The sequence below is a fragment of the Rothia endophytica genome (assembly GCF_039543885.1).
Lineage (GTDB): Bacteria > Actinomycetota > Actinomycetes > Actinomycetales > Micrococcaceae > Rothia > Rothia endophytica.
Genome location: NZ_BAABKP010000001.1, coordinates 775,512 through 1,006,197 on the forward strand (window position 1 = coordinate 775,512; position 230,686 = coordinate 1,006,197).

At 55.3% G+C, this 230,686-nt stretch carries 205 protein-coding genes, 12 tRNA genes and 2 other RNA genes (2 of these 219 only partly in view); 160 read left to right on the top strand and 59 right to left on the bottom strand.

Features of this window, described 5'->3' with window-relative positions:
• Nucleotides 1–816: the 5' portion of an FtsK/SpoIIIE domain-containing protein gene (locus ABD982_RS03475; protein ID WP_345444781.1), read on the bottom strand. It extends 2,931 nt beyond the left edge of the window; only the first 816 of its 3,747 coding nucleotides appear in the window; its start codon is at nt 814–816; its stop codon lies off the left edge, out of view.
• A gap of 232 nt (nt 817–1,048) precedes the next feature.
• Between ABD982_RS03475 and glf the strand changes: the two genes are divergently transcribed.
• From glf to ssrA, 15 genes are all read left to right on the top strand, one after another.
• Entirely contained in the window at nt 1,049–2,236 is a 1,188-nt protein-coding gene (gene glf, locus ABD982_RS03480) for a UDP-galactopyranose mutase (protein ID WP_251379057.1), read from the top strand.
• Between the two features lie 11 nt (nt 2,237–2,247).
• Nucleotides 2,248–4,275 (top strand): glycosyltransferase, encoded by a 2,028-nt coding sequence (locus ABD982_RS03485; protein ID WP_345444784.1) that lies wholly within the window; start codon nt 2,248–2,250, stop codon nt 4,273–4,275.
• The gene (locus ABD982_RS03490; protein ID WP_251379055.1) at nt 4,272–5,153 is read left to right on the top strand and encodes an ABC transporter permease; all 882 of its coding nucleotides are present in this window, start codon (nt 4,272–4,274) and stop codon (nt 5,151–5,153) included. The genes ABD982_RS03485 and ABD982_RS03490 overlap by 4 nt, the downstream gene beginning before the upstream one ends.
• Before the next feature lie 6 nt (nt 5,154–5,159).
• Nucleotides 5,160–5,933, top strand: a complete 774-nt coding sequence (locus ABD982_RS03495) for an ABC transporter ATP-binding protein (protein ID WP_251379054.1) — start codon at nt 5,160–5,162, stop codon at nt 5,931–5,933.
• Between the two features lie 322 nt (nt 5,934–6,255).
• Nucleotides 6,256–7,506, top strand: a complete 1,251-nt coding sequence (locus ABD982_RS03500) for a TadA family conjugal transfer-associated ATPase (RefSeq protein ID WP_251379053.1) — start codon at nt 6,256–6,258, stop codon at nt 7,504–7,506.
• Nucleotides 7,503–8,363 carry a type II secretion system F family protein gene (locus tag ABD982_RS03505; RefSeq protein ID WP_251379052.1) on the top strand — a complete coding sequence of 287 codons (861 nt, stop codon included), beginning with the start codon at nt 7,503–7,505 and terminating at the stop codon, nt 8,361–8,363. Before ABD982_RS03500 ends, ABD982_RS03505 begins: the two co-directional genes overlap by 4 nt.
• Complete coding sequence (locus ABD982_RS03510) at nt 8,360–9,292, top strand: type II secretion system F family protein (RefSeq protein WP_345444788.1); 933 nt, start codon at nt 8,360–8,362, stop codon at nt 9,290–9,292. Before ABD982_RS03505 ends, ABD982_RS03510 begins: the two co-directional genes overlap by 4 nt.
• Nucleotides 9,293–9,332: 40 nt before the next feature.
• On the top strand, nt 9,333–9,542 hold the full coding sequence (locus tag ABD982_RS03515) for a hypothetical protein (protein WP_345445794.1): 210 nt from the start codon (nt 9,333–9,335) through the stop codon (nt 9,540–9,542).
• Between the two features lie 4 nt (nt 9,543–9,546).
• Complete coding sequence (locus ABD982_RS03520; protein ID WP_251379050.1) at nt 9,547–9,927, top strand: TadE/TadG family type IV pilus assembly protein; 381 nt, start codon at nt 9,547–9,549, stop codon at nt 9,925–9,927.
• Nucleotides 9,928–9,937: 10 nt separating this feature from the next.
• Nucleotides 9,938–10,408: a hypothetical protein gene (locus ABD982_RS03525; RefSeq protein WP_251379049.1), complete on the top strand. Its 471-nt coding sequence runs from the start codon at nt 9,938–9,940 to the stop codon at nt 10,406–10,408.
• Entirely contained in the window at nt 10,408–10,905 is a 498-nt protein-coding gene (locus tag ABD982_RS03530) for a pilus assembly protein TadG-related protein (protein WP_345444791.1), read from the top strand. The genes ABD982_RS03525 and ABD982_RS03530 overlap by 1 nt, the downstream gene beginning before the upstream one ends.
• A gap of 93 nt (nt 10,906–10,998) precedes the next feature.
• Nucleotides 10,999–12,123 (top strand): peptide chain release factor 2, encoded by a 1,125-nt coding sequence (prfB, locus tag ABD982_RS03535; RefSeq protein ID WP_345444793.1) that lies wholly within the window; start codon nt 10,999–11,001, stop codon nt 12,121–12,123.
• Between the two features lie 2 nt (nt 12,124–12,125).
• A complete protein-coding gene (smpB, locus tag ABD982_RS03540) occupies nt 12,126–12,614 on the top strand; it encodes an SsrA-binding protein SmpB (RefSeq protein WP_345444795.1) in 489 nt (162 codons plus the stop codon).
• A 26-nt stretch (nt 12,615–12,640) separates the two neighbouring features.
• Nucleotides 12,641–13,246, top strand: coding sequence for a DUF4190 domain-containing protein (locus tag ABD982_RS03545; protein WP_345444797.1), 606 nt, complete (start codon nt 12,641–12,643; stop codon nt 13,244–13,246).
• A gap of 164 nt (nt 13,247–13,410) precedes the next feature.
• Nucleotides 13,411–13,786, top strand: a transfer-messenger RNA (tmRNA) gene (gene ssrA, locus ABD982_RS03550).
• 827 nt (nt 13,787–14,613) lie between these two features.
• On the opposite strand, the gene ABD982_RS03555 is transcribed toward ssrA, so the two are convergent.
• The 7 genes from ABD982_RS03555 to ABD982_RS03580 all read right to left on the bottom strand — a co-directional run bounded on the left by ABD982_RS03555 (nt 14,614) and on the right by ABD982_RS03580 (nt 21,267).
• Nucleotides 14,614–15,603, bottom strand: a complete 990-nt coding sequence (locus ABD982_RS03555; protein ID WP_012359994.1) for an IS481-like element IS5564 family transposase — start codon at nt 15,601–15,603, stop codon at nt 14,614–14,616.
• A complete protein-coding gene (gene cmx / locus ABD982_RS03560) occupies nt 15,603–16,778 on the bottom strand; it encodes a chloramphenicol efflux MFS transporter Cmx (protein WP_345444802.1) in 1,176 nt (391 codons plus the stop codon). The genes ABD982_RS03555 and cmx overlap by 1 nt, the downstream gene beginning before the upstream one ends.
• Nucleotides 16,779–16,799: 21 nt before the next feature.
• Nucleotides 16,800–16,853: a chloramphenicol resistance leader peptide gene (locus tag ABD982_RS11295; protein ID WP_011113070.1), complete on the bottom strand. Its 54-nt coding sequence runs from the start codon at nt 16,851–16,853 to the stop codon at nt 16,800–16,802.
• A gap of 490 nt (nt 16,854–17,343) precedes the next feature.
• Nucleotides 17,344–18,144, bottom strand: a complete 801-nt coding sequence (gene hisN, locus ABD982_RS03565; protein ID WP_251379043.1) for a histidinol-phosphatase — start codon at nt 18,142–18,144, stop codon at nt 17,344–17,346.
• A 9-nt stretch (nt 18,145–18,153) separates the two neighbouring features.
• A complete protein-coding gene (gene rsgA / locus ABD982_RS03570; RefSeq protein WP_345444804.1) occupies nt 18,154–19,242 on the bottom strand; it encodes a ribosome small subunit-dependent GTPase A in 1,089 nt (362 codons plus the stop codon).
• Entirely contained in the window at nt 19,242–20,597 is a 1,356-nt protein-coding gene (gene aroA / locus ABD982_RS03575) for a 3-phosphoshikimate 1-carboxyvinyltransferase (protein ID WP_345444806.1), read from the bottom strand. Before aroA ends, rsgA begins: the two co-directional genes overlap by 1 nt.
• A gap of 136 nt (nt 20,598–20,733) precedes the next feature.
• Nucleotides 20,734–21,267 carry a DoxX family protein gene (locus ABD982_RS03580; protein ID WP_345444808.1) on the bottom strand — a complete coding sequence of 178 codons (534 nt, stop codon included), beginning with the start codon at nt 21,265–21,267 and terminating at the stop codon, nt 20,734–20,736.
• 232 nt (nt 21,268–21,499) lie between these two features.
• Here ABD982_RS03580 and ABD982_RS03585 point away from each other — a divergent pair, with 232 nt between their 5' ends.
• Nucleotides 21,500–22,135 carry a sigma-70 family RNA polymerase sigma factor gene (locus ABD982_RS03585; RefSeq protein ID WP_251379039.1) on the top strand — a complete coding sequence of 212 codons (636 nt, stop codon included), beginning with the start codon at nt 21,500–21,502 and terminating at the stop codon, nt 22,133–22,135.
• A gap of 26 nt (nt 22,136–22,161) precedes the next feature.
• Nucleotides 22,162–22,446 carry a mycothiol system anti-sigma-R factor gene (rsrA, locus tag ABD982_RS03590; RefSeq protein WP_345444811.1) on the top strand — a complete coding sequence of 95 codons (285 nt, stop codon included), beginning with the start codon at nt 22,162–22,164 and terminating at the stop codon, nt 22,444–22,446.
• A 63-nt stretch (nt 22,447–22,509) separates the two neighbouring features.
• Here rsrA and ABD982_RS11300 read toward each other — a convergent pair whose 3' ends face one another.
• From ABD982_RS11300 to ABD982_RS03600, 3 genes are all read right to left on the bottom strand, one after another.
• Entirely contained in the window at nt 22,510–22,584 is a 75-nt protein-coding gene (locus ABD982_RS11300; RefSeq protein WP_377129465.1) for a 50S ribosomal protein bL37, read from the bottom strand.
• Nucleotides 22,585–22,755: 171 nt separating this feature from the next.
• Entirely contained in the window at nt 22,756–23,355 is a 600-nt protein-coding gene (locus tag ABD982_RS03595; RefSeq protein WP_345444813.1) for a GDSL-type esterase/lipase family protein, read from the bottom strand.
• Between the two features lie 182 nt (nt 23,356–23,537).
• On the bottom strand, nt 23,538–27,290 hold the full coding sequence (locus ABD982_RS03600; protein ID WP_345444815.1) for a multifunctional oxoglutarate decarboxylase/oxoglutarate dehydrogenase thiamine pyrophosphate-binding subunit/dihydrolipoyllysine-residue succinyltransferase subunit: 3,753 nt from the start codon (nt 27,288–27,290) through the stop codon (nt 23,538–23,540).
• Between the two features lie 488 nt (nt 27,291–27,778).
• Between ABD982_RS03600 and ABD982_RS03605 the strand changes: the two genes are divergently transcribed.
• From ABD982_RS03605 to ABD982_RS03625, 5 genes are all read left to right on the top strand, one after another.
• A complete protein-coding gene (locus tag ABD982_RS03605; protein WP_345444817.1) occupies nt 27,779–29,122 on the top strand; it encodes a hemolysin family protein in 1,344 nt (447 codons plus the stop codon).
• Complete coding sequence (locus ABD982_RS03610) at nt 29,119–30,204, top strand: hemolysin family protein (protein WP_251379034.1); 1,086 nt, start codon at nt 29,119–29,121, stop codon at nt 30,202–30,204. The genes ABD982_RS03605 and ABD982_RS03610 overlap by 4 nt, the downstream gene beginning before the upstream one ends.
• 151 nt (nt 30,205–30,355) lie before the next feature.
• On the top strand, nt 30,356–31,312 hold the full coding sequence (locus tag ABD982_RS03615; RefSeq protein ID WP_251379033.1) for a metal ABC transporter substrate-binding protein: 957 nt from the start codon (nt 30,356–30,358) through the stop codon (nt 31,310–31,312).
• 5 nt (nt 31,313–31,317) lie between these two features.
• Nucleotides 31,318–32,202 (top strand): metal ABC transporter ATP-binding protein, encoded by an 885-nt coding sequence (locus ABD982_RS03620; protein WP_251379032.1) that lies wholly within the window; start codon nt 31,318–31,320, stop codon nt 32,200–32,202.
• A gap of 2 nt (nt 32,203–32,204) precedes the next feature.
• Nucleotides 32,205–33,116, top strand: a complete 912-nt coding sequence (locus tag ABD982_RS03625) for a metal ABC transporter permease (RefSeq protein WP_251379031.1) — start codon at nt 32,205–32,207, stop codon at nt 33,114–33,116.
• Nucleotides 33,117–33,159: 43 nt separating this feature from the next.
• Here ABD982_RS03625 and ABD982_RS03630 read toward each other — a convergent pair whose 3' ends face one another.
• The gene (locus ABD982_RS03630) at nt 33,160–33,573 is read right to left on the bottom strand and encodes a Fur family transcriptional regulator (protein WP_251379030.1); all 414 of its coding nucleotides are present in this window, start codon (nt 33,571–33,573) and stop codon (nt 33,160–33,162) included.
• Between the two features lie 175 nt (nt 33,574–33,748).
• Here ABD982_RS03630 and ABD982_RS03635 point away from each other — a divergent pair, with 175 nt between their 5' ends.
• Nucleotides 33,749–34,399 carry an MBL fold metallo-hydrolase gene (locus ABD982_RS03635; RefSeq protein WP_251379029.1) on the top strand — a complete coding sequence of 217 codons (651 nt, stop codon included), beginning with the start codon at nt 33,749–33,751 and terminating at the stop codon, nt 34,397–34,399.
• An 11-nt stretch (nt 34,400–34,410) separates the two neighbouring features.
• Complete coding sequence (locus ABD982_RS03640; protein WP_251379028.1) at nt 34,411–34,836, top strand: HIT family protein; 426 nt, start codon at nt 34,411–34,413, stop codon at nt 34,834–34,836.
• An 18-nt stretch (nt 34,837–34,854) separates the two neighbouring features.
• Here the strand turns inward: ABD982_RS03640 and hrpA are convergent, their stop codons facing one another.
• Nucleotides 34,855–39,237 (bottom strand): ATP-dependent RNA helicase HrpA, encoded by a 4,383-nt coding sequence (gene hrpA, locus ABD982_RS03645; RefSeq protein ID WP_345444825.1) that lies wholly within the window; start codon nt 39,235–39,237, stop codon nt 34,855–34,857.
• 344 nt (nt 39,238–39,581) lie between these two features.
• On the opposite strand from hrpA, the gene ABD982_RS03650 reads away from it, so the two are divergent.
• Complete coding sequence (locus ABD982_RS03650) at nt 39,582–40,250, top strand: rhomboid family intramembrane serine protease (protein ID WP_345444827.1); 669 nt, start codon at nt 39,582–39,584, stop codon at nt 40,248–40,250.
• Nucleotides 40,251–40,290: 40 nt separating this feature from the next.
• Here the strand turns inward: ABD982_RS03650 and deoD are convergent, their stop codons facing one another.
• Nucleotides 40,291–41,007, bottom strand: a complete 717-nt coding sequence (gene deoD / locus ABD982_RS03655) for a purine-nucleoside phosphorylase (RefSeq protein ID WP_345444829.1) — start codon at nt 41,005–41,007, stop codon at nt 40,291–40,293.
• A gap of 76 nt (nt 41,008–41,083) precedes the next feature.
• On the opposite strand from deoD, the gene ABD982_RS03660 reads away from it, so the two are divergent.
• Nucleotides 41,084–42,067 (top strand): GNAT family N-acetyltransferase, encoded by a 984-nt coding sequence (locus tag ABD982_RS03660; protein WP_345444831.1) that lies wholly within the window; start codon nt 41,084–41,086, stop codon nt 42,065–42,067.
• 42 nt (nt 42,068–42,109) lie between these two features.
• Here the strand turns inward: ABD982_RS03660 and ABD982_RS03665 are convergent.
• Nucleotides 42,110–42,182, bottom strand: a tRNA-Arg gene (locus tag ABD982_RS03665).
• Nucleotides 42,183–42,337: 155 nt separating this feature from the next.
• Between ABD982_RS03665 and ABD982_RS03670 the strand changes: the two genes are divergently transcribed.
• From ABD982_RS03670 to ABD982_RS03710, 9 genes are all read left to right on the top strand, one after another.
• Nucleotides 42,338–43,234: an alpha/beta hydrolase fold domain-containing protein gene (locus ABD982_RS03670; protein ID WP_345444833.1), complete on the top strand. Its 897-nt coding sequence runs from the start codon at nt 42,338–42,340 to the stop codon at nt 43,232–43,234.
• A 163-nt stretch (nt 43,235–43,397) separates the two neighbouring features.
• Nucleotides 43,398–45,059, top strand: a complete 1,662-nt coding sequence (argS, locus tag ABD982_RS03675) for an arginine--tRNA ligase (protein WP_345444835.1) — start codon at nt 43,398–43,400, stop codon at nt 45,057–45,059.
• A 1-nt stretch (nt 45,060) separates the two neighbouring features.
• Nucleotides 45,061–46,545, top strand: coding sequence for a diaminopimelate decarboxylase family protein (locus ABD982_RS03680; protein ID WP_345444837.1), 1,485 nt, complete (start codon nt 45,061–45,063; stop codon nt 46,543–46,545).
• Nucleotides 46,546–46,574: 29 nt separating this feature from the next.
• The gene (locus ABD982_RS03685; protein WP_251379019.1) at nt 46,575–47,867 is read left to right on the top strand and encodes a homoserine dehydrogenase; all 1,293 of its coding nucleotides are present in this window, start codon (nt 46,575–46,577) and stop codon (nt 47,865–47,867) included.
• Nucleotides 47,868–47,897: 30 nt separating this feature from the next.
• Entirely contained in the window at nt 47,898–48,902 is a 1,005-nt protein-coding gene (thrB, locus tag ABD982_RS03690) for a homoserine kinase (RefSeq protein ID WP_251379018.1), read from the top strand.
• A 303-nt stretch (nt 48,903–49,205) separates the two neighbouring features.
• Nucleotides 49,206–51,266, top strand: coding sequence for a transcription termination factor Rho (rho, locus tag ABD982_RS03695; protein WP_345444840.1), 2,061 nt, complete (start codon nt 49,206–49,208; stop codon nt 51,264–51,266).
• 104 nt (nt 51,267–51,370) lie between these two features.
• Nucleotides 51,371–52,450, top strand: coding sequence for a peptide chain release factor 1 (prfA, locus tag ABD982_RS03700; protein ID WP_345444842.1), 1,080 nt, complete (start codon nt 51,371–51,373; stop codon nt 52,448–52,450).
• A gap of 3 nt (nt 52,451–52,453) precedes the next feature.
• Nucleotides 52,454–53,371: a peptide chain release factor N(5)-glutamine methyltransferase gene (gene prmC / locus ABD982_RS03705; RefSeq protein ID WP_345444843.1), complete on the top strand. Its 918-nt coding sequence runs from the start codon at nt 52,454–52,456 to the stop codon at nt 53,369–53,371.
• Nucleotides 53,371–54,447 (top strand): L-threonylcarbamoyladenylate synthase, encoded by a 1,077-nt coding sequence (locus ABD982_RS03710; RefSeq protein WP_425570007.1) that lies wholly within the window; start codon nt 53,371–53,373, stop codon nt 54,445–54,447. Before prmC ends, ABD982_RS03710 begins: the two co-directional genes overlap by 1 nt.
• Nucleotides 54,448–54,671: 224 nt before the next feature.
• Here ABD982_RS03710 and ABD982_RS03715 read toward each other — a convergent pair whose 3' ends face one another.
• Nucleotides 54,672–55,745 carry an NAD-dependent epimerase/dehydratase family protein gene (locus ABD982_RS03715; RefSeq protein ID WP_345444847.1) on the bottom strand — a complete coding sequence of 358 codons (1,074 nt, stop codon included), beginning with the start codon at nt 55,743–55,745 and terminating at the stop codon, nt 54,672–54,674.
• A 237-nt stretch (nt 55,746–55,982) separates the two neighbouring features.
• Here ABD982_RS03715 and ABD982_RS03720 point away from each other — a divergent pair, with 237 nt between their 5' ends.
• The 13 genes from ABD982_RS03720 to ABD982_RS03780 all read left to right on the top strand — a co-directional run bounded on the left by ABD982_RS03720 (nt 55,983) and on the right by ABD982_RS03780 (nt 68,609).
• On the top strand, nt 55,983–57,842 hold the full coding sequence (locus ABD982_RS03720) for a glycosyltransferase (RefSeq protein WP_345444849.1): 1,860 nt from the start codon (nt 55,983–55,985) through the stop codon (nt 57,840–57,842).
• On the top strand, nt 57,835–59,697 hold the full coding sequence (locus ABD982_RS03725; RefSeq protein WP_345444851.1) for a nucleoside-diphosphate sugar epimerase/dehydratase: 1,863 nt from the start codon (nt 57,835–57,837) through the stop codon (nt 59,695–59,697). Before ABD982_RS03720 ends, ABD982_RS03725 begins: the two co-directional genes overlap by 8 nt.
• A gap of 3 nt (nt 59,698–59,700) precedes the next feature.
• Nucleotides 59,701–60,729: an MraY family glycosyltransferase gene (locus tag ABD982_RS03730; protein WP_251379010.1), complete on the top strand. Its 1,029-nt coding sequence runs from the start codon at nt 59,701–59,703 to the stop codon at nt 60,727–60,729.
• 16 nt (nt 60,730–60,745) lie between these two features.
• Entirely contained in the window at nt 60,746–61,138 is a 393-nt protein-coding gene (locus tag ABD982_RS11385; RefSeq protein ID WP_486374957.1) for a Cg1360 family ATP-synthase-associated protein, read from the top strand.
• 17 nt (nt 61,139–61,155) lie between these two features.
• On the top strand, nt 61,156–61,416 hold the full coding sequence (locus tag ABD982_RS03740; RefSeq protein ID WP_251379008.1) for a hypothetical protein: 261 nt from the start codon (nt 61,156–61,158) through the stop codon (nt 61,414–61,416).
• 96 nt (nt 61,417–61,512) lie between these two features.
• The gene (gene atpB / locus ABD982_RS03745) at nt 61,513–62,316 is read left to right on the top strand and encodes a F0F1 ATP synthase subunit A (RefSeq protein WP_251379007.1); all 804 of its coding nucleotides are present in this window, start codon (nt 61,513–61,515) and stop codon (nt 62,314–62,316) included.
• A 118-nt stretch (nt 62,317–62,434) separates the two neighbouring features.
• The gene (gene atpE / locus ABD982_RS03750; protein ID WP_237204036.1) at nt 62,435–62,638 is read left to right on the top strand and encodes an ATP synthase F0 subunit C; all 204 of its coding nucleotides are present in this window, start codon (nt 62,435–62,437) and stop codon (nt 62,636–62,638) included.
• A 54-nt stretch (nt 62,639–62,692) separates the two neighbouring features.
• Nucleotides 62,693–63,238 (top strand): F0F1 ATP synthase subunit B, encoded by a 546-nt coding sequence (locus tag ABD982_RS03755; RefSeq protein WP_251379006.1) that lies wholly within the window; start codon nt 62,693–62,695, stop codon nt 63,236–63,238.
• Nucleotides 63,238–64,050 carry a F0F1 ATP synthase subunit delta gene (locus ABD982_RS03760; protein ID WP_251379005.1) on the top strand — a complete coding sequence of 271 codons (813 nt, stop codon included), beginning with the start codon at nt 63,238–63,240 and terminating at the stop codon, nt 64,048–64,050. Before ABD982_RS03755 ends, ABD982_RS03760 begins: the two co-directional genes overlap by 1 nt.
• 164 nt (nt 64,051–64,214) lie before the next feature.
• Nucleotides 64,215–65,840 carry a F0F1 ATP synthase subunit alpha gene (atpA, locus tag ABD982_RS03765; protein ID WP_345444859.1) on the top strand — a complete coding sequence of 542 codons (1,626 nt, stop codon included), beginning with the start codon at nt 64,215–64,217 and terminating at the stop codon, nt 65,838–65,840.
• Between the two features lie 78 nt (nt 65,841–65,918).
• A complete protein-coding gene (locus ABD982_RS03770) occupies nt 65,919–66,839 on the top strand; it encodes a F0F1 ATP synthase subunit gamma (RefSeq protein WP_251379003.1) in 921 nt (306 codons plus the stop codon).
• Nucleotides 66,840–66,885: 46 nt separating this feature from the next.
• A complete protein-coding gene (gene atpD / locus ABD982_RS03775) occupies nt 66,886–68,349 on the top strand; it encodes a F0F1 ATP synthase subunit beta (protein WP_251379002.1) in 1,464 nt (487 codons plus the stop codon).
• A gap of 2 nt (nt 68,350–68,351) precedes the next feature.
• Complete coding sequence (locus ABD982_RS03780; protein WP_345444862.1) at nt 68,352–68,609, top strand: F0F1 ATP synthase subunit epsilon; 258 nt, start codon at nt 68,352–68,354, stop codon at nt 68,607–68,609.
• Between the two features lie 109 nt (nt 68,610–68,718).
• Here ABD982_RS03780 and nucS read toward each other — a convergent pair whose 3' ends face one another.
• A complete protein-coding gene (nucS, locus tag ABD982_RS03785; protein WP_251379000.1) occupies nt 68,719–69,435 on the bottom strand; it encodes an endonuclease NucS in 717 nt (238 codons plus the stop codon).
• 69 nt (nt 69,436–69,504) lie between these two features.
• On the opposite strand from nucS, the gene ABD982_RS03790 reads away from it, so the two are divergent.
• On the top strand, nt 69,505–69,840 hold the full coding sequence (locus ABD982_RS03790; protein ID WP_345444864.1) for an ATP/GTP-binding protein: 336 nt from the start codon (nt 69,505–69,507) through the stop codon (nt 69,838–69,840).
• A gap of 20 nt (nt 69,841–69,860) precedes the next feature.
• Here the strand turns inward: ABD982_RS03790 and ABD982_RS03795 are convergent, their stop codons facing one another.
• The gene (locus tag ABD982_RS03795; protein ID WP_345444866.1) at nt 69,861–71,009 is read right to left on the bottom strand and encodes an AI-2E family transporter; all 1,149 of its coding nucleotides are present in this window, start codon (nt 71,007–71,009) and stop codon (nt 69,861–69,863) included.
• Nucleotides 71,010–71,320: 311 nt separating this feature from the next.
• On the opposite strand from ABD982_RS03795, the gene ABD982_RS03800 reads away from it, so the two are divergent.
• The 5 genes from ABD982_RS03800 (at nt 71,321) to ABD982_RS03820 (ending at nt 77,234) form a co-directional block, all read left to right on the top strand.
• Nucleotides 71,321–72,259 carry a tetratricopeptide repeat protein gene (locus ABD982_RS03800; RefSeq protein ID WP_345444868.1) on the top strand — a complete coding sequence of 313 codons (939 nt, stop codon included), beginning with the start codon at nt 71,321–71,323 and terminating at the stop codon, nt 72,257–72,259.
• Nucleotides 72,260–72,353: 94 nt separating this feature from the next.
• Nucleotides 72,354–73,244 (top strand): ABC transporter ATP-binding protein, encoded by an 891-nt coding sequence (locus tag ABD982_RS03805; RefSeq protein WP_345444870.1) that lies wholly within the window; start codon nt 72,354–72,356, stop codon nt 73,242–73,244.
• Nucleotides 73,226–74,824 carry a hypothetical protein gene (locus tag ABD982_RS03810; protein ID WP_345444872.1) on the top strand — a complete coding sequence of 533 codons (1,599 nt, stop codon included), beginning with the start codon at nt 73,226–73,228 and terminating at the stop codon, nt 74,822–74,824. The genes ABD982_RS03805 and ABD982_RS03810 overlap by 19 nt, the downstream gene beginning before the upstream one ends.
• Before the next feature lie 50 nt (nt 74,825–74,874).
• Nucleotides 74,875–75,162, top strand: coding sequence for a DUF3039 domain-containing protein (locus ABD982_RS03815; protein ID WP_251378994.1), 288 nt, complete (start codon nt 74,875–74,877; stop codon nt 75,160–75,162).
• A 287-nt stretch (nt 75,163–75,449) separates the two neighbouring features.
• The gene (locus ABD982_RS03820) at nt 75,450–77,234 is read left to right on the top strand and encodes a DEAD/DEAH box helicase (protein WP_345444874.1); all 1,785 of its coding nucleotides are present in this window, start codon (nt 75,450–75,452) and stop codon (nt 77,232–77,234) included.
• Between the two features lie 96 nt (nt 77,235–77,330).
• Here the strand turns inward: ABD982_RS03820 and ABD982_RS03825 are convergent, their stop codons facing one another.
• Both ABD982_RS03825 and ABD982_RS03830 read right to left on the bottom strand, forming a co-directional pair.
• Nucleotides 77,331–77,957, bottom strand: a complete 627-nt coding sequence (locus ABD982_RS03825) for an isochorismatase family protein (protein ID WP_251378992.1) — start codon at nt 77,955–77,957, stop codon at nt 77,331–77,333.
• A 35-nt stretch (nt 77,958–77,992) separates the two neighbouring features.
• The gene (locus tag ABD982_RS03830) at nt 77,993–79,300 is read right to left on the bottom strand and encodes a nicotinate phosphoribosyltransferase (RefSeq protein WP_425570008.1); all 1,308 of its coding nucleotides are present in this window, start codon (nt 79,298–79,300) and stop codon (nt 77,993–77,995) included.
• Between the two features lie 122 nt (nt 79,301–79,422).
• Here ABD982_RS03830 and clpS point away from each other — a divergent pair, with 122 nt between their 5' ends.
• From clpS to ABD982_RS03865, 7 genes are all read left to right on the top strand, one after another.
• On the top strand, nt 79,423–79,755 hold the full coding sequence (clpS, locus tag ABD982_RS03835) for an ATP-dependent Clp protease adapter ClpS (RefSeq protein ID WP_345444879.1): 333 nt from the start codon (nt 79,423–79,425) through the stop codon (nt 79,753–79,755).
• A complete protein-coding gene (locus ABD982_RS03840; protein WP_251378990.1) occupies nt 79,755–80,312 on the top strand; it encodes a DUF2017 domain-containing protein in 558 nt (185 codons plus the stop codon). The genes clpS and ABD982_RS03840 overlap by 1 nt, the downstream gene beginning before the upstream one ends.
• Nucleotides 80,313–80,478: 166 nt before the next feature.
• The gene (murI, locus tag ABD982_RS03845; protein ID WP_251378989.1) at nt 80,479–81,444 is read left to right on the top strand and encodes a glutamate racemase; all 966 of its coding nucleotides are present in this window, start codon (nt 80,479–80,481) and stop codon (nt 81,442–81,444) included.
• 12 nt (nt 81,445–81,456) lie between these two features.
• Nucleotides 81,457–82,323, top strand: a complete 867-nt coding sequence (locus tag ABD982_RS03850) for an MBL fold metallo-hydrolase (protein WP_345444882.1) — start codon at nt 81,457–81,459, stop codon at nt 82,321–82,323.
• Nucleotides 82,324–82,387: 64 nt separating this feature from the next.
• Nucleotides 82,388–83,137: a ribonuclease PH gene (rph, locus tag ABD982_RS03855; RefSeq protein WP_345444884.1), complete on the top strand. Its 750-nt coding sequence runs from the start codon at nt 82,388–82,390 to the stop codon at nt 83,135–83,137.
• Nucleotides 83,137–83,772 (top strand): RdgB/HAM1 family non-canonical purine NTP pyrophosphatase, encoded by a 636-nt coding sequence (rdgB, locus tag ABD982_RS03860; protein ID WP_251378986.1) that lies wholly within the window; start codon nt 83,137–83,139, stop codon nt 83,770–83,772. The genes rph and rdgB overlap by 1 nt, the downstream gene beginning before the upstream one ends.
• 24 nt (nt 83,773–83,796) lie before the next feature.
• Nucleotides 83,797–84,675, top strand: coding sequence for a phosphotransferase (locus tag ABD982_RS03865; protein ID WP_251378985.1), 879 nt, complete (start codon nt 83,797–83,799; stop codon nt 84,673–84,675).
• Here ABD982_RS03865 and ABD982_RS03870 read toward each other — a convergent pair.
• The gene (locus ABD982_RS03870) at nt 84,672–85,808 is read right to left on the bottom strand and encodes an ADP-ribosylglycohydrolase family protein (protein WP_345444888.1); all 1,137 of its coding nucleotides are present in this window, start codon (nt 85,806–85,808) and stop codon (nt 84,672–84,674) included. The two genes, ABD982_RS03865 and ABD982_RS03870, sit on opposite strands and share 4 nt — an antisense overlap.
• 49 nt (nt 85,809–85,857) lie before the next feature.
• Between ABD982_RS03870 and ABD982_RS03875 the strand changes: the two genes are divergently transcribed.
• Genes ABD982_RS03875 through ABD982_RS03885 form a run of 3 tightly spaced genes read left to right on the top strand, consistent with a single transcriptional unit; the run spans nt 85,858 to nt 91,540 of the window.
• The gene (locus tag ABD982_RS03875; RefSeq protein WP_345444890.1) at nt 85,858–87,000 is read left to right on the top strand and encodes an exonuclease SbcCD subunit D; all 1,143 of its coding nucleotides are present in this window, start codon (nt 85,858–85,860) and stop codon (nt 86,998–87,000) included.
• Entirely contained in the window at nt 86,997–90,146 is a 3,150-nt protein-coding gene (locus tag ABD982_RS03880) for an AAA family ATPase (RefSeq protein ID WP_345444892.1), read from the top strand. The genes ABD982_RS03875 and ABD982_RS03880 overlap by 4 nt, the downstream gene beginning before the upstream one ends.
• On the top strand, nt 90,143–91,540 hold the full coding sequence (locus ABD982_RS03885) for a hypothetical protein (protein WP_345444894.1): 1,398 nt from the start codon (nt 90,143–90,145) through the stop codon (nt 91,538–91,540). Before ABD982_RS03880 ends, ABD982_RS03885 begins: the two co-directional genes overlap by 4 nt.
• 96 nt (nt 91,541–91,636) lie before the next feature.
• Here the strand turns inward: ABD982_RS03885 and ABD982_RS03890 are convergent, their stop codons facing one another.
• The 8 genes from ABD982_RS03890 to bcp all read right to left on the bottom strand — a co-directional run bounded on the left by ABD982_RS03890 (nt 91,637) and on the right by bcp (nt 99,636).
• The gene (locus ABD982_RS03890) at nt 91,637–92,284 is read right to left on the bottom strand and encodes an MBL fold metallo-hydrolase (RefSeq protein ID WP_345444896.1); all 648 of its coding nucleotides are present in this window, start codon (nt 92,282–92,284) and stop codon (nt 91,637–91,639) included.
• A 10-nt stretch (nt 92,285–92,294) separates the two neighbouring features.
• Nucleotides 92,295–93,389 (bottom strand): S-(hydroxymethyl)mycothiol dehydrogenase, encoded by a 1,095-nt coding sequence (locus ABD982_RS03895; RefSeq protein ID WP_251378979.1) that lies wholly within the window; start codon nt 93,387–93,389, stop codon nt 92,295–92,297.
• Between the two features lie 205 nt (nt 93,390–93,594).
• Nucleotides 93,595–94,335, bottom strand: a complete 741-nt coding sequence (locus ABD982_RS03900; RefSeq protein ID WP_345444899.1) for an alpha/beta fold hydrolase — start codon at nt 94,333–94,335, stop codon at nt 93,595–93,597.
• Between the two features lie 6 nt (nt 94,336–94,341).
• Complete coding sequence (locus ABD982_RS03905) at nt 94,342–95,448, bottom strand: YihY/virulence factor BrkB family protein (protein WP_345444901.1); 1,107 nt, start codon at nt 95,446–95,448, stop codon at nt 94,342–94,344.
• 159 nt (nt 95,449–95,607) lie between these two features.
• Nucleotides 95,608–97,086, bottom strand: a complete 1,479-nt coding sequence (locus tag ABD982_RS03910; protein WP_345444903.1) for a malate:quinone oxidoreductase — start codon at nt 97,084–97,086, stop codon at nt 95,608–95,610.
• Between the two features lie 140 nt (nt 97,087–97,226).
• The gene (locus tag ABD982_RS03915; protein WP_345444905.1) at nt 97,227–98,942 is read right to left on the bottom strand and encodes an ABC transporter substrate-binding protein; all 1,716 of its coding nucleotides are present in this window, start codon (nt 98,940–98,942) and stop codon (nt 97,227–97,229) included.
• Between the two features lie 73 nt (nt 98,943–99,015).
• Nucleotides 99,016–99,097: transfer RNA gene (locus ABD982_RS03920), tRNA-Leu, on the bottom strand.
• Nucleotides 99,098–99,165: 68 nt separating this feature from the next.
• Nucleotides 99,166–99,636: a thioredoxin-dependent thiol peroxidase gene (bcp, locus tag ABD982_RS03925; protein ID WP_251378975.1), complete on the bottom strand. Its 471-nt coding sequence runs from the start codon at nt 99,634–99,636 to the stop codon at nt 99,166–99,168.
• 204 nt (nt 99,637–99,840) lie between these two features.
• On the opposite strand from bcp, the gene ABD982_RS03930 reads away from it, so the two are divergent.
• Together ABD982_RS03930 and ABD982_RS03935 are read left to right on the top strand one after the other, a co-directional pair.
• On the top strand, nt 99,841–100,443 hold the full coding sequence (locus tag ABD982_RS03930) for a MarR family winged helix-turn-helix transcriptional regulator (protein ID WP_345444907.1): 603 nt from the start codon (nt 99,841–99,843) through the stop codon (nt 100,441–100,443).
• A gap of 106 nt (nt 100,444–100,549) precedes the next feature.
• A tRNA-Lys gene (locus tag ABD982_RS03935) sits at nt 100,550–100,625 on the top strand.
• A gap of 88 nt (nt 100,626–100,713) precedes the next feature.
• Here ABD982_RS03935 and ABD982_RS03940 read toward each other — a convergent pair.
• Nucleotides 100,714–101,166 carry a hypothetical protein gene (locus ABD982_RS03940; protein WP_251378973.1) on the bottom strand — a complete coding sequence of 151 codons (453 nt, stop codon included), beginning with the start codon at nt 101,164–101,166 and terminating at the stop codon, nt 100,714–100,716.
• A gap of 443 nt (nt 101,167–101,609) precedes the next feature.
• Between ABD982_RS03940 and ABD982_RS03945 the strand changes: the two genes are divergently transcribed.
• The 6 genes from ABD982_RS03945 (at nt 101,610) to metG (ending at nt 110,086) form a co-directional block, all read left to right on the top strand.
• Nucleotides 101,610–103,451: an acetolactate synthase large subunit gene (locus ABD982_RS03945; protein WP_345444909.1), complete on the top strand. Its 1,842-nt coding sequence runs from the start codon at nt 101,610–101,612 to the stop codon at nt 103,449–103,451.
• Nucleotides 103,448–103,957, top strand: a complete 510-nt coding sequence (ilvN, locus tag ABD982_RS03950; RefSeq protein WP_251378971.1) for an acetolactate synthase small subunit — start codon at nt 103,448–103,450, stop codon at nt 103,955–103,957. The genes ABD982_RS03945 and ilvN overlap by 4 nt, the downstream gene beginning before the upstream one ends.
• Nucleotides 103,958–104,113: 156 nt before the next feature.
• Entirely contained in the window at nt 104,114–105,139 is a 1,026-nt protein-coding gene (gene ilvC / locus ABD982_RS03955) for a ketol-acid reductoisomerase (protein WP_251378970.1), read from the top strand.
• A gap of 289 nt (nt 105,140–105,428) precedes the next feature.
• Complete coding sequence (serA, locus tag ABD982_RS03960; protein ID WP_345444912.1) at nt 105,429–107,024, top strand: phosphoglycerate dehydrogenase; 1,596 nt, start codon at nt 105,429–105,431, stop codon at nt 107,022–107,024.
• A 300-nt stretch (nt 107,025–107,324) separates the two neighbouring features.
• Entirely contained in the window at nt 107,325–108,425 is a 1,101-nt protein-coding gene (locus tag ABD982_RS03965) for a hypothetical protein (protein WP_345444914.1), read from the top strand.
• 119 nt (nt 108,426–108,544) lie between these two features.
• Nucleotides 108,545–110,086 carry a methionine--tRNA ligase gene (gene metG / locus ABD982_RS03970; protein ID WP_345444916.1) on the top strand — a complete coding sequence of 514 codons (1,542 nt, stop codon included), beginning with the start codon at nt 108,545–108,547 and terminating at the stop codon, nt 110,084–110,086.
• Nucleotides 110,087–110,232: 146 nt separating this feature from the next.
• Here metG and ABD982_RS03975 read toward each other — a convergent pair whose 3' ends face one another.
• On the bottom strand, nt 110,233–111,297 hold the full coding sequence (locus tag ABD982_RS03975) for a hypothetical protein (protein ID WP_345444918.1): 1,065 nt from the start codon (nt 111,295–111,297) through the stop codon (nt 110,233–110,235).
• 118 nt (nt 111,298–111,415) lie between these two features.
• On the opposite strand from ABD982_RS03975, the gene ABD982_RS03980 reads away from it, so the two are divergent.
• Nucleotides 111,416–112,339: a hypothetical protein gene (locus tag ABD982_RS03980; RefSeq protein WP_345444920.1), complete on the top strand. Its 924-nt coding sequence runs from the start codon at nt 111,416–111,418 to the stop codon at nt 112,337–112,339.
• Between the two features lie 75 nt (nt 112,340–112,414).
• Here the strand turns inward: ABD982_RS03980 and ABD982_RS03985 are convergent, their stop codons facing one another.
• Nucleotides 112,415–112,681, bottom strand: coding sequence for a hypothetical protein (locus ABD982_RS03985; protein ID WP_345444922.1), 267 nt, complete (start codon nt 112,679–112,681; stop codon nt 112,415–112,417).
• A gap of 289 nt (nt 112,682–112,970) precedes the next feature.
• Here ABD982_RS03985 and thrC point away from each other — a divergent pair, with 289 nt between their 5' ends.
• The 12 genes from thrC (at nt 112,971) to ABD982_RS04045 (ending at nt 125,992) form a co-directional block, all read left to right on the top strand.
• A complete protein-coding gene (gene thrC, locus ABD982_RS03990) occupies nt 112,971–114,398 on the top strand; it encodes a threonine synthase (RefSeq protein WP_345444924.1) in 1,428 nt (475 codons plus the stop codon).
• Between the two features lie 173 nt (nt 114,399–114,571).
• Entirely contained in the window at nt 114,572–115,627 is a 1,056-nt protein-coding gene (locus tag ABD982_RS03995; protein WP_345444926.1) for a 3-isopropylmalate dehydrogenase, read from the top strand.
• A 114-nt stretch (nt 115,628–115,741) separates the two neighbouring features.
• Nucleotides 115,742–116,839, top strand: a complete 1,098-nt coding sequence (locus ABD982_RS04000; protein WP_345444928.1) for a branched-chain amino acid aminotransferase — start codon at nt 115,742–115,744, stop codon at nt 116,837–116,839.
• Between the two features lie 567 nt (nt 116,840–117,406).
• Nucleotides 117,407–118,183: a fumarylacetoacetate hydrolase family protein gene (locus ABD982_RS04005; RefSeq protein ID WP_345444930.1), complete on the top strand. Its 777-nt coding sequence runs from the start codon at nt 117,407–117,409 to the stop codon at nt 118,181–118,183.
• A gap of 69 nt (nt 118,184–118,252) precedes the next feature.
• Entirely contained in the window at nt 118,253–119,770 is a 1,518-nt protein-coding gene (gene gltX / locus ABD982_RS04010) for a glutamate--tRNA ligase (protein WP_345444932.1), read from the top strand.
• Nucleotides 119,771–120,072: 302 nt separating this feature from the next.
• Complete coding sequence (locus ABD982_RS04015) at nt 120,073–120,771, top strand: DUF6318 family protein (protein WP_345444934.1); 699 nt, start codon at nt 120,073–120,075, stop codon at nt 120,769–120,771.
• A gap of 144 nt (nt 120,772–120,915) precedes the next feature.
• Nucleotides 120,916–121,761, top strand: a complete 846-nt coding sequence (locus tag ABD982_RS04020; protein ID WP_345444936.1) for a hypothetical protein — start codon at nt 120,916–120,918, stop codon at nt 121,759–121,761.
• 207 nt (nt 121,762–121,968) lie between these two features.
• Nucleotides 121,969–122,040: transfer RNA gene (locus ABD982_RS04025), tRNA-Gln, on the top strand.
• 24 nt (nt 122,041–122,064) lie between these two features.
• Nucleotides 122,065–122,137, top strand: a tRNA-Glu gene (locus ABD982_RS04030).
• Nucleotides 122,138–122,327: 190 nt separating this feature from the next.
• Nucleotides 122,328–122,400 (top strand) — tRNA-Glu (locus tag ABD982_RS04035).
• Nucleotides 122,401–122,526: 126 nt separating this feature from the next.
• Nucleotides 122,527–124,284, top strand: coding sequence for a GTPase (locus ABD982_RS04040; protein ID WP_345444938.1), 1,758 nt, complete (start codon nt 122,527–122,529; stop codon nt 124,282–124,284).
• On the top strand, nt 124,277–125,992 hold the full coding sequence (locus ABD982_RS04045; protein WP_345444940.1) for a dynamin family protein: 1,716 nt from the start codon (nt 124,277–124,279) through the stop codon (nt 125,990–125,992). The genes ABD982_RS04040 and ABD982_RS04045 overlap by 8 nt, the downstream gene beginning before the upstream one ends.
• Before the next feature lie 136 nt (nt 125,993–126,128).
• Here the strand turns inward: ABD982_RS04045 and ABD982_RS04050 are convergent, their stop codons facing one another.
• Nucleotides 126,129–126,845, bottom strand: a complete 717-nt coding sequence (locus ABD982_RS04050; protein ID WP_345444942.1) for an IclR family transcriptional regulator — start codon at nt 126,843–126,845, stop codon at nt 126,129–126,131.
• A gap of 215 nt (nt 126,846–127,060) precedes the next feature.
• Here ABD982_RS04050 and leuC point away from each other — a divergent pair, with 215 nt between their 5' ends.
• From leuC to ABD982_RS04080, 6 genes are all read left to right on the top strand, one after another.
• Nucleotides 127,061–128,482 (top strand): 3-isopropylmalate dehydratase large subunit, encoded by a 1,422-nt coding sequence (leuC, locus tag ABD982_RS04055; protein WP_345444944.1) that lies wholly within the window; start codon nt 127,061–127,063, stop codon nt 128,480–128,482.
• Nucleotides 128,483–128,543: 61 nt separating this feature from the next.
• Nucleotides 128,544–129,131, top strand: a complete 588-nt coding sequence (gene leuD, locus ABD982_RS04060) for a 3-isopropylmalate dehydratase small subunit (protein WP_251378952.1) — start codon at nt 128,544–128,546, stop codon at nt 129,129–129,131.
• A 233-nt stretch (nt 129,132–129,364) separates the two neighbouring features.
• On the top strand, nt 129,365–130,687 hold the full coding sequence (murA, locus tag ABD982_RS04065; protein ID WP_345444946.1) for a UDP-N-acetylglucosamine 1-carboxyvinyltransferase: 1,323 nt from the start codon (nt 129,365–129,367) through the stop codon (nt 130,685–130,687).
• 1 nt (nt 130,688) lies between these two features.
• Nucleotides 130,689–131,465, top strand: coding sequence for a lysophospholipid acyltransferase family protein (locus ABD982_RS04070; protein ID WP_345444948.1), 777 nt, complete (start codon nt 130,689–130,691; stop codon nt 131,463–131,465).
• A gap of 23 nt (nt 131,466–131,488) precedes the next feature.
• The gene (locus ABD982_RS04075; protein WP_345444950.1) at nt 131,489–132,574 is read left to right on the top strand and encodes an NAD(P)H-dependent glycerol-3-phosphate dehydrogenase; all 1,086 of its coding nucleotides are present in this window, start codon (nt 131,489–131,491) and stop codon (nt 132,572–132,574) included.
• A 63-nt stretch (nt 132,575–132,637) separates the two neighbouring features.
• Nucleotides 132,638–133,765 (top strand): D-alanine--D-alanine ligase family protein, encoded by a 1,128-nt coding sequence (locus tag ABD982_RS04080; RefSeq protein ID WP_251378948.1) that lies wholly within the window; start codon nt 132,638–132,640, stop codon nt 133,763–133,765.
• Between the two features lie 66 nt (nt 133,766–133,831).
• Here the strand turns inward: ABD982_RS04080 and ABD982_RS04085 are convergent, their stop codons facing one another.
• The gene (locus tag ABD982_RS04085; RefSeq protein ID WP_345444953.1) at nt 133,832–134,371 is read right to left on the bottom strand and encodes a DUF3515 domain-containing protein; all 540 of its coding nucleotides are present in this window, start codon (nt 134,369–134,371) and stop codon (nt 133,832–133,834) included.
• A gap of 144 nt (nt 134,372–134,515) precedes the next feature.
• Between ABD982_RS04085 and ABD982_RS04090 the strand changes: the two genes are divergently transcribed.
• From ABD982_RS04090 to ABD982_RS04115, 6 genes are all read left to right on the top strand, one after another.
• Nucleotides 134,516–135,448 carry a hypothetical protein gene (locus ABD982_RS04090; protein WP_345444955.1) on the top strand — a complete coding sequence of 311 codons (933 nt, stop codon included), beginning with the start codon at nt 134,516–134,518 and terminating at the stop codon, nt 135,446–135,448.
• A 20-nt stretch (nt 135,449–135,468) separates the two neighbouring features.
• On the top strand, nt 135,469–136,485 hold the full coding sequence (thiL, locus tag ABD982_RS04095; RefSeq protein ID WP_345444957.1) for a thiamine-phosphate kinase: 1,017 nt from the start codon (nt 135,469–135,471) through the stop codon (nt 136,483–136,485).
• Nucleotides 136,466–137,404 (top strand): DAK2 domain-containing protein, encoded by a 939-nt coding sequence (locus ABD982_RS04100; protein WP_345444959.1) that lies wholly within the window; start codon nt 136,466–136,468, stop codon nt 137,402–137,404. The genes thiL and ABD982_RS04100 overlap by 20 nt, the downstream gene beginning before the upstream one ends.
• On the top strand, nt 137,401–140,238 hold the full coding sequence (locus tag ABD982_RS04105) for an ATP-dependent DNA helicase RecG (protein ID WP_345444961.1): 2,838 nt from the start codon (nt 137,401–137,403) through the stop codon (nt 140,236–140,238). The genes ABD982_RS04100 and ABD982_RS04105 overlap by 4 nt, the downstream gene beginning before the upstream one ends.
• Before the next feature lie 108 nt (nt 140,239–140,346).
• A complete protein-coding gene (rsmD, locus tag ABD982_RS04110; protein ID WP_345444963.1) occupies nt 140,347–140,910 on the top strand; it encodes a 16S rRNA (guanine(966)-N(2))-methyltransferase RsmD in 564 nt (187 codons plus the stop codon).
• A 20-nt stretch (nt 140,911–140,930) separates the two neighbouring features.
• Entirely contained in the window at nt 140,931–141,500 is a 570-nt protein-coding gene (locus ABD982_RS04115; protein ID WP_251378941.1) for an LURP-one-related/scramblase family protein, read from the top strand.
• On the opposite strand, the gene ABD982_RS04120 is transcribed toward ABD982_RS04115, so the two are convergent.
• Nucleotides 141,497–142,708, bottom strand: coding sequence for an aminotransferase class I/II-fold pyridoxal phosphate-dependent enzyme (locus tag ABD982_RS04120; RefSeq protein ID WP_345444966.1), 1,212 nt, complete (start codon nt 142,706–142,708; stop codon nt 141,497–141,499). The two genes, ABD982_RS04115 and ABD982_RS04120, sit on opposite strands and share 4 nt — an antisense overlap.
• A gap of 117 nt (nt 142,709–142,825) precedes the next feature.
• Between ABD982_RS04120 and coaD the strand changes: the two genes are divergently transcribed.
• From coaD to mutM, 5 genes are all read left to right on the top strand, one after another.
• Nucleotides 142,826–143,302, top strand: a complete 477-nt coding sequence (gene coaD / locus ABD982_RS04125) for a pantetheine-phosphate adenylyltransferase (RefSeq protein WP_345444968.1) — start codon at nt 142,826–142,828, stop codon at nt 143,300–143,302.
• Nucleotides 143,303–143,566: 264 nt separating this feature from the next.
• Nucleotides 143,567–144,049: a YceD family protein gene (locus tag ABD982_RS04130; protein WP_346873239.1), complete on the top strand. Its 483-nt coding sequence runs from the start codon at nt 143,567–143,569 to the stop codon at nt 144,047–144,049.
• A gap of 33 nt (nt 144,050–144,082) precedes the next feature.
• Entirely contained in the window at nt 144,083–144,286 is a 204-nt protein-coding gene (gene rpmF / locus ABD982_RS04135) for a 50S ribosomal protein L32 (RefSeq protein ID WP_237203960.1), read from the top strand.
• Nucleotides 144,287–144,324: 38 nt separating this feature from the next.
• The gene (rnc, locus tag ABD982_RS04140; RefSeq protein WP_345444971.1) at nt 144,325–144,984 is read left to right on the top strand and encodes a ribonuclease III; all 660 of its coding nucleotides are present in this window, start codon (nt 144,325–144,327) and stop codon (nt 144,982–144,984) included.
• Nucleotides 144,985–145,138: 154 nt separating this feature from the next.
• Nucleotides 145,139–146,125, top strand: coding sequence for a bifunctional DNA-formamidopyrimidine glycosylase/DNA-(apurinic or apyrimidinic site) lyase (gene mutM, locus ABD982_RS04145; RefSeq protein ID WP_345444973.1), 987 nt, complete (start codon nt 145,139–145,141; stop codon nt 146,123–146,125).
• Nucleotides 146,126–146,263: 138 nt separating this feature from the next.
• Here mutM and ABD982_RS04150 read toward each other — a convergent pair whose 3' ends face one another.
• The 3 genes from ABD982_RS04150 to ABD982_RS04160 all read right to left on the bottom strand — a co-directional run bounded on the left by ABD982_RS04150 (nt 146,264) and on the right by ABD982_RS04160 (nt 151,166).
• Nucleotides 146,264–147,325, bottom strand: a complete 1,062-nt coding sequence (locus ABD982_RS04150) for an NAD-dependent epimerase/dehydratase family protein (RefSeq protein ID WP_345444974.1) — start codon at nt 147,323–147,325, stop codon at nt 146,264–146,266.
• Nucleotides 147,319–150,039, bottom strand: a complete 2,721-nt coding sequence (locus ABD982_RS04155) for an alpha/beta fold hydrolase (RefSeq protein WP_345444976.1) — start codon at nt 150,037–150,039, stop codon at nt 147,319–147,321. Before ABD982_RS04155 ends, ABD982_RS04150 begins: the two co-directional genes overlap by 7 nt.
• 95 nt (nt 150,040–150,134) lie before the next feature.
• Entirely contained in the window at nt 150,135–151,166 is a 1,032-nt protein-coding gene (locus ABD982_RS04160) for a 3-oxoacyl-ACP synthase III (protein WP_251378933.1), read from the bottom strand.
• 205 nt (nt 151,167–151,371) lie between these two features.
• Between ABD982_RS04160 and smc the strand changes: the two genes are divergently transcribed.
• Both smc and ABD982_RS04170 read left to right on the top strand, forming a co-directional pair.
• The gene (smc, locus tag ABD982_RS04165; RefSeq protein ID WP_345444979.1) at nt 151,372–154,908 is read left to right on the top strand and encodes a chromosome segregation protein SMC; all 3,537 of its coding nucleotides are present in this window, start codon (nt 151,372–151,374) and stop codon (nt 154,906–154,908) included.
• The gene (locus tag ABD982_RS04170; protein WP_345444981.1) at nt 154,898–155,959 is read left to right on the top strand and encodes an alpha/beta hydrolase; all 1,062 of its coding nucleotides are present in this window, start codon (nt 154,898–154,900) and stop codon (nt 155,957–155,959) included. The genes smc and ABD982_RS04170 overlap by 11 nt, the downstream gene beginning before the upstream one ends.
• 75 nt (nt 155,960–156,034) lie before the next feature.
• Here ABD982_RS04170 and ABD982_RS04175 read toward each other — a convergent pair whose 3' ends face one another.
• Nucleotides 156,035–157,396, bottom strand: a complete 1,362-nt coding sequence (locus ABD982_RS04175) for an MFS transporter (RefSeq protein WP_345444983.1) — start codon at nt 157,394–157,396, stop codon at nt 156,035–156,037.
• A 168-nt stretch (nt 157,397–157,564) separates the two neighbouring features.
• Here ABD982_RS04175 and ftsY point away from each other — a divergent pair, with 168 nt between their 5' ends.
• The 26 genes from ftsY to ABD982_RS04305 all read left to right on the top strand — a co-directional run bounded on the left by ftsY (nt 157,565) and on the right by ABD982_RS04305 (nt 182,741).
• On the top strand, nt 157,565–158,662 hold the full coding sequence (ftsY, locus tag ABD982_RS04180) for a signal recognition particle-docking protein FtsY (RefSeq protein ID WP_251378929.1): 1,098 nt from the start codon (nt 157,565–157,567) through the stop codon (nt 158,660–158,662).
• Nucleotides 158,663–158,893: 231 nt separating this feature from the next.
• Nucleotides 158,894–160,279, top strand: a complete 1,386-nt coding sequence (locus tag ABD982_RS04185) for an aldehyde dehydrogenase family protein (RefSeq protein ID WP_345444987.1) — start codon at nt 158,894–158,896, stop codon at nt 160,277–160,279.
• Between the two features lie 264 nt (nt 160,280–160,543).
• A complete protein-coding gene (locus ABD982_RS04190; RefSeq protein WP_251378927.1) occupies nt 160,544–161,797 on the top strand; it encodes an ammonium transporter in 1,254 nt (417 codons plus the stop codon).
• Nucleotides 161,798–161,812: 15 nt separating this feature from the next.
• A complete protein-coding gene (locus ABD982_RS04195) occupies nt 161,813–162,151 on the top strand; it encodes a P-II family nitrogen regulator (protein ID WP_345444990.1) in 339 nt (112 codons plus the stop codon).
• 106 nt (nt 162,152–162,257) lie between these two features.
• Nucleotides 162,258–163,085, top strand: coding sequence for an exodeoxyribonuclease III (locus ABD982_RS04200; protein WP_345444992.1), 828 nt, complete (start codon nt 162,258–162,260; stop codon nt 163,083–163,085).
• Between the two features lie 187 nt (nt 163,086–163,272).
• The gene (gene ffh, locus ABD982_RS04205) at nt 163,273–164,844 is read left to right on the top strand and encodes a signal recognition particle protein (protein ID WP_345444994.1); all 1,572 of its coding nucleotides are present in this window, start codon (nt 163,273–163,275) and stop codon (nt 164,842–164,844) included.
• A gap of 179 nt (nt 164,845–165,023) precedes the next feature.
• Nucleotides 165,024–165,518, top strand: coding sequence for an NUDIX domain-containing protein (locus tag ABD982_RS04210; protein ID WP_251379675.1), 495 nt, complete (start codon nt 165,024–165,026; stop codon nt 165,516–165,518).
• A gap of 127 nt (nt 165,519–165,645) precedes the next feature.
• A complete protein-coding gene (locus ABD982_RS04215; RefSeq protein ID WP_345444997.1) occupies nt 165,646–167,547 on the top strand; it encodes a hypothetical protein in 1,902 nt (633 codons plus the stop codon).
• 62 nt (nt 167,548–167,609) lie between these two features.
• Nucleotides 167,610–168,935 (top strand): sensor histidine kinase, encoded by a 1,326-nt coding sequence (locus tag ABD982_RS04220; RefSeq protein WP_345444999.1) that lies wholly within the window; start codon nt 167,610–167,612, stop codon nt 168,933–168,935.
• A 4-nt stretch (nt 168,936–168,939) separates the two neighbouring features.
• Entirely contained in the window at nt 168,940–169,626 is a 687-nt protein-coding gene (locus ABD982_RS04225) for a response regulator transcription factor (protein ID WP_345445002.1), read from the top strand.
• A 105-nt stretch (nt 169,627–169,731) separates the two neighbouring features.
• A complete protein-coding gene (locus tag ABD982_RS04230; protein ID WP_345445004.1) occupies nt 169,732–170,643 on the top strand; it encodes an ABC transporter ATP-binding protein in 912 nt (303 codons plus the stop codon).
• Entirely contained in the window at nt 170,640–171,818 is a 1,179-nt protein-coding gene (locus tag ABD982_RS04235) for an ABC transporter permease (RefSeq protein ID WP_345445006.1), read from the top strand. Before ABD982_RS04230 ends, ABD982_RS04235 begins: the two co-directional genes overlap by 4 nt.
• Nucleotides 171,819–172,039: 221 nt before the next feature.
• Nucleotides 172,040–172,456 carry a 30S ribosomal protein S16 gene (gene rpsP, locus ABD982_RS04240; RefSeq protein ID WP_345445008.1) on the top strand — a complete coding sequence of 139 codons (417 nt, stop codon included), beginning with the start codon at nt 172,040–172,042 and terminating at the stop codon, nt 172,454–172,456.
• A 2-nt stretch (nt 172,457–172,458) separates the two neighbouring features.
• A complete protein-coding gene (locus ABD982_RS04245; protein WP_237204131.1) occupies nt 172,459–172,701 on the top strand; it encodes an RNA-binding protein in 243 nt (80 codons plus the stop codon).
• Nucleotides 172,702–172,825: 124 nt separating this feature from the next.
• A complete protein-coding gene (gene rimM / locus ABD982_RS04250) occupies nt 172,826–173,440 on the top strand; it encodes a ribosome maturation factor RimM (RefSeq protein WP_251378917.1) in 615 nt (204 codons plus the stop codon).
• Between the two features lie 6 nt (nt 173,441–173,446).
• On the top strand, nt 173,447–174,229 hold the full coding sequence (trmD, locus tag ABD982_RS04255) for a tRNA (guanosine(37)-N1)-methyltransferase TrmD (protein WP_251378916.1): 783 nt from the start codon (nt 173,447–173,449) through the stop codon (nt 174,227–174,229).
• 397 nt (nt 174,230–174,626) lie between these two features.
• Nucleotides 174,627–174,974, top strand: coding sequence for a 50S ribosomal protein L19 (gene rplS, locus ABD982_RS04260; RefSeq protein WP_251378915.1), 348 nt, complete (start codon nt 174,627–174,629; stop codon nt 174,972–174,974).
• 24 nt (nt 174,975–174,998) lie between these two features.
• Nucleotides 174,999–175,655 carry a signal peptidase I gene (gene lepB / locus ABD982_RS04265; RefSeq protein WP_345445013.1) on the top strand — a complete coding sequence of 219 codons (657 nt, stop codon included), beginning with the start codon at nt 174,999–175,001 and terminating at the stop codon, nt 175,653–175,655.
• Nucleotides 175,656–175,718: 63 nt separating this feature from the next.
• Nucleotides 175,719–176,459: a signal peptidase I gene (gene lepB / locus ABD982_RS04270; RefSeq protein WP_345445015.1), complete on the top strand. Its 741-nt coding sequence runs from the start codon at nt 175,719–175,721 to the stop codon at nt 176,457–176,459.
• 5 nt (nt 176,460–176,464) lie between these two features.
• Nucleotides 176,465–177,232 carry a ribonuclease HII gene (locus tag ABD982_RS04275; protein WP_345445017.1) on the top strand — a complete coding sequence of 256 codons (768 nt, stop codon included), beginning with the start codon at nt 176,465–176,467 and terminating at the stop codon, nt 177,230–177,232.
• A 2-nt stretch (nt 177,233–177,234) separates the two neighbouring features.
• Nucleotides 177,235–177,570 carry a DUF2469 domain-containing protein gene (locus ABD982_RS04280; protein ID WP_251378911.1) on the top strand — a complete coding sequence of 112 codons (336 nt, stop codon included), beginning with the start codon at nt 177,235–177,237 and terminating at the stop codon, nt 177,568–177,570.
• 287 nt (nt 177,571–177,857) lie between these two features.
• Nucleotides 177,858–178,259 carry a YraN family protein gene (locus tag ABD982_RS04285; protein ID WP_251378910.1) on the top strand — a complete coding sequence of 134 codons (402 nt, stop codon included), beginning with the start codon at nt 177,858–177,860 and terminating at the stop codon, nt 178,257–178,259.
• Nucleotides 178,259–179,812 carry a YifB family Mg chelatase-like AAA ATPase gene (locus ABD982_RS04290; protein ID WP_345445021.1) on the top strand — a complete coding sequence of 518 codons (1,554 nt, stop codon included), beginning with the start codon at nt 178,259–178,261 and terminating at the stop codon, nt 179,810–179,812. The genes ABD982_RS04285 and ABD982_RS04290 overlap by 1 nt, the downstream gene beginning before the upstream one ends.
• On the top strand, nt 179,809–181,077 hold the full coding sequence (gene dprA, locus ABD982_RS04295) for a DNA-processing protein DprA (protein ID WP_345445022.1): 1,269 nt from the start codon (nt 179,809–179,811) through the stop codon (nt 181,075–181,077). The genes ABD982_RS04290 and dprA overlap by 4 nt, the downstream gene beginning before the upstream one ends.
• 112 nt (nt 181,078–181,189) lie before the next feature.
• A complete protein-coding gene (locus ABD982_RS04300) occupies nt 181,190–182,185 on the top strand; it encodes a tyrosine recombinase XerC (RefSeq protein ID WP_345445024.1) in 996 nt (331 codons plus the stop codon).
• Nucleotides 182,186–182,201: 16 nt separating this feature from the next.
• Nucleotides 182,202–182,741 (top strand): DUF3145 family protein, encoded by a 540-nt coding sequence (locus tag ABD982_RS04305; RefSeq protein WP_345445026.1) that lies wholly within the window; start codon nt 182,202–182,204, stop codon nt 182,739–182,741.
• Between the two features lie 79 nt (nt 182,742–182,820).
• Here the strand turns inward: ABD982_RS04305 and fabF are convergent, their stop codons facing one another.
• The 5 genes from fabF to aceE form a co-directional block, all read right to left on the bottom strand.
• Nucleotides 182,821–184,086: a beta-ketoacyl-ACP synthase II gene (gene fabF / locus ABD982_RS04310; protein WP_345445028.1), complete on the bottom strand. Its 1,266-nt coding sequence runs from the start codon at nt 184,084–184,086 to the stop codon at nt 182,821–182,823.
• 105 nt (nt 184,087–184,191) lie between these two features.
• Complete coding sequence (locus tag ABD982_RS04315) at nt 184,192–184,431, bottom strand: acyl carrier protein (RefSeq protein ID WP_185174557.1); 240 nt, start codon at nt 184,429–184,431, stop codon at nt 184,192–184,194.
• 252 nt (nt 184,432–184,683) lie between these two features.
• Nucleotides 184,684–185,709, bottom strand: coding sequence for a beta-ketoacyl-ACP synthase III (locus ABD982_RS04320; RefSeq protein WP_345445033.1), 1,026 nt, complete (start codon nt 185,707–185,709; stop codon nt 184,684–184,686).
• An 18-nt stretch (nt 185,710–185,727) separates the two neighbouring features.
• Nucleotides 185,728–186,639 (bottom strand): ACP S-malonyltransferase, encoded by a 912-nt coding sequence (locus ABD982_RS04325; RefSeq protein WP_345445035.1) that lies wholly within the window; start codon nt 186,637–186,639, stop codon nt 185,728–185,730.
• Nucleotides 186,640–186,892: 253 nt separating this feature from the next.
• Entirely contained in the window at nt 186,893–189,634 is a 2,742-nt protein-coding gene (gene aceE, locus ABD982_RS04330; RefSeq protein WP_345445037.1) for a pyruvate dehydrogenase (acetyl-transferring), homodimeric type, read from the bottom strand.
• A gap of 346 nt (nt 189,635–189,980) precedes the next feature.
• Here aceE and ABD982_RS04335 point away from each other — a divergent pair, with 346 nt between their 5' ends.
• The 5 genes from ABD982_RS04335 (at nt 189,981) to gndA (ending at nt 192,783) form a co-directional block, all read left to right on the top strand.
• A complete protein-coding gene (locus tag ABD982_RS04335) occupies nt 189,981–190,397 on the top strand; it encodes a DUF3052 domain-containing protein (protein WP_251378901.1) in 417 nt (138 codons plus the stop codon).
• Between the two features lie 270 nt (nt 190,398–190,667).
• Nucleotides 190,668–190,740, top strand: a tRNA-Val gene (locus tag ABD982_RS04340).
• Nucleotides 190,741–190,796: 56 nt separating this feature from the next.
• Nucleotides 190,797–190,872: transfer RNA gene (locus ABD982_RS04345), tRNA-Val, on the top strand.
• A 147-nt stretch (nt 190,873–191,019) separates the two neighbouring features.
• Complete coding sequence (locus ABD982_RS04350) at nt 191,020–191,211, top strand: hypothetical protein (RefSeq protein ID WP_251378900.1); 192 nt, start codon at nt 191,020–191,022, stop codon at nt 191,209–191,211.
• Nucleotides 191,212–191,304: 93 nt separating this feature from the next.
• Nucleotides 191,305–192,783, top strand: a complete 1,479-nt coding sequence (gene gndA, locus ABD982_RS04355; protein WP_251378899.1) for an NADP-dependent phosphogluconate dehydrogenase — start codon at nt 191,305–191,307, stop codon at nt 192,781–192,783.
• Nucleotides 192,784–192,849: 66 nt separating this feature from the next.
• Here gndA and epsC read toward each other — a convergent pair whose 3' ends face one another.
• From epsC to msrA, 3 genes are all read right to left on the bottom strand, one after another.
• Complete coding sequence (epsC, locus tag ABD982_RS04360; RefSeq protein WP_345445041.1) at nt 192,850–193,434, bottom strand: serine O-acetyltransferase EpsC; 585 nt, start codon at nt 193,432–193,434, stop codon at nt 192,850–192,852.
• Nucleotides 193,435–193,566: 132 nt separating this feature from the next.
• Nucleotides 193,567–194,493: a cysteine synthase A gene (cysK, locus tag ABD982_RS04365; protein WP_251379674.1), complete on the bottom strand. Its 927-nt coding sequence runs from the start codon at nt 194,491–194,493 to the stop codon at nt 193,567–193,569.
• Between the two features lie 75 nt (nt 194,494–194,568).
• Nucleotides 194,569–195,093 carry a peptide-methionine (S)-S-oxide reductase MsrA gene (msrA, locus tag ABD982_RS04370; protein WP_345445044.1) on the bottom strand — a complete coding sequence of 175 codons (525 nt, stop codon included), beginning with the start codon at nt 195,091–195,093 and terminating at the stop codon, nt 194,569–194,571.
• Nucleotides 195,094–195,198: 105 nt separating this feature from the next.
• Here msrA and ABD982_RS04375 point away from each other — a divergent pair, with 105 nt between their 5' ends.
• Nucleotides 195,199–196,092 (top strand): Nif3-like dinuclear metal center hexameric protein, encoded by an 894-nt coding sequence (locus ABD982_RS04375; protein ID WP_345445046.1) that lies wholly within the window; start codon nt 195,199–195,201, stop codon nt 196,090–196,092.
• A 34-nt stretch (nt 196,093–196,126) separates the two neighbouring features.
• Here ABD982_RS04375 and ABD982_RS04380 read toward each other — a convergent pair whose 3' ends face one another.
• A complete protein-coding gene (locus ABD982_RS04380) occupies nt 196,127–196,894 on the bottom strand; it encodes a YaaA family protein (protein ID WP_345445048.1) in 768 nt (255 codons plus the stop codon).
• A gap of 31 nt (nt 196,895–196,925) precedes the next feature.
• On the opposite strand from ABD982_RS04380, the gene rnpB reads away from it, so the two are divergent.
• Nucleotides 196,926–197,280, top strand: an RNA gene (gene rnpB / locus ABD982_RS04385) — RNase P RNA component class A.
• A gap of 48 nt (nt 197,281–197,328) precedes the next feature.
• Here the strand turns inward: rnpB and def are convergent.
• The 3 genes from def to orn all read right to left on the bottom strand — a co-directional run bounded on the left by def (nt 197,329) and on the right by orn (nt 198,847).
• Nucleotides 197,329–197,901 (bottom strand): peptide deformylase, encoded by a 573-nt coding sequence (def, locus tag ABD982_RS04390; protein ID WP_345445050.1) that lies wholly within the window; start codon nt 197,899–197,901, stop codon nt 197,329–197,331.
• 81 nt (nt 197,902–197,982) lie between these two features.
• Nucleotides 197,983–198,055, bottom strand: a tRNA-His gene (locus tag ABD982_RS04395).
• Nucleotides 198,056–198,220: 165 nt separating this feature from the next.
• Nucleotides 198,221–198,847, bottom strand: a complete 627-nt coding sequence (gene orn / locus ABD982_RS04400; RefSeq protein WP_345445052.1) for an oligoribonuclease — start codon at nt 198,845–198,847, stop codon at nt 198,221–198,223.
• 150 nt (nt 198,848–198,997) lie between these two features.
• On the opposite strand from orn, the gene mptB reads away from it, so the two are divergent.
• From mptB to ABD982_RS04415, 3 genes are all read left to right on the top strand, one after another.
• Complete coding sequence (mptB, locus tag ABD982_RS04405) at nt 198,998–200,572, top strand: polyprenol phosphomannose-dependent alpha 1,6 mannosyltransferase MptB (protein ID WP_345445054.1); 1,575 nt, start codon at nt 198,998–199,000, stop codon at nt 200,570–200,572.
• Nucleotides 200,573–200,649: 77 nt separating this feature from the next.
• Nucleotides 200,650–200,722 (top strand) — tRNA-Arg (locus ABD982_RS04410).
• 119 nt (nt 200,723–200,841) lie between these two features.
• Nucleotides 200,842–201,777 carry a serine hydrolase gene (locus ABD982_RS04415; RefSeq protein ID WP_345445056.1) on the top strand — a complete coding sequence of 312 codons (936 nt, stop codon included), beginning with the start codon at nt 200,842–200,844 and terminating at the stop codon, nt 201,775–201,777.
• 38 nt (nt 201,778–201,815) lie between these two features.
• Here the strand turns inward: ABD982_RS04415 and ABD982_RS04420 are convergent, their stop codons facing one another.
• On the bottom strand, nt 201,816–202,370 hold the full coding sequence (locus tag ABD982_RS04420) for a DNA-3-methyladenine glycosylase I (RefSeq protein ID WP_345445058.1): 555 nt from the start codon (nt 202,368–202,370) through the stop codon (nt 201,816–201,818).
• 252 nt (nt 202,371–202,622) lie between these two features.
• Here ABD982_RS04420 and ABD982_RS04425 point away from each other — a divergent pair, with 252 nt between their 5' ends.
• Nucleotides 202,623–203,225, top strand: coding sequence for a single-stranded DNA-binding protein (locus ABD982_RS04425; RefSeq protein ID WP_345445060.1), 603 nt, complete (start codon nt 202,623–202,625; stop codon nt 203,223–203,225).
• Between the two features lie 524 nt (nt 203,226–203,749).
• Nucleotides 203,750–205,429: an energy-dependent translational throttle protein EttA gene (gene ettA / locus ABD982_RS04430; protein WP_251378887.1), complete on the top strand. Its 1,680-nt coding sequence runs from the start codon at nt 203,750–203,752 to the stop codon at nt 205,427–205,429.
• A gap of 73 nt (nt 205,430–205,502) precedes the next feature.
• On the opposite strand, the gene ABD982_RS04435 is transcribed toward ettA, so the two are convergent.
• The gene (locus ABD982_RS04435; RefSeq protein WP_251378886.1) at nt 205,503–206,432 is read right to left on the bottom strand and encodes an acyl-CoA thioesterase; all 930 of its coding nucleotides are present in this window, start codon (nt 206,430–206,432) and stop codon (nt 205,503–205,505) included.
• 77 nt (nt 206,433–206,509) lie between these two features.
• Between ABD982_RS04435 and ABD982_RS04440 the strand changes: the two genes are divergently transcribed.
• Complete coding sequence (locus ABD982_RS04440) at nt 206,510–207,214, top strand: DUF8185 domain-containing protein (RefSeq protein WP_345445063.1); 705 nt, start codon at nt 206,510–206,512, stop codon at nt 207,212–207,214.
• A gap of 17 nt (nt 207,215–207,231) precedes the next feature.
• Here ABD982_RS04440 and ABD982_RS04445 read toward each other — a convergent pair whose 3' ends face one another.
• Both ABD982_RS04445 and pepN read right to left on the bottom strand, forming a co-directional pair.
• Nucleotides 207,232–207,687: a globin gene (locus ABD982_RS04445; protein ID WP_345445065.1), complete on the bottom strand. Its 456-nt coding sequence runs from the start codon at nt 207,685–207,687 to the stop codon at nt 207,232–207,234.
• An 80-nt stretch (nt 207,688–207,767) separates the two neighbouring features.
• A complete protein-coding gene (gene pepN, locus ABD982_RS04450) occupies nt 207,768–210,305 on the bottom strand; it encodes an aminopeptidase N (protein WP_345445067.1) in 2,538 nt (845 codons plus the stop codon).
• A gap of 210 nt (nt 210,306–210,515) precedes the next feature.
• On the opposite strand from pepN, the gene ABD982_RS04455 reads away from it, so the two are divergent.
• Entirely contained in the window at nt 210,516–211,004 is a 489-nt protein-coding gene (locus tag ABD982_RS04455; RefSeq protein ID WP_345445069.1) for a ribose-5-phosphate isomerase, read from the top strand.
• Nucleotides 211,005–211,024: 20 nt separating this feature from the next.
• Nucleotides 211,025–211,906 (top strand): Fpg/Nei family DNA glycosylase, encoded by an 882-nt coding sequence (locus tag ABD982_RS04460; RefSeq protein ID WP_345445071.1) that lies wholly within the window; start codon nt 211,025–211,027, stop codon nt 211,904–211,906.
• A gap of 29 nt (nt 211,907–211,935) precedes the next feature.
• On the opposite strand, the gene ABD982_RS04465 is transcribed toward ABD982_RS04460, so the two are convergent.
• Nucleotides 211,936–212,586: a hypothetical protein gene (locus tag ABD982_RS04465; protein ID WP_345445073.1), complete on the bottom strand. Its 651-nt coding sequence runs from the start codon at nt 212,584–212,586 to the stop codon at nt 211,936–211,938.
• Nucleotides 212,587–212,666: 80 nt separating this feature from the next.
• Nucleotides 212,667–214,433, bottom strand: coding sequence for an FAD/NAD(P)-binding protein (locus ABD982_RS04470; protein ID WP_345445075.1), 1,767 nt, complete (start codon nt 214,431–214,433; stop codon nt 212,667–212,669).
• 143 nt (nt 214,434–214,576) lie between these two features.
• On the opposite strand from ABD982_RS04470, the gene ABD982_RS04475 reads away from it, so the two are divergent.
• Genes ABD982_RS04475 through ABD982_RS04495 form a run of 5 tightly spaced genes read left to right on the top strand, consistent with a single transcriptional unit; the run spans nt 214,577 to nt 220,770 of the window.
• Nucleotides 214,577–216,205 carry a TIGR04028 family ABC transporter substrate-binding protein gene (locus ABD982_RS04475; RefSeq protein WP_345445077.1) on the top strand — a complete coding sequence of 543 codons (1,629 nt, stop codon included), beginning with the start codon at nt 214,577–214,579 and terminating at the stop codon, nt 216,203–216,205.
• A gap of 6 nt (nt 216,206–216,211) precedes the next feature.
• Nucleotides 216,212–217,153, top strand: coding sequence for an ABC transporter permease (locus ABD982_RS04480; protein ID WP_345445079.1), 942 nt, complete (start codon nt 216,212–216,214; stop codon nt 217,151–217,153).
• Complete coding sequence (locus ABD982_RS04485; RefSeq protein WP_237204088.1) at nt 217,150–217,953, top strand: ABC transporter permease; 804 nt, start codon at nt 217,150–217,152, stop codon at nt 217,951–217,953. Before ABD982_RS04480 ends, ABD982_RS04485 begins: the two co-directional genes overlap by 4 nt.
• Nucleotides 217,950–219,512 (top strand): dipeptide ABC transporter ATP-binding protein, encoded by a 1,563-nt coding sequence (locus ABD982_RS04490; RefSeq protein ID WP_345445082.1) that lies wholly within the window; start codon nt 217,950–217,952, stop codon nt 219,510–219,512. Before ABD982_RS04485 ends, ABD982_RS04490 begins: the two co-directional genes overlap by 4 nt.
• A 25-nt stretch (nt 219,513–219,537) precedes the next feature.
• Nucleotides 219,538–220,770 (top strand): alkylhydroperoxidase domain protein, encoded by a 1,233-nt coding sequence (locus ABD982_RS04495; RefSeq protein WP_345445084.1) that lies wholly within the window; start codon nt 219,538–219,540, stop codon nt 220,768–220,770.
• Nucleotides 220,771–220,872: 102 nt separating this feature from the next.
• Here the strand turns inward: ABD982_RS04495 and ABD982_RS04500 are convergent.
• Nucleotides 220,873–220,946 (bottom strand) — tRNA-Gly (locus tag ABD982_RS04500).
• 188 nt (nt 220,947–221,134) lie between these two features.
• On the opposite strand from ABD982_RS04500, the gene ABD982_RS04505 reads away from it, so the two are divergent.
• The 10 genes from ABD982_RS04505 (at nt 221,135) to ABD982_RS04550 (ending at nt 230,414) form a co-directional block, all read left to right on the top strand.
• Nucleotides 221,135–221,209, top strand: a tRNA-Pro gene (locus ABD982_RS04505).
• A gap of 119 nt (nt 221,210–221,328) precedes the next feature.
• The gene (tig, locus tag ABD982_RS04510; RefSeq protein ID WP_345445086.1) at nt 221,329–222,636 is read left to right on the top strand and encodes a trigger factor; all 1,308 of its coding nucleotides are present in this window, start codon (nt 221,329–221,331) and stop codon (nt 222,634–222,636) included.
• Nucleotides 222,637–222,858: 222 nt separating this feature from the next.
• Nucleotides 222,859–223,863 carry a siderophore ABC transporter substrate-binding protein gene (locus ABD982_RS04515; protein WP_345445088.1) on the top strand — a complete coding sequence of 335 codons (1,005 nt, stop codon included), beginning with the start codon at nt 222,859–222,861 and terminating at the stop codon, nt 223,861–223,863.
• Between the two features lie 76 nt (nt 223,864–223,939).
• Nucleotides 223,940–224,926, top strand: a complete 987-nt coding sequence (locus tag ABD982_RS04520) for an ABC transporter permease (RefSeq protein ID WP_251378871.1) — start codon at nt 223,940–223,942, stop codon at nt 224,924–224,926.
• On the top strand, nt 224,919–225,983 hold the full coding sequence (locus ABD982_RS04525; RefSeq protein ID WP_345445090.1) for an iron chelate uptake ABC transporter family permease subunit: 1,065 nt from the start codon (nt 224,919–224,921) through the stop codon (nt 225,981–225,983). Before ABD982_RS04520 ends, ABD982_RS04525 begins: the two co-directional genes overlap by 8 nt.
• A complete protein-coding gene (locus ABD982_RS04530; RefSeq protein WP_251378869.1) occupies nt 225,980–226,735 on the top strand; it encodes an iron ABC transporter ATP-binding protein in 756 nt (251 codons plus the stop codon). The genes ABD982_RS04525 and ABD982_RS04530 overlap by 4 nt, the downstream gene beginning before the upstream one ends.
• Before the next feature lie 183 nt (nt 226,736–226,918).
• Complete coding sequence (locus ABD982_RS04535; protein WP_285835620.1) at nt 226,919–227,542, top strand: ATP-dependent Clp protease proteolytic subunit; 624 nt, start codon at nt 226,919–226,921, stop codon at nt 227,540–227,542.
• 32 nt (nt 227,543–227,574) lie between these two features.
• The gene (locus tag ABD982_RS04540; RefSeq protein ID WP_251378868.1) at nt 227,575–228,252 is read left to right on the top strand and encodes an ATP-dependent Clp protease proteolytic subunit; all 678 of its coding nucleotides are present in this window, start codon (nt 227,575–227,577) and stop codon (nt 228,250–228,252) included.
• Nucleotides 228,253–228,486: 234 nt separating this feature from the next.
• Entirely contained in the window at nt 228,487–229,773 is a 1,287-nt protein-coding gene (clpX, locus tag ABD982_RS04545) for an ATP-dependent Clp protease ATP-binding subunit ClpX (protein ID WP_345445095.1), read from the top strand.
• A gap of 17 nt (nt 229,774–229,790) precedes the next feature.
• The gene (locus ABD982_RS04550) at nt 229,791–230,414 is read left to right on the top strand and encodes a mycothiol-dependent nitroreductase Rv2466c family protein (protein WP_345445097.1); all 624 of its coding nucleotides are present in this window, start codon (nt 229,791–229,793) and stop codon (nt 230,412–230,414) included.
• A 244-nt stretch (nt 230,415–230,658) separates the two neighbouring features.
• On the opposite strand, the gene ABD982_RS04555 is transcribed toward ABD982_RS04550, so the two are convergent.
• On the bottom strand, nt 230,659–230,686 hold the 3' end of the coding sequence (locus ABD982_RS04555) for an LssY C-terminal domain-containing protein (RefSeq protein WP_345445099.1). Its footprint extends 1,418 nt past the window's final position; only the last 28 of its 1,446 coding nucleotides appear in the window; the start codon falls outside the window, past its right edge; its stop codon occupies nt 230,659–230,661.

Below are 230,686 nucleotides of genomic sequence, written 5' to 3' on the forward strand. Positions count from 1 at the left end.
GGTCTTTCGACTTTCACCACGGTGGGAAATCATGTGCAACGCCATCAACATTGATGAAGCTACCGACATAGCTAGAATCAGCCATAGACCGGTGATGAGAGCTATCGTTAACCCTACGATGAGTGGCATGAGAATCATGGCAACCCGCAGCGCTTTAGGGCGAGGCGCAGGAATTTCTATTTCAACATCGTCAGTATCCCTGAACGAATCGGAGAATGTTGGGGGCTCACCTATTCTAAGGACGCTGTTGCCAATTTTGATGAGAGATTGGGTCTGTATAGTGTGACTCTTTAGCTTTGAGCTGTAGGTAACTCCTGCATGGTCCACCCTCATATAACCTTCAAGTGGGTGCATACTGGGGTCATTGAGAGTGATATCGCAGTTATCTCGGCCGATACTCCACCGCCCTCTTGAAAGGGAGAATATCTTTCTGGAGTCTGGGCCGTGCATAATCTCGGCACTATAGATTGTTGATGCTTTTTCCACAGCACCTTTACCACGATAAGATTCCACGATAGACCCGTTGAATAGGGGAGGCTGCCCAACTAATAACTCCCTGATGGGGGTGCTGGCTACGGCCCACTCATGGGTCTCTGACCCGAAAAATTTTTGTAGCTTTTCTTGCAGGAGGACGCCAGAAACAGTGCCGATGTACCGTAGACGCACAGCGGTGAACTGCTTTTTCGATGGGTTTTCAACCAGCAATCTAATATCCATGCTGTCCATTACATTTCTGGAGAAGTGCCCTATCAAGGGCGTATATCCGTGATGCAACTTTTCACAGTTGATTTTGAGCATGTGGTGATCGATTGCCAAATAATTTCCCCGCTGGCTTTGCTCACCACATTGGCCTGAGTCCCAGACCGGGCAATAATCACATCGACTTCTCAGGCAAATCGATGAGTAATAGACCACCTTTTCAGGTAGCTTTGGATATAACTTTGTTTACCTCAAAGAAGGTAGACACACCGTAGAGCTTCCTCCGTTGTGGGAGACAAATTATAGAGATGACGCTTTCCCAAGCATCATTCGTAAACAAGGAGTATTAGTGAACGCTGATCTTGTAATTGTGGGTTCAGGTCTCTTTGGCCTGACGATTGCTGAACAGGCTGCAACCGAGCTGGGGCTAAAGGTAGCTCTGCTCGACCGACGTCATCACATCGGCGGCAATGCATACAGTGAGAACGAAGAGCGTACTGGCATTGAAGTACATCGCTACGGTGCGCACCTCTTCCATACCTCCAATGAGCGAGTCTGGGAATACGTCAACCGCTTCACTGGTTTCACGAACTACACCCACCGGGTTTACACCAACCACAACGGCATTGTTTACCCCATGCCCATCAATCTGGGCACCATCAATCAGTTTTTCAATGCAGCCTACTCCCCGGCTGAAGCTAAGGCCCTCATTCAAGAGCAGGCGGGAGAGCTGGCAGGAACTGACCCGAAGAACCTCAACGATAAGGGTATTTCCCTCATCGGACGCCCGCTGTACGAAGCGTTCATCAAGCACTACACTGCCAAGCAGTGGCAGACTGACCCCGCTGATTTGCCGGCGTCCATCATCTCTCGTCTACCGGTGCGCTACAACTACGATAACCGCTACTTCAATGACAAGTACGAAGGTCTGCCAGTTGACGGCTACACTGCCTGGCTTGAGCGTATGGCAGCCCATCCTAATATCGAGGTGCACCTCAACACTGACTTCTTTGAAGAAGGTCACGAGTACTCTCGCTCCAAGGTTATCGGCCAGGTACCGGTTATTTATACTGGGCCTGTTGACCGTTACTTTGACTATGCCGAAGGTGACCTGTCCTGGCGCACCATTGATCTTGAAGAAGAAGTTCTCGAGATGGAAGACTTCCAGGGTTGCTCCGTTATGAACTACCCTGATGCTACCTATCCCTATACCCGTATTCATGAGTTCCGTCACTTCCACCCGGAGCGGGACTACACTAAGGATGCCACTGTCATCCACCGTGAGTACTCACGTTTTGCCGAGAAAGGCGATGAACCCTATTACCCCATCAATACCGGTGCTGACCGAGATATGTTGCTGAAGTACCGTGACTTGGCTGCCGGTGAGCAGAACGTACTGTTCGGTGGGCGTTTGGGCACCTATAAATATCTTGATATGCACATGGCTATTGGTGCGGCTCTGTCAATGTTTGACAATAAGCTCCGCCCCCATTTTGAAAAGGGCCAACAAATCGCTTCCGGCGGAATTGACGCTTAAGGTAAGGAAATATGAGCACAACGACTACTACTGAGGTGAGCCCTCAGCGCGTACTTCAACGCGTTATTTTGCCTGAAGCTGTCCAAACTGACGTTATCCCGCTCTATATTGATGGTGGTAACGCTACGGGCGTGCACCTTCCCACACGTCTGGACGGCAATGCCGCTGATACCATCGCTCAAGCAACGGCTGCCCAAGAAAATGTAGCTACAAATTCTGCACTTTCCAAAACTAACCAGCCAGATGTTCTAGGGCGACGCTCAGCTCAGATTTCATCGGGTAAAACGGTGTCTTTTGGAACATATTTCAATGCTTTCCCTGCATCATACTGGCGTCGTTGGACCTCTCTGCAGTCTGTAACTCTTAGGGTTCACACTGAGGGCGAGGGCATGGTAGTTGTCTATAAATCTAACGCTCGAGGAGTAATCCAGCGCGTTGATGCTGCGGTGGTGGCAGGGGCCATGACCTCAGAGTTCGATCTAACTTTGGCGCCCTTTGGCGACGGTGGCTGGTACTGGTTTGACCTTTCCGCAACCAAGAGTGACGTCACCCTGGTCGAGGCGGAGTGGACAGGCGCTATTACCCCTCGCTTAGGAGGTGAAGGCGGCAAAGCTACCGTCCAAATCACCACCATGAACAAAGTCCAGTACTGCATCGATAACATTCGGTCACTGGGCGAGAACCTTGATGCTCTAGGGAGCGTCAAAGAAATTCTTATCGTGGATCAAGGAACTGAAAAGGTTTCTGATCACCCTGATTTTGAAGATGTGGTTGCACCTCTAGCTGGGAAGTTCCGGATTATTAACCAGGGTAACCTTGGTGGGTCCGGCGGCTTCGCTCGGGGCATGTACGAATCAGTTAATAACGGAAGTGACTATGTGTTGCTCCTTGATGATGACGTTGTGGTTGAACCTGAGTCCATCCTGAGAATGATCACTTTTGCCGATTACTGCAAGAACCCCACCATTGTGGGCGGCCATATGTTTGATATGTACGACCGCTCAGTTTTGCATGCTTTTGGCGAGGTAGTTAACCCCTGGCGTACTTTCTACGATCGTCCCCACGAAGACATGTCTTTGGGGCACGACTTGGGAAAGATGAACTTGCGGAGCACCCACTGGATGCACCGCCGTGTCGATGTTGATTACAACGGCTGGTGGATGTGCCTTATCCCCACCGAGATCATCGAGCAGATTGGTCTGTCACTACCCCTATTCCTCAAGTGGGACGACGCTGAATACGGGCTGCGAGCGAAAGAGGCCGGGTTCGCCACCGTCTCCTTCCCCGGTGCTGCTCTGTGGCATGTATCGTGGCAGGATAAAGATGATTCTGTAGGTTGGCAAGCCTACTTTCACGAACGTAACCGTCTCATTACAGCACTGATTCATTCACCCTTCGATAAGGGCGGATCAGTTCTTAGGGAGTCCCTCTTTCTGGATGTCAAGCACGCGCTTTCCATGCAGTATTACACTGAAGAGGGCCGTTTGATGGCAATCGAGGACCTTTTATCGGGTCCTGACCACCTCCATCCTTCACTCAGTGCGCGCCTGCCCGTTATTAGGGGCAAGGTTAAAGATTTCCAGGACGCTCAGCTTAAGACCAATCTGGATGATTATCCCCAGCCTAAGACAAATAAGCCGCCCTTCAAGGGAAGGCGGAATTTCAAGTCACCCGGTTATCAGAAGCTGATTCCCTGGGCTGTTTCTACCGTAGGCCGCCAACTGTTCAAACCGGTGGATGACCTCGCTAAGAAACACCCTCAGATTCAGTTGAATTACTCTGAAAACCGTTGGTGGACTGTTTCTAAGTTTGATTCAGTGCTGGTTACCAATGCTGAAGGCACAGGTATTTTCTGGTATCAGCGCGATCCCCAGCAGCTGCGTGCCAACCTTGCGAGGGCAACGAAGCTTCACGCTCGTATTTACCGCGAGTGGGCGTCCTTGCGCCAGCAGTATCGAGATGCTGCAGCACGCGTTGCTTCCTATGAAGCGTGGCAGGAAACGTTCAATCAGCACACTGAATCTGAGCTTCGTCGATGAGTATTTCAACCCATTCCCCCCTGCTACCCCCCGGTCGTGGCAGGGGGCTAAGGGATGTTCTCAAAAACCGGTACCTTCTCAAACTTCTCGTCGATAAAGAGATTCAGGTTCGCTATCGAGGATCCGTGCTGGGTATCTTATGGTCCTACATTAAACCTGGTGTCCAGTTCGGTGTCTTCTATATCGCCATGGGTCTTTTTCTGGGGCTAGAGCGAGGTATGCAGAATTACGCGATCTACCTGTTCTCAGGAATGATTGTTATCAATTTCTTCTCTGAGGGTTTCAGTAATGGCGCTAAAGCCATGGTTGTAAATGGCGCTCTGATCAAGAAAATCTATCTGCCGCGCGAGCTGTTTTCTGTCTCAACGATTTGGGTAGCACTCATCCATTTTGTTCCGCAGATTCTGGTCTTGCTGATTGCCTGTTTCTTCGCTGGGTGGAGCCCCGATATCAAACAGTTGGGTGCTGCTTTTGTGGGAATGGCTATCATCATGCTATTTTCTGCAGGGCTAGGCCTCATATTCGGAGTTGCTAATGTATTCTTCCGGGATTCTGAAAACATCGTAGATATGCTTCTAATGGTGGCGACCTGGTTCTCGCCGGTTCTCTACTCCTGGACCATGGTGAGGGATACCCTTTACCCGTGGGTGATGACCGTTTATATGCTCAACCCGCTTACGGTTGCTGTAGAGCTGTTTCACTACGCTTTCTGGATTTCAACGCTGAGTGCGGATGCTTTGACTCTACCCACTTCCCATATCCCTCCGAACCTTCTGACCTTCTGGGTGCCGATAGCTCTGCTGATCTCATTGGTGACCCTGTGGATTGGCGATGCACTCTTCCGTAGGCTTGAGGGCAACTTTGCTCAGGAGCTCTGATACAGCGTGAAGATTGAAGAAATGAACCTGCCACCGGTTTCGCCGGACGCCGCAGTGGTGATTCGCGTTGACTCTCTGGTTAAACGTTTTGTGCTCCGCCATACTCGCTCTATGAAGGAAGCCTTTATCTGGCTCATTAAGGGGCGTAAGGGCGACCTGAACGAAAAGTTCAATGCACTGAACGGTGTAACGGTAGACGTGCGCGAGGGGGAGCGGGTAGCTCTACTCGGCTTTAACGGCTCTGGTAAATCAACTCTGCTCAAACTTATCTCTGGAGTAATGCACCCTGATGGGGGAGAAGTGCTGACGCGCGGCCGTATCGCTGGCCTGATCGAGGTTGGTGCGGGCTTCCACCCCGACCTCACTGGACGAGATAACGTCTATCTCAACGCTGCAATTCTCGGCATGGAGAAGGAACAGATTGAGGCTAAGTTTGACCAAATCGTTGAATTCTCAGAAATTGGTGAATTCATTGATACCGAGGTCAAATTTTATTCTTCAGGTATGTACCTGCGATTGGCGTTCGCGGTGGCTGTTCATACCGATCCAGAGATTTTCTTGGTGGATGAAATCCTCGCGGTAGGCGATGAACCCTTCCAGAAAAAATGTATTGGCAAGATTAGAGAGCTGTGTGCAGAAGGCAAGACCCTGGTGGTCGTGAGTCACGACCTTGACTTGGTCTCAAAGATTTGTGACCGCGGCGTGGTTTTGGAGAAGGGGAACCTTAGCTTTGATGGGCATATCGATGACGCTATCAAGATACTACGCGGAGAAATGTAAAGCAGCCGCTACATTCTAGTGAGAGGGCACCCACTGAACATATCGTTCAGTGGGTGCCTTTCTAGAAGCTATGGTCGAAAATTGTGTCAATATGTTACGCATTTATAGTCCTTTGTGTACACCTCTCACCCTGAGTCACCCCAAAATGAGGATAAATCTATTCCTGCTAGTCAAAGGATGGCTACTGGTTAGTAGCTAAATACGTTCTGCTATTTCGTGGAGTAGGTTATCCACAACCCGGTGATTAGGCTTGGATATTCCACCATATCAAAGCTATGTTTGTGCTTATATCTGAGGGTTCGGGAGCTGGGATAAGGGGGGAATGACAGTGTCCGTAATCGAAGCTGAACGTCTGCTTGAGATGGACGTGCGTGACCTAGTGCGTCAGAGCAATATTGATCCCCTGACTCAACCTGATGAGGCCAGAAAACTCATCACCAGAGCTATCGATTCCTACGAACAGAGAATGCTCAGGGGGATTGTTCCTAGAGTCGATAACCTTGTGCCTCTTCACCACGTGCTTTTCGACAGAGTGTGTGGGTTTGGTGAAATCCAAAAGTTTCTTGATGATCCTGATGTTGAAGAAATCTGGATTAATTCACCCACCGAGATATTTGTCGCTCGGGGAGGAGAATCTGAGCTAACCGGTGTCTCTCTGGACGACCAGCAAATTAGAGCGCTAGTTGAGCGAATGCTGAAAACCTCTGGACGCCGTCTGGACCTTAGTACCCCTTTTGTCGATAGCTCCCTGCCTGACGGGTCCAGGTTGCACGTTGTAATCCCCGATATCACCAGGAAGCACTGGTCTGTGAATATCCGGAAGTTCATTGCCAGAGCAACGCGTCTCAACGATCTCGTGAAACTAGGTTCACTCTCGCCAGAGGCTGCTCGCTTTCTTGATGCTGCCATTGCTAGCGGTATTAACGTTCTTGTTTCGGGAGCTACCCAGGCTGGTAAAACCACCATGTTGAACTGTTTAACAGCCTCAATCGGTATGCGTGAACGTGTTGTGACATGTGAGGAGATCTTTGAACTCAAAATACCCTTAAGGGATGTCGTCAATATGCAGTGCAGGCAACCCAACCTTGAGGGACAGGGCGAAATTCCGCTGCGACGTCTTGTGAAAGAAGCATTGCGCATGCGCCCTGACCGCCTTATCATCGGCGAAGTCCGCGAAGCAGAATCCCTTGATATGCTCATTGCTCTCAACTCTGGCTTACCCGGTCTGTGTACTATTCATGCCAACTCTGCCAGGGATGCAATAACAAAAATTTGTACCCTGCCATTGCTCGCCGGTGACAATATCTCATCAGGCTTTGTGGTTCCAACCGTAGCATCATGCTTTGATCTAGTGGTCCACTGTGCCCGTGACCTACAAGGAAAACGGCGAGTAGAGGAAATTGTGGCTGTAGGCAACAGGGTCGAGAACGGAATAATTGAGACTTCGACACTTTTTACCCAGCGTGAGGGCCGCCTCGTGTGTGTTGGCTCAGAAACACCTTCTCAGGATAAATTTAGGAGGGCGGGTTTTTCCCCAGAGACCCTTCTCAGTCACACCGGGGATTCAGCATGATAAGCGTCATTATCGGTTTGATGATGGGAGTTGGATTCCTCTTTATTTGGGTGTCTTTCTGGCAGGAAACACAGAATAAGCCTTTGAAGGTCCGTAAGGCATCCAGCTTGCAGACTATGTTGAGGCAAGCTGACCTTGAGAAGGTATCGGTCAAATTATTCTTCGCAATGTCGCTGGTGGCTGCTCTCTTCCTTACGATCATCGCATTGGCGCTCACAGGCATAGTTCCACTGGCGATCATTTGCGGGGTGATAGGAATCTTTTTACCCCGAACGGTGATACGTTACCGCGCAAAGCGTAGACAAACCGTGTTACGGGATTTGTGGCCAGATGCGGTGGATCATCTCAGGTCTGCTATCAGAGCCGGAATGTCTCTTCCGGAAGCTCTGATGCAACTTCAACACCGCGGCCCGGAACCTCTCAGGCCAGCTTTTGCAGCTTTCGCTTCAGACTATAGAGCTAGTGGTGAGTTTGTTCCTGCACTGGAACGTCTGAAGACGCGGCTCAGTGATCCTACAGCAGATAACATCATCGAAGCTCTTAAAGTAACGCGTGAGGTTGGCGGTACTGATTTAGGCCGACTATTAGGAACGCTGAGTATGTTCCTTCGAGAAAATACCAGAACCCGTTCTGAGCTCGAGGCTCGTCAATCGTGGACGGTCAATGCCGCACGCCTGGCCAGTGTTGCCCCGTGGATAGTCCTAGGTCTTATGGCTACTCAACCCAGTACACTAAAAATCTATAATAGTGTGGCTGGATTTGTAGTTCTATCTGGTGGCCTGCTTATTACGATCTTTGCTTACAGATTGATGATGAGAATAGGTTCACTGCCTGAAGAAAAGCGGGTGCTGGCATGAACCTCGAAGTTATCTTAGGGTTGAGTTTAGCCTGTGGCCTTTGGCTCATTATTCTCAGCACGCTGGTGCACCGAACCGAGGACTTTTCTGAGCGTATTGCCTCTCAACTTCGTGCAGCTGAACTGAGAAAAAATTCGGTGAGTGAGTTCCGCAATTTACCTGAAGGTTTATATGGTGGGTTTACAGCTATGCTGGCACCGGCCATCGAGACAATGTACAAGACCTTGGGTAGGAGTAGCCTAGATACCGCTTCTCTGGAGAAACGTATTGAGCAGTGGGGAGGTGGACTCACCGTCTCTGAGTACCGCGTGCAGCAAGTTCTGTGGAGCATTGGAGCTCTGACCCTGGCACTGTTTTTGGTGGTGATGGGTGCAGTAAGGGGACAGGTAGGAATAATTACCGGTCTGATTCTCGTGCTGCTGGCTGGCGCCTGCGGTTTCCTGGGGAGGGACTACTGGTTGACTCAACAGATTAATAAGCGTGAAAAGGCAATGCTTGCCGAGTTCCCGGCGCTGGCTGAACTGATGGCACTATCGGTAACAGCTGGTGAGTCAGCAATTGGTTCTCTTGAACGGGTGGTGCGTAGCTCAAACGGTGAGCTTTCAAAGGAATTCCGTAAGATTTTAGCCCTGACCCGTTCTGGTGAAAGTCTTCTGAGTGCCTTACAGAGCTTTTCTCGTAGAACTTCCGTCGCAGCTTTATCTCGATTTGTAGATGGTCTCATTGTCGCTATCGAGCGAGGAACACCGTTAGCTGATGTGCTTAGAGCTCAAGCCCAGGACGTCAGGGATCACGCTAAACGAGAGCTGATGGAAACCGCTGGCAAGAAAGAAATCGGCATGATGACACCGGTTGTTTTCCTTATCTTGCCACTCACCGTATTGTTTGCGATGTTTCCAGGTATCTCACTTCTCAATCTAAATTTTTGACCACCTACTCACAGCTATATCGAAAAGAAGGAACCCCGCTATGAAGAATCTTATGAACGAAACCTATCTGAAAGTGATGTTGTCTCTTTTTACCCCGTCTACTTCGAAAGATCACAGCGAACGAGGGGATGTACCTGGCTGGGTCATGATTACCATGATGACCGCGATTCTGGTCGCTGCGATTCTTGTGGTTGCTCAAGATGCGCTCATCGGGATGTTTAATAACGCTATGTCGATGCTGAGCCGCTAAAGATATGGTGCGCGAGGATCTTCAAAAGGGTAACGCTACCGCGGAGTTCGTCATGGTTTCGGCTATGGTGGTCTTACTCTTTCTGGGTGTCCTGCAAATAGCGTTTGCTATGTTCACAAAAAATGTGGTGCAGGATGCTGCCTCGCAAGGCGCTCGATACGGGGCGCTGCTGGATCGACAGCCAGAAGATGGTGGCGCTAGAGCTGTAGAGCTTCTATATAGTGTTCTGCCGGACTCCTACCAAGCAGATGTCACCACAGGAATTACTGACTGGCAGGGCGTACCTGCTGTTGAGGTACGTATTCAAGCACCTGTTCCCTTGCTGGGACCTTTTGGTTTCGTCTCATCCTGGGAGGTGACCGGACATGCCGTGGTTCAGCAGTGACATGCTTAGGGTGAGCAAACGCGCAGAATCTACAGAAGCTAAGAGGCAACCCGATGAATCCTCACCTGCAGGCACGGACCATCACGAGAACGGAAATGCTCTGATTGAGTTTATTGTGCTGGGTACCATGCTAATGTTGCCCACCATGTATTTTCTCATCTCCGTTTTCGCTCTCCAGTCTGGAGCTTTTGCAGCTTCTAATGCTAGTCAGCAATCTCTTCAGTATGTGCAACAAGTTGAACCTAGCCTAAGAGGTCAAGGTGCTGCCCAATCAGTGGCAGAGCGGGCAGCCAGTGACTACGGCGTGGATGCGAGCAAGGTCAGCACTCAGTTCGGATGCGAAGATAGCTGCGCTAACGGCGAGCGTCTAACAGTCAGTGTTTCAATCGAAGTGCAGTTGCCGCTTATACCCTGGCCAGGTGCTCCAACTATTGCAACGATGACTTCTCAAGCTATTAGCTGGGGAGGGCTCTACTCATAATGACTACAGTCCGCTTAAGAGACCGAGCTTTGCTATTAAGCCATCACAATAAACACTCTGTAGACAGCGAGAAGGGCAGTATTCTGTTGCTCATAGTGGGTCTCTGCCTCGTGCTTTTATTAGTAGCCTCCACGGTGGTGGCCGTGAGCTCGGTGTACCTGGAAAGACACCGACTTCAGGCACTGGCCGATCAGAGTGCCAGCGCTGCTGCTCAGCGGGTAGAAGGCATCAGCTCTGCAGGAGCAGGTGAGGCTGTGCCCCGGCTAAACCCGACAACGGTTAACTCAACGGTCCAAACTTTTATCGGGGAGAGTGGTGCAGCATCTGATTTTAATAACCTAATCATTAATCCAGCTACAGGTGTCTCCACCTCCAATACGGCTGTAGTGGTACTCAACTCAACGGCCTATCCGCCCTTGTTGTCGGTAGTGGTTCCTGATGGTGTCCCCATCACCGTTACCGGCAGAGCACGCGTTCAGACCACCCAGCAACAGTAGAGAAAAGCTCCCCGCTGCTCTACTTTCTGCCCTTGAGTAAAACGGCGGTAAGAAACTCACAGAGCTTATAAATTTCAGATAGGCTTAATACCCATGGCATCCATAGACTTTTCAGCTGAAATCAGAGACCTTCGATCAACCTACGCTTCCATCGCAGAGGTAAGCGACATCGAAGGTATGCGCCGTGCCATCGAAGATCTTTCAGAGCAAGCTGGTGCACCTGAGCTTTGGGATGACCCCGAGAACGCCCAAAAAATAACATCATCACTCTCCCATAAACAAGCAGATTTAGCCCGCCTCCTCAAAATTGAAGAAGCCCTGGACGAGCTTGAGATCATGGTTGAGCTCAGTGAAGAAGACAGCGATGCTGAGGCACTTGCAGATGCCGAAAAAGAGCTAAGCACTATTCGTGCCAAGCTGGCTGAGCTTGAAGTACTAACCCTGCTCTCTGGGGAGTACGACCAGCGTGACGCTGTAGTCACAATCCGCGCTGGGGCCGGTGGTGTTGATGCAGCTGACTTCGCTGAAATGCTATTACGGATGTATACCCGCTGGGCTGAACGCAACGGGCTCGAGGTTAATATCTTGGATACCTCCTATGCTGAGGAAGCCGGCCTCAAATCAGCGACTTTCGAGGTCAAAGCACCCTTCGCTTTCGGACGTCTCTCTGTTGAAGCTGGCACACACCGCCTTGTTCGCATCTCGCCTTTCAATAGCCAGGGAAAACGAATGACCAGTTTTGCGGCAGTCGAGGTAATACCCCTCATTGAGCAGACTGACCACGTAGATATCCCTGAGAACGAGTTAAAAATTGATGTGTTTAGGTCATCTGGACCAGGTGGCCAGTCAGTCAACACTACTGACTCAGCGGTTCGCATGACGCATATTCCCACCGGAATAGTTGTCTCGATGCAAAATGAGAAGTCTCAGATACAAAACCGGGCAGCTGCCCTCAGAGTGCTTCAATCACGGCTTTTACTCCTCCAAAAAGAGCAAGAAGACGCCCGGAAGAAAGAACTCGCCGGCGATGTTAAGGCAAGTTGGGGCGATCAAATGCGGTCATACGTACTAAACCCCTACCAGATGGTTAAAGATCTACGCACCAACCATGAAGAAGGCAACCCCAGTGCAGTCTTTGACGGAGGGCTAGATAGTTTTATTGATGCTGGGGTGCGATGGCGAGCTGCTGCACGAGCTGAAAGAAAAGACAAAGAGTAAGAATGGCTAAGAAAAAACCTGTTAAGGCTGACCCAAATAATAGTATGGTCGCCTCCAACCGCAGGGCTCGGCACAATTACAACATCATCGAAACCTGGGAGGCCGGCTTGGTGCTCCTAGGTACAGAGGTCAAATCCTTACGAGATGGTGGAGCATCCCTCACCGATGGTTTCTGCCAGATGTACGGCGATGAACTATGGCTAGAGAATATCCATATCGCAGAATACGGCCGCGGTTCGTGGACCAACCACACAGCCCGCCGCCGGCGTAAACTGCTGTTGCACCGCAGCGAACTTAATAGAATTGCCCAGAAATTACGCGAAAGCGGCTACACAGTTGTGCCGCTCAAGCTTTATTTCACCAACGGTAAGGCCAAGGTAGAAATCGCGCTAGCCACCGGTAAACGCGATTATGATAAGCGCCAAGCGCTTCGTGAGCGGCAGGATAACCTTGAAGCTCACAAGGCTATGCGCTATAAGAATCTCGGTTAAGACCCAACCAAACACTCAAGGAGTAAATGATGACCACCGGAAATAACAACGAAAACCCTTACGGCGACTACGTACCCGGGCAGTACTCTGCTTCAGGAAACAACGATGGTCAGCCTAACTCAACTAGCCAGGCTGGATCCCAGGCAGCTGCTGGCAGCAACCCAACTGACTATTCAACGAATGCCCCTTCCTACAACGGAGCTCAGCAGCAAGCCTACAACCAGCCTGCTACTGACTACTCACAGGGCTACCAGCAGCCAACCTACGGAGCTAACGGTTACACCACTTACCAGCAGCCCAAGCCGAAGGGGCTGGCTATCGCAGCGCTAGTGCTCGGTATCCTTGCCTTCCTCAGCGGCTGGATGCTGATTGGCGGTATTTTTGGTCTAGTTGGTCTAATCCTGGGCATCGTTGCTCTGGTGAAAGCTAACAAGGGTCAGGCTGATGGTAAGGGAATGGCTATTACCGGCATCGTCCTCAGCACACTGGGTCTTCTCGCTGCCATCGTTATGGGAATACTCTTTGGATGGGCAGGCGGAGCTGCTTTGGAATGCGCTGATTATTCTAATGATCAGGTTGCGTTAGAGCAGTGCATCAATCAGCAGATGGGAATCAGCACCTCCGATAACTAAGCCTGGGTGTTTCTCAAACGACTCACTTGTCCTCTACCTTTACACGGGTAGAGGACAAGTGTAAACTGGGGTATCCGAGTAATGACGAGCTGGCATTTTTATACGAGAACATCGTTAGAGGCTGCTAGGTAACGTTTTATTCGGGTTCTTTGATAAAAGAATATGGGGATGATCGGTTTCGACGATGTGAGTTGAAATGGATGAAGCGTGCCGAGGATGCAGAGTTATCTCGTTAACGCCCTCTGCAAAAAAATAAGTGCAGAATCTAAGCGCACTGACTTCGCACTCGCTGCCTAATTAACCCAGCGATGCAGTCTGGTAGCCTGAGCATGCCTTTGGCTCAGTCACTACCATCAGTTTAAAAGGCCACTGCTGTTTGCCCAGTTCACAGGGGTAAACGGGACTTTTATGTGAATAGGTTAGGCCCTGTAAGTGTTTGCGCAAGCAGGGTAGCTGAAAATACCGCTTTCACAAACTGCGCACGGAGAAGACCCGTTGACGCCACATCGGACCGGGGTTCGATTCCCCGCATCTCCACAGACCGCCCTCTGGCCCTTGAAGTATAGGGTCAGGGGGCTTTTTGTGTCTAAAAGACACAGATAGGCTGAGAGAGCCTCGAACAGTGAAAACCCGGGGTTGGTCTAGCTATCACTCTCGTTTGCTTCCTGAACCCCAGGGCGCCTATTAAGGCCCAAGATCTCGTCCATGGTTTTGACGAGTGCTCTCATCAATCGTCTCAGGGGAGGGGGGAGAGAGAGACATCTCGATAGGCAAGCACTTGATAAGTAGATTTGATGAGTTTGGTCAGCAACGTATTAAAAAAATCTGCTCTTGGTCACTGCCGGTTCTTCGTTGAGAGCGCTGAGAACTCTTAAGGCGAGCCGTGAAGCACGCTTTCTTACCGCTGACCCGCTAATAGCACTAACCCTACCCCCGGTTATGGCATGCCCAAACGGGCCCTATTTGCCGCTGGTGCAATCGAACCGGACTCCTCATAAGGCCTCTGATCCTTGGGTGAACTGATAATCTAACCTATAGAGACTTAGAGAACACATTAGAGTGGAAAGCAGGAAGCCGTGCCCCAGATTCAGCAGCCACCAAGAGCCCCCATGGCTGGGGCGTCCGGCGTCCAGCCGTACCCTGAGCCACCACAGGCTGCCCCCTATGACCTTTCTACCCCAGGTGAGCCTGAAGCCTACCGGGTTCCAGTAGCCTACCGCCGACCTTACGGCCAAATAACCCGCGATAAGCGCGGGCGCGCTTACTTCACCGCATTCATGTCAGTCATGTGCGCCGCTGCCGCCTATATGACAGTTTTGCTTGCTGGCGGCTTGGCACTGCTGGCTACGATTCCCGCAGTCACAGCCCTAGTTGTGATGTCCAGGGACGTTGTTGAGTCGGTCGAAGGGTACGCCGCCAATCGCAGAGTGGTGTCGGTGGTGGTTGTAGAAGTGGAGCCAGCCGGGCAGCGCCAGGCGTCGTTCGGCCTCTGAACCGTAAAACCTGGCATAGGCCCAGCCGTCCCCGAGCGTGCGGTGGAATCGCTCGATCTTCCCGTTCGTCTGCGGCCGGTAGGGGCGTGTCCGCTTGTGTCGGATGCCGAGCCGAGCGCAGAAGTCCCTCCATGCGTGGGATCTGTATGCCGACCCGTTGTCGGATAGGACTCGCTCGACGGTCACGCCTCGTTCGGCGAACCAGGCCACGGCGCGTTCGAGAACTCCCACCGCTGTGCTCGCCTGCTCATCCGACCAGATTTCTGCGTATGCGACGCGGGAGTGGTCATCGATGACTGTGTGAACGAACGCCGTCCCGGTGCGCGGCTTGTGATCTTTTCCTCGTGGTAATCCCGGAGTCGCGAGCTTGTTCCGTGCGCCTTGCTGCCGACCTACGTAACGATGTCCACCGCCGTCGGGGATGTTGCCGAACTTCGTGACATCGACATGAATCAACGATCCCGGATGAGGATGCTCATATCGCCGCAATGGCTCGCCAGTGACACGATCGATATGCGAGAGGCGGTTCACGCGGCAACGGACGAGGACCGCGTGAACAGTCGACGTCGAGAGACCAAGTCGCGCAGCGATCTGGGCTGGCCCCAGTCGAAGCCGCCAGCGCAGGTTGATGATCTTCTTCTTGACATGCTCGGGCGTCCTGCCTGGGATCCGGTGCGGCTTGCTGGAGCGATCCTGCATCCCAAACTCACCCTCTTCCCGGTAGCGGCCTGCCCATTTCCGGGCAGTGATCGGGGAGACCATGAACATCTTTGCGGCGATCGTGGCCGGATAGCCGTCTTCGACAATCAGCCGAGCTAACCGGAGACGGGCACGAGGAGTGAGAAGAGCGTTCGGATGGGTCATCAATTGGCCTCCGCCGCGGTCTTCGTAAGCGCGCGTCTGGTGAGAAGCATGATGACGAGAGCGATCGCTGTCAGCACCGAAGCGACCCAAACCGGCGCGAGCAGCCCCAGCCCGGTCGCGAGCCCGAGCGCACCAAGCACGGGCCCCGCTGCAGCTCCGATATTCAATGCTGCGGTTGCGTACGAACCGCCCATCGTTGGCGCACCCGATGCTGCATACAGCACACGCGTGATCAGAGTACTGCCGACGCCGAACGACAGGAATCCCTGAACGAGGACGAGGACGATAAGCGCAACGGGATGAGATGCGACCACTGCCAACACGATCCAGCCTGTCAGCAATAGCGGTCCGCCGACTGCGAGCACGAGGCCAGGTCGTTGATCTGATAGTCGTCCTGCGATCGTGACGCCAAGGAACGATCCGATGCCGAACATCACCAGCGCGACGGACACCCACTCTTCGGCCAAGCCCGCGGTCTCGGTCACGATGGGTGCCAGGAAGGTGAATGCCGCAAAGGTCCCTCCGTTGATCAGCGCTCCGAGTGCCATGGCCAGGATGAGCCGCGGCGTCGCCAACTGGCTGAGCTCGACACGGAGCCTTGGTGAGGTCGCGCTAGTCTCGCTCCGACCAACATTGTTCGTGACGCCACGAATGACTCCAACGGCCGCGGGAATACAGAGGATGGCGATCGCCCAGAACGTCGTTCGCCAGCCCAGCGCTGTGCCGAGCAGTGCCCCGGCGGGGACGCCCACGACGGTTGCGATCGTCGTGCCGGAGAGCAGGATCGACAGTGCACGCCCCTTCTGGTTCGCTGGCACGAGGGTAGTGGCCGTGCTCAGTGCTACGGCGAGGAATCCTGCGTTTGCGAGAGCGCTGAGCACCCGGGTGATGAGCAGGAGAGAGAACACTGGTGTCATCGCTCCGATGACGTGGCTTCCCGCGAACACGAGAAGGCAAACGATCAATGTGAGCCGCGGTGGCCAACGGCGAGCGAATGCCGCCATCACTGGCGCGCCGACGACCATACCGACTGCGAATGCGGAGGTCAGCAGGCCCGCAGTGCCGACCGAGACGTCAAGTTCGGTCGCGATCGCGGGGAGCAATCCCGCGAGCATGAATTCTGAAGTGCCCATGACGAAGACCGCCAGGGCAAGCATGTAAAGGGCAAAAGGCATCGAGTACTCCGAGGTGTGAGATCAAGAAATGGTTCTTCTTGTCACCACGGCCAGCGCCCCGGGTACGCCAGACATACGCCCACACAGATCGTGGGCGTCGTAACTAGTGGTTCAAGGGGCTGGCGGTGTGACCGACAACCCCTGACCTGTCTGATTCGGGACTCGACATGCCCCAAACTCTAACATGCCTTCAATTTCAATGGCAAGCGGTCTGGACAGATACTTCTTGAATCGGCACGGTGTCATTACGGGCGGGGGCCAGAACAACGTCCCTGGACATCACACCTAGTGCTTGGAATTTTAGCCCTGCGGCAAAAGTCAGCTAGTCAAAGAACACAGTTCACCGGCAGAACAAACGGAATGGCCTGGGGCGGTATCATCGCCGGAGCTCTTTGTATACCTTTAGCCATTGGCATGCTGCTGGTGACCTCTTGGTTCATGAGAGTCGCCGAGCAAGCTAACTGCGAAGTCTTATATTTAGGTAATGAAGAGGCAATCGCAGAATGCGTCGCTGAGAATGCTTAATAAAGAAACTGCCGGAGTTGATGACCCCGGGAGTTTTCTTTTAACCCATGGTTTTTTCAGTCCCTAGATAGTTCAGAACCTCCTGGTGAAGTTTGCCGTTAGAAGCCAGTGCGTTGCCACCGTGAGGCCCTTCTACACCTGCTAGAGAGGTAAAACTGCCGCCTGCCTCTTTAATAATGGGCACAAGAGCAGCCATATCGTGAAGGTTGAGCTCTGGCTCAGCAGCGAAGTCAACAGAACCTTCAGCGACCATGCAGTAGGACCAGAAATCTCCGTAGGCGCGGGTCCTCCACACCTGATCGGTAAGGTCGATAAAGCTGTCCCGCAGACCCAGTTCTTTCCACCCGCTGAGCGATGAATAAGAAAAAGAGGAATCCTCCAGTCGGTTAACCGCTGACACGCTAATACGTTTTGCCTTGGCAAGTGAGCGGCCGGTGTAGGCCCCCGTGCCCTCTGCAGCCCACCAACGTCGTTGCAATGCCGGCGCTGAAACCACACCTACTACCGGTTTACCGTGCTCCAGCAGAGCAATAAGGGTAGCCCAGACCGGGACGCCGCGTACAAAGTTTTTGGTTCCGTCAATGGGGTCGATAACCCACTGACGGGGGGAGGTGCCGGTGGAACCAAATTCTTCGCCTAACACTGAATCACGGGTGCGTACCCGTGAGAGCTGGGAGCGGATGAGCTGCTCGGCTTCACGGTCAGCGTCTGTAACGGGGGTGAGGTCTGGCTTAGTCTCCACAGTGAAATCGTGGGCGTTGAATTTAGTCAGGGTCAGCCGATCAACGGTATCCGCCATAATGTGCGCCAGGCGCAAGTCATCGGTGTAATTAGTATTCATAGTTGCTCGTTAATGTTCTAAATTGCCAAGTTCTTTTTCTGTATCGCCTTCTTGCTCATCTACCCGTAGTAGTTTGCGAAGCGACTCGAGGCGTTCGGCACCGGCTTCCCCCGCCTGCCCAGCCTCTACGTATGCTTGAAGGCCACAGTTGGGGGCGGTAAGGGAGTGGGTGCAGCCCTTTGGGCAGTCTAACGCGCCGGGGGCTAGGTCGCTAAAAGCTGCGACTAGGTTTTCTACGGGAACGTGAGCCAGCCCGAAGGATCGGATCCCGGGAGTATCGATAATCCAGGTGCCAGCTTTGCTGTCACGGGGCTGCAAAGCCAGGGCTGAAGAGGAAGTATGCCGCCCCCTACCCGTCACAGCGTTGACGTGCCCCGTAGCTCGCTCAGCGCCAGTCAGGGCATTGACAAGGGTTGATTTACCCACACCTGAGTGGCCCAGAAGCACCGAGACTGAACCGTCCAAAATGGTGTGGAGCTGCTCAACCAGAGACACATCGAGCCCCTCTGAACCCTGTTCACTGGGTGCCCTGCCGTCCGCAGCCTTTGATAGCAGGATGGTCAGATCGACATTCCGGTAGTAATCTAGCAGCCATTGGGGGTGCTTGAGATCAGTTTTGGTGATACAGAGAATGGGCTTAAGACCGGAATCAAAGGCTGCGACCAGGGATCGGTCGATGAACCCTGTGCGCGGCTCAGGATTTTCGGCGGCTACTACGATAACCAAGTAGTCAGCGTTGGCGACGACAACACGCTCGACCGGATCAGTATCGTCGGCACTTCGGCGAAGGAGGTTAGTGCGCTCTTCGATGCGGATGAGGCGGGCGAGTGTATCGGGCTTGCCGCTGATATCTCCTACGAGACCAACCTTGTCTCCCGCCACGATAGGGGAGCGGCGTAGCTCTTTGGCTCTGACCGCTGTTACTGAGCGTTCCTGGGCGGTACCTTCATCTACCACTGCGGTGTAACGGCCCCGATCTACGGTGATAATTCTGCCGATGGTGGCTTCTTTATAGGCTGGTCGGTCTTTAGTGCGGGGGCGTGAGCCCTTTTTGTTGGGGCGAATTTTGACATCGCTTTCATCCCAGTGCTGGCGCATTACTGAGCCCCCTTCCACTGGTCCAGCATGTTCTGCCATAAGTGAGTAAACCCCGGTAGCGTCTTGGCTGTGGTCTCTACATTTTCCACCACGACGTCGGGAACCTGCAGCCCGATAATGGCTGCTGCGGTCGCCATACGGTGGTCATCGTAGGTTCTGAAGAAATCACCGTGTTCTACCGGTGCCTCAATTCGAATGCCGTCAGCAGTTTCTTGAGCCTGACCGCCAAGCCTATTAATCTCTTGGGTAAGAGCGGCTAGGCGATCTGTCTCGTGGCCTCGAAGGTGGGCAATACCCGAAAGGACGCTGGGGGTGCTGGCCAGGGCGCAGATAGCGGCAACGGTCGGCGCTAATTCACCGGCTTCTGATAAATCCCAGTTCAGGCCGGGGTACTGGGAGGAGGCTCCCGCAGCAGGGCCGGTCACCCTTAGCTCTCCAGCCTCGAGGGATACTGCGGCACCAAAGGCCGGGAGAATCTCAAGCCAGTCATTACCGCCCTGAGTTGTTTCAAGCGGCCAGCGGGGGATGATAACTGTATTACCGCTAACTACGGCAGCTGCCAGAAAGGGCCCAGCATTCGAAAGGTCAGGTTCTATCGTCACCTCAAAGCCAGGGAACCGTGAGGCTGCAACCTGCCAGGTGTTCTGCCCATCGTAAGAAACGTCAATACCTACCTGGCGCATGGTCTCGAGAGTCATCTCGACATGCGGCATAGAAGGAATGGGTGAGCCTATATGGCGAAGGGTCAGCCCGTTTTCAAAACGGCAGGCCGCGAGCAAGACCGCAGAAGCGAACTGAGATGAAGCGGAAGCATCGATTTCTAGCTCGCTAGCAACAATCAAACCATCACTGATAACCGTAAAAGGGAGGGCACCTACACCGGCATCTTCCACCTGGGCGCCCAGGGCACGAAGTGAGTCGATAACGGGACCCATAGGACGCTGACGGGCATGGGGGTCACCGTCGAAAGCAAAAGAGCCTGAAAGCAACGCCGCAACCGGTGGAACGAACCGCATCACGGTTCCTGCCAGACCCACATCAATTGAAACCGAACGTTCTGGAGCTGAAAAATCAATGGGATGAACCCTAAGATCAGGTCCAAAAGAGGAGTTCGTTGGAATCTCTTCGAATCTGGCACCAAGCTGGGTAAGAGCCTGAACCATGAGCTGTGAATCCCGAGAATGCAGGGGGGCGTGAATCAGGGAAGGGGTTTCCGCTAGAGCGGCTAGAAGCAGATAGCGGTTGGTGAGGGACTTAGATCCGGGAATTTCCACCAGAGCTGAGGCATCCGCGGCTCCACTCAGAGTTGGTGCTCCCCAGTCGCCAGATGCCATCGCTGAATTATTCACGCTCACTACGCCAATACCTGCTTCCGTTCTACATTGTTTCACAGTGTACTCACCATTTTAGGGCCCCTCGATAGACAGTCGAAAACCCCGCACCGATAGGGTGCGGGGTTTCTCGAACTATGAATGCCTAGAAAAACTTGCTCTAGGAGGCAAAGAGATTCTCAACCTTCTTGTGGGCATCGTTGCTGGCGTCCTTAACGTCACCAGCCAGCTGCGATGATTTCTTAGCGACCTGCTGACCTAGCTTGTTGGCACGCCAGGCAAGTGAGGGGTTGCCATCGGTGTCTACTGAAGCAATAGCTACAGCACCTAGCAACGATGCGTTACGGACGGTTGACTGGCGGCGGGCTGACTTCTGCTCTGTTGTCTGAGCCTCAGAAGCCTGATGCTCAACGTAGGCATTGATTGCGCCAGTAACGAGCAGGACAGTCGATGAGAAACGCGGTAGCTTACCGAGGGCAAATAGAGCGCCAGCTACAACCTGTGAACCTGCTAAAGCCTGACCGACTAGCTTCTCCTGGCCTTCTAGCGCACGAAGCTGAGGTGCAGCCTTGCTCGCTAGGCCGATTGCCTTGGACAGATGCTTAGTTGAATCTGGGTCACGCAAACGTTCCACCCCTGAAACAATAAAGCTTGAAGCCAACATAGGGCGGGCCAAACGGCGTACTAGTGACATGAGTTCCTCCTCATTAGAATGCTTTTCCCTCGCGCGGGAATCGGCAGTTTCTACCTATCACTAAGCTTACATAATAAATACTTCTCAACGGTGCGCTCTGCGCAACATCTACTGAAAAACTGTGCCTGGGAATAAAAGCTAACCGCTGTATCTTGAACCCTATAGGACGTTCGTGCCACAGTGTCATCACCGGTAGAGTTAGAAATCAGCGAAAGAAGACAATTGGAGGGCAATGACCACCACAACCTCACCCGTGGCAGGTAAACCTGAAGCTGCGGAAGGTGCCTCCGGCGCCGCACCGGAGACCGACGCTGAACGAAAGCTACGTTTTGAGCGCGAAGCATTGCAATACGTAGACCAACTCTACGCTGCAGCCCTGCGCATGGCCCGTAACCCCGCGGACGCTGAAGACCTGGTGCAAGAGGCCTATATGAAAGCCTTTTCAGCCTTCCACCAGTACAAGCCCGGAACCAACTTAAAAGCCTGGCTTTACCGTATTCTGACGAATACTTACATCAATGTCTACCGCAAGCGGCAACGTGAACCGCAGCAAGCGAATACTGACACTGTAGAAGATTGGCAGTTGGCTCAAGCGGGCGCACACGATTCCAAGGGGCTAGAATCAGCCGAGACAGAGGCCCTGTCACACCTACCTGACTCCAATATTAAAGAGGCTCTGCAAGCCATTCCAGAGGATTTCCGCATGGCGGTCTACTACTCAGATGTTGAAGGGTTCTCCTACAAGGAAATCTCAGAAATCATGGACACCCCTATCGGAACGGTGATGTCCAGGCTTCACCGGGGGCGTAAGCTCCTGCGAGATTTGTTGTCCGACTATGCTACTGACCGCGGTATCACGGGTATATAAAAAAGACAAAAGGAAAGGAGATTCGCATGAATGAAACCCTCCCCAGCACCGCAGACAATCCCTGCGCTGAACGACTCGCCAGTATCTACGAATACCTTGATGACCCCATCAGCTGTCAGGATCTGGAAGAGTTACAAGCGCACCTGGCCGAATGTAGCCACTGCGCTAAAGAATATGATCTTGAGTGCATTATCCGGCAAGCGATACGCCGAACCTGCACAGAGACAGCTCCCACCAGCCTTACCTCGAAAATTCGAGCTCGCATAGATGAGCTTCACTCTGAAGGTCACCACGAGCACCCTAGCGCTTAGGCGCACGAGGTAAATCTACCCATGAAAAGGGCCCTCACCGAAGTGAGGGCCCTTTTTATTGCCTTATGAATTGGGGCGCTTACCGTGGTTCGCGCCGCCCTTACGGCGATCCTTACGCTTACGACCGCGCTTGCTCATATGAGCCTCCTTGATAAAGGTGGAACTGCAGTACCGGGGTAGCGCAGCTATTGGTCGGTAGCACCATTAAATGGCACTTCTTCCTATTCTCGCATATCTCGGCACGCTTTGCATTTTCACGAGCCAGGTTGTGAACGTAAGCTCGGTGAAAGGGGCGCCTGATTCTCGTGTTTAAACAGGTTCTGAAATCTGCAACCAGTTGTACCAGCCGCGGTGCAACACCAGCCATGCGATGAGGCCGTAGCCTGACTGACCAGGGCGCCCGTCATTAGCGGCTAGATCGTTACGCCACTGTTCGTGATGCAGAAGCGGGTTGAACGTATCAACATAGACGTGGTTACGGCGGGTCACCACATCCGCGTAAGCGGCTGAGAGGTCAGCAATTTTGCGGTTACGCTCAGTATCGAGAGTGGGGGGCGGGCCCACAACAAGGACCTTGACGTTATTCTGCGACGCCATATCCACCATGTTGGCAAGATTGAGGCGTGAGCGGGCACTGGTCATGCCTAAATCAATGTCATAGCTAGAAGGCGCAATGACCAGACGGTTTTCATGACCCTGCGCGAAACGACGAGATGCCTCTTCAAACCAGCGGTTGTTGAGCATCTCACTACCTTCACCAGGAGCAGCCAGGTTGTAAGCAGCAATCGAAGCTGAGGTCTGAGGGGTGCGCGCCATGACTCGACCGAACCACCCGAGGGTGCGGGGATCCCCGACGCCTGCGAGCAGATCATCGCCAACGGCTACAAGACGAATTTTTCGCTGATCCACGTATATCTTTCTGGTCAGTTGGCGCCTAGTGGCACCGCTGTGAATATGTACAGTTCTAACCCAGTCTAAACCCTCCTGCAGCCTCTGTGCACACCGTGACATCACTCAACACTGCACAAGAGACAGAAAATGGGCAGCCACCTCATAAAGGCTGACCGCCCGTTTTCCTCAGTGCCTAGCTTTTAGCGGTCAAAGACCTCTGAAATGAGGTTATCGAGCTCGCGCTGGTGGCGCTTACCGGTACCAGCAGCGGGGGACGCCGCGGCAGGACGCGAGATAAGACGAATCTTATAATCCACCAGAGGCATAAGGTTCAGCGCCATGAAAGGCCACTGACCCTGGTTGGCCGGCTCATCCTGAGCCCACACAAGCTCTGCGTTGGGGTAGTTTGCAATCTGCTCTTTAATCTCTGCTACCGGCAGCGGGTAGAGCTGCTCTACTCGTATCAGGGCGGTGCTCTGGTCCTTGCGCTTGGCCCGCTCTGCTTCAAGATCGTAGTAGAGGCGGCCCGAAACGAAGACCAGGTTGGTTACCTCGTTGGGGGACAGGTTAGCTTGATCCTCGATGACCGGTTTGAAGCTGCCCTGAGTGAAGTCTTCCACGGAGGAAGCCGCCGCTTTGAGACGCAGAAGCTGTTTAGGAGTAATCACAATGAGGGGCTTATGGGGGCGTGAGTGTGCCTGGCGCCGCAACAGGTGGAAGTAGGACGCCGGGGTGGATGGCACAGCTACCGTCATGTTGTTCTCGGCGCACAGCTGCAGATAACGCTCCATACGGGCAGATGAATGGTCAGGGCCCTGGCCCTCAAAGCCGTGGGGAAGGAGCAGCACGAGGGATGAGCGCTGAGCCCATTTCTGCTCTGCCGATGAAATGAACTCATCAACGATGGTCTGCGCACCATTTGCAAAGTCACCGAACTGAGCTTCCCAGAGCACTAATGAGTCGGGGCGTTCAACGGAGTAGCCGTACTCGAAGCCCATCACACCGTATTCCGAGAGGAAGGAGTTGTAGATGGTGTACTTACCCTGGGTGGGTGAGAGGTTCTGCAACGGGTTCCACTCTTCATCGGTCACGCTATCGTGCAGCACAGAGTGACGTTGCACGAAGGTGCCGCGCTGAACGTCCTGACCGGTCAAACGAACATTCTTACCCTCAAGAAGTAGGGAAGCGAAGGCAGCAAGCTCGCCGAAGCCCCAGTTGATGCCACCTTCAGTCGACATCGCTATACGCTGTTCAAGGAGCTTCTTAAGCTTCTTGTGCACGGTAAAGCCTTCAGGGACATTGCCGAAAGCCTGACCGATCTGTGCGAGAACTTCAGGTGAAATTGCCGTGGAACCTGCAACCTGGACGGAGTCTTCGTTCTGCTGGGCAGCAGGACGCTCAATGTTTGAAACAGCAGCTGCGTCAGCGGTCACCAGCGGAGCGGATGAGGACTGAGCCTCGTGGGTCTCGGTAAAGATCTGCTCCAAGCGTCCCTGGTAGTCACGCAGTACGCGCTCAGCTTCTTCCTTGGTAATGTCACCACGGCCAACCAGGGCCTCGGTGTAAATCTTGCGGGTAGAAGGGATTTGCTCAATCTGCTGGTACATCTTGGGCTGGGTCATCGAGGGATCATCAGCCTCGTTGTGACCGCGGCGGCGGTAGCACACCAGATCAATGACGACATCTTTATTGAAGGCTTGGCGGTACTCAAAAGCGATGGCGCCTGCGCGGACGACGGCCTCGGGGTCATCTGCATTGACATGCAGAACAGGAGCCTGAACCATACGAGCGATATCGGTGGAGTAGGTGGCGGTGCGTCCTTCACGGGGAGTGGTGGTGAAGCCAACCTGGTTGTTAACCACGATGTGAACGGTGCCGCCGGTGGTGAATCCGTCCAGCCTTGACATCTGCAGGGTTTCCATGACAATACCCTGGCCAGCAAAGGCCGCATCGCCGTGAACCAGGATGGGAAGAACGGGGTAGCCGCCCACACCCTGCTCGGCCAGAGCATCCTGCTTTGCGCGGACGATGCCCTCAAGCACAGTATTGACCGCTTCGAGGTGGGAGGGGTTAGCTGCCAGGTAGACCTGTGTCTGGTTACCGTTGTGGGAGGTGAAGAGACCTTCAGTGCCCAGGTGGTACTTCACATCGCCAGAGCCGCCGGTGAGGCGGGGGTCCATCTGACCCTCGAACTCACGGAAAATCTGGGCATAGGACTTACCGGCAATGTTGGTTAACACGTTGAGACGACCGCGGTGAGCCATGCCAATACCAACACCGTTGAGGCCGGAATCCGCTGCCTCAGAAATCACTGAATCCAGAAGAGGAATCAGGGATTCGCCACCTTCTAGTGAGAAGCGCTTCTGACCAAGGTATTTGGTCTGCAAGAAGGTTTCGAAGGCCTCAGCAGCATTGAGGGTGCCAAGAACGCGGAACTGCTCATCACGGCTGGGTTTGGTGTAGCCGTGCTCTAGGCGCTCCTGGAACCAGGCGCGCTCCGCTGGGGTTTCGATGTACATGTACTCCACACCCAGGGTTCCGGTGTAGGCCTCACGCAGTAGCTCCAAGATGGTGCGTAGAGCCAAGGTTTCGTTCTCACCGAAGCCACCGGTAGGCCAGTGGCGATCCAGATCCCACAGAGTAAGGCCGTAGTTCTCTAGGCGCAGGTCTGGGTGGGAGAGCATCTCGTAGCCGATGGGATTGGTCTGGGCGACCAGGTGACCGCGCACGCGGTAAGCGTGAATCAGCTGCTGGATGCGGGCAACCTTGGAGACCTCTGATTCAGGGTTTACCTGGTTATCACGGGCCCAGCGGACCGGTTCAAAGGGGATACGAAGATCCTGGAAAATCTGGTCGTAAAAGCCATCTCCACCTAAGAGGTAGTGCTCAATGATCTTAAGGAATTCACCCGAGCCAGCACCCTGGATGACGCGGTGGTCATAGGTGGAGGTGAGGGTCAGTATCTTGGAGACGCCATTGCGGGCGATGACCTTCTCTGAGGTGCCGCGGTATTCAGCGGGGTAGTCCAATGCACCTGCGCCGATAATCGCGGCTTGACCCTTTGAAAGGCGGGGGACCGAGTGGACGGTGCCGATACCGCCGGGATTAGTCAGTGAAACAGTGGTGCCCTTGAAGTCTTCGACGCTCAGCTCACCATTGCGCCCACGCTTAACGATGTCGTTGTATTCATTCCAGAACTCTGAGAAGGAAAGTTTCTCAGCTCCCTTGATGTTGGGAACGACCAGATTGCGGGAACCGTCAGGGCGAGGAAGGTCAATGGCTAGGCCAAAGTTGACGTGAGCGTGTTGGATAGCAGCAGGCTTGCCCTTGGCGTCCTCGCCGTAACTGACATTCATGGAGGGGAAGTTCGCCAGGGCGCGAATGATGGCGTATCCGATGATGTGGGTAAAGGAAACCTTTCCACCACGAGTTCGGGTGAGGTAGCTGTTAATCTCAGTGCGGTTATCGATGAGAAGCTTGGCGGGAATCGCGCGCACCGTGGTGGCGGTAGGGACGCTCAGGGACTCGTCCATATTGGTGGCTACAGCCTTAGCTGGCCCGCGGAGGGTTATGACCTTATCCTCTTCCGGTGCTTCGGGCGCCTTCGCAGGTCTCTGAGAAGTTTCCTTGGAGGGGGCAGTAGTGGACTTTGCCACCGGCTGCTTAGTGGCAGGCTTAGATTCCTGAGCCGCAGGAAGAACCGCTGAACCAGACTTTTCGACCTTGGCTACGGTCTCAGGGCCGGGGGAAACAGTGTCGGGTGTCTGCTCTATAGGGGCTGACTTCTGATCGGTTTCAGAGCTAGCGACGGTGCCAGCCCACTGATCGAAGAGGGGCCACCACTTTTCATCGACCGAGTTTCGGTCTGTCTCGAACTTCTCAAAAAGCTCTTCGACAAGCCATTCGTTACCCGCGAACTCTTCGGGTACTGTGCGCTCTGACTGGTTTGGCACTGGACTTACGCCTCTTCCATCTCTTGTGATTACAGTTAACGCACCGACTGGCGCGCCTGCGAGTTCATCGCACACTCCATTGGGTGCGTGATGTAACGCATATCTTTGTACAGTTTAGAAGTGATAAGGCCATACGTCCAACACAGCGAACGATATATGACACGCAGCGTGCAATATTTTCAGGTGAAAGCTTTGCCAACTGGCGGTCAAAATGACCAATACATTACCTTTGGGGTGCGTTTTGGTGGAAACTTAACTGGTATAGAGTCGCTCACCTAACGCTTTTCGCAGGCAGAGAACTTGGCTCTTGACCGTGAAAGCCTCCACAAGTTTTAGCTAGAATAAGACACCATGGACGATCCTTACAGTTGCCGCCCTAAGATGCGGCCTCACGAGGTTAGAGCCTTCACGCTCACCTCCCAGCCCCTGGCCACTTCGAAGTCTACATTCGCTCTCAGAGTGACGAAAACTCAAGGAGTGACAATCTAGTGGAATGGCTACTTCTCATCTTCGGTCTTCTGCTCATCCTGGGCACCGGTTTTTTCGTAGCGGTCGAATTCGCACTGGTAGCACTGGATCAGACCAAGGTGCAACAGGAAATTGAACGCGGCGATAAAGCGGGAGTTAAGGTTCTAGCCTGCCTCAAGTCCCTGTCGACTCAGCTCTCCAGCTGTCAGCTTGGTATCACTCTCACAACTCTGCTGACCGGTTATACCCTGGACAGTGCACTGCAGGCTCTGACGACCGACACCATCGCCTCCTGGGGTTTCTCCGAGGGTGCTGCTCGTCTAATCTCGCTGGTGGGCGCGATGGTCTTTGCAACCCTCCTTTCCATGATTGTTGGTGAGCTGATTCCCAAAAACCTCGCTATCGCTGAAGCCTATCGCGTAGCGAGGGTTCTAGCACCCGCTCAGTTGCTCTTTACCAAGATAATGGGCCCTATCGTCCGTTCAGCTAATGGCTCGGCTAACTGGGTTCTTCACCGCTTCGGCATGGAGGCCAAAGAGGAACTGTCTGCCGCACGCTCACCTGAGGAACTATCATCCATGGTGCGTCGCTCAGCAGACCTCGGCACTCTGGACTCAGATACCGCCCGATTCGTGGATAAAACCCTTTCCTTCTCTGAACTAACCGCAGCAGACGTGATGACCCCTCGCCGCAAGGTCATCATGCTTGAAGATATTGCTCCGGTGAGCGATGTTATTGATCTGGCGCGCACCACTGGGCATTCCCGCTTTCCTCTCTACCGCGAAGACCAGGACAACATCGTAGGTGTTATTCACGTTAAAAAAGCGGTCAGCGTGCCCGTAGAGCGCCGTGACTCTCTAGAAGCTGGCGCTCTCATGGAAGATGTTCTACAGGTGCCTGAAACAGTCCACCTCGACTCCCTGATTGTTCAATTGCGCGAAGGTGCCCTGCAGCTAGCTGTAGTGCTCGATGAGTATGGCGGAACCGCCGGTATCACTACCCTCGAAGATCTCGTGGAAGAAATCGTCGGCGAGGTGTCCGATGAACACGACACCAACTCGCTAGACAGCCGACCTCTTAGAGTAGGAAACGGCGACTACCTCTTCTCTGGATTATTGAGGCCGGATGAAATCAACGAGTACATCAACGTTCTAGATATTGAAGATGACCCCGCGTACGAAACCATGGGTGGCTTCATGATGGACAAACTGGGCCGGATTCCCGAGACCGGGGATACGCTGCCCCTCCCCGGTGGAACACTCAAAATTGAAAAGATGGAACAGCGCCGCATCGATCGCATCCGCTACACCCCTCACCCGGCTGAAAACCTCGCCGATATTGACCGAAAGAAGGCGCAGGCATGAACGACTGGGTAGCAATAGCCTTACTCTTTGTACTGCTAGCAGGTAATGCCTATTTCGTGGGTGCGGAGTTTGCCATCATGGCGACCAGACGTTCGCAAGTAGAACCCATAGCGGCTACGGGAAACAAGCGTGCAATCAAAGTGCTCTACGCACTTGAAAATGTATCCCTCATGCTGGCAACCTGCCAGCTGGGTATTACCGTATGCTCTTTGCTCATTCTGAACGTTTCAGAACCTGCCATCCATCACCTGGTAGCTGGTCCTCTTGAAAATATGGGCATTCCCTACGAACTAGCCAGCGGTTTAGCTTTTGCCTTCGCACTCATTTTGGTGACCTATCTCCACGTTATTTTCGGCGAGATGGTGCCCAAAAACATGGCAGTCTCAACGGCCGCTCAAGGCAGCGCTCTATTGATTGCACCTTCTTTGGTAACTCTTTCCCAGCTACTCAAACCTCTCGTTGGTATTCTGAACTGGATTGCTGACCACGCCCTGAGGCTAATGAAAGTGGAGCCTAAGGCTGAAGTGTCATCAACTTTCACCCTGGATGAGCTGCAAAGCATCGTGGCGCAGTCCACCGCTGAAGGCACCGTTGATGATGGTTCGGGCGTACTTTCTGGGGCGCTAGAGTTCAGTACAAAATCCGTAAAAGAAATTATGGTGGGACGCGATCGCCTGATCACCTTAAACTTCCCCTGCACTCCGCTGGATCTTGAAAAGGCTGTGGCACAGACCGGCTACTCCCGATTCGTCATGCAAGATCCCGCAGACGGCACATACATGGGCTACCTACATATTAAGGATGCACTTGCCTACGAAGGTGAAAGGGTAAATCAGCCTATTGCCTGGAGCAAGCTACGCCCAATGTCCATTGTGAGTCCTGAAACTGAGATTGACGATGCACTGGCTATCATGCAACGCAACCGCGCCCACGTATCGCACGTGGTCGATGCCCAAGGCAAGAGCGTAGGTGTAATCTTCCTTGAAGATGTAATCGAGGAGCTGGTGGGTGAAATCAAGGACACCACACAGGACCACGTGCGCCGCAGGGAGGAGGCGGCATCACGCCGCGCTGGCGACTAAATAATGGCTCTGCCATAGAAAAGGTGGTGGCACCGCGATGGGCGGTGGTGCCACCTTTTCTGTGGTCGAAAGCATCCGACATTCATTTGCGAATGATTCGCATTTACTCTAGGGTGAATTACAACAACCTAATGCAGAAGATGAGGAAACGATGAAAAAGGCTCTACGTGCAATCTCCCTCCTATCGGCAGCAACTTTGATGCTTTCAGCATGCGGAGCCGGCGACAGCATCACTGCCGATGACGGCACCCTTAAAGTTGTCACCACCACCGATGTTTATGCTGATCTCATCACCCAGATTGCCGGTGATCATGTAGAAGTAACGCCCATCATTGCCTCAACCGCAGTAGACCCCCATTCCTACGAGGCAACCAGCTCTGACCGTCTTAACGTAAAAGACGCTGACCTGGTGGTGCTCAACGGTGGTGGGTATGACACTTTCCTTGAAGAGATGGCGGGCTCCGATAACAAAGAACAGATCATTATAAATGCAGTGGAAGTGTCCGAGCTTTTTGATGAAGAAGAGCTGGCACATATCAACGAGGAACATGCCCATCATGAGGGTGAAGAAGCTGAACATGACCACGCGCACACCTACAATGAACATGTTTGGTATGACCTGGATACCATGATTAAGGTGACCAACCAGGTAGCAGAAGACCTCGCAACCCTTGATGCAAAAAATGCCCAGAGTTACCGCGACGGGGCGTCCGCGATAGTTACTGAACTCGAAAGTTTGCTGGAACGAACCCAGGCGCTAGCCACTCAAGAACGTAACTACCTGGCCACGGAGCCCGTGCCAGGTTACCTCCTTGAGGATGCCGGCTACACCGATGTCACCCCCGATGATTTGGTAGAGGCCGTTGAAACCAACAGCGACATCGCCCCGCTCACTATACAGGAAGCAAAAGACGTGCTGACCGGTCAGCAGGCTGATCTACTAGCCTTTAACGAACAGACCCAGACAGCTCAGACCAGAGAAATCTGGGACTTTGCAACCAGCGTGCACGTACCCACTGCCTCCTTCTCGGAAACTTTGCCCGACGGCCAAAACTATGTGCAGTGGATGACAGGCAACATCGAAAACATTGAAAAGGCAGTAGCATAAAACCTATGTCTTCTACTCCGTCTAAGCTCGTCCCTGCCGTAAAAGTACGCGGGGGCGGGCTTTCGTTTGGTCACCGAGTCCTCTGGCAAAATCTTGATCTTGAGATCCAACAGGGCGAGTACTTTGCAGTGCTCGGGCCCAATGGGTCGGGCAAATCCACGTTCATCAAGACGGTCTTGGGACTGACTACCCTCAGCTCGGGGAGCATAACGGTGCTCGGTAAACCTGCCCACCTTGGAAACTCTGGGATTGGCTACGTGCCTCAGCAACGAGCAATCGGCTCTGAGACACCGCTCCGGTCTAGAGATTTTGTGGGGCTCGGGGTGGACGGTCACCGTTGGGGCTTCCGCCTGACGCGAAAGAATTACCGGGCGAAAGTGGATGAACTGCTGGAAGCTGTGGGAGCCACTGAGTACGCTAATGTGCCCATCGGTCTTCTCTCTGGGGGTGAGCAACAGCGTCTGCGGATAGCCCAGTCTCTTGCTAATGATCCTCAGATTCTGCTGGCTGATGAAGCTCTGCTATCGCTGGATCTTAACCATCAGTACGCTGTTTCTGAGCTGATCCACCGCTACAACCGTGAACACAACGCCACGGTTATCTTTGTGACCCACGAAATCAACCCGATTATTGAACACGTTGACCGGGTGCTTTACCTGGCCGGCGGACGTTTCACCGTAGGAACCGTAGAAGAAGTCATGCGCTCTGAGGTGCTCACCGATCTATACCAAACACCTGTTTCTGTCCTACACACCAACGGACGCTATGTTGTAGTAGGCGGGGAACACTCTGAAAAAGACCATCACTGCAGTATCCAGGGACAAGACCTGATTCACGGGCCCCACATCAATGAAATACACCGCCCCGTCACCTCCGATCGGAGTGCATAGCCGTGCAACTCAATATTACTTTTACAGATTTCGTCTCTGAAGTCTTTGTCTTCGATCGCTACGGTGAGCTGGTGGTACTGCTGCACCAGTCAATTTTCGCCGGTGCAGTGCTGGGCATTATCGGTGGTTTTGTGGGTATCTTTGTCATGATGCGCCGTCACGCCTTTGCCGTTCACGCCATCGCAGAGATGTCCTTTGCTGGCGCTGCGCTATTTCTCCTGTTGGGCTATAACGTGGTCACCGGTTCGCTGGTGGGATCCATTGCCTCAGCTCTACTGATAGCACTCATGGGCTCAAAAGCCCACGAAAATGATTCTGTGATTGGAGCTCTCATGCCTTTTGGGTTGGGGCTGGGTATCCTTTTCCTCTCTCTTTACTCAGGCCGAGCTGCCAACAAATTCTCGCTGCTGACCGGTCAAATTGTTTCGGTAGACTCCGCACAGCTCACCACCATGATCATTGGTGCAATCGTTATTGTTGGTGTCCTGGCCCTCATGTGGCGTCCCCTCATGTTCGCTTCGCTTGATCCGGTAGTAGCTCGGGCAAAAGGCGTGCCGCTTCGCACGCTTTCTCTTGCCTTCATGATTGTTCTGGGTATCGCCACCGCTCTTTCAGTTCAGGTAGTGGGCTCCTTGCTGGTTCTTGCCCTACTGATTACTCCCGCTGCAGCTGCCCTGCAGGTAACGGCGTCCCCCCTCAAAGCTCTGATTCTTTCCGTGATTTTCGCTGAGATTGCAATGGTGGGTGGCATCATGCTGGCACTGGCTGGGTCCCTTCCCATTAGCCCCTACGTCACCAGCATTTCCTTCTTTATCTTCGTAGTCTGCAGAGTAATCCGCGCCGTACGTCAGCGCCACAGCGCCTCAGGACGTACACAGCCCAAGGAAATTCAGCACACCCCCGCCGCCGCATAAGGGGACGAAAAAGCCCGCTCATTTTAGAGCGGGCTTTTTATATCTAACCAGCTGAACAGTTGCCACATACGCCGGTAATCTCGATGGTGTGGTTGACCTCGGTGTAGCCGTGTTCGCCAGCGATTTTTAGGGTCCAGTCCTCAAGCTGGGGAACCTCAAACTCAACCGCCGCACCGCATACCCGGCAGAGTAAATGGTGATGATGGTGCTCAGACTCGCAACGGCGGTAGATAGCCTCACCCTCCTCTGTCTTGAGGGACTCCACCTCGCCAGCAGAAAGCATAGACTGAAGAATTCTGTAGGTCGTCGCAAGAGAAACTGACTCGCCCTTAGAGACCATAAGCTGGTGCAGATCCTGAGCTGAAATAAAATCTTCGAGAGTATCGAGAGTAGCGGCCACCGCACGTCGTTGCTTTGTGTTGCGCACCTCGGTAGTTTTCTGCGCGGTGGTCGCCATTAGGCCCTCTTTCGTTAAAAGTCATCTTGCTTTACAGTCCATAATAACCTTGCAGAGCCATCCACGTTGCTCAGTTCACCGGCAGGGGAGGGAAGCCCCGTTCACCCCAGGACAAAATAACACCGGCAGGCACCCACAGCTGTTGTGTGACCGTCGAAACTACTAGGGTAGAGATATGAAACTTACCAAATACACCCACTCCTGCGTCCGTCTCGAAGATCACGATACCGTGCTGGTGCTTGACCCCGGTGGCTTCTCAGAGGTGGAAGAAGCTTTGGAAGGTGCACAGCACATTCTCATCACTCACGTTCACCCCGACCACTTTGATGAAGAGAAGGTACTCGCCTTTCTCAAAAAGAATCCCGAGGTAACCCTGCACGCGCCAGATGCTGTTGTTGATAGCATCAAAAAAGCTTTGCCCAATGCCGCGGCAACTGCCGTTACCGCTGACGGTCAGCTAGAGCTGTCAGGCTTCACCATCAAGACCTTTGGCGGCCAGCACGCGATAATCCACCCTCTGCTGCCTGTGATCGACAACGTTGGTTACCTCATCGATGACAACCTCTTTCACCCGGGTGACTCATTCGTGGTTCCTCACGGCATCGAGGTCAAAACCCTGCTGGTCCCTCTCCACGCGCCCTGGAATAAGATTTCTGAGGTAATCGACTTCATCATTGCTGTGCGGGCTCAGAAAGCATTCCAGATTCATGATTCCCTGCTGGCAGAGAATGGCAGGAACATGATTGTTGGTCACGTCACCAACTTCGGCAAAAAATACGGCACCGAATTTGAGTACCTGCCTGCGGGTACCTCAGTCCACATTTAGAAAGAGTAGCTATGAGCACCGTTTTCACCATGATTATGAAGGGCGAGATCCCCGGCCGCATAATTTGGCAGGATGAAAAGGCAGTCGCCTTCTTCACCATTGAACCCTTTCAGTACGGTCACACCTTGGTGGTTCCCCGCGAGGAAATTGATCATTGGGTTGATATGCCCCAAGATCTTGCCAGCCACGTCTTTGGCGTAGCCCACAAGGTTTCTGAGGGCCTGCAGAAGGCCTTTGACCCCCAGCGGGTTGGCATGATCATCGCGGGCTTCGATGTGCCCCACGCCCACATCCACGTCTGGCCCTCCCAGCATCAAAGCGAATTCACTTTTGAGCAGGCCAACCGCAACCCGGACGCCGCCGCTATGGACGCCGCCGCAGCCAAGCTCCGCGAAGCTCTACGCGAGCTAGGCTACGGGGATTTCGTAGCTGACTAAGTAGCAACGCCCCTCTTTTTAGCTGTTCTTCATGGCGTCTAGGGCTTCGCGCAGCGCTTTGGAGATTCGCTTCTCCGAAACGGTGTAAGCGGTGCCTAGTTCCTGGGCGAAGAAGCTGACGCGTAGCTCCTCAATCATCCAGCCGACCTGCTCCAGCTCAGGGCTGGGGGATAGCCCAGCGGGCAGGGACTTGACTGCCTTGTCGTAGGCGTCCTCAAGGGTCTGTACCGTGAGCATCAGCTGGTTGTCCCGGTGCACATTGGGCCCTAGCTTTTCCAGGCGTTTGCGCATAGCGGTCAGGTATCGGGGCAGATGGTGCAGCTGGGCTGCACCAGTAGCTGCTACGAAACCGGGGTAAATCAGATGCTCAAGCTGACCCTTCAGATCGCCCATAGCGTGGATGACTGCCAAGGAGGTGCTTTTCTTGATGAGCTTGCGCACGGCGGCTGCCTCACTGAGGATATCTGCCACGAGTTTGGTAATGATGAAGACCGTATCGATCAGTTCAGCCCTTACCGTGTTGAAAAGCTCCGTGTACTCATCCTTGGTAAAGGGCGGGTTTGCCGGAATCAGCTGGTCAATGGCCGCAACCGTGCAGTCGCTAATCAGCTCATCGATGGAACCGTGGGGGTTCTGGGTAAAGATGAGCTTCTCACGATTATTGAGGTGATCACTCACATACCGTTCGGGCGACGGGGTACCCAGCTTGAGCAGACGAATCACACCACCGCGCTGGGCGCGCAAAGCCTCAGCCTCGGTGGGAAAAATGCGAACCGCAACGCTAGTACCTTCATCAACTAAGGCGGGGTAGCCCGCCACCGTCTGAGTAGCGATGACCCGCTCAATCTTGCGGGGGAGGTCTGCATCGGGCCAGCTAGTGAGCCCGGAGACCTCGCGGACTGCTTGAGTCTTTGCCCCGGACGCACTGCCCTCGGTGCCCTTCATGGTGAGTGCAGGTCTGACATCCGGTGTGCCCTGAGCAGAGATCTGACCCGGCGCACCTTTCTTCTTTCCACCGGCCATCACTTGCATGGCTCCAAGAGTCTCAGGGGATGCTCCCAGAGAAGCCGCCAGGGCCGAACGAATCTCAGTGTGCAGGTTTGCCTGCAGGTCTTTAAGGTTCTTGCCCTCACCCAAAATTTTATTTTTGTGGTTGCGTACCTGGAAGGTGAAACGAAGATGCTCGGGCACAGCGTCCCAGTTGAACTCTGCCGGGTCCACCACTTGTCCGCGCAAACGGCGCAAAGCTAAAGCAAGCGCCTCAGTGAGGCTGTCGGTGAGCGGTGAAAATTCTTCGGTCAGCTTTTTAACCGCCTGACGGGCGACGTCCGGGGCCGGCACAAAGTTCTTACGGACCTGCTTGGGCAGGGACTTAATGAGGGCGGTGACCAGCTCCTCGCGCAGGCCCGGAATGAGCCACTCAAAGGGGGCAGGCTCCAGCTGGCCTAAGAAGAGCACCGGCACCTGAACTGCGATGCCATCGGTCTGCGCCTGTGAAGAGCGAACCCCACCTATAGAAACTGAGGGCGCAAACTCATACCGCAGGTCAAGAGAAAGCTCTCCGCCGCTGGTGGCTACCTGCCAGGTGCGCGGGAAGAGGGACTCATCGTAGTCGGCCGCCTCTTCATCAATGAGGTGTTCGGGGTTGAAGTCGAGCAGGTGCTCATTTTTGGTGCGCTCTTCCTTCCACCAGCGGTCAAAGTGGCGCTCTGACACGACATCAGCGGGGATGCGGGCATCATAGAAGTCAAAAAGGGTCTCGTCATCTACTCGAAGGTCGCGGCGGCGCAGGCGGGCTTCCAGCTCCTCAACCTCGGCCAGTGCCTTCTGATTGCGGGCGAAGAACCGGTGACGGGTAGACCAGTCACCCTCGATCAGAGCCGAACGAATGAACATCTCGCGGGCAGCTACCGGATCAATACGCCAGTACTGAACCCGGCGGTCAGCGATAATAGGCACACCAAAAAGAGTGACCTTCTCATGAGCCAGAACCGCGCCCTGCTTAGCAGACCAATGGGGGTCAGAATACTGACGTTTGACCAGATGGGCAGCTAACTCTTCGACCCATTCTGGCTGAATTTCAGCGTTGACTCGCGCCCAGAGCCGGCTGGTTTCAACCAGTTCAGCTGAGACTAGCCACTCCGGGTTTTTCTTGAAGAGACCAGATCCGGGGAAAATTGCGAAACGGGTGCCGCGGGCACCGCGGTATTCGTGCCGGTTAGTTTCATCCTTAATCCCGATGTGGGAGAGCAGACCGGTCAGCAGCGACTTATGTACTGCCTCCTCATGAGCCGCTGGGTCGATGTCACGCCCGCCACTAACGCTGATACCTGCTCCGCGTCCAATTTCGCGTAGCTGAGCAAAAAGATCCTGCCACTCCCTGATACGCAGGTAGTTGAGGAACTCTCGGTGACACATCTTGCGGAACTGGCTAGAAGAGAGCTCATCCTGCTTCTCATTGATATGTTGCCAGAGCAACAAGAAGCTAGAAAAGTCAGATTTCTCATCCAGGTAACGCTTGTGCAGAGCATCAGCTTCGCCGCGTTTATCAGCCGGGCGCTCGCGGGGGTCCTGGATGGTCAGGGCAGCGGCCAGCACCATCATTTCTTTAGCTACCCCGCGCTTGGACGCCTCAACGATCATACGGGCAAGCCTCGGATCAACGGGCAGAGCAGCCATGGCCCGCCCGGCTGCGGTCAGCGGTGAACCGGGGCCGCGGCGCCCCCGCCCCCTCCCTGCCTGTGCTCCGGCCTCACGAAGAGCACCTAGCTCACGCAGAAGGTTAACACCATCGTTGATGGCGCGGCTTTCGGGAGGCTGTACGAAGGGGAATACCGAGATGTCTGCGGGGGTCTTGACCACGCCGATGGCGGTCATCTGCAGGATGACAGCCGCCAGGTTGGTGCGCAGAATTTCCGGATCAGTGAACTCAGGGCGAGCTGCGAAATCCTCTTCAGAATAAAGACGAATAGCGATACCGTCAGAGACTCGACCACAGCGGCCAGAACGCTGGTTGGCACTGGCCTGAGAGATACGTTCAATGGGCAAGCGCTGCACCTTGGTGCGGGCTGAATAGCGCGATACGCGGGCTGTTCCGGTATCAATCACGTACTTGATGCCGGGGACTGTCAGTGAGGTCTCGGCAACGTTGGTGGCAAGGACGATGCGGGGCCTGCCAGCGGGACGGAAAACCCTGTGCTGTTCAGCCATAGAAAGTCGGGCGTAGAGGGGAAGAACCTCGTAATCTCGCAGGCGGCGGGTGGTGCGCACCATGTCATTGATAGCATCCTCAGCGTCGCGGATTTCGCGTTCACCCGAGAAGAAAATCAGGATATCACCGGGTGCCTCTTCAGAGAGCTCACGAATAGCATCCAGGACGCCGTCCAAAGGGTCGCGGTCTTCATCCTCTAGGCCGTCACCGGCATCCATATCGTCTTCACCGCCGTCTCCGGTGCGGGTACCCTCTAGAGGGCGGTAACGGATCTCAACGGGGTAGGTGCGCCCCGAAACCTCGATGATGGGCGGGGCGTCATCGGGTAGGGTTGCTTCAGCTATTTCTTTCTCTTCGGCGCTCAGTGATTCATCAACAATGCCTACGCCGGGCACGAAGCTGGGGGAGAAGTGGCGGGCAAAGCGCTCGGGGTCGATGGTTGCCGAGGTGATGATGATTTTGAGGTCCGGGCGCTGGGGCATGATGCGCTTGAGGTAGCCCAGAATAAAGTCAATATTGAGGCTGCGCTCGTGAGCCTCATCGATGATGATGGCCGAGTATTTGCTGAGTAGCCGGTCGTGCTGAATCTCAGCCAGCAAAATACCGTCAGTCATGAGTTTAATCGCTGAATTCTCGCCCACCTCAGAGGTGAAACGCACCTGGTATCCCACGGTTTCACCAATTTTCTGGCCCAGCTCTTCAGCAATTCGCTCAGCCACTGAACGGGCTGCCAGACGGCGGGGCTGGGTATGACCGATGAGGCCGTGGTCAGCCAGCCCCAGCTCCAAGAGCATCTTGGGCAGCTGGGTGGTTTTACCCGAACCAGTCTCACCTGCAACGATGGTGACCTGATGATCGCGAATAGCCGCCATAATGTCATCTCGGCGAGCTGAAACTGGCAGAGCTTCGGGGTAAGTAATGGTCTGGGGTACTAGACGTTGAACCGGAGCGTCCTTACCTACCGATTCTGCACTTCCTGGCGAACGGCGATTCTGCCGGACCCGGCCCCTATCGTTGTTTCCTCTGGATTGTTTGCCCTCGTCCTTGCGGCGCGAGCGCTTGCGTGCATCCGGTTTGTCAGCTGTTTCAGAGCGAGCTGGTTCGGACGCTCGGGTGGGGGCTTTGTGCATAGCAGCAGCCAGGGCACCCAGGTTAGAAGTTTTTGAGGAAGAATCAGATGAAGTAGACATACTGACCTTAAGTTTAGTGCAGGGGTAAGGTTGCGGCTATTGACGGCTTTGCTGTTGAGAGCGAACGTAATCGCTAGACACCAGTAGTGAGCAAAGAGACCTAGAATAAAACAAACATATTCTCCAGGGAATGAGGGCTCGTTGGGCACCCGTCACTTCTTTCGTAAAGCGAGCGCTGTCTCTGCTCAAGAAGCACTCGAGCTATGGTTAGAGGCTAGAGCCGTCATTTTTGATGTGCGTGCTACCAACCTGCTCACCCAACGAGGCTTTGAGTCGGCTAGCAGAAGCCGAGGGCTTATTGGCTGGCGAGCTGCCGGAGGACCGCTCGAAGGAGTTACCCGCTAATGTCAGATTTCTGGGAGCGTTTCAAAGAAGCACGAACGCACCACTATCAGCAGATGGGCAATGCGCCAGATGCCAACTCGCCGGCTAAGGGGCGAGGGCCTGTAATAAACGCCGGTGTGTTTACCCCGCTGGTGATACTGCTGGGCATCATGTGGGCGGCATACGCTATTTCTTTTGTTGTGCCGGGCAGCTTGGGCTGGCTGGGAATTCGCTCCTGGAATTTGGCCGGCTTAGGCGGTATTTTTACCGCACCCTTCATTCACTCCGGATTGCGTCACCTGGTGGGTAATACTCTCTCATTGGCTGTTCTTGGTGCCCTGATTTCTTTGGAGGGCGCTCGCCGTTTCCTCAGTGTTAGCCTGCTGGTGGCGACTGTTGCTGGGCTGGGAGCATGGGCGGTAAATGCACCGGGCGTGGTGACCGTGGGCGCTTCCGGGCTGGTCTTTGGCTACTTTGGCTACCTAGTTGCCGGTGCCTTTTTTACCGACTGGGGTAGCGGCAAGTTGCTGCGCGTCGTGCTGGCTGTGCTGGTAATCGCGGTCTACGGGGCAAGTATATTCTTTGGGCTGGTGGGCGTGCGCGCCGGCATTTCTTGGCAGGCTCACCTCTTTGGGTTACTGGGTGGGGTTCTTGCCGCCTGGATGATTCGGGGCAAAGACAGGGTATAAAAAAGGCGGGGTTGGCGTAACCAACCCCGCTTTAGATTGGTTAGAGACCGGCTGCTACGGGCAGGACCAGCTCCATCATGTCGGTGAAGGAAGTCTCTCGCTGTTCAGCGGTAGTATCTGAGCCCTTGAAGAGATGGTCTGAGACGGTGAAAACTGACAGAGCTTCCACGCCGGCGGCTGCGGCCACCGCATAGATACCCGCGGTTTCCATTTCAACGGCGAGAACGCCCATGTCTGCCCACTTCTTGTTATCGGAGAAGTCGGACTTGTAGAAGACGTCGCTGGAGAGCACGTTGCCTACGTTCAGTTTCACGCCCTGCTTCTCTGCTTCCTGTGCTACTGCTGAGAGCAACGACCAGGAGGCGGTAGGAGCGAAAGTGCCGGGTAGTTTGTAGTGCGCCATGAAGTTGGAGTCTGTGGAGGCAGAGGCAGCTACAACGATATCGAAGGTGTCGACAACGTCAGAAAGACCGCCGCAGGTGCCAATACGAATCAGACGCTTGACTCCAAAGAAGTGGATGAGTTCGTGGGTGTAGAGGGAGGCTGAGGGGATACCCATGCCGGTACCCATGACCGAGACTTTCTGCCCCTTGAATTCACCGGTGTAGCCGAACATGTTGCGCACGGTGTTGAACTGGGTGACGTTCTCAAGATAGGTCTCTGCGATGAACTTGGCACGCAGCGGGTCGCCGGGGAGCAAGATGGTCTCAGCGATTTCAGCGCCGTTGGGGGCAATGTGAGGGGTGTTGAGGGTCACGGGTTTCTTCTCCAAAAGTTTCTGGCAAGGTTGCCTTCTATTCTATAGTGAGCACAGGAAGACCGTGAGAGGGGCAATGATGCACCTAAGATACTGGCAGGTTTCGGACGCCGCTGATCTGCTCAAGCTTTACCAGCAGGTTGAGGACCTGCGACGGCAGCTACCGATTTTGTTGTCCCTTGAAGATGCTCGCCGGCATATCGAAAGTTCGTTGCTCCCTGCTGAGGGGCGAAGTGTTTTTGCGCTCGATTGTGAAGCGAAGCTTGCGGGGCTGGTAGCAGTAACGGTTACTGCTGAAGATGACGAGGGTAAGCCTGACCGTGGCTGGGTTTACTACTGGTCAGCCCCGGTTATTCGGGGGACAGGTGCCATGAAAGAAAGTGTGCGCGCTGTTTGTGATTGGACCTTAGGAGAGCAGTCTCGGCAATCCGAGGTGCAGTTCAGAGAGGGCTTATTTGATTGCAGTGTTCTGACCGAGGAAACATCACCGGGGTTGCGACGTCTTGAGCTGGGCTACCGGACCAATAACCCGGCCTCCGGCGCAGTTGCCGCAGCCGCAGGATTCACGGTTGAGGGGGTCGAACGAGAAAAATTTTTCTACGATGGGCAGGCTTACGACGCTGTGATAGCGGCGCGTTTGCGAGACAAAACGGTGCCGCCGCGGGCAAATGTTCACCATATCGAGCTGTGGACTACAGATTTTAAGGCAGCCAAAACCTGCTGGGACTGGCTAATGGAACAGCTCGGATTTACCCGCTATCAAGCCTGGGAAGGTGGAACTTCATGGCGTGCGCCCGACGGTTCCTATCTTGTGCTTGAACAATCCCCGGACGTTAGCGGTAATCATCAGCGCACTCGTGCTGGTCTTAACCACTTGGCTCTCAATTGTGCGAACTCGCAACGGCTTGAAGAGATCAAAGAGCAAGCCCCCAAACATGGTTGGACAGAGCTTTTTGCTGACCTTTACCCTCACGCTGGAGGGGAGAATCATACAGCTCTCTACCTAGAGAATGATGAGGGCTTTGGGGTTGAGTTAGTTCTTGTTGTCGGTCTCAAATAACAGAAAACCCGCTCCTACTGCTGTAAGTGCGGGTTTAAGCTGTGCCCCCGAAAGGATTCGAACCTTCGACACCCAGCTCCGGAAACTGGTGCTCTATCCACTGAGCTACGGGGGCATATTCATTTATTCAACTATATCCGCTGTTATCACAGCGAACGGAACATAACTTTACCAGAAACATCTGAAGCATTTTCACTGGCGCTCCGCTAGCGGTTACATTAGAGAGGACGCCGGGCAGAGCCACCCGGGTGCGGTCAGAAAGGGTAGCACATGGCAGCGCACTTTATCTCTGGTAACTACGGTGAGGAGGGAAACCCCTCGCAAACCTACGACTACTACCCCGGTACCACTCCCACTTCGCCTCTGTTGATTTACGTACACGGGGGAGCCTGGCGCTTCGGTGACAAGTCCTCTTTTCACCGCTCCGATAATGATGTACACAAGATCCGCGAATACTTCCAGGCAGCCGGTTTCGCTACGGCCACCATCAACTACCGCCTTTCACATGAGGCTCTCTTTCCTGCCCAAATTCACGATGTCAAAGCAGCCATCCGCTATCTAAAGCAGCACGCTAAAATCTTGGGCTTCGATCCCGCTAAGATAGCGCTGGCAGGAGGCTCTGCCGGCGGTCACCTGGTGCAGTTGGCCGCGGCAAGCACGGCTCTCAAGGACCCCTACTTTGAAGGGTTTCCCGCAGCAGACATACCAGCTCATGCTTCGTCCTCAGTGAGCTGTGCCGTTAGCATTTACGGCGTTTCTGATCTGCGTACCATTTTCGATGACCGTGTAGCCTGTGGCTTTGATCGGAATCATCCTGAGGACGACGGGGCGGAATGGCGGTTGCTGGGTAGTCCCTATCCAGCTCCCGTCGGGAGCGCGGCGGAGACTAACTGGTCAAAGGCTCACCCTATCGACCTGGCTCAGCAGGCAGAAAGAACTGGGAACAGAAGGCACGCACCGGTTTTCTACGTGCACGGTACGGGCGATACCTGTGTGCCACCCAACCAGTCTGAAAAAGCCCACCGAGCCTTGGGGGGTCGGGGAGTGGCTACCGAGCTGCTTCTGGTCCCCGGTGCTGAGCACGCTGACCCTGCTATCTATGCAGACCGAAAGGCCTGGGAAAGAATCATTGGCTGGGTTCAGGCTCAGCTGACACTGAGAAACTAGCTGGATGACTGAGCCGAGAGAGGGCATCTGTGTAGGCGAAATGGTTCCCAAATAGAGCTGGAGTTTTCCATGGCTTGTTTTCATTGTTAAAGGCAGGTACTCCAACCAGCCGCATTGTGAACCGTACTTAGGGGGTTGCCTATAACCCTGTAAACTGGTGGCTATGACTCCCGAAGAACTCTCACTTGCTATTGACGGCGCGCTGAATGCAGCGATTGACGCCGGTGAACTGACCCTTGCTGATGGCGAAACCGCACCTGCTGTGCGTGTTGAGCGCCCTAAGAATCGTGACCACGGTGACTGGGCAACCAATGTTGCTTTGCAGATTTCTAAGAAGGTGGGTAAGAACCCCCGCGAGGTTGCGCAGGTTTTAGCTACCCGTATCTCCGAGCTAGATGGGATTGCTTCTGTTGATATTGCTGGCCCCGGCTTCTTGAACATTGTGCTGGACGCCGCGGCTGCCGGTGAGCTGGCTGTGACGATTCTCGATCAGGGGTCGACTTTTGGCCGCAGTGATGTGCTGGCTGGGAAGACCATTAACCTTGAATTTGTCTCGGCTAACCCCACCGGCCCTATCCATCTGGGCGGTACCCGCTGGGCAGCTGTGGGCGACTCACTAGCTCGCATCCTGGAAGCTCAGGGTGCCAACGTTGTGCGTGAGTACTACTTCAATGATCATGGCAACCAGATTGACCGCTTCGCCAAGTCTCTGCTGGCCCGCGCCAAAGGCGAGGCAGCTCCTGAAGACGGCTACGGAGGCGAATACATCACCGATATCGCCAACCGCGTTCTGGCATCCCACCCTGATGCGCTGAGCGCTGAGGACCCCCAGGAAGTCTTCCGTTCGGTGGGCGTTGAATTGATGTTCGAGGAGATCAAGCAGTCCCTGCACGAGTTCCGCGTAGACTTCGATGTTTACTTCCATGAGAACTCTCTCTTCGAGGACGGCAAAGTTGACGAGCTGCTAGAGAAGCTCAAGGAATCTGAGAATCTTTACTTCAAGGACGGCGCCTGGTGGCTGAAGTCTACCGATTTCGGAGATGACAAGGACCGTGTGGTTATCAAGTCAGATGGCAACGCTGCTTACATTGCTGGCGACATCGCCTACTTCCAGGACAAGACCAAGCGCGCCGAAAACCCTGCTGATCTAGCAATTTACATGCTGGGCGCTGACCACCATGGCTATGTGGCCCGTCTGAAGGCAGCAGCTGCAGCTCTGGGCGATGATCCCGATATGGTTGAGGTCATGATTGGCCAGATGGTTAACCTGGTCAAAGACGGCAAGCCCGTGCGTATGTCGAAGCGCGCCGGCACCGTGGTAACCATGGAAGACCTGGTCGAGATTGTAGGTGTAGATGCTGCCCGCTACTCACTGACCCGCTACTCGGTAGATTCCAACATCGACATTGACCTGGACCTGCTGACCAAGCAGTCCAACGAGAACCCGGTCTTCTACGTTCAGTACGCCCACGCCCGCACCTGTGGCCTAGCACGTAATGCAGAACTCGCCGGCGTCACCACTGATTCATACGATGTCGCTCAGCTCAGCACCGAGGCTGACTCAGCGCTACTGGCAGCATTGGGTCAGTTCGCTGGTGCTGTCAAAGAATCAGCTGACTTCCGCGAACCCCACCGCGTCGCTCGCTACCTGGAAACCCTCGCAGGTGCCTACCACCGCTGGTACGGCGTCTCACCTGTGGCTCCCAAGGGTGAAGAAGAAATCACTGACCTGCACCGTGCCCGTCTGCTCCTGAACAACGCAACCCGCCAGGTCCTGGCCAACGGCCTGGGCCTGCTGGGTGTCTCAGCTCCGGAGAAAATGTAATATGGGCGCCGAACCCGCTCTCTTCGCCCCGAGCTGGCTAACCTACCCGCAACAGCCTGCTCACCTGCTCCGTAGCATCTGGATGCCCTCATTCAAGCGTGCTGAAAGCGGTGAGCTGACCGTTGATGGAACTCCGGTTTCTGCCCTGGTTGAAGAGTTTCAAACCCCCGCCTATGTCTTTTCTGAGGACACTTTCCGTGCTCGCGCTACCGAGTTTCGCTCGGCGTTTGAAACCGCTTTTGCGGCCCACGGGGCAGAAGTTTCGGTCTACTATGCCGGTAAGTCCTTCCTCACCACAGCTGTAGCAAAATGGGCAGAAGATGAGGGGCTCTATCTGGATACCGCTTCTGGTGGCGAGCTTGCTCTCGCTCAGCGCGCGGGTGTTCCGGGGGAGCGTATCGCCCTGCACGGTAACAACAAGTCGGTAGCTGAAATTCGTCGAGCCTTGGATTACGGGGTGGGGCGTATCGTGGCTGACTCAGTCCCCGAGGTTCAAATCATTGCCAGTATCGCCGCCGAGATGGGCCTTGTCGCCCCGGTGATGCTGCGTGTCACCCCCGGCGTCCATGCTTCAACGCATGACTTCATCGCCACCGCGCACGAGGATCAGAAGTTTGGTCAATCTATGGCAGCGGGCACGGCTCCTTTAGCTGGCCTTACCGTAGTGGAGCTCAACGAACTGGGTATCACCGCTGAGGATGCTTACGCGACCGTGGCAGTCGCTCTGGCCCACCGGTCAGAGAGCATTGACTTGCGCGGTTTGCACTGCCACATTGGTTCACAGATTTTTGAGGCAGATGGCTTTGGTGCCGCTGCCCAGAAGGTGCTGACCTATATGCAGCAGCTCAACGAACGCTTTGGGTTTGTGCTTCCCGAAATTGATTTGGGCGGCGGCTACGGCATCGGTTACACCGAGCAGGACGCCCCGCGCGGCTCCGCTGAAATCGCTACCGAACTTGCGGACATGGTCTCTAAGACCTGCGCCAACGTTGGTATGGCTATACCGCACCTGTCCTTTGAGCCAGGTCGGTCAATTTCTGGCCCTTCGGGTATCACCCTCTACACCGTGGGCACCATCAAAAATGTGGCGATTGAAGACGAGAACGGGGATACCCGCGTGCGCCGCTACGTCTCGGTAGATGGCGGTATGAGCGATAATCCCCGCCCCGTCCTCTACGAGTCTGACTACGCGGTGACCCTGGCTAACAGGGAACCTGCCGGGGAGCAGATTCTTAGCCGCGTGGTGGGTAAACACTGCGAATCAGGCGATATCGTGATTCGGTACTGCTATCTGCCTGCTGACCTGGCTGCGGGGGATATCCTGGCGGTGCCCGGGACCGGAGCCTACAACCACGTCATGAGCTCTAACTACAACTACCTCACCCGCCCGCCGGTGATTGCTACCTCTGGAGCTAAGGCTCCTCGTGCTATCGTGCGACGTGAAACCGAAGAAGATATGTTGGCCCGTGACCTCGGGCTAGTCTAAGTGTGAAACCAATTTCAGGAGAGAAGCCTATGAGCTCCGTCCCGTCCATTAAAGTTGCTCTGCTGGGTGCCGGTAACGTCGGCTCTCAGGTAGCTCGTATGCTCACCGAAGATGCTCAGGTGCTGAGCGAACGTATTGGCGCGCAGATTGAGCTGATTGGTATTGCGGTGCGTGATACCTCAGCCAAACGTCACTACTCTGCTAATCCCTCGCTTTACACCACCGATGCAGAGGCGCTGATTGACGCTGCTGATGTGGTCATTGAGTTGACCGGTGGTATCGAACCAGCCCGCGAGCGCATCTTGCGCGCTCTGAAAGCAGGCAAGTCGGTGGTCTCGGGTAACAAGGCTCTGCTGGCTAAGCACGGCGTGGAACTCGCTGGGGCTGCCGCTAAGAGCGGTGCGCAGCTGTCCTATGAAGCGGCTGTTGCTGGTGCTATCCCAATTCTGCGCCCCCTGCGTGATTCCTTGGCAGGTGACCGCGTGACCCGCGTGCTGGGCATCATGAACGGCACCACCAACTACATCCTTGACCAAATGCACACCACCGGTGCCCAGTTTGAGGACGCCCTGGCTGAGGCTCAGCGTCTGGGCTACGCCGAGGCTGACCCCACCGCTGATGTTGAGGGGCACGACGCGGCGTCCAAGGCGGCGATTGTTGCCTCCCTGGCCTTCCACTCAGATTTCACCATTGATGATGTTCATTGCGAAGGCATCACCTCCATTACCGCTGATGATGTGCAGGCTGCAGAAGCCGATGGTTACGTGATCAAGTTGCTGGCAGTCTGTGAACGGGACGGCGATGGAGTTAACATCCGGGTCAACCCCACCCTGGTGCCCGTAGATCACCCTCTCGCTAATGTTCACGGCGCGTTCAACGCTGTCTTTGTGCAGGCAGATAATGCCGGAGAGCTGATGTTCTACGGCCCCGGTGCCGGCGGCGCTCCTACCGCATCAGCCGTTTTGGGTGACTTTGTTTCCCTCTCCCGTCGCCTAGTGTTGGGCGGCCCTGGCGTTCCTGAATCCTCCTACGCTGACCTGTCGGCTACCGGCATGAGCGACGTTGTTTGCCGCTATTCTGTGGGCATCGTGGTGGAGGACAAGCTGGGCGTGCTCGCTAATATCGCCCGTATCTTTGCCGAGCACGGCGTCTCGATCGAAACCATGCGTCAGACCAAGAAGCGTGACGGTGAAACCGCGCACGCGATCATTCGTATCGTGACGCACCGGGCTACCGACTCCAACCTGCGCAAAACCATGGCAGTAGTTGACGCTCTTGATACCGTCAACGAGATTACCTCCGTTATCCGCGTTGAAGACTAAGCGCCAGTTACTACTAGGAGCACCCTGACTATGAACCTCCCCATCATCGATGACTCTAATGAACCGGCGCTGTCACCCGATATCATTCCTGTGGGCTGCGCAGTTTCGGTGAGGGTACCGGCTTCCTCGGCTAACCTTGGACCGGGTTATGATTCCTTGGGCCTGGCATTGGCTCACTACGATGACCTGACTATCACGCGCACAGAGTCTGGGCTCACTTTTGAAGTGACCGGTGAGGGGGCTGACAAGGTACCTCAGGACGCTAGCCACCAGGTAGTTAAGGCTATGCAGACAGCCTGGAAGGCAGTGGGGTTGCTGGAATTACCCGGCTTGCATATTAAGGCTCACAACCGTATCCCGCACTCACGGGGTATGGGCTCATCTGCGTCCGCAATCGTTGCCGGGGTAACCGCGGCCAACGGCCTGCTGCCTGAAGAGCTGCGCCTGGATGATGATGCTGTACTCCAGCTTTGCTCGGGAATGGAAGGGCACCCGGATAACGTGGCACCCTCACTGTACGGCCAGCTGGTGGTGTCCTACGCAGAAGACGGCGGCTGGCACTGTCTGCCCATCGCGGCTCATGATCGGGTGCTACCGGTTGTAGCTATCCCCGATTACGAGGTGCCCACTAAGATTGCCCGCGGCCTCATCCCCGAGACCGTGCCGCACCGCGAAGCGGCAATCAACTCGGGCAGGGCGGCGTTGCTCACCCAGGCGGTCTCTACCTACCCGGACTTCCTGCTACCTGCCACCTCCGACCTGCTACACCAGCCCTACCGGGCGGTCGCCATGAAACCCAGTGCAGCACTCGTATCGGCTCTGCGCGGCCAAGGCTACGCAGCTGTCATCTCGGGCGCCGGCCCCACCGTTATGGTGCTGGCTAATGGCAAGGAAGAACGTGCTAGCGTCCTTGACGCCATTGAAAGACTCACCAGCACATCGGATATTAATGAGTATGAAAGCTCACCTATCAGCTGGCGCGTGCTACCCGTTGATATCGACACAGAAGGTGTTATGCTTACACATGAAGAATGAAGCCTCAGAGCTTTCATGCCCCAGGGCATGAAGCCCAGCTTTCTTCTTACCCACGGTTTAGAGCCGCGTGAAGCCCGTACCTCTACCGTTCCCTAACACTCTCGGATCACCGAAAACCAGTGTTTCTCTGCTCTAAGCGCGTAGCCGCGCGTTTATCAGAGCAGTCAACGCCCCAGCGGTAGCCTCACCAGTGCTGACGAGAGCACTGTGTCTACCGCACTCCCAGGGCAAGGGCCAGCCAGTCTGAGGCAGCCCGACCTACCGCCCCGCGAAACCAAACGCATTTCGAAAGAAGGAATCTTCGTGGCAGAAACTACCGACCTCACCGCAGGTACGGAGACCGCAAACGCGGCTGACAATAAAGCTCCCAGTCTGAGCACCCTCAAACTAGCTCAGCTCCAGTCCCTCGCCTCACAGCTGGGCATTACCGGTGCGCGCCGTATGCGCAAGTCCGATTTAGTTGAGGCTATTACCACCCATCAGCGTGGCGGAGCAGTCGCTGATCGCGACGAGGCTCCCGTTGCTGAGGAAAAGCCCAAGCGCACCCGCAAAACTGCAGCTAAGACTGAAGACGCAACTGCAGAAACTGTAGTAGCAGAAGAGAAGCCCAAGCGCACCCGCACCCGTAAGACCTCGGCTAAGGTTGAAGTTACGGCTGAAACCTCAGAGGCTCCTGCCGAGCAAAAGACTGAAGAGAGCACCGGTACTCAGCGCCGCGGTAACCGCCGCGCGAGCAGCGCAGGTGCACCCCAGGCCGAGACCTCCGGTCTGGAAGCTGTAGAAGCAGCGCTGGACGCCGTTGAATCTGAAAAGAACGCCTCAGCCGGCCAAAAGAACCAGAAGTCTGATGAGACTGACGGCGAAAACGGCACCAAGCGCACTCGCACTCGTAACCGCAACGATCGCCGCCGTGGCCGCCCTGAGAATGAGATCTCGGGCAACCAGGACGCCGGCGAAAAGAACGAGACCGCTGCAACCGACTCCGCTGAGGAGAACGGTGAGAAGTCCGAGCGGGAGAACCGCTCAGAGCGTGGGGACCGCAAGAACAACCGCCGTGACCGTAACGACCGTTCAGAGCGCGATAACCGTTCAGAACGCTCCTCTACCAATGGTCCCGACGAGGATCGCCGCAACGCCCGCAAAAACCGCCGCGACCGTCAAAACGAACGCCGCGACCGTCGAGGCAACCGCCGTGACTTCGATGAGCCTGAAATCACCGAAGATGACGTGCTGGTCCCTGTAGCTGGTGTCCTTGATGTGCTCGATAACTACGCTTTCGTGCGCACCTCCGGCTACCTGCCCGGTACCAACGATGTCTATGTATCTTTGGCCCAGGTCAAGCGCTACGGTATGCGCAAGGGTGACGCCGTGGTCGGTACCATTCGCGCTCCCCGCGAGAACGATAACAGCAGCCGCCAGAAGTTCAACGCCTTGGTGCAGCTGACCAGCATCAACGGTATGACTCCAGAAGAGGCTAAGGGTCGCCGTGAGTTCAATAAGCTCACCCCGCTTTACCCCAACGAGCGTCTGCGCCTGGAAACCGATGCTAAGAAGATTTCAACCCGCGTCATCGACCTTGTCGCTCCCATCGGTAAGGGCCAGCGTGGTCTGATCGTTGCACCGCCTAAGGCCGGTAAGACCTTAATGCTGCAGTCCATCGCCAACGCAATCACCACCAATAACCCCGAGGTTCACCTCATGATGGTTCTAGTGGACGAACGCCCCGAAGAAGTCACCGATATGCAGCGCACTGTGAACGGTGAAGTTATTGCCTCAACCTTTGACCGCCCCGCAGACGACCACACCACCGTGGCCGAACTGGCGATTGAGCGTGCCAAGCGTTTGGTCGAGCAGGGTCGCGACGTCGTGGTTCTGCTGGATTCCATGACCCGCCTGGGGCGTGCCTACAACCTGGCAGCTCCTGCATCAGGTCGTATCCTCTCGGGTGGTGTTGATGCCGCTGCGCTCTACCCGCCCAAGCGTTTCTTCGGCGCTGCCCGCAACATCGAAGAGGGCGGCTCGCTAACCATTCTCGCTACCGCTCTGGTTGAGACCGGTTCAAAGATGGACGAGGTCATCTTCGAGGAATTCAAGGGTACCGGCAATATGGAACTGCGCCTTTCACGTCAGCTCGCTGACAAGCGTATCTTCCCCGCCATCGACCTGAACGCCTCAAGTACCCGTCGCGAGGAGAACCTGCTTTCAGCTGACGAAATCAAGATCATGTGGCGCCTACGCCGTGTACTGGCTGGCATGGACCCTGAGCAGTCACTCTCTGTCCTGCTCTCCAAGTTACGCGAGACCGGCTCTAACGTTGAGTTCCTGCTGACCGTTGCCAAGAGCGGACTGGGCCACTCAGAGTAACCGAGCGATAGCACCACCCCGAGTGTGGGGTGGTGCTCAGCCGCTTAACCATCAAGTTTTTGCGCCCGGGTATCGGGCGCCATCAAGATAAAGGCACAAGAGACGTGATTGACTCAATCCAGGGTCTGCTCGATGAGCACACCGACCTACAGAAGCAACTGGCTGACCCCGCGGTGCATGCTGACCAGGGTAAGGCCCGCAAACTAGGGCGCCGCTACGCTGAACTCAACGGTATTGTTGAAGCCTACAAACGCGTCAATACCCTGCGCGATGATATCGAAGCGGCCCGTGAAATGGCAGCTGAAGATGAAGACTTCGCAGCAGAGGTTAAAGAACTAGAAGCCCAGCTACCGGTAGCTGAAGAGAAGCTACGCCGTCTGCTGATTCCCCGTGACCCGGACGATGGCCGCAACGTCATCCTTGAGGTCAAGGGCGGAGAAGGCGGCGACGAGGCATCCCTCTTTGCTGCAGACCTCTTGCGCATGTACATGCGCTATGCCGAGTCCAAGGGCTGGAAGACCGAGATGATTTCGGCACAGAGCACCGATGTGGGCGGCTACAAGGACGCCCAGGTCGCGATCAAGACTAACTCCACCGATCCCGCTGAGGGCGTATGGGCTCACCTGAAGTACGAGGGCGGTGTTCACCGTGTCCAGCGCGTTCCCGCGACGGAATCTCAGGGACGTATTCACACCTCAGCTGCTGGTGTGCTGGTCTTCCCCGAGGTCGATGAGCCCGAGGAAATCGAGATCAGCCAGAATGATTTGAAGATCGATGTCTACCGTTCATCAGGCCCCGGTGGCCAGTCGGTGAACACCACCGACTCAGCTGTCCGTATTACCCACCTGCCCACCGGCATCGTGGTCGCCATGCAGAACGAGAAGTCACAGATTCAGAACCGTGAAGCCGCTATGCGTGTGCTGCGTGCACGTCTGCTCGCTTGGCAGCAGGAGCAGATTGACGCTGAAAACGCTGAAAAGCGTCACTCCCAGGTGCGTACTATGGACCGCTCAGAGCGTATCCGCACCTACAACTTTCCCGAAAACCGCATCGCGGATCACCGTACCGGTTACAAGTCCTACAATTTGGACGCTGTTATTAACGGTGACCTTGAAGCTGTTATCCAGTCCGCCATCGAGATGGACGAGGCAGCCCGTCTAGAGAAGCTGGGCCAGGGTAAGTAAACCGTGGGTGAGTTTTCACTGCACCCCGGTGAAGAGCTGGCAACAGCCCTTCGCCGGGGTGGCGTATACCTGCAGAGCTGTGGTATTGAATCTGGTCAGGTGGACGCTGAGTTATTAGCTGCTTTCCTCCTGGAAAAGTCTGGGAAAGAGCCGGTATCTCGTGGCCGGGTTCAGGCTTTAGCGCTGATGGGGTCTGCGGTTCCTGAAGGCTTTGAAAGTCTCATTAACTTGCGCGGAGACAGATTACCCCTGCAACACTTGACGGGTCAGGCGCACTTCCGCGGACTGACGCTGAGCGTTGGCCCCGGAGTTTTCGTGCCTCGACCTGAAACCGAACTGCTGGTTGAACATGCCAAGACCGCCTACCTCTCACTGGTAAACCAGGGAAGTACCGGGGTGGTAGTGGATCTTTGCGCAGGCTCCGGCGCCATTGCTGCTAGCTTGGCGGCAGAACTGGCAGGTGCCAGCGTCCACGCCGTTGAGCTGTCCTCTGATGCTGCTGCCTGGGCGCAGCGTAATCTAGCTGAGCACGCTGTTCACCTGGTGCAGGGGGACGCCCTGACTGCCCTGCCAGAACTGCTGGGGCAGGTAACAGTGGTTGCCTCGAACCCACCCTATATCCCCGATGGCGCTGTTCCTCGAGACCCAGAGGTACGCGATCATGATCCCAACTTAGCTCTGTACGGCGGTGGGGAGGACGGTATGAAAATGCCCCGAGCCATCACCGCCCGAGCTTTTGACCTGCTAACTCCGGGGGGCTATTTCATCATTGAACATGCTGAAACTCAGCGGGAACTCATGGTAACTGCCTTCAAGCGGACCGGTTTTGAGCGTATAGAATCAATAGATGACTTTGCCGGTAAACCGCGTCATACCAGCGGCTATAAACCCTTGCCTGCCCCTCCGAGTGTGAAAGAATGATGAGCGTGAACGCAACCATTATTACCACCACCAATGAGACCTCCCGCCGCGAAGCGGTTGAGACTGCCAAGGCAGCGATTAGCTCTCATAAGACCGTGGTGATTCCCACCGATACGGTCTATGGAATCGCTGCTGACGCTTTCTCCGTTGAGGGGGTTTCTGCGCTCCTGGCAGCCAAGGGTCGTAGCCGTCAGATGCCACCGCCCGTTTTGATTTTTAACGAGTCAGTGCTTGCTGGTCTGGCAGACGGTGTATCTGAGGACGCCGCGGCGCTGGCCGCCGAGTTCTGGCCCGGTGCGTTGACCCTGATTTTCTATGCTCAGCCTTCGCTGAACTGGGATTTGGGGGAGACCCAGGGAACGGTTGCCCTGCGCGTACCCGATGATCCCACGGCTATTGAACTTCTGCGTCACCTTGGCCCGCTTGCTGTCTCTTCAGCTAATAAGACCGGACGCCCGGCAGCTACGACCGCTGAGGAAGCGATGGAACAGCTGGGCAATGATGTCGAGGTTATCTTTGATGGTGGGCCCAGGCCGCTCGAACGAGGGGAAGGGTTTGACCCTGCTTCTGTTCTGCCCTCCACCATTGTTGACTGCACCTCTGACCGTCTGGTCATCGTGCGTGAAGGCGCAATTTCGGTAGAGCGCCTGCGCGAGGTGGTACCTAACCTCATGACTCGTGCTGAGGTAGAGGCCCAGGAGCAGGCAGCGCGTGAAGCGCAGGCCGCGACTACTGAAACTCAGCTCGCCATGGATCAGGCCGATGACCATGCGCTAGAGTCAGCCGATGCAGAGCCGCTGGCTCGGCGTGCATCGGCGCCCGAGAGCGGCACTGTTGCTGCGGGCTTGGTGGGTGCCTCAGGGGTTGCCGGGATAGACCAGCGACGTGTGTTGCATGCTCAGGCTCCTGAGACGAAAGTGGTGCGGGATAGCACCAAACCCTACTCGGTTGATGCTGCCAGGAACCTAGTTTTCGGCGCCGCACCGGGGGCAGCTGAGGTGCTTTCCGATAGCGAAACAGAACTGCCCGAAAGCACTTCACCCGAAGGCACTGAGGCTGAGGAACAGGCCGGCTAAGCCCCACTCCATCAGCTAGATTTTCTAAACAAAAGGGGGGATCCCATGGGCCCCCCTTTTTTGCTTATTCTGGTAGAGCTTGTCCAAACTGTTGACGCTAACCCCACGGTATGGGCAAGCTAATCCTCTCGACCGCTTCGCTGGCGCTCACTCGGCGATTCACGCCAGCCCCGACCATCCTGCCCATACCGTGCCGATCAGCTTCCCCGTTCTCCCACCAAGACTTAGTCCGCGAAGCGGCGGTCTGATTTTTTGCCCAGCGAACTGTGGGCGGTGCGTAGCACCTCTGAAACGCGGGCGGTAGGAATGAGACCGTTAGTGCGCGCCCAGCTGTCATCGACGTCCTGACCGAACCACATGACTTCGAGGCGGCGCACGGGGCCAGTTAGCCTGTCACCTACGTAGTGTGAGGCTTTGTAGCCGGCACTTAGCAGGGCGCGGCAGAATTTTTCGGGAAAGCGCATCGGGCGGCGTCGTCCAGCATCGATGAGCACTGATTCAGTGGTGGCGCACTCCCAGGGTTGAAGGACGATGGGGGGCAGCTCGCCGTCAAAAGCTCCTACCATGGCGGTGAACTCTGCTAGGGCGTAGTTTGACGAGACGGGAGTGCGGTGCTGACCGTCCCCGGCAACTGAGGCTAGGGGAGAAGAGGCAATCTTAGCGAAAGCTTGGGTGGTGCGGCGGCCTTGCCCCTGCACGCTAGTTGCTCGCAGTATACAAATTTCAAGGGCGTGATGGCGAGCTACCTGGGCAGGGGCGTGGGAGGGAGCTGCTGGAAACTGCGATGCGGCAGAGCCCGGTGCTGTTCCCTGGGCGGCTTTTTCTTCAATGAAGGAGCGCAAGCCGAGCAGTACTTCTTCGCCCAGTGCTTTGGAGAAGGAATACGCAGAGAAGGGGTTAGTTTCTGGTGTATCTGTGAGCACGGGAACCGGTCCCAGCACAGCGGCTGAACTCATGTGAATCAGTCTGCGAACCCCGGTACGCTGAGCTGCGATAGCGATAACGGCTGGCAGTAGGGCGTTGGCACCGAGTAAGGGCGCTAAATCTTCCTGATCCGGGGCTGCTAGACCGGAGGCATTGATGACGACATCGCAACCGGCGAAGGAATCTGCAAGGGAGTTGATGATGCCTTCTAGCTTGCGGGCGTCGCTAATGAGCTGTTGAGGGTCTGTTTCACGGGTAACTAGCCGGGGGGCCTCGATTGCATCTACCGTGAGACCTTCAGTCGTCAGCCTAGCCAAAATAGATGAGCCAACAAACCCACTCGCGCCAATGATTTTCCAGGAAGTATCTGCCATAGTGTGTCCCATCGGTTCAAATAAGCTCCCGCACCTGTGCGGGTTTACCTCTAGGGTGTCATACAGTGCCGGTAAAACCCCGTAAGCAACCCTGAGAAAAGCCCGTATCTTGTGCGCTCACCGGCTGGCTGTAGATAGTTTAAGCTAGAAGTTAGGTAAACTTTAGAAGATTATGCGGTGATTGTGCCGCACAGCTTGAACAGGCTACCACCCGCTGAAAGGATCTAGCAGGTTTCAATGGTTTCTCCCGGTGAACCCGCAGCAGCACACGCTGCTCGCTCAGAACGCATTGTGGCGGTGGTTGTTACTTACAACCGTCTAGACTTGCTTCCCCAAACTTTAGCTGGAATAGCGTGCGGTCAACTAGTGCCGCACACCGTTGTGATTATCAACAACGCATCAACAGACGGCACTAGCGACTATCTTGACTCACTGCGCAACGAGCTGAATACCGATATCGTGCATTTACCTCAGAACGTGGGTGGTGCCGGAGGGTTCGCGGTAGGGATTGACCGAGCTTTGGCACGCCATCAGGCGGATCTCGTATGGGTGATGGACGATGACACTGAACCGACCGCCAATACCCTGAGCGAGGCCTATCGGGCCTGGGCGGATTACTCACCGGTTCGAAGTGAACGTCCCGTTTTTGTGGCCTCCAAGGTGGTGTGGGACGACGGCCGCGACCACCCCATGAACACCATGCGTACTATGTTCGCAGCCGGTAAGGAGCGCACCCAGAAAGCGGCCGCGGTGGGAGCTCGCCCCATCCGCTCGGCGTCATTCGTCTCGGTTCTGCTGGACGCCGCAGCTATGCGGGCCACTGAGCTGCCTCTGGCTGATTTCTTCATTTGGAATGATGACTTCGAGTACACCACTCGCCTCGCCCATCACGGCAATGCTATTGCCACTGAAAAATCCGTGGCTCTGCACCACACCAAAACTTTTGGTACCACCGATGCCAACCCCGGGCCCCGCTTTTATAATGACGTACGGAACAAGCTTTGGGTTTTCTGCGCACGACGCACGCTGAGCCCACTAGAAAAGCTGCTCTACGGTGGTTCAACCGCCAGGTTATGGGCGAGTACTCTACTCCGCACCAGCGATAAGAAGACCTACACCGGTTACTTTCTCAAGGGAGTGAGGGATGCCGCTCGCGGCTACCGCAGTAACGATCAGGTGCTGGCTGATGTCTATGACCTGGAAACCGTTAATTCCTCTCAAAGGCAAAGAAGTCACCGCTCTGATAGTGCTGCTTTCAGTCTGCTCATGAGCGTGTACGCGAAAGATAAGGCACACCAGCTTAAGGACGCCCTGCGGTCTAATACAGAAGCGCAGAGTCTGCGCCCTGATGAAGTAGTTCTGGTTGAAGACGGGCCTCTCTCTGCTGAACTCTCGGCGGTACTCGATGAATTCGAAGCTTCTGCATCCATGCCAGTTAAGCGCCTGGCGCTGCCGCAGAATTTTGGTTTAGCCGCCGCTTTGCGTGAAGGCCTGGACGCCTGTGCTCACGATATTGTTGCGCGGGCTGATGCTGATGACATTTCACTGCCCCATCGCTTTGACGTTCAAATCCCTCTGATAGCCAACTGCACTTACGATGTTGTCGGATCAGCGATGAATGAGTTCCTTACCGATCCAGAAGTGGTGGAGTCTGTCCGGTCGGCACCTTCCCACCCTCGGACTATCAGCAGTACCTTTGCAACCCGCAACCCTATGTTGCACCCTACCGTTGTGTTCAGGAAATCAGCGGTTCTTGCCGTGGGGAGCTACACCGAAGTTCCTGGGGCAGAGGATTACTGGCTGTGGGTGCGCATGAATAAAGCCGGTTTTATCTTTGGCAACGTCCAGGAGCCTCTGGTCGCCTACCGGGTCACTGAAGCCTACGCTCGGCGTGGAGGGCTTGTTGCTTTTTCCAAGGATTACGAGGTGCAGCGCAGACTCTATAACGGTGGAGCTTTATCAAAACTTCAGTGGGCACGAAACATCACCGTTCGTTCTGTCTACCGTTTCGTTCCAGAGTATGTTCGAAAAAAGATCTTTAGAGCCGTGACGCGCGGCAAAACAGCAGTAGTCCAGCGAGAGGGAGACCGTGGCTAAAGAAGCATCCTTGCAAACAGCCAGCATGCCCGTGCTCCCCAACACCTATGAACGCAAAACCTGGTGGAAGTACATTCAGATGGGGCTTGACTCAGTAGCTTGGCTGGTCGCCCTTCCCGTAGCTTTTATTCTGCGATACGGACTTGATATCGGGCAGATCGATGGTAGTGGTTTAGCTCTTATTGCCTCACTAGCCGTCGTATTGCAGCTGGGTTTTGGTCTCTGCGCTGGGCTCTACCGCGATCGCTACTCTTATGGCAGCTTCCATGAAGGTCGCATCCTCTATCCTCTAGTGGTTGCCAACGTCATTACCATCCAGTTCGTTCTATTACTATCCGCCCGTCATATTGGTGTTCCGCGTTCTGTAGTGATTATTGCCTTCCCCATCGCTATTTTGCTCATGATGGGGCTGCGTTACGTCAAACGCATGTATGAGGACCACACTAACCGGCCTGATTTGGATAGCTCTGAGCCGGTCATCGTTTTTGGAGCGGGCTTCTTGGGGCGAAATGTGGTTTCTAATCTCATGTCGGACCCCAAATCCAAGTACCGTCCGGTAGCAATTGTCGATGATGATCCGTCGATGAGAAATGCGCGGATCCATTCGGTGCATGTCGCCGGCGAAAGCGCAGAGCTCCCGCAGTTGGTCAAACGTCTGCACGTCAGTAAAGTCCTCATTGCTATTGGAGATAACATCTCAGAGCGTCGTCTGATGAGGGTCACCCAGGCAATGAAAGAGCTGGGCGTAGAAACTCTTCGCATCACTTCTGCCATTCCTGACATCTCGGGTATTAAGGGGGAGGAGCTGGCTAACAACGACCGTTACCTTCTCGAGAATATCCGTGGAAAAATTGATTACCAGATTAATCGGGACGCTATTGCCTCCTATGTTAAGGGTAAACGGGTTCTGGTAACAGGAGCCGGTGGTTCGATTGGCTCTGAACTCTGCCGGCAACTCAGTAAGTACGCTCCAGCTGAACTGATGATGCTGGACCGCGATGAATCCCTGCTCATGGATACAAAATACTCTCTGACCGGTCTTTCTAGTCTTGATGATCGTTCCATTGTGCTAGCTGATGTACGCGATGCGGATGCCATCAGGGCAGTTTTTCTTGAACGTCAACCTCAGGTTGTATTCCATGCTGCGGCACTTAAACATGTGTCGGCTCTTGAGGCTTATCCTAAGGAAGCCTACAAAACTAATGTGCTGGGCACAGGGAATGTTCTCAAGGCTGCCTCTGAAGTAGATGTTGAAGTTTTCGTTAACGTCTCAACAGATAAAGCTGCTGATCCTACTACGGCTTTGGGCCAGTCCAAACGAACTGCTGAGATGCTTACCAGTTGGTATGGTCAGCAAACCGGCAAGAAATATGTGTCCGTACGCTTCGGTAATGTTTTTGGCTCTAGAGGTTCTATCAAACCCCTCTTTACTCAGCAAATACAGGATGGGGGGCCCATTACGGTCACCCACGAAGAGGCCACCCGTTTCTTTATGCTCATCTCAGACGCCTGCCTCTTAGTGATGCTGGCAGGACATATTGGTGATAGTGGTGAAGTGCTGGTGCTCGATATGGGTAAACCGGTATCAATTCTCAAGATTGCTGAGCACATGCGCCGTATGTACGAGCGTTACGATGTCGAGATTGACATCATCGGGCTTCGTCCCGGCGAGAAAAAGGACGAAGTGCTCTTCGGCGCGGGCGAAGAGGCCCGCAGAAGCGAGCTTAACCCCTATATCTTGCATGCCAAAGCACCCGTACAGGCACCTAGCGAGCTGGATTACGCCCTCTGGTTTAGAAACTACCGGGAGCACAGAGGCTATGAACGTATTGACCACGCAGGGCAGGGTGAGTAGGCAATGAACTCTGAGCTTTTGCTCCTTATTCTGGTAGCCGGTGGGGTAGCTGCCGTGGCGGGTCTTCTCCTGCCCTTCGCAGTACGACCACTCTTGCACCGTTGGAACCTTGTAGACATCCCAACAGAGCGCTCATCTCATACCTCTCCGGTCTATCGCGGAATGGGCTTAGCAACGGCGCTAGCAGTCCTTTTGGGGTACGTCATTGCCTTGCTTGATGGGCAAATTTATACTGATCGCTCGGTTGCCCTGTGCGTTCTCTTTGGCATGATGTCCGCTGGGCTTCTCGGCTGGCTTGAGGACTACCGCGGTGTCTCTATTAAGGTGCGAGCTGGGGCTCAGGTGCTGATTGGTGTGATCGTCACTTTAGGTCTCACCTATGTTCTGGGCACCCCTGTATGGTGGTTACCGCTGGGGGTCATCGCTGTAGCTGCTTATATCAATGTCACCAATTTTATGGATGGCATCAACGGCATTTCAGGGCTACACGGCTTTGCTGTTGGGTTGGCCTACAGCTACGCAGGCTGGGCAAACTCGACACCCTGGCTCATAGGAGGTGGCGCCGCCCTAGCTGCAGCCTACCTTGCCTTCTTGCCCTGGAACGTGCGCACCGGCAAGAATGTTTTTCTGGGGGATGCAGGGTCCTACTTCCTGGGTGGAGCCATCGCTTCAATGGCTATCGGCGCCTTCCTGTCGGGAATCTATCTTGAGTACATCCTGGCGCCCCTACTGGTCTATCTGACTGATACCGGTGTAACTCTCTTGCGGCGAGTACTCAGGGGGGAGCAGTGGTACAAACCCCACCGCACCCACGTCTATCAACAGCTTACGGACTGCGGACTGAGTCATATTGGTAGCGCGTCTTTGGTAACAGTATTTACCCTGGTCATTACAGCTATCACGGTTCTCGCTCTACCTTTTGAGACTCAGGATGCCATCTGGTCAGCACTCCTCGTGGTGTGTCTATTGGGGATCTACCTGTCCCTTCCCTCAGCTCTGAGAAAGGTTAAAGGTGCATCGATTATTCGGTAACCCGCCCGTTGGCCAGATGCCGTGGTGGCGCATCCTGTGTTACGTGACACTATCTTTTGTAATCTTGGCCATTATCGGTACGATTATTGGAGCGATAATAGAAGGCGTTGACGGCGCTGGTGGCTTTCTAACCGGTGTAGGTATCGTCTATCTTAGTTTCCTGATCAGCATCGTAACGGTGCTTGTGGGGGAGCGACGGTCGATGACATCGGCCGCGCGTTCACTGGTTATCGCTTATGTGGTGAAGGTAGTTATCTTTACGCTGCTGTTGATTCTCGCTCCTGTACCCGATGGTTTCAGGAACGGCTGGATGATGGTAGCGGCCCTTATCGCGATTCTTCTGCAGCTGGGGCTTGAAGCGTACGTCATCACCAAGCAACGACTGCTGTACTTTGACGCAACTGACTGAAGGAAAGTGAGCGGCTGTTGAAAGAAGATAAGGACACCTGGTATAGCCAGGATAAGAAGCTTCGCTCAACCGGCGAATTAATTGCCGGAGGAGGTACTGCTGGTGCCTTTATGACGCTTCTCTATGTCATTATCGGCATAGCGGTCTGGGGTTTGGTAGGCTATGGCTTGGACCACTTGCTCGGAGCCTCTTGGATTCGGTGGGTAGGAGTTCTTATTGGCGCCTTTGGTGGTGTCTACTTGGTTTTCCTCCACATGCGACAGACGCACCAAAAATAAATATCTCTTTTCAATAAGAGACCACACATACTTTTGATTCTTTGAACACCTATGAGGTTGCGCAAGCGGCCAACAAGTAGCAAGAAAGGACTTGCCTTGATTTCAAACGGGCTAGTTGTTGCAGCTGGAGAACAGCAGGGCTATCAAGCTCCCACGATTGATGACATGCACCTACCTGCAATCTTCGAGATCGGCTCGTTTGCTTTTGGCAAGCAGATGCTCTTGGTGATGTTGTCGGTGGTCATTGTGGCAGGCTTCTTTATGTATGCCGCTCGCAAGCGTGCCATGGTTCCTTCCCGCACCCAGTTCATTGGCGAAATGGGTTACGGTATGGCACGCAACAGCCTGGGGAAAGAAATTATCGGCGCTCACGCCTATAAGCCCTTCGTGCCGTTGCTCTTTACAGCATTCTTCTTCATCCTGGTCAACAACCTTTACGGTTCCATTCCGCTGATTCAGCTGCCCACCATGTCATATGTAGGCTCAGCCTACGCACTGGCGATCATTGCTTATGTGACCTGGGTTGGTGTTGGTATTAAGCGAAAAGGTCTGGGTACTTTCTTCAAGGACATGACTATGCCATCCGGTGTTCCTCCGGTCATCTATGTCATCCTCATTCCCATTGAGTTCATGTCCAACATGTTGATCCGCCCAGCCACCCATGCTCTTCGTCTCTTCGCCACCATGTTCGGTGGTCACTTGGCGATTATGGTTGCCGCCTCACTGACCCAGTACCTCATCATGGAGGCAGGCGGCTTCGCTGCACTGGCATCGGTTGGTTCTGGTGTCCTGGGCATCTTCCTCTTCTTCCTGGAGCTGATGATTCAGTGCATCCAGGCCTACGTCTTCACCCTGCTCCTCGCGGTTTATCTGCAGGGCTCGGTTTCAGAAGGCCACTAAAGATTTTCTCTGCTGCTCACCGTAGTAGATGAATACAGCGACCCGTGCAAGCGGGTAGTTATCCAAATAAATACTCTGCCCACATAACACCCACGTGGGCTCTGTGAAAGGAAAAACCATGGAAGGTTCACTTACCGCAATCGGCTACGGTCTCTCAGCTATCGGCGGCGGCATCGGCGTAGGTCTGATCTTCGCTGCTTACATGACCAGCGTTGCCCGTCAGCCCGAGTCACAGAAGACCCTGCAGCCCATGCTGTTCCTGGGCTTCGCTCTGGTTGAAGCACTGGCAATTCTTGGTCTGGTCCTGGCATTCATTATGTAATGTTCGACTGATGTCGAACCTACTTGACCAATCTATAGAACAGGAAAAACCCCTATGTCTTTTCTAATGGCTGCGGAAGAGGGCGCTAATCCTCTCATCCCCAACATTTGGGAAATCGCCATTACCGCCATTGGGTTCCTGATCCTCCTCTTCATCGTTACCAAGTACGTCGTCCCGGCATTCGAAAAGATTTACCAGGACCGTAAGGAAGCAATCGAAGGCGGTCTTGCTAAGGCTGAAAAGGCCCAAGCAGAAGCAGCAGCAGCACGCGAAGAGTACGGTCAGCAGCTTGAAAGCGCTCGACTTGAGGCTCAGAAAATTCGTGAAGAGGCCCGTGCCGAAGGTGACAGCATCATCGCTGAAGCCAAGGAACGTGCATCGGTTGAGGCCGCTCGCATCACCGAGAACGCACAGAAGACTATTGCCGCTGAACGTGCATCTGCACAGGCTTCACTTCGCACCGAAGTTGGAACCCTTGCGACTGCACTAGCAGGCAAGATTGTTGGCGAGTCACTCGCTGACGATCAGCGTTCATCACGTGTGGTCGACCGTTTTCTTGCTGATCTCGATGCACAGCAGCAGGCAGGTGCTACTCGCTAATGTCAGCAGTATCAACTGAATCACTGAACAAGGTGGAACAGGTTCTGGCAGATAATACTGCCTCTAACCCCAACCACCTCGCAGCAGAGCTTTTCGCTGTCGTCGATCTTATCGATGGCAACGGTGGCTTGAGGCGAGGTCTAACCGATCCTTCTCGCGAAGCGGAACAGCGCGCCGGTATTGCCCGCGCAGTTTTGAGCGGCAAGGTTTCAGAAGGCGCTCTCAACGTCGTTTCTGCAGCTGCAGAGGCACGCTGGAGCTCCGAGCGAGACCTGGCAGATGCTCTTGAAAAAACTGCCGTGACCGCGATTGCGATGTCAGCTGAGCAGCGCGGCGGTGCAGATGCACTGGACGCAGTCGTCAACGAACTGTTGACTTTTGTCAACACCGTCAATAGCTCAGCGGAGGCTCAGTCAGCGCTAGCTGACAGCAGGGCAAGCAAAGAAGCACTCAAGAAGCTCGCAGTTAATCTTGGTGGTCAGGTTACCACTGAAGAGGGCAAGCTTCTGCTCGAACGAGTTGGCTCAGCGACTCGCGGTAGCACCGCAGCTCGCCTGGCTAATGAGTTTGTTGAAATCATCGTCAAGCGTCAAAACCGTTGGATTGCACGAGTAACTGCCGCTGAGGCACTCTCAGCTGAGCAAATTGCTAAGCTGCAGGGTTCACTCAACACAACCTACGGTAAGGACCTAAAGCTCGATATCACTGTCGATCCTTCGGTTCTGGGCGGTCTGCGTGTTCAGGTAGGGGACGAGGTCATTGATGGCACTCTTTCAACCCGCCTAGCAGATCTCAGCCGATCCTTCGCATAGGCAGTGTGACAAACCGTTTACGACGGTGATTTAGAAGATACATAAGGCAGTAGCGAGTTCCCGTTCATCCACTGATGGCGGGCGGGAACCTACGTCTTGCAAGTTTAGATGGACGCACCCATTCAGTGCAGACCATCAACCAATTAGGAGAGCAGGGACATAAGATGGCCGATTTGACCATCAATGCCGATGATGTCCGTAACGCGCTGAACGAATTCGCAGCGTCTTACGAACCCGGCAATGCAGAGCGCGTAGAGGTGGGTCGTGTTGCATCAGCATCCGACGGCATCGCACGCGTCGAGGGTCTTCCCTCAGTAATGGCTAACGAGCTTCTTCGCTTCGAAGATGGCACCCTTGGCCTGGCACAGAACCTTGATACCCGCGACATCGGTGCAATCGTCCTGGGCGACTTCACCGGCATCGAAGAAGGCCAGGAAGTTCACCGCACCGGTGAAGTTCTGTCCGTACCCGTAGGCGACGCCTACCTGGGTCGTGTCGTTGACCCCCTGGGCAACCCCATTGATGACCTGGGCGAGATTGAAGCTGAAGGCCGCCGTGCCCTGGAACTTCAGGCACCTGGCGTTACTGCGCGTAAGTCAGTGCACGAGCCCCTCCAGACCGGTCTCAAGGCTATCGACGCCATGATTCCCATTGGTCGTGGACAGCGTCAGCTCATCATTGGTGACCGCCAGACCGGTAAAACTGCCATCGCAGTTGATACCATTCTGAACCAGAAGGATAACTGGGAAACCGGTGACCCTAACAAGCAGGTTCGTTGCGTTTACGTAGCAATCGGCCAAAAGGCTTCGACCATCGCGGCCGTCCGTGAAACCCTGAAGCAGAAGGGCGCGCTGGATTACACCACCATCGTCGCTTCTCCTGCATCAGATGCAGCAGGCTTCAAGTACTTGGCACCTTACACCGGTAGCGCCATCGGCCAGCACTGGATGTACGGCGGCAAGCACGTTCTCATCATCTTTGATGATCTCTCAAAGCAGGCAGAAGCTTACCGTGCGGTTTCACTTCTGCTCCGCCGCCCGCCGGGCCGCGAGGCTTACCCCGGCGACGTCTTCTACCTCCACTCCCGTCTGCTCGAGCGCTGTGCAAAGCTCTCAGATGAGCTGGGCGCAGGTTCTATGACCGGCTTCCCGATCATCGAAACCAAGGCTAACGATGTTTCGGCCTTCATTCCCACCAACGTCATCTCCATCACCGACGGCCAGATTTTCTTGCAGTCAGACCTGTTCAACGCTAACCAGCGTCCCGCAGTCGACGTAGGTATTTCTGTTTCCCGTGTGGGTGGCGCAGCACAGACCAAGGCAATGAAGAAGGTCTCCGGTACCCTCAAGCTTGACCTTGCTCAGTACCGCGCAATGGAAGCATTCGCTATGTTTGCATCCGACCTGGACGACGCTTCAAAGGCTCAGTTGACCCGCGGTGCTCGCCTGACCGAGCTGCTGCGTCAGCCCCAGTACACTCCTTACGCGGTTGAAGATCAGGTTGTTTCCATCTGGGCTGGCACCAATGGCTACCTGGACGATGTAGAAGTTTCTGACGTCCTGCGCTTTGAAACAGAATTCCTGGATCACTTGCGCCGTTCAACCTCCGTTCTGCAGGACATTGCAGCTAGCGGCAAGCTTGAAGACGAAACCGTCAACGCTCTGAAGACTGCCATCGCAGACTTCAAGGCCGGTTTCCGTTCAGAGGGCTCAAGCCACCTGGTTGAGGCTGGTCACGAGGAGCACAAGCCACTCGTAGACGGTGACGTCTCACAGGAAATCATCGGTTAGCGATTTACCCGAGTTTTGTTGGTGCTCATCTCTTCTATGAGCTGAGCACCATCAAAGCAGGGAACGAAAGGAATCTATATGGGAGCCCAGATTAGGGTTTACCGCCAAAAGATTACTTCAACATCGTCTATGAAGAAAATCTTCAAGGCGATGGAGATGATCGCGACCTCACGTATCAGCAAAGCGCGTAAGAGTTCAGAGGCGGCAAGCCCCTACGCTAACGCGCTGACCAAGGCCGTCACCGCCATTGCTACCCAGCATCACATTGAGCACCCGCTACTTGCATCTGGTAGCAAAGGCAGTAGTGGCCGTTCAGCGGTACTGGTTCTGACCAGCGACCGCGGTCTTGCTGGCTCCTACTCATCCTCCGTCCTTAAAAAAACTGAGGGGCTCATTGAGAAGCTCCGCGGTGAAGGGCGCGAGGTCAAGCTCTACCTCATGGGGCGAAAGGCAAAGTCCTACTTTGACTTCCGTGAACGTGAGTACGAGCAGGCGTGGGAAGGCAACACCGATAACCCCAACGTGGAGATGGCTGTAGCTGCCCGCGATGCCATTCTTTCAGCCTTTGAAAGCGGCGAGGTAGATGACCTTCATATCGTCTACACCGAGTTCGTTTCAATGGTGACCCAGGAAACCCGCGTTCTGCGCCTGCTACCTATCGTGGTAGCTGACGCTCGCGCTCTGGGGGAAGAAATTGTTCCCGGTGAACACCTTGAGAACGATCAGTTCGAACAGAATTCAGTCTTTGAATTCGAACCGAACCCTCAGGAAGTACTCGATGAACTTCTGCCCCGTTACGTCGCTTCTCGAATTTACGCTTGCCTCCTTGAGGCCGCAGCGTCTGAACTTGCTTCACGCCAGCGGGCGATGAAGTCCGCAGGTGACAACGCTGACGATCTCATCAAGAAGTACACTCGCCTGATGAACAACGCTCGCCAGGCTGAGATTACTCAGGAACTGAGCGAAATTGTTGGCGGCGCGGACGCACTCGCCTCCTAAACTTCGAAGACAACTTTTCCACGCTCTACACAAGTAAGTGAGAACAATGACTGCAACTCTGAACGAATCGGCTGCACAGCCGACTCAGGGCGCAACCGGTCGTATTGCTCGCGTTATCGGCCCCGTCGTCGACGTTGAGTTCCCTGCCGGCCAGGTACCTGACATTTACAACGCGCTGACCGCTGACCTTACCCTCAACGGCACCACCCGCAAAATCACCTTCGAGACTGCTCAGCACCTCGGTGATTCGCTGGTACGCGCAATTTCACTCCAGCAGACTGACGGCCTCGTGCGCGGTCAGGCTGTAGTGGATACCGGTGCTCCTATCTCCGTCCCCGTGGGCGACGGCGTTAAGGGCCACATCTTCAACGTTCTGGGCGATGCCCTGGACGTATCCAATGATGAGATCAAGGCTGACACCTACTGGCCTATCCACCGTTCTGCTCCCAACTTCGCTGACCTTGAAGGTTCAACCGAAATGCTGGAGACCGGTATTAAGTCCATCGACCTTCTGACCCCCTACATTAAGGGCGGTAAGATCGGTCTGTTCGGTGGCGCCGGCGTTGGCAAGACCGTTCTGATTCAGGAAATGATCACGCGTGTTGCTCGAAACTTCGGTGGTACCTCAGTGTTCACCGGTGTTGGCGAGCGTACCCGCGAAGGTAATGACCTCTGGGTTGAAATGGAAGAGGCAGGTGTCCTCAAAGACACCGCCCTCGTATTCGGCCAGATGGACGAACCCCCTGGAACTCGTCTGCGCGTAGCACTGACCGGTCTGACCATGGCGGAGTACTTCCGCGATGTTCAGAACCAGGACGTTCTGCTCTTCGTTGATAACATCTTCCGTTTCACCCAGGCAGGTTCAGAAGTTTCAACCCTTCTGGGTCGTATGCCTTCTGCAGTGGGCTACCAGCCCAACCTGGCAGATGAAATGGGTCTGCTGCAGGAACGTATTACCTCAACTCGTGGTCACTCCATTACCTCGATGCAGGCTATCTACGTACCCGCGGATGACTACACTGACCCCGCACCCGCGACCACCTTCGCGCACCTCGATGCGACCACTGAGCTCTCACGTGAAATTGCTTCACGCGGTCTCTACCCCGCAATCGATCCGCTGACCTCGACCTCACGTATTCTGGACCCCCAGTACATCGGTCAGGATCACTACGATACTGCGATTCAGGTCAAGGCAATTCTGCAGGAAAACAAGGAACTCCAGGACATTATCGCGATTCTTGGTGTGGACGAACTTTCCGAAGAGCAGAAGGTCGTTGTTTCCCGTGCCCGCCGTATCGAGCAGTTCCTCTCACAGAACACCTACACTGCTAAACAGTTCACCGGTGTTGAGGGTTCAACCGTTTCGGTGAAGGAGACCATCGAATCATTCCAGATGATCTGCCGCGGCGATGTAGACCACATCCCCGAGCAGGCCTTCTACAACATCGGTGGTATGGACGACGTTATGCGCCGTTACGAGGAACTCAAGGCACAGTCTGGAGCCAAGTAATCATGGCACTCAAAGTAGAAGTCGTTTCACGCCAATCGGTCGTGTGGGCTGGCGAAGCGAAGTACCTACGTGCTCGCACCGTCAACGGTGACATCGGTATCATGCCCGGTCACATCCCCACCATGGCTCTTCTAGCTGAAGACGGCGAACTTCTTATCGAGTCGGTTACCGGCGAGAAGAACGTGACCCGCCTGCACGAAGGTTTCTTGACCGTTTCAAACGATCGAGTCACCATCGCAGCTAAGCACGCGACCATTTAGGTTGCACAAAAGCCGGGCTTCCCCACGCATGTGGGGAAGCCCGGCTTTTGTTTTTAATGCCATCAGAGCAAAAAGCTTTCTGAAGGGTGGGCTAGTTGCAACCCAATCACTAAAAGAGGCGGGACTCCACATCATCCACCCCGCGCATAGCGTCATAGTCAAGGGATACGCAGCGAATGCCCCTGTCCTCAGCCAGCGTGCGAGCTTGAGGCTTAATACGCTGCGCGGCAAAAACACCCTGTACTGGAGCCAGCAGAGGGTCACGGTTAAGAAGTTCAAGGTAGCGAGTTAGCTGCTCAACACCGTCAATATCGCCCACACGCTTGAGCTCAACAGCAACGGAAACTCCCGACGCGTCTTTAGCGAGGATATCAACGGGACCAATAGCGGTGGGGTACTCGCGGCGAACCATGCGATAGCCCGAGCCTAAGAGCTCAATCTGATCAGATAGCAGGCGCTGGAGGTCAGCTTCAACACCGTCTTTAATGAGCCCGGGGTCACTGCCCAAGTCATGGCTCATTTCGTTGATCTTCTCGAAAACTCTAATCACCAAGCGGTCATCGGTTTTAGCCGCCTGTACCGTCCAGAGCTCACAGACATCACTGTCCAGCTCATCGGCTAAGGAGGTGCTGTCTATTTCAACTCGGTCGGCAATATGTAGGCGAGCAGGTGGGCTCATCCAGTTCAGCGGCTTGTAGGAACCGCCATCCGAGTGAATAAGCACTGACCCGTCATTCTTCACCACCAAGAGGCGGGTGGCGCGGGGCAGATGAGCAGAAAGTCTACCCATATAGTCAACAGAACAATCAGCAAATACTAAACGCACCGTACCACTCTAGCACCCAGGTCTAGGCCTTCAGCCTACTGGCCCACAATCCGTGAGAAAATAGTGAGCATGCCCCGTAAAGCCCACCCCGCATCCCGCAAAAATAATTCTGGCCCTGTTCCCAGCAAATGGCAGAAAGCTCGCCCCCCGGGGCGGGATATCTCGCGCATCTTAGACCCTGCACCCTACATCGAGAAGGCAGGGGATGGAGAGTGGTTCGTTCAGTACATTCCTTCAGTCAACGCTATCAAGACCTATAAGTGTCCCGAATGCAAACGTTCCATTATCCCCGGTACCGCTCACCTGGTGGTCTGGCAGCAAGATCACATCTTTGGTAAACAAAGAGCCATCGAAGAGCGGCGCCACTGGCATAAACATTGCTGGGAGACGCGCAGACTCTGGTAGAAGCTCTTCCTTCTGTAGACCTAGAGGGTGTCTTGGCGGGGGATGAGCACTTCGCGGAGCAAGATGAGCAAGGACGCGGCAACGGGGATAGCAATAATGGCGCCGAGTACACCCCAGAGGGCGGCACCGGCTGCCACAGCGATGACGGCCACCCCACCCGGCACAGCTACGGCTTTGCTCATAATTCGCGGAGAAATGAAGTATGCCTCGATCTGCAAGTAGATCAAGTAGGGGATCAAAAAGAAGACAGCAGTCTGCCAGCTTTCTAGAAGAGCTACTAGCGATACAAGGGCTGCGGCGCTCACCCCACCCACCAGGGGAATGAAGGCAAGGATAAGCACAAAGAGCATGAGCAAGTGGGGGAAGGGCACTCCCACTAGAAGCATCACTACTAGGGCGAAGGACGCATTACAGACCGCTACCACCGCCTGACCTGAGACGTACTGGCCAACTGAGCTGGTAATTTTCTCTGTGAGGTCTGCCACCCTTTCCCGTTTGGATGCAGGAGCTAAACGAACTCCCCAGGCTTTGATTGTGGGCAGCGAAGCCAGGACGTAGCCCGATAAAAAGAGAACAATGATAGTGCCGGTGAGAAATTCTGCCAGAGTGGAACCTGCATTGATCAGCGAATTAAAAAAGCTACTCATCACTGAAGAATCAGCCGTGATATCGGCAAAGAACTTATCGACCTCAGCATCGACTGCTGTGCGAATGTTATAGCGGCTATCGAGCCCCTCAAAGAAATCTGAGTTGAGGAAGTTTTCGAACTGTTGGGGGAAGCCGTTGATGAAAGTAATAGCCTGGCGGGCAATCACCGGTATCACCCAGAAAATGATAGCTGAAAGGAAGGCTGTAAAGGCAAGGAACACAGTGCCTACACCGAAGCCCCGGGGGATCCCGAGCTTTTCTAGCTTTCTCACCATGGGGTCAAGGCCCAAACCAATAAAGACAGCTCCTGTTAGCCAGCCCGCTAGAGCCCCAACGTTGATCATCAGGTAGTAGCAGAGCAAGGCAAAGCCCACTCCCACTGTCACCATAAACCCAAAATAAATGGGGTTGGTGATGTGCCGAGCTTTGCCATCTGGAACACGAGCTGATCTTGACCAACGGGGTTGCTCACCGGTGCCGATATCTTCAGTTTCTACCGTGGTGGGCTCATCGGGTAGCACAAAGCGGTGCCGGGGGAGAGCCCCTGGAATCGCTGGGAGCGTGAACCATTCTTGCTGTGCTTCAGCACCCGAACCAGATATTGGAAAATCACTCTTCGGTGATCTCTGGGAAGAAGCTCTGCGATTTAAAAAGCGCAAACGGCGGGGACGCGGAATTTTTGGCATGGGCTATTTTCGTAACTGGTAAGGCTGGTTTTCTACCACTGTATACCTGATTCAGCCTTAGGCTAGAAAAAACCCGCTGGGGTGGGCATACCCTGATTTGTTTGGCACCATGGAGTACAGAATCTAGCTTTAATCAGGAGACCACCATGAGCACCGCTAACAACGAATTTTCTGCAGAACACCTTCCCGCCTCTGTGCGTAATGCCCCGGAATTAAGTGTTTCTCTACAAGATCAGAACGACTCGCTAGCTCCTTCTCATGCACCAGCAGCGGGAGAACCCAGCTGGCGCGTGGATGTAACGGACGCTGAGAGCTTCCAGCAGTTGGTGCAGCTTTCCAATCAGGGTGCCGTAATTTTTGCCCTGTGGGCACCGCACTCACCAGCATCGGTCTCGATGCTAGAACAGGCGGAGGCACTCGTTAATTCTGCGGGTGGCAATCTTCTGCTGGCAGCTGTAGATATCACCAAAGCACCTGAAATTGGGCAGGCTTTTCAAATTCAGGGTGTGCCAGCGGCGGTAGCAATCATTGGTGGTCGCCCAGCCCCGCTCTTCAACGGCCCTGTTGACACTGAGGCGTTGACGGACGTCCTGGGACAGGTGCTTCAACTGGCTGCCCAACAGGGTCTCCGTGGGGGGTTTGAACCGGTGGTATCTGAAGAGGAAAAGCCCCTGCCGCCTCTGCATGCGGAGGCAATTGATGCCCTTGACCGAGGGGATTATGCCGCTGCTACTTCGGCCTACACCCGTGCACTCAACGAGAACCCCGCAGACTCTGATGCCAAGATTGGTCTAGCACAGGTGCATCTTCTGGAACGCGTAGCTGGGCTGAATCTCGCTGATGAGCGTGAGAAGGCTGCTGCTGACCCCACTGATGTGCAGGCGCATCTCAATGTGGCTGATCTCGATATAGCTGGTGGGCACGTTGAGGACGCTTTTGCGCGCTTGCTGCGCCTCTTTAAAGCCGTTGATACTGAAGCTAAAACTTCGGTGCGCGAACGTTTGCTGGAGTTGTTTACAGTGGTAGGTTCCAGCGACCCCCGCGTTACTAAAGCCCGGTCAGCTCTAATGACTGCCCTGTTCTAGATTCACACGGCTATAGAATATCGATAAGCCGAAAAAACGATAATTCCCCTGACGGGGGAGGGAATTAGTGCGCTGTTTCACTACTATGGAGGGTATGAGTGAAGAAAACTTTCCCCACAGCGCTGTTCCAGCTCACGATGAATCGTTACAGCAACCCGCTGCACATGCCCAGGTAGCTTCGCAGATAACGGACAACATCGTAGATGCTGAGGTAGCTCCCCAGAGCCAAGGAACCCCAGCACTCGATATACGGTCTCTGGTCAAGATTTTTGACCAAAGAGCTGTCGTTGATGGAATTAACCTGACCGTTCCCCGCGGCTCGTTTTACGGGCTGGTGGGGCGCAATGGGGCGGGTAAGACCACCTCTCTCTCTATGGCTACCGGTATGCTCAAACCTACCCAGGGCCAGGTGCTCATTGGCGGGGCAGACATCTGGGCGCAGCCGCTGGACGCTAAACGTAAGGTAGGGGTGCTACCAGATAGCGTCCACCTCTTCGATAAATTGACCGGTGAGCAATTGATCACTTTCGCCGGTCGGCTTCATGGGTTAGATCGGCAAACAGTGGCTCAGCGTACCCGTGACCTGCTAATAGCCATGGACCTCACCGGGGCTGCAGGCCAACAGGTCGCTGACTACTCAGCCGGTATGACCAAAAAAGTGGCCCTAGCGTGCGCCATGATTCATGCGCCGCAACTGCTGGTACTTGACGAGCCCTTTGAAGCGGTGGACCCTGTTTCAGCATCGAATATTCAAGACATATTGCGAGCCTATGTGGCTGGCGGAGGTACGGTCATTATTTCCTCCCACGTCATGGATCTAGTGCAGCGTCTATGCGATCATGTTGCCATCATGGATAAGGGCCGCATTCTTGCTTCAGGCACGGTGGATGAGGTCAGAGCAGGGCAGAGCCTTGAAGAACGATTTGTTAGCCTGGTCGGTGGCAGAGTGGTGTCGGAGGGTATTTCATGGTTGCAGTCCTCCTAAAACTCAAATGGGCCAATTTCGCTGCCCTTTTCACCAGCAAAAATGTGTGGGTGATCGTCGGTGTAGCCTTCGGAGGTCTCTACGCACTGGGTGCAGCCTTTGGACTGGGGGCTTTGGGCCTTACCGTTGAAAAAACCTGGTCCCTCACTTTTATGGTGCTGTTTGCTACCGTACTTTCCCTCATCTGGTGGATTGTACCTCTGGTAGCGGCGGCCGCCGACGCGACCCTGGACCCTGAGCGTCTGGCACCCTACCCCTTGACTGCTCCCCAGCTTATGGGCGGGCAGATGCTGGGAGCTTTCGTGGGAATCCCCGGAGCAGTCACCCTTATGATGAGTCTGGCCGCGGCCACGTCGCTGACCAGCACCGGCTGGGCCCTAGCCTTCTACCCGCTTTCACTGGTGCTGGGTCTTGCGCTAGTTGTGGTGGTATCGCGCCTGATTACACAGCTTTCTATCCCTATGAGAGCCCGCCGCGGTGTCACTAATCTTCTCACCATTATTAGCTTTAGCATTTTGGTCATGCTGGGCCCCATCATGATGGGTGCAGTCACTGGGCTCTATTCAATGATTGACCGGCTACCCACGGTGGTTTCCTCCCTGCAATGGACACCTTTCGCGGCTCCCTGGGCGGTGGCTGTTCATGCAGGGCAGGGGCACTGGGGCACAGCCGGTTTACTGGTACTTATTAGTCTGGTCTACCTGGCTCTTGCCTGGGCGATGTGGCGACGTGCAATGGAAAAGACCATGGCTAACGTCGGGGCATTAACCCCCCATAAGGCCGCTACCATCTCAGAGGCGGGCAAGCTTGGCTTAATGGGGCTCTTCCCTGACAAGCCCAGATGGGCTATTACAGCTCGTGTTCTCCATATGATGTTCAAGGACACCCGGTGTAACCTCAATATCCTGATGGTGCCCCTCTTTTATACAATGTTCATTTTTATGGGCACCTCCATGCCTTCTTCAGAAACGGGCAGTAATATCATCGGGCAGTTCTTCCTGACAGTCTTTCTACCAGCTTTTGCCGGGTATATCTTTGCCTACCTAATTTCCTATGAAAACACCGCCTTCTCCATGCATGTGCTGGCACCCCTACGCGGGATTGAAGACCGACTGGGGCGACTCTATGCCATGCTCATGATTTATCTGCCCTTGCTGGTCATTGGTAGCTTGATCTATGTACTGGTGAGCCAGCAGACTGTTTACCTTGCTCCGATTATGTTGACCACGGTTGGGGTTTTCTTCGTGAGCTTAGGTGTCTCCGCGTTATCGGATATGTATTTCTCGGTTCCGGCACCTCCGCCCGGCTCCAGTCCCTGGAAAACACCTAAACAGCCCGATGGTTTTGCGAAGGCACTTGTCCGTGGTCTGATCATGTTTATCCCTATGGTGCTCTCTTTCCCCGGCGGGGCAGGGCTACTGGCCCAAGAAATCACAGGGAACCCTCTGTGGGGATGGCTCGGTGGTGGTGCCATGCTCATACTTGGCCTCATCATCTTGATCCTGGGGATCAAGCTAGGGTCACGTCGCTTTGAGCAACATGCGGCAGATGCGTTGCAGCGTGTTGCCCGCTTCGGCTAACAGGGCTAGTAGCTCCATTACACTAGGAAGAAACCCACGAAAGGAAAGCCATGTCCTCCATTCCCGGAATCGAAGATCCCTTCCCCGAAACCCAACGAACCGGTGGCACAGCACTACTAGAACGCGAAGAAGTTCAGGACGTTGAACCAGGTGATCACGAACGTTTCTCCCACTATGTCCGCAAAGAAAAGATCATGGAATCAGCCCTCACCGGAAAGCCGGTCAGAGCTCTGTGTGGCAAAAAATGGACACCGGGCCGTGATCCCGAAAAATTCCCGGTCTGCCCAGAGTGCAAGGAGATCTACGAAGGTCTAGCACCGGGGCAAGACGACAACTAAAACCCTACCTGTAGCAGGGGCGCTTCCCCCATTGCGCCCTTGCTACACTCATGCGCAGGTACCTTTGCCAGCCGTCCCTGATAGGTTGGTAACGATCTACAATGTGGCGGGGCGCACTGTCACCGCTGAACTATCTGTCATCACAGCACCTTAACGACTCAAGGCAGATAGAAACTTATCGGCGTGACCAAGCCGGTAGTTTTTCTAGCCCCATTCCTGACCGAATGGGGCTAAACTTTTCTGGTGCCCCTTTGGGCACAGCGTCATTGCGAGGGAAGGGACTCACCATGTCAGATGCACAGCCCACACTCTTTGGAGAAGGCTCAGCACCTCTACCCCCGGCCTATCCTGACCGAGCGGCTTGGGGCACAGCGCCTAAACTGCGTGCCTGGCAGTCAGAGGCAATGACAAAATATTTTGCTGAGAACCCGCGGGACTTCATGGCGGTGGCGACCCCCGGTGCGGGTAAGACAACTTTTGCCCTCACCGTAGCGAAAGAGCTCTTTAACCGCGGCACTATCAACCGTATGACCGTGGTGGCTCCCACCGATCACCTCAAGCGTCAGTGGGCGGATGCCGCTGCGCGAGTGGGTATCTCCATTGACCCCAACTTTAAGAACTCAGACGGCACCACGGGCCGGGGCTATCAGGGCGTAGCTCTGACCTACTCCCAGGTTGCTAACAAACCCATGCTGCACAGGGCACGCACCGAAAATGGCCGCACCCTGGTCATCATGGATGAAATTCACCACGCAGGTGATGCCCTCTCATGGGGTGACGGTCTGCGCGAGGCCTTTGAACCGGCCACCCGCCGTCTGGCCTTGACCGGTACACCCTTCCGCTCAGACACATCAGCTATTCCTTTTGTGCAGTATGAAGAGGACAAAGAGGGCATCCGCCGCTCAACATCTGACTACTCCTACGGCTATGGCCCAGCTCTTAAAGACCACGTGGTGCGCCCGGTTATTTTCATGGCCTACTCAGGTCAGATGCGCTGGCGCACCAGCGCCGGCGAAGAAATGGCGGCCAACCTAGGGGAGGGATTCACCAAGGACGTGACCGCCCAGGCCTGGCGTACTGCCCTCAACCCTGAGGGCGAATGGATCCCTACCGTGCTCTCGGCTGCTGATAAACGTCTAACACAGGTGCGTCGCACCGTACCGGACGCCGGTGGGCTAGTCATCGCTACCGACCACGCTGACGCACGCGCCTATGCTGCCCAGCTACAGAAAATTACGGGAGAAAAGCCAGCCCTCATTCTCTCCGATGACAAAGAAGCCTCCAATAACATTGAGGCTTTCAGCGAGGGAATGGCTCGCTGGATGGTGGCAGTCCGCATGGTATCCGAAGGCGTGGACGTGCCCCGTCTAGCCGTGGGCGTCTATGCCACCTCAACCAGCACACCGCTCTTCTTTGCCCAGGCGATTGGACGTTTTGTGCGCTCGCGTAAGCGCGGCGAAACCGCCTCGGTTTTCCTGCCCTCGGTTCCCCAGCTCATGATGCTAGCCAACGAGATGGAAGCTGAACGCGATCACGCCTTGGATCGAAAAGGCGCCAATGACGAGCCAGCAGACCCGCTCAACGAGGGCCTGGACGACCACCTCATTGAAGAAGCCAACCGTGAAGAAGTAGCTTCGGATCAGCTAACGCGCGGCAAATTTGAGGCTATCGGTTCTCAGGCATCCTTCCACGGTGTACTCTTTGACGGCAGTGAATTTGCTTCCGGCGGTCTTGAAGTGGGGTCAGACGAAGAACAGGACTTCCTGGGCATACCTGGGCTACTGGACGCCGACCAGGTGGGCACTCTTCTGCGTGCACGCCAGCAGGATCATGCCTCCAGGCGTCCTGCCACCAGCGCGCCGCAGGTGGTGGACCACCGTCAGCTCAAGGACCTGCGTAACCAGCTCTCTAAGAATGTTGCTGCTTGGGCTGCCCGCACCGGCAAACCCCACGGTTCCATTCATAACGAGCTGCGCCGTATGTGCGGTGGCCCCGCCGTCGCTCAGGCATCAGCCGAGCAACTCCAAGCCCGACTTGAAAAACTGCAGGATTGGTTCGTGGGCAGAAAGTAAGCGAGGGCTCGCCTAGAAAGTTTTCGCCCAGAAGGGGGTAGAAACAAGTAGTTTATAACCCCTTCTGGGCGAAATTTTTTTGATGCTCAAAACTGCCTACAGAACTTCGGTGACCGTCACACCGGCATCCTCTAGTTCGTCAACGGCGTCGTCCTGTCCCTCTTCAGAGACCGGCGCGGTGAGATCCAGGAGCACTCGTGTCTCGTAGCCAGCGTCCACAGCATCGAGGGCAGTTGCCTTGACGCAGAAATCGGTGGCGATGCCCACCACGTCGACATCGGTGATTTCGTGTTCCTGTAACCAGTCATCAAGAGAAAGCTTGGGGGTTTCATCCTCAACTGCTGCTCCGGCCTCGCGCTCACCGGTCATGACCGAGTTCTCGGGTGCCAGTAACCCTTCAAACCCAGAGTAAGCGGCCTCAAAGGCACCCTTACGGAAGAATGCTTCGATGTAGTCGGTATCCAAATTTTCGTGAGTATCAGCTCCACGGCTCTCGGCTACACAGTGACGAGGCCAAGAGGTCTTGTAATCCGGGGTATCAGAGAAGTGGTCGCCCGGGTTCACATGCCAGTCCAGGGTAGCCACGATTGCCTCGTAGTCACTATGACGGGTTTCTACATACTCGCTAATCAGCGCAGCAACTTCGGCGCCGCGCTCGGTGGCCAAACTACCACCTTCACAAAAGTCGTTCTGAACATCAACAATAATAAGTGCTTTGGGCATGGGTGCTCCTTACGCCAGAGAATGAATCTACTAGTTTAGCTGTTCACAAATTCGGTGGGAATCACGGGGTCGCCGGGTGAAAGGCGGGTTGCTGCAACAGGCAACTCAGTGAGGGAACGGGCATGACGCTCAGAGGCTCTGCGCACCCCTTCGGCACCGGTGAAACCCGGTTGAACGGCGCCGTCCACCACCAGGTCAACCATGAGATCGCGGTCATTGGAGTCAGCTGGGGCAGTGATATCAACACCAATGACCTCAGCCGTTGCCCTGCCTTCAGCGTTGAGCCTGCGGACCGCGCTCTTCTGACCACCGATAGAGGCTTTACCCGAGGATGCTTTAGCCACGGGCTCCATAACACCTTCGCTGTTTTCACGCAGTACTACCTTATAGACCATAGACGAGGTGGGAACACCTGAGCCGGTAACAAGTTTGGTGCCCACACCGTAAGCATTGACGGGCGCAGCGGCCAGTGAAGCAATGGCGTCCTCATCGAGATCGCTGGTCACGGTAATGTTGGTACCGGTGTTTCCCAGCGAATCCAGTAGCTCTCGCACGTACTGAGCCTGTGCTACCAGATCACCGGAGTCCAGGCGAACGCCGCCCAGCTCCGGGCCAGCTAGCTCCACGGCAAGGCGCACAGCCTTTTCAACGTCGTAGGTATCAACGAGCAAGGTGGTGTCCTTGCCCAGGGATTCGAGCTGAGCTTCAAATGCTTCGCGCTCAGAATCGTGCAGCAGGGTGAAAGAGTGAGCGCTGGTGCCGATGGTGTGCAGGCCATAACGCCGGCCAGCTTCAAGATTAGAGGTGCCAGCGAACCCGGTGATGACGGCGGCGCGGGCAGCTGCTACGGCTGCTTCTTCGTGGGCTCGGCGGGAGCCCATCTCAAGGCAGGGGCGGGTGCCAGCGGCAACGCTCATGCGGGAAGCCGCAGTTGCTACAGCTGAGTCGTAGTTGAAGATGGAGAGAATGAAGGTTTCTAGAATGCAAGCCTCGGCAAAGGTCGCTTCAACTTGCAAAACGGGGGAGTGGGGGAAGAAGATCTCACCCTCAGCGTAGCCTCGGATAGTGCCGGTAAAACGGAAATTTCGGAGGTAGTCCAGGGTCTGCTCGTTCACCACTTTACGGTCAGCAAGAAAATCGATCTCATCGGAGGTGAAGCGAAAGTCGTGCAGCCCTTCTAGGAACCTGCCGGTGCCCGCCAGCACACCGTAGCGGCGTCCGCCAGAGAGCCTGCGGGTAAAGACCTCAAAGACGGTCTTGCGGTGGGCGGCACCTGATGCCAGGGCAGCCTGCAGCATCGTCAGCTCGTAGTGGTCCGTGAAAAGTGCAGTTGAAGAAGTCACGGGCACAAGTTTACCCCCGCCCGGTTCAATCCGTTAGCTGGACCTAGCCGAGCCCTATGATAGATAGGGTTAGTCAGCAACTAATCCATCATAACTTGCCCCCAAGGGAGTGCCTCCGCGAGATGTCCAATCACTATCAGCCGGTTTTATCAACCGCCGGTGCTGAAACCCTGCCTGACCTTGATCAGCTTCTTGATGCTGATACCTTCACCGCCCCCGATGTGCCCTGGCACGTGCTGGTGTGGAATGACCCGGTTAATTTGATGAGCTATGTAAGTTACGTCTTCCGCTCCTATTTTGGCTATGACCGTGCCCAGGCAGAAAAACTGATGATGACAGTGCACACCGAGGGCAAAGCCACCGTATTTACCGGCAGTAAAGAAGAAGCCGAACGGCACACCTCAGCCCTGCATACCTGGGGTTTGTGGGCAACTTTTGAAAGGGCGGAAAGCTAATGGCACAAGGCTTCAAATCAACACCCAGAGGCTATACCGCCCGCTTTACACCTGAAGAGGTGCAGGTTCTCACCCAGCTCTTTGAAGACGTCGCCCTTACACTCGAGCCCGATGAAGAAGCTGCAACAGACCCGCTTGCTGACCTGGTGGGTATCTCTGAAAATGCCCAGATTCCCACGGACCCTGCCCTGGCCCGTATGTTACCCGTAGCCAGCAATGACCCCGAGATGGCCGATGAGTTCCGCCGTTTTACAGAGCTTTCACTGCGCCGGGGCAAAATAGCTAACCTCAACATGGCAGCTATGGACGCCCGGAGCGGCGACCTAGCGTTGGACGCCGAGCACGCCCATGCCTGGGCAACCGCTCTCAACGATGTACGCCTGACCCTGGCCACCCGGCTTGAACTGAAGACCGAAAAAGACGCCGCTCGCATCAGTCAGATGACCGAGTGGAAGGATGTGGAAACCACTGACCAGTACATGGCCCTGCTCTATAACTTCATTACCTGGCTGCAGGACTCCCTCATGGAAGCTATGCTCAGCCAGCTCGATGATTAGCAGGTAGGACCCTTCCGGCTTCACCCGCCTACCTCCCATTTGTATGGCAAATCTACGCTTATATGACGGGTTAGAGGCAGCCTTGGCGTGATAGTCCACTCAAAAGCGTGTAGGTGAGACCGCCAACCTATTGTTCTCTCTCATTTTTAGCTAATGTCAGGTCACGATGAACGATTCATTCTCAACCCTTCAAACTCCCTGGGGAACTCAGGTGCTAGCAGAACCTCACGCTAGCGCCCCCATTGGTGTGTTCGATTCCGGGGTGGGGGGCTTAACGGTGGCGCGAGCCATTATGGATCAGCTACCCAATGAATCAGTCATCTATGTGGGAGATACCGCCCACGGCCCCTACGGCCCTCTAACAATCGCCCAGGTACGGGCCCATGCGCTACGTATTATGGATGAGCTGGTCGACTCCGGCGTCAAGCTGCTCGTCATCGCCTGCAATACTGCTTCAGCCGCAGTCCTCAGGGACGCTCGTGAACGCTACACTCGCAAGTACGGCATACAGGTGGTTGAAGTGATTCAGCCGGCTGCCCGCCGTGCCGTAGCAGCTACCCGCAACCGAAAAATTGGAGTTATCGCCACCGAGGCAACCGTGACATCACGGGCTTACGAAGACACCTTCTCTGTCATGAGTGACCTTGAAATTCATTCGGTAGCCTGTCCCCGATTTGTTGAGTTTGTTGAGCGGGGGATTACCTCCGGGCCAGAACTACTCAAAACCGCAGAGGCCTACCTGCAACCGCTGAAGGACGCCGGTATAGACACCCTAGTTCTGGGCTGCACCCACTACCCCCTACTGACCGGCGTTATCTCCTACATCATGGGAGATGGGGTTACCCTGGTTTCTTCGTCTGAAGAATCGGCTAAGGATGTCTACAAGGCGCTCTTGAAAGCCGGGCTAGAACGCCCCACCGACTTGCCGGCGTCCCACGAATTTCTTGCCACCGGCGAAACCGACACCTTTGAACACCTTGCCCGGCGCTTCCTGGGCCCAGAGGTAGCCAGGGTTAGCCATACCGAATCGGTCGCTGAGCGCTTTCCCACCGGTTCCCTGTCCATCGTGCCGCCGGCCCTCCCAACTCCTACCATATCGATCGACAATAACCTCGATCGCACCGCTGACTAGAAAGACCGACTTATGCGTTTAACTGTTATTGGTTGCACCGGCTCCTTCCCGGGCCCCAACGCCGCAGCTAGCTGCTACATGGTCTCGACTATTGATGACCTGGGCAAGACCTGGCGCATCATCATTGATATGGGCAACGGCGCTCTGGGCACCCTGCAGACCCACATCAACCTTGAAGATATTGACGCTATCTTGGTATCCCACCTGCACCCCGATCACTGCATTGACCTTTCGGGGCTTCACGTGGCGATTAAATGGGACCCCAAGGGCTGGTCAAAGGGACCGATTCCGCTCTACGGCCCCAGCGACATCCACCAGTACCTGGTTAACACCCACGGGTTACCCCTGGACCCCGGAATGCACACCGAATTTGAATTCCACGAGTGGGCCAACTACAAAGAAGTAAAAATTGGGCCCTTTACCGTTACCCCTCACGCCGTAGTTCACCCGACCAAGGAGCCCTACGCCTTGCGTCTAGAGTGCGAGACCTCTGAGGGTAAGACCGTGCTGACCTACTCGGGAGACACCGACAGCTGCATTGGCCTGATTGAAGCCGCTAGGGGCGCTGACCTCTTCCTCTGCGAAGCAGCCTACCAGGAGGGGCGCGATGACGCCCTGCGCGGCATTCACCTGACCGGCAAGCGTGCCGGTGAAACCGCCCGAGAAGCCGGTGTGCGCAACCTCCTGCTAACTCACCTGCCGGTGTGGAACGACCCAGAGACCGCGCTCGCAGAAGCTAAAGAAGTTTTTGATGGCCCGGTCAGCGTGGCCGAAGAATCTGCCACCTACCGTGTCAACCCCCGCCGCAGCCCAGAAGAATATGCTGCGAACCCCAAAACCACCACCCTTGAAGTGGTCTCGCGGCACCGCATCCGCTAGGTTGAAACCCTAAGATAATCACTCTCAATTCTGCAAAAAACTGCAGGAGGTATAGGCTAAAGCCATGACTGATAACACGGCAATCACCATCGTTCGAGCAGACGGCCGCACCGTTGACCAGTTGCGCCCCATCACCATTACACGCGGCTGGTCCAAGAACGCTGAAGGCTCAGCGCTGATTGAATTTGGCAACACTCGTGTGCTCTGTACCGCTTCGCTCACCGAAGGCGTGCCCCGCTGGCTCAAGGGCGAGGGTAAAGGCTGGGTAACTGCCGAGTACGCCATGCTCCCCAGGGCTACTAATACCCGTAATTCCCGTGAGTCTGTCAAAGGCAAGGTGGGTGGCCGCACCCACGAAATTTCACGTCTTATTGGTCGTTCTTTGCGCGCAATCATTGACACCAAAGAGCTGGGCGAAAACACCATCGTCCTGGATTGCGACGTCCTGCAGGCAGATGGTGGCACCCGTACCGCTGCTATTACCGGAGCTTACGTGGCTCTGGCAGATGCCATTAGTTGGGCTAAATCTGAGGGCATTATTCCTGCCAAAGCCCAACCGCTCACCGGCTCTGTTTCAGCTATCTCAGTGGGTATTATCGACGGCGTCCCCATGCTTGATTTACCCTACGTTGAGGATGTCCGCGCTGAGACCGATATGAACGTGGTCGTTACCGGTGACGGTAAATTTGTTGAAGTTCAGGGGACCGCTGAAGGTGCTCCCTTCGACCGCGAGGAGCTTAACTCCCTGCTAGATCTGGCTTTGGTAGGAACCTACGAACTATCTGAAATCCAGCGTGAGGCTTTGAAGAACTAATGCCAGCCAAAATTGTTTTAGCAACGCATAATGCCGGCAAACTGCGGGAGTTTCGCGAGATTTTGCGCGGAACCATCGACGGGCTGGACGTTGACACCGAAGTAGTCGATGCCGGTGCGGTGGGCGCCCCTGATGTCTTAGAAGACGGCGTCACCTTTGCCGAGAATTCACTGCTCAAAGCCCGTGCAGTAGCCCAAGTAACCGGCCTGATCGCTATCGCTGATGACTCCGGGCTGGCGGTTGATGTTCTTCATGGCGCCCCCGGAATTTTCAGTGCCCGCTGGGCAGGTCAACACGGTGATGACACCGCTAACCTGGAGCTTCTGCTGGCCCAGCTGGCTGATATCAAAGATGAGCACCGCGGTGCCCGCTTTATCTGCGCCGCATCATTGGCCGCCCCCGGAGGGGTTGAGGCAGTAGAACACGGCGAACTTTCTGGCACCCTCTTGCGCGAACCTCGCGGTGAGGGCGGCTTCGGCTATGACCCCATTCTTGCCCCCTCAGCCTTTACCGGTGAATATGCTGGCCTTTCCTGCGCCCAGGTGCCACCTGAAGTTAAGAACGCTATTAGCCACCGCGCTCAAGCCCTGGCGGCTTTGGTGCCTCATATCCGGGCAGCTTTAGCAGGCCACTAACGCACAGAGCAGAAAAGGTTCCCTATGGTAGCGCACCTTGCACAGCTAGAACAGATGAACAGCCTGCCGGTCATCAACGCAGTGATGACCCAGGCTGGTCTCAACATTCCAATGGACCGTTGGGACGTTCGTACCACGGGCTCCGCCCATATCGTGGTCAACATGGGTGGGCAACTGAGCGTGCGTGTAGCCAAAACCCAACTCACCGGCTACCTGGTAGCTCGGCGCACCGAGATTCTACGCCGCCTACCGCAAAGTCTGCCCTTCACCGTGCCCCGGCCCATCACGCGCGTCATTACCCGCGCGGGGTTTACCGCTGTGGGGCTTACCTGGATTAAGGGCGAACCCCGCGTCCAGGGAGCGGCACCACCCAAGCAACTAGTTAAACTGCTCAAAGGTATTCACACCATTGACTGCCGCGGGTACGGGCCCTATCTTGATCACCAGTACGAACACTGGAGGGGTGTAGAAGAGTGGGATACCCACCTGCGTGCCAACGTCGTGCCCCAGTTGCTTACAGGAGCCCAAAAGGTTGCGCTGAGAGCAATTGACTGCGTCCTGGAGCTGCCACCGGTCGAACCTGTACTTATCCACGGTGATTTAGCTGGGCACAATATTTTGTGGAACGGAGATAAGCTGGTCGGTGTTATCGACTGGGACCACGCAACCCTAGGCGACCCTGCCGTTGATCACGCTTCTCTGGGTAATTTCTATGGCTGGGAATCTCTCTCAAAAGCACTTGATGCACCCCAGATAGCCCGTGCACAGAGGGTGGCTGGCCTCTTGCCCCTGCAATCTCTTGCCTACATTATGAAGAATGGTATGGGCGGTGCCATTCAGCGACTAGCTGTTGAACGCGCCGATGAATGGTACCTTGACCACCGCAGTGAAATCCTGGGTTAGCTGACGCCTAACTGTTTCAACCAGTTCTCAAGGACGAGCTCAAGCGCCGGAACCGCATCGAGGGAAGCAAGCGTCTGCGTATTGAAAACATCCTCGGTGTAAAGAGCACCTAGCAGGGTGCCGGTCAGCGCGGCAATTGAATCCGAGTCACCGTCACAACTCACTGCCTGCGCCAAAGCTTTCCGTGTAGCGAGCGCCGGACTGCTATCACCATCGGATATTTCCTGTTCTGCACTCAGCAGTAGGTAGGCGGCAAAACCTAAACAGCCGGGGGCTAACCAGAGGTCCCCAAAACTCTCTAGTGTGCGCTCAAGCGGCATACCGCTGTCCACCGATCTCAGCGCGGTCTGCAGGGCAGCTATGGTCAGGGCAGCATCCCCGGGTAGTGCCTGGCTCTGCTCCACTGTGCCCAGCCATTGCAAGACCGCTTCTAGGGCCTGCCGAGCCGGCATATGGAGGTCGATAGCTTCGTGGGAACCCAGCAGGTGACGCACCAGCAGAGCATAGGCGCTGGCGCTCAGAATAGCGTCGGGGTGCCCGTGGGTCAGAGCTGCAGCATGGGCAGATAACTTAATGACAGTGGCATCATCTGCCACGGGCAGAAAACCAAAGGGCGCTGATCGGATGAGCGCCCCGGTCCCCAGGGCTTGGGGATTGACGTTCTTAGAGATGAACTGCATTTCACCGGCTGCCAGCGCCGCCAGGGTGGCTTTGCCGGGGCCTCGGGCGACGCTCATGCTGGGCTGGGCATCCAGGGGGCGGGTGAGAGCGAAAGGAGCAGCAGCGGGGTAGGAGTTACCGGTGCTACGGTACCAGCGCAGGTAGGCAAGCCAAATGCAGGCGAGCTCATCGGCTGCCTGACCGTCGTTATTCCATTCCAATACTTCGCTCAGCCCATCAAGGGTGTAGAGGGTTAGCTGGGTATCATCGGAAACCACCAGGGGCTGGGCGGCAAGCGTGTCGAGAAGCTCTAAGGAGTTTTTTACCTTGTACCGTTCAAACATCTCGGTGCGGCTGAGCATTTCAACGGGGTATCCCAAGGCGTCCCCCGTTGCACCCCCGAGGAGGGCGCCGCGCAGGGCAGCGCGGTAGGCGGGTGAGGTAGCGGAGGGTGCGGGGAAAGCAGAGGTCATAGGCACCAGTGTAGAGCAGAGCTGGCGCGGCTCCCATTAGACTGGGTTTATGCGTATTTTGCACACCTCTGACTGGCACTTGGGCCGCACCTTTCACGGTGTCTCTTTGCACGACACCATGGCTGACCTGCTCGATGAAATGGTGCAGTTGGTGGGCACTGAGGCGGTGGATGTGGTGCTGATTAGTGGGGACGTCTATGATCAGTCGCAGCCCCGCACTGAAACCGTGCGACTTTTCAGCAAGACTCTGAGCTCCCTGGTGGATGCCGGGGCACAGGTTATTGCTACCAGCGGCAACCACGATTCGGCGGTTCGGCTGGGCTTTGCTTCAGATCTGTTAGCTCATAGCGGAGTGCACCTGGTGACCTCCCAGACCCAGGTGGGCCAGCCTATCCTGCTCCCGATAAAGGGGGGAGAGGTTGCTTTCTACGGCATTCCCTATCTGGAACCACGCCCGCTTGCCACTCACTGGAACACCGACATCAGCCACAGCTCCGTACTCACCGAGGCTATGCGTCGAGTGACTGAAAACGTAGCAGAAGTAAAACCTCTGGCCACGGTGGTGCTGGCTCATTGTTTTGCCACAGGGGCCGACCCCTCTGATTCCGAACGTGACATTTCTGTGGGTGGGGCGCTCTCTGTTCCAGCCTCCCTTTTTGAGGCGGCAGACTACACCGCACTAGGGCATCTGCACGGGCGCCAGCGGGTTACCGATACCGTGCGCTACTCTGGCTCCCTCCTGCCTTATTCCTTTAGCGAGCAGAACCACCGCAAGGGCGCCTGGATTATTGATATCGACGAGCAGGGCACGGTCAGCGTGCAGGAGTACACCTGGCGCACCTGCCTCACGGTCAAAAAATTGCGGGGCACTTTTGAAGACATCACCGGTGGTTCCTATGAAGCCTACCGCTCTGCCTTTGTCAGCATTACCCTCACCGATGCGGTGCGCCCGGCGCGTGCTCTAGAGCAGCTCAAAGAGCACTTTGACCACGTGCTTGAACTTTTCTTTGAACCTCAGGGCGTTCAGCATACCGAGCTTCACAGCTACCGCCGCACACGGGAGGCCCGGACTACCTTCGATGTTTGTCAGTCTTTCTATCAGCATGTGCGGGGTCGCGCTCTAGACGAAGATGAGACCGCCTATCTGACCGAGGTTACTGAACTGGCGCGGCTGGCAGGAGCATCAGAATGAGAATCCACAGTTTAGAAATCAACGCCTACGGTCCCTTCCCCGGCACCATTAGCCTGGACTTTAATGAGCTCAACGAAGCCGGTATCTTTCTACTCAATGGTCCTACCGGCTCGGGTAAGTCCTCCATTCTGGACGCCATCTGCTATGCCCTTTACGGTAGTACCTCATCGGGACGAACCGACCTTAAATCCCGCTTCGCCGAGCCTGAGGCACAGCCCTGGGTCAAACTTGAGTGCTCGGTGGCGGGTAAACGTTACCGTATCTTTAGAAGCCCTGAGTACCTGCGCCCCAAAAAGCGCGGGAGCGGGCTCACCCGCGAGCAGGCCAGCGTCACCATTGAGGTCTTTGATGCAAAAGTGGGTAACTGGGAAGAGGACGCCAGCGTCACCCGGCACAAGGACGCCGGGGACTTCATGTACTCGGTCATTGGGCTGACCGCACAGCAGTTCAACCAGGTGATGCTCCTGCCACAGGGTAAGTTCCAGCAGTTCTTGATTGCCAAATCAGCAGACCGCGAGGAACTGCTCAAAAAGCTCTTCTCGACCCGAGAATTTGAGCGCATCCAGCAGATTTTAGACGACAAAGCTAAGGGCGCCGAAGCGAAGGCAGCTGAAGCTGAAGCAGCGGTGCGCTCCCTGATAGAGCGTGCCCAGCGGGCGGAGAAGGCTGCCGATATTACGACGGCCCGGCAGCTTCTGGTAGGGGATACCGGGACTACTCTGCCCGAAGCCACGTCTACGGGTGAACAACCCCTAAAACCAGACTGGCTAGAGCTCACGTCAGAAGGAGCACTGAGCCGTACCCAGCAGCTACGTGATGACGTCGCCGAACTTAACCGGGCTGCTATTGACCTTACCGATACCGCGGCGGCTGAGATTGCTAAGCTGCGCCAGCAAGAAAACTCACTGGGAGAGCTAGAACGGCACTGGATCCAGTACCGTGACTTACAGGCCCAGGAGGAAGAACTGGAGAGCCAGCGCGAACAGATAACCGAAGCTGAAGCCAGCCTTGCGCTGCATAGGCGGGCCGCCACCGTCCTGCCCATGATGACCGCCCAGGAGCGTACTGCTGCGGCCGTGAAAGATGCTCAAGATCGCCTCGAAACGGTGACCGGTCGCCTGGAAACTGCTATTGAGAACGCCCTGACTGGGATAGCGGCAGTCGCCCCGGAATATACGCTCCTTACCAATGTGCAAAATCTCGCTGACTATGATGAGACCGAGGACCAGGTTGCTGATCTCAACCGCCACATCGAGAACCTCAACGATTTTGCTCGCAGTGACCGCCATCTCACCTCTCTGGTGCAAGAACGGAGGCAGGCGGAGACGAAAACCGAGGGACTGCAAAAAGCTCTGGATGCAGCCCACACTGCGGTAACAAAGCAGGAACGCGAACTCGCGGAACTCAGTGCTCGTTTCACAGCCCTAGAGGACGCCGGAGCCCAGCTGACTGCGGCTCAAGTTCAGCGTGATACCGCTGAAACTGCTGTAATTCTTGCCCGAAAGCTAGAGCAGAGCAGAAGCCGGGTCGCGGCTGCTGAAGCTGCGGCCAAGACCACCAATGAGGCTCGCCGGGCCGCAGGTATTAGAGCTGAAAACCTTCAACAGCAACGCTTTGACCGTGCCGCTCAAACGCTGGCTAGCAATCTTGAACCCGGTCAGCCCTGCGCTGTTTGCGGGTCACGAGAACACCCTGCCCCAGCTACTTTCACAGAGGAAGTCCCGGCTATCTCAGCTGAAGAGGTGAAGGATGCATTAGCTGCCCGAGACCAAGCTGAGGCAAAGGCTCAAGCGGCCCTCCTGGAACTTACCTCAGCCGAGACTAGCGTGGCTGAGCTGATTGCTACCGGTGCCAGCGACCTAAGTTCTGCTCTCATCCAGCTTCAGCAGGCTCAAGAGTCTCTTACCGAGAAACAGAGAAATATGCAACGTAGAAGCGACCTCGCACAAGAGCGTGCTGCAGCTGAAGCGGATCACGAGCGACTAAAGGTAGAAGAGAATTCCTGTGCGAGAGATGTGGCCCACCACCACACCCTGTTGAACAGTCTGGCCGAACGGATTGAAAAAGATGAGGCCGAGCTTGAAGCGCACCGACAAACAACCGGGTTCACGCAGCGTGCTACAGCTTTGAGTCAGGTAGCACAAAGCCTGGTTTCTGCTCTGAGCATCCAACAAGAGACTCAAAGACTAAAAAAAGCTCACATCAGGGCTGAAGAAGAACTAACCCAGGTAGTACAGAACAGCGGTTTCTCTAGCGGTGCTGAAGCTGTGGAAGGCCACCTGTCGAGCGAACGGGAAAGAGCTCTCACCATGCTGGTCCAAACCCACCAGCAAAAAAGATTTACCCTTGATGGGCTTCTGGCGAGCAACGCAATGACTGGTATCGCTGCTCGCGTCCAGCAGGGTGAAGAATCGCCCACGCCTCAGGCCTTGCAGGAGGTGATCCAGTTGCGTCAGAGCCGAGAGCAGGCGCGTGATACCTACCTCCGTACAGGAGTGCGCCTCAGCGCAGCCTACCAAGAGCTCACCAGTATCGTCACAGAGCTAACCACCAGCCTCAGCCATAACCAGAAACTGTTAGTTCGAGCCCTCCGCGCTCGCAGCCTCGCAGCAACGGCAACGGCTGCCAAGAGCTCCGATAACGCCCTGCGCATGACACTGACCACCTATGTTCTAGCGGCTCAGCTAGAAGAGGTAGCTCAGGCGGCTTCAGAGCACCTTGAACAGATGACGCACGGCCGGTACACCCTTGAACATACCGATGACGCTGAGGGGCGCGGTAGCAAATCAGGCCTGGGTCTCACTGTGCGCGATGCCTGGCACGGTGCTACCCGCCACCCATCGACTCTCTCAGGCGGCGAGACCTTTATGGCCTCCCTCTGTCTGGCATTGGGGCTGGCAGATGTAGTTCAGCGCACCAACGGTGGGATCGAAATTGATACACTTTTTGTGGACGAGGGGTTTGGATCGCTGGACGAGGAAACCCTTGAAGAGGTCATGACGACCCTCGATAGTCTCCGCGAAGGTGGTAGAGTCATTGGGCTTATCTCGCACGTGGCCGAAATGAAAAACCGGATTACCCGTCAGGTGCAACTGACTACCTCACCCACCGGATCATCCCTCAAACCTGAGACGGGAGCCTTATGAGCCCGTACCGCATTAAGAATAAGCGCATCAGCTCGCCCCTGAGCGGTTTCGCTTCTCTGCGTACCCGCAATAAGTTGCCAGAAAAACCTAGAACCCCGCGTCAGGCCGTGAGCGAACTGGGCACCCGTATGCGGGTCTCCTCCCGCTACGCCCAAACACGTATGCAAAATATCCTGCTCACGCACGGCTGGCGATTCTTTATCTTCTCCCTGCTGATGAGACTGCCGGCATCTATGGTAATGCTGGCGGTGATGATGATGCTGGCCTCCCAGAATAATGAAGCCACGCTGGGGGGCTACGCCGCCGGAACTGTTGGCATCAGCGCGGCTTTCATGATTCCGGTCTACCGGCGGCTTTCAGACCGCTGGGGGCAACACAAAATCTTCTTCGCCGTCACCGTGCTCAATATTTTGGCGCTGGTCTGGTTGCTGCTGGAAAGTTTGAGCTTTGCTGAGGGAACGAGTGGCAGTATCTCCCGTTTTTTGCTAGCAGCGGCCCTCACCGGTATTACCACGGTCCCGCTGGGTACCGTCATGCGCACCTACTGGAGTGCTGAGTACCTCAAAACTAAGGACAGACGTAAACTTAACGTCTCCATCTCCCTTGAAACCATGCTGGACGTCATTGCCCTACCAGCGGGCGCCGTGATTGCCGGTCTTTCTACCCTTGTTTTTAATGCCCAGGCAACCCTCTTCTCTGTGCTTATTATCGATGTTCTGGGGCTGCTCATGATTCTTTGGAGGCCAGGGAGTCTGCCCATCGATCGTCGAGACATGGTGGAAGGTAAACCCAAGCCACTGCGCGGTGGCAACCGCTCCCTGCTCTGGCTTCCGCAAACTGGCATGATTTGTCTGGGCACGGTGCTGGGGTCTACCCAGGCAGCAATCGTAGCTTTTGCTCTATCCACCGACCAGATAAGCGTGACCGGCTTCCTGATGGCCCTGCTGGGTCTCTTCGCTGTAGCCAGCGCTCTTTTCATCATCTTTGAACGGCTACCCGCCTTTACGTGGATAGCCTGGCTACTCAGCGGTTTGGGGCTGACTGGAGCTACCCTGCTTCTTTCCTTGCCCTCATCCCTCGAATGGCTGATGCTGGCCTTGGTGCTGGTGGGATTGTCCTACGGTATTTGCCTGGTAGTAGTGGATTCAGCGCTCACTTCTTTAGCGGCCCGCAGCAACCTGGACTTAGCACTGAGCACCATGCAGGCATGTTCCCTGGGCGGAATCGCCGTGGGCTTTGTGTGGGCCGCCGACCTGAGCGAGTCCTACAACCACCAGGTCGCTCTTTTGGTTCCCCTCATTGCCGCTGTCTTCTTCTTTATACTGGGGCACCTCTACGGCTTCCTCTGGCGCAGAATGTACGAGGAGCGTTTAGCGCCCCTGCCGCAAGACTAAAGCCGCTCGTGCTCCGTTATCGCCTGCTGCTTCAACTGTGGCCCGGTCACCTAAGAAGGTGACCGGGCCACAGCGTTGGGTTATGGAAGGCAGAGTCTAATGTCCTCGAGCGATCCATGCCTCCAGATTGGGTGCTTCCAGACCAATGCCGGTGGAATCACCGTGGCCTGTTAGCACCGCAGTGGATTCCGGTAGGGTCAGTAGCTTGTGCCGGATCGACTCAATGATGGTCTCGAAACTCGAGAAGGAGCGACCGGTTGCGCCGGGCCCACCGTTGAAGAGAGTATCACCTGAAAAAACTACGCCCTCGCTGTTATCCCAGCTCAGGGTGGGAGCGTAGAAACATACCGAGCCGGGGGAGTGCCCCGGGGTCGCTAGTACGGTGAGCTCGGTATCTCCAAGGGCCAGAGTCATACCGTCTTCCAGCTCTTCATCGAAACCCCAGGAGGGGTACACCATGGTCCACAGCTCCCGGTCCGCTGGATTGAGGTAAACAGGTGCCCCAAAGCGGTCAGATGCCTCTTTGGCTGAGCCAATATGATCATCATGGGCGTGGGTCAGCAGAATTTTCTCGACCGTTCGGCCCGCGACCTTAGCCGCGATTTTATCAACGTCGTGGGCGGGGTCAATGATAATCACTGAGGAGTCATTCCCCAGAATCCACACGTTGTTATCAACGTCCCAGGTGCCGCCGTCCAGCGAGAAAGTACCCGAGGTCACAACTCGTTCGATACGTTCAGTCACAGTAGTGCTCCTACTTGAATTCAACCACCGAGCGTAGCACTCGGCCGGTCTTCATGGTCTCGAAGGCTTCATTGACCTGCTCCAGGCTGATTCGTTCAGAGACGAAGCCGTCCAGATCTAGGTTGCCGGCGAGGTAGTGGTCAACGAACATGGGGAAGTCACGGGAGGGAAGGGTATCACCGTACCAAGCACTCTTGATTGATCCACCGCGTCCAAAGACCTCATCTAGGGGAATGGTCCAGGTGGCGCCGGGGGCAGGGACACCGACCAGCACTAAACGGCCGGCGAGATCACGGGCATAGAAAGCCTGTTCGAAGGTTGCCGGCACACCCACTGCATCAATGACAAGGTCAGCACCGAAGCCACCGGTGAGCTCACGGATAGCTTCAACCGCGTCCTCCTGCTGTGAGTTCACGGTGTGGGTGGCGCCGTGCTCCCTGGCGCGAGCCAGTTTCGCTTCGTCAATATCAACAGCGATGATGGTGGTTGCCCCGCCCAACTTAGCTCCGGCAATAGCGGCGGTGCCGACACCGCCGCAACCAATAACTGCAACAGACTCACCGCGTGCAACTGCTCCGGTATTGAGCACGGCACCCAGGCCTGCGGTCACACCGCAACCCAGCAGCCCAACAGCTGCATACTGGTCTTCAGTAAGCTCTGCATTAATTTTGGTGCACTGGCCAGCAGCGACCAGAGTCTTTTCTGCGAAGGATCCGATACCCAGAGCAGGCTCGAGTTCGGTGCCATCTTCAAGAGTCATCTTCTGGGTGGCGTTATGGGTAGCGAAGCAGTACTGCGGCTGACCCTTGGCGCAGGCGCGGCATTCACCGCATACGGCACGCCAGTTGAGGATGACAAGGTCGCCGGGGGCTACATTGGTGACGCCTTCGCCTACGGCCTCAACGATGCCGGTTGATTCGTGACCCAGGAGGTAGGGGTAGTTGTCGCCAACGCCACCTTGAACATAGTGGTGGTCGGTCTGGCATACACCGCATGACAATACCTTAACCAGGGCTTCACCCTTAATAGGGTCAGGGACATTGATGTTGGTGACGGTGGCTGGCTCATTTTTAGCCAGTGAAACGACGGCCTTAACGGTCTGCATAGTGCTCCTTGAGATGGGTTGGGATGACATATTTTATCTGTGTCGACCGGTCTTCCCGGCTTCATTCTCTAACGCTACCTAAGACCACACCGCATCGCTACCTTTAGCTCCGCCATTTGGCTGAGAGCGTGTGTGAATCCGATATGATGAGGCAGGCTTACTGTTACATTCACCGCGGATTCTTGGTTTGACCGGCAGCGCTTCATCAGTGCTCGTCCAAGAAGCGTACGGTTTCTTTTCTGACCTGCCCACTGGTGAGTATGTTGATGTGGTCCCGCCCGGCTATTTCCAGCCAGTTTGCCTGGCGTGTGGAAAGCAGGTTAAAGGCTGAGCGGGAATGAGCGAGGCTGTCTTTGCACCCTTCGTACATGAAGACGGGGCACTGAGGAATAATCTCTGGGTCCACTGCGGGAAAATGTGCTGAGGTAAATGACACAAGACTTTCTGGGGCAATGGGAGAACAAGCGAGGACGCTATCAAAGCCCTCCGGTACATCAATCTCGCCAAGTAGCGATGAATGAACCTGATTAAGCCTGCTATTGACCGGCATAGCTCCCAGAGTTAGCGTCAGTGCTAGATGAGGGAAAGTTGCTGCAAAACCCCAAAGAACCCGCGCACCTATCGAAAAGCCGATAAGGTGCGCGGGTTGCCCCAAACCTTCGGTATAGGTCTTGAGAACTTCTGAGAGCTGCGCCACTGCGTCCTGATGGTCAGCCCAGGAGATATCAAGCAAGGTCGCTGGTCGGAGACTTTCATCTTCGACCGACTGCAGACGATGGTAGGGGAGCGTCACCAGATGCAGGGGGTAGCCGGCAGCTTCAAGCGTTTTAACCCAGCCGGTAGAAACCCAGTTATGGTAAGGAGTGGAGGCGAAACCATGCACTAAAAGCACAGGAGCTTTTGCTGAGCGTCCACCTGTCAAAGGTGTAAAAGCTAGGGTAGCCACCGCAGCCTACTTCTTTGAACCATCCTGCTTCTGTTCAGCCATCTGCTGAAAATCAACCGTGCTGTTGGAGAGCCTAATCTTGCGGCCCTCTTCAACGAGGTTGTCCTTCTTCTGCTGAATTTTAATGGCTTGGGTATCGTCACGTGGGGGAAGCTTAATCTCGTCTTCGGACTTGATGCCTGCCTGCAGCTCACGGGTGCGCTGAATCTCTGCGTCGATCTGAGCGCCCAACAGGAGCACATTATTCATAATCCAGATGAAGAGAAGCATGACGATGACGCCACCAATGAGGCCGTAAGTAGCGTTGTAGGAACCGAAGTTAGAGACGTAGAAACTGAAACCCAAGCCAGCTAGGCCCATGGTGACCAGCGCGATGGCTGCACCGGGGGTGAGAAAGCGAATCTTAGGTTGTTTAACGTTGGGGGTTGCGTAGTAGAGCAGGCTGATAAGAATAACAGCGATAACCAGCATCAAGGGGTAGCGCAACCACATCCAAACCCCAATGAAGCCGCCCAGTTCGATAGCTGGAACAGCGTCCTGGACGGTGTTGAGGACGTCTTCGCTGGAGAGCAGAACCAGCATCATGGCTACTACCATGAGCACCAAAACGAAAGTCACCAGAAGGTTGAAGGGGCGAAGCTTCCAGATAGGGCGCCCTTCGACCACACCGTAGATCTTGTTCATAGCGCGCCCAAAAGCACCCACAAAACCTGAGGCAGTCCACAGTGCACCCACGATACCGGTAATCAGAGCGATACCTGCTGCAGAGGATGAGGTGAGCTGGGTGATGGGCTGTTCGATGACGGCCAACATATCTGCCGGAGCGTAGCCCTGAAGAAAATTGAGAATTGCATCGGTGGTCTGCTGTCCCTGCCCAAAAACACCCAGCAGAGAAACAACGGCCAGCAGACCGGGGAAGACGGACAGCACGGTGAAATAGGTCAGAGCCGCAGCGAGATCGGTGCACCCATCGTTCATGAATTCGCTAAAGGAGCGCTTGAAAATGTATTTCCAGTTTTTACCGCTGACGTCTGTCAATTTGGCAGGCTTGGGGGTTTGCCGATGCTCACCCTCAGTGGCGGCTCGGCTGATGGTCTGTTCTTCGAGAGACATCGTGTGTTCCTTCAGGGTGCAGGGAATTACTCAGTAGACATCCTATCAGCACAGGCACCGTGTCACTTTGCAGGTTCTTGTGTGCTGGATTAAGGATGAAGAATTAAGAGCAAAAAAACCGCGACCGTCGCATGACGGCCGCGGCAGTTGCTCAAAGGGTTAGTTATTGATTCCCAGTACCTGAGCTGTGTGAGCAAATAGCTCGTCAGCTAAATCATGGTTATCGTTGAGCTGCACACCAAAACCGGGTACTAACTCCTTGATACGAGGTGCCCAACCGTCAAAATGGGTGGGGAAGCACTGTTGCAGCAGATTGAGCATAATGGGTGCTGCGGTGGACGCGCCGGGGGAGGCACCCAACAGAGCAGCGATGGAGCCATCCCCTGAGGTAATGAGCTCGGTTCCAAACTGTAGAACCCCTCCAGCCTTCTTGTCCTTTTTGATGACCTGAACTCGCTGACCAGCGGTGATGAGTTCCCATTCATCGGCTACAGCTTCGGGGTAATACTCACGCAGGGACAGCACATGCTTTTCGCGGTTTTTCAGGAGTTCGCCGATGAGATATTTGGTCAGATCCATATTGGCTAGGCCGGCACGAATCATGGGGTATACGTTATCAGGGCGCAGTGAGAGTGGCAGGTCAAGGAGGCTGCCCTGTTTCAGGAAGTTGGTTTTGAAGCCAGCGTAAGGGCCAAAGAGTAGCGAACGCTTGCCGCCCACGTAGCGTGTATCAAGGTGGGGCACTGACATGGGAGGTGCACCCACTGAGGCCTGACCGTAGACTTTGGCGTTATGTTGTAGGGCGGTCTGCTCGTTGGTATTGCGGAAGAAAAGACCTGAGACGGGGAAACCGCCAAAGCCCTTACCTTCTTTAATGCCTGATTTCTGCAGGAGGTTCAGGGCGCCACCACCGGCACCCAGGAAGACGAACTTTGCTCGGATTGTTGAACCATGATTGCGGTTGAGACGGTCCTTAACCTTGACTGTCCAGGTTCCATCTGATTCTTTTGTTACATCCGTGACCTGCTGGTCGTAAGTGACCGTTACGCCCTTGCTGACCAGGTAGTCAGTCATTTGGGTGGTGAGGTTACCGAAATCAACATCGGTGCCTTCGGGGGACCAGGTTGCTGCAATTTTCTGATGAATATCGCGCCCGTTGACCGAAAGAGGAGCCCAGTCACGAATTTGTTCAAGGTCGGTTGAGAACTTCATACGCTCAAAGAGCTTTTGATCTTGAAACGCCTCAAAGCGCTTTGCCAGGTAATCTACGTGGGCATCACCAAAAACCAATGACATGTGTGGCACAGGATTGATGAAGGAGGAGTCTTTGATCTTGCCCTCTTCAACGAGGGAAGCCCAGAGCTGGCGACTTATTTGAAACTGCTCATTAATAGCAATAGCTTTGGTGGGGTTGACCGTTCCATCAGCACCGAGGGGCGCATAATTGAGCTCACAGAGCGCTGAGTGGCCGGTACCAGCATTGTTCCACGGGTTGGAGGATTCCTGGCCTACCGCGTCCAAACGTTCCAGCAGAGTGATGTCCCATGTTGGTTCAACTTCTTTGAGGAAAACACCGAGGGTGGCGCTCATGATACCGCCACCGACGAGCACAACGTCAGTTTTAACTTCGCTTGCCACTTTGACACTCCGTCACTTGAAAGTGGTGACCGACGCTGGACACCACGCTGAGCGGGCAACACCGGTTGCCCCTGGTTCATTGTTTAGCGTAGTACACATTACACCTCGCTCATAGCAAAGGCAGGTTGTGTGCTCTTAAGTTACTGACCTTCTCGTAGCTCTATCTTGTTGAAACGGTCTAGTCCGGTGGCTTCAACACCGTAGGTTCGCACGCGGGGCCCTTGGGTTACCCCTGAGACGGGGTAGGTGAGGGGGATAGCTGGGAGTAAAAGAGCTAATTTAGCATTGATCTCACGGTAGGCTGACCTGCGCACCTCGACATCCTCAATGACATCGGCGGCTTGCAAGGCTTCTATTATTTCAGCGTGATGTGTTGCCCCAGCGGCAGACGTTTCTGGGCTCGGGCTCGCTGAGGGGGAGCTAGCGGAGCTGGACGCTGAAGGTACGGTGAGTGAGTCCGGCGCTGTCGAAGCTGGAGCAAGAACCTTACCCAGGAAGGCAGAGGGGTCTCTGAAAGTGCCCACGAAGCCTGTGAGCTCAAGCCCGTAGTCGGGGTGGTGAGCTGGGATGTCCTCAGAATCAGGTGCATCCCATCGGTAGGGCCTAGGCACGATATTGAAGCCTGATGCCACTAAATTAGCTGATATGACAGAGTATATTGCCTCGGGAGCGGGCAGAGTTGCCAGGGAAACCTGAACGGGGTAATAAAAGTCGATGGGCTCACCCTTGTAGGTTGAATCCTTAAGGAGGGAGCCGGCTGTAGCTGAGTCGTAACCGTAGTGCTCACGAGCTTTTTCGTGTCGAGTCTGAAAAAGAGCCGGTAGAAAGTCATAAGCTGTGGAGGTGCCTTGCGGGTAGTAATCTGCAGCGATTTTGCTTCGGTCAATCGCTTGGGCAAGTGCTTGGCGTGTGAGAGCATCTGCAAAGGCTGGGTGAGAAAGGTTAATATTCACATAAGCCACCGCGTAGGGGTCACGGGTCTGCACTGCGTACCCATCAAGTGCTAGCGGTACATAATCTTCGAGCCCGATCTGATCAAAGGCGTCCACGTTTCCCTGAAGTAGCGAGTAGTAGCGCTTTTCGGCGTCGGGGAGTGAGACGAACTCCAGCACGTCAATCCCTGGCTCAGCGCCGCAATAGTGGGGGTTGGTTACAAGGCGTATGCTTCCTTCACTCCACTCATCAAGTTTGAAGGCGCCAGTGCCTATGGGGTCCTCTGTGAAGTAACCGTCTTTCCCAATGAGTGCTGGTAGGGCGATGCCTAGGGCCGGCTGTGTGAGCACCTTAAGGAAGGAGACCGAGGGGCGTGACAGAGTCACACGAAGCACCTGATCGCTCGGAATTTCCCAGGAGGTGACGAGGGGAGGTTGCTCTTCTGAGTCTACCGACCCAAAAAGTTGGTGGTAAGGCTGGGTGAGGCGCGTGAGTGGTTGCTGCCCCAGCGCCTCCCAGCGTTCTAGGTTCGATGCAAGGGCTCGGGGCGTCAGCGCAGACCCATCGCTGAAAGTAGTCTGGGGGTCAAGCTCAAAAGTATAGACTAAGCCATCATCACTGATGGTCCATTCTTGCGCGAGTCCGCTAACTGGCTCACCCGTGTTGGGGTCTGCTCTGACTAATGGATCCAGGATTTGGGCTGTAATGCGGACGCTCTCGAGGCGTTGAGTACGCGCCGGGTCTAGTGTGAGGCAGGGTGCCGCCTGGGCAAACCTGAATACTCGCTCTTCTCTTGAGGGGGAAGGCTCTGGATCCTTGCTGCCACCAGAGTTGCTAGTAGAACATGCAGATAGGGTAAAGCCCGCAGTAATGACAGCCGAAATTTGCACAAAACGACGCCGACTCATCTTATGTGAAGCCATAATCCCCCCTTCGTAGCAGCTTGCGATCTGGTCTTTGATACACAAAAAGCCCAGATAACCTGGGCTTTGAGAGTGCGCGAGGAGGGACTTGAACCCTCACGCCGTAAGGCACAGGAACCTAAATCCTGCGTGTCTGCCAATTTCACCACTCGCGCAAGCGGTGCTGTAAGCACAACAGGAATAATGTTACAGCACCTCCAAGCTCACTGCAAAATGCTGGAGCTTAGCTGTCAATCCCTAAATCTCGGCGTAGTTTAGCAACGTGCCCTTTAGCGCGCACATTGTATTGAGCCATTTCTACCAAGCCGTCTTCATTAACCACGATGGTTGAACGAATCAGACCTGTGTAGGTCTTGCCGTAATTCTTTTTCTCTCCCCATGCCCCATAGCGCTCTGCGACAGCGTGGTCTTCATCGGACAGCAGAGGAAAGGTCAGGTTCTGGGTGCCGATAAATTTTTCCAGGGCTTCTGCTGAATCTGGAGAAACCCCCAGCACGCTATAGCCGTGGGCTGATAGGGACTCTAAGCTGTCTCTAAAATCGCAGGCCTGTGTGGTGCAACCGGGAGTTGATGCTTTGGGGTAAAAATAAACAATAACTTTGCGCCCTAAATAATCGCTCAGCGATACAGCGTCTCCGCCAGCGGCAGGTAGCGTAAATGCAGGGGCTGGGACTCCAATTTCCAAGCGTGACATGCCCTTCTTCTCTCCTTATGAATAACATTGAATAGACCAATATTGGGGTGGACGGTGAAGATAAGTTACCACCCATACTAATATGCGAAGGTGCGACGTCACTAAATAATAAGGACAACTAAAATCGGAAAAATGAAAGGGGGTGCAAATGGGTGGTGAGAACAATATATGCGTTGACGTGGTAAACATGCTTATAATAACAACATGCCTGAAATTAACAATTGGTCTATCAATAGACTATTATCAACTGCCGCGCGCATGCTCGAGTACAGCTGGAATGATCAACTGAAGTCACTGGGATTGACTCATGCTGGCGTTACAGCCCTGAGTGTTATCGCCCAACAAAGAATGATTTCTCAGGTCAAAGTTGCATCATTAGTGGGAGTTCAAGCCCAAACAATGGGTAAGACCCTTGCTCGGCTCGAGAGCCACGGTCACGTTTTTAGAACACGAAATACCATTGATCGACGCAGCTATCTTCTTGGTATCACCGATGAGGGTCGGCGCGTCCTTTCTGAAGCCGAAAATATTGACCGAAAACTTGCATCCGTAGGCGAACTATCCAACCCTGAATTTCGTGGCATGTTAATTAATATTATTGAAGGCCTGAAGGAGCAGGGCGGCGAGGAAGTCCTCAAGAGTTCTATTCCCCACCAGGATGCTTTTAGTAGCTCCTATGACGCGACTGATTCGGGTGAGGTGAACCTGGGTAAAGGTGCGACTGAGGTTAAACGCGTTAACACTGCTGTGATGGATGTCATCACCCCCGAGATGATTGCTCGCCATCGCAGTGAGGGTGACCGCTAGTCCTCACCCAGCGCTGTGTGTATCATCACAGTATGTTTTATGATTTGCATGTATGACATGATGTGCGTATAGTATTTATTCGTTGCTAACAAGCAATAAAAAATTAGCGCCTCTAGCTCAATTGGCAGAGCAATTGACTCTTAATCAATGGGTTCTCGGTTCGAGTCCGAGGGGGCGCACCACTGCAGAAAAGCCCTGACCGATTGGTCAGGGCTTTTCTATTGTCCTAGAGAATGTGCATCCGCTATTTAAACGGTCTTAGCTGACAGTCTATATTTGCCAGGCATCGATAATGACCCGCTTGAAATCTTCGATATCAAGTTGCTGGTCCAGAACACCTGACCCATGGTGACTTTCGACGGGCATGAGAGGCTCGAACCTTAGGGTAAAACTGGTCCCGTTAGTGAGCTCAATGCCGTAAGTGCAGTCCCCCACAATAAAGGTACGCATCGCATTGGTGTTATCGACAGAAGTAGGTACCCCAGTAGCTTCAATGGCAGGAAGGGCGAGGGGAGCGATAATCGCTTCACGCGGGGTGTCCCTGTATCCCACCAAAAAATACTTTTGGTGGGGCTGCTGTTGGGCCGCAACGTCGCTATTTGCGTATACCGATGAGCCTGAAGCAAAGACGAGATTGTAGGCACCATAATTGAGGATTTGTGTGTCAAAGACCTGGTGTAGGGCCTTGCTGATCTCGGTGCTACTGAGCTCTGGGGTATTCATAGGCACCAGTCTACGGGCGATGTATATGAAAGCAACCCACGTAGAACCATTACGTACAGATGACATACCGTGACGCGCCAGGGTGGTGGTGTGCCCCTAAAGAATCCAGTCTTATTCCTAGTCGCATTGGCCTAGGTTCATATCAGCGACATAAAAGTTCATAATATAAAACCAGTTTGACCTGGTGGACATAAATCGTGAGTATATGATGTATGACATCACGCCAGCAGTCACAGATTCGAATTCTTGTGGTGCGTTTCCTTCTTGGGTACGCGGCATAAGTTTTGTTTGTATTCTGACAGCGTCTATGCCCTTCGCCCCACCACAGCGGAGGGTTTTTTCATAGGTATAACCACATCCAGGATTAAACCTATGACCCTAGAGAATCACCCCATTCGCCTCAACATCACACCACACTCTGACCTACTTTTAGAGGATGACCAATGACAGCGGGAAATCCCATTAATCCGGCAGCAATCGCTAAGACTTTTTCGTCTCGAGCTGCCAAGACCGAGACGGCTCAACCGTCCAGCCAGCGAATGACGGGCTCACAGGCTATTGTGCGTTCACTCGAAGAGCTTGGTGTCACCGATATCTTTGGTTTGCCAGGTGGAGCAATTCTTCCAACCTACGACCCTCTCTTTGACTCTGAACAGCTGAACCATATTCTCGTACGTCACGAGCAGGGTGCAGGGCATGCCGCTGAGGGCTACGCCGTTGCCAGTGGCAAGGTTGGTGTGGCGATCGCTACTTCAGGCCCAGGCGCCACCAATCTTCTGACCGCTATTGCTGATGCCAATATGGATTCAGTACCCATTGTTTGCATTACGGGTCAGGTCTCCAGCAAAGTCATCGGCACCGACGCTTTCCAGGAAGCCGACATCGTGGGTATGACCATGCCCATCACCAAGCACTCTTTTATGGTGCGTGACCCCCAAGAAATCCCGCGTTGCCTTGCCACTGCTTTCCGTATCGCAGCAACTGGCCGCCCCGGGCCGGTGCTGGTGGATATTACTAAGGATGCCCAGCAGGGCATGATGGATTTCTACTGGCCCCCGACCACCGAGGTGCGGGGCTACAACCCGGTAACCCGCGGTCATTCAAAGCAGGTCCGTGAGGCTGCCAAGCTCATTACTGAGGCTCAACGCCCGGTGCTCTATGTCGGTGGAGGTATGGTCCGCGCTGATGCTTCAGAAGAGCTCATGAAGCTTGCTCGTCTTATTAACGCCCCTGTGGTGACTACTCTGACCGCAAGAGGCGCCTTCCCTGACTCTGACCCGCAGAATCTGGGGATGCCCGGTATGCACGGCACGGTACCGGCTGTCATCGCTATGCAGAAGTCTGATCTGCTCATCGCGCTTGGCGCTCGTTTCGATGACCGGGTCACTGGAGTTGTGGATGAATTCGCCCCGGGTGCCAAAGTTATCCACGTGGACGTTGACCCTGCAGAAATCTCAAAAATCCGGATTGCTGATGTGCCAATCGTTGGCGACCTGCGCTACGTTCTCCCTGAACTAACCAGCATCATCACCGAGGAATTTGCCGCTGCGCTGCCTGACCTCAGTAATTGGTGGGCACTGGTCAATCGTTTCAAAGAGACCTTCCCCTTGGGGTACACCAAGACCGAAGATGGCCTTGGCTCACCCGAGTATGTCATTGAAAAACTGAGTGAAATTTCAGGTCCCGATGCCTACTACGTGACCGGTGTGGGTCAACACCAGATGTGGTCAGCTCAGTTCATTCAAAATGAGAAGCCCCGCCACTTCATCAATTCTGCAGGTTTGGGCACCATGGGCTTCTCGGTTCCTGCGGCAATGGGCGTGAAGGTAGCTTTCCCCGAAGCCACTGTGTGGGCTATCGACGGTGATGGTTGCTTCCAAATGACCAATCAAGAGCTAGCAACCTGTGCTCAAAATAATATCCCTATCAAGGTTGCTGTTATTAATAATTCATCCTTGGGTATGGTGCGCCAGTGGCAGAACCTCTTCTACGATGGTCGATACTCAAATACTCACCTAAAGACAGGTATGGGCACCGAACGCATCCCTGACTTCGTGAAGCTAGCTGAGGCCTATGGCTGTGTTGGTTTGCGCTGCGAATCTGATGATGATGTTGAGACAACTATTCGTCAGGCCCTTGAGATCAATGACCGCCCTGTGGTGGTGGACTTCAATGTCAGCCCTGATGCCCTGGTCTGGCCCATGGTGCCCGCCGGTGTCTCTAATGACCAGATTCAAATCGCAAAAGATATTTCCCCCAGCTGGGATGATGAGGAGACAGCATGAGCCGCCACACCCTATCTGTACTGGTAGAAGATAAACCCGGGGTTTTAGCGCGCGTTTCAGGGCTTTTTGCCCGGCGTATGTTCAATATCGATTCACTGGCTGTTGGCCCCACTGAAGTGCCGGGTATTTCGCGGATTACTCTGGTCGTTGATGCTGATGGGCACCTCTTGGAGCAGGTGACCAAGCAGCTTAACAAGCTGATTCATGTGCTCAAAATTGTTGAACTGAGTGATGAACAATCAGCCCAGCGTGATCACATCCTGATCAAGGTTCGTGCTGATGCTTCAGCCCGCATCCAGGTCACCCAGGCAGCTGATCTCTTCCGTGCCAAAATCGTTGATGTCTCCCCCGAGTCAGTCATCATTGAAGCCACTGGCTCAGCCAATAAAATAAATGCACTTCTTGAGGTACTTGAACCCTTTGGTGTACGTGAGATCGTCCGAGCGGGGACTATTGCGCTCTCTCGTGGGCCTCGTTCTATGAGCGAAAAAGCGTTGCGCAGCTAGCCCTTGCCGCGGTGATTCAACCCGCAAAACATAAGTTCATTATGTGGACAATCCATCTCATTTTTAGTTTTGCTGACTAAGGTAGAGACAAGGATCCACACCCACAAGTTTTAGAGCAGTAGCTCAACATCAAACTGATCAAGGAGATCGCACACCATGGCAAAGATCTACTACAACGACGACGCCGACCTCGCCAACATCTCAGAGCGCTCGGTAGCCATCATCGGCTACGGCTCCCAGGGTCACGCTCATGCGCTCAACCTGCGCGACTCAGGCGTAGACGTCCGTATTGGTCTTGCAGAAGGCTCAAAGTCACGCGCAAAGGCTGAAGCAGAAGGTCTGCGCGTGCTCTCTGTTGCAGAAGCAGCAGCCGAAGCTGATGTCATCATGATTCTGACCCCCGACCAGGTGCAGGCCGAGGTCTACAAGAAGGACATTGCCCCCAACCTCAACGAAGGTGACGCCCTCTTCTTTGCCCACGGCTTCAACATCGTCTTTGGATACATTGAAGCACCCGAAGGCGTAGATGTAGCAATGGTTGCTCCTAAGGGTCCCGGCCACACCGTGCGCCGCGAATTTGAAGCAGGACGCGCTGTTCCCGCCCTCGTAGCCGTCGAAAAGGACGCCTCAGGATCAGCTCTCGAGCTGGCTTTGGCTTACGCCAAGGGCCTGGGGGCGACCCGCGCTGGCGTCATCGAGACCACCTTCAAGGAAGAAACCGAATCTGACCTCTTCGGTGAGCAGGCTGTTCTGTGTGGCGGTGCTTCCCAGCTGATTCAGTACGGTTTTGAAACCCTGACTGAGGCTGGTTACCAGCCCGAAATCGCCTACTTCGAGGTGCTGCACGAGCTCAAGCTGATTGTTGACCTCATGGTTGAAGGTGGCATCGCCAAGCAGCGTTGGTCCATCTCAGACACCGCTGAGTACGGTGACTACGTTTCAGGCCCCCGCGTCATCACCCCCGAGGTGAAGGAGAACATGAAGGCTGTTCTCTCTGACATCCAGACCGGCGCATTTGCCAAGCGCTTCATGGAAGACCAGGCAGCTGGCGGCACCGAGTTCAAAGAACTGCGCGCCAAGGGCGAGGCTCACCCCATCGAGACCACCGGCCGCGAACTGCGCAAGCTCTTTGCCTGGAACACTGCTGACGATGACTACACCGACGGTTCAGTAGCCCGCTAAGGCGTACCTTCCACCGATAGCTAGAACAAGAGCTTCATCGTTGGGCACCACAGCCGGTTACCCGATACGATAGAACGGGTAGCCGGCTTTTGCCATCTTTCTAGAACTTTTGCCCCTGGACCGGTTGACGTAGCCTTTGTGGTGAACTGCGCAATCGGGGGAGCAAAAGCCCATATTATTCAGTTGGCTCAATAAGAGCGACTGCTCACCGGCGTCCTTAGGGTCCGAAGCGTCGGTGACAGTAGTGCTGAACCCATCAACCACCAGTGTTATTCATAAGGAACCCACCGTGACCACCAAACCCGTAGTGCTACTTGCAGAAGAACTATCCCCCGCAACAGTTGAGGCTCTGGGGCCTGACTTTGAGATTCGTTCCTGCGACGGCGCTGATCGTTCCCAACTTCTGCCTGCTATCAAAGATGTCGATGCAATTTTGGTCCGCAGTGCCACCCAGCTTGACGCTGAAGCCATCGAAGTAGCACAGAAACTGAAAGTTATTGCTCGTGCCGGTGTGGGCCTGGATAACGTTGATATTAAGGCGGCAACCAAAGCCGGTGTGATGGTAGTGAACGCCCCCACCTCTAACGTGATTTCAGCTGCTGAGCTCACTGTGGGCCACATTTTGGGCCTGGCACGCAACATTGCTGCCGCTGATGCTTCGATGAAGGCAGGGGAGTGGAAGCGCTCCTCTTTCTCAGGCGTTGAACTGTATGAGAAGACCGTGGGCATTATCGGCCTAGGTCGAATTGGTGGCCTTGTGGCTGAGCGTCTTCGCGCCTTCGGTACCGAGCTCATCGCCTACGACCCCTTCGTTACCTCCGCTCGCGCAGCAGCTCTTGGTGCCGAATTGGTAGATTTGGACGAGCTGATTGAACGCTCTGACTTCATCACCATCCACATGCCCCGCACTCCCGAAACTCTGGGCATGATCAATGCTACGAGCTTTAAGAAGATGAAGAAGAGCGCCTACGTGGTGAACGTAGCTCGCGGTGGTCTGATTGATGAAGCAGACTTGGACGCCGCCCTGCGTGCCGGCGAAATTGCTGGTGCTGCCATTGACGTCTATGTCAAGGAACCCGCAAAGAATGTGCCTTTCGTGGGCTTACCCTCGGTGGTAGCTACCCCGCACTTGGGCGCTTCGACGTTCGAGGCTCAGGAAAAGGCCGGTATCTCGGTTGCTAAGTCTGTGCGCCTGGCCCTGGAAGGGGACCTCGTGCCCGATGCTGTTAACGTGGCTGGTGGTGCTATCGATAAGGACGTCCGCCCCGGCGTGCCCCTGGCAGAAAAGGTAGGCCGTATTCTCACTGCCCTGGGTGGGGACGAAGCCCTCACCCGCGTAGAGGTCAAAATAGCTGGAGAAATTGCCACTAAGGATGTCACCTCCCTCAAGCTTTCAGCTCTTAAGGGTGTATTCACCGATGTTGTATCTGACAAGGTTTCATATGTCAACGCCCCCGTTTTGGCTGAGCAGCGCGGTGTAGAGGTCGAGCTGGTCACCACCACCGAAACCGAGTACTTCCGTAACGAAACAGTGTTGTCCGGTGCATTTGCCAACGGGGAGGTTGTCTCGGTGGCTGGCACCGTGACCGGCCCCAAACTGGTTGAGAAGCTGACCAACGTTAACGGCTACGATATCGAAATTCCCATCACCGACCACATGCTGGTGCTTGAGTACGCCGACCGCCCGGGTATCATCGCTGCGATTGGTACCCTACTGGGCACCGCGTCCATCAACATCGCAGGCATGCAGGTCTCCCGTCAGGATAAGGGCGAAGAAGCACTCTGCGTGCTCGCTCTGGACTCGGCTCTTTCACCCGAGGTGCTCGATAGCATCAAGCGCGTAGTATCTGCTGAGCGTGCCGCCATCATCAACCTGGCTGACTAGCTAGAGGTATAGACCTAGAAGGCTTACAAAGAAGGGTCTTGCTTTTCCACCGAGGGGAAGAGTAAGACCCTTTAGCGTTGCTAGGTTCCCGAGTCCACCCCACCTGAAAGTGTCTGCCCATATCAGAAATGGGTAAGGGGGTGACGCTGGAGGCTGTTGCTGGTAGGTTGGTGATTTCCCGGACCCTTAAAAAACAGCTTGCGTTTAAGATCCCCACGGTCTGAATGCACTGGGTGCTTTGGCTCCCTTGCTGCACGGTGATACCGGATTCCCAGAACCCAACAGAAAGTCACTCTAACGATGACCGTTCAACCACACCTACCCCGCCGAGCTCTTGCCCCATTACTGACCGGCACTCTAGCGCTGGCCCTCACTCAGCCCCATAGCCAGGCACAGGCAAACCCCGTCTCCCCGTTGCATCCAGCTAATTATCTGGCTCGAGGCACCGTTGCCCAACGCAGCGTTGCAACCATGCCGGTTCTCCCTAACTCTGCACAGATGGCTAACTACCTCAAGAACCTGCATTCAACCTACGTCACCGATCAATTTAAGGGTAAGCTCCCTCTGAGCGGCAATGTTTTTGCCTACAACATCCCCATCCACACGGTTAACAGCAAGGACCCCAACCAGAACTACGAGTGGTTCTACAGCTTTGATCACCGCGTCAAATACCAGAGCGATGAATACAAAAAACTGATGGGTGCTGAAACCCCGGTTCGTATACCCCTCCCCAAAAATTTTCAAATACCCGCTGGTGGGGATCGCTCGATCGCTGTCTATGACCTGGGCACCGGTTTATGGCGGTCCTTCTTTCTGGTTCAGAAAACAACTGAGGGCGAGCATAAGGGACGCTGGCATTATAGCTCTGGTGGCTACATCAAGGACGCACGAGCCCTGGCCGGATCAGGTCATAGCCTCCAGCTCACCGGAGGCTCCAGCAGTGTGGTAGGAATGGCTAGCGAGCTCACTCAAATCGGTATCGATGAGGTGCTAGCAGGGAGAATCAACCATGCGGTCTCCTTTACCCTGCCCAACGCCCGCAGCGGCTACTCCTGGCCTGCTCGTCAAGGAGACGGCAACCTAACAGATCCCCTTGCTCCCTATGAGGGGCAGTGGTTCCGCATCAACCCGGCGGTCAATTTAGATTCTTTGGGCTTGCGCCCACTGACCCTCATGATTGCCAAAGCTCTCCAGAAATACGGGGGCTACGGCAGTGATCGTAACATCTGGTGCATGGCAGCTAATTACGAATACGACACCAGTCAGACTGAGGCTACTCAAGGGAATTCCCGCTGGTACACCCAGGTGCAAGCTAAGTATGGTCAGGCGCCAGAGAACCTGCATGACTTCCCTTTCCAGCATTTGCAGTTTGCTCCTAAAGATTGGAAGGGCGGCCTCTAATCTCCCACCGCTGTTCAGGTGATGGAGGGGGTGGGGAGTCTACGCCCGCAGCAGTAGAGTGCACCACTGAAGCGGGCGATATTAGCCCACGGGCCGCGGTTCACGGTAAAGTTGTGGCTATGACTTCAACCCCCTTCTACATCACCACCGCAATTGTTTACCCCAACGGTGACCCTCATATCGGTCACGCCTACGAACATATTGCCACTGACGTTATGGCCCGATTCAAGCGCCTTGACGGTTTTGACGTTCGCTTTCTGACCGGCACCGATGAGCACGGCCAGAAAATGCAGACCAGTGCAGAGAAACTGGGGATGACTGCTAGAGAACTAGCAGATCAGAATTCAGCTCGTATTCAAGCTATGGATGATCAGCTGGGCATCAGCTATGACCGCTACATCCGCACCACCGACCCCGACCACTATGAAGCATCCCAGGCTATGTGGAAGCGCATGGAAGAGGCCGGAGACATCTACCTAGACAAGTACGAGGGCTGGTACTCCGTCCGTGACGAAGCCTTCTACGCAGAAGACGAGACCGAGGTGCGCGACGGCGTGCGCTACGCTATCGAAACCGGCACCGAGGTGGAATGGAACGAAGAAGAATCCTACTTCTTTCGCCTTTCCAAGTACGCGGACCGCCTCAAAGAGCTCTACGCAACTGATGGGTTCGTCTACCCCGAATCCCGCCGTAACGAGCTAGCAGGCTTCATGAAGGATGGGCTGCGCGACCTCTCCATCTCCCGCACCAGCTTTGACTGGGGCGTGCCAGTGCCCGGCAATGAAAAGCACGTCATGTACGTCTGGGTGGACGCCCTGACTAACTACCTGACCGGCGTCGGCTTTCCGGACAGCAACAGCGACCTCTTTAAGACCTACTGGCCCGCCAGCTACCACGTCATCGGCAAAGATATCTCACGCTTCCACGCTATCTACTGGCCTGCTTTCCTCTGGTCAGCCGGTATCGAGCTACCCAAGCGAGTCTTCGCCCACGGCTTCCTGCTGGTTGACGGCGAAAAGATGAGCAAGTCCATCGGCAACGTCGTTGACCCTGTAGATCTGGTTTCCTCCTTCGGGCTGGATCAGCTACGCTTCTTCCTGCTCCGTGAGGTCAGCTTCGGTCAGGACGGCTCCTACTCAGCCGAAGCTATCAAGAGCCGCATCAACTCTGATTTAGCCAATGACTTGGGTAACCTGGCCCAGCGATCGCTATCAATGGTTGCCAAGAACTGCGAGGGTAAGGTGCCGCTTCACGGCGCTTTCACCGCTGAGGATCAGGCCATGCTCGATCTGGCGAATGCCCTCTACGAGCCGGTGCGCGCTGATTTCGATGAACTGGCCTTCCACAAAGCTCTAGAACGTATCTGGCATGTGGTAGGCGAAGCTAACCGCTACTTCACCTCCCAGGAACCATGGAAGTTGCGCAAGACCAATCTTGAGCGCATGAACACGGTGCTCTACGTGACCGCTGAGGTGCTGCGTATTGTCGCGATCCTGACTCAGCCGGTCATGCCCACCGCGATGGGAAAGATGCTGGACCTTCTAGCGGTTAGCCAAGACGCCCGCGATTTCGCTGACCTGGGCCAGGCGCTGGTACCCGGTGCCGAACTGCCGGCTCCTGCTCCGATCTTCCCCCGCTATGAGGAGCCCAAAGAAGGCTAAGCCTTAGCATCCCACCGAAACTAAGAAAAACTGCCCCACCTGAAGGCTTCAGGTGGGGCAATTTTATGGGCTAAGTAGCATTCTCATAGGGAGCCTGCGCTCAGCTTGAGGCAGATTGGCGGCATACGTATCTAACTCATCTACTCTTAGAACCAACCCAAGCCAGTGACCTTGTAGTAGAGCATCTGCGCCAGGGCAATGTAGCCCCACCCATTGAGGTGCAGACCATCTGTTGAGAAGAGAGAGGGCGGGATCTTACCTTCATCGTAGGCTTTTCTATCGGTATCTGAGCTCCACACACCCGAACCTGAGAGGGCGCCGTACCTCAACCAGCTCTCCTGGGTGGTCTCCCGAAGGAAGGTTTCGGGGTTTACGAACAGCTCGCCGTACTTTTCAGCAGCCCATGCGTTATATTCACTGACCTGCTTTGCTCGGTCAGAATCTTTGCTATCACTTCTGCTACGGAAGTGCCCCATCACCAGGGTGCGCTTGGGGGCAAGGGCAAAAGCGTGTTCTGTATCTTTGCGAATCTGCTCGGTTTGATTCATATTATTCCTACCAATTTGAATGATGTGGTAGGAAGAACGCGAAATCATTTCTTGGTAAGAATGGAACCAACTAGCTGGGGTAGTAGCAGGTGCGTAGATTGCTTCACCGTCAACCTGTCTCGTGAAGGTGAACGTATCGTTGGACGCAGGCACCAGGACGCCAGGTACCCCACCTACGTAGCCGGCGGCAAGAGTGCTGCCGCCCCATGCGACGTTAGAATCAGACGCTAGGGTTACTTCAACAGAACCTGAAGCCGGAATGGTGTCCTGCGGGAACACCAACTTGTACATGCTTTCTGGTGTGCCTCTGCGAGCATTAATCTGGGTGGAAGTTTCACCGCCACGTCCAAAATTCAGGACCGGAGCTTCTAAATAGGTATGCAGTAAGGCTTCAATCGTGGCGTTAAAGCCGGCGGGAACACCCTGGTCAGCCTGAGCTCCTTCGAAGGAGGAGCTTCCCCAAAGAGCCAGGGAGGGGCCATTGACCGTGGGGTAGGTGAGTTCGGACGGGAAGATATTGGACGTCGCATCGGAAGCGTGAGCAGGTGAGCTGCTGGAGGTTGTGCTGATGAGGGTTGCTGCACTGGCTGCGCCGGTTAAAGCAGCAAAGCGCATGAGGTTTCTGCGCGAAGTCGAAAGACCTTCTACATTTTCGGGGGTCATCTGTACCTTAGTCATGGTGTTTAGAGTGATAAGAATGTCGTATCAACGCGTCTGTTGTTTTGCGCCTCAGCTATACATAGTAGTTAGACTTGGGGCTGATTATCTAGGAAAGGTCGCCGTGTCATTACTTACTAGTCACTGTATAAAAGGTGTATCCATTCTGAGCCTATTAGCTACGGGGTTGCTCACCGGCTGTTCCACACAGCCAGAAAACTTCAGCGAACTTCCCACCCAGAAACCTAAACCGGAGCACATCTCCCAGCTCTCTTCATGGATTTACCCTCCCGCAGAAGCAGAGGAAGCCCGCCGTGGATTTGTTGAGCGGTGCGTCAAACAGGCAGGTGGCTCCTACAAAGAGGCTGTACTGCACCATGATCTGGAAGACACCGTCTACACCGGCCGCACCACAGAAGAACTTAAGGAAACCGGTTATGGGCCTGAGCCTGCAGATAAGAGCCAGCAGATAGCTGACTTTGACCAAAAAGGGCTTGATGCTTATATCGGTACAGATAAGACTCAGCAGTTCCAGGTGACCTTCATGGACTACACCAGCGGTGATATTTCAGCGGACGGTTGCCTGGCACAAAGCTATGAGTACATCTACGGTAGTGCTGAAAATGGTATTAAGGTTGCACTCTTAGCCCCGCAATTTGGTCAGGCTATTTCAGAAGAGCTGCACGCTGACCAAACCTATATTGATTTGCAAAATGCCTGGAAAACCTGCATGAACGACGCTGGGATTACTTCCCTTGAATCCACCGATCAGGCTGTCTATCAGTCCAGCTTGGTTGATGCTGAAACAGCGGAAAAAATGCTGAAAAGCGATATCAGTTGCCGAGAAGGCAATAATTTTGATGGTGCTGTCACTGAGCTCAAGCACTCATATTACGAGAGCATGTATAAGCGCCTAAAACAGTTCTCAAACGATATCGAAGAGACCCATCAGTTTGCTCTTGAACGGGTTAACGCTGATAAGGCTGAGCCCAAGGACACCTCATCTGTCACTGTGCCCACAACCTCCCCCTCACCTTCAGCATCCTAAAATCTTAGGGAGATCACCGGGTCGGTGGGCTTTGATCTAGTGTCAAGCCCACCGACTCAGTTTTTGCTAGTGGCCTTAGGTGACCTGCCGAAGAGCAACTGCTGGTGGCACCCCAGCACCTTTGTAAGCAGGTAGGGAAGCAGCTAGCCAGGCTAGTGTTAGGCTACCTATCCAGGGTGCAACCAACCCCTGCCAAGCGAAAGCGTAGGTTAGAACCGCACCTTCAGCCACGAAAGCTTGCAGGAGGAGCAAGCCCATGCTGACTTCCTCATTTAAAGAGTTAGCCTCGCCCTTGTCTACGTTAACCCTGGCAGAAATTCCGAAGGTGCTATTAATCTCCACCTCTTTCAAACTGGTGACTTGCACCGTTACTTAACCGTTCATGAGTATCAGCAAGCTCAGTATGAGTGTCCAGGAGCGCCGTGATCAGCTAACCTCTGCAATACCACGGCATTCACCCTGAACCTACGGCGCTCAGCCTCCTTTAACTGAACCAAAACATCATCCACGGCTGTCAGTTTAGAGAGCTAAAGTGCCAGCACCAGAACCGACAGATGATATACCCCGTCAATTCATACCGCAGTATGGGCACCAGACCCACCGAGGCACCAAGATTGGGTAGGGTAGTAGCATGCAGTACATCTCAACGCGCGATACTGGCGCAACCCCCGCGTCTTTCACTGACATCCTTCTGGGCGGGCTAGCCCCCGACGGCGGTCTCTACCTGCCCGTAGAATACCCTCAGCTGACTGACGCCACTCTTACCCACTGGCGCCAGGTGCTGAACACTGAGGGCTACCATGCGCTTGCCGCTGAAGTGCTGCAGCTCTTCGTTGATGACATTCCTGCTGAGGACCTCAAAGCGATTACTGCCCGTGCCTACAGCTACCCCAAGTTTGCCTCTGAAGACATTGTTCCCGTGACGGAACTAGAACCCGGCCTGCTCATCGGTCACCTGTCAGAGGGACCCACTGCTGCCTTTAAAGACATGGCCATGCAGCTGCTGGGTGAGCTCTTTGAATACGAGCTAGCCCGCCGCGGAGAACACCTGACCATTGTGGGCGCGACCTCTGGCGACACCGGCTCCTCAGCCGAATACGCTATGCGTGGCCGCGCAGGCATCAAGGTTTTCATGCTGACCCCTGCCGGTCGCATGACTCCCTTCCAGCAAGCACAGATGTTCGGTCTAGATGATGAGAACATCGTTAACATCGCTCTGGACGGTGTGTTTGACGACTGTCAAGACGTCGTCAAGGCCATCTCAGCCGACGCTGCTTTCAAGTCGGAACACCGTATCGGTGCGGTGAACTCCATCAACTGGGCACGACTCATGGCCCAGGTGGTCTACTACGTCTCAAGCTGGATTCGTGCCACCGAAACCAACGACCAGAAGGTCTCCTTCTGCGTACCCACCGGCAACTTTGGTGATATCTGTGCAGGGCATATCGCCCGCCAAATGGGGTTGCCCATTGACCGGCTGATCGTTGCGACCAACGAGAATGATGTGCTCGATGAATTCTTCCGCACCGGTGACTACCGCGTGCGTTCTTCGTCTGATACCTATGAAACTTCCAGCCCCTCCATGGATATCTCACGAGCCTCAAATTTTGAGCGTTTTGTCTTTGACTTGCTGGGGCGCGATGCTGAGCGCACTGCTGATCTTTTCGGTATCAAGGTGCGCCAGGGTGGGTTCTCACTGAGAGATGATCCGGCATTCGCGGACGCCGCGGATCGTTACGGCTTTGCCTCGGGCAAGTCCATCCACGCCGATCGTGTTGCCACAATTCGCGAGGTCAACGAGAAACTGGGTGTGCTACTTGACCCCCACACCGCTGACGGTGTGAAGGTGGCCCGCTCACTGGCCCCCGAAATTGACACCCCTATCATTTGCCTTGAAACCGCCCTGCCGGTCAAGTTCGCTGAGACCATTGCTGAGGCAACCGGCTCTGAGCCAGAAATTCCGGCACGTTTTGAGGGCATCATGGAGGCCGAGCGTCACGTGCTTGACCTGCCCAACGATGCTGAGGCAGTTAAGGCCCTGATTCGCGAGCGAGCCTAGTCTAAAAAAACAACAAGCGGCCCCTATCTTCTAAGAAAGAGAATAAGGGTCGCTTGTTTTAGCATGGCGTTTAGTGAAATTACTGAAGAAATCGTTGAGACCGGATAAGCCCACTATCTGAAACCAGCGACCAAAATGTGGTAAAGACTAGAGGGCGGGGCTAGCCTGGGAACATGACTGAAAATCGCTCCATCAACCTCGCCGTCATTGCCGGCGACGGCATTGGCCCCGAAGTAGTAGCCCAAGCCGAGCGCGTGCTGAACCACGTCGCTGATCTCGAGAACATCACCCTCACCAGCACCCCCTACAGCTTGGGAGCTGAGCACTGGCTAGCAACCGGTGAAACCCTCACCCAAGAGACCAAAGATCAGCTAGCTACCCACGATGCTATTCTTTTTGGTGCTGTGGGCGCTGATCCCCGCTCGGCAACGGTGCCCAGCGGTCTTATCGAGCGCGAAATCCTGCTCAATCTGCGCTTCTCCTTTGATCACTACATCAACCTGCGCCCATCCAAGCTCTTTCCCGGGGCAGTCTCACCGCTGAGCAACCCCGGCGATATCGATTTCGTGGTGGTGCGAGAAGGCACTGAAGGCCCTTACGCCGGTAATGGAGGCCTGCTGCGGGCTGGCACCCCGGCTGAAATTGCCACCGAGGTTTCACTCAACACTGCCTACGGCATTGAGCGCTTGGTCCGCTATGCTTTTGAACTGGCTACCTGCCGCGAGAAAAAGAAACTGACCCTGATTCATAAGACCAACGTTCTTGTTAACGCCGGTCAGCTCTACTCCCGTATCTTCAACGAAGTCGCCGCAGAGTACCCGCAGGTCACCACCGATTACTTGCACATTGATGCTGCCACCATATTTTTCACCACCGAGCCCTCTCGTTTTGATGTAATTGTCACCGATAACCTCTTTGGTGACATTCTCACTGACCAGGCTGGCGCTATCACCGGTGGTATCGGCTACGCTGCCTGCGGCAATATCAACGCCAGCGGCACCTTCCCCTCAATGTTTGAGCCGGTGCATGGCTCAGCCCCAGATATTGCTGGCCAGGGCATTGCTAACCCGACCGCCACCGTCCTTGCCGCGGCTATGCTGCTGCGCCACCTCGGCTTTGAGGGCGCCGCAGCGCGAGTCGAGCGAGCCGTAGAAGCAGACCTAGCAGCCAACCCCGGTGCCCAGCGGTCTACTGAAGAGGTTGGCTCGGCAATCATCGCTGCGCTCTAAATCTGCATCTGCGCCCCGCTCTTTCAACGGGGCGCAGACTTTTTCACACGTGGGAGGGCTCACCTGCGGTATCCTCTCTTACAGGAGACCCCTACTTTAACTCAAGGATGGAACATGACTGTGGACTTCACCGTTACCCGTAACACCAACCCCACCAGCCCCGAACGTCGGGCGGAGATTTTAGCTGACCCGGGCTTTGGTAAGCACTTTACCGATCACATGGTGCGTATTGACTGGCACGGTGACCACGTGGATAGTGGGGAATGGTCTAATGCGCAGGTGTTGCCCTACGGCCCCCTAAGCCTGGACCCCGCGGCATCGGTCTTCCACTACGGCCAGGAGATTTTTGAGGGCATTAAGGCCTACCGCCAGGCTGACGGTTCTATCACCACCTTCCGCCCCGAAGAGAATGCTGCCCGCCTCAACAAGTCAGCTCAGCGCCTGGTTCTGCCGGAACTGCCCGAAGATCTCTTCACCGAGGCTATCCGCCAGTTGGTCAGCATCGACGCCGACTGGGTACCTAGCGGTGACGGTGAATCCCTCTACTTGCGTCCCTTCATGATTTCAACCGAGGCTTTCTTGGGTATTCGCCCCGCACACGAGGTCAGCTTCTTCGTGATTGCTTCACCCGCCGGTAACTACTTTGGCACTCCCAAGCCCGTTGATATCTGGCTTTCAACCAACTATGCCCGCGCAGGTGTGGGTGGCACCGGTGAGGCTAAGTGCGGCGGCAACTACGCGGCATCCCTGGCAGCTCAGCTAGAAGGTGAAGCTAACGGTTGTAAGCAGGTGATCTTCAAAGACCCCAACCGCGATGACGCCATTGAAGAGCTGGGTGGCATGAACGTCTTCTTCGTCTTTGCTGATGGCAAGATTGTGACCCCTGAGCTGACCGGCACCATCCTGCGCGGTATCACCCGTAAGTCCATCATTAAGCTGGCGCAGGAGCGCGGACACACTGTTGAGGAGCGCAGGTTCACTCTGGAAGAGTGGCGCCAGGGCGTTGCCTCAGGTGAGATTACCGAGATTTTTGCCTGCGGTACCGCCGCTGTGATTACCCCTGTCGGCAAACTCAAGGCCGCTGACTTTGAGATTTCTTCACCTTCCGGTGAGGACGGCGGGGCAGTTACCATGGCTCTTCGTGAAGAGCTGGTCGGGATGCAGACTGGTAAGGTTGAAGACCGCTTCGGCTGGAACGTGAAGCTGGTTTAAACTCACTCCCAAGGGATAGGGATCAGATTTTTCGGTAGGGAGCATGACTGTGCTGGTCCTTAACGAAAAATCTGGTCCCTTTCTTGTTCTTAGTGAGCTTAGAGTAAGAAAGGGTACGCTCGATGCCTATAGCCTGGCGGAAGGAATCATCGTGGCTGACCAGCAGTAGAGTGCCCCGGTATCCCCAACCGCCTCGAAGATGGCGGGGGAGTAGCCATCGCTCTCTAGGTCATTCAGAGTCTCTAGAGTTTCATAACGTCAAACAGCTGGGCGAGCGTGGCTTCGGCTAAGAGCCCAAGGTTTTGGGGCAGGTAGTCATAGTGGCAGTGTCAGGGCTTCAGCAGAAAATAGAGAGCCGCTGAGGAATCCACCGTTCTGACCTTTCGAAGGGGATAAAACTACCACAATCATAAGAAAATTAAGGCTGGGCGGTCATTGCTGAAAAGATAAGTAAGTACAGGGGGTAGAGCCGAAGAAGAAGCTTAAGCCAGCCAAGAGACGCTCCTTACCGGTTCTGTGCCTTCTTTTCCTTTAGCAGCGGCTCTGCCTGTGCGGTAGCCTAGAGTCATGCGCATTGCTCGATTTACTGTTGAAGATAACCTGCATTTTGGCCTCGTTGAAGGCGACGCAGGTGAAGAAACCATCACCGTTCTCTCGGGGGACCCCTTCTACTCGGGTGTCAACCCCACCGACAAAAAATACCGCTTGGACGAAGTGCGCCTACTTGCGCCCATCATTCCCCGCTCCAAGGTCATTGGTGCCGCCCGCAACTGGCACGACCACGCCCAAGAACTCGGCAACCAAACCCCCACCAGTCCCCAGTTCTTCTTCAAGCCCAACACCTCCGTCATCGGTCCCGGCGACCCCATCGCTCTGCCCGAATGGTCCAGCGATGTTTCTTACGAAGGCGAGCTTGCTGTGGTCATCGGCCGCATTGCTAAGTCCGTCCCGCTAGATCGCGTCCCCGAGGTAATTTACGGCTACACCGTTGCTAACGACCTCACCGCCCGCGACGCTCAGAAATCAGACCTGCAGTGGGCGCGCGCTAAGGGCTTTGACGGCTCTTGCCCCCTGGGCCCCTGGATTGAAACCGAGTTACAGACCGATGACCTGACTATCCAGACCTGGGTAGACGGTGAACTCAAGCAGGATGGCACCACCGCAGACATGGTCTTCTCCGTCGCGGAACTGGTGGCAGCAGCCAGCGAATACTTCACCCTGCTACCCGGCGACGTCATTCTCACCGGTACTCCAGCCGGCGTCGGCAAGCTCTCAGCGGGCAACGAAGTCGAAATTGAGGTTGACGGCATCGGTGCCCTGGTTAACACTGTCCGCGCAGAATAAACCGCCCAGCCACTAAAATTGAACTCGAAAAATTTTTACACCACCACAGAAAGGGATGTGGAAACATCCATGAGTGATTACGCTCTGAAACTTACTGATCCGTCTGAAACCCGTGTGCGTTTTTGCCCATCGCCCACCGGCACCCCCCACGTGGGTATGGTGCGCACCGCCCTCTTCAACTGGGCCTATGCTAAGCACACTGGCGGCAAGCTGATTTTCCGTATTGAAGACACCGACGCGGCACGTGACTCAGAGGAATCTTTCAATCAGGTGCTCGAATCCCTGCAGTGGCTGGGCATCAACTGGGACGAGGGTGTCGGAGTGGGGGGCCCCCACGAGCCCTACCGCCAGTCAGAGCGTATGGACATTTACGCGGAGGTTGTGGAGAAGCTCAAGGCAGGCGGCTACGTCTATGAAGATTTCTCAACCCCCGAAGAGGTAGAAGAGCGCCACAAGGCCAAGGGCGAAGACCCCAAGCTGGGCTACGACAACTTTGACCGCAACCTCACCGAAGATCAGAAGGCAGCCTACCGCGCTGAAGGCCGCCAGCCTGTTTTGCGCCTGCGCATGCCTGACACTGACATCACCTTCAACGACCTGGTGCGCGGTGAAATCACCTTCAAGGCGGGCTCCGTTCCAGACTTCGTCGTGGTTCGCGCCAACGGCAAGCCCCTCTACACCCTGGTTAACCCCGTGGATGACGCGCTGATGGGCATCACTCACGTGTTGCGCGGTGAAGACTTGCTGTCCTCAACTCCGCGCCAGGTTGCGCTCTACCGCGCCCTGGTTGAGGTTGGGGTTACCAGCTTCATCCCCGAATTCGGCCACATGCCCTATGTAATGGGCCAGGGCAACAAGAAGCTCTCCAAGCGTGACCCCGAGTCCAGCCTCTACAACCTATTGGACGCCGGCTTCATCAAGGAAGGTCTGCTCAACTACCTGTCCCTGTTGGGCTGGTCGCTGTCTCACGATGAGGACATCTTCACCATGGACACCATGGTGAAGCACTTCGACATCGCAGACGTACTGGCTAACCCCGCCCGCTTTGACCTCAAGAAGGCTGAAGCAATCAATGGCACCCACGTGCGTATGCTCGAAGCTGAGGACTTCCGCAACCGCCTGGTACCCTTCCTCCACAAGGCTGAGCTGGTCTCAGCTGACGATTTTGAGGCTCTGACCGAGCGCGAACAGCAGATTTTGACTGAAGCTGCGCCTCTGGTTCAGGAACGCATGCAGTTACTGGGTGAGACCCCGGGCTTGCTGGGCTTCCTCTTTAAGAAGGAGGAGGACATCGAGATCGCTCCGGACGCCGCTAAGCAGCTTAAGGAGTCAGCACCCGCTGTTCTGGACGCCGCGATTGCCGCTCTTGAGGGCCTAGAAACCTTTACTGCTGAAAGCATTCAAGACGCGTTGCGTGAGGCAATCGTTGAGGGGCTAGAAATCAAGCCCCGCCTGGCCTTCGGGCCGGTGCGCACCGCTATCTCGGGTGAGCGTATTTCACCACCCCTCTTTGAATCCATGGAGATTTTGGGCAAGGATTCCTCACTCGCTCGCCTCAAGAAGCTAGCTGCTTCATTGGCGGACTAGAGCCTGCCCACACTGAGCCTCGCCTCCTGCCACCTGCCCGGTGGTCAGGGAGCGGGGTTCTTTGCGTTTTGGGAGGTTCTGCTGTAGTTACTTCTGGGGACTGCTTTTGGCTTTTCCGTAGGTATTTGCGCGGTGTGCGGGTTGGTCTGAATATCTCATATGACAAGCAAAAATACGTAATAACCGGTCACAAAGGGGATGTTCAGGGCTGGTAGTCGGAGCGGGCTTGCCCTGGCACAAGTCCAGTGGTAGAAAATGAAACAAGCATTGACCTATATCACACTAGCCTTGGAGTAATTCTCGTGCACTTACCTCGCTACCTAACCCAAACCCTTACACTGGCTGCTCTTGGTGCCCTGGTCTTGAGCGGTTGCGGGCAGAAGGCAACTGGTAGCATCCCGGAGCCTGGCGATAGTTCTTCATCGGCTGCTTCTTCTGTTTCGGTATCTGCCGGGGGCGCTGGTGCTTCTGACGGTGCTACTGCTGAGGTGACTGAGCGCTTTTCTGGTGGGTCTAAGGCGCCTGAGGGGGAGTATCGTGCTGCTGATGAGCAGGGCCCTGCTCAGAATGTGCCTAAGCCTGAGGCTCCTGCAGGAATGAACGTCGAAACTACCGAAGGCATGGAAAAGTTCATCACCTATTACCAGGACATGCGCAACTATGCCCTGCAGACCGGGGATGTCCAAGAAGCGAGTTTGTTGGTTGATAAGTCTTTCACCGACGAACATGATTTTTATACAGCTCTTGAAGATTTATATGACAATGATGGTTGGATGATAGCTGGTGGGATAACAATTCACTACAACATGAACTTGCTAACGTCATTGGGGGATGGTGAGTACTCCATCGGGAGTAACTTCGAGGTTAAAGATTCTGTGCTCTGGCTCGATGGCGAAGCAACCTATAACGATAACTCTCAAGTTATCTACGATGGTGTTGACTTGCGAATTAAGTTTGTTGATGGACGATGGAAGGTTCTGAGCGCAAATGTGGTGGAGTAAATGAAACAGCTACTATCACTTGTTCTTTGCATCGGTGCCATTTCGTTGGGTGTCGTTACTCCTGCTTTTTCCCAGTCAAGCGGAGAAGCAGGTTCAGATGATTTTAAAGTTCGCATCAAAAAAGACATCTTAAAAAATGAAGCAATGAGTTCTCGAAAAAGCGAACCAGTGGCGGTTCATGAAGAAGTTCCAGGCGATTCAGCTGCCTCTGCCATGAAACTTATACAGTTCAAAGAACATAAAAATCCTGAGGATAAGCGTGCTCGGTTAGCTGAAGGAGCCTCACTACAAACAGGTTCCTACTGTTTGGCCTCAGATGGAACCTTAGGCACTATGGGTGTTGTCCCCGCTGACTGGGGCGACGGATCGGATACTCCCTACTACAACAACGGTGTTCCTCTGGGATGTATCGCTCTGAACCCCGATGAACTTGAGGGCGCTGGTCTTGAGCTTGTTGAAGTAAACGGTGAGATGGTTGTCCAGCCTATCCGTATCCAGCTGACTGTGGAGGATCTGCAGAGTTTCCCCATTACCCCGGCAGATGCCCATCAAGAGCGAGCTCCCCATACCTTGAAAAATTACAACACCAACTTTTGGGCAGATGCTAGTGTCCAGGAGTTCCAGCGTGAAATAGCTGGTCAGCAGGTTCAGGTGAGAGCTACGCCAGTGAGTTACAGCTTTGTCTATGGTGACGGTGGTCAGCTAGGTCCTGTCTCGTATGCCGGGTATCAACTGGGTGAGGATGTCTGGGATGAGGAGACACCAACCAGCCACAAATATACGGTGCCGGGGGACTACCAGTTCAGTGTGGTGACAGGGTATCGAGGTGAATTTAGCGTTGATGGCGGTCCTTGGGAAGTGATTGATGGAACGGTGGAACGCCCCAGTGAGGGTCAGTTGGTTCGGGTGTGGCGGACGCAGGTGGGTTTGGTGGCTGATGATTGTTCGGCTGCTCAAGGTGCTTGGGGTTGCACTGGCACTGACCGGTAAGCAATCCAGCGAATTAGAGACGATTTACGGCGGATCAGAGCCGGCTCCACGCCTCTAAACTTTGGTATTGCAGAGCCCATTTAGGGCGCAAATTTAGGTGTGACTCAGGTCTACCTATTTCAAGTTGCACACCCCGAGTAAAGCGTATAGAGTTATTACTCGTTGCGGCGATGAGTTTGAAGAACAAAACGCAGCAACAAATAATAATGGGATATGGTGTAATTGGCAACACTACGGTTTCTGGTACCGTCATTCTAGGTTCGAGTCCTGGTATCCCAGCGAACAGCTTGAAAAAGTTGTTACGGCCCCATCGTATAGCGGCCTAGTACTCCGCCCTCTCACGGCGGCAACACCGGTTCGAATCCGGTTGGGGTCACAGGCAAGAAAACCTCCACTCATTTGAGTGGAGGTTTTCTTTATTAAACCCACCATTCACTAAACGTCCCGCTGCCAAGCTTCGGTTTGAGCGTGATGCAAAGCATTGCTCCTAGGTTTGCACCAAAACCCACCTTGCCTATATGCTTATATCTGTTGCTCTTGAGGAGTAACGCTTCAGAAATGAAGACGGCCCCATCGTATAGCGGCCTAGTACTCCGCCCTCTCACGGCGGCAACACCGGTTCGAATCCGGTTGGGGTCACAGGCAAGAAAACCTCCACTCATTTGAGTGGAGGTTTTCTTTTTATCTAGAGCTGCTATGCCACACTAGCGCTGTTTTACCCTATAGTTCACTCTTTATCCAAGCCCTACGTGCAAGAATAGAATCGTGCACAACGAAACTATCACTCACACTTTGCAGGGCGTGCGCGAGGCCCGCGACACGCTTGCCGCAGCGCACTTTCCCCTGGAAACCGGGGGAGCAGGAGCTGCTCGAGATCTGGCCCGCAAAACGGTAACCCAGCTCGATGATTACATCATCCCTAAACTCTCCAGCCTTGACGCCCCATTGACCGTGGTGGTTGGCGGTTCAACCGGTGCCGGTAAATCTACGCTGGTGAACACTCTCATCGGTGAGCCCGTGACTCGGTCCGGCGCCATCCGCCCCACCACCCGCCAGCCAGTTCTGCTACACCGTCCAGAGGACGCGGGAGCATTCACTCCTGAGCGTATATTGCCTAATCTGGTGCGCGTCCCCGTAGAACCAGGTGCGGCTCTTCCCGGCGCTAACCCCCACAACGGCCAGGACGAACTGGTTATGGTACCGGTGCCTGGACTGCCCGCCGGCGTTGCCTTGGTTGATGCCCCGGACTTTGATTCAGTTTCAGATGAGAACCGACGTCTGGCTAAGCAGCTCCTGGCAGCTGCTGACTTATGGCTCTTTGTCACCACGGCTAATCGCTACGCCGATGCTGTGCCCTGGGAGATCCTTCGTGAAGCAGCTAAGCGTGATATCACCATTGCGGTGGTGCTCAACCGTGTGCCTGAAGGCTCTGAAGATGAAATTGAAGCTGACCTGACCCGTATGTTGGCTGAAGCCGGTATTACTGCCGCGCTGATGATGTCCGTTACTGAACAGGATCGTGATGATCAGGGTCTGCTACCTGCCGTCGCGTTGACTCCATTGACCTTTTGGCTGCGTAGCCTAGGTGCGGACGCTGATGCTCGCAGCGCCATTGCACGCCGCACTCTGGAGGGTGCGGTGCGAGGCGTGGCTGGCCAAACACACCAGCTCGCTGACGCCCAGCGGGAACAGGAAGACGCGGAGCGTGCTCTGCGCCAAAACCTGAATGACGCCTACGCCCACGCCTTTGAAAACGTCAAGGAATCCACTAAAGACGGTCAAATGTTGCGCGGTGAGGTGCTCACCCGCTGGCAGGATTTTGTGGGAACCGGTGAGTTCTTTCGCTCGGTGGAAAGCACCGTCGGCAAAATCCGCGACCGAATCTCAGGTTTCCTGCGCGGCACTCCGCCTACCAAAGTTGTTGAGGTAGAGCAGGCTCTAGAGGTTGGCTTGCATTCGGTGATTATGGAAGAGGCCGCTGCAGCGGCCGAAACAGTTCAGCGCCGCTGGCTTGAGGACCGAGCCGGCCGTGCTCTGCTGGCAGGTGAGGATCTGGGAGGCCAGGATAAGAACTTCCCTGAGGAAATCGCTGAAAGCATCCGTGCCTGGCAACAGGATGTCATGGACATCATCTCTCAGGAGGGCGCCGACAAGCGCCAAAAGGCACGTTTCATGTCGCTGGGCGTCAATGTCACAGCTGTGATTCTGATGATTGCTGTCTTCTCCATGACCGGTGGACTAACCGGTATCGAGGTGGGTATCGCTGGTGGCTCAGGTGTGGTCGGTCAGAAGCTTCTCGAAGCAATCTTCGGTGAGGACGCTGTGCGCCGCATGGCTAACCGGGCTCGTGAAACCCTCGAAGCCCGCGTCAAAGAACTGCTGGACCGTCACGCGCAGCGTTTTGAAGACCGCTTGAACAGCCTAGAGATGGGCCCGGACCACCAGGCGCTTGAAGATGTAGCAGTTACCCTCACCTCAGCCGGTGAGACCATGATGGCAGGGGAGCAGAACCAAGATGGCTGAGACCAAGAAAGACCAGAGTCATACCGCTCTAGCCCTGCGCGTTGCCGCTCTTGAAAAAGCGGTAGAGCTGGGCGCCGACCGCCTAGAACCTGAACTTCTGCACCGAGCCACCGATGTACTAGCGCGCACCGGAGCCCGCCGTGAGCTTTCTGCCGAGCACACCGTGATCGGCTTTTTTGGCGCAACGGGTTCTGGTAAATCAACCCTCTTTAACGCCGTGGTCGGCAAAGAAATCGCCAAGAGCGCTGCCCGCCGCCCCACCACATCAGTTGCTCAGGCTGCGGTCTGGGGCAAGGCTGGCGTTGAGCCCCTGCTGGACTGGCTGGGCGTTGAAAACCGCACCTACATGGACGAGGATGCCACCGAAGCCACCGAAGCTCTCAACCGCGCTGACGTCCCGGTCACCGTGGGCATGTGGAATAAAATCCGTAAATCTGTGGGGCACGCAAAAACAGAAGAGGCAACCGGCGGACTAGTACTGCTCGATCTGCCGGACTTTGACTCGGTGGAGGCCTCCAACCGCGTCATCGTTGAAAAAATGGCGCAGTGCGTGGACGTGCTGGTCTGGGTTATGGACCCCCAAAAATATGCCGATGCCGTCATCCACCAGGACTTCATCGCTCCGCTCGCATCCCACGGCGCTGTTACCCTAGCTGTTCTCAACCAGGTGGACCGCCTGGACCCCGCAGAAGTGCCAGCGGTACTTGATTCACTCAAACTTCTGCTGGCACAGGACGGGCTTTCTTCCACTCTGGTTGCTGCCCCCCTGGCAGTCTCAGCCCGCACTGGTGAAGGCGTGCCCCGTCTACGCGAAGTTCTGGGGCAGGTAGCCGTAGCAAAGAATGCCGCACTAGAACGTATCGATGCTGATTTGCGCACGGTGGGTGCTGATCTGGGTCGCCAGGACGGTGGTGGGCATCCTCGCGGAATTACCCTTGAGAATACTGAGCAACTTGAAGCTGGCCTATACGCCGCATCAGGTGCAGATGGCATTGTGAAGGCTGCAGCTAACTCCTATAAGTTGCACGCGGCTGAGAAGACTGGCTGGATTGCAACCCGCTGGTTGCTCAAGGCTCGCAAGGACCCTCTGAAGCGTCTGGGCCTGCACAAGGAGCACGATGGCGCACCGATTTCTAAGTCTTCTCTGCCTCCGCTGGGTGCCTCTCAGAAAGCGGCGATGAGCACCTCTCTTCGTACCTTTGCAGGTGATGTTTCTGAAGGCGTAAATGAACCCTGGAGCCACAGTATCAGGGATTCAGCTCGCACCTATGAAGACCAGCTGCCCAGCGAAATCGAGCGTGCTATTGCCACCGTTCACTATGATGCGGGCAAGAAGCGCTGGTGGTGGCAGGTGCTTAACGTCTTCCAGTGGTTGGGTATCGTTGCGGCGCTCGTGGGTCTGCTCTGGCTCACCGGTCTAGCCCTCGCTACTTACTTCCAGATCGTTCTGCCGGAACCACCTACCGTTGAAGGCTTCCCGCTACCTGTCCCGACCCTGCTAGTGATTACGGGTCTGCTGCTGGGCATCGTGATAGCGATGCTGGGCAGGCTCGTCGCGGCAGCTGGGCACCGCATGTACGCTCGTGGAATCACGCGCCAGCTAAAGAGCAATGTTGCGGACGTTGCTCAACGGGCTGTGGTGGCACCGGTCGAAGATGAACTCAACCGTCTAGCTGACTACCGGGCAGCTCTAGAGCAGGCTCGATAGCATCCGGCTGTCAGCGCCGGCAGATGAAAGCGTGCTGACTCCAGCTCAAAACTAAAGATGACCCTTGATGCGGACTAGAATTTGTCCGGATCAAGGGTCACCTTTTCTGATGCTGAGCTGAAGAGCTGATGGGTAACTAGCTACGCAGTGCCTCAGTGAGAGCGGCGGCAGCTTCACAGACCACTTCGGCATGTAGCCTGCCGGGCTGACGGGTGAGGCGCTCGATGGGACCTGAGATTGAGATAGCTGCAATAACCTTGCCAGCAGGGGAGCGCACGGGAGCTGATACCGAGGCGGTGCCGCGCTCTCGTTCCCCCACCGACTGTGCCCACCCGCGGCGTCGCACCGCAGCTAGCATGGTGGCAGAGAATCGGGCGTTATGTATGCTTTCAACAAGGCGTGCCTGCTCTTCCCAAGCAGTGAGAATCTGAGCTGCAGATCCAGCCTTCATAGAGAGCTGGGTGCCCACGGGGATGGTGTCGCGCAGGCCAATGGGGCGCTCCGCTGAGGCAACACAAACGCGCCAATCGCCCTGGCGGCGGAAAACCTGGGAGGATTCCCCGGTAACATTGCGCAGATTGTTGAGCACAGGCCCGGATGCTGCAATGAGGCGGTCTTCGCCGGCGGCAGATGATAGTTCGCCCAGGCGTGGGCCCAGCATGAACCTGCCCTGAATGTCACGAGCTACCAGACGGTGGTGGGTCAGTGCCACGGCCAGACGGTGGGCGGTGGGGCGGGCGAGGCCGGTTGCTTCAACCAGTTGGGAGAGCGAGGCGGGGCCAGCTTCAAGGCAATCAAGAATGTGGGCGGCTTTGTCGAGGACGCCGACGCCGGAGCTGCGGTTTTCCTGCATGAGGTCAGTCTTTCACCTGGTGGAGACGCACGGGCGGTGCGGTCTCGTATCGCGGTCAGTGTGTGTTTCTGGGTGTGAAACCGTGGGACTAGGATTGTGTCCGTGTATCTATCATGACTTCTCATATTCTGATATGCAAGTTCAGTTATTGGAAAGTTTGAAAAAACACGGTCACACTGGTGTATGACAGTACTTATTTTGTTGATGGAGGACTCATGGATGGTGTAACGGGTATTAAGCCCCGCACCCTGGCGGAGAAGGTATGGGACGCGCACACCGTAGTGCCCGGCAAGGGCGGCAAGCCCGATCTTCTCTACATCGATTTACACCTGGTGCACGAAGTTACCTCACCGCAGGCTTTTGAGGGCCTCCGCCTTGAAGGACGCCCTCTGCGTCGTCTTGACCTCACCATCGCAACTGAGGATCACAACACCCCCACCGAGAACATCTTCTCAACGATTGCCGATATCACCTCACGCACCCAGATTGAAACCCTGCGCAAGAACGCTGAAGAGTTTGGGGTGCGCATTCACTCACTAGGTGATGCTGAGCAGGGTATCGTGCACGTGGTTGGCCCCCAGCTGGGCCTCACCATGCCCGGTATGACCGTGGTCTGCGGTGACTCCCATACCTCGACCCACGGCGCCTTTGGGGCGCTCGCCTTTGGCATCGGCACCTCAGAGGTCGAACACGTCATGGCTACTCAGACCCTGCCTCTGGCGCCCTTTAAAACCATGGCGATTAACGTTGAGGGAACGCTGAAGTCCGGAGTTACTGCCAAGGACATCATCCTGGCAGTCATCGCCGAAATTGGCACCGGCGGCGGCCAGGGCTACGTGCTGGAATACCGTGGTTCTGCTATCCGGGGTCTCTCTATGGAGGGGCGCATGACCATCTGCAACATGTCCATTGAGGCAGGTGCCCGTGCCGGCATGGTGGCCCCCGATGAAACGACCTTTGAATACGTCAAGGGCCGCCCCCACGCACCTACCGGTGAGGACTGGGACGCCGCGGTGGACTACTGGAAGACCCTTCCTACCGATGAGGGTGCGACCTTTGACCGTGAAGTCTTCATCAACGCTGATGAACTTGAGCCCTTTGTTACTTGGGGAACCAACCCCGGTCAGGGCATCCCACTCTCCCAGTCTGTTCCCTTCCCCGAGGACTTCGGCGATGAGAACGAACAGAAGGCTGCTAGCCGTGCCCTGGACTACATGGGCCTAACCGCTGGTACACCGATGAAGGAGATTCCCGTTGACGTGGTCTTCTTGGGATCCTGCACCAACTCCCGCATCGAAGATTTGCGGGCAGCTGCAGACATCGTCAAGGGGCACAAGGTGGCAGACGGGGTGCGCATGATGGTGGTGCCCGGCTCCCAGAAGGTACGTGCACAGGCTGAAAAAGAAGGTCTGGATCAAATCTTCAAGGACTTCGGCGCCGACTGGCGTTTTGCAGGCTGCTCTATGTGCCTGGGTATGAACCCTGATCAGCTGGCACCGGGGGAGCGTTGCGCCTCGACCTCTAACCGTAACTTTGAAGGGCGCCAGGGTAAGGGTGGCCGCACGCATCTGGTGTCACCTCTGGTAGCGGCAGCTACCGCCATCCGCGGTACCTTGGCATCGCCTGCTGACCTCTAAACTCCTCTGAACCCTGACCTGTCCCCGGACGTACCCCGGGGCGCACCAGAAAGATTGAACTATGGAACCGATTAAGAAGCACACCGGCATTGGCGTGCCGCTGCGATCATCCAACGTTGATACCGACCAAATTATCCCTGCCGTTTACCTTAAGCGCGTCACTAAGACCGGCTTTGATGACGCCCTTTTTGCAGGCTGGCGTAAGGATGAGAACTTTATTCTCAACCAGGAGCCCTACAAGCACGGCAGCGTGCTGGTAGCTGGCCCTGACTTTGGCACCGGGTCCTCCCGCGAACACGCGGTCTGGGCACTGAGAGATTACGGTTTCCGCGTGGTGATTTCAGCGCGCTTTGCCGATATTTTCCGTGGCAACTCAGGTAAACAGGGGCTAGTAGCGGCCCAGGTGACGCAGGATGACGTGGAATTGATATGGAAGCAACTTGAGGCAGAACCGGGCACCGAGGTCACCGTGGACCTCGAATCCAAGACTGTGACCGTGGGCGCCCTCACCGTACCCTTTGAAATTGATGACTATGTGCGCTGGCGTCTCATGGAAGGCCTTGACGATATCGGGCTGACCCTTCAGCATGAAGAAGCGATCACTGAATTCGAAGCTTCCCGCCCCGCCTGGTTGCCCCGCACCCAGTAGCTAAACCACTTCTACGAAAAGTTCGCAAGGACGCCGGTGACTTATCTCCGGCGTCCTTTGGCTTTTGGCTGAGAGGTAACCGCGACACCTGCCAACGCCTGGACTAAAGGTGCTAAGGGTTGAATTGGGGGCTGTAGGAGTGCCTATTGCCGGTAATACATCTCAGCTGCACATGAGAACATCACTTAAAGGGTAAACTTACCGGGTAAGAAACTTTTTAAGATTGGACACACATGGTCAGCGCACTGCGTATTGAAGGTGGCACCCCTCTTAAGGGCGAGATTAACGTCCGCGGTGCTAAGAACTTGGTTCCCAAGGCTATGGTTGCTGCTTTGCTTGGCTCGACCCCCTCAGTGCTCCGCAACGTCCCTCAGATTAAGGACGTTCAGGTTGTCACTGACCTTGTTGAACTGCACGGTGTATCCGTGGATTACAACATGGAAGCCGGCGAGCTGCGCATGGACCCCAGCAAGGTGTCTGTAGCTAACCACACCGACATTGAAGTTCACGCCGGTGACTCCCGTATTCCCATCCTCCTGTGCGGCCCGCTCCTGCACACCATTGGTGAAGCATTCATCCCCGATTTGGGCGGCTGTAAAATTGGCGACCGCCCCATCAACTACCACCTGCGCGTTCTAGAGCAGTTCGGCGCCAAAGTGGAGAAACTGCCCACCGGCATCAGCATGCGTGCCCCCGCAGGCGGGCTTCAGGGCGCAACTATTGAGCTAGAATACCCCTCGGTGGGTGCCACCGAGCAGGTTTTGTTGGCAGCTACCCGCGCCAAGGGCAAAACAGAGCTTAAGGGTGCTGCCATAGAGCCCGAAATTATGGATCTCATCTCTATCTTGCAGAAGATGGGCGCCATCATCACCGTTGAAACCGACCGTCAAATCATCATTGAGGGTGTGGACGAGCTTACCGGCTACAACCACTTTGCTATGCCTGACCGTAACGAGTCAGCATCCTGGGCCTCGGCTGCGCTTGCAACCCAGGGCGACATCTTCGTCCGCGGTGCCAACCAAAAGGATCTCGCGACCTTCATTAACGTCTACCGCAAGCTCGGAGGCGGCCTGGATATTCAGGACGAGGGCATTCGCTTCTTCCACAAGGGTGGGGACCTCAACCCCCTCTTCGTAGAAACCAACGTGCACCCCGGTTTCATGACCGACTGGCAGCAGCCCCTGGTGGTTGCCATGACTCAGGCAAAGGGAGTGTCGGTGCTCCACGAGACGGTCTACGAGAACCGTTTCGGCTTTACCGACGCCCTAGTGCGCATGGGCGCCTCAGTGCAGCTGCACCGCGACTGCCTTGGCCCCGCAACCTGCCGTTTTGGCCACAAGAACTTCTTGCACTCAGCGATTATCACCGGTAAGACCCCTCTGCGCGGCGCTGATATCAACGTGCCTGATCTGCGCGGTGGTTTCTCCCATGTGATTGCGGCACTCACCGCTGAGGGCACCTCCAATGTCACCGGCGTTTCGGTTATTTCCCGCGGCTATGAGCACTTTGCAGATAAGCTCACTGCTCTGGGCGCAAAATTTGAGGTCTCCGCTTAAGATGGCTGCCAAGAGTTCCTCCCTGGGTGATATCAGCCCCACTGCCAAGGGTGATGCGGTATATCGGTTGGCAGGTAACCTGCTCAGACCGCTCTATCATCTACCCATGAAGATTGATATCACCGGTATCGAGAAACTGCCGCAAGAGGGCGGCTACATTGTAATCTCCAACCACCTAACCGTGGTCGACCCGATTACTGCAGCCTACCCCCTCTTCATCAGGGGCGTTTTACCCCGGTTTCTTGCTAAAGAGGGGCTCTTTCGAGTGCCAGTTCTGGGGTGGCTCATGCGCCAGTGCGCTCACATCCCCGTCAGCCGTGGTTCCGCGCAGGCCGGTAAGTCCCTGGACGTTGCGCGCAACGTCCTGGACGCCGGGGGAGCGGTACTCATCTTCCCCGAGGGCACCCTCACCAAGGATCCAGAACAGTGGCCCATGACCGGTAAAACCGGTGCAGCACGCCTTGCTTTAGCAACCGGTGCCCCCGTCATTCCCATCGCCCACTGGGGTGACCATGAATTCTGGCCCCGTGGTGGAAAGCCTCGCTTTGGGTTCCCCCGTAAGAAGGTGCAGATTGTAGTGGGCGACCCCATTGATTTCAGCGATCTTCTCACAGGTACCGAGCCGGGAGCTAAGCAGAACCGCCAACAACTAGCGGACGCTACGACCAGAATGCTGGATTGTGTCACTGACTTGCTTGAAACCATCCGCGGTGAAAAGGCGCCAGCCGGGCGCTGGAACGCTGTGCTAGGTGTGCGCCAAGCACCCGAGAATAACTAGAACCCCGGAGTAGAAAGGCAGATATGAGCACTTCTCTTCCACCAAAAGTAGCTGTTCTTGGTGCCGGTAGCTGGGGCACTGCCTTTGCCAAAGTAGTGGCGGATGCAGCTACCGCTGCGGAAAGTAACCGTCGGGTGGTGCTCTGGGGCCGTAAACCAGACGCTATGGCGCAGATGGCCAGCACTCGTATTAACGAACCCTACTTCCCGCGGGTAAAGCTACCGGATAATCTGGAGTTCACTTCAGATGTGGAACAAGCACTACATGGCGCTCACATCGTTGTTCTGGCGATTCCAGCTCAGGCGCTCCGAGCGCAGCTTGAAGTTTTTGCGCCTCTCCTCGAGCCTGACGCGGTTCTGGTTTCACTCGCCAAGGGCCTCGAGATGGGCAGTGGTCTGCGCATGAGTGAAGTGATTATTGAAGTACTTCAGGGCAACCTAGTTGCCATCGACGCTCCCCTTGAAACTATTTCTGGGGTCACTGACCGAGTTACCGTGCTTTCTGGGCCCAACCTTGCCAAAGAAATTATCGTTGAGCAGCCCACCACCTCCGTGGTGGCAGCTACCACTCTGGAAACAGCTCAGAAAGTAGCTTCAATTTGCGCAGCAAACTACTTCCGCCCCTACACCAACACCGATATTATCGGTGTTGAAATCGGCGGGCTGGTTAAGAACGTCATCGCGCTTTGCGTAGGAATGTGCGAAGGGAAGCAGTACGGGGACAACTCAAAAGCTTCGGTGATGACGCGTGGACTAGCAGAAACAACCCGTCTTGCCCTGGCACTGGGCGGTAAACTGGAGACCATGAGCGGACTTGCTGGCATGGGCGACCTCATCGCTACCTGCTCATCCCCGCTCTCGCGCAACCACACCGCTGGCCGCCTCCTCGCAGAAGGTATAGAGCCAGACCAACTGCATACCGTTATGAGCCAGACCGCTGAATCCATAAAATCAGCTCCGGTTGTGGCAGAACTCGCGCGAAAAGTGGGGGTCGCCATGCCTATCACTGAAGCAGTGGTAGAAGTTTTGAACCGTACAATATCAGTTGAGCAACTGGCACCGGCACTGCTGGGTAGAGCGCTTAAATCAGAGAGCGATCACATTAGCTAGCGGTCGCCGAATAAGGCCAGTTCAATCTACCGATCGTCTCAGACCACCTATCGTAAGGATGCCATGACTCTTTCGAGCCAGAAGCCCACCGTCGCACTCCTGTGTGGTGGCCGCTCATCGGAGCACTCGATTTCTTTGATTACCGCCCGCGGTGTGCTTGGAGCTATCGATTATGAAAAGTACAACGTCGTCACCATTGGTATTACCCGCGATGGGCGTTGGTTTTTGACCGATGAAGATTTTCTAAACCGCCTGCTGGAAGAAAACGCACTGGCAGACTTCCCGGCTGAGGGCAAGCAGGTTTTTCTTCCCCTGGGCGGGGGAGACAACCGCCTGCGACTCATTGATTCCAAGGACGAGACCCACGTTGAAATGGGCCCTGCCATTGACGTGGTATTCCCGCTGCTGCACGGCCCCTTTGGTGAGGACGGAACCGTTCAGGGTCTGCTAGAGATGGCTGACCTGCGCTACGTGGGCTGCGGTGTGGCGTCCTCAGCCATAGGCATGGACAAACACTTCATGAAAGTTGCTTTTGAAGCCGCCGGTCTGGAAGTTGGGCCCTATGAAGTAATCACCCACCGCCAGTGGGTACAGAACCCTGGCCAAGCCCGTGAACGCATCCAGGCGCTAGGCTACCCAGTCTTCGTAAAACCCGCACGCGCTGGATCATCCTTCGGCATTACCAAGGTGAATTCTGCTGAGCAGCTCGATGCCGCCATTGAAGAAGCGCACAAATATGACCCTAAACTTGTCATCGAAGCGGGAATCCTGGGGCGAGAAATTGAGTGCGCGGTGCTCGATGGCCATCGATCAGCTAACCCGCTGGCTTCACATCCCGGTGAAATCGTGATGATGGATCGGGAACACAGCTTCTATGATTTCGAGTCTAAGTACGTCTCTAAGACCAGCGCTGAAACCCGCTGCCCCGCAGACCTACCTACCGACGTCGCCCAGCAGCTGCGAGAGCTAGCCGTAGAAGCTTTCCTGGCAGTAGACGGGGAGGGCCTGTGCCGCGCCGACTTCTTCTACACAGAAGACGGGCACCTGGTGATTAACGAAGTTAACACGATGCCAGGCTTTACCCCCATTTCCATGTATAAGACCATGTGGGAGAACACCGGGGTGAGCTACGCTCAACTGATTGATGAACTGATCACCCTGGCTCTTGAACGCCCGCTAGGCCTGCGCTAAGACAAAACCCCGCGTTATCATTTACCAGTGAAAACGCGGGGTTTTGTTTTGTGTATTTATTGCTGTTTAGGCAGATGATTCAGCAGTCTCTATATCAGAGAGAGTGTCATCAATATTGGTGCATTCTTGCTGCTGAGGAATTTGGCCCACCGCCGAAGCAATTTCTGCCAGCAGGGTTGATGAGGAAATTTGGTCAGCATCGAAGGTGATCTGGAGGGCGGGTGTACGGCCGAACGTCTCCGCTACCCAGGTGCCCGTGGCGCTTTGCTTACCACTTTCAGCCATTTGTTCATCGGCTGGTTTGATGATCCAATCGATACCATTGACCGAAGCGCAGGGGTCTGCAATTGGTGCGGTCGGCAAACTGACCCCGCATTTAAGAACGGCCACGGTCGGCTCGCCCCAGGCAGTAGTGCCCTGAGCGGTGGTCTCACGCTGATCAAAACCGCCGAGCGTTTCAGGCATAGCGACCATAGCGTAGGCGCAGACCGGATTGGCTGCGTCCTCAGCAGGTTGGAGGTTAACAGCTCGCGGGCCGCAACCCGAAAAAGCGAGAGATAAAGAGCAGACTACGGTAAGAAGGGTGGTCTTTTTGAGTGTGTTCACCCAACCATTCTAACGCCTGCCTGTCTATCTATATGATGCCCTCACGCCGAGCATGTTGAACCCAACATTTCAACTGAAGGTAACATTCGGTAGGGTAGTACAAAAGATTTAGGTAACTGAGACTGTGTGAAAGGGGATGATCGGATGCGTCGTATACGCAATGCACTAACCGTTGCCGGGGCACTTGGTGTCATGGTGCTACCCGTGGCAACGGCAATGGAAACAGTTCCTGCACCAGAGGCAACAACGACCCCGAGCGCAACTGCAACTGCTTCACCGACCCCCACATCTTCTCGCAGCGCCCCCGCTGAAGTTACTCCCGGCACCCCCTCGCCGCAGCAACCGACGTCCTCTCCTGAGCTAACCTCTGAGCCAACGCCTGCCCCAACTTCTGCCCCAACGTCTGAGCCAACGCCTGCCCCAACTTCTGCCCCAACGCCTGACCCAACCTCTGAACCAACGCCTGACCCCGAACCTAGCGAGGCTCCCAGTACGGTGCCGGCGTCGCCTCAGCCCAGCACGCAACCAACTGAAGAGGTGGAATCCGTCCCTGCACTGCCTCAGCCGAGTGACGAGGCTCAGCCCCTGCGACCTGCACCTCAGCAAAGCACTGAAGAAGCTCAGGGGTCTGTGGCTGCTCTTTCCCCTTGGACGCTCGACTCAACCTTCAATAGCGATCGTACAATCGGCGTTATTACCCCTCCGCTTGCTCCCGTAGATTCTCGCGAAGCCACCGCAGTGGCTTCTGGCAGGCTACCTGCATCTGTTCTTGGGCTCACCAATCCTCAGTACGTTGAACGGCAAAGCTATGATGGCACCTTAGGGTGGGTTGAAGGTTTTCTTAATTCCAATAGCGACCCCTCGCCCCGCTCTGACTCCAGCACCGCTGCCGGTGTGGTGGGAGCAGAAGCGCGTGAAGGCGGCGTTAGCTCCATGCCCAGTGGTAACGTTTTTGAACGAGGTATAGCCATTGTGAGCGGTTCTGGCCCGCTCGTGGTTTTCACCGGAATTGCAGCATGTGGGCTTCTGCTCATCGTGGGCAACTTTATGCGCCAGAGTCGAACCGACAAACGTTAGGTAAGGGTAACCACCCCATCATGCAAAGAGCACGAGACGTCAGTGAGGACGAGCTGCTAGAGGCCTTCTTACCCATCATTAAAAGTCATAACACCAAGGCTGACCGTCTCGTGCTTGGCCCTGGTGACGACTGTGCTGTGCTTGAACTACGCGACGGGTTGACAGTGATCACCACCGATACCCAAACAGAAGACCAAGATTTCCGACGCACGTGGGCCAATGGCATGGTAACAAGCGGCTACGATGTGGGGTGGAAGGCTGCGACTCAGAACCTGGCTGATATTGCTGCCATGGGGGCCGCCCCACAGACCCTGCTCATTTCTCTGACACTCACCCCAGATACGCCCGTGACGTGGGTAGAGGACTTTGCCCGCGGGGTGACCGAGGCCTGCACCGCCCAGGGCGCTGAGAAGTGCAGTATTTCTGGTGGAGATTTAGGAGCCGGAAGCGAGATTTCGGTGACGGTTACTGCTGTAGGAACCTGCCTCGCCCCGGTCCTTCGCAGCGGGGCTCAAACCGGGGACGCACTCGTCCTGGCCGGAGCGGTGGGCACCGCCGCCGCTGGCCTAGCCTTGTTAGAGAACTCTTCTAGCTACCAGCTCACCCCCGGGCTGTCTGCTTGTATTGAAGCTCAGCAAAGACCGTGCTCACCGCTAGCCAGCGGTGCCGCTGCAGCTCACCAACTCACTGCCATGCTTGACGTTTCAGATGGCCTGCTGCGTGATGCTGGGAGAATAGCCCGAGCGTCCTGCGTTAACATTGATATAGACGCTGCTGCTCTATCGCCCTGGGTCGCCAGGGTCCAGGAGACAGCAGATCTGTGCAGGGCACCAAGCCAGAGCGCCGATGACCTCGCCCTGCACTGGGTGCTAACCGGTGGGGAAGACCACGGTCTGCTGGCGACTTGCCCGGCAGACGCCGTGCCCGCTGGCTTCACCCAGATTGGTAGGGTGACCCAGCCGGGAGGCTCCGTGACCGTTGATGGAAAAACTTACCGTGCGAAGGGGTGGGACCACTTTGAAGCAACTGCCCGCTAACTGGTGGCTGCCCTGGCTGGTGCGCGCTCGCACCCTGCTGGTTGAACACCGAAACTTACTTAACCGCATCAATGTTTTTCCCGTAGCTGACGCTGATACAGGAACTAACCTCGTTGCAACCGTAGGGCGGGCAGCTGATACCGCGGGACTAGCCGATGAACCTGATTTCGCAACCGCCGCACGCGCTGCTTTGCGAGGTGCACGGGGAAACTCTGGCACTCTAGTCTCAGTGTGGTTGCTGGGCTTAGCCGGTGAGCTGGAGGGGCTTGATTGTCCAGATGTAGTCCAGCTACATCATGCCCTGTTAGCAGGTGCCCAGCGCGCCCAGAGCGCGCTCAGTCAGCCCGCTGAGGGAACCGCTCTCACCGTGATGTCAGCCTTAGCCGCCGTACCGCCTACAGAAAATTTTGGGGGCTACCTGGCCAAGCTGGTGGATGCAGCTGAATCGACTGTACGGCAAAGCGCCCATGCTGAGCACGCCCGTCATGGTTGGGTGGATTCAGGTGCCCTCGGAATGCTGCTCGTAACTGCTGCTCTGTACTCCGCGATAACCGCTACAGAGGCTACCGCTGACTACTCTGATCTTCTGGTTCTTCCCCCTGCTTTTGAAGGCAAAAAACTGCTTGATTCAGAGGTTGCTGGTGCTAGGACACAACCTCAAGTGGAGGTGATGTGCACCATGCAGTTGCCGGTCTATGAAGTTACCGCCCTACGTAGCGCCCTGGATACTATTGGGGATTCTGTGTCCATCGCTCAGGTGTGCGCAGGACATGAGGCTCTCTGGGCTATTCACGTGCACGTTGCCAAAGAGAGGGATGCTCTGCGAGTCTTAGAAGCCGCGGGTGAGCCTCAGGACGTGCGGGTGACAGCCTTAGACACCGCTGAGCATCAGGAGCGACATGCCGGAGAACTTGCATGAGCGATGACGCTCTTTTTGATGTGCCGGTTAGTGGCACAACAACCAACTCGGGCAAGGCGCGGGAGCAGAAAGCTTCGACAGGTGAAGCTAGAAAAAAACCGAGCAAAACTACCCGCCGCGTCACGGCGAGCGCCAAGACTGGGCAAGTGTCCAGCTCTAAGTCTAAGAGCCCAGCTCAGACTAAAACCAGTGGCAAACCTGCCCGCCGCAGAACTAAAAAGACTGAGCCTCTGCCCGAGGAAGCGCGGCAGGCACTGGCCCGTTATGCTGCCGAAGACCGCTTAGAGAACGCTAAGCTCAGCACCTATCTGGGGCCAACGACGGCTAAATCCTTGAAGACCCATCTGGGCCTTGAAACGGTGGGTCAGTTACTGGAGTACTACCCGCGAAAATACCTGCCTCGCGGGGAGCTAACCTCTTTTAGCTCCCTGCTCGAAGGGCAAGAAGCAACCATCGTGGCTAAGGTGTTGAGGGTGACCACCCGCACCATGGCTTCCCGGCGCGGCTCCATCACCGAAATCACCATCACCGACCACCTTGGCGGCGACGAAATCGAGCCTACCCAAGAACCTTCCGTTAGCTTTGCCGTCCAGTATGGGCGCGCCAATACGGACATCCCTAACCCCAACGCCTACCGTGGAGCTGCCGCACCCGCGACGGTAACCGGGCCCTACAGCAACCCCCGCATTACCGGCTCAGCTGGCTACGCAGCTGGTGCCGCCGGCTATGCAGATACTTACGGTGCATCTGCCAGTTACAACCCCGGTGCCGTCTTTGGGGGTTATGCAACTGACAGCTACGCCATGGTGGGCAATCAGCGCACCATGACGCTCTCATTCTTTAATGCCTGGACGGCTGCCCGTGAGATTCATGAAGGCGACCAGGTGATGTTTTCGGGCAAGATAGGCACCTATCGGGGCGAGCTGACCCTGACGAACCCTCACTATGCGGTGCTCACCGACCGTAGCGCTCCTGAACCGGTGGGGGAGCAGGCCATTGAGCGTGCCCGAGCTAAAGCCGGCGCACCCATCCCCGTCTACCGGGCCAGCCCCAAATGTCCGACTGACCGTGTTGCTGCGGCGGTCGAAACCCTGCTAGATGCAGCGCCGCTTAACGAGCTCGAAGACTCAGTGCCCTATACCGTGCGTCGAGCCCGCAAAATACCCTCCCTGCAGTGGACCTACCGCGCTGTCCATACTCCCGATACCGAGGAAACCTGGCGAGCTGCCCAGCACTCCCTGCGCTATCGCGAAGCCTTTGTGCTCCAAAGCGCTCTAGCCCGCATTCGGGCAGCCAGGGCAGCACACCAGACGCTTGCCCGCCCCTTTGTGCCCGGCGCTCACGCTGACCGCCTGCTCACCCTGTTACCCTATAAACTCACCGAAGGGCAGCAGAAGGTCGGCGATGAAATCAAAGCTGATCTGGCATCAACCGTGCCGATGAACCGTTTGCTCCAAGGCGATGTGGGATCAGGCAAAACTGTGGTTGCCCTGCGTGCCATGCTGCAGGTTGCTGATAACTCTGCACAATCCGCACTGCTAGCACCCACCGAAGTACTGGCAGAACAGCACTATCGCTCGGTCTGCGAGATTCTGGGCGACCTTCTCGATACTTCACCCTTGGACGCGGCACCCCTCGATACCGTGCAGGACAAGTTGGCCCCCGCCGCGGCGTCCTCATCAAAAGCTAGCGGCAAAGTGCGGGTGCTACTTCTGACTGCATCTCTGAAGACTAAGGCCAAGCGAGAGACCCTTCTAGCTATCGCCTCTGGTGCTGCGGATGTCGTCATTGGCACCCACGCCCTGTTAGCCGAGGCTGTGCGGTTCGCTAACCTGGGCCTGGTGGTGGTCGATGAGCAGCACCGTTTTGGTGTGGAACAGCGCGATGCCCTGCGCGGCCCGGGCGGCGAGCTGCCCCACCGACTGGTGATGACGGCAACCCCCATTCCCCGCACCGTTGCCATGACGGTCTTTGGTGACCTCGACACGTCCGTGCTGGATCAGCTCCCGGCTGGCCGCCAGAAAATATCGACCTACGTGGTGCCACTGGCCGAAAAACCCTCCTGGGGCGAGCGTCTGTGGCAACGGGCTCGGGAAGAGATTGACGCGGGCCATCAGGTCTATGTGGTGGTCCCCAAAATTGGGGGGACCGATGCCCCCAAAGACCTTGAAGCGGGGGAGACCCTTTTCGGTTCAGGCGCGCAGGAGAGCGCCCGTGACGCCCTGGCCTCCGTAGAATCCGTACTCGAACAGCTAGAAGATACCCCCGTTCTGGCAGGCACCCGCATCGCTGGCTTGCACGGGCGGATGGACACGGCCGAGAAAAACCGGGTCATGACCGAGTTCAGCGATGGTCAACTTGACCTGCTGGTCTCAACCACCGTGATTGAAGTGGGTGTTAACGTCCCCAACGCCACGCTCATGATTATCATGGACGCCGACCGCTTTGGCATCTCGGGGCTGCACCAGTTGCGTGGGCGTATTGGCCGAGGTTCACTCCCCGGTACCTGCCTGCTGGTGACTAAGCAACCGGCGGAGGGGGTCTCACGTGAGCGTCTCACCGCCGTTGCCAGCACGACCGATGGCTTTGAGCTCTCCCGCATCGACCTGGAGCAGCGGCGCGAAGGCGACATTCTGGGGGCTGCACAGTCGGGTAAGAAATCCACTCTCAAACTGCTGCGCGCCCTGACCGATGCCAAGCTGATTGAAAGGGCCCGGGCGGACGCCTTTGCCCTCATTGAGACTGACCCCACCCTGGCCGCGCACCCCGACTTGGCGCGCACCATCGACCGGGCGTTGGACGCAGACCGCGAAGCATTTTTGGGCAGGGGCTAGGAGCTCTGCTTAGCCGCTGTCTTCCTAGCTCCTTCTGTCAGGGTGCGGTGTTGCCCGGCTTTGGACTAGGCTAGAGGCACCACCCTTCCCTCACCTTTTGGAGTCATTGTGAGCCGTATTGTCTCAGGTCTTGCCGGCGGTTTGCGCCTGGCCAGTGTGCCCGGTGATAACACCCGCCCCACCACTGACCGGGTGAAAGAAGCCCTTTTTTCTCGACTTGAGGGCTACGGGCTCACCCAGGGGGTGCGAGTACTGGACCTCTTTGGCGGCTCAGGTGCACTGGGGTGCGAGGCTCTCTCCCGCGGAGCTGTGCACGCTGATTTCGTGGATCACCACCCCAAAGCCATTACTGCTATTGAAAAGAACAGCGCAGCCGTGGCAAAAGCTGGTGGCGGTAGCTCCCGCGTGCACAAGATGACCGCCCGCAGCTACCTGAACACCTACCGGGGAGAGCCCTGGGACGTTGTCTTTGTAGACCCGCCCTACTCAGTGGATAACGAGGAGCTGGTCGAGCTCCTTACCACTCTTGCCCAACACCTGGCCGATGGTGCGGTGATAGTGGTTGAACGGGCTGCCCGCACTGGCGAGCCCGTTTGGCCCAGCACCCTCGAAAAGTTTGCTGACAAAAAATACGGCGAAACAGTGCTCTACTATGTGGAGTCAGCCACCTAGCCTCTTGCTAGGCTAAGGGCATGAGCAAGAACGATGACACTCCCCAGCTTTTGACCAGTAACACCCTGGTTTTTCAGCAGACCAGTAGCATGCTGAGCAACGACTTCAGAATTGAGGACGCTGCCGGCAACCTGGTCGGTCAGGTGCTTACCACCGGCGGGGTCGGGGCACGCCTGTTTAGAGGAAGTCGAACCTTCGACCTGCTCGATGAACGCGGTAACCTTCTACTTCACATCAAGGACCCCTTCGACATGGGCTTTGACCGCTACGAACTCATCACCCCCGATGGCTCCTTGCTGGCTAACGTGCGGAAACAATTCTCTATGATGCGCAAGCGTTTGAGCATCGAAATGCCTGGTCTGACTCTGGAACTAGCCGGTAGCATCCTCGAATACGACTTCTCCATTCGCACCGGCGAAAGGGTAGCTGCCCAGGTGAGCCGTCAGTGGGGCGGGGTTGTGGCCGGTTTACGCGGGCGTAGCCGCTACTCGACGTCCTTCGATCCCGACGCACCAGAGCCCGTTCGCCTCGCCATGGTGGGTGCACTAATTGCACTTGACCTGATGCGAGCTAAGGACGCCCGTAACTAGTGAGCGGTAAACGCCAGCAGTCTGCTCACCGCTTCACGTAAGACCTCCGGCTTTTTGCAGAAGGCAAAGCGCACGTAGGAAGCAACCTGCGGGCGGAAGCCTTCGGTCACGAAAGCGGTCAGAGGAATGAGTGCTACCCCCGCCAACTGGGGCAGGGCCGCGCAGAGCTCTTGCGCATCAGCAAAGCCCTTGGCCTCTAGAACCTGAGAGACATCGGCTATGGCGAAGAAGGTGCCAGAGGGCTCCATCATCTGCCAGGGTGAACCTGCTAAGCCAGTGACCAGCAGGTTACGCTGAGCAGTGTAGTTATCCCTAAAATCTCGGTAGAAATCGTCACCCAACGCCACACCGGTTGCCGCAGCTACCTGTAGCGGAGCCGCGGCACTGTGGGAGAAATAGCCCTTGACCGGACGTACTGCTTCCAGCAGATGAGCCGGACCGGTGACCCAGCCCACCCGCCAACCGGTCAGGGAATGAGTCTTAGAAATAGCCGATACAGCCAGGGTTCGCTCGGCGGCGCCGGGCACAGTCTGGATGGGAGTAAAGTCCACACCGGGGTAGAAGAGATGCTCATAGACCTGATCAGCCAAAATGAGCGCGTCATACTGCTGCGCCAGGGCCACAATTTTCTCAAGAACCGACCGCGAAAAAACTGCTCCAGTGGGGTTATGCGGGTCATTGACCACAATCAAGCGGGTGCGCTCGCTGAACGCAGCCTCAAGAGCTTCCAGATTTGGCGTAAAAGTGGGAGGCAATAGCGGTACCGTTGTGACGTGTGCCCCAGTTAGAGCCACTGCCGCAGGGTAGAGGTCGTAGTAAGGCTCAAAGAGGATGACTTCTTCACCCGGTTCCACGAGCGCGCCAATAGAAGACGCCAGGGCCTCTGAGGCGCCAGCCGTCACCAGCACCTGGGTCTCGGGGTTTAGCTCAAGATCGTAAAAGCGCTGCTGGTGCTGGGCGATAGCCTCTCGCAGGGCAGGCAGCCCGGCAATCGTGGCGTACTGGTTGGCCCCTGCGCGCATAGCCTCAGCTGCGGCGTCCAACATCACCGCCGGCCCGTCGGTATCAGGGAAGCCCTGCCCCAGGTTAAGGGCTCCCTGCTGGTTAGCCAGAGCAGAGATTTCCTCAAAAATGGTAGACCGCCAAGAGCCATCAGCGCCCATCAGGCCCGCTGCCTGACCCACCCGTTCATACGCTCGCTGAACCACAAGAACCTCGCAAAACTCGGTAACAAACTCACTCCACTGTACCCAACACCTAAGCTCCAGCGTCCCCACCCTGTCACATAATGATCAGCCATCTCTCAGACTGCTAGGCTGGGAGGCATGCAATTGGTAGTCTGCCCCGGATCATTTGACCCTATCCATAACGGTCACGTAGAAGTCATTACTCGCGCCGCAAAGCTCTACGGCAGCGTTATTGTGGCGGTCGCGCACAACGCCAAAAAGACTTATCGCTTCACCCTTGAAGAACGCATCGCGATGGCAGAAGAAACCTTCGCCCTTTTCGACGATGTCACCGTAGAAGCCCTGCCAACTGACATGCTCCTGGCCGACTTCGTACGCTCACGCGGATCAATCCTTATGGTCAAAGGGGTGCGCAACGCCCAAGACTTTGAATATGAAGCACCCATGGCCAGCATGAACCGGCACGTTTCCGGTGTCGAAACAGTATTCTTTGCCGGGGACCCCAAACATAACCACCTTTCCTCCACCATCGTCAAAGAAGTTGCAGGGTACGGCGGGGACGTGCGCGCCTTCGTTCCGCGGGCCGTGCAGCGAGCCTTCGCCGAAGCCCAGTAGTAGATCGATCATAAACACGTTGAGCCAGGAGATAAGGACGAGGGAGTCACTCAAAGCTAGCTGACCCTCTTGCAGGGCAAAGGCATACCACCCCACTGTGTCAGGGGAAACAGCGTTAAAACCAAAGCAGGCTTGAATAGTCGCCGCTAGCCACCTAGAATTGGTTCTTGGTTTAAAACATTCTTGAGGGAGTTCGTCATTTCACGAAAAGATTCATCGCCCCTGAAGATCTCCGTGCGAGATCTCAGCAAACGACCGGGCAGCATGGAAACCCTTGAAGAAGTTGTGCCAGCACCAATTGACTTTGGTAACGCTCTAATTGGAGCGGAAGAGGGTGACGACATTGATCTCAATGTGCGCCTGGAATCCGTTTCAGATGGTATCTTGGTAACTGGTACTGCATTTGTCACCATGAACGGTGAATGCAGCCTCTGCCTAGACCCGGTTGAATTTGATATAACAGCCGATGTCCAAGAGCTTTTTGTCTTTGAGAAGGCACCTTCAGGTGGCCCCGAAGATGAAGTAGATGAGCAGTACGCCGTAGAGAACGATGAAATTGATCTCGAACCGGCACTGCGGGACGCCGTAATTCTACAATTGCCGTTCCAGCCTGTTTGCAGGGACTCCTGCCAGGGTTTGTGTTCCGAATGTGGAATCCGCCTGGAGGAAGACCCCGAGCATCACCACGAGGTACTAGACCCGCGGTGGAATTCGCTTTCTGCGTTGCTCGATGCAGACGACAAATAAAACTTAAGATAATTCAAGAGAAAAGAGATAGCTGTGGCTGTTCCCAAGCGGAAAATGTCCCGTGCTAACACCCGCGCACGTCGTTCCCAGTGGAAGGCGTCCGCTCCTCAGCTGGTCAAGACCGTTGAAAACGGTCGCGTAACCTACTCCCTGCCTCACCAGGCAAAGCTGGTTACTGACTCTGCAGGCACCGAACTCTTCTACGAGTACAAGGGCCGCAAGGTAGCTGACGCGTAAGTTTAGCGCTGATGAACAACTCTCAATCACAAGAGTTTATGAAACGCCTCGGTGTCGGTCTCGACTCCGAGGCGTTTCGTCTAGCAATGACTCACCGTTCTTACTCCTTTGAGAACGGAAACGTGCCCAACAACGAGCGTCTAGAGTTTCTAGGTGACTCGGTGCTCTCACTGGCGGTCGCCTCCGAACTCTATAAAAGGTTCCCTGACCTGGCTGAAGGTGAGCTGGTGAAGCGCCACCACGTGGTGGTCTCCACCCGAACCCTCGCCGCTCTAGCTCGCAAGCTGGGTCTTGGTCCCTGCATCCTTCTGGGGAAGGGCGAAACCAAGACCGGTGGTGCCGATAAAGACTCAATTCTTGCCGACACCATGGAGGCTGTCTTCGGCGCGGTTTACATCAGCCACGGTCCCGAACGCGCTCACCAGCTGGTGCTGGAACACGTGGGGCAGCTGCTGGATGACCAGAAAACTCTGAATATTGGCCGCGACTGGAAAACCGAGATTCAAGAGTACGCCGCTGCCGCTGGCACCGGTGAGCCTGTTTACCGCGTTGAGGGTACCGGCCCTGACCACGCCCGCCGCTATACCGCAACGGTGCTCCTGGCAGACAGGAAACTGGGGACCGGGCAGGGGACGAGCAAAAAGGAAGCCGAGCGCCTAGCGGCTGAGGCCGCCTACTACGCTATTCACGGCAGCTGATAATGGCTCCGCCATAAAATTTCATCGAAAGAACGTGCCTGGTACGTTCGAATGTACCGCCTCAGTGGTGTATTCGGGCCTAGCAGGCACGTTCTTTCTGTGCTGGCAGTACCTGCCGAGGCACAATAGGGGTGAGCTAAAGAAGGGGAGAGGTATGCCTGAATTACCCGAAGTTGAAGTGGTGCGCCGCGGTCTTGCGGGGCACACCTTGGGTGCCGCCATAGAGCGGGTCACCGTGGTGGACGGACGTTCGGTGCGTCGTCACTTGGCCGGTCCAGTTGATTTTATTCAGCAGCTTGAAGGCGCTATTATCGCTGATATTTGCCGGCGGGGTAAGTACCTTTGGGTCTTGCTCGCCCGTGATACTGAAGCTGTACTCAAGAATCAGGTGGAGCCGCTTGCCCTGGTCATACATCTGGGGATGAGCGGACAGGTGCTCCTCAAAGAACCCGCGATGACTGCTGAAAAACACCAAAAAATCGTGCTCAATTTGGCTGGCGGCACCGATGAAGCGGGGCAGAGCGGCGACCTCGACATGCGTTTTGTAGACCAGCGTATCTTCGGCGGAATGTTCCTCGATTCTCTGGTTGAAACAACTAACCGCGAGGGAGAGCCGATTCCGGCGGCATCCTCTAGTGCACTGAATCTGCCGCTGATTCCGGCATCGGTGGCTCACATAGCTCGTGACCCGCTAGACCCTCATTTTGACCTGGCTGAGGTGCGCAGCAAAATGCTGAAAACCTCGACCGGCATTAAAAAACTTCTACTAGATCAGTCCGTTATCTCAGGGGTGGGCAACATTTATGCAGATGAGGCGCTCTGGCGGGCCCGTCTACACTATGCCAAGCCTGCTAAAACGCTCAGCCCCGCCCAAACCCGAGAACTCATCGCCGGCGCCACTCGGGTGATGCAGGACGCCCTTGCCCAGGGTGGCACCAGCTTCGACGCTCTCTACGTCAACGTCAACGGAGAGTCAGGTTACTTCGACCGATCCCTCTTCGCTTACGGGCAGGCTGGCAAGCCGTGCGCACGCTGCCTTGAAGCGGGACGCACCAGCATCATGGTACGCGAACCCTTCGGAGGGCGGAGCTCCTACCGGTGCCCTCACTGTCAGCGTAGACCAAGAGGCAGTAAAGTTTAGGAAACAGCGGTTCTTTACCCATGGTTTTGTGCTCTCAGCCAGATGACCCTCTCGCCCGGTTCGCTAGCGTTCATGAGGAGATTCACGCCCGCCGGCGGCTTAAGATCCGCTGCTACTCACCTTGTGCGAGGTGCAGGTCTAGCGGCTGAACCGGTCTCCGTAGAAGATGCCCAGCTGAGTGTAGCCCTCTTCCAGGCTCACTGCGGGCGTCCAGTCCAGCAGTTGCTGGGTGAGGCTCTGATCAAACCAATGGGAGGTCGAGAGCTGCTCGGCTAGAAAACTTGTCATGGGCGGAATCTCATCCGTACCTCGGAGCGACCAGATTCTTTCCAGCGCCAGACCGAGACCCACCGCCAGGCGGGCAGGGAGCGAACGGGAGGGTGCAGGCACGCCGCAGGCGGTGCACATTCCAGCCAGAATCTCCGCTACCGTGCGTGGTTGCCCATTGGTAACCACCAGCGGGGTGCCGTGAATCTGCTCGAGACGCTGGTAGCCGCGCACAAAAGCGTCCGCAGCGTTATCAATATAGAGCGTGTCAATCAGGGCGGTGCCATTATTGAGCAGGGGCAGACGCCCGGCGGCGGCGCGTTCAAGGACACGCTCGACCAGCTGGGTATCACCGGGGCCCCAGACTAGGTGAGGGCGCAAGACGCCCACCCAGAAATCGGCTGAATCGTAGCTCAGTGCTAGTTGCTCAGCTGCTGCCTTAGAACGGGCGTAGTTACCCCGGGCATGCTCGGGGGATGCCGGTGGGTTACCCTCACCTTCAATGGCGCTGCCGGTATGGGCAACCGAGGGTGAGGACGTATTGAGGAACTTACGGATACCGGCTCCCCGCGCGGCGTCCAGCACCGTACGGGTTCCTTCAATATTGACTCGCTCGTAGTCAGCCCAGTCACCGACCACCGATACCTTAGCGGCCATGTGAATGACCCCATCCACACCATCTAAGGCTTGGCTGAGCACAGCTGCGTCATTGACCGAGCCGCGTACCTGCGAAAAACGATCGGTGACTGACTCCGGCAGTAACTCAGCGATGCCAGCATCCCCTCGCTGGAAAGCTCGAACATCGTAGCCAGCTCGCAGCAGAGCAAAGACGGTTTCTTTGCCCAACATGCCTGAAGCGCCAGTGAGTAGTACGCGTTCACCGAGGCGCGGCGCGATATCTGATACGGTGATGGGGCGCAATGAGACTACCATGCGATTACTCCCTTGCCCACGCGAGCCTTCTTGCCAGCCAATACCTTGCGAGCCCAGGTGGCTAGTACCGGGCGATCAATTTTGGAGTTATGGCGCACATCGGTGGGGTGCTCAGCGACCATCAGTACTGCAGAAACTTCGACACCGGTCTGTTCAAGTACCGCCTGGCGCACCCGCCGGGTCAGTTCGACAGGTGCCCGGCCGGCTCGGGTTTTCTTACCCTCAAAGCGAGGGCCAACCTCGGCAACAATCACCGGGGACGCCGCGCCTGTCTGCCCCACGGCAACGGCGGCAGCTCGGCGGACACCGGGTACCAGCTCTGCTGCCTGTTCCAGGGCAACGGGGGTCAGCACTCCCTGGCTGGTGACCAGCACGTGAGCTAGACGCCCTTCAACCCAGAGGCGACCAGCGGCATCAAAGTGCCCCACATCGCCGGTGCGATGCCACCCGGGGGTTGAGGTAGAGACACCTTCAGTTACCCAGAGGGTGTCGTAACGATCCTTTACGTGGGGTGCAGAGGCCAAGATTTCGCCTGTCACACTGGGTTCTTCCGTGACCTCAGCACTGGCAGAGCCATCGGCGAGCAAAGGAGCAATCTGCACTCGTGCACCGAAGACAGGACTGCCCACGCAGACACCCCCGCCAGCGCCCAGCATGCCGTCTGCGGCGTCCGCTTCTGCCTGCTGAATCGTCTCAAAGGAGACATCGGTGGTCGGCAGAGCCTCGGTCATGCCATAGGGGGTATGCAGGGCAGCTGCTGGCACAATGTCCTGCAGCTGAGCCAAGAGGGCGGAGGTAATGGGAGCACCAGCTGAGAGCACCGTGCCTACCTTGCCCAGGGCCTCCCGTTGTTGGGTGTTGAGGTCACCTGCGGTAGCAATGACGTTCATAATGGCCGCAGGGGAGACAAAAACAGTAGTGGCGTCGATAGCTGCCGCAGCCGATGCCAGGGCTGAAGCGGTGAGAGTTTTAGGCTTCGTGACATCCATGGTGGGGGTGACGCTGGTGGCGCCCAGTGCAGGTCCCAGCAGGGCAAAAGGCGCGAAGCCAGCTACTAGACCGTTGCCCGCCGCTAAATCGTAGGTGCCAGCAATGGCATCACGCATGGCAGCCAACTGACGGTGGGTGTAGACCACACCCTTAGCCGGACCAGTAGAGCCCGAGGTGTAAAGAATCGCGGCGTCCGCATCAGGTTGCGGGTAGGTGAGTTCGAAAGTAGAGGGCGTCTCAAAGTCGGTCACTGACCCCACAACTCCCAGAGCACGGGCTGCAGCCGGCTTGAGCGACGTAGCGGCGATACGAGTCCCGGGCCAACCCAGGGAACGGGCCGCAGCGAGGGCAGTGGGGATACCGATGAGCCAGGTGGGGCGGGCTCCCTTAAGTGCGCGTGTCATACCCTTGAGCCCCAGACCGGTATCAGCCACCACAATCACAGCTCCCAGCTTGAGGCAGGCGTACATGAGCGCGGTCAAATCAATACCGGGGGTCACCAGAAGATTTACTCGGTCACCGCGCTGCACGCCCAGCTTATGCAGGCCTGCGGCTATTCGGGTGACCTCGGCGTCCAACTGCTGCCAGGTGAGCTGCCGGGCAACGGAAGTGCCGTCACCGGCGGCGTCCATATCTACTACAGCGAGACTAGTATCTTTTGCACGTGCTTCAACCTCGGCAATCATCGGGCGGTAATCAGTGCTTACTGGGTTCAACTGTTCACGAGCTTGCACATGAAGAGAACGTGCTGTTTGCTGGCTGATGAAGTGCTGGTCCAGCCACTTAAGAATGGGGGTAGCAATATCTTCGTCTTCTGCCACCAAGTGGCTGGCATTCTCAAAACGGTGAATATCAGCTTGAGGTAAACGGGTGGCCACATCAGCCATGTAGCGGCGCTGGAAGACCGGATCTTTGGTACCCCAAAGCATGAGAGCAGGGACGTCCAGCCCCTTAATACCTTCAGCCACTCGCAGCATGGGTCGGTAGGAGGGCGCGGCCTCAGTAGCGGGAATATCCGCCACGAAATTGCGCACACCGCAGCGGTGCTCAGCGGTGGTGTAGGGCAGCTTATAGGTTTTCTTGACCTCTGCTGGCAGGCCGCCAGGTGCCTGGGCTAGCCCCAGCGTTACATCAATGAAGGCGGTGGAACCTCGGGTTGCCCAGGAGTGGAGGGTAGGGGAGAGAGCCGCCTGCAGGGCTACCGGGATTTTCTCGGCTGAATTGTGGAATACTGCGGTGTTGGTGAGTATGATGCCCGAAAGAATATCGCGGTGACCCAGCGCCCAGCCTAGAGAGATGAGACCGCCCCAGTCATGAGCCAAGGTAACCAGCGGTAAATCGGTAGAGTCAAGGCCCAGCGCGGCGGTGAAGTCGCCCAGGTCGGTAATGCGGTCAGCCAGTGAGCGTGCCAAGCCCGTGCGCTCTGAAAAGCCCATCTCTAGCTGATCGACAGCAACTACTCGCCAGGGCTGCTCGCCTTCGCTGGCAGCAGCCACTACAGACCGCCACAGGTAAGACCAGGTCGGGTTGCCGTGAACACAGAGCACGGTGCCCACTGGCTCTTTACCCGCGGATTTTAACGCGGCAAGGTTATCGAGGTAGTGCCAGGTACGCACGCTACCTTCAGCCTCAACCGAAGCAGTTGAGGGAATAGCCAGCGTGTGCGACCACTGTGGGTTAACGCCGGGCCAGTCAGAGGGGTGGGGGGTTAGCTTTTTAATCATTTTCAACCTCTATAGGTAACCAGCCCCGACTTTTCGCCAGGTGCCTTGTTCCAGGTGCCTTGCGCCATGCCAGGGTAGGCGTCCTCACACAATATCTACCAGGTGATTTCCATCAGGGCGGTATTCAAACCAGAACCAACACCCAGGCAGAGAATACGGTCACCCTTGCTGTACTTGACCGAATCTTCAGCCAGCGTCATGGGAAGAGCGGCCGCAGCCACGTTGCCCCATATTGGGAAGGTAAGGGGGAGGCGCTCGCGGTCCAAATCAACAGCCTCAATAATGGCATTGGTATGGGCATTAGAGATCTGGTGGGTGACGTAGGAGGTCATGTTGGACCAGTCCCAGCCGTTCTGGGAGGCCTCTTCCCAAGCCTCTGCCACCAGCGCTAAACCGTGCTTGAGCAGGCCCGCCGCATCGGTATTCATGCCCGTATCCGCTTCGCCGCCAACACACAGATCACGGTGTTCAGTGCCAGCACGGGTTACTGACCCCACAATCTTATGGGCATTGGGGTGCTGGTCTGAGCGTCCCAGTACTGCAGCCGCAGCACCAGAACCCAGGGTCAGGGTGGCAAATTGCGCCAGCACATCATCACGGGTGGAATCGGGGCGGCTTAGCTGACGCAGGGCAGTGGCGTGCCACGGTGAAGGATCCTCACCAGCAACAATCAGGGCGTAGTCAATGGCGCCCGCATCGATCATAGTCGATGCCACCGTCATAGCGTTCACAAAGCCCAAGCAGGCGTTGGTGATATCAAAAGTCAGAGCATGGCGGGGTAACCCCAAGCGGTCGTGAACACCCACGGCAACAGCCGGTTCAAAGTTATCGCGGGTTACCGAAGCATTAATGAGCAGACCCACCTGCTCCTTATCGATACCGGCAGCTGCGAGTGCCTGCTCACCGGCGGCCACCGCGCCGTCCTCAAAGGTCATGCCCTCGCCCCAGGAACGTCGTTCAGTAATACCTGCCAGTCGTTCCAGCAACCCCTTAGGCATTTTGAGACGCTGATAGGTCTGAGCCAACTGCTCATCAAAGTAGGAACTACTCACCGTGTGAGGGGGTAGCACTCGCGTGATGGAAATCAGCGACGCATTGCGGTGACGGATATCTGAGTTGGCAGTCATCTACTCTTCTAGCATGTCAGGTGGGCGAAAATGCACGCCCACCACACGGGCAGGCGCTTAACCAATTTATATTTTACGCCCCAAAATTTTAATATGCTTAATTGAGCTGACGGGTGATTCTCACATCGATGTAGGGCAAATAGAGCTGGGGTACTGTTGATAGCGCAGAAAAACCTGCTACCTGTCACCAACCCGAAAGCTCCTGATGCACCTTAAATCTTTATCCGTGCGCGGCTTCAAATCTTTTGCTTCAGTAACGATGTTTGAGTTCGAACCTGGGCTTAACGCCATTGTTGGGCCCAATGGGTCGGGTAAGTCCAACGTGGTGGACGCCCTGGCCTGGGTGCTGGGCGCGCAAGGCGCATCTGCTCTCAGAGGTGGCTCAATGAAAGATGTCATCTTTGCCGGTGGTTCTGGGCGTCCAGCCCTGGGTCGTGCGCGGGTAGAGTTAGTAATCGATAATACGGATGGCTCGCTCGCTCTGCCCTATACTGAAATCTCTCTTGCCCGCACCATGTTTTCTGCTGGAGGGTCTGACTATGAAATCAACGGCAACCCCGCCCGCTTATCTGATGTGCAAGAGCTTCTTTCGGACGCCGGTTTAGGCAGAGAGCTCCATTCACTGGTAGGTCAGGGGCAGCTCGATAAAATTTTGCACGGTTCAGCCGCTGATCGCCGTGAACTCATCGAGGAGGCTGCTGGCCTCGTAAAATACCGCAAGCGCCAGAGTAAAACTGCTACCAGGTTAGAAGCCATGAAAGGCAACCTAGACCGCCTTGAAGATGTCGCTAGTGAGCTAAGCCAGCAGCTAGAAGGACGACGGGAGCAGGCTGAGGCTGCCCGCTCGGCATCTGCTGTGGCTACCCGCGTCCGCTCGGCTAAAAAAGAATTGCTGGTACTTGATGCTCAGCAACTGGAAAGCAAGCGTGAGGAAGAGACTGTTGCCAGTGAACGAACTGGCGTGCTACAAGAGGAAGCTCATCTCAAACGGGAGTCGCTGACTCAACGTCTGGAAACCTTAGCTGCTCGAGAGAAAGCTAAAACCGCTGAGCGTGACATTTTGAGGGAGCTGCTCATACGTGCTGAATCGGTGCAGCATCGTGCCCAAACGGTTGAGCTGATTGCTAGCGAACGCTTGAAAGCAGAAAAGAGTAGCTCTGCTGCCGACGATGGGGAACGGTTGGAGAAGGCCCAGGCTGCTTGGGTGAGTGAAAAGCTGGAAGCTCAGCGTATTGAACAGGAGCTGAATAATGCCCAGGGGGTGGTAGAAGCTGCTCGTGATAATGCGGAGGGTGCTGAACGTACCCTCATTGAAGCTACCGAGAATCTGGAACATACCGAACAGTCACATACTATCTACCGGGAGGAAGCCGCCCGACTCACCGGTGAATTGGCTTTGGCCCGTGTAGCACATGACCGAGCTGAGGCGGAGTGCGCAAGCCGCCGCGGTGAGCTAGAAGATTTCGCGGATAACGCGGCTGGCTCTGAGAAAGAAATAGCTGCTGCCTGGGACACTGTTACCGAACTTAAGCAAAGGGTCAAAGCCGGCGTAGAGGCTGAAGCCTCAGCACGGACTGAAAGAGTGCGTGCGGCTTCAGCTGAGCAGAACAGCCTACAGCAGTTCCATCAAGCTGAAGTAGAAGTTGAATCACTGTCAGCGAGATGCGAAGCCCTCAAAGCCGCGATGAGTTATGATCTCACCCAGCCCGCTCTGCGCGACGCGATCGCTGCTGCTACATCAGATGGAGCAGAAGAAGTTGCCTCTCTCCTTACCGTCAAGAAGGGGTGGGAAAAGGCAGTGGGGGTTGCCCTGGGGCAACTGGCCTCTGCGCTGGTCGGTAAGGATGGTAAAGAGCCTGAGCAGGCAGTATCTGCACTTTTCAACCCCCACCATGATGGTGAAGCAAAACTTGATGTTCAAGCTGAACTTTATGCTGAGCCGGGGGTATATCGCTTTACTGACCTGGTAGAAGCCCCTGAATCACTCCAACAGCTTTTGCTGATCTCACTGGGCAATCTGGCTTTTTGTGATAGTGATGCTCAAGCTCGCAGGCTCATAATTCGCTACCCTCAGGCAAGGCTGGTGAGCCAAGAGGCTACTGCGCGAACCTCTAGCTCGGTGTTCTACCCGGCAGATGGTGCGGGGGCAGTTGAACTATATAGCCAGCTGGCGGCAGCCACCCAAGAACTCCACGAAGCTCAGATTGCCTATCGAACAGCCCAGCAATCAAATGCTGACGCTCAGAGAGCCCATCAGGAAGCTGCGGCAGAAGAACAGAGCATTGCCCGCACCCTAGGTGCTGACCGAAAGGCCCTTGCTAAAGCCAGCTCTGAATTAGCCGCGCTCCAGGCCAGGGCTGAAACGACCGGCGCCGAAACCTCACGCTTATCTGAGAGAGCGCAACGGGCGATCGATCTTCTTGAGGAAACTGGTACTAAACTGCAGGCTGCAATCGACGCCCTGGATTCTTGCTTTGCCCAGAAACCGCTCGACCAGCGCGAAAAGCTCACCCGGGTTCTGACGCAGGCACGAGCAGATGCCACCGAAACGAGCCGTCGTCTGATCTTGGCTCAGTCTGAGCATGCTCACCTCGTAGAACTTCAAGAGAGTGCCGAAGCTAGAGTAGCCCAGGCGAAAACAGCCCTTGAGGCTGTTCAACGTGCCCAAGAGCGCGCACAGAAAAGAGAAGAAGAAGGGCATCTGAAACGCGCGCGGGCTGTTAGAGCTCAAAAATCAGCAAAAGCACTGTTAGCGGCACTGGCCGATTCCCTAGGGGAGCTAGACCAGCAGCACGAAGCTTGCCAGCAAGCCGTGTTGCGTCTGCGCGAAGAGATAGCCGGTGTACGTCAGGAACTCGATGGCGCCCAAAAGAGTGTTACCGCCGCCTTGACGCTAAAGGCCGAGGCGGCTGCTACTCATGCCCGTTTAGAAGCGCAATGGGAAGCCCTGGAGAGCCGCGCCTTTGATGAGCTAGGGCAGGGTCTAAAAGACGTGCTTGTTGCAGCACATCAGGACACATTGGATGAAGCTGACTCAACTGAGGGGTGTGTCTCCCGTGAACAGCTTGAACAGAATCTGGCGGCTGCTGAGAAAGAACTGAAGCGTCTGGGCGTCGTCAACCCACTGGCATTAGAAGAGTTCGAAGCACTGAAACAGCGGCACGATTATCTGCAGGAGCAGATAAGGGATCTCAAGAACAGCAGGTCAGACCTGCGCGCTGTCATGAAAGACATCTCGAAGCATATCGAGAAATCCTTTAAGCAAACTTTCACCCAGGTGCAAAAACAGTTTGAACAGATTTTTGCCGAGCTTTTCCCTGGCGGTGTGGGACAGCTGGTGTTGGCTGACCCAACCGACCCCCAGAACAGCGGTATTGATTTGCAGGTTCGCCCTGCCGGTAAAAAGGTGAGTCGCCTATCCCTGCTCTCCGGTGGTGAGCGCTCGCTGGCGTCCCTGGCTCTCTTGCTGGCAATTTTTATGACCAAACCAGCGCCCTTCTACGTGCTGGATGAAGTTGAAGCTGCCTTAGATGACCGTAACCTGGGCCGTCTGCTGGGGGTCCTGGAGAGACTCAAGGAAATTTCCCAGCTCATTATGGTGACACATCACCAGCGCACCATGAGTAGCGCTGATACGCTGTACGGTATTTCCATGCGAGAGGGCGTTTCTACGGTGATCTCTCAGCGTGGTGCTGATGTGACAGCTGCGGTAACAGAAGGAGCAGATAAGAATGACGGCTAAGAAAAGGTTATTCGCTGCTGGTGGCGTGCTAGCTGCTGGTCTGAGTGCCACTGGGGCGGGGCTGGCAACCTTGAGCTCCCGCTACCCGCAGACCGATAAGGAACTACTACTGCCCGGTTGGCTGGTAAGCCGCTACACTGGATTTTCCACCGTGTCAGAGCTTGTTGATGCGCCCAGAAGCAAGCCAACTGCCCATGATATTGATGTTCCCACCCACCGGCGGATTGACATTTCCCGCATCATGATTGATGGCCCGGCGGGACCGTTACCTCTCTACATCTACCGCGCCAAGAAGCGGGTGGGTGAGGACGCCGGGCGCGGCTCCACCGCTCTGTTTTGGTTGCACGGGGGTGGGTATGCCCGTGGGAGTGCCTCGGCTGAAGTGCGCAGTATTGCTGATTTTGTGCTGACTACTGACACCGTGGTGATCGCCCCTGAATACCGCACTTCGGTGCAGGCGCCTTATCCGGCTGCCTTTGATGACTCTTACGCCGCGCTCTTGTGGACTCGCGATAACTGGCGAACGTTGGGCACTAACCCGGATCAGTTGTTGATCGGTGGCATGAGTGCTGGTGGCGGTTTGGCGATTGCGCTGGCGCTTAAGGCCCGGGATACGGGGGAGGTGCAGCTTGCCTTCCAGTTGCCGCTATACCCCATGATGAACGACCGCATGGACACACCGTCCATGATGGGCAATGAGGAGTTGGTCTGGGATGAAACCAAGAACCGCCTCGCGTGGGAACTCTATCTGGGTGACCTCTTTGGAAGTAACAGGGCACCAGCCTACGCGGCACCTGCACGGGCAGAGTCCTTTGAAGGGTTGCCCCCTGCCTATACCTTTATTGGTTTGCAGGATCCCTTCCTCGACGAAACTGTGGACTACGTGGAGGCTCTTCAGGGCGCTGGGGTGCCGGTCACTTATGACCTGTATGAGGGTGGCTTTCATGGGTTTGACCATTTCACCTGGACAGCTCTAGCTAGGACGGCGCGAGCCAACTGCTTAGCTGCTTACCAGCAAGCGGTTGAAACTTGCTTCGCACCCCAAAAGTAAGGAAATACCGCTAAAGCTTCAACTCATAGAAAAGGCATGAGATGAGACGGTTTGATGCCCATCTTTAAAGACGGACTATTTACCGGTGTACCCTTCTTCGGCCACATCTGCAGGGAACTTGGGTTTGAAGCCGGGCAACCACCCAAGAGAGGCTACCAACAGCAGACTTGCGCAGAGCACGAAGGCTGGGAAGAAACCGGCGGCGTCAATGATGGCACCTGCTATCAGCGGGCCGATAATGAGGCCAATGTCAGAGACCATCTGATAGTAGGCAAGCGGCTGACCGCCTGAGCGCTTATTACCAATAACATCAGAAAGAGAAGCCTGAAGAGACGGGCCCAGTAGCGCCGAACCAATACCCAGAAGCACAGCGGTTGCCACGAAAGCGGCGGGGTGATTGATAAAACCGAAGACCAACGTAACAGAGCCAGAGAGCAGCAAACCGGCAAAGATCATGGGGCGGCGGCCAATACGGTCACCCATCCTGCCCGAGTAAATCTGCGTCAGAGCGTTACCCGCCGCGTATGCGGCTAGGGTGAAACCAGCGAGAGTAGCGCCGCGCGCGGCAGCGTCGTAGCCGGTCTCGTTGCGGTGAAAGTCAGCGAGCACCGCTACAGCTGCCAGGGGGATGACCGAGCTCTGCAAACCGAAGACCGACCAGCCGACTGCGAAGTTAGTGAAGAGAGCGGAGCGGAAGTTGGTGAACCCCCAAGCCTCTTTAAAGGTCAGAGCTTTTTTGGGTACGGCAATACCTTGGGTGTTGAGGTTAACCTCTTGGAGTTCCTCTTTCAGCTTGGTCAGTACCACTGTGGCTGCTCCGAAGAGTAACAGAGCATAGACAAAGAAAGGCATGCGCATGCCCCAGCCAGCTGCTAGAGCGCCCAGCACCGGGCCAAGAATGTTGCCCAGCAAGAAAGAGGTCGCGTAGTAGCCCGAGACTCTACCGCGAATCGCCGGGGGAGAGTTACGCACCAGGATTCCCATAGCTGCCACCGTGAACATGACAGAGCCGATACCGCCCACAGCGCGAGAGGCAATGAGCATGGGGTAATTGACCGAGAGTCCAGCTCCCAATGAGCCCAAAGCAACAATCAACAGACCTGTGGAATAGATTTTGCGTTCGCCGAAGCGGGTGATGAGTTTACCGCTGGTAGGGGCGAAAAGGAGCCTGGTGAGGGCAAAAGCTGAGACGACGAAGGTGGCTGCCATAGCGCCCACATCAAAACTGCGCGCGAAGCTGGGAAGCACCGGTGCAACCAATCCATACCCCAGGGCAATCAGAAAGGACGCTGCAATCAGCACTTTAATCTGGGTTGGCACCTTGACGGTGGGCTGGGGTCGTGGCGGTTGGTCCTTGAGGCTCTCGTTTCGCACCGATTGGGGTATAACGGGTATTGCCCCGGTATCCATTGATGGGGTGGGAATGTGTTTGCTCATAGGTGCGTGTTATCTCTATTCTCGTTCTTTTCTCAGCTCTTATGCGTATTCCTTTAAGCTACCTCAGAGCCCCATGTTTAGGGTAGAGCCAATAGCCACTACGCCCTTGAGCGGAATTCCTACAGCTACTCTTAGCCTGATACGGGAGGATATGGCAAGCTAGAAGATGTGAATGATACTTTGACTCTGATTGTGTACATACTGCTGGGTGTGCTGGTTTTAGGTGGCGTGCTCTTTGTGCTGTTGCGCGGCCCCAAGGCACCGCCCGGTGGTTACGAGACCACCCGCGATGCTGATGATGCTCCAGCGCAGGGGGAGCCGGTCACTACCATTGAAAAGCCGGCCTCTGCCCAGGGACGCTTGGTGCGGTTGCGTGCTCGCCTGTCGCGCTCTAATAACCTTCTGGGTAAGGGCCTGCTGGCTTTGCTATCCAGCGACAAGATTGACCAGGACGTCTGGGACGAGGTTGAAGAAACCCTGCTCCTGGCAGATTTAGGGTCTGGCCCCTCCCAGCGGCTTGTCGAAGCTTTGCAGTCGCGCGTGCGCGTCGAGGGCACCGAAAACCCTGCAGCAGTCAAAGCTATGCTGCGAGAAGAGCTACTAAGGATTGTTGGCGAAGATACCGACCGCTCCCTGAACCTGGACGGTGAGGGAAACAACCCCGGCGTGGTCCTGGTAGTGGGCGTCAACGGCGTGGGTAAGACGACCACCGTCGGTAAGCTGGCACGCGTGATGGTAGCTGAGGACAAAAATCTGTTGCTGGGTGCGGCAGACACCTTCCGTGCCGCTGCCGCCGACCAGCTACAGACCTGGGGCGACCGCGTGGGGGTTGACACCGTCCGTAGCGATAAGGACGGTGCAGACCCCGCTTCTGTCGCCTTTGAAGCAGTTAAGGTGGGCAAAGAACGTGGTGTTGATACCGTCATGATTGATACTGCTGGCCGCCTGCAGAATAAGGCCGGTCTGATGGACCAGTTGGGCAAAATTAAGCGCGTGGTAGAGAAGGAAGCCCCTGTGACTGAGGTGCTGCTGGTGATTGACGCTACCACCGGTCAGAACGGCATGATTCAGGCCAAGGTGTTCTCAGAGGTCGTTCAGATTACCGGCATCGTACTCACTAAGCTAGATGGCTCTGCTAAGGGCGGTATCGTCGTGGCGATCCAGGAAGAGCTAGGCGTGCCCGTCAAGCTCATTGGTCTGGGCGAAGGCCCCGATGACCTGGCGCCCTTTGAACCGGCTGCCTTTGTGGACGCACTGCTGGACTAAAGACCCAGAATATTATCTACTGCCCCCCCCGCAGATAAAACTGGGAGCCGCTCATGTGAGTGGCTCCCAGTTTTTTGTGGGGTTTAGGCGGCCACTGCGGCAGATAGGGTCCGCCAGCAGCATTAGAGTTGAAGAATGGATATTGAGGATACTACCGGATGGTAGACCTAGCTGCTCAATTGCTGAAGCCAATATCAAATCAACAGTAACTCTCAGGAAAGATAACTGACCATGACCACGGACCCTCACACCATTGAAGCGACCGTTACAGCCCTTCACCGTCATTTTGCCACCGGTGCGACCAAGCCGCGTAGCTGGCGGCGCGAGCAACTGCTTGCCTTACGCGCTCTGCTGACCGAGAATAGCGCAGAGATTCAGCAGGCACTTGCCAGAGATTTAGGTAAGTCAGCGCTCGAAGCGCACATGACCGAAATTGGTATCACGGTTTCTGCTATCGATTATGCCCTCAAAAACCTCAAGAAATGGACGGCGCCACGCCGGCTGAATGTGCCCCTGAGCTTGATGCCGGGGCGGGCATCTCTGGTTCGAGAGCCCCTGGGCACGGTGCTCATCATAGCCCCCTGGAACTACCCGGTACAGTTGCTTTTTGCCCCGCTGATTGGTGCGCTAGCTGCCGGTAATACTGTGGTCCTCAAACCCAGTGAGGTTGCTGGGGAAGTCTCCGATCTGTTGGCCCAGCTGGTGCCTCAATATCTAGATCGGCAAGCTATCGCCCTGGTGGAAGGCGGGGTCGAAGAGACCACTGAGTTGCTGGCCCAGCGTTTTGACCATATTTTCTATACCGGTAACGGGCAGGTAGGGCGAATTATCGCTCGCGCTGCTGCCGAAAACCTGACTCCCATCACTTTGGAATTGGGTGGCAAGTCACCGGTGGTGGTAGATGGCACTACCGATTTGGGGGTCGCTGCGCGGCGTATCGCATGGGCAAAATTCTTGAATGCCGGGCAAACCTGTGTTGCCCCGGACTACGTTCTGGTGCTGGACGGTGTGGAGCGGCAGTTGCTCGCGGAACTGCAAACGGCTATTACTGAATTTTTTGGTACTGACCCTCAGATTTCACCGGATTATGGGCGCATCATTAATGACCGGCACCACCGGCGCTTGATGTCTTATCTCAGCCAAGGAACCGTGGAGTACGGCGGAAGGACTGATGTGGCGGACCGCTACATCCAGCCGACCCTGCTGAGCCCGGCGTCCCTGGAAAGCCCGGTGATGACGGAGGAAATATTCGGCCCCATTCTGCCCCTGGTACCCATGAAAAGTATGGATCAGGCGCTGAACTTTATCAATGGTCGCGATAAACCGCTGGCGCTCTATGGGTTTGTTTCGGAGGAAAACCAACGGCGTCTGGTTGCTGAAACCTCAAGTGGCGGGCTAGTCTTTGGCGCGGCCCTGGTGCATCTTTCACCTCATGACTGGCCTTTTGGTGGAGTGGGAGAATCAGGTATGGGTGCATATCACGGGCAGAAATCGGTAGAAAATTTCAGCCACGATAAGGTTGTTTTCACCAAGCACCTCTTGCCGGACACCCTGCGGTTGCTCTACCCGCCCTACATAGGCTTCAAGGAAAATCTCATTAAAAAGCTGCTCGCCTAACAAACCGTTGTTAACAGTGCTCAGATGACTGTGTACACCTGAGACCGAAATACTCCCGTTACTCCCAGTAACCTGGCCGTAACCCCATTTTTCATCGCTGCAACAAAACCCTGACTGGTGTAACCCACAGGAAACTTGAACCCCACACCCGTCGAAACATTGCTCCTGTTGAATAGGACCTGTCAATACAACACTGCGGGGTAACGCCCCGCGCACAGTTTCTCTCAGGAATTGTCTCGAAACGGTTTGAAAGGGGTAAGAGGCATGGAACTCACCGCAACTGACGTGTGGACGATTGTTGCCGCAGCACTGGTTCTGTTCATGACTCCCGGTCTGGCACTGTTCTACAGCGGCATGACACGAGCTAAGTCAGCTCTCAATATGATGATGATGTCCATCATCTCAATGGGGCTGGTCAGTGTTTGCTGGGTGCTTTGGGGGTACGGTATGAGCGGCGGGGACGCCCTCATCCCCAATATTGTAGGCTCCCCCTTCAGCGACTTCGGGCTATCTTCAACTCTTGCAGCCGGTGGCACCGACCTGCTGGCAGTAGCGTTTAGCTCAACCTTCGCCATCATCGCGCTGGCCATTATTTCCGGTTCTATCGCCGATCGCGCACGTTTTGGGGCATGGTGTATCTTTGTTCCGCTCTGGCTCACCCTGGTCTACTGCCCACTTGCTTTTATGGTCTGGGGCGGCGGTCTTTTCGGTGAAGAAGGCTGGATTGGGTCAATTTTTGGCGAAGCCATCGACTTTGCCGGTGGGCTGGTGATTCACATCAACGCAGGCGTCGCTGGGTTGATCCTCGCTTTGGTTCTGGGCGCTCGCAAGGGCTTTGGTAAGGACCCCGACCAGCGTCCCCACAACCTGCCCCTGGTCATGCTGGGCGCGGCTATCCTCTGGTTCGGCTGGTTTGGTTTCAATGTAGGTGCCGCTTCGGACGGCGCGCAGGCGGGTCTGATTTGGGTCAACACCCTCGCCGCTCCTGCAGCTGCGATGCTGGGCTGGTCCCTCCTGGAACGCATCCGAGACGGCCACGCTACCTCCCTTGGCGCTGCGTCCGGTCTAGTTTCAGGGTTAGTGGCAATCACCCCGGCCTGCGCCAACATCAACCCGGTGGGGGCTATCGCCCTGGGTGTGGTTGCCGGTGTAGCATCGGGCTGGGCTGTCGGCCTCAAGTACCGCTTTGGCTACGATGATTCCCTGGACGTGGTGGGTGTTCACCTGGTGTCAGGCATCATCGGTACGCTGGCACTCGGGTTCATCGCTACCCCAGAGACCGGTACAGCCGGACTCTTCTATGGTGGCGGTCTGGGGCTGCTGATAACGCAGAGTATCGCAACTATCATCTCCGTGATTTTCTGTGCGGTTCTCACCCTGATTATCGTGCTCCCCATCCACCGTTTCATGGGCTTCCGCGTCAGTGAGAAGCAGGAGGTGCAGGGCATCGACCTGGCCCAGCACGCAGAAACCGCATACGCCATGGCACCGGCATCAGGTGCCTTCGCAGAAAAGTAAGAGAGGGGCAGCAACATGAAATTGGTGACGGCACTGATTCAGCCTGAAAAGTTTGAAGATATCAAGATTGCCCTAGAAAATCTGGGCGTAGACGGCATGACGGTCTCTGAGGCCAGCGGCTACGGCAGGCAAAGCGGGCACACCGAGATTTATCGCGGTAAGGAATACAATGTCCGGCTCATTCCCAAGGTCCGTCTAGAGATTCTGGCCGATGACGCACAAGCTGACGATATTGTCGGTGTCATTATTGCCACCGCCAACACCGGATCGCCCGGGGACGGCAAAGTCTGGGTAAGCCCCGTAGACGAGGTAGTGCGCGTCAGCACCGGTGAACGCGATCTGGCAGCGATTTAAGAAACATTAGTTAGTCCCACCGTCAGACTGCTGGGGCACAAGGACGCCGGTGAGCTGGGAAGCAGCTCACCGGCGTCCTTGCGCCCGGTTCATTAGAATGGTGAGCATGAAACTCATTTCTTGGAACGTAGACTCCCTCAACGCCGCCCTCACCAGTGAATCTGCACGCGCCCTACTCTCACGCGATGTCTTTGCCACCCTGGCTGAGCACGCACCCGATGTCCTGGCCATCCAGGAAACCAAACTCTCCGATAAAGGCCCCACCCGAAAGCACCTCGAAGCACTAGAAAGCTACTTCCCGCAGTATGAACTTGCCTGGGTTTCCTCGGTTGAACCGGCTCGCAAGGGCTACGCCGGCACCCTCTTTCTCTACAAGAAGGGCCTGAACCCGGTGGTGACCTACCCCAAGATTCAGGCACCCACCACCATGGACGCTGAGGGCCGCATGATTACCCTCGAATTCGAGCACTGCTTCGTCACCCAGGTCTACACACCCAACGCCTCCGACGGACTCAAACGTCTGGGCGACCGCCAAATCTGGGATGCCCTCTATGCCACCTACCTAGCTGAGCTTGACGCTATCAAGCCTGTGCTCGCAACTGGCGACTTCAACGTAGCCCACACCGAAATCGACCTGGCTAACCCCAAGAGCAATCGCCGCTCACCCGGCTTCACCGATGAAGAGCGTCAGGGGTTCACCAACCTTCTTGCCAAGGGCTTCACCGACACCTTCCGTCACCTGCACGGGGATGTCACCGGGGCCTACACCTGGTGGGCACAGCGCTCGCGCACCAGTAAAATCAATAACACCGGCTGGCGCATCGATTACTGGCTGGTTTCAGACCGTGTAGCAGATAAGGTAACCGCCTCAGAGATGATTGATTCCGGTACCCGCCAGGATCACACCCCCATTCTGCTGGAGATTGCCCTCTAGAAGAGGTTTCTGTGAAAGAAAGGGCGTAGCTACAGTAACAAGGGACAGATAGCTCGTTACACAGCCCAGCGCTGTACCACCAGAAAATACGTTATTCTAGATAGTTGATAAACATGTTGCTACCTTATCCTTCATTTTGCAGGAAATAGGTGGCGGCGTCCCCAGCGATGAAAGTAGTTCACGGCTCGTGTTCAATTCACTCTCCGATCGTCTAACAGCCACCTTCAAGAATCTGCGCGGTAAGGGCAAACTGACCGAAGCGGATATTGACGCAACCGTACGCGAAATCCGTCGCGCCCTGCTGGACGCCGACGTCGCCGTATCCGTGGTCCGCGAATTTACCGCCCACGTCAAAGAACGTGCCCTGGGTGCTGAGGTTTCGGAGGCGCTAAACCCCGGCCAGCAAATCGTCAAAATTGTTAATGAAGAGCTCGTTAGTATTCTGGGCGGCCAGACCCGCCGCATCAACATGGCAAAAACCGGCCCCACCATCATCATGCTGGCAGGTCTGCAGGGTGCGGGTAAGACCACCCTGGCCGGTAAGCTTTCCCACTGGCTTAAGAAGCAGGGGCACACCCCCATGCTGGTGGCCTCTGATCTTCAGCGCCCCAACGCTGTTACTCAGCTCAAGGTAGTTGGCGACCGTGCCGGTGTGCCCGTCTACGCACCTCACCCCGGTGTAACTTCCGAGTTTGATACCCCCACCGGTGACCCGGTGCAGGTGGCACGCGACGGTGTGGCTGAGGCTCGTGCCAAACTGCACGACGTCGTCATCGTCGATACCGCCGGCCGCCTGGGTGTAGACGCCGAGCTCATGCAGCAGGCACGCAACATCCGCGATGCCATTAACCCCAACGAAGTGCTCTTCGTCATCGATGCGATGATCGGTCAGGACGCCGTCAACACCGCGAACGCCTTCAACGAAGGCGTAGACTTCACTGGCGTTGTGCTCTCTAAGCTAGATGGCGACGCCCGCGGCGGTGCAGCCCTATCCGTTGCATCGGTAACCGGCAAGCCCATCATGTTCGCTTCTACCGGTGAGAACGTTACTGATTTTGAGCAGTTCCACCCAGACCGCATGGCATCGCGCATCCTGGATATGGGCGATGTTCTCTCGCTCATTGAGCAGGCAGAGCAGACCTGGGACAAGGCCGAAGCTGACCGCATGGCCAAGAAGTTCGTTGATCAAGAAGACTTCACCTTTGAAGACTTCCTTGCTCAGATGCAGCAGATTCGCAAAATGGGTTCCATGAAGAAGATGCTGATGATGATGCCCGGTGCGGCTCAGATTCGCCAGCAGCTTGAGAACTTTGATGAGAAGGAAATCGACCGCGTTGAGGCGATTGTCCGCTCCATGACCCCACATGAGCGTGTTGCTCCCAAGATTATTAATGGCTCCCGCCGTGCCCGTATTGCTAAGGGTTCGGGTGTCACTGTTTCTGAGGTCAATCAGCTGATGGAGCGTTTTGCTCAAGCTCAGAAGATGATGAAAAAGCTGGCATCGGGCAACATGGCTGGGATGCCCGGTGGTATGCAGATGCCGGGTATGGCTGCCGCCGGTGGCGCCGCCCGAAAGAACAAGGGCAAGGCAAACAAGAACAAGAAGGGCCGCTCGGGTAACCCCGCGAAGCGCGCTCAGCAGGAGGCTGCTGCTGCGGCTAAGCCCGCTGCTTCAGGTTCAGCCTTTGGCCAGCAGAACCAGGATTTCAAAATGGATGACATGAACCTGCCCAAGGGCTTCGAGAAGTTCCTCAAGTAGGCAGGTTCTAGGAAGCGCCGCTACTAGCTCACTTTAAAGTGAGCTAGTAGCGGCACTTTTATTTTTTCAGAGGTTTAGTTCTGCTGAGAGAAAGCAGAGGCCATTTCACCTCGCACCGGGCAACCGGCAGTTGTAGATTGGTGGAAAGAAACATGTTCACCACCTTTGAGGGAGACACCGTGGCTGATTCATACTTGCCTGAAGAAGAGCTGAAAGCCTTTATCGCTTCGCTACCTACTCGCCGTCTTGCTTCGGGTGCTCTGATCCGCAACGAAACCGGGCAGATGCTCTGCGTCAAACCCAATTACAAGGATGGCTGGACCATACCCGGCGGTACGGTTGAGGCCGGCGAAGCCCCTCAGCCTGCCTGTTTCCGTGAGGTGCTAGAAGAGGTAGGTCTCGATGTGCCTGCCGGACGTCTGCTGGTTATTTTCCACGGCCTTCAACTAGGGATCTGGGGCGACTCTACCTACTACATCTACGATGGAGGAGTCATCCCCGAGAACAGCGACATCCGTTTGCAGGAGGAAGAGCTGACGGAATACCGCTGGGTGTCACCTGAAGACCTCGATGAATACTACGGCCCCCGCCACGCGGCGCGTCTGCGCCAAGCTTACCGAGCACTGGAAACCGGTGAAGTAGCGGAGTTCAGCTCGGCTGATTTGCCAGCCTAACCCCTCTCCGCCGCTCCGTCCTCTACTGAACCGCTGTCTACTGAACCGCTGTCTACTGAACCGCTGCAGCACTGGTGCTGAGAACCGCGCACCACTGTCTATCAACGCCACCCCCTAGGATTGATGTATGTCTGATTTTTCGATCGAAGATCTTGAGCCGTCCGAGCCTCAGATGCTATGGGCCCGTGTGCAACTTGATTTCGGGCCAACGGGTATTGAGCTTGATGATGTTGAGACCCCTGCGACACCTGATGAGAACCCGGATTCGCCGGAGGCGCGTCTGCGCCGCGAACTTGAACAAATGGTGGGGGCTATTCAGCAGGCCAGAGGAGCTACAAACAATGCTCTGGACGAGCAGGATTTAGCAGAACTTGAGAACCTGCTCAAAGAGCCCGGGGCGCTTGAGGACATGTTTGAAAAAGTGCTTACCGAGCACCGGGAGAACGAGGGTAAGACGCCTTCGGAATCTGACCCAGCACCTGCGCAGATTCAGGATAACGAACAGCCTAACGCAACGGCCGATGACCTTGATTTTTTCGAGTTAGAGAAAGCTGAACAGGAGGCCGAGGAACGTCAGCGTTTGGACGATGAAATTGAACAGCGCATTGTTGAAACCACCGCTGATGAGGTCATTAACGCTCTGATGCTGGCTAGCATTGACTCCGCTGAGGTGATGGTTCATGAGACTACCCAAGAAAGCGTTATCCTCTATGTACTGTGCGAGAGCGATGGTCAGAGCCTAACCACCGTGCACATGCAGGAGGATGGGTCGGTAGAACCGGGCCAGCCCTTCGATGTGTGTGTTGATGATCTGCTGGAGCAGCTACCGGTGCGCGGTGCTATTTGCGCTGATCAGTTCTCCTACAGTTTCTCAGCTCCCGTCACGGCCCTGGGCGAGGAGCTTGCGCTGAGTAATGACGGGACTGTAGCGGCCCTGGTTGAGTTGCCTATGACCGAGATTCCCACCTATATAGGTCAGACGCCACTCGCTGGTCCCATTGAGGCCGCTCCGGCTGATAATGGCTGGTCCCTCCTCACCGGTGACCCTGTCTCGCTGCTCAACCTTCTGAGCATAATGCGGGTGCCATCAATCGTTGCTGAAACCTCTGAGGGGCTACAGCATCTCGCCTTTGTTTTCCCCGGCTCCTCGCAGCTTCTTGAAGAGGGTTCGGTGGGCGAATGGATGACTAAGGTGGTGGGCTCACCCGATGATTCGGACGTCGGTTCCATCCTTGAGTTCGCTTGGGGTGCCCCCAAGATTTTGACCCGCTATATCCCAAGGAATTCTGCCGTGCTGGATTACCTTTGGCTACTACCCGGTGTGTTGCCTGAGCCTCTGCACGAGATTCGCGCGGCTGAGGAAATTGATAACCTGGCCTGGCTTTACGGTCTTGATGAACAAACATCCAAGCGTTTAGCCAATTACGTGAATGACATGACCAGCGAGACCGGCCTTGAGTCCGTAATTCAGGTCCTGCAGCTACCCGAAGAACTATCTAATGTAGCGGCTTCAGAAGGCTCCATGCAGGATTATGTGGGCTACCGTGAATTCACCCCGGAAATGACGGGTATGGATTTGCTGAAGCAGACTGTCACCGCCTACCCCAATGGCAGTGGTCCGCTCAACGCGGTCGCCCGTGAGCTCATGGCCCGTCCCTGGCTGGTTGCTGCAGATGGTGCCGCATCCCTGGGTGCAGCCGGAGCCTTTGCCCTATGGGCAGCGCGTCGTGCTGCCCGCGGAGATAACCCCAAGGCAGCGCTCATTGCGGCAGTAGCCCTGGGCGCGAGTGGGTCAGCTGAACTGGTAATGGCCAGCATCTACAGCAAGCTAAAGGACGTCAACTTTGTGCAAGACCCTGCCCCGCAGGCTCCGTCACTCATGGAGGAACTCAGAGCACAGGTTGAAGGCACAGATACAGCTAAGATCTCACCGCCTGAACCTAAGGTGGTACGCACGGCAAAACAGGTGGGCCAGCGAGTTAGCGACGCTGCCCGTCAGAGGCTCAAGAAATTCTTTGGTAAAGAGTAACCGCTTACTCTCCCCCTAACGGGGGAGAGTAGAGCATCAGAGCTTCTGCTAGGGTGAAACCCATGACTGTCCACCCCCGCTTGAGCTTTAGAGCTTTGGATCCAGACTGGGAACGCCCCACCCCAAGCGCCCGTGAGTTGCGCTGGGATTACGCTGTCTGGTTGTTCGTGCTTGCTAGCACCCTCTTGATGGTTGCTGCCTACCACAGCGCCGGTGTCTTCGGTTCTGATCCTCACGACATCTTTCATGCCTATATCGCCCAAATTGGCATGACGTTACCCTTAATCTTCCGCCGACGTTTCCCTCTGACCATGCTGTTCTTGGGCACGATCATTTTTTATTTCTTGGGCTTTCTCAATAGCCTCGCAGCAGCCACCCTGGGCTACCAGATCAGCTATTTAGCGGTGGTCTACGCGGCTGTAGCGTGGGGTAAAAATCGGGCCATGGTGTGGATTCTTTATACCCTGGTCTGTCTGAGCGTGGTGGTTTGGCTGGTAAGTCTCTGGACCATCCATGGTTCGTCCTTCTCGATATTTGGAGTAGAGGACTACCAGGGCGGTCTCTTCGACGTGCCGACAGCGTCCTACATCGCTACACTCACTTCCAACGTGATTTTCTTTGGCTCTGGGGCGATTTTGGGCAGGAGCGCCTGGACCGGTGCTTACCAGCGCTCGGTGTTAGAACAGCAACAGGCTCAGCTCCAGCGGCAGAGCGAGCAGCTTGCTGAGGACGCAGTGAACAGGGATCGCCTGCGTATTGCGCGCGAGTTGCACGATTCGGTGGGCCACCATGTCTCTGCCATGGGCATCCAGGCAGCCGCTGCACGTCGGGCGATGACCAAGAAACCAGAGTTAGCTTCTCAGCCTCTTGAAAATGTCGAGAAGCTAGCCCGGTCATCGGTTGAGGAGATGAAAAGTATTATTCGGGTGCTGCGCAACGATCCTAGCGAGCAGACTGGAGCTTCGGCTGAACCCGGTGTGAGAGACATCGTAAAACTGGTGGATCAGCTGGGTGACAGCGGCATCGTAGGTCAGCTTCAGGTAGATGTTCAGTCTGAGGCTAGGCTGGTGAATTTGGCTCAGGGCACTCAGCTCTCCATTTACCGCATGGTGCAAGAAGCTCTGACCAACGTACGTAAGCATTCAACAGCTCGTTCGGTGCTGGTTGTTCTACGTACTGTTGAGTCTACTGTCGGTGGCTGGGTTGAACTCGAAGTGACGGATGATGGCAGGGTTAGTACTGCCGCCTCGGGTGGGGGTTACGGCTTGCATGGTATCCGTGAAAGAGCCGAGGCGCTAGGAGGCACAGCTGATCTTGGGCCCCGCCAAGGCACCGATGGGTGGAAGGTTCGGGTGCGATTCCCGGCAGATTTTCAGACAGGACAATAGCAACATGATTCGTGTACTTCTCGCAGATGACCAAGATTTGGTGCGTAGCGGCTTCTCCCTCATCCTTTCCATGGAAGATGATATCGAGGTGGTTGGCGAAGCAAAAAATGGGCAAGAGGCTGTTGAGCTAGCGCAGTCTTTGCAACCGGATGTTGTACTGATGGACGTTCAGATGCCGGTTCTAGATGGCATCGCTGCAACCGCCGCTGTGGTGTCCGAGCACCCGGCTACCCGCGTCCTGATTCTGACGACCTTTGACCGCGAGGACTATCTTTTTTCTGCGCTGCGTGCCGGTGCCAGCGGCTTTTTGCTCAAAACAGCGGATGCCGATGAGCTGGTGGACGCTGTGCGTAAGGTAGCCGGCGGCCTTGCTCTCCTTTCGCCTGAAATGATCGTTCCTCTGATTAGCCGCTTCGCGCAGGAAGATACGGCCACCACCTCAGATCAACCGGCTGGGGGAGCGCTGCCCCTTGATAACCGCGATGCTTTTGCCCTTGAGTCGCTAACCCCTCGCGAGCGTGAAACCCTGCAACTATTAGCCCAGGGGTTAACCAACGCTGAGATTGCTAGCCAACTCTTTTTGGGGCCGGCAACCGTCAAAACCCATGTCTCCAATATTCTGGCTAAAACCCAAAGCCGCGATCGGGTGGGTGCTGTTATTTTTGCCCACAGAGTAGGGCTGGTGCAGTAGGGCTACTGTCCCATTCATCCTTAAAATTCCCCCTGGTGGGGGAGGTAAGCTCTAGTCGCCCTTTCTAGGCTGGTAGATAAGAACACACTAGAGAAAGGGTGAGCGATGAATTCACGCATCGGCCGTATTGAGGCCGTGGGCCTGACTAAGGTTTACGGTGATAAAACCGTTGTGAGCGATGCCAGTTTTACCGTGGAACCGGGATCTATGACGGGCTTCCTGGGAGCCAACGGAGCCGGCAAAACCACCACCATGCGCATGATGATGGGACTGTTAGAACCAACCGCGGGTCAGGTGCTCTATAGCGGGCGTCCCATGACCGCCGAGGACCGCGCGTCCTTTGGCTATATGCCCGAAGAGCGAGGTCTCTACCCCAAGCAACCTATCCTCAACCAGCTAATCTACCTGGGCCAACTGCGCGGGCTCAGCGCTGCTGAGGCACGGGATATCGCCACAGGACACCTGACCGCTCTGGGGCTGGGTGACCGTCTTAAGGACAAGCTGGAATCCCTCTCACTTGGCAACCAGCAGCGCGTTCAGATTGTTGCCTCCCTCTTGCACACCCCCACCGCTCTTATTCTCGATGAGCCGTTCTCTGGCCTGGACCCCAAGGCAGTGGACACCATGGTGTCCATGATGCACGAGCTCATGCGTAAGGGGGTGCCCATCCTCTTTTCATCGCACCAGCTGGATCTCGTAGACCGTCTTTGCGACCGTGTGGTTATTCTGCACGAAGGCCAAGTGAAGGCAACCGGTTCTGCTACTGAGCTACGCGGAAGCGGCGCGCCCCGCTTCCGGTACAGCGCCGGTGCCGACGCCGGGTGGTTACGGGAGGTGCCGGGGGTTCGCGTCTTAGACGTGGAAGGAACCGAAGCCTTGCTCGAAATCGCCCCTGCCGCTGACCTTGAGTCCGTGCGTACAACCATCCTGAGCGAGGGCATGCAGCGTCAGATGCACGAATTTGCCCGTGTTCTGCCCACCCTGGGCGATATCTACCGAGGAGTGACTAGTCAATGAACACCGCACACAGCACCGTAAAGAACGCCTGGCAGATTGTTGCTACCCGCGAGGTCATGACTAAGGTCAAGGATAAGTCCTTCGTTATGGGCACCGTCTTCTCGCTGGTCATCATTCTGGCGGCAATCATTGTTCCCTTCTTCTTCAACCAGGGTGGCAGCACCTATATTGTGGCAACCACCGATGACCGTTCAGTGAGCATGGTTGGCTCAGCAGCCAGCCTGCAAGCTGACATCGATGATGAGACTTCCATCGAGCATCAGAACTTCGGCAGCGCGGATGAAGCGCGGTCAGCTGTAACAGAGGGGGACGCTGACGCTTATCTTCACCCCACCGATGACAGCTGGGAACTGGTTTTTGACTCAACAGTTAATCAGGAACTAGCAACCGTGCTGACCCAGGCTGTCACCTCAACGGTCACCGCCGAAAACGCTGCAGCCCAGGGAGTTGACCTATCCGCCCTGTCTGCTGGCACGTCATTGGAAACAACCCTGTTGACGGGTGATGATAACTCTCTCATTGCTTTGTTTGTAGGTCTTGGCTTTGCCATGATTTTCTACATGACCACCATCATGTTCGGTATTGCAATTGCCAACTCAGTGGTTGAAGAAAAGCAGAACCGCATCGTGGAAATCATCGCTACCGCAATCCCGCTGAACCAGCTCTTGATCGGCAAAATCGTAGGTAACATTCTTCTAGCAATCGGTCAGATTGCAGTCTATGCGGCTGCAGCTCTCATCGCTATGAACATCACAGGTACAGCTAATGACTTTGGCTGGATCCTTCCCTCTGCTGGTTGGTTTGTTGCTTTCTACATTGTCGGCTTCGCGGCAATCGCCACCGTCTGGGCGGCAGTTGGTGCTATGAGTGCCAGAGCAGAAGACGTTGCCAACCTTTCAAACCCCATCACCTTCATTCTGGTTGCAGCTCTGTTTGCAGGAATTTACACAAAAGGAACGGTCCTGCATATTATTTCCTTCGTGCCGGTGGTATCTTCAATCGCTATGCCTATGCGACTTCTCACGGAGAACGTTGAATTCTGGGAGCCGCTTGTAGCTATTGCGCTCACCCTGCTGGCAGCCTGGCTATTGACGAGGGTTGGTGCTCATATCTACCGCAACAACATCATGCGCGGCGGCAGCTCGGTGAGCTGGAAGCAGGCGCTCAAGCGGTAGGGGCTTGATCGCTCTCATCAATAATTGTGTAAAACACAGCCGTAATCTGTTCGTGAACCTAGCTTTAAGGTGGTGGAGCTGGCATACTTGACGGGTACTCGATTTTCCCGGCCCCTCTCATCCGGGAACAATTGTGTCCGCAGAGGAACTCTGGACGGTTCGCCCCACGAGCGCAGATAGAGCACCTCGACCATTCTTAGAAAACAGGAGAAACCACTACAGTGGCTGTTAAAATTCGTCTCAAGCGTTTCGGTAAAATCCGCGATCCTCGCTACCGTGTGGTAGTAGCTGACTCACGCACCAAGCGTGACGGTAAGGCTATCGAGGAAATCGGTCTTTACCACCCTACCGAGAACCCCTCACGTATCGAGATCAACTCAGAGCGTGCACAGTACTGGCTCTCAGTAGGCGCTCAGCCTACCGAGCAGGTTGCCGTTCTGCTGAAGCTCACCGGTGACCTGGCAGCAGCAAAGGGTGAAAAGGCAGAGAACACTGTCAAGCCCGTTGATGCCAAGCCCGAGTTCGTTGTTCCCGAAAAGGGTTCGGTTGTCCTCCCTGAGGCAATCACTCCCAAGGCTGAGGAAGCTCCCGCAGAAGAGGCTGCTGAAGAAGCAGCTTCAGAGGAAGCAGCTGAGTAATCATGATAGCTGACGCTCTCGAACATATTGTTCGGGGTATCGTCGATAACCCGGACGACGTGAAGGTTCGCTCAAAGAGCGGCCGCCGCGGTGAAACACTTGAGGTTCATGTGAACCCGGAGGACCTGGGCCGAGTCATTGGCCGGTCAGGTCGCACCGCTAAGAGTGTTCGTACCGTGGTCAACGCGATCAATGATGGTGACCACGTCCGCGTGGATGTCATCGATACCGATCGACGACGCTAGACTGACTAAAAAGCCCCGTAGCACGCAAGTGCTGCGGGGCTTTCTGCTACCCCAGGTCTGCGCGTAATGCTGCCAGTACACTAGACTGAGAATCACGTAGACATATCCATTGAAAGGATTACCTGTGCAGGTTCAGGTTGCCCGTATCGGCAAGCCCCACGGCATTCGCGGTGAAGTCACCGTTCAACTTTTCACCGACGCCCCCGAGGAACGCTTCGCACCCGGCGCGACCCTCGACATCGAAGACTTTGACGCGAACTCCCTGGTGGGTGCTATCGCCCCCGCCGGCGTCCTCACCGTTGCAGGTTCCCGCTGGAATAAGAAAATCCTGGTAGTCAGATTCAAAGAGGTCGCTAACCGCAATAATGCTGAGACCATGCGCGACACCCGCCTAACCTTTGACTCTGCCACCGTGGGCAGCGACGATGAGGACGGCTACTACGAACACGACCTTATTGACCTACCTGTCTACCTAGCCCAGGAAATCGGCGAGGATGGTTACCTACCTGAGGAACCTATTGCCCATGTGGTAGGCCTGCAGACCATGCCCACCCAGGATTTGCTGATTTTAGAAAACGTGGCTGACGGTGAAGAAGTCATGATCCCCTTTGTGGAAGAACTCATTCCTGCTATCGACATTGAAGAGGGTTACGTCGTCATTAACCCCCCTGCGGGCCTGCTAGAACTCAACGGCTCAGACGATGAGGACGAAGAGGCTGACGATAGCGAGCGTGACTAGAAACCGATGCGCTACGACGTCATCACGATTTTCCCTGAGTACCTGGCTCCGCTAGAGCTTTCCCTCATGGGTAAGGCCAAAGAAACAGGCAGGGTGAACCTGAACATCACTAACCTGCGCGACTTTGCCTTTGACCGCCACAAAACCGTGGATGATACCCCTTATGGCGGGGGAGCGGGTATGGTTATGAAAGCCGAGCCGTGGGGCCTTGCCCTGGAGCAGGCACTAGAAGCTACCCCAACTCAAGAGCAGCTGCCCCTGCTGATTGTCCCGTCACCAGCTGGCCAGGTCTTCAACCAGCAGCTAGCCTACGACCTTGCTGAAGAAGAGCACATTGTCTTCGCCCCGGCCCGCTATGAGGGTATCGACGAGCGTGTATTGGACTGGGCAGAAACACGCTTCAGGGTGCTGCCGGTCTCTATCGGTGACTACGTGCTCTACGGTGGTGAAGTGGCGGTCATGGTCATGATTGAGGCCATCACCCGCCTGATTCCCGGTGCTATGGGCAACCCTGAGTCCCTAGAAGAAGAGTCTCACACCGGGGGCCTGCTGGAGTACCCGGTCTACACCAAACCAGCCGACTGGCGCGGACACCGGGTGCCCGACATCCTGCTCTCAGGTAACCACGGAGCTATTGCTCGCTGGCGCCGTGACCAACAGATTGAACGTACTTTTGACCGGCGCCCAGATATGTTCAAAGCCTACCCGCCAGAGAACTGGGATAAGAAAGACCGCAAGAAAGTTCAAGAACTCCACACCGCTAAGAAGGCTGCAGAAGCTAACTCGTAGCACTTTTAGTGTGGGGGAACTGGTGGTAGCGCTCAAAGCCAGCTGGTGTGATCACTGCCGATAGTTCCCTCACCTGTCTGCTCAGTAATCGTAGGCTTTGCTCTAGTACTTCTAGAGCGCGGTTAAGCTCACACAAATAACTGGACGCAGCTGCCTGCCAACCCTAGTCATAGCCAGTCAAATATGGGATAATTTTTTCTTGTGTTCACGCTGGGCACGCCCCTGCCGCAGGGGGATGAGCGACCGCTAACAGCATGAACCACCGGCTACCGCCCACGGTAGACGGTGACACAGAATTCTCACGAACAGCATCAGTCTGGCGTTAGCCTTTAGACACTGCTCGTGAAGTACACCGAATATGTTTGACCTGCGGCAGAGATATTCATGGAGAATCTCAATGCAGACTCTTGACTTCATTGATAACAAGTCACTTCGCAATGACATCCCCGACTTCGGTCCCGGCGACACCCTCAACGTTCACGTGAACATTGTTGAAGGTAACCGTAGCCGTGTCCAGGTCTTCAAGGGCTTCGTTGTTGGTCGCCAGGGTGGCGGCGTTCGCGAAACTTTCACCGTCCGCAAGGTTTCCTTCGGCGTTGGTGTTGAGCGTACCTTCCCCGTTCACTCTCCCGTAATCGAGAAGATTGAACTTGTTTCACGTGGCGACGTTCGCCGTGCGAAGCTCTACTACATGCGTGATCGTCGCGGCAAGGCTGCACGTATCCGCGAGAAGCGCGAATCCTAAATCTTTTAGGTTTCACACCTTTTTATGGAAAATGGCCTGATCGCCGATTCCAGTGAGACAAGGCGTCAACCCCGTTTACGGGGCTGGCGCCTTCTTGCTCTTGCTGCGAGCCTTGCTTTTATTGCCCTGTTACTCATTAGAACTTTCCTTTTTGATGTGTTCTTTATTCCCTCGTCCTCGATGGAGCCCACTTTTGAGCCCGGAGACAGAATTATAGTGTCCAAGCTGGATACTGAAGTGCAGCGGGGCGATATCGTGGTGTTTGATGGGACAGGCTCTTTTTCTCCCTATATTTCAGGTAGCCCCTGGGTAAAGAATCCGGTTAAATCTGCTGGTCAATGGCTGGGGCTGATAGGTAGCGACACCGTCTACATTAAGCGTGTCATTGGTGTTGCCGGCGATACCGTGGAATGCTGTTCAGCCAGCGGAGCTCTGACCGTCAACGGGCAGCCGGTCAACGAACCTTATCTTTACCCCGGTGACGCTATCAGTGACGTGGAGTTTTCTGTGAAGATTCCCGAGGGGCGCATGTGGGTGATGGGGGACCACCGTTCAGGATCAATGGACTCCAGGGCTTTGATGGGAGCGCCGGGTGGCGGCATGATAAAGGTTGATACCGTGATCGGTCACCCAACCTTCGTCGCCTGGCCCGCACAGCGGTGGGGTTCCCCACCTGAATAATCCTGCGCACCGGCTCAGCGAAGTAAACTAACCGATAGAACTCCAAGAAGAAGGGTGGGCGCAATGGATAAGGCTCACAATGATAGCCAGCCGTTTGAAGAGGTACCTTCAGAAGCTGACGAAAAAACAGCCGATACCCCGCGCGGTGGCAAGCAGCGCCGCGAAAACAGTGTGCTCAAAGAGTACGGTCTGATCATTCTTTATGCCTTGCTCATTGCCTACCTGCTCAAGACTTTTATCTTACGCGGATTCTACATCCCTTCATCTTCGATGGAAGATACGCTTCAGATTAATGACCGTGTGTTCGTCAACGTTGCCGGTTCTCTTTTCAGCGATGCAGACCGGGGCGATGTGGTGGTCTTTAAAGACACCCAGAACTGGATGCCACCCACAACAGGTAGTAATCCGGTGCGAAATGCACTTTCTTTTGTGGGCATCATGCCAGATATCTCATCAAATTACCTCGTGAAACGAGTTATTGGTGTAGGCGGTGACCACGTTGTAGGCCATGAAGATGGCAGCATCAGCATTAACGGAGTGACTCTCAATGAGACCTATCTTAAAGATGGTGTTAGCCCCACGGAGATTCCTTTTGACGTGATCGTCCCTCAGAACTCCTACTTTGTAATGGGCGATAATCGCAGTAACTCAGCAGATTCCCGCTACCATATCGAGACGCGCACTGAATTTATCAATGAAGCAGACGTTGAAGGTGAAGTGTTCGTAGTCGCGTGGCCGGTGCAACGTTTCACGTTTACTGGCGGGGCACCGGAAGTTTTCGCTAACGTCCCTGAAGGCGAGTAGCAGAAATGCCAGTAGCTACGGCTGATCTTAGCGTTGAGGCAAAACTGTTCGAACGCGGTATGGGTCTGATTGCCGGCATGGATGAGGTCGGTCGTGGCCCTATCGCCGGACCGGTCAGTGTGGGTGTCGCGGTGATCGATGCCGATGCTAGCCTGAGTATCGAAGGTCTGATCGATTCTAAAGCGCTCACAGAGAAAAAACGTCACGCTATGGTGCCCTTAATTGAGCAGTGGTGCTCCAGTACTGTGGGGCATGCAAGCCCAGCTGAAATCGATGCGTTGGGCATTACTGTGGCTCTACGGTTGGCTGGTCAGCGGGCATTGGCTCAGGTGGCAGCACGCGGCTTCTACCCTGACGCCGTCCTACTGGATGGAAAGCATGACTGGCTGACTCCGGCTCAAACTGACCTCTTTGCAGAGCTCGATCCTGCCGCTGCTCTCTACAGGGATTTAGCAGCTGAGGCATGGGCTGTTGCCGGAGTTCACTATGAATGCTGGAGTGGCGCCGTGCAGATGGAAATTAAGGGTGACTACCGGTGCGCCTCTATTGCCGCCGCATCGGTTGTAGCAAAGGTCGAGCGTGATGAGCTGATGAAAAAACTTGACGTCGATTACCCCTACTACGGGTGGGCTAAGAATAAGGGCTACGGATCAGCCGCCCATCGGGCAGCTCTTACCGATGAAGGTCCCAGTACCCACCACAGACTTTCCTGGGCTTTACCTGTCAGCGCTGAACAGCTCCAGAAAGCCTACCTAGCACGAGAAAGCCAGTAACCATGAGCAGCGAGAATCTAGAAAATTTCGAATCAGATGCCCAACTAGCCCTTTATGAGGAGTACAAAAATGTATCCGGGCTTTTTACTTACATCGTTGAAACCGAGCGACGTTTTTATCTGGCCAACTCGGTGCAGGTAACCCCGCACCTCAAAGAAGGCACCGTTTTCTTTGAAATTGAGATGCAAGATGTGTGGGTGTGGGATATTTTTCGGTCCTCCCGCTTTGTAAAAAATGTTCGGGTTTATTCGGTACGAGACGTTAATATTGAAGAGCGAACACCTGGCGAGGAATTTATGATCCCACCGATGGATGGTCTTCAGCCACCGGAAGCCTAAGTCTGATCTTTGAATGACGATTCATCCGTCTCACCCTGTGTGGTGTGGCGGATGTTTGTCTTCTGGCAGGGCGCCTGCCGTGAAGCAATCCTGGTGATAAGCGTGTCAAAAGCTGTCATGCTGGTTCCTCGCTTCACCATTCTGCCCGGAGTTAGGGCCAGCTGACCCTGTTGTCTCTTGAAGCGGACCTTATCCTGCCTCTCCACAGCCTCACATCCTCCTGTCTTTGGTGATGGACAGCTGGCAGGGTAGTGCTCAAAGAACCGAGTCACAGAAATGAGACCGACATGAGCAGGACGCTGACCGCCACTACTCCTACCCAGGTAGGGAGGTGGGGCGAGGATATCGCACTCACCATTTTGCGCTGTAATAGCTATGCGCTGCTAGAACGTAACTGGCGCCCCCATACAGAGCCGGGCAGTGAACCGATTCGTGGGGAAATAGACCTGGTCATGATCGACCCCGAGATGAACCTGGTATTTGTTGAGGTTAAAACCCGGTCAAGTGAGCTTTTCGGGCACCCGCTAGAAGCTATTTCAAGGGATAAGTCCCGGAAATTGAGAGCGCTGGCCTATGCCTGGTCTAGAAGTCACGATACACAGGATTACAGATCTATGCGTATTGATGCAGTATCTATTTGTGGCAATTCCCAGCATTTCACCTTCGAACACCTGACGGGGGTGGCTTGATGGGTTTTGCTCGTACCTATTCTGTAGCGCTAGTGGGTATTACTGGTCACCTCGTAGAGGTTGAGGCTGATATCTCAGCCGCCCTTCCCGGGTTCGTTTTGTTGGGACTACCTGACACCGCGCTCAGTGAATCAAAAGATCGGGTGAGGTCGGGAGCTAAGAATACGGGGTTGCCGTTGCCGCAGCGCAAGCTGACCGTCAACCTCACTCCGGCTACTCTGCCTAAGCGCGGTTCAGGTTTTGACCTTGCGATGGTGGTAGCAGCCCTGCAAGCTGAAGGTGAATTGGAGCCCTCAGGTCCTACAGTCTTCTTGGGTGAGGTGGGTCTTGATGGCAGTTTGAGAGCTATACCTGGGGTACTGCCCGCGGTGAAGGCAGCGCTGGACGCCGGTCACCACCGGGTGGTAGTTCCGGCTGATAATGCAGAAGAAGCTGCTTTGGTCATGGGGGCAGAGGTCTCTAGCTTTGGTTGTCTGGCCGAGGTATTTACGGCCTTTGGTGCTAAAGAAGCAGGTAAGCTGCGTCATCCTGCCCAGTCCCACAGCACAGCCAACTCAAAAGACACTCCTGAACAGGCTTTGAGGCCTGATATGGCTGATATAGCCGGGCAGAGCGAGGGGAGGCTAGCTCTTGAAATCGCGGCAGCTGGCGGGCACCATATCCTCTTCAATGGTCCACCGGGGTCAGGGAAAACGATGCTGGCAGAACGGTTAACTAGTATTTTGCCCCAGCTCGATGATGAGGCGGCAATGCAAGTTACCGCTCTTCACTCCTTGTGTTCCACCGGGTCGCCCCGCAAAGAGTTGATTCGCACCCCTCCCTTTGAGGCACCCCATCACACAGCAAGCTCCCCGGCTATTTTAGGCGGTGGTTCGGGGATACCTCGCCCGGGAAGTGTGTCAAAAGCCCACCGGGGGGTCTTATTTTTAGATGAAGCGCCGGAGTTTAGGCGTCAGGTTCTGGACTCGCTCCGTCAGCCTCTTGAGAGTGGGCAGGTGGTGATTGACCGGGCGGTAGCATCAGCGACTTACCCAGCACGGTTTCAGCTGGTCATGGCGTCCAACCCCTGCCCCTGCGGTATGAACGTGGGTAGGGGGCTAGACTGCACCTGCACCAGCCGCGAGCGCCGCTCATATTTTGGCAAACTCTCTGGCCCGTTACTGGACCGTATTGATCTGCAACTAACGGTGCCAAAGGTTACGGCTGCTGAGTTGGCCGGTGCCGGCTCTAACGAATCTTCTGAGTCTATACGGCAGCGAGTGACTGCCGCCCGTTTGGCACAAGCTGAGCGGCTGCGTACCTTCGGTTTGCTGACCAATGCTGACACCAACGGCAAGATTCTGCGTGGGCCGCTCAGATTAGATGCACACCTGACGGGGGAGTTGAATTCTGCTATTGACCGGGGAAACTTGACTGCCCGTGGCTTTGACCGAGTGTTACGTACGGCCTGGACCCTAGCAGATTTAGATGGGGCCTCTACCCCAACTAAAGACCATATTGATCTTGCTCTCTACTTCAGGGACCTTGGAAAAGAAAGGTTGGAACACCCATGACCGTATATGAAACTGAACCTCAGAAGCTGGAGCAAGAGCCTCTTGAGCGGGAACAGCTGGAGGCTGTACGCCGTGCACGCGGTGAGATCATGCGCATCGCTGATCCAGAGGACGCCTACGTTACAGCTCTTATCCAGCTCTGCGGGCCGACTGCTACTGCGGATTACCTAACGGGCAGGCGGGAACTCACCGTCTCTGATATGAATGAGTTCTTTGAGGCTGGTAGTGACCTGCCTCAGACAGTGATGCAGGGGCTATATGATGCGGTACAGCACCGGCTAGAGCGTTGGACGACGCGTCGTCAGGGTATAACAGCTGAGCAGGACGCCCGTTTTGCTGCTGCCTATTCCGCTTGGTTGTGTGTGCCTGAGGATCAGGACTGGCCCGCCGCTTTGCACGACCTGGCAGAAAAGGCGCCTTACGGGCTCTGGGGCAGGGGAGACCGCCGTCTTCTCAAGGCACTGAGAGCGGATCAGAGCGTGGCTGTCGTAGGATCACGTGACCTCACCTCCTACGGCACCTCAGCTACATCTCATCTTGCCGGTGACCTAGCGTCAGCCGGGAACACGATTATTTCTGGTGGTGCCTTTGGCGTAGATGCTACCGCTCACCGCACTGCTTTAGCGGTCTCAACTGCCCACCTACCCACCGTGGCTTTCATGGCGTGCGGAGTTGACCGTTTCTACCCCCGGCAGAATGAGAAACTCCTTGATGAGATTCTGCAGGGCGGTCTGATTTTCAGCGAGGTTCCGCTGGGCCAATCACCGACCCGCTATCGTTTCTTGCAACGTAATCGACTGATAGCAGCTATATCCTCAGCCACCGTTGTGGTCGAGGCACGCTGGCGCAGCGGGGCACTCAATACAGCTAACCATGCTCTTGAACTGGGCCGGCCTGTCTACGCCGTGCCAGGTCCCATCTTCTCACCCAGCTCTGAGGGGTGCCACCGTTTGATCAGGGATGGTCTGGCCCAGCTCCTCACCGATGCTCGGCAGATCGAAAGGGGAGAACTTTTACTGAGCGAAGAACCAGAGGCAAGTTTATTTGGCCCAGCCAGTGCTTCTCAACAACTGACCGACTGCCTTCGCGATGTACAGCGCAGGGTGTGGGATGCCTTGCCGGTACACCGCTATGCTTCAGTTGAAAAAATCAATGCTATCTGTGGTCTTCCCCTGAGAGAGCTGTTGGTCAGTTTATCTCAGCTTAAGACTCTGGAGCTTGCTGAAACTAACGGTGCTGGCTGGCGCAAAAAGGAAAAGCGCTGACCCCTCCTGCTCTTTTCTACACGGCATGCTATGTTTTCTAGCCCAGAGTAGAATGAAAAAAGCTAGGCGCAAAAGGGCCGGGTAAACGAGAGAGCAGGGAAGGAAGTTTGGCGTGGAGAACACCTCAGCTAACAGTGCCTCCGACCTACCCACCACCCTGAAAATTGGGGCAGGAACCCTCGATACCGACCGCGAATACACCCGTGCCCTAGAAGCCTACGAACGCTACCTAACCTACGAGCTCCATCGTTCCCCCGAGACCATCAAGGCCTATCTCTCAGACTTGTCTGACTTCTTTGCCTATGCTCTGCGGCACGGAACCACTCACCTCAGTCACCTTGACCTCACCATGATGAGAGGTTGGCTAGCAACGCTCAACTCCAGACAAGCACGAGCCTCACTGGCCCGTAAGACCTCCACCCTGCGTCGTTTCTTCACCTGGGCCGAGGAAGAGGAACTGGTGCAGGGTAACCCAGCCCGCCACCTCAGCACCCCCAAGAAAGCATCAAAGCTGCCGCAGATTCTCAGCAAAGACCACCTCAAGACTCTGACAACCACCCTTGAAACAGCGCTAGCTCAAGAACCGACTAACCCCCGCCTCCTGCGTCTCAATGCCGTGGTTGAAATTCTCTATGCCACCGGCATCCGCATATCAGAGCTCACTAATCTAGATCTCACCAGCGTGGACCGCACCAACCGCACCCTGCGGGTTATCGGTAAGGGCGATAAGGAGCGCGTCGTGCCTTTTGGGCTACCAGCGCTCGCTGCTCTCAACTCATGGGTACAAAAGGGGCGGCCGCAATGGTTACCTCAAGCTCCGGCGTCACCGCAGATTGCCCTTTTCATCGGGGCCAGAGGTAAGCGAGCCAACCCACGGCAAATCCGAGAAGACCTCACCAGCTTGCTACTTACCCTAGATGACACACAGGCGACCGGTGCCCACGTTTTTAGGCACACGGCTGCCACCCACATGGTCGATGGCGGTGCAGACATCCGAGCCGTGCAAGAACTCTTAGGGCACAGTTCTCTTGCTACCACGCAGGTTTATACGCACGTTTCGGTGGAACGTTTAGCTCAAACTTATTCACGCTCCCACCCCCGCGCTTAGACCACGATAGAAAATCATGACAGCTCTACCCCCTCCTCTGAGTCAGCCTTCACATCAGCATCTGAAGACTGGTGGCTACCTTTTCATCCATGCTGCTCCTTCAACCATAACCCCGCACCTTCGGTGGGCCATCGAGAGCGTAGTAAAAAATGCTGTAAGCCTGAACTGGCAAGAGCAAGCGGCCCGCCCCGGTCACCAGCGAGCGGAGCTCAGCTGGTCAGGTCAGCAGGGAACCGCAGCTCAGCTCGCCTCAGCACTCAGGGTCTTCGATGGTATCTTCTTTGAGGTGACTGAGCGAGCCACCCTCACCACCGATGCCGTGCGCTTCATGTACACCCCATCTTTAGGTATTTGCGCTGTAGGGACCGATGTGCTGGGTAACTTCACGGTCACCGAAGACCGAGTCAAGTACGCCTTTGAACAGGCTGAAGGAAGCTTTGAGGCACTGTATCAGGAATTCTCCCTCATGCTGGGTGAGCCCTGGGACGAGCAGCTGGAGCCGCTGCGCGCCGCTAGTTCCCAAAGTAATATCACCCACATCAACCAAAAAATGTAGGCAACTGGCATACGCCCGGGAACAGCAAGGGGGCGGCACCACCAGGTGCCGCCCCTAAAAGATTAACTCTATCTAGACTCTAGACGCTGCGGAAGGCCGCTACAGCGTTATGCCCACCAAAACCAAATGAGTTAGAAACAGCTGCAATGTCACCTGCGGGCAGGTCACGAGCATCAGTCACTACATCAAGGTCAATCTGAGGGTCTTTGTCCTCAAGATTAATAGTGCAAGGAGCCTTACGGTGGTGAAGTGCAAGAACAGTTAGCACTGCTTCGAGGGCGCCGGCGCCACCTAGAAGGTGACCGGTCATTGACTTTGTGGCTGATACTGCAACCGAACCGGTATGATCGCCGAAAACCTCACGCAGAGCTAGTGACTCGGGAACATCGCCCACGGGGGTAGAGGTTGCGTGCGCATTGACGTGAACGACCTGCTCAGGTGAGATTCCACCGTCTGCCAGAGCCTCTTGAAGTGTGCGGGTAGCACCCAAGGCCGCGGGATCCGGGGCTGTGATGTGGTGGGCGTCAGCAGAGACTCCGGTGCCAGCAAGCTCAGCGTAAATACGTGCGCCACGAGCTTTAGCATGTTCCTCTGATTCAAGAATCAGAGCGGCTCCACCCTCACCCATCACAAAGCCATCGCGACCGCTGTCGTAGGGCCGGGAAGCAGCAGCCGGGTCGTCATTGCGGGTAGAGAGAGCCTGCATTTTAGCGAAGGCTCCGATAGTCATGGGGTGGATAGCTGCCTCAGAGCCACCGGCTATAACAACGTCAGCCTTGCCAGAACGAATCAGCATGAGAGCTAAGTCAAGGGCTTCGGTAGAAGAAGCACAAGCGGAAACCACAGTCTGAGCTGAACCGCGAGCCTTGAGATTCATGGACACTGCAGCCGCATTAGAGTTGGGCATCAGCATGGGCACGGTCATGGGAAGCATACGGCGAGGGCCCTTTTCCCGCAGAGTATCCCAGGCGTCCAGCAGAGTCCAAACTCCACCGATACCGGTGCCAAAAGCAACGGCGGTGCGCAATGGATCGCACTCTTCAGCCTCTTCTGCGTCCTTGCCGCTAAAACCTGCATCCTCCCACGCCTCACGAGCGGCTACCAAAGCCAGCTGACCGGAGGGATCAAGTCTCTTGCTCTCAACTTTAGATAGACGGCCAGATTCAACCGCAGCGACAGCTACCCGGCCTGCAATTGAAACAGGCAGCTCGTACTCCGTCACCCAGGGCTCATCAATGGTGGTGATACCTGAAACCCCGGCGAGGGCGTTTTCCCAGGTAGTAGGAACATCCCCGCCGATGGGGGTGGTTGCACCGAGGCCGGTGACAACGACTTTACGAGACATCTGTGCGTCCTTCGAACTAAGTCTTGAGTGAGGGAGTTGAACCGAGAGGTATATAAAAGAGGTTGGGCGCGGAGGAATCCGCACCCAACCCTGCCGGGGGCAAACTTATGCGTTTGCGATGAAGTTTACTGCATCACCCACGGTCTTGAGGTTCTTTACCTCTTCGTCGGGAATGGTGACGCCGAACTTCTCTTCTGCATTAACAACGATGGTCATCATTGAGATGGAATCAATGTCGAGGTCTTCGGTGAAAGACTTCTCGAGCTGAACGTCCTCAACCTCAACGCCGGTTTCTTCGTTGACGATTTCTGCAAGGCCTGCGAGGATTTCGTTCTGATCTGCCATGATGGCTCCTTTGTCTAGGGTGTAGCGGCATCTGCCGCTGAAGGTAGGGTGCTCTAACCCCTCTCAAGAGGTCAAAGCGACATCTAGCAGCTACTGCTACTTTTAGTCTTCACAGTTGAGTGTAGTCTCTCCAACGGGGTTTGACCGGCTTATCAGGCCCACTATTTTTGAAATAAACCTAACATTTTTTTCAAAAAAGATTTGGCCGAGGTGAGTGAGAGTTAGTCAGTTCCCCCTAGGGTTGGAGAGGCTTTAGGGGAGGACGACCACCTGGGCGGCAAAGACGAGACCAGCGCCGAAACCGATCTGCAGGGCAAGCTTGCCTGACAGTTCAGGGTGCTCATCAAGCAGAGCATCTACTGCCAGAGGCACGGAAGCAGCTGATGTGTTGCCTGCACACTCAATATTGCGGCCTACGAGGACGGTGTCGGGGAGTTTGAGTGTTTTGACCATCTGGTCGATGATGCGCATATTGGCCTGGTGAGGCACAAAGGCGCCGAGATCTTCGGCGGTGATACCCGCAGCGTCTAGGGCTTGCTGTGCGACCTTAGCCATTTCCCACACTGCCCAGCGGAAAACTTTCTGACCATCTTGGCGTAGGGTGGGCCAGATTTTCTCTCCCTCTTCAACCGGATGAGCAACAAAATCACGGTTGCGAATCTCAAGGATGGAATGGCTCATGCCTACAGCTTCCCAGTTGGCGCCATCCGATCCCCACACGGTTGGCCCTATGCCGGGGGTCTCTGAGGGGCCAACTACGGCTGCACCAGCGCCATCGCCCAGGAGGAAGGAGATGGTGCGCTCGGTGTTATCAATAAAATCTGAAAGCTTTTCAACACCAATCACCAGGACGTTCTGGGCTGTGCCTGCCTTGACGAGGGCATCAGCCTGGGCTACCGCGTAGCAGAAGCCTGCGCAAGCAGCTGAAATGTCGTAGGCAGGTGCCTTGGAACCAACACCGTGGGCAACCAGCGCAGCAAGGGAAGGCGTAGCGTGCGGGTGGGTTACGGTTGCAACGATAACCGCATCCAAATCTTCACCAATGATACCTGAGTTGGCGAGCGCGTCCTTGGCTGCTGCCACAGCAAGATCGGTAATGGAAAGGTTCTCTGATGCGCGGTGGCGGGTTTTGATGCCGGTGCGCTGGACGATCCATTCATCTGATGAATCGATGGGGCCAGCGATGTCATGGTTGGTGACATCAAGGTCACCGCGGGCTGATCCGTAGCCAAGAATGCGTGAGTAGCGGTTGGGTTCCGCCTGCTTGAGGGTAGGCACTTAGATGTCCTTTCAGTGTTAGGCAGAGAGCGCTGCGGTGAGCGCGTTAAGGTCGTCGGGGGAGTTAATCGCTGAAGCGGGGGTGCCACGCAGACCTCGCTTTGCCAACCCCACCAGGGTACCGGCCGGGGCTACCTCTACGAGGTGTTCAACACCTGCTTCTGATAGGGACGCCATGCACAGGTCCCAGCGTACAGGGCGGGTCACCTGCGCTACCAGGGAATCTAGTGCAGCGGAACCGCTGCTGACAGGGGCACCGTCAAAGTTTGAGAGAAGGGCTGAAGTGGGGTCCTTAGGCGTCAGGGTGTCCGCAAAATCAGCGAGGGGCCCCTGAGCAGCTTCCATATAAGAGGTATGGAAAGCGCCAGCTACCTTGAGCGGAATGACACGAGTTTTAGCTGGCGGGTTTTCAGCAAAAGCGGCTAAATTCTCTAGCGAACCAGCAGCAACGATCTGGCCGCCGCCGTTTGAGTTGGCCGCAGTCAGACCGGCAGCAGAAATGGCCTCGCGGATATTGTCCTCAACTCCGCCCAGTACGGCACTCATGCCGGTGGGTGTAGCCGCTGCAACTTCAGCCATACCGTTTGCTCGCACGCGAATAAATTTCATGGCTTCTTCTTCGGTGAGCACCCCAGCCAAGGCAGCAGCGGTAATTTCACCCACCGAATGTCCTGCAAAAATAACGTCGCGGTCGCCGAGAAGTCTCTGTGCTAGCTTGCCCGTTACAAGACCAGCTGCAACAATCAGTGGCTGAGCGATAGCAGTGTCCTTGATGGTCTCCTCGTCAGCTTCAGTGCCGTAGCGGATGAGGTCAAGGTCGGCTGCAGCTGAAAGTTTTTGCAGGTGCTCACTCACACCGTCCAGCTCTAACCAGGGGGTCAGAAAACCGGGCTTTTGAGCTCCCTGACCTGGACATAGAAGGGCAATCACAGGGGTGAACCACCTTAGAAGTAGCGTTGTCTTTTCAAGAAATTTGAAAGTTTCTTGAATCTTTTTCAAATAACTATCCTACTCCTCTTTTGCCCTCCACCTGGTAGAAGATTTGCGTTGTGCAGACCACAAAGATAAAGAATCAGTCGCTTACCCCTCAAAGATGAGCGACACCGAATTTTTAGTAGACGAGAAAGGGCTGCTATTCCCCTACTGGGGGGAATAGCAGCCCTTGAGCTACCTAGTGGTAACCTTACGCGTCGCCACCGGCGTTACCGGAGGTACCAGCGTTGATGTTGTTCAGGTCGTACTTAGCAAAGGCCTGAGCGGGAGCATCGGCAGCAACTTCACCGCGCTTTGCCAGCATCTGCAGGGTACGGACAACGATGGATGCTGAGTCGATCTTGTAGAAGCGACGAGCACCTGCACGGGTATCTGAGAAGCCGAAGCCGTCAGCGCCCAGGGTTGCAAATTCGTTGGGAACGAACTGGCGCACGCCGTCCATGAGGTCGGTCTGGTAGTCAGAAACTGCAACAATCGGGCCGGTTGCGCCCTCGAGCTGAGCCTCTATGAAGGGCTTGCGCGGGGTAGCTGCCGGGTCTTTGAGCAGAACACGCTCTGCATCGAGACCGTCACGGCGTAGGTTGGTCCATGAGGTCACTGACCAAACATCAGCAGAAACGCCCCATTCCTCAGCCAGCATCTGCTGAGCCTCCAGTGCCCAGGGAACGGCCACACCTGAAGCGAGAAGCTGGGCGCGGGGGCCATCGTTCTTGGCTTCTGAGAGGCGGTAAATGCCGCCAATGACCCCGTCAACATCGAGGTTCTCGGGCTGAACAGGGTGCTGGATCGGCTCGTTGTATACAGTGAGGTAGTACATGACGTTATGGTCTTCATCGCCGGTGCCATACATGTGCTCGATGCCGCGCTTGACGATGTGCGCGATTTCGTAACCATAGGCGGGGTCATAGTGAATAACCGCGGGGTTGGTGCCGGCCAGGATCGGTGAGTGACCGTCCATGTGCTGCAGACCTTCACCCGTGAGGGTGGTGCGGCCAGCGGTACCGCCGATGATGAAGCCTCGAACCAGCTGATCGGCGGCTGCCCAGAAGGAGTCACCGGTGCGCTGGAAGCCGAACATCGAATAGAAGATGTAGACAGGAATCATGGGTTCGCCGTGGGTGTCATAGGACGAGCCAACAGCGGTCATTGCTGCAACACCACCGGCTTCATTGATACCCACGTGAATGATCTTGCCCTGGGGTGATTCCTTGTAGGCAAGCATGAGTTCACGGTCCACAGCCAGGTAATTCTGACCGTTGGGGTTGTAAATCTTAGCGGTGGGGAAGTAGGAGTCCATGCCGAAGGTGCGTGCCTCATCGGGGATGATAGGCACGATGCGGTGGCCGAAGTCCTTTTCACGCATGAGGTCCTTGAGCAGGCGGACGAAGGCCATGGTGGTGGCAGCCATCTGCTTGCCGGTGCCCTTTAGCGCACCCTTGTAGGCCTTCTCGGAGGGCAGGGGGATTTCGGGCTGGATATTCTTACGTCCGGGGATGAAACCACCGAGCTCTGCGCGGCGTTCCATCAGGTACTTGTACTCTTCTGAGTCCTTACCGGGGTGGTAGTAAGGAGGGTTGTACAGGTCGTTCTCCAGCTGTTCGTCAGAGATGGGGATGCGCAGATGGTCACGGAAGCGCTTGAGGTCATCCATGGACAGTTTCTTCATCTGGTGGGTCGCGTTGCGAGCCTCGAAGCTAGCACCCAGGCCGTATCCCTTGACGGACTGCGCCAGGATGACGGTGGGCTGACCCTTGTGATCCACTGCTGCCTTGTAGGCGGCGTAGACCTTTTGGTAGTCGTGAGCACCACGCTTCATGGCCCAGATTTCCTCGTCGGTCATGTCGGCGACGAGTTCCTTGGTTTCGGGAGTCTGCCCGAAGAAGTGCTCGCGGATGAAGCCACCGGACTCTGCTTTGTAGGTCTGGAAGTCGCCGTCTAGGGTTTCGTTCATAACGCGGACGAGCTCACCGGAGGTGTCCTTTTCGAGCAGGGAGTCCCACTCGCGACCCCAAAGAACCTTAATAACGTTCCAGCCGGCACCGCGGAAGAAGGCTTCAAGTTCTTGAACGATTTTGCCGTTACCGCGAACGGGGCCGTCCAGACGCTGAAGGTTGCAGTTCACCACGAAGGTGAGGTTATCCAGCTTTTCGTTGGCAGCCAGCTGCAGTGCGCCGCGTGACTCGGGCTCGTCCATTTCGCCGTCGCCCAGGAATGCCCAAACGTTCTGGTCGCTGGTGTCCTTGATGCCGCGGTTGTGCAGGTACTTATTGAAAGATGCCTGGTGAATCGCGTTCAGGGGGCCAAGGCCCATAGATACGGTGGGGAACTGCCAGAAATCGGGCAGGTTACGGGGGTGGGGGTAGGAGGGTAGGTGGGTGCCTTCCTTGGTTTTCTCCTGGCGGAAACCGTCGAGCTGCTCTTCACTGAGACGGCCTTCGAGGAAGGCGCGAGCGTAGTTACCGGGGGATGAATGGCCCTGGAAGAAGAGCTGGTCGCCGCCACCGGGGTGGCTACGGCCGCGGAAGAAGTGGTTGTAGCCTACTTCGTAGAGGGTCGCCATACCTGCGTAGGAGGAGATGTGGCCGCCCACGCTGATGGTTGCCTTCTGTGCTCGCTGAACCATAACGGCAGCATTCCAACGCAGAATGGCGCGGTAGCGGCGTTCAACCTGCTCGTCACCGGGGTATTCCGGCTCTTGGTCTACGGGGATGGTGTTAACGTAGTCAGTAGTGGTCACCATGGGGACGGTGATTGACTTCTGGCCTGCGCGCTGCATGAGCGAGCGCACGATGAACTGGGCGCGCTCGGTGCCGTGAGTCTCGACGAGTTCGTCGAAGGATTCAATCCACTCGCCGGTCTCTTCGGGGTCAATGTCGGTGAAGCTGTTTGTCAGCGCACTCAAAACGTGATCGTTCGTTTCTGAGGGTCCCACGAGCCAACCTCTCTATGTTGTAGGTATAGCGCACCATTTGGTGATAAATGTGCGGTGCGCTGGGTGTTGGTGTCTTTAGCAACATTAGGGTCGCTCAGACAACTTATCTACTATGGTGTCACAAAATGGCACTCTGGCGGTCTTCACGCCTGGATTATTAGGTGTGAAATAGCTGTCACTTCACCTATTTTTTCTTATCAGCGAAATTTGATGCCACCCTTTTGGTCGTGTTCTGTTGCTTTGAGCGGTGTTTACGTGTTCAGTGGTAGATGAACTGACGATGCTCCACATCCGGGTGGGGCTCGGTGAGGGCAGTAGTTGCCCGCTAACTTCAAGGAGGACGTTCGTGAGCGAGACTCGTGCCGCTGACAAAGATGCGGTAGTCAAGCTTGGTTTCAAGGATGGGGATCTCATCCAGGAATTTGGGTATGACGATGATGTTGATTTTGATCTTCGAGATGATCTTGAAGATTGCATCGGCTCGGAGATTCTTGACGAGGACGACCAGGAAGTCGTGGATGGCATCCTGCTCTGGTGGCGAGAAGAAGACGGCGACCTGGTAGATGGGTTGATGGATGTTCTTTCTTCTCTCGATGAAGGCGGTGTGGTGTGGCTACTGACCCCTAAGGCTGGCCGTGATGGTTATGTCGCCCCGGGAGAAGTTCAGGAAGCGGCACCGCTGGCCGGCTTGCACGTCACCACGACTGAAGCTGCCTCTAAAGATTGGGCTGCTACCCGTCTGGTGATGAAGCAAAGTAAATAAGATATTCCTACACAAACCCCGCACTGTTGTCTCTAACGTGCGGGGTTTGACGGTCTCAAGAGAGAGCCAGCAGGCAATACTTCTAACATTCACTGAACTCAGCGTAAAGATGTTAGGAAAATTTTTTTCACTGATTTTCCCCTGAATTCTGGGGGCAAACAGTGCTCTAGACGATTTTTTATGGCGAGCGGTGCCTCTTTCGGTTTGCGAGCGGCGAACGGTCTGTGTAAAGTATTTCTTGTTGTCAAGAGCGCAAGCACGCGACACGATGGGTCTTTAGCTCAGCTGGTAGAGCGCCACGTTTACACCGTGGATGTCATCGGTTCGATCCCGGTAGGACCCACGAACGAAACCTCGGTTTTGTCAGTTAGTTACTTGCAGTAACTAATAACTCAATAAGGGTCTTTAGCTCAGCTGGTAGAGCGCCACGTTTACACCGTGGATGTCATCGGTTCGATCCCGGTAGGACCCACCATCTAAAGCCTCGCAGTGATCTGCGAGGCTTTTTGTTTCTGCTGGTTTAACAGTTCTGGCATGATAGTCGGTCTAGTTTTCTTGGCGCTAGACTGGGAAGGTCGCCCCGACGTCCTACCTTCTTCTGACCGCTACCGGAAAGCCACCTGTGAAACGCAACTTTAAGCCCCGCAACTTTACCGCTGTGTTCCTCTCTATTATCTGGTTCCTGGTGTCTGTTTCATTTATTATTCAGGGCATGATGGTTCAGCTGTGGATAGGTTTTGCTGTAGTTGCTCTCATTATTGGCGGGCTGGCTGTGTGGGTTCTTTTCACTGATACATATGACCGGGAGCAGTAGAGGGTTGCCACCTGGCTCCCAGCATGTGAACGTTTTGTTTCTCTCATAGCGCGTACGCCCAAAAATAGGGCAAATCAGCGTAATCTAAAAGGCATGACTGAAACTAATACTGAACGTAAAGCACAGATTGGTGTGACCGGCCTTGCCGTGATGGGCGCTAATCTAGCACGTAACTTAGCACGTAATGGCTACACCGTAGCTCTTCACAACCGCTCTGTTGAAAAAACTGATGCCCTCTTAGCTGCACACAGCGCTGATGGCGATTTCATTCGTACCGAGACCCTTCAGGAGCTCGTAGATTCACTCGAATCACCACGCCGCATTCTGATCATGGTGAAGGCCGGCTCACCGGTTGATGCCGTGATTGATCAGCTGGTACCCCTGCTCGATGAAGACGATGTCATCATTGACGGCGGTAACTCACACTTCCCCGACACCATCCGACGTGAGCGAGCACTGGCTGAGAAGAACCTGCACTTCGTGGGTATTGGCGTTTCAGGCGGCGAAGAAGGCGCGCTCAATGGTCCCTCCATTATGCCTGGTGGATCAGCTAAGGCTTATGAGTCGCTCGGGCCGCTCTTAGAAAAGATTTCGGCTAAGGCTCCTAATGGTGAGCCCTGCTGTGCATGGATTTCAACCGATGGTGCCGGCCACTTTGTCAAAATGGTGCACAACGGTATCGAGTACGCAGATATGCAGGTCATCGGTGAGGCTTATGACCTCTTGCGTTCAATTGCCGGTGTTGAGCCTGCTGCTCAGGCAGAAATCTTCAAGCAGTGGAATACCACTGACCTGAACTCCTACCTCATTGAAATTACTGCTGACGTTCTGGCTCAGGTTGATGCCAAGACTGGCAAGCCCCTGGTCGATGTCATTGTTGATGAGGCTGGCCAAAAGGGTACCGGACGCTGGACGGTGCAGGCAGCTCTTGACCTTGGTGCTCCCGTATCAGGTATCGCAGAATCAGTCTTTGCCCGTGCACTGTCTTCAGGTAATCCTGAGGCACGTCTACAGGCTCAGCAGCAGCTTCCGGAGGGACTGATCGCTACCACCGCTGTAGCCAATGGTGATGAGGAGTTCATTGAGGACGTCCGCAAGGCTCTCTTTGCCTCAAAGCTGGTTTCTTACGCTCAGGGTATGGATATGCTGGCTAAGGCCGGCGCCGAATACCACTGGGATTTGAAGCTTGATGTGATTGCTAGCCTCTGGCGTGCCGGTTGCATCATTCGTGCTGAGCTGCTGGGCGAAATTATGGATGCCTACAAGAGCGAGACCCCCGCTAACATGCTGCTGGCTCCCGCTTTCACCGCCCTGCTCGAGGATCTGGTACCCTCCTGGCGTCGTGTAGTCGCTAAGGCAACTGCTGAAGGTGTGCCAGTGCCGGTTTTCTCTTCGTCCCTGTCTTACTACGACGCCCTGCGCCGTAAGCGTCTTCCCGCAGCCCTGATTCAGGGCCAGCGTGATTTCTTCGGTGCTCACACCTACGGTCGTATTGACTCAGAGGGCATGTGGCACACCGAGTGGAGCGGCGATCGCAGCGAAATCAACGCTGAAGATAGCCACACCCACTAGGAAGCTTATCTCTTCTAAGAGTAAAAATGCCCCTGAGCTGTAAGGCTCAGGGGCATTTTGTGGTTCTTAGATCCACATGGTGGGGTCAACATACTCTACAGCGTCCACCAGGGGTAGCTTGGCGTCCGCGGTACGGGGCCGGGAGCGGGCTGGGATGCCCGTGATGATGGAATCTTCTGGGTGATCGTGTACTACCACTGAGTTGCCACCAATAGCTGAATCAGCACCAATCATCACCGGACCTAGCACCTTAGCGCCTGCACCGATAGTAACCCGATCCCCGATGGTGGGGTGACGCTTTCCCTTCTCCAAAGAACGCCCGCCTAGGGTGACACCGTGATAGAGCATCACATCATTACCCACCTCCGCGGTTTCACCGATGACCACGCCCATGCCATGGTCAATAAAGAAGCGGCGACCAATGATAGCGCCCGGGTGGATTTCTATACCGGTCAAGAAGCGGGTGAACTGGCTGAGAGTTCGAGCTATTGACTTGGTGCGCTCTTGCTGCCAGAGCTTGTGAGCTAGACGGTGTGCCCAGATAGCGTGCAGACCGGAGTAATTAATCATAATTTCAGCTGGGCCGCGGGCAGCGGGGTCGTGGGTGCGGACCGTTTCCAGATCCTCACGCAAACGCGCCATAAAACTCATTGTTATCCTTTACCGTGCAAGCATCTCTTCATGTTGAGTATAACCGCTGGTAGGGGCAAACATATTCCTGTTTTACCCAAAAAAGCGCCACCGCCGAAAATTTCGGCGGTGGCGCTCAGCGGGCTTTATTGTTTAACCGCGGATATCTTCGTATAGAAGGGTTGAGATGTAGCGCTCACCGAAGTCACACACGATAGCTACAATCAGCTTGCCAGCGTTCTCGCTCTTTTTAGCTTCTTCCAGTGCGGCCCAGACCGATGCACCGGAGGAAATGCCGCCCAAGATGCCTTCATGGGTGCCCAAAGCACGAGCCGTTGAAACAGCGTCCTCAATACTGACATCAGCAACAGCGTCATAAATGTCACGGTTGAGGGTATCGGGAACAAAGTTGGCTCCCAGACCCTGGATTTTGTGGGGACCAGCCTTGCCTTCGGTCAGCAAAGGGGAGTCCTTGGGCTCTACCGCAACAATTTTGATGTTGGGGTTTTTCTCTTTCAGGTACTTTCCAGCACCCGAGATGGTGCCACCGGTGCCGATACCTGCTACAAAAATGTCAATCTTACCCTCGGTTGATTCCCAAATTTCGGGGCCGGTGGTCTTGTAGTGCACGGTTGGGTTAGCTTCGTTGCTGAACTGGGAGGCCAGGACGGCGTTTTCGGTGCTGGCAACGATTTCTTTTGCCTTCTCTACAGCACCACGCATACCCTCAGAACCGGGGGTCAGAACAATCTCGGCTCCGTAGGCGCGGAGCATGACACGACGCTCGTTGCTCATGGTCTCAGGCATCGTCAGAATGACCTTGTAACCGCGAGCTGCGCCCACCATAGCCAGAGCAATACCGGTGTTACCTGAGGTGCCCTCTACGATGGTGCCACCGGGCTTGAGCGCGCCTGCTTTTTCAGCTGCGTCGATGATAGCTACGCCAATACGGTCTTTGACGGAGTTAGCGGGGTTGTAGAACTCGAGCTTGACGGCTACGTTGCCAGGCAGGTTCTCGTCCAAGCGGTTAAGACGGACGATGGGTGTACCGCCGACGACTTCAGTGACATTGTTGTACATTTTTGACACGGGTTAGCCTTTCGGGTTATTGACTAAGAAGGTTCAGTTTTATTCTACGAGAATTGGGTAGCTGGGCTAAGAGAGAAGAAACGTGGCGTAACGTTGGCGCACTTTTGAGAGTTTGGGATTGATGACAGCCATGCAGTACCCCTGGTAGGGGTTGCGAGCATAGTAGTTCTGGTGGTACTCCTCTGCCTCATAGAAAGTGCCCAGGGGCTCAAGTACAGTTACCACCCGGTTATCCCATACCTGGTTGGCTCGTTCTATCGCCCTCTCAAAGATGGCTTTTTGCTCTTCATCAGTGTAGTAAAGGGCCGAGCGGTACTGGCTGCCGACATCCGCTCCCTGGCGGTCCCAGCTGGTGGGGTCATGGGAGGTGAAGAAAATATCAAGAACCGTGTCAGCATCAATGATTGAGTCGTCGAATTCGACCTTAACTACCTCTACGTGACCGGTGGTTCCGCTGCACACCTGCTGGTAGGTGGGGTTGGGGTCAGCGCCCCCGGTGTAGCCTGAGATGCTGGCAGTGACACCCTTGATATTGCGGTATACGGCGTCGACGCACCAGAAGCAGCCTCCGCCTAAAACAAAATTCTGCATATATCTGTAACCTGCTGGGCGCCCTAAATATTCCGGCGAATAGAACACTGTGCCCGCTGATGCGTTGAACTTCTCAGTAGGCTACCCAAATGAAAGAATAGGGGCATGACTGATACGAAAATACCTACCCTCCATGATGTGGTGACGGCCTTTCACGAGATTTTCCCCCCGGCTTTGGCCGAAAACTGGGACGCTAGCGGTCTTGTGCTGGGCCGAAAGGACGCGCCCGTGCTCACTGTTGGCTTTGCGGTAGATGCCACGGTGAAAACCGCCGCCGAAGCAGCAGAACGCGGGGCCGGTCTGCTCATTACCCACCACCCGCTTCTGCTGCGCGGTGCTTCCTTTCTACCTGATACCGACTACAAGGGCGAAATCACCCACACCCTGATCGAAGCGCACTGCGGCCTGCTGGCCGCCCACACCAACGTGGACTCAGCCCCCCACGGCACAAACGACGCGTTTATGGACATGCTCGGCATCAGCGAACGTCAGGTGCTAGCTGATGACCAGAGCGTTGAGGTCAACGGCAGCCAGGTGCAGGTAGGCATCGGCAGGGTTGGTCGGCTACCCCTGCCTATGACACTCAAGGAACTAGCTGAAAAAATCGCGGACTTTCTACCTGCCACCGCAGCAGGGCTACGCGTTGCCGGGCGGGCAGATACTCAAGTGCAAAAAGTGGCTTTGTGCACCGGTGCTGGGGACTCTCTTTTCAAGGAGGCACTCAAGAGCGGCGCAGATGTCTATATCACCGCTGATTTACGCCACCACCCAGCATCAGAACTCCGAGAAAACGCTCTGATAGCCGGCGGTCCGGCGCTCATCGACTGCTCACACTTCGCCAGCGAATGGTTGTGGATGGACGGCGCAGCTCAGCTGCTCACCGAACGCTTAGCGGACCGTGGGTTCACCATCAGCACCTATATTTCTGATCTCAACACCGACCCCTGGGACTTCACCGTTTCAACCGGGAAGATGAGCGGTTCAGCCAGCACCCGCTAACTCCAGCTACGGCCAGAACCTCAAGCCCGGCGTCCTACTCTTTCACCACCAGGGTGAGGGTGCCGGGCCTTTTATCTGTTGCGGCGCTCAGCTCCACGGTGAACTTGGGGGAGAGCCTGGGTAGTAGCTGTTCAATATCGTTGATGTTCGTAAGGCCTTCATCGATCAGGTATCGGGCCAGCAAACCCCTGTAGTGCTTCGCCATATGTGAGACCACCTTGCGGCTGCCGTCGGGCAGCATCTTCTCAACTCTTACCGCATAGGTGAGCTGAGGTTGAGGTGCCCAGGCCTTAGCGTAAGCAGCTGACCGGCAATCAATAATCAACTGACCGGCGAAGGCATCAGATAGAACCGACGTCAGCTCACCGGCCCAAAATTTAGCCAGATTCCCACAGTTACCTAGTTTCACTCCCATGGAGAGACGGTAAGCCGGGATGCGGTCCTTTAAGCTCACCGCACCCCAGAGCGCGGAAATCACCAGAAGGGACCGAACAGCGCTTTCTTGAGCTGCAGTACCTAAACTTGCATAATCAAGCGCTTCAAACAAAACCCCGGTGTACACCTGAGCCGCAGGTGCAGCTGGCTCAGCTAAAAGGCGAGTATTTCTTTCAACCTCAGCCAGTAAGGACTTACCGACCTTGAGCTGTTCAGCGGCGCCTTCTTCTGCACTAACCTGAGCTAGCTCCTCCACCACGCGCTCGCGGGCTTCGGTGAGCTGCGGGAACGATAAATCACCTATCTCAACGGGGCTGGTACCTGTGGCGGGAGTCTTACCTTCGGAGGGCGGTAGAAGAATGAGCATAGTTTTTAGTGTAGTAAAGTTGAGGGGTGGACGGGGTGCCTGGGCAATCGCGAGACCTAAGGTTTCGAGGAAAGTCCGGGCTCCACAGCACAGGGTGGTCGATAACGTCGACTCAGGGTAACCTGCAGGCCAGTGCCACAGAAAATAGACCGCCGCACCTCTGGTGCGGTCAGGGTGAAACGGTGAGGTAAGAGCTCACCAGCGCCCCGGGCGACCGGGGCGGCTCGGTAAACCCCACTCGGAGCAAGGTCAAACAGGGCATGCTAGTAGCCAGTGCGGCGAAGTGCCCGGGTAGGCTGCTTGAACCCACGAGCAATGGTGGGTCTAGATGGATGATTGCCGCTCGGCAACGAGTACAGAACCCGGCTTATAGGGCACCCCGTCCCTACAATACTTAAGACGCCCGCTCAGTTGAGCGGGCGTCTTTTGAATTCTTAGTGACCGAAGGGATCCGGGTCTACACCCGGCACCCAGCTGTTGCCGTCAACAGTCCACCCCTCAGCTTTCACCACTTTTTTATACTTCTTGGTGTAGCGGGGGTTAAGGCGGTTGACATAGAGTTTTCCATCGAGGTGATCTGTTTCGTGTTGCATGACGCGGGCAAACCAGCCTGTAGCATCAAATTTCAGGGGGTTGCCATCAGCGTCTTGGCCGCTCACTGTAACCCATTCAGCGCGCTTGAGCGGGAAGGAATAACCGGGGAAGGAGAGGCATCCTTCAACTTCTTCTTCGGGATCAGGCTCTGAGGTTGAGATTTTGCCCAGGGTGAGCAGGGGATTGACAACAACACCCAATGGGGGCACTCCGTCTTCGTTGTCAAACTTATAGGTAAAGAGCCGCAAACCAACTCCCACCTGGGGACCTGCAAGGCCCACCCCGTTGGAAAGCTCCTGCGTCTCATACATATTAGCAATCAGCTGCTTTAGGTCATCATCAAAGGACGTAACGGGTGCGGCCGGGCGGTGAAGCACGGGGTTACCGTGCACAACGATGGGTAGAACTGTCATAACTCAACCTTACCGTGTGGGTTTAGAAGGGCACATAAAAAGAGAGCCGCTACGTTTACCGTAGCGGCCCTCTTTATTCTGGGTGATCGACGGGGGTTGAACCCGCGACCTCCTGGACCACAACCAGGCGCTCTGCCGACTGAGCTACGACCACCATGTTTACTAAAACGCTAGCTAAATTTCTTTTGCTTTTGTTTTGGCAACAGGTAATAGCTTACACAGATTTTTACCAGCTGTAAAACTGAGTCTGTGATTCGCGGGGTGACCATCCTCACCTGAATTCTAGGTGAGTTATCACGGTGAGCTGCTTTCATGGGAGCTAAACAGAGTTAACTTCTTGGCGGGTTTCACTCACCTGGCGAGCTACCTGCTGGCAGGTGGCGCTATCCGGACCAGGTGCGGGTACAAAGATGGTTCCGCGGTAGTAGCGGAGCTCATCGATCGAATCACGGATATCACCTAGAGCCCGGTGATTGCCGGTCTTGGCAGGGGCGTTGTAGGTTGCCTTTTCAAACCAGCGGCGAGATAGTTCTTTAATCGTTGATACATCAATCACCCGGTAGTGCAGATAATCAATGAGTTGTGGCATATCCCGCACTAGGAAGGTCTTGTCGGTACCGATAGAGTTGCCGCCCAGCACAGCCTTTCGGGGTTCTGGAACCCATTTTTTAACGTAGTCCAGGACCAGCTGCTCTGCGTCAGCCATGCTAATGCCGCCGTCCAACTCATTGATAAGACCAGACTCCGTGTGCATGTTGCGCACAAAATCATCCATCTGCTCAAGAGAGCCTGGGGCCGGTTTGATGACTACATCGACGCCTTCACCCAGAATATTGAGGTCACCATCGGTAACAAGGGCTGCCACTTCAATCAGAGCATCATTCTCTAAGGACAGACCGGTCATTTCACAGTCGACCCAAACAATTCGTTCATTACTAATAGACACACCACCAATGTACTAGCCCTAGCTGATACTTGTCTGGTCTTAGAGGTAAAAACCATAATTTATTGAGAGCGGGGGATGAGCATCGGTGCCGATGAGAGCAACGGGCGGGTAAAATCGTGGATGTTTTAACAGCGCAACTCACGGAGAACGATGAGCCCCAGAAATATGGAGGCAACTACCGCCAGCAAACCGGTGCACCGCTATAACAGCAAAACTGCGCACTATGTAACAGGTAGCCCCCTAAGAACGCTGATTTTCGGCACCATTGGGTCCCTGCTAGTGATGTTTGCTTCATTCGGTGTGGGATGGCTAGCAGATGCTTCCCCCTTCCGCCGTGTTGAGTGGATTATTCCGTTGCGCTATACCACCCCTGGTCTGATTACCTGCATTGCTTTATTGGTGATTGGTGCCATGATGCTCTGCCGTGAATGGTTGCGTATGGTGCAGAAGCTCATGGTCTGGGATGAACGGGCTAAGAGATGGGTTTGGGCTGCCACCATATGTTGGATCACCCCCCAACTGTTCGCCTTCCCGCTTTATAGCCGCGATGTCTTCTCCTACTTTGCTCAGGGGCGTCTAATGCAAGCCGGCCTCAATCCCTACGAATACGGGGTCTCCGCAGTCAATAATTTCTTCCAGTACGGGGCAGATCCCATGTGGGCGGAATCTGCACCACCCTATGGGCCTGTTTTCTTGTGGATCGAAAAGATAGTGGCAGGTATGGCGGGGGAGTCTGTTGATACTGCCCTCTACCTCTTTAGAGGTGTAGCAATACTGGGCGTCATCCTGATTGCCATTTATGTGCCGAAGTTGTCTAAACTCCACGGAATCAATGGGACGCGCGCTAACTGGCTGGTGGTCGCAAACCCCCTATTTATTGCAGCGTTCATTACCTCTAGCCATAATGATGCCCTGATGACGGGCTTTATCCTCGCCGGTGTCTACCACGCAGCTTCCCGGAGGGACGCAGTGGGCGGCATTCTAGGTGCCACCCTGGTCACTCTGGCGGTAGCTGTAAAGCCCATAGCCCTGGTAGCCCTGCCCTTCATCGGGCTGTTTTGGGCTGGACGAGGGGCCAGCTGGCCCCGTCGCTTTGTCTTTTGGGCGCTGACCTTGGCAGTTTCGGTGGCCGAGCTAGCTCTCTTGGGCTGGGCCTCTGGTCTGGGCTTTGGGTGGATTTCTGCTCTTTCAACGACAGGCGGCCAGTACATCTGGTACACCCTTATCGGGTTTTTGGGCCTACAGATCAACCAGATTATTGTTTCGATGACCGGGAATAATGATCTAGCCAACAGCATCAGAGATGCTTTCTTCAGCCTGGGCAAACTGATTGGTATGGGTCTTGCCGTACTCACTATGTTCATCGGAAAGGACGAGAACCTGGTGAAGCGAACCGGTCTCGCCATCGGCTTCGTGGTGCTCTTCTCACCCATGATTCAATCCTGGTATCTACTCTGGTTTATACCGCTCTTAGTGGTAGCCGGCATTAGAACAGACTGGCAGCTCGATTTCTACTTCTTAACCACACTCTTCTTTATGATTTACGCGGTCTCAGATCAGCTGGCGGTATCACCCTACCTTGAAGATTTTGATCAGAATATCGGTCGCCTAATCGCAGCGGTTATCAGCGTTGCCTACGCATCGTGGCTGGTCTTCCTAGACCCTGCTACGCGCCGAGTGTTGCGCCGTGCCCAGCGTTCATCGATTTATGAGGTCTCAATTTAGCCTGAGCCTCCGGGGGCGTGGAACTCTACCGCTGATATGACTTTGAGGTGCACCCACGCTAGAATAAAACACGTTCAGCCTCAGTAGCTCAGTGGATAGAGCAGGAGCCTTCTAATCTCTTGGTCGGGGGTTCGACTCCCTCCTGGGGCACTTCACCTATCCCTCACCTCATCAAAGAGGTGGGGGATATTTGTTTAATCAACTATTTATTGTGAAACTATCCTCTCATTTAGAGCAGTAGATACTGCACTTGAGAATAGACTTGACCTATGCCCCAGCGAACTTTCTTCCCCTCTAGCGATGCTAATCTACACCCCACTGCGCGCTCGCGGAGAAGCACGCTCAAAGCGACTGCTGCTCTTCTAGCTTTAGGGCCTGTGCTGGTAGGTTGCGGAGGCGATGGGGACCGAAAACAAATCACAGCTTCCGGGCAGGAACACCTTAATGATCGAAAAGACGTGGATATCAATGAGGCTCTGTCCAGTCTTGAAACTGAGCATTCAGCAACGATTAGCTTGGCCGTCTACAATCATGAAGAAGATAAAACCTTCCTCCACCATGCTAATGAGTGGTCTTATGAAGCATCAATCGTCAAAGTTCCCATAGCTCTAACTCTTCTGCGCCGTGCAGTCTTTGAACAGCGTACTCTAACGGAGGAAGAAAAAGCGCTCATCGAGGCTGCTATCAGTTTTTCAGATAACTCCTCCACCACAGAAATATTTAGACGGATTGGCACTACGGGGCCCGGCACAGATTCAGAGGCAAGCTCTCAATCCCTTAACAAAACTTACGAATTGTTGGGTGCTACGAAGACTCGCAGCGAGGGCACCTGGGGTAATAACCAGACCTGGGCAGAGGACTACGTCAAGATTATGCGGTTTATCGTTGAAGATATCCACTGGATCAGTAAGACCGATGCTGAATACCTCTTAGAAACGATGAATCCGAATGATTGGTCGCAACTCTGGGGCGTGGGTTCTCAAAAAGGCCAGACTGTTTTTGGAAAGCAAGTTCAGCAGGTCTCTGTTAAAAACGGGTGGATTCAGGACGAGGCGGGTACCTGGTACGTCAACTCTATAGGCGTGGTGCAGACAGAGGATAATACTTTCTCTATAGCCCTGCTCTCTCATGGCTTTAGTGATGTAAACATCGGCTACGAAGTTGCCAGTACAGCTGTGCAAGCCTACTTCGATCATGCTGGCTAATGGTCATTGCCCGTCTCATCTCTTCCAGCCGTACACGGCTAGGCACCTAGCCTAATGAACCCCGTTGCTTGGGCTAGAGCGCAGCACACAACCTGACCGACACGCTGCACGCCAGCGTCCTTGAGATCGTCAGCAATCCTATCTGTCGTCTCCAAAGTCCTGGGTAGCTCACTGACCGAGTCAAAGATGGCGGGTGAGTCAAAAGCCTGTTCGAATAAGTCGGGAAGATTAATGTTGTGATGAAGCAAAGTCTGTGCGTTGGTGATACAGCTCCGAATTTTAGCTTCATTCCTAATCATGGATGTATCGGATAGCATCTGAGAAATATCGTGCTCGGTAAGAGAAGCAACAGCCTCTAGAGAAAACCCTTTGAAGTGTCTGCTGATAGCTTCTCGCTTACCTAGGACTACGCTCCACCACAGCCCATTTTGAAAGACCAAAAGGCAAAGGTGCTCAAACATAGCCTGCTGCGTGCGCGGCACGTTCTGCCATTCTTCAAGGAAATACGTTCGGCTGGGATCATCTCGTACCCAGGAAGGTTCCTTGCGCTTTATGCCCGCCACAACCTCAGCTTCGATATTTTTATAGACCATGATCGCTCCTCCATAAAGGTGTAGAAACAACCTAGGTGGCTCATGTGCCGCTGGTCAACGGCTGTGGACAGAACCCGACACAAACTTTGGTGAGCGCGTCTCACAGTCACCACATTGTTTCAGAAGTCCCAGAAACCTCAGCTCCCCAAGTCAGTAAGTTTATCCACAGCGCCCAGGCTCCTTTCAAGACCTCTTCCTGGAGTGTCAGGCTAAAGCTACCCAACCTTTACCCCAGTAGCTCAAGGAGGAGCCATGACAGATACCGTGACCGTGAGAGGCTACATTGCCACCGCCCCCACCCAAAAATACCTACCGAAGACAAATATCCCTCTAGCTAATTTCCGATTAGCATCAACTCCATGCTGGTTTGATAATTCAACAGGGCAGTGGCGTGAATCAGATACAAACTGGTACACCGTCAATTGTTTTCGAGCACTGGCTCATAATAGTGCCCGCAGTCTTCACGTGGGTCAGCCCGTGTTAGTAACTGGACGCCTGAAAGTTAAGCAGTTTGAACGCAGTGACGGGTCGCAAGGCACCAGTATTGAAATCGATGCCTCAAGCATCGGCCATGACCTCAACTTTGGAATCGCCCGCTTTGAGCGGGTCTCAGATCGCCGCCCGGAAGCTGGCGATGGTGATAGAAGTTTGGAACAGCAAGTAGAGGGTGAACGCCAACGCGTTCAGACCCAAGTGCCTACCTCCCAGGTGAGTGCCGGGGATACACGCCCAGAGGTCCCCCCTGCGGTTAAACCTTCTCAGCCCATCAGCGACCGTGGGCAACAGCTACCCCCAAATTTTGGGCTGACTGACGCTAAAGAGACCGATGATGCCGCTCTTTCGGTTACTACCTGACGCTGGAATCTGGACGAAAGCGGGCCTCACCTCTCAGGGAGGGGAAAGCCGGGGCCTGCAAATCCACCGGCCAGATACTAACCCAATGCCGTTTGTTCACATGCGAGCCCGGTGTGAAGTTGGAATGTGCCAGCGGTAGCACGCGTGATTCTTCAGGGGTTATGCTACCTGGTTTTAAAATAGCCATCCGCTCGACCGTAACAAGCTATGGGTTATGGGCTACTCAGGTGGTGCAGAAATAATCGGCTTTGAACTCAACGCAGACCGCCAAACAAGGTGAAGGGCTGGCGGTGGCAGCGTCCTGGTCGGTGGAGGTAACTCAAACGGTATGCAAACTTACCCCCACTCAAGCCTTCCAGCACAACTCCCGCAGAAATACGATAGTCGTTTGGTCTGAATCAACAGGCACCACCAGCCTGAACAGTAACGGCGGGCTCTACTGGCACTGGAGGAATATTGAGGCACACCAAGAGTAGCTCTGATGAAAACTGCGTAATTTGACCGTACACGGTAGGCTTAAACCCATGGCTGAATTTATTTACACCATGACCAAAGCCCGCAAAACTGTGGGCGATAAGGTCATTCTTAACGACGTATCAATGTCGTTCTTCCCCGGTGCAAAGATCGGTATGGTCGGCCCTAACGGCGCCGGTAAATCCACCATCTTGAAAATTATGGCGGGAATCGACACTCCCTCCAACGGCGAAGCACGACTCTCTGACGGTTACACCGTGGGCATCCTCATGCAGGAGCCCCCGCTCAACGAAGAAAAGACCGTCCTGGGCAACGTCCAGGAAGGCGTAGGCGAAATCTACGAAAAGATTGTTCGCTACAACGAAATCTCAGAAGAGATGGCTAACCCAGACGCTGACTTCGACGCGCTCATGGAAGAAATGGGTAAGCTTCAGGAAGCTATTGACGCTGCTAATGCCTGGGATATCGATTCCCAGCTAGAGCAGGCAATGGATGCCCTGCGTTGCCCTCCCGGCGACTCACCCGTGAGCCACCTTTCCGGTGGTGAGCGCCGCCGTGTGGCACTCTGCAAGCTGCTGCTGCAGAAGCCTGACCTGCTCCTACTCGATGAGCCTACTAACCACCTGGATGCTGAGTCCGTGCTCTGGCTAGAGCAGCACCTGAAGTCCTATGAAGGTGCCGTCATCGCGATTACCCACGACCGCTACTTCCTAGACCACGTTGCCGAGTGGATCGCTGAAATTGACCGCGGTAACCTCTACCCCTACGAAGGCAACTACTCCACCTACCTGGAGAAGAAGCGCGCTCGCCTTGCCGTTCAGGGTAAGAAGGACGCCAAACTCGCTAAGCGTCTTGAAGACGAACTTGAGTGGGTACGCTCCAACACCAAGGGCCGCCAGGCTAAGTCAAAGGCTCGTCTGGCACGCTACGAAGAAATGGCAGCTGAAGCTGAGAAGACCCGCAAGCTGGACTTCGAAGAAATTCAGATTCCGCCCGGACCTCGCCTGGGTAACGTTGTTATCGAAGCCGAAAATCTGCAAAAGGGCTTCGACGGCCGCTCCCTGATTAACGGCCTGTCCTTCTCCCTGCCCCGCAACGGCATTGTGGGTGTCATTGGCCCCAACGGTGTGGGTAAATCAACCCTCTTTAAGACCATTGTTGGTCTTGAACCTCTGGACGGCGGCAAGCTCAAGGTAGGCGAAACCGTCAAAATCTCTTACGTTGACCAGAACCGCGCCAACATTGACCCTGAAAAGTCGCTGTGGGAGGTCGTCTCTGAAGGTCTGGATTACATCCAGGTTGGCCAGGTAGAAATGCCTTCGCGTGCCTACGTCTCAGCTTTTGGTTTCAAGGGCCCGGACCAGCAGAAGAAGGCCGGTGTGCTCTCCGGTGGTGAGCGTAACCGCCTGAACCTTGCACTGACACTCAAGCAGGGAGGCAACCTTCTGCTCCTCGACGAACCCACCAACGACCTGGACGTCGAAACTCTGACCTCCCTGGAAAATGCGCTACTGGAATTCCCCGGCTGTGCTGTCGTGGTCTCCCACGACCGTTGGTTCCTCGACAGAGTAGCTACCCACATCCTGGCCTGGGAAGGCACCGAGGGTCAGCCCGATAACTGGTACTGGTTCGAGGGTAACTTCGAGTCCTACGAGAAGAACAAGGTAGAGCGTCTGGGCCCCGATGCCGCTAAGCCGCACCGCGTTGTTCACCGTAAGCTCACGCGCTAAATATGACCCTAAAGTAACCCGCCCTTTCCTAACTCATGGAGGGGCGGGTTCTTAGTTTAAGCAGTTCTACAATTCATGATGAACTATTTGATGAGCGGTATTCGGGCAACCTCAGCATGGCCTCCTGAGCTACCGTTGCCACGTGCTTGCCTGAGGCCGTGAAGATTTTACCGATAGACAAGCCGCGGGCGTGCTGGGCGCTGGGGGATTCCTGTACAAGGAGGAGCCACCGGTCGGCGCGAGCCGGGCGGTGGAACCACATGGCATGGTCCAGCGAGGCCACCTTCATGCCGGGCTCAAGCCAGCTTTTACCGTGGTTGCGCAGCACCGGCTCTAACTGGGTGTAGTCGGAGGCATAAGCAAGTGCTGCCTGATGAAGGGTGGGATCATCGGGGAGAGGCTCGAAGGTTTTGAACCACACCATGTTGGTGGGGGTGGGGGAAGTAGCTGGGGATGTGTAAAGCGGGGTGGCTATATGGCGCACATCAAAGGGGCGCGTATAAGCCACTTTTTGTGCCATCGGCAGATCGATATGGCCCAGCAAATCTGCGGCGGTAGGCAGTAATTCTGGGTCAGGCACATTCATAGGGAAATCTGAGCTGTGTTCAGGCCCTCTCGCCTCAGACTGGAAAGAGGTAATAGCCGAGAAAATGGGTGCCCCATTTTGGTAGGCCTGCACACGGCGGGTAGCGAAGGAACGAGCTTCGTTGAGGCTCTCGACGCCGTAAGAGAGCGGATCGTCCACATTACCGGGGCGTAAAAAGTAACCGTGCAGTGAGTGAATCTGCTTGTTCTCCACCGTGTGTGCTGCGCTCACGATGGCTTGTGCCAGTACCTGACCGCCAAAGATACGAGGAGTTTCGCGGGTTAGCGTCACGGCACTAAATACCTGTTCGTGTGCACGGGCTATACCTGGAACGGGGGAGAGCATCTGCACCAGTTTCTGGGTGGGCGATAACTGATCGAGGCGGTAGGTTTCTGCACTGTTCTTTTCTTCACTCATAGAAACTACTTTCTCATATCTCGTATAGGGTTGTGTGGGTAACTTCTACGCTAGCTGACGATAAGAGAGAAATATCAATGAATGATCAAACCGCCTTGGGGCTTGAGCCCACGACTGCAGAGTCAGCCTATTTTCAGCTCCCCGATGCCAAGACTGCCAGGGATCTAGCTACTTTTATCACGCGAGCTAAGTCGGTTGATCCGCAGGCCGTTGTGCGTTTGCAGGGCAAGGGGGGCGTCTTAGGCGTTTATGTCTGCACGTTAGCACCAGCTGACCTTTTTGATAATGAAACACCCACGGTGCTAGGGCTTCGAGCGATCAGCTTGGGGGAGAGGTCTGACCTTGATGTCACCGCTCCGGCAGCAGCCCTCTTAGACCGGCTCGCCCGGATTGAAGAAACAGGTTTTAAACTGATGGTGCCACCGGTGACTGCCACGGCGCCGTGGGCAGGCATAGCGCCCCCCACCGGTGGCTGGCAAAGGGCGGGCTTCTACCTGTCGGACGATGCCCGGTCAGCTGCACGTGCGGGCATTGAGGCGGTTGATAAGGCTCTTCCCGAAAACCCCGGTCACGCCGTGGTCACCACGGTGAGGTCCCGTATCTGGGCGTCCTCACTTGAAGCCCCGGATGCCAGTGTGCCCCTGCCTATTGGGGTGGCCTTCGCCCTTGAAGTTCTTGGCTTTTTACCACCGCGTGCCACCGAGCCCTTGCTCGTCTTCACGAACGGTGACTGGGCACGTGTCTCGGGTAAAGCTGGGCATGTGCTGGTGCGCACCAAATAACATTTGACCGGGTACTTTTATTGAGCGCGGTTCTGCATAGCGTGCGCTGAACGTTCAAAGTAGTCCCACATCTCTGCGTCGTGCAGGGGTGAGAGGTTCAGCGTGTCCAGGGCGGTGCGCATATAGCGGAGCCAGGTGTCTCGCTCCTTGGGGCCAACATAAAAAGGAGCGTGTCGCATGCGCAGGCGGGGGTGCCCACGTTCTGCCTGGTAGTCCTTAGGCCCACCCCAGTACTGTTCCAAGAACATGAAGAGACGACGTTCTGCCGGAGCTAAATCTTCTTCCGGGTACATGGCTTTGAACTCGGGGTCAGCTGCCACTTGAGAATAAAACTCGCGGCAAAGCTTCTCAAAGACAGGTCTGCCACCTACCTGGTAGTAAAACGAATTTTGGTTGGTTTCAGGAACAGGGTGTTGGGCGGCAGGCTGATTGTTGGTGTCCAGGCTAAGAGCGGGGTTGGGTAGGTTGTTCATAGTTCCAGTCTACCGACAGACCAAAAACCAGGGGCAGGGCTTCAGCAACGAAACCCTGCCCCCTTCCTCAGACACGCTGTTTAGATATCAGCTGACTGTACCTTGAGCGCTCGAGCGAGTGCGTCGCGGCACTCAGAGATTTGACGGTGCAAAGACGCCGCGTCCTTGGGGAGCTGGGCGAGGTAGGCTTCAGCCCGTGCCAGGAGCTGTTGGGTATAGACCTTGGGGAAGAGACCCGTGACAATCTGGGTTGAAACCTCGTGGGAGCGCTCGCGCCACACCCCTTCAACAGCTGCAAAATACTTCTCAACGTAGTCCTCAGCTAAGTCACGTGAACCGCGGTAAAAGCCCGAGATGGCAGAGCGCTGCACAATATTAGACAGTTCACCGGTTTCAACTACTGCCCGCCAGGTCTCAGCTTTGGCTTCGGCAGTTGGTATCGCTGCCTGTGCAGCTGCGGCAGCCTGCTGGCCGTTTGACGTGTTGTCCTCGGCAAGGGCGGCGTCAATATCAGTTGCAGTGCGGCGTCCTCCAGCTGCCAGTGAACCTAAGAGAACCCAGCTGAGGTCAGTATCAATCTCTAGCCCCTCAAGAGTTTTATCGCCGGTCAACAGAGCCTCAATAGCATCGAGCTGCAAATCGGTGTGGGCTAGGCGGGCAAAGCTGGTCACAAACTGGAACTGATGGTCAGAACCTGCCTCTGCCGCTTGAGCAATCTGCCACATGCGGTTAGCTGCCAGTGCGCGGGTCTCCTCTGCGTGGGAGGGCGCCAAGAAAGCCTTGAGTGCATGTTCGAGGTTGAGCAACTGCACGCGAACTGCGGTGGAGTTGGTCTCTTCAGCAATATTATTGAGCACCAGATTAACGAACTGGCGGGCAGGCATTTCTGCGTCCCGCACCGTATCCCACAGGGAGCCCCACACCACCCCACGAGCCAGCGGTGAATCAATAGCGCCAAGGTGCTGCACAGCGGTTTCCCGTGAACGATGATCTAAACGAATCTTGGCGTAGGCCAAATCCTCATCATTAACCAAAATCAAATCAGGACGCTGCAGCCCGGCTGCCTGCGCAACTTCGGTGGTCTTTCCATCAACATCTAGCTCGATGCGGTCAGTGCGTACCAGCGCATCGTTTTCGAGACGGTAGAAGCCAACCACCAGACGGTGGGGGCGGAGGGTTTCGTAGCCCTTGGCGTAGCTCTGATGGATCACGAGCTTTTCGATGGTTCCGTCGCTGGCCTCTGCTACCTCGGTGGTCAGGGTATTAACCCCAGCCGTCTCAAGCCAGAGGGAGCTCCATGCTTGAACATCACGACCAGAGGCAGCCTCAAGTTCAACCAGAAGATCATCGAGCACGGTGTTACCCCAGCTGTGCTTCTCAAAGTAGACCTTGAGCCCAGCCATGAAGTTATCTTGACCTACCCAGGCAACCAGCTGGCGTAGCACAGAGGCCCCCTTGGCGTAAGTGATTCCATCGAAATTGACCTGGACATCCTGCAGGTCACGGATGGGAGCAACAATGGGGTGAGTGGATGAGAGCTGATCCTGGTTATAGGCCCAGGTTTTCTCTGAGGCAGAGAAGGTAGCCCACGCTTCAGATGCGAAACGGGTGTTCTCTGCTGCTGCCAGGGTAGACATGAACTCAGCGAAAGATTCATTGAGCCACAGGTCATTCCACCACTTCATGGTGACAAGGTCACCAAACCACATATGGGCCAGTTCATGGAGCACGGTAATGGCGCGGCGCTCCACTACCGCTTCAGTCACCTTTGAACGGAAAATGTAGTTCTCCAAGAAAGTGACAGCACCAGCGTTTTCCATGGCACCAGCGTTGAATTCAGGCACAAAGAGCTGGTCGTACTTCTCAAAGGGGTAGGGGGTAGAGAACTGATCTTCAAAGAACTCGAAGCCCTGGCGGGTGAGCTCAAAGATATCTTCGTGGTCCAGGTACTCCATGAGTGACTTGCGGGCATAGCAACCCAGCTTAATCTCGCGGCCCTCACTATTGGTCAAAGATGAGTGCACCGAATCGTAGGGTCCCGCGATAATGGCGGTGATGTAGGAGGACATGCGAGGGGTGGGTTTAAAGTTCCAGGTCTTGGTTTCCCCAGCGTCCATCACGTTCATCTCAGGCTGGTTAGAGACAACTACCCAGTGGGCCGGGGCGGTGACCACAAATTCAAATTCAGCCTTAAGATCAGGCTGCTCAAAAACGGGGTACACACGGCGGGAATCGGGCACCTCAAACTGCGAGTAGAGGTAGACCTCACCGTCCACGGGGTCAACAAATCGGTGTAAGCCCTCACCGGTGTTGGTGTAGAGCATATCTGCTTCAATGACTAGGACGTTTTTTTCGGAGAGATTGGGTAAACCAATACGCACGCCATCAGCTAGGTCTAACGGTAGCTGCTCGCCGTTGAGTTCGATGGTGTGCACCGCGTCCGTAATGGCGTCGATGAACGTTTCGCCCCCGGCCACGGCATCAAAATTGATTTGGGTTTTACACCCAAAAACCCTCTCACCGCGGGTGAGGTCCAGCTCAATCCGGTAGGAATCGACACGGGTGATGACCGTTGCGCGTTCTTGCGCTTCGATGCGGGTGAGGTTCATTCCTGGCATGGAAATCCTTTAGATGTGAATAGTTCAACAAAATAATGACGCTGATGAAGCAGCGCGACTACGCAGCAAATAGGCAGGTGATTTAGAATCAAGGGAGATGCCATCTGCTCTGCATTAACCATCATTTTAGGTGCTGGTCTGTGAATTACATAACTTCACGACAGTGCAGGCAGGTCGCTTGTTAGCTAAACCATCTGAACGGAGAACACCATGCGCGTTCACATTGCAACAGACCATGCTGGTCTTGAATTGAGCCACTTCCTCATCAAGGAACTATCAGCTGCTGGCTACGACTTGATTGATCACGGTCCCGAAGAATACGATGCTCTGGACGACTACCCCAGTTTTTGCATCAATGCAGCTCTGGCGGTCAAGGCAGACCGCGACGCTGGTCGGAACTCTCTAGGTATCGTACTGGGAGGCTCGGGCAACGGTGAGCAGATGGCTGCTAACAAGGTGCAGGGAATCAGGGCTGCGCTGGCATGGAACCATGACACCGCTGCACTGGCCCGTGAACATAATAATGCTCAGGTGGTTGCTGTGGGCGGCCGTCAGCACACCAAGGAAGAGGCTCTTGAGATTATCAAGACCTTCCTTACTACCGAATGGACCAACGAAGAACGTCATGCTCGCCGCATCAACCAGATGTTGGAGTTTGAGGCAACTGGCGACATTGCCGGTAAAATCATCAACCGCTAGAGCTCAAGGGGAATCCAAATATGCCTGAGGGGCACTCTATCCATCGTTTGGCCCGTCAATTCAATGATGTTTTTGCGGGGCAGAGCGTCGCGGTGAGCAGCCCTCAGGGCAGGTTTACTGAGGGTGCTCAGTTACTAGATGGGCACCGTATCACACATGCCTTTGCCCACGGGAAGCACCTCTTTGTGGGCTTTGACAACGAGCTTTACCTCAACGTCCACTTGGGGATCTACGGCGCTTTTAGCTTCGGCGGCGATGAGTTCTTTACAGGGGCTTCCTCGATCGGGGCGCCACGCAAAATTGGTGAAAAAGAAATCCACCAGACCGATGAGTTTAGCGCACAACCACCTGAACCTCGAGCAACGACCCGTGCCAGGTTGGTCAGCGATCACGGGTGGGCTGATGTGGTAGGGCCAACGGTTTGCCGGACGCTCACTCATAATGAGGTGCGCCAGGTACGGAGCAAACTGGGACCTGACCCTCTTAACCAAGACGCTGACCCGCACCTCTTTTATGCTGCAGCTGCCAAAACCTCCCGCCCCATCGGCGTGGTGCTCATGGATCAGAAAGCTATTTCAGGGGTAGGCAATATCTTCAGAGCTGAGTCCCTTTATCGATGCAAGGTTGATCCTTTTAAACCGGGTAAGGAATGTTCAACTGATGAGCTTGAAGCCCTCTGGCTTGATAACCGGCACCTTCTTGAGATTGGTGTGCGAGTGGGCAGAATCATCACCACTGAAACGAAGGACCGCCCTGGTGTCAGTGAAGAGGCCGCCTGGCCTGAGCACGCTAACTACGTCTACCAGCGCCAGGGTCAAGCTTGCCCTCGCTGCGGTGCGACTATTCGACGGCAAGAAATCGCGGCCCGCAAACTCTACTGGTGCCCCGGCTGCCAAGTCTAAATGAGCAGGTCTACAGCCATAACGCTGGTTTATCGCCCGTTCGCATCACTGAGGTTGAAGCCGCGCATGCCATCGTGACACTGCACACTCATCGCCCCGGTACTGGTGCAGGTCATACCCATCCAGCTCAAAGACTGCCCCTCGGGCAGAACGTTTTCAGTGGTGAACCAGGGGTGGGTAGCAGCTCGCCCCTGAGCCTGGATAGAGCGCGGGGCTTCATCCCCGGGTTTCATGGAAACACTGAGTAAGACCCAGTTCAGTGAATCATCAGTCATGCAGAAAACCCCGTAGGGTTGCATAAGGCAGGCAACTTGAGGGTCAGTTGTTTGAAAGACAAGTGCTGGCTGATCGGCTTCAGCGTAAATGTAAGTGTCCGTTGAAGCAGGGTCGCCCGTGACGAGCTCGGTGGTGGCGATATTGGCAGGGTCAATGGTGTAGCCATCTTGGGCAGGGACGGTAGGGTCCGCCGTAGGTGAGGGAGTCTTAATGCTTGTCTGCTCACCGTGTTCTGCTTCGGAGGTCTCTGCGACCGTGGGAGTGGGGGTAGCTGTGGTGTTACGGGTCTGGCTGGGAGCTGAGGTGGCTGATTCTGTTACCTCGCTCTGAGAAGCCTGGGAGCAGCCAAAGAGCAGCAGGGGAATAAGTGCTAGGAAAGGTAGACGTTGCTTCAGGTGCTGCATGGGAAACCTTTGCTGGATGGTATGCCTAATGAGCAACAGTCTATCCTTTTCCTTAACTCTGTAGAGTTCGAGGTTTACCCCTAACCCTGCTCTTGCTCACCAATAATCTTGAGGATGCTTTGGGCTGCCTTATCAGTTTCTTGCAGAAAGAGAGGATCCGTGCCAGGCATGGGGGAAATCGTTGTATCCGGATGCTGGCCGCCGGTAGGTATTCCAATGAGCAGGACGCGCGGATCAAGCTCACCAGCAGGGTTAACCAGTAAACGCGTGGCGGGGTCTGTTTCAGGGGAGCCCGTACCAGCAAAAGCGCGCATTCTGGGCGAAAGTGAAGCGAGCAAAGGGTCATCGGTGCGCAGTGCGTTAGGCGTGTGCATCCAAGCATCAACCAGTACATCCCCGCTGACTGGAATCTGCTCTGTCGTGGGAGAAGTAACCACCCAGTGATCAGATTGAACAGTAATCTGGGGCCTGGCTCCGAGGAAGGTGATGAGCCCAGCGTCCACCAGAGCTAGTAGCTGACGGCTGCGGAACGCCGGCGGCCCAGAACCCACCATTTGCCCCATCTTCATGAAGCGGGAAACTTCGGCTTGATCGGAGTAGCGTCCACCTGCACCCAGCATGGAAACACGTTTTCTCACTGACGAAATAACCCAGAGGGCGTTTTTGAGGGGACTGGACGCAGCCTGTTCGGCTTGACGAATATCGTTGGCCAGTGAGTCAGCAATAAACGCAGTCAGTTGATCAGGGTTTCCTGTAAAACCTGCCAGGGGGTTGAACCAGTAATCGATATCAAATTCTGGATCTTGTGCCAGGGCGTCGTGAAGAATTGAAGGGTACACCTCCTCCAAAAAACAGATGGTATCTGCACCTTCCAGTTGCTCAAAAACAGCATCAAATGCGGGAGTTGAGGCCACCGGGGGCAAACCGGCGTACTCTGATTTGGGTAAGAAGGGGTAACCTCTGCCAGAAGTGACCAGCAGGGCAGGTTCCAGACCTGAAGGCAGGTAGCGCAGGCCGCCACGAGCTGTTGAATCTGCGATAAACTGCCCGCCTCGGTCGATGCTGCTGAGAGCTAGAACATCAAAAAAGCCCATTCCCATCCCACGCACCAGAACCTTCTTTCCGCTCGAAGCTGGGGGAAGGGCGGAGAGGTCCTGTTCCAGAGGGTTAGCAGGTTTGACCCAGGGGAGGGAAGCCGCGGCAAAGACGGTTTCTTCAGCCGTGGCTGAGGGGGTTACCCACCCCAGGGCTAGAACGGTGGCATCGGAGAGAATAACGGACCCGTCGGCCAGCTCTACTCTGTCCCGCCCCTGGACTTCGGTCAGTGAAACCGCTCGTGTTCGGTGTTTGATGACCTCTACATTTGAGGGCAACCTGTCAAGAGCGATTTCAAAACACCATTGAAGGTAGGCTCCGTAGAGAGCCCGTGAAGGGTTTGATTCAGGCCGGGTGATGGCCAGCTCATCCTCAAAGCTAGCGAGCAAATCAGGAAGGTCAGAGCTAAAAGCCACAGCTTGAGCATGAGCTGGGTAGGAATCGTACAGAGGATAGGCGGGGGAGTCCCCATCTTCCCTCAGTTCTTGAATCCACTCGTACATCGTCGGGCCAGGTTGGACTGGTCCGCTGACGCTGGCACCTGGCTCGGTGAAGAGGGTAACGGCACCAGCTAGGGTGTTCATGCACAGAGTGCGGGTTTGGTCCGTTTTCCAGACGGCTCCAGCACCAAGTTGGGCAGAATCGACGCAGTGCAGCACAACCTTTGAAGTGACTCCCGCCGCTCCCAGTCGTTCAATAACCGAGATGCCACGGGGCCCCATTCCCACAATTGTTACGTTTACTACGTCCACATTGATTCCTTTGAATTCTGATGACTAACGTTAATTTTTCATGACGAAACGGTGACCGCTCACCCAACCTATCACCGCGATACCACACTCGTTAGAGGGGCGTAATAGTTCGCAACTCTGGCCAATATTGAAGGAAATCACCCGTGGCTTTTACCCGGCGACAATTTGTAACCCTTGTATCAGCAGGTGGCATTTTAGGGGCTGCCGGCTGCGCAGCTGACGGTTCTGAACCTGTTTCTGACACCTCCTTAACCTACCTCGAATCTGCCTTTTTCACCTCCCTCTACCCGCCGTCGGTTGGCTTCTACCCTAATGGTGGGGTCATGAATAATATCGCGGACCGGCTGCTCTATCAGCACCCTGAAACCAAGCAACTACACCCCTGGATTGCTGAAGAACTACCCGAAATCAACCAGGACGGCACCGAATTCACGTTCAGGCTGCGCCGGGGAGTGACCCACTCTGATGGAAGCAGACTCGATGCCCGCAACGTTGCTCGTAACTTTGACCTGTTTGGCCTGGGGGATAAGAACCGAAAACTCACAGTTTCTGAACAAATTACGGGTTACCTCCGCAGTGAAGTGCTCGATGACTATACCGTCAAGTTCTACTTTGAAAAACCTGCCCTAGGTTTTCCGCAAGCAACTAGCTCCATGAACGCAGGGCTACTGTCTGACGCTACTTTGGAGCTAGATAACACTGGGTTTGGGCCGGGAAATGCTACGGAGATTATTGCATCTGGCCCCTTTGTCATCACGGGTGAAAAGCTTGGTACCGAACTGGTTCTAGAAGCACGGGGCGATTACGCCTGGGCACCGCCTATCCTTGAGCATCAAGGCAGAGCTAATCTAGACCGGATCACCATTGCCCTTGCGGGTGAAGACTCGGTGCGGGTTGGTGCCCTAATAGCTAACCAGGCCCATATTGCCCGGCAGATTGAGGCGCCGGTCGAAGACCACCTGCTTGACCAGGGGCTGAAAATCGTGGCGGCAGCAACCAACGGCGTCAATAACTCCTGGGACCTGCGGTTTCAGCACCCGCTACTTTCTGACATTCGGGTGCGCCGTGCCATCGGCTATGGAATTGACCGCCAGCACATACTCACCACCCTCTTCTCGCCCCGCTACAAGATGGCGACTGGCCCGCTGGCGTCCACCGCGCTGGGCTATGTGGATCACAGCGAGGCCTACCGTTATGACCCTACCGAGGCCCAGCGGCTACTGGATGACGCCGGGTGGGTACCTGGAGAGGACGGCATCCGCACCAAGGGCGGCAACAGACTGTCTCTCACCGTCAATTGGAGCCCCGTACAGCCCCGCAATAGGGAGCAATCAACGGTCATTCAAGAACAGTTGCGGCGGATAGGCATAGAAATCAACATCTTCCCCGGTGACAGGTCAGCCCAAAGTGCAGCGACTCTGGATCACAACATCATCCAGATCAACTCATCCATGGTAGGACGCGCGGATTACGACGTCATCAAAAGTCAGTACTGCTCAGAAAACCGGGACACCCTGCTCAACCTCAACCCAGATACGCAGACCATCGGGGATCAGGAACTTGAAGACCTCACTTTTGCCGTAGCCCAGGCTGCCAGCGACGAAGAAAGAGCCGCCAACTCAGCCAAGATACAGCAGCTGCTCATCGATAAGGCGTACAGCATCCCTATCTTCGAAGAACCCCAGGTTTTCGGTCTTCAACCCGCGGTCAAAGATTTCATGACTGACCCCATCGGCCGCCCCTCTTTTTACAGCGTAAGAATTGAAAGCTAAAAACCAATGAAAAGCACACAAGTATTACTGAGGGTAGGGCAAGCGATACTGGTTCTGCTGGCAGCATTCACCCTTGCCTTCATCCTGCTCACAGCATTACCCGGAGATGCGGTCACTACCCGTTACTCCAACCCTGAACTGGGTTTGTCAGAGGCTGAAGTTTCCCAGATTAGGGAATCCTACGGCCTAGATCAGCCCCTGATTATTCAGTACTTTATGACGCTAGCCAATTTTTTGACGGGTAACTTTGGATACTCTGTTAATTCAGGCACCGCGGTCAGCAATCTGATGAAATCAGCGCTGCCAGGTACCCTAACTCTGGCTTTCTTAGCCTTCGCTGCGTCCATAGTGCTAGCTTTTTGCATTGCATTTGCCTCGACGTTGCCTGGACAGGGCTGGCTCAGGCGCACGGTCAGAGCACTTCCGGCCTTCATGAGTTCAATCCCCAGTTTCCTCATCGGTATCGTGCTCATTCAGATGATTTCCTTCCAGCTCGGCTGGGTACCTGTCTACGGTGCAAGCAACCTACAGGACCTCATTCTGCCCGTGCTCACCCTAGCCGTGCCCATCTCAGCCCCGCTTGCCCAAGTGCTGGTCCGCAGCATCGATGAAGTGTACACCCAACCTTTCGTGCAGGTTATCCGAGCCAGGGGGGCTAGCGAACGGTGGATCTTCTTCCGCGATGTGCTACGCAATGCCATGATGCCCGCTATCACCATCGCCGGGGTTCTTTTTGGCGAACTGGTCAGCGGGGCCGTGGTCACTGAAGCCGTCTTTGGACGCGCCGGGCTAGGAAACCTTACCGTGCAAGCTGTTGCTAACCGAGACACCCCTGTCCTGCTCGCAGTAGTTGTCACCGCAGCTACCGCCTACATCATCATTAATCTCATCGTCGATCTGCTCTACCCGGTCCTCGACCCCCGACTGCGCAGGAAGGCAAACTCATGAAAACTGCCTACACCAAACCCACAGCACTTCTTGCTTACCTTATTTTGGCGACAGCCATCCTGTGGGCACTAGCCCCGGGCCTCTTCACGCAGGGGGATCCCATTATCGGTGATGATCGAGCCCTGCTAGCACCCAGCGCCACCCACTGGTTTGGCACAGACTCCGTGGGTAGAGACCTCTATACCAGGGTGATCTATGGAGCGCGCAACTCACTGCTCGGCGCTCTAGTCGCCGTCCTCGTTGGCCTCATCATCGGTACCTTCCTTGGTGTCATTGCAGGCACCTTACGCGGTAAAGCAGAGACAATTATCATGCGAACAGTAGACGTTCTGCTCTCCATCCCATCTTTGCTCCTGAGCCTTGCCGTCCTCATCCTGCTCGGTTTCGGCACCATGAACGCAGCCATCGCTGTAGGTGTTACCTCCATTGCAATGTTCGCACGGCTGGTGCGCTCCCAGGTGCTGTCCGTGGTCTCAAGCGACTACGTTGAAGCAGCCTATGGAGTAGGTTCCACCCGCACCGCCGTCCTCATCAGGCATGTCCTGCCCAACTCCCTAACCCCGGTTCTGGCTCTGGTTGCCCTGCAATTCGCCTCGGCCCTGCTTCAACTGGCAACTCTAGGGTTTCTGGGCTACGGCACCCCGCCGCCCACTCCGGAATGGGGGCTACTCATTGCAGACTCCCGCGCCTACCTCGCCACCAGCTGGTGGCTGACCCTGCTACCCGGTGCTGTCATCGTTGCCGTTGTGCTAGCTGCAAACCATATCAGCCACATCATTAATCAGGAGGGGCAAGCATGAGCCTACTCAACGTTACCGACCTCAACGTCAGCTACACCACCTCATCGGGTACAGTTCAGGCTGTTCACGGAATTAATCTGACCGTAGAACGCGGCCAAACCACCGCGATTGTGGGGGAATCTGGCTCCGGTAAATCAACCAGCGCCCTGGCAATCATCGGCTTGCTGCCAGATAACGCTTCAGTATCAGCAGCTGCCATTACACTCACCGACCAGCCCGTGACACCTGTTATGAGGGGGAAAAGGGTAGGGCTGATTCCCCAAGACCCAACAAACTCCCTTAACCCCACCAAAACCATCGGTGAATCCGTGGCTGAAGGTCTGAGAATTCACGACCATGCTGATGTGAAATCTAAAGTGTTAAGACTGCTTGAAAAGGTGGGTATTGATCAACCCGAAATACGCTACAAGCAGTACCCCCATGAGTTATCGGGTGGCATGAACCAGCGCGTCCTCATCGCAGCGGCACTCGCTCTCGAGCCAGATCTGTTGATCGCCGATGAACCAACCAGTGCCCTCGATGTGACCGTGCAGAAGGTAATCCTTGATCTTCTAGACCAGATGCGTGAAGAGCTGGGCATCGGAATTCTACTGATCACCCATGATTTGGCGGTTGCTGGGGACAGAGCCCACCGCATCGTCGTCATGCAACAGGGAGCAGTCGTTGAAGAAGGTCTTGCAGCTCATGTCTTAGCCAACCCGCGGCAGCCCTATACCCAGCGGCTACTTGCCGATGCCCCCTCACTAGCCACCGGCTCACAGGCTCCTCTTAGACCCTCTACTAGAGAAGAGGAGATCATACTCAGCGTCGAAAATCTGGGGCAGGTCTATGGCAACTTTACCGCTTTAGAAGGTTTGAGCTTCGAGGTTACCCGGGGGAGCACCCACGCTATTGTAGGGGAATCAGGTTCGGGTAAAACGACAGCGGGCCGAGCCATTGCTGGCTTGCTCACACCGTCCTCAGGGCAGATTACCCTGGGTGGCGTGAAGCTAAAGCCCTCTCGTGCCCTCCGCCAAAAAGTGCAGATGGTATACCAAAACCCCTACTCATCACTGAACCCGCGGCAGACTATAGGTAAGGCCATTGGCGAGGGACTGGGGAATTTTACTAATCTTACGAAGAAGCAAATCCAACAAAGGGTTCAGGACTACCTAGAACTTGTCTCGTTGAGCCCCGAGCTAGCCAACCGCCGTCCGCGGGAACTTTCAGGTGGGCAACGCCAGCGAGTTGCAATTGCCAGAGCGCTTATTCTTGAACCCGATGTGGTGGTATTGGATGAAGCGGTTTCAGCGCTGGATGTAACCGTTCAGGCACAAATCCTGCGCTTGCTTGAAAAGCTTCAGCAAGAGCTTGGACTGACCTACCTCTTTATTTCCCACGATTTAGCTGTGGTGCGTCAAATATCGGATACCGTGACGGTGATGAGCCGGGGGCAGCAGGTAGAGCACGGAGAAACCGCCCACGTCTTTACCAACCCTCAGTCAGACTTCACCCGCACCTTGCTCGGGGCAATTCCAGGTGCTAGCTATCGTCACGGCAACTACAACCTGGGGCTCTAAGATGCAACGGCTAAGAGGATACAAAATGGATATTATTAACTTCTTATCAGGCACAGACCTTGCTGAACGCAATGATCGGCTCCAGGCAAAAGACAATGCCCAACTTAGTTTTGAGGTACTTTTGGAGGGAGAGTTGCCAGAACGCTACGCTGTCGCAGCGTTTGTTGCTGGTCTGCACAGGTCCCCAGTAGCTGAATTTTATTTTGATCTTCTAGGCGATGAAAACCCAGGCCTGATGCAACCTGTGGCTGAGGCTGTAGCTGCCGGTTTGGACACCTGGGGTAGCGGACCGTCAGAGCAGGGGCAGGCACGATGGTTCTCAGCCGCAACCCTACCTCATGCCGATTCTCTGGGCCAGCGACTCGTCGCTGCACTGGATTTCTCCCACTTCCTCGTCTTTCACCCTGTTGATAGCACCCCGGAGCGGCTAGCGGCTTTGGCCAAGGTTTTTACTGAAGACGAGACCGTTACTCTGGCTCAGTTGATTTCTTTTCTGGCCTTTCAGCTGCGAGTGGTGCACGGGCTAGTCGTGCTGGACGGGCGAGAGACTGCACTGTTACCGGCCCCTGCCTCCACTGCACCTGCTATTACCGTGGCCAGTGATGAGGGTAGCGCACCCACGGCACTAACTGGGGGAGTGTATGAGGTGCTGACCTACCCCCACCTGGTGGAACCTAGCCACTTTGTACACCATTCATTGGGCTGGAAACCCTGGGTGCCGATTCTGGGCGAAGAGGAACTGACGGAAGCGCACCTGGAGGCCATGATTCTTCCGGAACGGGCTAAATCAGCCTATTTCAGGCTATTAGCCAGGGACCCTCAAGCGCTCAAAGCACGAACCTTGACCGACCTCGATATCTTTTACAACATTGACACCGGAATTGGGCGGGCTGAGCGGGAGCTTGCTGCGACTGTTGCTTCCCGTCTCAACGGTTGCATCTATTGCGCTTCTGTTCATTCAGCTCGTACCCTCGAAGAATCAACAGGTAGGGTTGCTGACGTTGAGCGGCTGCTGGACCAGGGTGTTGGAGCTGATCTGGGGTCAGATACCTGGAATTCTATCCGTGATACTACCGTTGCACTGACTCGCACCCCCATCGATTTCGGGCAGCGCCATGTGCATCAGCTGAAGGCATTAGGGCTTGAGACCGGTGACATGATTGACATCATTAACGCTGCTGCCTTCTTTAACTGGGCTAACCGGCTGATGCTATCTTTGGGTGCCGCAGAAGTACCGCGCCGTTTCCGAAACCACTAGGTGCCCCCTCTAGCTGTAGGGGTGCATCTTCGCCTACCGCTCAACTGCGTTGTTCTACAAGGCGAAAAGACCCGGTGAGCGTTACAGCTACCGGGTCTTAGGTGGAGGGGATGACGGGAATCGAACCCGCGTAATCAGTTTGGAAGACTGAGGCTTTACCATTAAGCTACATCCCCGAATATTCAGTTATATCCTCGAAGGACTTGTTCAAGTAAACACGCATTTGGGACACATGTCAAATGCTGATGATGTTGTTTTAGGGGGTGTGATTAACCGGTTGAAAGACACGCTGAGAGCATAACCAAAACCTGGGTTAGGTAAAACTGCAGTGAACAGGTAAACTCGTATTTGCTTCCGTGCAAAACGGGGTGTGGCGTAGCTTGGCTAGCGCGCCTGCTTTGGGAGCAGGAGATCGCAGGTTCGAATCCTGTCACCCCGACGTGAATAACGCGAGACCCGCCGGAAACGGCGGGTCTTTTGCTTTATTCCCGCAAACCAAGATATATCACCGCTCAAACCCGAGCTGTGGTCCCATCAATTATCAGGAGATCAACGGACGTGAAGACTGCCGTCGAGAAGATCAACCCGACCCTCGCAAAGATTGAGGTCGAGGTCCCCTTCGCTGAGTTCAAGCCTTACCTTGACCGCGCTTACAAGACCCTGGCAGGACAGATTAATGTTCCCGGCTTCCGTAAGGGCAAGACCCCCAAGGCTCTCATCGAGCAGCGTGCAGGCTTCGATTTCATCGTTGAAAACGCACTGAACGAGGCGCTGAACAGCTACTACTCACAGGCTCTGGCCGAGAACGAACTGACCCCCTTGGCTCAGCCTGAGCTGGATATCATTTCCAAGCCTGAAGAGGATGCTCGCGAAACTGACCTCCACCTAGCCATCGAGGTCACCGTTCGCCCCGAAATTGAGCTCCCCTCCTATGAAGGTATCAAGGTTGAGGTTGCAAACGTAGAGGTTTCAGAGGACGACGAAAAGCAGGCACTGGATGCCCTGCGCGGTCGCTTCGGCACCCTCAAGACCGTTGAGCGTCCCGCCGCTAACGATGACTTCCTGACCATCAACATCGCTGCTGAAATCGACGGTGAAGAGGTTGACGCTGCTAACGACCTGTCCTACCAGGTTGGCTCAGGCACCATGCTAGATGGCCTGGATGAAGCTGTTCTGGGTCTCTCCGCTGACGAAGACGCTACCTTCACCACCAAGCTGGCCGGCGGCGAGCACGCCGGGGAGGAGGCAACCGTCAAGGTTAAGGTCTCCGCTGTTAAGGAACGTGAACTGCCCGAGGCAGACGACGACTTCGCTCAGTTGGCATCAGAGTTTGACACTATCGACGAGCTGAAGGCTGACTTGGCTAAGCAGGCCGCAGAATCAAAGGTTGCTGAGCAGGGCTCAGAGGCTCGCGACAAGGTTCTGGAAGCTCTGGTTGAGCTTGTTGAGATTCCCGTGCCTGAGAAGGTTATTGATGAGCAGGTGGAGCAGCACTTTAGCGCTCCCGGTTCAGAGGACGACCACGACAGCGAAGAGCACCGCGCTGAGGTTCGCGAAAACACCATCGCGGCTTTCAAGAACGAAATCATCCTTGATGCTATTGCTGAGAAGGAAGATGTATCCGTTGAGCAGTCAGAACTCATTGACTACATCATTACCATGTCACAGCAGTACGGTATGGACCCCAACCAGTTCGCTCAGATGCTGGATGGTTCCGGTCAGTCCGGCATGATTGTCGGCGAGGTTCGCCGTTCAAAGGCTCTGGCTGCAGTTCTCGCCAAGGCTGAGGTTAAGGACGCCGACGGCAAAGCTGTTGACCTGACCTCATTCCTGGGTCAGAACGAAGAGGCTGCTTCCGCTGAGTAGTCCCGCCTAGCGTTTCAAGCTAACGAGAAAACGCCCCCACCGCTACATCGGGTGGGGGCGTTTTCTCATCAAATCGGTGCGATAATTGATTAGGTTACAAAAATGTGACGTAAAGAGGGCTTTTTGTTTGAAATAGGTGTACCTTACTTGTAAGGTTAGGTGGGACTTACTTCGATGACGGGGTGGGCCTGGCCCTGATAAAAACACCACAAGGAAACCTACGTGAAGCAGAACTCTTTCTCTCTCATTGCAGTCACCACAGTGCTAGCGCTGGCGCTGGCTGGCTGCGGCGCCAATACTGCCTCTTCTGAATCATCGGCTGACACTTCTGCAAGTTCTTCAGCTCAAACCGCTCAGGAGATCACGATTACCGACAATTACGGTGAGGTGACTGTCTCTCAGCCCGTGCAGAAAGTGGCTTCCACTGATAATAGGACTTTCGAAGTGCTTGATGCCTGGGGTATTGACCTTGTAGCCGCCCCTGTTCCCCTCATTCCTTCAACGGTTGAAAACTATAAAAATAACCCAGATATTACTGATATCGGAACTCACCGCGAGCCCAATCTTGAATTGCTGGCTGCTGAAGAGCCGGATCTCATTATCAACGGTCAGCGTTTTACCGACCACTACGAAGAGATCAAAACTCTCAACCCCCAGGCGGCTATTATTGAGCTAGAGCCTCGAGAGGGTGAGCCTCTGGAGGCTGAACTTAAGCGTCAGGTTACTACTCTGGGTGAAGTTTTTGGCAAGCAGACTGAAGCTGAGCAGCTGATTGCTGATTTTGATGCCGCTCTCAAGCGCGCTAAGGACGCTTACGACGGCGAATCAACGGTCATGGCAGTTAATGTTTCCGGTGGAGAAATCGGTTTCATCGCCCCCAGTAAGGGCCGCACCTACGGCCCAATTTTTGACCTCCTTGACCTCAAGCCAGCTCTTGAAGTAAATGATTCCAGTGATAACCACCAGGGCGATGACATATCTGTTGAAGCAATCGCTGAGGCCAACCCGGACTGGCTCTTCGTGCTGGACCGCGACGCCGGGGTGAGCAGCGTCGAAAGTGCAGAACCTGCAGCCGATGTGATTGCAGCCAACGCAGCACTTGCTAATGTGACAGCGGTGAGCAAGGGCAATTTGCAGTACGCTCCTAAGGATACCTACACCAACGAATCAATCATCACCTACACCGAGATTCTCAACGATATCGCAGATAAGTTTGAAGCGGCTTAGTAGGCAGTTTCAGCCCTAGACCCAAGAAAAAGGAGTCACCCACACCGAGCGTGCGGGGTGACTCCTTGAGGCATTTATGACGACGATAACTAGTAACCGAGCTAAAAGCACCCGTGCGCCACTTTTTGATACTAAACTGCTGATTGGCCTACTGGTCGTTCTTGCTCTACTCGCGGTCTCCTTGTTAACGGGGGAGTATGACATTTTTGGGAAGTCTGATGGATCCCAGATGTTTGCCAATACCCGTATACCGCGCACGATTGCGCTGGTACTGGCAGGAGCAGCTATGGCTATGAGCGGGCTGGTCATGCAGATGCTCACTCAAAATAAATTTGTGGAGCCAACTACCACGGGCACCACTGAATGGGCAGGGCTGGGGCTACTTTTTATGCTCTTTTTCTTCCCGGCGTCCACGGTGTTACAGCAGATGATGGCTGCGGTTTTCTTTGCCTTTATTGGTTCTATGGTCTTCTTCCTCTTTCTACGCAGGGTTTCGCTACGTTCTTCTCTCATCGTGCCGATTGTGGGAATAATGCTGGGTGCGGTGGTCAGCTCGTTTTCAACCTTCTTTGCCTTGCAGACCAACCTTTTGCAGAACCTGGGCGTCTGGTTCGCCGGTAGCTTTACCTCGGTAATCCGCGGTCAGTACGAGGTCTTGTGGGTAGTCCTTGCCGTGGTAGCGGTTATCTTTTGGTATGCGGACCGGCTGACGGCTGCCGGCCTAGGGGAAGAATTCGCCACCAACGTTGGGCTCAACTACGCCCGCATCATGCTGGTTGGTACCGTACTTATTGCGGTAGCCACCGGAGTGGTGACAGTTGTTGTTGGTTCTCTACCTTTCCTCGGGCTGATCGTGCCCAATATGGTCAGCATCTTTCGTGGAGACGATCTGCGCTCTAACCTTCCCTGGGTGGCACTGACGGGCGTTGGAGTGGTTACTGTCTGTGATCTGATTGGCCGTCTTATCATCGCACCCTTCGAGATACCTGTCTCTGTCATCTTGGGCATTGTTGGTGCTCTGGTCTTTATCTTCCTGATTATGAGGGGACGCCGACGTGTATAAGAAACCTGCCACGCGCCGCCTACTACCCGTCCGATCTTTATCAGCGCCTAAGTCTTACCGCAGTGCTGGTGCCTTTAGAACCCTCGGTGCAGCTCGCCGCTATTGGATCATTTTGGCCGTACTCGGGGTCATTGCTGTATTAGCTGCCTTTGGTTTACTCGCCTATAAGAATCCTTTTGAAATGGGGAGCCAGAAATGGTGGTTGATTGCCGAACGCCGCGGCAACGCACTCATTGCGATGGGAATAGCCGCCGTCTGCCAGGCAGTAGCAACCATTGCCTTTCAGACGGTGACCAACAACCGCATCATTACTCCAGGCATCTTGGGCTTCCAGGCTCTTTACACTGCTATTCACACAGCTACCGTCTATTTTGCAGGGGTTACAGGGCTGGTTGCTGCTCGGACGCTCGACACCTTCATCTTCCAAACCATCATGATGGTAGCCCTCAGCCTGTTGATTTACTCCTGGCTGCTGACCGGTAAACACGCCAATATGCACGTCATGCTTCTGGTAGGAGTTGTTATTGGGGGCGGTCTTGGCTCGGTATCAACCTTCATGCAGCGAATGCTGACACCCAGCGAATTCGATGTGCTCACTGCCCGCCTCTTTGCTTCGGTCAATAATGCTGAACCCGAGTATTACCCCATCGCTGTTCCACTGGTGTTGGTTAGCGTCCTGATTCTCTGGGCAAAATCCCGCACCCTCAATACCCTCAGTTTAGGTGCCCCTGCGGCAACCAATCTCGGGATTTCCTATCGCCGCCAAGCAATTGTGGTTCTTGTCCTGGTCTCTGTGCTCATGGCAGTTTCTACAGCCCTCGTTGGCCCCCTTACATTCCTGGGTTTCCTTGTGGCTACGATGACCTACCAGGCAACAGACACCTTTGATCACCGTTATCTTTTCCCCATGTCTATCCTGCTTGCCTTCGCCACCCTGGCAGCTGCTTACTTCATCATGAACCACATCTTCTCAGCTCAGGGTGTTGTAGGTATTATCATCGAACTGGTCGGCGGTATCGCCTTCCTCATCATTATTCTCAGAAAGGGCAAACTGTGATCACCCTCGAGCAGGTCGCCAAATCCTACTCATCAGAAACCAGTATCGGGCCCGTTGATCTCAGCATCCCAGCCGGGGGCATCACCGCCCTGGTGGGCCCCAACGGCGCGGGCAAATCCACTCTTCTTACCATGATGGGGCGCCTTCTCGATATTGAAACCGGCACCATCACCGTCGGCTCTTTTGACATTGCCTCCACTAAATCAAAAGACCTGGCTAAGGTTCTCTCCATCCTGCGCCAGGAAAACCACTACGTCACAAAACTCACCGTGCGTCAGCTCGTAGGGTTTGGCCGCTTCCCCTACAGCAAAGGGCGCCTGACCCGGCAGGATGAAGAGATCATCTCCCGCTACATCGACTTCCTTAACCTCACTCAACTAGAGCACCGCTACTTAGAAGAGCTCTCCGGAGGTCAGCGTCAACGTGCCTATGTAGCCATGGTGCTCTGCCAGGAAACAGAATACGTACTGCTGGATGAACCGCTCAATAACCTCGATATCTCGCACTCAGTGCAAATGATGAAGCACCTGCAGGCAGCCGCCCGTGAATTTGGCAGAACCATTATCGTGGTACTTCACGATATTAACTTTGCCGCCCGCTACGCCGACCACATCTGCGCCATCAAGGACGGCAAACTAGCTGCTTTTGGCACGGTCGGAGAAATCATGCAACCGGAGCTACTGACCGAAATCTTCAACACGGAAATCGAGGTTCTCCAGGGCCCTAGCGGCCCCATCGCCTGCTACCACTAGAGGGGACGCAGGGTGTCACTGGGTATGTTTGTTCGCCCAGAGCGGTCACAAAAGGTACCGCTACATGCCATCAGCGAACTGAGCCCCTTTTACCCCTCGCGCCGGCGTTTTTAGCGATAATCTGAATGTCAAGAAAATCTTTGGTGCCCACCCGGCACCTGACCCGATTGAGGAGCTGACTTTATGTCATTCAACCTTCCCGCAGCAACGCAGGTACCGGTGATGGAAACCCCCATGGGCGGCCAGGACGACTACGTCTACAACCGTTTGCTCAAGGAACGTATTATTTGGCTGGGATCAGAGGTGCGTGACGATAATGCCAACCGCATCTGTTCACAGCTTCTCTTGCTTTCGGCAGAAGATCCCGAAGCTGATATTTACCTTTACATCAACTCACCCGGTGGTTCAGTCACCGCTGGCATGGCTATCTACGACACCATGCAGCTGATTCCCAATGATGTGGTCACCGTTGTCACTGGTATGGCTGCTTCCATGGGCCAGTTCCTGCTGACCGCAGGAGCTCCCGGTAAGCGCTACTCAACCCCCAACGCCCGCATTCTCATGCACCAGCCCTCCGGCGGCATTGGTGGTACAGCATCTGATATCCGCACTCAGGCCCAGCTCATTCTTGACATGAAGAAGCGCCTTTCGCAGATTACCGCTGAGCGCACCGGTCAGAGCTTAGAGACCATCCTGCGCGATAATGATCGCGACAACTGGTTCACCGCTGAAGAGGGCCTGGAATACGGCTTCTTCGACAAGATTCTTGACCGCATCGGCCCCGCAACCAGCGCCACCGATCAGTAACCGGCAACTTTAGTTTTTTCAGGAGAACACGAATGATTCACCTTCCCTCATCTACCGCGCCTGCCGGTATGCCCACCGACCGATACGTGTTGCCTAACTTTGAAGAGCGCACCCCTTACGGCTACAAGCGCCAGGATCCCTACGCTAAGCTGTTTGAGGACCGCATTATCTTCTTGGGTGTACAGGTGGACGACGCGTCAGCTGACGATATTATGGCCCAGCTGCTGGTTCTGGAGTCGCAGGACCCTGATCGCGACATCACCCTTTACATCAACTCACCCGGTGGTTCCTTCACCGCGATGACCGCTATTTACGACACCATGCAGTACATCCGCCCTGAAATTCAGACTGTTTGTCTGGGTCAGGCCGCTTCTGCGGCGTCAGTTCTGCTGGCTGCGGGTACCCCTGGCAAGCGTCTGGCACTTCCCAACGCTCGCGTGCTCATTCACCAGCCTGCTCTTTCAGGTCAGCAGGGTGGCCAGGCGTCTGACATTGAAATTCACGCCAATGAAGTGATGCGCATGCGTGAGTGGACTTCAGAAACTCTTGCACTGCACTCTAACAAGACCTTTGAAGAGGTCGACAGGATTATTGAGCGCGACCACATCCTCACGGCTTCGGGGGCTAAGGAGTTTGGCATTGTTGACCAGGTGCTCGAATCCCGTAAGGCAGTAAAGCCCACCTTCAACACCGCTAAGAAGCACGACTAAGAACTCATAGCTTTTCAGTGGCCAGGACGCCGCCTACCGCACCCACCAGCATTGGTCGGGTCACCGGTAGGCGGCACCCTTTTTAGGTCAAATACAAAACCTACGTGGTGTGGGCTAAGAGGTTATTCACTTATCTTCATCTAAACGTAATATTGCAACGGTGTCAGCAGTCTTGGGTCTATCCCCATTAAGGGGTAGATTAGGAGTGATATACACGAGGAAAGGCGGAGTTCGATGGCGCGTCTCGGCGACAGTGCGACACTTCCTAAATGCTCATTTTGCGGTAAGAACCAGCGACAGGTGCGAAAGCTCATCGCTGGGCCGAATATCTACATCTGCGATGAGTGCATTGAACTGTGCAACGAAATCCTCGAAGAAGAGCTGGCCGAGGTCAAAGACCTAGGCGCCACGGTAGAGTTACCAACACCCCGCGAAATTTTTGACCACTTGCAGGAATATGTCATTGGGCAAGAGGCTGCGAAGAGAGCCCTATCTGTAGCTGTTTACAACCACTACAAGCGAATCCGCGCCCTGAGTGCCACTGCCTTTGATGCCCAAGAAATCCTTGCCACTGAAGGTGAAGATGTTGAAATCGCTAAGTCTAATATTCTCTTAGTTGGACCTACGGGCTCAGGTAAGACCTACCTTGCTCAGACCCTGGCTAAAAAACTTGATGTTCCTTTCGCTGTTGCCGATGCGACCTCGTTAACGGAGGCAGGCTATGTCGGTGAGGATGTCGAGAACATTCTGCTCAAACTTATTCAGGCTGCTGATGGTGATATTGAGAAAGCGCAGCGCGGCATTATCTACATCGATGAGATTGATAAAATCTCGCGCAAGGCAGATAACCCCTCTATCACTCGTGATGTTTCAGGTGAGGGGGTGCAGCAGGCGCTGCTGAAAATTCTTGAAGGCACCGAGGCTTCTGTGCCGCCCCAGGGTGGCCGTAAGCACCCACAGCAAGAGCTCCTGCGTATTAATACTTCAAATATTCTCTTTATCGTGGCTGGCGCTTTTGCCGGTATCGAAGAGATAGTAGGCGGACGCGTTGGCCGTAAGGGAATTGGCTTTGGAGCTTCCATCGAACAAGCCTCCAAGGATTCAGACATCCTCACTAAGCTGATGCCCGAGGATCTCCTTAAATTTGGGTTAATCCCAGAATTCATTGGCCGCCTCCCGGTACTTGCCACCCTAGGCAAACTGACTGAAGAAGACCTGGTTGCCATTCTGACTCAACCCAAGAACGCACTGGTCAAGCAGTACAGGCGCATGTTTGCCCTCGATGACGTTGAGCTGATTTTTGAGGATGCCGCCATTGAGGCTATCGCTCGTCAGGCAACGGCAAGGGATACCGGCGCTCGCGGACTGCGTTCCATTATGGAGAACCTCTTGCAACCAGTCATGTTTGATATTCCCAGCCGTCAGGATGTCACCGCTGTCATCATTGATGAAGCGGTGGTGCTGGGGGAAAAGGACCCCATTCTGGTGGTCGAAAAAGATGTTGAAAAGAAATCTGCCTAATCATAAAAGAAGAAGTTATGGCTCAGAATACTGTTGATTTTTGGTTTGATCCTACCTGCCCCTGGTGCTGGATGACCAGCCGTTGGATTAAGGATGTGGAGAAGCTCCGTGATATTTCGGTGACGTGGCACCCCTTCTCACTCGCTGTTCTCAATGAGGGGAGAGATCTTGACCCCGGCTACCGTAAGCACGTTGATAACACCTGGGGCCCAGCACGTGTATCAACCGTCGTGGCGGAGCAGTACGGACAAGAAAAGTTGGACGAACTATACACGGCACTGGGTGAGCAAATTCATCACCAGAAGAACACGGAAGGCACCTACTTTGAGAAGGCTATTGACGCTGCTTTAGCAGCTGTCGGTCTTCCAGCAGAGTTAAGCCAGGTTGCCTTCACCGAAGAATACGACGAGCAGATGCGCGCCTCGACACGTCAGGGGCTGGATGCTGCTGGTGGCGACGATATCGGCGTCCCCTTGATGAGCATCAATGGGGTAACTTTCTTTGGACCTGTCATGAGCCCGGCGCCTACGGGTGAAGAAGCTGGCAAGGTTTTTGATGCAGCTGTCACTCTGGCTGGGTACCCCGGTTTCTACGAAATAAAGCGCCCCCGAAAGGTTGGCCCCATTTTTAACCAGAAGTAGAAGTTTCAGTGGCGAGATAACGCAAGCTTAAGCGCCAGATCAGCTTAAGGCTACTGCCATCACCCTCTACGGGCTAACCGTCTGCCCCCAACTTTGAAGAACTCGCAGGAGCTCTGGGCCGCCACAGGCTCGGGGCTTCCTGCGTGTATATCACCAATCTCGATACAGTTGACCGTGAAATACTTGAGCAACTAGTTATTCAGGCATGGGCAGCTGATAGTGAGGGTTACTCTGCCTCAGGCTGCTAGCTAGCGCTGTTTGCTTTCTGCTGA

What these genes read in the sequence shown, in the direction of transcription:
- ABD982_RS03485 (WP_345444784.1), top strand. Translation starts at nt 2,248, where the DNA reads ATGAGCACAACGACTACTACTGAGGTGAGCCCTCAGCGCGTACTTCAA.
- ABD982_RS03490 (WP_251379055.1), top strand. Translation starts at nt 4,272, where the DNA reads ATGAGTATTTCAACCCATTCCCCCCTGCTACCCCCCGGTCGTGGCAGG.
- ABD982_RS03500 (WP_251379053.1), top strand. Translation starts at nt 6,256, where the DNA reads ATGACAGTGTCCGTAATCGAAGCTGAACGTCTGCTTGAGATGGACGTG.
- ABD982_RS03505 (WP_251379052.1), top strand. Translation starts at nt 7,503, where the DNA reads ATGATAAGCGTCATTATCGGTTTGATGATGGGAGTTGGATTCCTCTTT.
- ABD982_RS03510 (WP_345444788.1), top strand. Translation starts at nt 8,360, where the DNA reads ATGAACCTCGAAGTTATCTTAGGGTTGAGTTTAGCCTGTGGCCTTTGG.
- ABD982_RS03515 (WP_345445794.1), top strand. Translation starts at nt 9,333, where the DNA reads ATGAAGAATCTTATGAACGAAACCTATCTGAAAGTGATGTTGTCTCTT.
- ABD982_RS03520 (WP_251379050.1), top strand. Translation starts at nt 9,547, where the DNA reads ATGGTGCGCGAGGATCTTCAAAAGGGTAACGCTACCGCGGAGTTCGTC.
- ABD982_RS03530 (WP_345444791.1), top strand. Translation starts at nt 10,408, where the DNA reads ATGACTACAGTCCGCTTAAGAGACCGAGCTTTGCTATTAAGCCATCAC.
- prfB (WP_345444793.1), top strand. Translation starts at nt 10,999, where the DNA reads ATGGCATCCATAGACTTTTCAGCTGAAATCAGAGACCTTCGATCAACC.
- smpB (WP_345444795.1), top strand. Translation starts at nt 12,126, where the DNA reads ATGGCTAAGAAAAAACCTGTTAAGGCTGACCCAAATAATAGTATGGTC.
- ABD982_RS03545 (WP_345444797.1), top strand. Translation starts at nt 12,641, where the DNA reads ATGATGACCACCGGAAATAACAACGAAAACCCTTACGGCGACTACGTA.
- ABD982_RS03555 (WP_012359994.1), bottom strand. Translation starts at nt 15,603, where the DNA reads ATGACCCATCCGAACGCTCTTCTCACTCCTCGTGCCCGTCTCCGGTTA.
- cmx (WP_345444802.1), bottom strand. Translation starts at nt 16,778, where the DNA reads ATGCCTTTTGCCCTTTACATGCTTGCCCTGGCGGTCTTCGTCATGGGC.
- hisN (WP_251379043.1), bottom strand. Translation starts at nt 18,144, where the DNA reads ATGAATACTAATTACACCGATGACTTGCGCCTGGCGCACATTATGGCG.
- rsgA (WP_345444804.1), bottom strand. Translation starts at nt 19,242, where the DNA reads ATGCGCCAGCACTGGGATGAAAGCGATGTCAAAATTCGCCCCAACAAA.
- ABD982_RS03580 (WP_345444808.1), bottom strand. Translation starts at nt 21,267, where the DNA reads ATGTCACTAGTACGCCGTTTGGCCCGCCCTATGTTGGCTTCAAGCTTT.
- ABD982_RS03585 (WP_251379039.1), top strand. Translation starts at nt 21,500, where the DNA reads ATGACCACCACAACCTCACCCGTGGCAGGTAAACCTGAAGCTGCGGAA.
- rsrA (WP_345444811.1), top strand. Translation starts at nt 22,162, where the DNA reads ATGAATGAAACCCTCCCCAGCACCGCAGACAATCCCTGCGCTGAACGA.
- ABD982_RS03610 (WP_251379034.1), top strand. Translation starts at nt 29,119, where the DNA reads ATGAACGACTGGGTAGCAATAGCCTTACTCTTTGTACTGCTAGCAGGT.
- ABD982_RS03615 (WP_251379033.1), top strand. Translation starts at nt 30,356, where the DNA reads ATGAAAAAGGCTCTACGTGCAATCTCCCTCCTATCGGCAGCAACTTTG.
- ABD982_RS03620 (WP_251379032.1), top strand. Translation starts at nt 31,318, where the DNA reads ATGTCTTCTACTCCGTCTAAGCTCGTCCCTGCCGTAAAAGTACGCGGG.
- ABD982_RS03630 (WP_251379030.1), bottom strand. Translation starts at nt 33,573, where the DNA reads ATGGCGACCACCGCGCAGAAAACTACCGAGGTGCGCAACACAAAGCAA.
- ABD982_RS03635 (WP_251379029.1), top strand. Translation starts at nt 33,749, where the DNA reads ATGAAACTTACCAAATACACCCACTCCTGCGTCCGTCTCGAAGATCAC.
- ABD982_RS03640 (WP_251379028.1), top strand. Translation starts at nt 34,411, where the DNA reads ATGAGCACCGTTTTCACCATGATTATGAAGGGCGAGATCCCCGGCCGC.
- hrpA (WP_345444825.1), bottom strand. Translation starts at nt 39,237, where the DNA reads ATGTCTACTTCATCTGATTCTTCCTCAAAAACTTCTAACCTGGGTGCC.
- ABD982_RS03650 (WP_345444827.1), top strand. Translation starts at nt 39,582, where the DNA reads ATGTCAGATTTCTGGGAGCGTTTCAAAGAAGCACGAACGCACCACTAT.
- ABD982_RS03660 (WP_345444831.1), top strand. Translation starts at nt 41,084, where the DNA reads ATGATGCACCTAAGATACTGGCAGGTTTCGGACGCCGCTGATCTGCTC.
- ABD982_RS03670 (WP_345444833.1), top strand. Translation starts at nt 42,338, where the DNA reads ATGGCAGCGCACTTTATCTCTGGTAACTACGGTGAGGAGGGAAACCCC.
- argS (WP_345444835.1), top strand. Translation starts at nt 43,398, where the DNA reads ATGACTCCCGAAGAACTCTCACTTGCTATTGACGGCGCGCTGAATGCA.
- ABD982_RS03680 (WP_345444837.1), top strand. Translation starts at nt 45,061, where the DNA reads ATGGGCGCCGAACCCGCTCTCTTCGCCCCGAGCTGGCTAACCTACCCG.
- ABD982_RS03685 (WP_251379019.1), top strand. Translation starts at nt 46,575, where the DNA reads ATGAGCTCCGTCCCGTCCATTAAAGTTGCTCTGCTGGGTGCCGGTAAC.
- thrB (WP_251379018.1), top strand. Translation starts at nt 47,898, where the DNA reads ATGAACCTCCCCATCATCGATGACTCTAATGAACCGGCGCTGTCACCC.
- ABD982_RS03710 (WP_425570007.1), top strand. Translation starts at nt 53,371, where the DNA reads ATGAGCGTGAACGCAACCATTATTACCACCACCAATGAGACCTCCCGC.
- ABD982_RS03715 (WP_345444847.1), bottom strand. Translation starts at nt 55,745, where the DNA reads ATGGCAGATACTTCCTGGAAAATCATTGGCGCGAGTGGGTTTGTTGGC.
- ABD982_RS03720 (WP_345444849.1), top strand. Translation starts at nt 55,983, where the DNA reads ATGGTTTCTCCCGGTGAACCCGCAGCAGCACACGCTGCTCGCTCAGAA.
- ABD982_RS03730 (WP_251379010.1), top strand. Translation starts at nt 59,701, where the DNA reads ATGAACTCTGAGCTTTTGCTCCTTATTCTGGTAGCCGGTGGGGTAGCT.
- ABD982_RS11385 (WP_486374957.1), top strand. Translation starts at nt 60,746, where the DNA reads ATGCCGTGGTGGCGCATCCTGTGTTACGTGACACTATCTTTTGTAATC.
- atpE (WP_237204036.1), top strand. Translation starts at nt 62,435, where the DNA reads ATGGAAGGTTCACTTACCGCAATCGGCTACGGTCTCTCAGCTATCGGC.
- ABD982_RS03755 (WP_251379006.1), top strand. Translation starts at nt 62,693, where the DNA reads ATGTCTTTTCTAATGGCTGCGGAAGAGGGCGCTAATCCTCTCATCCCC.
- ABD982_RS03760 (WP_251379005.1), top strand. Translation starts at nt 63,238, where the DNA reads ATGTCAGCAGTATCAACTGAATCACTGAACAAGGTGGAACAGGTTCTG.
- atpA (WP_345444859.1), top strand. Translation starts at nt 64,215, where the DNA reads ATGGCCGATTTGACCATCAATGCCGATGATGTCCGTAACGCGCTGAAC.
- ABD982_RS03770 (WP_251379003.1), top strand. Translation starts at nt 65,919, where the DNA reads ATGGGAGCCCAGATTAGGGTTTACCGCCAAAAGATTACTTCAACATCG.
- atpD (WP_251379002.1), top strand. Translation starts at nt 66,886, where the DNA reads ATGACTGCAACTCTGAACGAATCGGCTGCACAGCCGACTCAGGGCGCA.
- ABD982_RS03780 (WP_345444862.1), top strand. Translation starts at nt 68,352, where the DNA reads ATGGCACTCAAAGTAGAAGTCGTTTCACGCCAATCGGTCGTGTGGGCT.
- ABD982_RS03790 (WP_345444864.1), top strand. Translation starts at nt 69,505, where the DNA reads ATGCCCCGTAAAGCCCACCCCGCATCCCGCAAAAATAATTCTGGCCCT.
- ABD982_RS03800 (WP_345444868.1), top strand. Translation starts at nt 71,321, where the DNA reads ATGAGCACCGCTAACAACGAATTTTCTGCAGAACACCTTCCCGCCTCT.
- ABD982_RS03805 (WP_345444870.1), top strand. Translation starts at nt 72,354, where the DNA reads ATGAGTGAAGAAAACTTTCCCCACAGCGCTGTTCCAGCTCACGATGAA.
- ABD982_RS03810 (WP_345444872.1), top strand. Translation starts at nt 73,226, where the DNA reads ATGGTTGCAGTCCTCCTAAAACTCAAATGGGCCAATTTCGCTGCCCTT.
- ABD982_RS03815 (WP_251378994.1), top strand. Translation starts at nt 74,875, where the DNA reads ATGTCCTCCATTCCCGGAATCGAAGATCCCTTCCCCGAAACCCAACGA.
- ABD982_RS03820 (WP_345444874.1), top strand. Translation starts at nt 75,450, where the DNA reads ATGTCAGATGCACAGCCCACACTCTTTGGAGAAGGCTCAGCACCTCTA.
- ABD982_RS03825 (WP_251378992.1), bottom strand. Translation starts at nt 77,957, where the DNA reads ATGCCCAAAGCACTTATTATTGTTGATGTTCAGAACGACTTTTGTGAA.
- clpS (WP_345444879.1), top strand. Translation starts at nt 79,423, where the DNA reads ATGTCCAATCACTATCAGCCGGTTTTATCAACCGCCGGTGCTGAAACC.
- ABD982_RS03840 (WP_251378990.1), top strand. Translation starts at nt 79,755, where the DNA reads ATGGCACAAGGCTTCAAATCAACACCCAGAGGCTATACCGCCCGCTTT.
- murI (WP_251378989.1), top strand. Translation starts at nt 80,479, where the DNA reads ATGAACGATTCATTCTCAACCCTTCAAACTCCCTGGGGAACTCAGGTG.
- ABD982_RS03850 (WP_345444882.1), top strand. Translation starts at nt 81,457, where the DNA reads ATGCGTTTAACTGTTATTGGTTGCACCGGCTCCTTCCCGGGCCCCAAC.
- rph (WP_345444884.1), top strand. Translation starts at nt 82,388, where the DNA reads ATGACTGATAACACGGCAATCACCATCGTTCGAGCAGACGGCCGCACC.
- rdgB (WP_251378986.1), top strand. Translation starts at nt 83,137, where the DNA reads ATGCCAGCCAAAATTGTTTTAGCAACGCATAATGCCGGCAAACTGCGG.
- ABD982_RS03865 (WP_251378985.1), top strand. Translation starts at nt 83,797, where the DNA reads ATGGTAGCGCACCTTGCACAGCTAGAACAGATGAACAGCCTGCCGGTC.
- ABD982_RS03870 (WP_345444888.1), bottom strand. Translation starts at nt 85,808, where the DNA reads ATGACCTCTGCTTTCCCCGCACCCTCCGCTACCTCACCCGCCTACCGC.
- ABD982_RS03875 (WP_345444890.1), top strand. Translation starts at nt 85,858, where the DNA reads ATGCGTATTTTGCACACCTCTGACTGGCACTTGGGCCGCACCTTTCAC.
- ABD982_RS03880 (WP_345444892.1), top strand. Translation starts at nt 86,997, where the DNA reads ATGAGAATCCACAGTTTAGAAATCAACGCCTACGGTCCCTTCCCCGGC.
- ABD982_RS03885 (WP_345444894.1), top strand. Translation starts at nt 90,143, where the DNA reads ATGAGCCCGTACCGCATTAAGAATAAGCGCATCAGCTCGCCCCTGAGC.
- ABD982_RS03895 (WP_251378979.1), bottom strand. Translation starts at nt 93,389, where the DNA reads ATGCAGACCGTTAAGGCCGTCGTTTCACTGGCTAAAAATGAGCCAGCC.
- ABD982_RS03905 (WP_345444901.1), bottom strand. Translation starts at nt 95,448, where the DNA reads ATGTCTCTCGAAGAACAGACCATCAGCCGAGCCGCCACTGAGGGTGAG.
- ABD982_RS03915 (WP_345444905.1), bottom strand. Translation starts at nt 98,942, where the DNA reads ATGGCTTCACATAAGATGAGTCGGCGTCGTTTTGTGCAAATTTCGGCT.
- bcp (WP_251378975.1), bottom strand. Translation starts at nt 99,636, where the DNA reads ATGTCACGCTTGGAAATTGGAGTCCCAGCCCCTGCATTTACGCTACCT.
- ABD982_RS03930 (WP_345444907.1), top strand. Translation starts at nt 99,841, where the DNA reads ATGCCTGAAATTAACAATTGGTCTATCAATAGACTATTATCAACTGCC.
- ABD982_RS03940 (WP_251378973.1), bottom strand. Translation starts at nt 101,166, where the DNA reads ATGAATACCCCAGAGCTCAGTAGCACCGAGATCAGCAAGGCCCTACAC.
- ABD982_RS03945 (WP_345444909.1), top strand. Translation starts at nt 101,610, where the DNA reads ATGACAGCGGGAAATCCCATTAATCCGGCAGCAATCGCTAAGACTTTT.
- ilvN (WP_251378971.1), top strand. Translation starts at nt 103,448, where the DNA reads ATGAGCCGCCACACCCTATCTGTACTGGTAGAAGATAAACCCGGGGTT.
- ilvC (WP_251378970.1), top strand. Translation starts at nt 104,114, where the DNA reads ATGGCAAAGATCTACTACAACGACGACGCCGACCTCGCCAACATCTCA.
- ABD982_RS03965 (WP_345444914.1), top strand. Translation starts at nt 107,325, where the DNA reads ATGACCGTTCAACCACACCTACCCCGCCGAGCTCTTGCCCCATTACTG.
- metG (WP_345444916.1), top strand. Translation starts at nt 108,545, where the DNA reads ATGACTTCAACCCCCTTCTACATCACCACCGCAATTGTTTACCCCAAC.
- ABD982_RS03975 (WP_345444918.1), bottom strand. Translation starts at nt 111,297, where the DNA reads ATGACCCCCGAAAATGTAGAAGGTCTTTCGACTTCGCGCAGAAACCTC.
- thrC (WP_345444924.1), top strand. Translation starts at nt 112,971, where the DNA reads ATGCAGTACATCTCAACGCGCGATACTGGCGCAACCCCCGCGTCTTTC.
- ABD982_RS03995 (WP_345444926.1), top strand. Translation starts at nt 114,572, where the DNA reads ATGACTGAAAATCGCTCCATCAACCTCGCCGTCATTGCCGGCGACGGC.
- ABD982_RS04000 (WP_345444928.1), top strand. Translation starts at nt 115,742, where the DNA reads ATGACTGTGGACTTCACCGTTACCCGTAACACCAACCCCACCAGCCCC.
- ABD982_RS04005 (WP_345444930.1), top strand. Translation starts at nt 117,407, where the DNA reads ATGCGCATTGCTCGATTTACTGTTGAAGATAACCTGCATTTTGGCCTC.
- gltX (WP_345444932.1), top strand. Translation starts at nt 118,253, where the DNA reads ATGAGTGATTACGCTCTGAAACTTACTGATCCGTCTGAAACCCGTGTG.
- ABD982_RS04020 (WP_345444936.1), top strand. Translation starts at nt 120,916, where the DNA reads ATGAGTTCTCGAAAAAGCGAACCAGTGGCGGTTCATGAAGAAGTTCCA.
- ABD982_RS04045 (WP_345444940.1), top strand. Translation starts at nt 124,277, where the DNA reads ATGGCTGAGACCAAGAAAGACCAGAGTCATACCGCTCTAGCCCTGCGC.
- ABD982_RS04050 (WP_345444942.1), bottom strand. Translation starts at nt 126,845, where the DNA reads ATGCAGGAAAACCGCAGCTCCGGCGTCGGCGTCCTCGACAAAGCCGCC.
- leuC (WP_345444944.1), top strand. Translation starts at nt 127,061, where the DNA reads ATGGATGGTGTAACGGGTATTAAGCCCCGCACCCTGGCGGAGAAGGTA.
- leuD (WP_251378952.1), top strand. Translation starts at nt 128,544, where the DNA reads ATGGAACCGATTAAGAAGCACACCGGCATTGGCGTGCCGCTGCGATCA.
- murA (WP_345444946.1), top strand. Translation starts at nt 129,365, where the DNA reads ATGGTCAGCGCACTGCGTATTGAAGGTGGCACCCCTCTTAAGGGCGAG.
- ABD982_RS04070 (WP_345444948.1), top strand. Translation starts at nt 130,689, where the DNA reads ATGGCTGCCAAGAGTTCCTCCCTGGGTGATATCAGCCCCACTGCCAAG.
- ABD982_RS04075 (WP_345444950.1), top strand. Translation starts at nt 131,489, where the DNA reads ATGAGCACTTCTCTTCCACCAAAAGTAGCTGTTCTTGGTGCCGGTAGC.
- ABD982_RS04080 (WP_251378948.1), top strand. Translation starts at nt 132,638, where the DNA reads ATGACTCTTTCGAGCCAGAAGCCCACCGTCGCACTCCTGTGTGGTGGC.
- ABD982_RS04090 (WP_345444955.1), top strand. Translation starts at nt 134,516, where the DNA reads ATGCGTCGTATACGCAATGCACTAACCGTTGCCGGGGCACTTGGTGTC.
- thiL (WP_345444957.1), top strand. Translation starts at nt 135,469, where the DNA reads ATGCAAAGAGCACGAGACGTCAGTGAGGACGAGCTGCTAGAGGCCTTC.
- ABD982_RS04105 (WP_345444961.1), top strand. Translation starts at nt 137,401, where the DNA reads ATGAGCGATGACGCTCTTTTTGATGTGCCGGTTAGTGGCACAACAACC.
- ABD982_RS04115 (WP_251378941.1), top strand. Translation starts at nt 140,931, where the DNA reads ATGAGCAAGAACGATGACACTCCCCAGCTTTTGACCAGTAACACCCTG.
- coaD (WP_345444968.1), top strand. Translation starts at nt 142,826, where the DNA reads ATGCAATTGGTAGTCTGCCCCGGATCATTTGACCCTATCCATAACGGT.
- ABD982_RS04130 (WP_346873239.1), top strand. Translation starts at nt 143,567, where the DNA reads ATGGAAACCCTTGAAGAAGTTGTGCCAGCACCAATTGACTTTGGTAAC.
- rnc (WP_345444971.1), top strand. Translation starts at nt 144,325, where the DNA reads ATGAAACGCCTCGGTGTCGGTCTCGACTCCGAGGCGTTTCGTCTAGCA.
- mutM (WP_345444973.1), top strand. Translation starts at nt 145,139, where the DNA reads ATGCCTGAATTACCCGAAGTTGAAGTGGTGCGCCGCGGTCTTGCGGGG.
- ABD982_RS04150 (WP_345444974.1), bottom strand. Translation starts at nt 147,325, where the DNA reads ATGGTAGTCTCATTGCGCCCCATCACCGTATCAGATATCGCGCCGCGC.
- ABD982_RS04155 (WP_345444976.1), bottom strand. Translation starts at nt 150,039, where the DNA reads ATGATTAAAAAGCTAACCCCCCACCCCTCTGACTGGCCCGGCGTTAAC.
- ABD982_RS04160 (WP_251378933.1), bottom strand. Translation starts at nt 151,166, where the DNA reads ATGACTGCCAACTCAGATATCCGTCACCGCAATGCGTCGCTGATTTCC.
- smc (WP_345444979.1), top strand. Translation starts at nt 151,372, where the DNA reads ATGCACCTTAAATCTTTATCCGTGCGCGGCTTCAAATCTTTTGCTTCA.
- ABD982_RS04170 (WP_345444981.1), top strand. Translation starts at nt 154,898, where the DNA reads ATGACGGCTAAGAAAAGGTTATTCGCTGCTGGTGGCGTGCTAGCTGCT.
- ABD982_RS04175 (WP_345444983.1), bottom strand. Translation starts at nt 157,396, where the DNA reads ATGAGCAAACACATTCCCACCCCATCAATGGATACCGGGGCAATACCC.
- ABD982_RS04185 (WP_345444987.1), top strand. Translation starts at nt 158,894, where the DNA reads ATGACCACGGACCCTCACACCATTGAAGCGACCGTTACAGCCCTTCAC.
- ABD982_RS04190 (WP_251378927.1), top strand. Translation starts at nt 160,544, where the DNA reads ATGGAACTCACCGCAACTGACGTGTGGACGATTGTTGCCGCAGCACTG.
- ABD982_RS04195 (WP_345444990.1), top strand. Translation starts at nt 161,813, where the DNA reads ATGAAATTGGTGACGGCACTGATTCAGCCTGAAAAGTTTGAAGATATC.
- ABD982_RS04200 (WP_345444992.1), top strand. Translation starts at nt 162,258, where the DNA reads ATGAAACTCATTTCTTGGAACGTAGACTCCCTCAACGCCGCCCTCACC.
- ABD982_RS04215 (WP_345444997.1), top strand. Translation starts at nt 165,646, where the DNA reads ATGTCTGATTTTTCGATCGAAGATCTTGAGCCGTCCGAGCCTCAGATG.
- ABD982_RS04220 (WP_345444999.1), top strand. Translation starts at nt 167,610, where the DNA reads ATGACTGTCCACCCCCGCTTGAGCTTTAGAGCTTTGGATCCAGACTGG.
- ABD982_RS04225 (WP_345445002.1), top strand. Translation starts at nt 168,940, where the DNA reads ATGATTCGTGTACTTCTCGCAGATGACCAAGATTTGGTGCGTAGCGGC.
- ABD982_RS04230 (WP_345445004.1), top strand. Translation starts at nt 169,732, where the DNA reads ATGAATTCACGCATCGGCCGTATTGAGGCCGTGGGCCTGACTAAGGTT.
- ABD982_RS04235 (WP_345445006.1), top strand. Translation starts at nt 170,640, where the DNA reads ATGAACACCGCACACAGCACCGTAAAGAACGCCTGGCAGATTGTTGCT.
- ABD982_RS04245 (WP_237204131.1), top strand. Translation starts at nt 172,459, where the DNA reads ATGATAGCTGACGCTCTCGAACATATTGTTCGGGGTATCGTCGATAAC.
- trmD (WP_251378916.1), top strand. Translation starts at nt 173,447, where the DNA reads ATGCGCTACGACGTCATCACGATTTTCCCTGAGTACCTGGCTCCGCTA.
- rplS (WP_251378915.1), top strand. Translation starts at nt 174,627, where the DNA reads ATGCAGACTCTTGACTTCATTGATAACAAGTCACTTCGCAATGACATC.
- lepB (WP_345445013.1), top strand. Translation starts at nt 174,999, where the DNA reads ATGGAAAATGGCCTGATCGCCGATTCCAGTGAGACAAGGCGTCAACCC.
- lepB (WP_345445015.1), top strand. Translation starts at nt 175,719, where the DNA reads ATGGATAAGGCTCACAATGATAGCCAGCCGTTTGAAGAGGTACCTTCA.
- ABD982_RS04275 (WP_345445017.1), top strand. Translation starts at nt 176,465, where the DNA reads ATGCCAGTAGCTACGGCTGATCTTAGCGTTGAGGCAAAACTGTTCGAA.
- ABD982_RS04280 (WP_251378911.1), top strand. Translation starts at nt 177,235, where the DNA reads ATGAGCAGCGAGAATCTAGAAAATTTCGAATCAGATGCCCAACTAGCC.
- ABD982_RS04285 (WP_251378910.1), top strand. Translation starts at nt 177,858, where the DNA reads ATGAGCAGGACGCTGACCGCCACTACTCCTACCCAGGTAGGGAGGTGG.
- ABD982_RS04290 (WP_345445021.1), top strand. Translation starts at nt 178,259, where the DNA reads ATGGGTTTTGCTCGTACCTATTCTGTAGCGCTAGTGGGTATTACTGGT.
- dprA (WP_345445022.1), top strand. Translation starts at nt 179,809, where the DNA reads ATGACCGTATATGAAACTGAACCTCAGAAGCTGGAGCAAGAGCCTCTT.
- ABD982_RS04305 (WP_345445026.1), top strand. Translation starts at nt 182,202, where the DNA reads ATGACAGCTCTACCCCCTCCTCTGAGTCAGCCTTCACATCAGCATCTG.
- fabF (WP_345445028.1), bottom strand. Translation starts at nt 184,086, where the DNA reads ATGTCTCGTAAAGTCGTTGTCACCGGCCTCGGTGCAACCACCCCCATC.
- ABD982_RS04315 (WP_185174557.1), bottom strand. Translation starts at nt 184,431, where the DNA reads ATGGCAGATCAGAACGAAATCCTCGCAGGCCTTGCAGAAATCGTCAAC.
- gndA (WP_251378899.1), top strand. Translation starts at nt 191,305, where the DNA reads ATGACTGAAACTAATACTGAACGTAAAGCACAGATTGGTGTGACCGGC.
- epsC (WP_345445041.1), bottom strand. Translation starts at nt 193,434, where the DNA reads ATGAGTTTTATGGCGCGTTTGCGTGAGGATCTGGAAACGGTCCGCACC.
- cysK (WP_251379674.1), bottom strand. Translation starts at nt 194,493, where the DNA reads ATGTACAACAATGTCACTGAAGTCGTCGGCGGTACACCCATCGTCCGT.
- msrA (WP_345445044.1), bottom strand. Translation starts at nt 195,093, where the DNA reads ATGCAGAATTTTGTTTTAGGCGGAGGCTGCTTCTGGTGCGTCGACGCC.
- ABD982_RS04375 (WP_345445046.1), top strand. Translation starts at nt 195,199, where the DNA reads ATGACTGATACGAAAATACCTACCCTCCATGATGTGGTGACGGCCTTT.
- ABD982_RS04380 (WP_345445048.1), bottom strand. Translation starts at nt 196,894, where the DNA reads ATGCTCATTCTTCTACCGCCCTCCGAAGGTAAGACTCCCGCCACAGGT.
- def (WP_345445050.1), bottom strand. Translation starts at nt 197,901, where the DNA reads ATGACAGTTCTACCCATCGTTGTGCACGGTAACCCCGTGCTTCACCGC.
- mptB (WP_345445054.1), top strand. Translation starts at nt 198,998, where the DNA reads ATGAGCCCCAGAAATATGGAGGCAACTACCGCCAGCAAACCGGTGCAC.
- ABD982_RS04415 (WP_345445056.1), top strand. Translation starts at nt 200,842, where the DNA reads ATGCCCCAGCGAACTTTCTTCCCCTCTAGCGATGCTAATCTACACCCC.
- ABD982_RS04420 (WP_345445058.1), bottom strand. Translation starts at nt 202,370, where the DNA reads ATGGTCTATAAAAATATCGAAGCTGAGGTTGTGGCGGGCATAAAGCGC.
- ABD982_RS04425 (WP_345445060.1), top strand. Translation starts at nt 202,623, where the DNA reads ATGACAGATACCGTGACCGTGAGAGGCTACATTGCCACCGCCCCCACC.
- ettA (WP_251378887.1), top strand. Translation starts at nt 203,750, where the DNA reads ATGGCTGAATTTATTTACACCATGACCAAAGCCCGCAAAACTGTGGGC.
- ABD982_RS04435 (WP_251378886.1), bottom strand. Translation starts at nt 206,432, where the DNA reads ATGAGTGAAGAAAAGAACAGTGCAGAAACCTACCGCCTCGATCAGTTA.
- ABD982_RS04440 (WP_345445063.1), top strand. Translation starts at nt 206,510, where the DNA reads ATGAATGATCAAACCGCCTTGGGGCTTGAGCCCACGACTGCAGAGTCA.
- ABD982_RS04445 (WP_345445065.1), bottom strand. Translation starts at nt 207,687, where the DNA reads ATGAACAACCTACCCAACCCCGCTCTTAGCCTGGACACCAACAATCAG.
- pepN (WP_345445067.1), bottom strand. Translation starts at nt 210,305, where the DNA reads ATGCCAGGAATGAACCTCACCCGCATCGAAGCGCAAGAACGCGCAACG.
- ABD982_RS04455 (WP_345445069.1), top strand. Translation starts at nt 210,516, where the DNA reads ATGCGCGTTCACATTGCAACAGACCATGCTGGTCTTGAATTGAGCCAC.
- ABD982_RS04460 (WP_345445071.1), top strand. Translation starts at nt 211,025, where the DNA reads ATGCCTGAGGGGCACTCTATCCATCGTTTGGCCCGTCAATTCAATGAT.
- ABD982_RS04465 (WP_345445073.1), bottom strand. Translation starts at nt 212,586, where the DNA reads ATGCAGCACCTGAAGCAACGTCTACCTTTCCTAGCACTTATTCCCCTG.
- ABD982_RS04480 (WP_345445079.1), top strand. Translation starts at nt 216,212, where the DNA reads ATGAAAAGCACACAAGTATTACTGAGGGTAGGGCAAGCGATACTGGTT.
- ABD982_RS04485 (WP_237204088.1), top strand. Translation starts at nt 217,150, where the DNA reads ATGAAAACTGCCTACACCAAACCCACAGCACTTCTTGCTTACCTTATT.
- ABD982_RS04490 (WP_345445082.1), top strand. Translation starts at nt 217,950, where the DNA reads ATGAGCCTACTCAACGTTACCGACCTCAACGTCAGCTACACCACCTCA.
- ABD982_RS04495 (WP_345445084.1), top strand. Translation starts at nt 219,538, where the DNA reads ATGGATATTATTAACTTCTTATCAGGCACAGACCTTGCTGAACGCAAT.
- ABD982_RS04520 (WP_251378871.1), top strand. Translation starts at nt 223,940, where the DNA reads ATGACGACGATAACTAGTAACCGAGCTAAAAGCACCCGTGCGCCACTT.
- ABD982_RS04535 (WP_285835620.1), top strand. Translation starts at nt 226,919, where the DNA reads ATGTCATTCAACCTTCCCGCAGCAACGCAGGTACCGGTGATGGAAACC.
- ABD982_RS04540 (WP_251378868.1), top strand. Translation starts at nt 227,575, where the DNA reads ATGATTCACCTTCCCTCATCTACCGCGCCTGCCGGTATGCCCACCGAC.
- clpX (WP_345445095.1), top strand. Translation starts at nt 228,487, where the DNA reads ATGGCGCGTCTCGGCGACAGTGCGACACTTCCTAAATGCTCATTTTGC.
- ABD982_RS04550 (WP_345445097.1), top strand. Translation starts at nt 229,791, where the DNA reads ATGGCTCAGAATACTGTTGATTTTTGGTTTGATCCTACCTGCCCCTGG.